The following is a 228,391-nucleotide window of genomic DNA, read 5'->3' on the forward strand; positions in this document are numbered from 1 at the left end:
CGTGCCAGACTCATTCACCCATGGCTCATCAGCCCAGCGTGTGCGCTGGTTCAAGCGCGGCCTGGAAAGCGGCAACATCAAGCAGTGCGATACGTTCGGGGCCAGCACGCTATAGCCATCGCCTGAACGCCTGATTGACACCGCCCCCTTTGCTGTATATCCATACAGCAAAGGGTTTGTGCTGACTCCATCTTGTAAGATTACGCCCCCTCGCCCTGTTTGCGCGCATGAGTCCCTGCGCCATGCCGCGAGCGGCGCCGCGCATCCGCCGCGCAGTTCAAAGACCCTAGATCCGTTTTATGGCCAACAAGTTCGAACCGTTAATTACCGTTGATGAGGTGCAAGAGATCCTTGCCGAACCCAAGGAAACCGTAAAACCGATCGCCTGGCTGCCCAAGCCCGCCGCCAACAACATCCAGTGGATGGAGTTCAGCAGTGCGTGCAAGATCAAGGGCGAAGTGCGCGACGACGTGATCTTTCGCGCCACCTACCGCGGCGCGCGTACCGTGGTGCAGGGCCAGGCCACGATCTTCCTGACCGAAGCGTTCTGTGCCAGCCTGTTTGTGGGCCCGCACCGCGTGTTCGGCGTGGACACCGACGATTCCTTCCACACCAGCCTGGTGGGCGAAGGCCGGCCACAGTTCCGCAAGCCGCTTGCTGACCGCAGCCACGAACATATCTGGGTGGACGAAGGCGAAGGCTATGCCGAGCCCATCGTGCCCGCCCTGCACAATATCGGCGCGCTGATGCAGTACTTCCTGCCACGGGCGAACCTGACGCTAGTCGGCGGATTTGCGCATCCCCTCAAAGGCCGCCAAATCGAACTGATCCTATGAGCAATTTTCTGGAAGCCTCCGGCTGGACCGTCCTGCCGGCCGGTGAACACGCCATTCGCGCCATCGCCCCCATGACCTTGGGGCTGGACGGCCAGCACGCGGCCTTTTTCATCGCGCACCCGGACGACGCCACGTTCTATCTGACCGACGCCTGTGAGACCTCGATGCACGCCTCCAGCTACGGCATCGAAGTCGGCCCCAAGCGCATCGACATGCTGAACGAAACGCCCGGCGTCAGCCTGGCGCATTTCGACCGCGACGGCGCCATCGTGGCAAGCGGCCCGAACGAGCAGTTGCAGGAAGCCTTGTGGGACGCGGTGAAGCTGGCGATGGCGCTGTCGTTCCAATGCGCCAAATGGATGCCCAAGTTCAGCCAACTGCGCTTTCGCGCCCAGGTGGGCCGCGCGCTGGCCGAAGGCGTGGGAGCGAACCGCATGGTCAAGGGCGCGCGCGCCAAGGGCAGCAGCGGCCACACGGCCGACTTCGCGTTTGCCGTGCGCGCCGCGGGCAGCACGGCGCTGACCTACATCGAACCGATTGCGCTGAAGGCCGGCAAGAAGATGGACTGGACGCAGGTCTATCAAACCCACGGCAAGATGTCGGACGTGAAGATGGCGGACGCACGCAATTCGCGCATGGTCATCCTGGAGGATGGCGCCACGGCCGAGGAATTCAAAAAGGCCGTGACCATCCTTGAGCAGTCCGCAACAGTGCAGACGCTGGCCAAAACGCGCGATTGGCGGGAAGTTTTTTCCGGCTAGGACGGCATGTTCGTCAGGCCGTCGACAATTTCGCGGCCATGCAGAATGGCGGCATGCACGGCTTCCCGTGGGCTGTAGACGAATCCGCCCTCCGCAAAGCGGGGAACCGGATATTCGTCGCCGCCTTCCAGCACGGCGCCAGCCTGAACCACCATTACCGATGCGATGAATACGGGGCCGCTGGGCAACGCTGGAATTTCAGCGTCCGCGCCCCGGGACACCTTGGCCGTCAGCCGGTATCCCTTGTAGATCAAGTTGTTTTGATGCACTTTCGGATGCCCTCGTTCTGCGATCGAGCATACCTCGACCATTCATGACAGTTTGGATATGTTTTGTAACCCTGGTGGTTAATAGAAACACTGTTGCGTTGCAATAATTGCGTCCCCGTTTCTGCCTGGTCACCCTGCCTGGCAGCGAGCTTGGCGCAACGGCAAGCCTGGCGCGGCTTTTCGGCGGACGCCGCTTTTTGCCCGGCGCCCGCCCCACCGCTTTACGGGGATTACCCTAGGTCCTGTTGCGAAAGTGCATCGTCGGACAATGTCATCCCCGTTACGTCCATGTAATCAGACAGATCCCAGCCACGCCCCAGCATGATCATTCGCGTGTGCAGGTCTTCCTGCACCCGGGCCGGCACCTGCCTGCCCAGATAGCGCAACTGTTTGCGTCGCAGATCCACGTAACCCAGTTCGTAGTCACGCGCCAGACCCATCCACAGCCGATGCGCGCCGGGTGATTGGCGCGCGCCACTGATGATGCACAAGCCCGCTTCCAACCCCCATCGATAGACCGCCGTGGCCAGCCCCATGCCCTGATACGGCGCGGCATATTTGGAATGCGGCGCGCGCACGAAAGGATCTGCCCGCTTGCCCACTTCAATCAGCCGGTTGAAGACGGTGTAACCCGCCACGCGGTTGCGCCGCGCGTCCAGCACATACACGTAGTACTCGCCATCGGCTTCGCGATAACGCAGCACGATGCCGGGGATGTCTGTCTGCACCTGCGGCAGTCCGTGCAAGCGGTCCAAGGGCCGCTGCATCCGCTGGTGGATGGCATCGAGTTCGCGCTCGATTTCTTCTGGAGCGTGATTGACGTCAATGCGAAGTTCGGTGACGAACCGGGCGGGAAAACGGAATGCGTGCAACGCCAACGTAGGCAAGGCCCCCTCCTGACGAAAGTAATAAGGCTAATGAGAAAAACAAGCGAAAGAAATAATGTTCAAAAAGGATTGAACGGAAACAAGCCGACGAAAAAAAAGCCGCATTCGCGGCTGGAATGGCAATGTTCAATGCGCCGCCATCGGACCAAACCGCGCATGCGCAAAACGAAGGCTTGCAGGCTATGCCGCGGCATGCGAGTCCCCCTGCAATCCATCATGGGCGGCCGGCGCATCCGGTGCGCCGAAGAAAGCCGGAAACTGCCGTGCGCCCTTGCGCGTGACCGACAGCGCGCGCGAGTCCAGGCTTTTTTCGATCCAGCCGCGCTCCACCAATGCGCTTAGCAAGGCCGCGCCCAGCGCGCCGCCCAGGTGCGAACGGCGTTCGCTCCAGTCCAGGCACGCGCAGGCAAAGCGGCGGCGGCGCTGCCGTGCTTGCGTCATGTCCACCCCCACCTGCGCCAGCGAGGCCTCACCCAGCGGGGTCAACGTGTAATCGCGGCCATCAGCCGCCAGCCAATGGCGCGCGATCATGGCGTCGTGAATACGCACGGCCAGCGTGCCGGCCATGTGGTCATAGCAGGTGCGGGCGTCGCGCAGCGCGGACGGCGTATTGGGCTTGAAGGGTACGCGCTCGGCGCCCGCCACCACCAGCAAGGCTTCCAGCGCATGCCCCACTTCGCCATTGGCCAGGCGATAGTAGCGATGCTTGCCTTGCACGGCCATATCGACCAGCCCCTGTTCACGCAGGCGCTGAAAATGGCTGCTGGCCGTGGACGCCCCGATATCGGCGGCGGCGGCCAGCTCGGTGGCGGTGCGCGCGCGCCCGTCCAGCAGCAGGCACAGCATGCGCGCGCGCGCGGGGTCGGCAATGGCGCCCGCCACGGCCGAGAGATTGATGTCGGCGAACTCGGATTCCATGATTCGCTATAGACCAAAGTGTTGTGTGCAAGGCGTAAGCATACTGCGGCTCATCTCAACAAAACATCCGAGAAATCCGAAAATCATGTCTAACCCTTCCGCGTTCTTCGGTTGGAAAGTTCTTGCCGCCACATTCGTGCTGGCCATCTTTGGCTGGGGCGTGGGCTTTTACGGCCCGCCCGTGTTCCTGCACGCCGTGGTGCAGCGCACCGGTTGGAGCGTGGCGCTGGTGTCCGGCGCCGTCACGCTGCACTTTCTTAGCGGCACCGTGGTTGTGGCGAACCTGCCTCGTCTGTACCGCCGTGTTGGCGTGCCCCTGGTCACCGTTGGCGGCGCGGTGCTGTTGGCGCTGGGCGTGACCGGGTGGTCAATGGCCGCGGCGCCGTGGCAGTTGTATGGCGCGGCGATGTTGAGCGGCATGGGGTGGGTGGCGTTGGGCGCCGCGGCGGTCAACGCGCTGATTGCCCCCTGGTTCGCGCGGCGGCGTCCGGCGGCGCTGGGCATGGCCTATAACGGCGCCAGCGTGGGCGGCATTGTGTTCTCGCCGCTGTGGGTGTTCCTGATCGCGCAGGCGGGCTTTGCTCACGCCGCCTGGTGGGTGGGCGTGGTGATGGTGGGGGTGATTGCGCTGCTGGCGCGCAAGGTGTTCGCCGTAACGCCGCAGCAGTTGGGCCAATTGCCCGATGGCGACAGCCCCGCCACGCCCGCTGCCGCGTCGTCCGCCCCGTTGCCTCGCGTGGCCAAACTGTGGCGCGACCGCGCTTTTCTGACGCTGGCAGGCGGCATGGCGTTGGGACTGTTCGCGCAGATCGGACTGATTGCGCACCTGCTGTCCTTGTTGGCGCCGTTGCTGGGCGCACAGACGGCGGGCATCGCGATGGGCCTGGCCACGGCGGCCGCCATCGCGGGCCGCACGATCGTGGGCGCGGTGATGCCCCCGGTGCCGACCGGCGCAAAGTCGCGTGCATGGCCTACGCCGTGCAAATTTTAGGTTCGCTCACGCTGATGCTGGCGGCCGACCATACATGGGCGGTGTGGCTGGGCGTAATCTTGTTCGGCTCGGGCATCGGCAATGCCACGTCCTTGCCGCCGCTGATTGCGCAAACGGAATTCGCGCGCGAAGACAGCCTGCGCGTGGTGCCGCTGATTGTCGCGCTATCCCAAGGCGCATACGCCTTCGCGCCCGCGCTGTTTGGCCTGCTGCGCGCGATGCTGGACGCAAGCGGGCAAGCGATGCTCGGCTTTCTGGCGGTGGCGGCCTTGTTGCAGGGCGCAGCCATCCTGTGCTTTGCCGCGGGGCTGGGCCGGGCGGCAAAGCGCGCACATCGTTAACGTGCTTATCGTCGGACGCGTTCGTATGCCTGATTCATGCGCTCTCGAGCCTCAGTTTCGCGCGCATAGGCGCGGTCGTAGCTTTCGAGGCAGCCCGGAGTCGGGTTCGGCCATTTGATCGCGGCGATCGCTGCGGTGAGCTCGTCGCGCGCACGCTGCCACGCTTTGACAGCGGCATACCAGTCCTTGGCGGTGTCCATAGTGATCCCCCTACGTGCACGCTTTCAATCGTAGCGCTGCATGCCGCCCACGGCGACGCGGCTTGCCCTGAAAAAAAGGATGATCTCCAAATCCTGACAGGGTTTACCCGTCGCGGCCCGCGGGCGGAAGCGCCGTCGCACGCGTCGCATCGCTGCACCGCGCAATCTGCGTAAAATTCGCCAGCGCCGCCTTGGTCGATGCGCCAAGTTTTTTTCTAAGAATCACGATGTGATGAATATTGACGTCAACCCTCACTTACCCACAGCCACGGCTAATGCTACTGTTCCGCCTGTGCAAGGAGTACATGCAATGGATCAGAAAATGAAGCCCTGGGCTTTTCCCAAGCCGCATCCGGAAAACACCCCACGCGGTGAGCGCAATAAGCAGGAGTTCGACGCTCCTGCAGAAGTTAAGAAACCCGCGCCTAAACCGCGCGCCAAAAAAGAGCCGCCAGCCACAAGCCGGGCGCGCTCATGAGCTTGTCCCACCGCGCACGCTTCGCTGCCTGCGCGGCGTTGTCCGCCTCATGCCCCTCTGTCCGGCCCGGCCGGCAAGTCTTTTTGCGGAATCAGCCCTGACACGCCCATGGCGTGATTGACGGCTCAAATCCAGCGCGGCCATACTCTGGCGGCCTGAACCGTCCAGGGTGCCCATGACCGCTTCCCTCTTGCTTGGCATCACCATCGTGCTGGTCGCGTCCTGGGGCGCGCTGGCCTTGTGGATACGCGCGCCCTTGGCACGCGGCCCGCGAGCCCTGCTGACCCTTGCCTGGATGCTGCTGGCGCTGTCCGCGCTGGCGGCATTGGCCTGGCCATCATGGCGGCCAGCGGGCTACGGCTTCGCCACCGCCACGCTGGCGCTGCTGATCTGGTGGCTCGGCATACGCGCGTCAAACGATCGGGCATGGATCCCGGAGGTTGCCCGTCAGACCTATGGCGAGGTCGACGGCAACCGCGTCACGCTGCACAACGTGCGCAACTTCCACTGGCGCACGCGCACCGATTTCACGCCGCGTTGGGAAACCCGCCACTATGCGCTCAACGAATTGCAGTCCGTGGACGTGGCGCTGTCGTACTGGGGCCGCCCCGCCATTGCCCACGCCTTGGTGTCGTTCGGTTTCGGCGATGACCGCTACGTGGTGTTCTCGGTGGAGATCCGGCGCAAGGAAGGTGACCGGTTTTCCGAGATCGGCGGCTTCTTCAAACAGTATGAGCTAAGCCTTATTGCGTCTACCGAAGAAGACAGCCTGCGCGTGCGCACCAACGTGCGCGACGAAGACAGCTACCTGTACCGCGTCCACATGCCGCCGGACAACGCGCGATCTTTGTTCCTGGCCTATGTGGCCAGCGCAAACCGCCTGCGCGACTCGCCGCGCTTCTATCACACGCTGACCGCCAACTGCACCACCATCGTCTTCCAGATGGCGCGGCGCATCGTGCCAGGCCTGCCGCTGGACTATCGGCAACTGGCGTCGGGGTATCTGCCCGAGTATTTTTACGATCTGGGCGTACTGCAAGGCGCGCAGAGCGCGGCGGAGTACCGGCGGCTGGGCCGTTATACGGATCGGGCGCGGGCCCATGGGAATGCCCCGGGGTTTTCCAGGGTCGTCCGGCAGGGCGTGCCGGGTATCGGTGCGCCGTGTGAAGGGATGGCGCCCACCAAGCTTGCGCCGCGCGCGTCACCGCCACCTTGCCTTTGACTTAGCGCGCCGCCTTCTCCGCCGCCCTGGTGGCGGCCGGAGTCGCCCTGAATGACACGCCCAGACGATTGAAGGCGTTCATCAGGCCGATCGCGTAGGTCAGGTCCGCCAGTTCCTTGTCGTTGAATTCAGCGGTTGCCGCGGCATAGTCCTCGTCGGGCACGCCAGTATCCGCCACGCGCGTCACGCTTTCCGCCCAGGCAAACGCCGCGCGTTCCTGCTGCGTGAACACGGCGCCCGCTTCTTGCCACACCGGCACCAACACCAGTTTTTCCACGGCAACGCCCTGCTTGATCAGGTCACGCGAATGCATGTCGATGCAGTAGGCGCAACCATTGATCTGCGACACCCGCAGGAAGACAAGGTTGACCAAGGTCTTGGGCAGCCCGCAGTCATGCAGGTAGGCATATACCGCGCCGAAGGCCTTGTAACCGTCGGGCGAAGCTTGGGCGTAGTCGAGGCGAGTGCTCATGATGGATCCAGGAATCGATAAATACAGAACCGCCATCGTGCGCCATCTATTGCCTGGATGGCTAGAACCATGATGTGCAATATCGACTGGGTCATGATGGCGCGCCCGCGCACAGCCTGCGCCAGACCGCATTGCCCTCCAGGATCTGCCTGCGTATCGGGGCGGGCGTGGCATCCACTTGGGCCGCTTCATCAAAATACACCGGCCGCGCGTGCTCGCAATATTCAACGCCCACGCGGGCCGGCGCCACGCACCCAGTCGCGCTTAAGCTCATCAGCAATGGCAGCATCATCCATGCGCGCCGTGTGATCCTGAACATCCCTGGCCTCCTGGCGGGCACGGTCGGCCTGCCGATTGATTTGCGTGTCGCGCTGCTCGCGCTCGGCGCTGCGGCCCTCGCTGCGTCCACGCAGGTAGGCCAGCAGCAGCACGATGGTCGCAGCCAAAGCGGCCATCGCCATCCCCGTGAACCGCTCAAACCAGGCGCGCATGTTCGGGCTCCATCGCGGACAGGGCTTTGGCGTACAGCGCCGGCCACGTGTGCGGATGCGGCTTGCCCGGACGCCAGGTGCGCAGATACAGCGCCCAAGCGCCATCGGCGTCTCCTATAGCAGGCAAACGCCGCGGGTCCGTCCACAACAACAGGCGCGCAAACGCGGCGGCCAGGACGTCGTCCGTTTCCAAGGCCGCATGGACCGTTGCGGAGTCCGGGACAACATGACGATCCGCGCAAATCCGCAAGGCGTCGTCCCGGCTGGCGGAATGCGTCAGCACGCCCTGCACGCCGCCATTGCGTTCAAACTGCCAGAACCCACGCGCCGGCCCGCCAATCTGGCGGCGATGCTGAAAACGGCTTTCCTGCAAGCCGATGGCAAGCAGCAGGATCTGGGCTTCGGGCGTATTCATGGCCGGCGGAAGCAGCGCGAGCGCGGGCACGATGGCGGCATGAGTGATGACATCAAGATCCATGATTGTTTCCCCCACCCCGCCGATGCGCGCCCACGCCAAGCAGCTTGCGGCGCGCATCCGCCAGCCATTCCAACACGCCTTTTTTCCGCATGCTGGCCATCCAGCGCATATAGGCGCCCAGCACCCACCACGCGGGCAGGCCAGCCAACAACATGCTGGGCCCCAGGACGTAGAACTTGGCGAGCAAGGCGTCATCGGTACCCGCGCCATGCTGGGCCAGCCAGGTCATGGATTGCATCAAGGCGGGTTTCCAGGTGATGACGGCGGCGGCCAGCGCGGGACCGAAGAGAAAAGAACAGACCACGGTGGATACCGTGCGGACGGTGAATTCGCGAATGCTATGCGGCGGCATGATCAAGAGGCCAAGCATGGCCGCGATCGCAGCCGGAATGCCATACGCCATCGCGACCTTCAGGGCGGCCAGGCCGCCCAAACTGGTAGAGCCGGGTTCCATGTTGGGGTTGCTCCTGAAAATTGTGTGCAGGATGGGGCCTCCTGTAGGGACGAAAAAAAGGCCCGCACAGGCGGGCAATGAAAAAAGGCATGAATGGAGAATGTGCGTTACAACTCGGGGCTTTTGCCCATGAAACTCTGGTCCCGCCGTCAGCCCCGCCGCAAGTCCACGCCCACCCTGGGTGAAGCGCTCACGCGCTATCTGGCCGAGGTTTCGTCCACAAAGAAAGGACAAGCCGCAGAGCAGTCCATCGCGCGCATCTGGCGCGCTACACGGCTGGGCATTCGGCCGGTTGATCGGATCCGTAGCTCCGACTTAACCGAACTGCGAGACGAGTGGCTTAAGGACAGGGCGCCCGCCACGGTGGTACGGCGGATGGCCTTCCTTTCGCACGTCTACACCGTGATCCGAAAAGATTGGGGCTTTGACCAATTAGCCAATCCGGTCCAATTGGTGCGCCGACCTACGATTGACGACGCGCGAGATCGTCGCCTGTTTGAACGCATCACTTTGCGCGGAGTCTCCGAAGACGACTGCCCACGTCAGGAACTGAACTGGATCATCCGCGCCACCCGGTCGGCAGAGCTACCGACCATCCTCATTGTTGCCAAAGAGACTGGCATGCGCCGGTCTGAGGTGGTGGGAATCCTACGCGAAAACCTGGACCTCATGCACGGGGTGGTGCACCTGCCACATACCAAGAACGGGCGCGCGCGAAATGTTCCTTTGACCCCTCGCGCGCGAGAGGCTTTGCGTCGATGGGTCTCCGGCAAACCTTTGCGGGGCAGCATCTTCACGATGCAACCGGGGTCAGCCACACGCGCCTTCATCCGGGCGCGTCGCCGGGCTCGATTGCACTATGAAGATATGTGCCGCCAATACGGCCGTAGGCCTAATGGCGCCTATTTTCGCGACCTGCGATTTCATGACCTTCGACACGAAGGCACATCGCAGCTTGCTACGGTGTTCCAGATTCATGAATTGGCGAAGGTCAATGGCAACGTGGACACGCGGATGCTGCTGCGCTATTACCACCCACACGGGCGAGAGTTAGCCCTGAAGCTCGCGCGCAGCCCACTTGGGCGACGCCAACTGGAAGAGATGCGTCTTGAACGCGATGTTGCGTCAGAAGCCCGGCCCCTGGCAGCATAGCGCCTACGCCTCACCCGAAGCCACTTCCACCGATCGCGGCGGCTCTGACGCGGTCAACCATGCTGGCAGTTCCCCCCAGCCTGGATAGCTGACTGTGCCGCCTGCGCCTTCATGATCGGCACCAAGCGAATACGGCGCGCCAGTGTCCACCACCCATAAAGGCGTGGTGCGATAGTCGTCGACCATGGTCCATGCTCCGCCCGCACGCCGCGGCCATTTCCCCTCGGGCGGAGCCGGCGGCGCATCCTCGAATGCGCCATAGGGAATGTTGAATGCGCCGGGCGAGAGAGCGAGCTCGTTGGCGATGGACTTGTACAGATATAGACCGCCTTCGCCGGTCTGAAATACGTCTTTCTGCATACTGTTCTCCTAGGAAATGGAATTTGCACTGCAAATGCGAGAGAGTTGGGAACGCAGCAGGGCGATAGCTTGCGCAGCCACGCTCACACCTTGGCTGCTGGCGTTAGTAATCTTCAAACAAGCGCGACGCCGAACGCTAATGATGTGGGCCGCTCCGGTGGTAGCCCGAACGGAGGGTCACCGTCGCATACGGGGGTGCAGAAACCCGCCCCGTCAATGCTGCTTATCGCCCCGGATTCATGCCTGAGCTACGCATGGATTCTGGGTAGATAGGCGACGTTCACGGGTCTGGTTCGGCACCGCCAGCAGTCGAGGTAGTGCCTGAGAAGTTGCCGTAGATATTGACCGACCCGGCGGCAATGCCTACCAAGGCCGTCCGTTGTACGTATGTGCATGTGACCTGAACTGATCATGCTGGACTGCCGAGATTCCTCGCATTTGCAGTGTCAGCGTCAGTTCCGGTAAACCGGCGGAACATATTGCGCAGGTCTGGAACGCGGAACGTGTCGGCGTCGATGTTGACGAAGTAATGGCCGCCACGGCGCGCTTCCCAATTGGCCTGCGTCAGCACAAGGCCATTTTCCTGCGCGTATCCCCATAGGGCTGCATAAGCGGACTTCTGAAGAATTCCGCCTACCGCGTCTACTTCGCTCGCGAGTGGCGTGACGGTGTGGCCGTCCAGAGGGCGGCCGCAAAGGGGCGACCGATAGCCGGTATAGAAGCTGGTGGAGACCCAGACCCAGACTTCCGCGACTTCAGCAACCAGGACCGGCCCGACGTTGGTCGTTGGCAAGTTGGTCAGGGACACGGCGGGTATGCGCGCATCCAGCGCCGCCTGCAGGCCGGTCACTCGCGGGATATCCGAACGAGCGAAAGCCAGGTTGCTGAGCGCAGCGACTTGGGAAACCGTCTCAAACGCGGTGACCGGTTCCACCTTCCAGCCGCTTGCCCAGCTCGCAACGGATGCCTCGGTGGCGTTGCCCTTCGCCATCACCTCCGACACGGTCACGGACGGGTACGACCAAGCCCTGTTCAACTCGCCCAGCCAGATGCACAGGGCGCCGTTCGAGTCAGACCCAAACCGCACGGGCATGTCTGATCCGACGCCGCCGGCAAGTATCGTCGCGCCCTGCCGACCCCATACCTTGCTGGTCTGAGCATAGCCATGGATCAGGATCGTCACAGGCGGTCCATCAGCCAGCGACTCGAAGATCTCGACCCGAAGACGGACCATCGTGTTTGCATCGACCGCCGCTGCCGGCAAGGTGATCTTCATTGCACCGGTGACGGTGGCGGTGTGTGTCGAAAATCCGCCGCCGGCCGGCAGCACAACATGCGCCGTTTGACCCGATGTCGAATTGGATCCGTACTGGCTACCAAGAGCCGCGCCAGCTCCCAAGACGATCGGCCCACTGACATTTCCCCCCGCCTTCGGCAGCGCCTGAATGTCTTCCAGCACCTGAGCCGGCGTGCGCGATGCCAGCGCGCCCGAGCCCGCACCCGTCACATACGAACCTGCCGCGACGGCCCCCAAGCCCGTGCCGCCCCGCGCCACGGGCAAGGTACCGGTCTTCAGGTTGCCGGCGTCCAGGTTTTGCAGCGCATAGCTCAGCGCGTCAAAGCCCGTGGCCGCCAGCGGTCGGCCCGTGACCGCCGCCAGGCCGTCCAACTGCTTGTACAGCCAGGCCAGGCGTTCGTCGGTGGTCTGCTGCACCTTGTTGAATTGCTCGACCGAAGGCGGCACGGATCCGATGAATGCCCAACCCGCCTTGTATTGCAGGTCGGTAATGCCTTCGGTCAGGCCGTTCTGTGCCCAGGTTGATTTGAAGAGGTCGAAAAAAGTAGGGTCTGCCATCAGTAAATCCCTCGCGCCAGCACGCCGACGCCAAAGCCAAAGAAACCTTGCTCGCGAAAGCCGAAGGGCTTTTCGGTCGAGCCGGTGATGAGTTGCACGCCGACGCCGGCGGCTTGGGGCACCCACTTGTAGGGGTTGGCCATGAGTGGGTCGTTGGGGCCGGGTATGCGGCTGACCCAGATGCGGATCTTTGCGTTGCCAGCGTTCTGCACCACGACCCGCGTCACATCGAAGATCGGCTTGAGCGAACTGGCGATCTCCGGCGTGGTGCCGTGGCCGTTGTTCAAGGCGATCTTCCAGTACAGCAACTTGCGGTACTCGGCATCCAGCAAGGTGGTGGACCCGGCCAGCGCGCGCTCGTTGGCGCGGCGAAACCGCGCTACGCCAAAGCTGCCCACATTCGGCTGCCCGTCGAAACCGAAGAATCGGATGTAGATCGCTTCATCGATGACGCGCGGCAAGCCCACGATCTCGCCGATGCCATCCAGCTGCCTGCCCACCGCCGTATCCAGCCAACGGTCTTCGTACAGCGCGCGCAACGCGCCTTGCAGCCCCTGGGCGGGTTTGAGCAGCGCCTTGACCAACGCTTCCAGCCGCCGCTTGGTTTGAAACTGCCCCAGCCAATGGCCCCAGGCCACCTGTGCATGATCTTGGTTCAGATCCATCACGCCACCTCGATGCGCGACAGATCAAACGCCGCCACCTGAAAGTCCTGGATCGTGACGTTTGCCGCGAGATAGTCGGCGGGCGTCGGCCTGAAGGCGGGATCGGTCGAATAAGCCAGCGTCAAATCCACCGACGCCAGCCCCGGCGTGCGAAAAATTGCGCCGTACAACCGTTGCAGGACCACGTCCTCGCCAATGCTGAAGCCTTCGCCTACCTGGGCCAGGCTGTCGGCAATACGCTGAAAGCCATCGGGCGGAAACGCTTGTTCCGACGGCGGCAACAAGGTGGTGGCGCAGCGCAGCCACAGATAGACGCGCTCGGGCCGGTCGAAACGGATCACCTGGTCCGCGCCGTCCGCGTCCTTGACCACCACCCGGCGCTGGCCGTGGGTGTCGATGCCGGCCGCCACCACACGGAAGATGGCGTCGGCCACTTCGTCGTCCAGGCCGCCGTCGGCCACCACATGCACGCTGTGCGGCGGCCGGCCCAGCGCATCCGGCGTGTCCGTGCTGTTCGTGAAGACTTTGACGGTACGCACGCCGGCCACGCGGTCGCGCACGTTGGGGGCAATGCTGGGTAGCGTGGCCGCGCCCAGCCGGAACAGGCCGGTCGGATAGCGGGCGCGCAACTCGGCGGCGGTTTCCGCCAGGCGGCCCGCCACGCCGTCTTGCAGGTTGTTGACCGCCTCCCATCCGTCGACCTGCGTAATGATTCCGTTCAGGTCCCCCACGGCGGCGCCTTCGGCGGACGCGCCGATCGTGGTCACCAAGGCGGGCGCCCCCAGACGGATCAAGGACAAGCTGGCCGACCACGCAAATGCCACGGGCTGGCGGCCGTCGGAATGGATCCGCACGGCGACACCATCGCTCGAGACCTCCAGGCCGCTGGCGGCCAGCGCCGCCACCAATCCCGCCAGCACCTGGGGCAGATTAGCGGTGGCGCCGCTGGTGTAGGAATGGTCCACGCCATCGAGCGATACCGTGTACGCGGTCTGCGGGGCAATGGCGGGCTGCAACGTCACATCCGCCGCCGCGCCGGGCAAGATCCGCGTGGCGCTGTCCAGCGCCCACACATTCTGGCTGACGCGATGCCGCACTTGCGCGCCCGCCGGCACCGTCGTGCCCGGCGTGCCATACAGCACCACATAGGCTCGCGAGGGTTCGTCGCGGTAGCGCGATACGCCGGTGAACGACACCGACCGGTCCAGCGACACGCCCGTCGCCGACCCCGGGTACATCGCGTAGTACACGCCTTCGGCCTGCTCCCACAACGTGGCTTCGCGTTCCGCGAAGGTGTCGATCAGCAGGCCGGTAATACTGTCGGGGCGGGTTTCCACCGCGCCATTGAATCCGGCGGATTGCATGCGCGCGCGCAGGTCCGCCACGATCTCCTGGCGGATTTCGGGCAGGCGCGGGCGTACGAACCCGTCCGGTGTGACACCGTAGGCCATAGGTACCTCAACAAAAATAAGGGAAAGGAAGGGGCTAAGACGTACTTGATGAGCGGCGGGACGACGCGCCCGAAGACGCCCCCAGCAGCACCACGCGATCCAGCCGCCCGTAGGCGGTATCGGCTTGATAAGTGACCCGCAGCACACGCAGTTGGCGCTCCATCTGCAACTGCATTGCCTGCACCTGCGTCACGCCCGGCACCGCGCGGATTCGGGCGCGGAAGATGGCTTCGATGCTGGCGCGGTCGGGCGACTTCACCAGCACGTCCTCGAAGTACGGAACACCGAAGCTGGTGTCTAGAAACCACTCGCCCATGAAGGCGAGCAAGGTGGTGTTGATCTGCTGCGCGATACGCTCGGCGCCATCCACGAACGACGCGCGGCCAAGCAGGTCCAGGTCCAGATCGTGGTCGGCGGACAAGGCAAGGTCCAGGGTCATCAGATTGGCCCCTCGGTCGTGCCGCCCGCGTAGGCGTGGCGATGCGCGTCGCCGATGCTCTTGCCGTTGTGCGTGATCGCGCCGCCTTCATAGGCCACGCCGCCACGGATGCGCATCGACGCGCCGCCCTGGCCGCCCTCGCCCGACATGCCTTGCGTATAGGTCAGCGGCCCGTTGATCGTGACCGGGGTGTTGAAGGTGGCCTGTTCCGCTTGCACCGTCCAGGTCTTGACTTGAAACGTCAGGTCGCCCGCTGGGGATAGCTTCAACGTACCCGGCCCGTACTGGATGCTGACATTCTGCGTATCGGCCGCCATCGTGCCCGGCCGCAGCAGCGGTGAGGCAAACGCGTCCGACAAATCAAACTGGCGCGGGTCATCCGGTGGGCCGTTGTCGCCCGCCAGCCAGTTCTCCAGCGCGCGGGCCGAGAACGACAGTTTGATCGCGTCACCCGGCGCCAGCGGCACCGAGATCAGCGCCTGCGCGCCGTTCACATCGCCCACCGGCCAACACACCGGCACGCGCACCACCTGCGGCGGCGGCAAGACGTCGCCATTGGCCAGCCGCTTGGCCAGCGCGGGGCGGGCCGTGACGAAGGTGCCGTCATAGGTGACGACTTCGCCCGGCAGCGTCGTGTAGACGTCCGCCAGTTCCGTGGCGATAAGCCGGCGGATAAGGGTTACCGCATTGCTCATGACTGCTCCTTCTTTGTGGCGGGCGGATGAGGATCTACCAGCGTCAATTCCGTTTGCCAGTCACCGCCTTCGCTATCGCCTGTATGGCGCACGGTTTCCGCGCGTTGAAACGCTTCTACCGAACGGCTTTCCAGCTTGACCAGATCACCCGGGCTGATGGTCGGCAGCAACAGCGACTTGACCTTCCAGCCGTCGCGCTGCTGCTGGCCGCTGGCGGGCTTGGCCGTGCCGGCAGGCACCGCGACACCCGCCTGCCCCGGCGCCTTTGCCTTCGATTTCGCCTTCTCGCTGGCTGCCGCCCGGGTGCGTTCGGGTTGACCCAGCAAGCCGGTGTCCACGGCCAGCACAACGGCTTGGCGCCGCGTGGTGCCCAGCCGCTGCACCACCTGCAACTGCTGATTCTGGATCGACCATTCCAGCCCGGTGCCCTGCGTAACCTTATGCAGCGCCGTGCGTGCCGCGCCGTAGAAGGAAAAGCCCTGCTCCCACCGACGGTCGGGCGCATCGTCGGCCATGATCAGCGGCAAACCCATCTGCCGCGCAATGTCGCGGATGATGTCGCTGGCGCGCGCGCCAGGCCCCAGGCCGATTGAAATCGCCGTGTCGCGGACTTCGACATAGCCGTCCTTGACCGTCAATTCCGTCACCACGTTCGGCTGGTCATAGCGGGTATACGCATACACGATGCTGCCGGACGCCATCAGCAAGGGGCCGCCCTCTTGCGCATAGCCCGCGTACAGCACGCAGCGCAGGCCGGGTTCTTCCAGCGTGCGGCGGGTTTGCGCGGCCAGGTTGTACACGGTGATCTTGGCGTCGTTGGACTCTTCGGCGGCAGTCTTGGCAATGTCGAACGTCATGCGGATGGGCGGGACGATCTCCAGGCCTTGCCCGCCGGGCTTGCCGACAAGCAGCCGGTAAACGCGGTCAAACCTGGCCATTGGCCACCTCGTCGGCGTTGACGTAGAACAGCGCCACCTCGCTGGAAGGCAGCGCCGCACGGCTGATGGTGTCGCGGCGGTCGGGCGCCAAGGCCACCAGTTCACCGGCTGGCACGGCCAGATGCCGGTATCCCGCCAACAAGCGGGTGTCCGGCACCACAACAATGCCCGCCACGATCAGTTCGTTGTAGGCATTCTCGATGGACAGCACCCATTGCTGCGCCTCGTTGTTCCAGGACAGGCGCAAAAAATAAGTCATGCCGTCCAGCTCCATTTCGGTAATGCTGTCGTTGGCGTCGGGAACGAGTATCTGGATCATGTGTTGAGGATTCCTTTCGCGTTGAAGACATCGTGCTGCTTCTGGCTGGCGGGCACGCCGTTTTGCTTGCCCGCGTTGGCCTTGGTGGTGCCGGCCTTGCCCGTTGCACTGCCCGAGGTTTTTTCTGGCGGAATATCCGCCTGCCGCAAGGTCACCTTGCGGATGCGCTTGAAGCTGGCGGATAGTTCGAAGCGGTCGCCGGCGCCGTTGCTACGCCCGATGGAGCAGCTTTCCATCACGAAGTCTGCGTAGACATCCAGCCCGGTTGTGATGGTGATGGGCAGGCGGTCCGCATGGATCTTGCGCAATGCGTCCTTGGCGCCGACCAACTTTGACCGACCGGCGCCCAAGGCCGTGCCGCGCAGACCGCCCAGCAAGCTGATGTCAGCCGCCGTCACCCAGCCATCAAGCGTCAGTTGCTCGGAGTCCGCCACCACGTGGTCCGTCACGGGCGGGCCGTCTTCTACGGCAAACGACGTCGCGCGGCTGGTTAGCGTGGTCTTTTCGTTGACCAGCGCGTCCAAGGGCAGCGTCCCGATGCTGCTGCCACCGTGCCATCCGAAGATCATGGAAACAAAGTTCATTGCCACTCCTATGGGGGGCTCTCGACGCCGGGCGTCACGTCATACGTCTGCGACAGGCTCTGATAACTGCGTTGGTGGCCCTGACTCACGCCATCGGCCACCGCCTTGCTCACAACATGAGGATCGCCAGCCGGCACGTTGACGACGATATTGTTGAGGCTTTGGTAGTTGGATGGCGCGCGCCCGAGCAGCGCCTTGGGGCCGACCACATTGGCCGGAGGCACGAGCGGAAGCGAAACGCCGCTTGCCACGGCCCACCATGCAGCTTGGTCGTTCGACAATGCGCCCGACCGCATACCATGTGGGATGCCCTGCTGCTCTCCCGGCGGCAAAGCGTCCATCACCGACGCCGGTGCCTCGGATTCGGACTTAAACACGTCTGGCAACAAGCTCAGGAACCAGTCCTTGGCCACCTTGAGCTTGTCCAGCACCCAGGTCTGGATGGCGCCGCCGATCTGTTTGATCGTGGCCATCATCCGCCCGCCCATGTTCGAGAAGAACGTCCACAAGCCGTTGAACGCCCCCGCCCAATGCGCGATGGCGCCGTCCCAGTCGCCCTTGAAGACGGCCACGACGCCGTTGACAAGCTCGGTCCAGAACTGCCAGATAGCCTGGATATATTCAATGACCGGCCCCAGGAAGGAATCGAGGGCCATCGCCATCAGCGCATCCCAGGATGCCGAGATGTACGCCTTGATCACATCCCAGTTTTCCCAGACCTGCCACAGCGCAACCGCCAGCATGCCGATCAACGAAATGATCCGGCCGATCGGCGTCATGGCAAACGCGTTCCACAGCATCGGCACGACGACTCTTGCCAGGTTCAGCAAGAATCCGCCGACCGGGGACAGGATCTGCCACAGGCCATAGGCCAGCACGCTGGCGCGCCGCAGCCAGTTGCCCAGCGAGACCAGCCCGATGCTGGCGCCCGTCAGTGCCAGCAGTTTGACGACCGCGTCGATGTTGTCGGCCATGAACAGGATCGACGCCGTCACCCCGTTCAGCACGCTGCGGCCTGCCGGCAAGGCCTGGCCGACATAGCGCTGCAAGGCGTCGTTGAACACCGTCATCGCTGCCGTGATGGACGCGGGCGCCGCCTCGGCTTCCGCGCGCATGGCGGGCAACTGCGATTGCAGCGCGGGCAAGGCGCGGTCGGCGGTGACCTGGCCGCCTTGCACCTGCTGGCGCAACTGGCCGCGGTCCACATTCAGGCCGGCAGCCAACGCATCCTGCATGCGCCGAGGCAGCGCGTTGTATTCCTCAAGGCCCAGCCTGCCCTGTTCCACCATCTTCAACAGCGCCGCCACGACACCGCCCCGGTCCTCGGCCGGGGTCTGCGACAAGCGCATGGCCAAGGCGACGGCCTCGGTGATACCAGCAGCGTCACGCGGGGAACGCCCGTGGTCTTGCAGCGTCTGCGCGGCCCGGGCATAGGTGTCGACGTTGTCGGCATACGGCGTGCGGCTGGCGCGCGACACGCGGGCCAGGTCGCGATCGGCCTCGGCCGCTTGCGCGCCCGACCCCGCCGCTTGCCGCAGGCGTTCCTGGATTTGCACCCAGGCGTCGATGTCGCTCAGGATGCGCTTGAGCGGCGATGCGCCAAGCGTCAGTTCAACGACGCCGCGCAAGCCGCCCAGCGCGGCCGCGTGCTGGCGGGGCGCCGGGATGCCGCCTTGCGGGCGGACCACAGTGCCTTGCGACTGCACGCTTGTTGACTGCCGGCGCGTTGGCTGGCCGCTGGTTGGCTGGCCGCTGGTTGGCTGACCGCTGGTTGGCTGACCGCTTGTCGCCAAGCCGCTTATCGCCTGCTGCGTGCTCACCACGCTGGGCAACACGCCCGCCAACGCGCGGCGCATGGTGGCGCTGGCCTGCACGGTTGCGTCAGCCATGGATTTCAGCATGGATTCAAACGCCTGCTGGTAAGCCTGCAAGCCGCTTGTGTCCACCTGGTAGCGCAGCAGCGTCACCACCTCTCGTACCAAGATCATCATTACCTCGCCTTGTTATCTGCCGCAGCCTGCGCGGCCTGCTGGGCGTCCATCAGCGCATTGAGCTTCAGGATGTCCAGCAGATCGATGTCGCCGCGCTTGGCGGCGTCCAGGCTGACATGGCGGGCCAGGATGGGCCGCCAGATGATCAACTCTCTTTCGAAGCCTGCGTCGAACCGCCCGACAGGCTCGCCAGCTTCGCGCGGGCCGGACCAAAGCGGCCGGCCCAACGCGCCAAAGGGCCGGCGAAGTTGTGCTCAAGAATGTGGAACAACAGCTCCAGGATTTCGGCATAGTCGGCAAAGGCCAGGCCGCGATGGGCGGGCGTCAGCTTCTGGGGCTCGCGACCGGCCAGCTCGAAGCTGACCAGCTCCGGGTCGATCAGGCGCTCGGCCCAACCGCCCAGGGCGTCGCCGCCCAGCTTGGCCGACAGTTCCCGGAACGCGTCCAGCATCGCGCTTTCGTCGCGACCTTCGCCGGCGCCTGCCACGTTGAACACGGAATTCAGCATCGACCCGGCGGCCGGCAGCACTTCCTTTTGCAAGTCGCCCAGCAGCTTCAACTGGCGGAACGGGTCGAAGCGGGAGATCCGGAAGATGGTGGTGCCGATGGTCACTTCCTTGACGGCGCTCATCAGGTATTGCCCCCGATCACGTTGATGGCCGGACCGGTCTCGATCGTCCATTCGCGGCTGCCCACCTTGGCGCCGTAGCCGGCGTCGGGCATCTTGACGATCCAGGCCGAATCCGAGGCGTGCAGCGACGTGCCGCGCAGGTCGGTCACCGACACCGGCACGGCGCCGTTGCCCTCGGTGGCGCGGTCGGCCTGGTGCAGCGCGGTCAGCGCGGCATTGCTGGCGCTGGTCTGCATCAGCGTCAGCGTGATGCGCAAGCGAGAATCGCGCGACATCGAGCGCGCCACCTCGCCGTCGACCCCGACAACAGAGGCGATGCCTTCGCCGATTTCAGCGACGGTGACAAAGGTGTCTTCGGCAAGCCCGGAGATAGGCAGCGCGCCCATCACGATCTTGACCTGGTTGGGTGCATAGGTTTTGACAGACATGGATAGGCCCCGATTACAGTTGTTGGTAGGTAAGGTTGCCCTTGATTTCGGCAACATGGATGGCGCCGGCAAGGCGGGCGCTGAAGCTCAGGTCGCGCAGGATGCGGTTGGCTTTGTCGTTCGTCGACACGCTGGCCGCGCGCGGCACGTTGATGACGAAACCAGGAATCTTGCGGCCCGCGTCATCGATTTCATCGGGCGCAACCAGGCCCCGGCTCTGGCCCAGCAGCAGCGCCTGGCGGATGCCGTTGACCAGCACCTGGATGCCGGCGTCGGTGTACGGCACCTTGCCGTTGGCGTTGATCAGTTGCGACGCAACGTTGATCTTCACTTGCTCGGCCAACCAGTCGCGCCCACGAATCACATCGATCCATTCGCCCGCCGCGACCTTGCCGTTCTGCGTCACGGCAAAGTTGCGCATCTGCTCGAAGGTGTTGGCGTTCTTGGCATGCGCGGCCAGTGCCTGGCCTTCGGTCAGGCTGTCATAGCTGACACCCGAGAGCCGCGTGTTGGCCCACGTCTCGCCACCCGGATAGAAGGTGAAGCGGTTGGCGGCGACGGCGGCGTCCAGCGCTTCACTGGCAGCCTGGCCGTGGTACCAGACATGGGTGCGGAAGAACTGCTTCTGCTGGCATTGGGACGCGATGTCGTTGGACGCGGCGGCATCGATGATGCCGGCTTGCGCGCTGGACACGCCGAACAGGCGCTCGTTCGATTCCACCCACTCGGCGGCGTCCAGCACATCGGCTTCGACACGGCTGGCCAAGGCCACGCCGTACCAGTCGCCGTTTTCACGCAGGCAGGCGTTCAGCGCGGCCGACGGGGTTTCGGTGCTGACTGGCGCGGCCAGTTGCAGGTTGCCCTTCACGGCGATGGCGACGGCTTGGCCGGTCTCGGCGGCGGTGACCGTGACGTCGGCGCCCGTGGCGGCTGCCGTTACCGGCGCGTCGGTGTCGGCGATGGCGGCGGCCAATGCGGTGGCAAGGGTCTGGGGCGTGCTGTCGGTCCGGCCCGACGTCGCTACGTCACGCTTCTGCACCACGCCTTGCGCATCGCGCCACGACAACGACACAAGGTAATCGGACACGGCGGCGCGCGTGACGGTCACGCGTGACGCATCCACCTGGCGGCGGCCAACGAAAACGCGCGCCACCGTCGGAATCTGCTTGAACGCATCGCGCACGGCGATGTAAAGCGGGTCGGTCGGCGCCATGCCCATGTCCAACAACTCGCCCGGCTCGGTCAACGCCAGGATGCGGTTGACGGCCAGCGCGTGCGCGCCAAGGATCAGAAGGTCAGAGAAATTCTGCTCCTTGATCGCCGTGGTGTTCAGCGAGATCGCCACATTGACGATCCGGTCGATTTTTGCCATTTGCGGCTCCAAAAAAAAACCGCCCAAAGGCGGCGGGGACTGCGTTAAGAAGCCCGGGACGCTAGGGCGCCGTATCGGTCTTCGCGGAGAAAGAAGTTTCCAGGGTGGGCGTGGCGCCGCCCGTGGTCGTGATCGTGCCGGCCACCGTTTCAATGACGCCGACAAAATCGGTATAGGTCTGCGCGTAGCGGATGCCCAGTTCAAGCAGGCCCAGCCGCTCGCTTGCCGCGCCGGCGCTGTCAGGCGCCACGCGCTGTATGCGGCCAGCCTGAAACAAGGCCAGCCCCAGCGCTTCGGCCTGCTCTTCATAAGCGGGGTGGCGCAGGGTCAAGCCCATCTTGTCCAACGCGCGATACGCATCAACGCCAACGCTGCGCAGTTCGACGGAGGCATCGCGGTGGTCGTGCACCGGCTGGTTGCCGTCATCATCCACAAGGCCCATCTCAACAGGCCCGGTCTGCACCCAGCGCACGGCCATGGCGATGTAAGGCGGTGAGGGAAAGGCTTCGGTGTCGTCGGAAAGCACTACCGGCACACCACCAGCTGCGGCGCTTACCAGCGTAAGGATTGCGTTATCGGGCGTCATGTCGGCGATTAAATGGTTGGGAAAAACAAAAGCCCGCGAACCGTTGAAGGTAGGCGGGCTGCATTTCGTGTGGGCGCAATGCCCCGCGGCTATTGTCTCAAATCCGGTCCCAAATGCGCAGGGTTTTTATGAAGTGCGTGTCCCAATTCCGACCACGCATAGGTCGCGGATTTTGTATTGCCGCCGCAACGATGCACATGGCCGGCATCCAGCAAATGGTCCAGCACCCGGCGTGCGCCGCGCCGCATGGCTTCTTGCGAAGCCGGCGTCAACGGCATGCCACGGCTGACATGCCGCAGTATCTCGGCCATTCTGAATTTCCGGCCCGGATACGCCGCCAGCAGATCAATGACCTCGTGCGCGTACTTCATTTGAATTCCCTCCAGACCTGTTGCTTGAAACTACCCAACGCCACCTTGTAGTAAGGCAGCGTGACGCCGATGGCGCGGCAGGCTTTTTCCTGGCGCAGATGCGCGGGCAGGTCTCCGTAGTCGGCACGGCGCGTGGTTTCGGCCTGCACCACGCGTCGTTCAATAAGCGGCAACGCTTCATACAGGGCATGCACACGGCGCGCGCGTTCATGATTCACCGGAATGCGTAGCGGCTCATCGTCGTCATCGTGACCCGGCAGCGGCGGAAACGCGCACAGGTCGGGCGCGTCTTGCGCCATGCGGCGCGGGCCCGGCCAATCGCCTTCCCATTGCGATCTTGCCCAATTGCGAATTTCGTCTTCCACCCAACGCGGTAAGCCTGCTTGCGTGCTTGCCCTTGCTTCCATTGTCTTGTTGCCTCGTGTTTGTTTGCGGATCGCGTGACCGCTTGGGTGTTCCGCTGCGTGTTCCGCTGACTGTCCCCGTGTCATGTGGCCTCCGGCTTGTTGGTGTGCCTGGCGTGCGTCAGCATCTCGGCGATGGCCTTGGTGGGATGACCGCCAAGCGCGATGCGTGCCTCCCATCGATCAATCCATTCGCGATGCGACCGGCTGCGCGGTTCCAGCAGCTTTCCCGCCCCCATTTTTTTCAACGCAGCCTCGGCTTGCGCGCGCGTGGCCAACGTCTGGCCTGGCGCGGGCAGCGCGGCGCGCGATGGTGGAATATCGGGCCACGCACCTCGGCTTAGCTCTTCGGTCAAGGTTCTTTCCCACCTTGCCTTGATGGCGCCGTAGTTGCTATTGAGCAGATCCACCGTACTGACGCCAACCGCCGCCCAATACACCGCCGGGTGCGACCAATCACCGGTCTCGCCGCGCCGCCGCGCCGACACGCCGCGCACGGCTTCGTGATAGGCCAGCTCGGGGATCAGCCACGGGCAGCACAGCTTCAGAAATTCGGGCAACGTGGGTGGCCACTCGCGCGTCAGGCACGCCGTCAGCCCTCGCCTGACTTGCGACTCGGTCAGCCCCGACAACTTTTGATTCCAGGAATCCTTCAACTCGCGCGGGGTCAGGCCTTCCCATTGCTGCGCGAACTTCGCGCCGTACAGCAGGTGCATTTCATTGACAACCAGCGCGCCCAGATTGGTAGCAGATTCAGCGACTTGCATCGATCACCCCCATGTCGATCTCGCCACGCGCCCGGCCTTCGGCCAACACGCTACGTAGTTCGGAAGACCAGTCGGCGCGTTGCCGTGCGCGGCTGCTTGCGGCGGCGCGCGGCATGTCTCGCGGTGGATACAGGCCCAGATAGCCGCTGGCGATGCTGTGGGCGATGACCGCGCTTGCGGGGATGCCTTCGGCTTGGTAGCCCGCAAGCTGTTGCAACTGCCGCCGTGCCCCCTCTTCCGTAATTGGCTTCTTGCGGGCTTTGCGGTCCGCTGCCCAACTGATCCAGTCAGCCCGGTCCAGCCATTCGGGCAATGCAATGGCCGTGGCGTCAAAGCCCACATTGCGCTTGCTCGGCGCGGGCTCCCGTGTTTTCTGGTTTCGGGTTCCTGGTTCTGGTTCTGGTTCATGGTTGGTTGCACGGGTGTTCAACGGCTGTTGCTCCGCCTCGCCTTCCGCCGTCGCCTTCACTGCCGTCTCCTCCACCGCTTTCACTTGCCGGCCAGCTTGCCGCGCCCGCTTGGCCGCGCTGGCCTTGCCGGCCGCGGACTTCGCTTCCTTGTTGCCGTGGTAGCGGGCAATCTCGGCATCGCAACGCGCATGCCGCCAGCCTTGCTCGGTGTCCACGAAGAATTCGCCCAGCACCTGGACCACCGCGGCCCGCTCTTCGTCTGAGCGCGCGATCAACAAGCGGCAGAGTTTGTCGACGTCCGCACACAAGGGGGCTTCGGTGTCGTAATAGAGTTCGATCAGATCGCGATAGACGCTGCGTTCGATGCGCGTCAGGTGCCGCGTGGCGCTATTGAAATCGCCAATGTGATGGGGGTAGTAGTTCATTGCGCCTTCAGCCCTTCGGCCAGCTCCGGCCAGATTCGAATGCAATCCGTGGGACGCAAGTCGCGCCGGGTAACCCAGCCGCACGTGGCCAACTCAATCAAGGCGCAATGCTTGACCGGCACCGGCCGGCGCCCGGTGCGCCACTGGTAGACCAGCGCGGGCGATACCCCCACGCGTCGAGCCAGCGCCGCAGCGGTAATGGCCCCCTCGCACTCGAAATAGTCATGTAGGTTCATTACCAAAACTATAGCGACGCTACATCTTATTAGCAAGCCATGCTATAGTTTAATTTGCATAGCATTGCTATATGAAAATGTGGACTATCGAAGAGGAAGCCGCCGCGCTGCGCGCACGCTTTGAAGGCGTGAACCGCGCGGCCTTTGCTCGTGACCACCAAGTGAAGGGCGGCCAGGCGATGATTTACCAGCACATCACTGGCCGCCGCCCCATTGGGATTGAAGCGGCCATGGCCTATGCCGAAGGGTTTGGCTGCACGCTGGCTGCAATCAGCCCGCGCTTGGCGGCCGAAGCCAAGAAGGCCGCGTCGTTATCGGCGGCGGCACCACTTGCCGCCCCGGCCACTGACGTGGCGTGGCCCTTCCCTTCGGTGCCGCAGTCGCTGATCAAAGGCTTGGCCGACGATCAGCTCAAGCGTCTGGAAGGCGCGCTGCTATTGGCGCTGGGCCAGATGGGCGTCAAGACGAAGGCGGCGGCCGCGCAATCCAAGTCGCCGCAGTCCAAGCGCGGCGCGCTTTTGAATATCGACGCCGTCGCCGACGAATTTCCCATGGCGCCGGTATCGGCAGCGCCCTGGGATCCGGACGGCGTCACCACGCATCAGGCTGAACGCATGCAGGCGCTGCGCATCAGCACCGCGGCCAACGTCGGCCACGTCCCCCACGCGGGCTATTCCGCCAATGACCAGGAATTCATGCCCATCCCCGAACTGGATGTGCGCCTGGCCGCCGGCCGGCTTGGCATCGAGAACTATCACGAGACCGAGATCGGCGAAATCCTGCTGCGCCGTTCGTTCCTGGAATCGTTCAAGCTGCCGATCAACCGCATGAAGATCGTGTATGCGCAAGGCGACAGCATGGAACCCGTGATTCGCAACGGCGGACCCATGCTGTTCTTTGAAGACCCCATCACCGACCCGCGCGAGATCGACCCGCGCACGGTCTACGCCATCAACCATGGCGGCAAGATGATCGTGAAGTGCATCGCGCGCGAACGCGAAGGCGGCTGGCTGGCCAAGTCCTTGAACCCGGCCTATGCGCCTTTTGCGCTTGAGAAAGAAGACGGATGCGAGGTTCGCATCGTCGGGCGGATCTTGTGGTCGCCTTATGATTTGCGAAATGGGGTGGACGAGCGCTTGCTGTAGGGGTACGCCGAGGCTACACCTTTTAGGGGGCTTGCAGGTGCAGCCCCGGCGATACCTTAGTTCGCGGCCTTGTAGCGATTCCGCAGATCGCGGATCTGATCGTGATTGCGCACAACGCCAGCATTCTGCCGTTCCACGATCACACGTATTTCTTCCGGCAGCGGTTCCTTCAGCGCGTCAGCATAGGCCGCCTTCGCCACGTCCTCGCCACGTTCGCATTCTTCCAAAATGACCAGATCGGTGCGCCCGGCCACGGCGGCCTTCAAGTTGGTCCAGCCGCGATGCACCGCGCCCGCGACCGTGCCACTGTCCTCGGGCACGCCGCCCAACTGCGCAATCACGGTCTGCAACTCCGCGGCGCCTGCGGCGCAATCCTGCGCCCGGTTCCTGAATAGCTGCTGCAACTCAGGATTCTTCGTGTCATCGGCGGCGGCTTCAAAGCCCTTCTGCCCGTTCTTCGAGGTTTCGATGAGGTGGTTCAGTGTCTTGATGACGTTGTCAGCCATGTCCGGTCTCCTAGGATCTATCAAGCCGCGTGGGCGGCTTGGGAAACATGACGACAGCAAGTTCCATTCCCGGACGGGCTTGAATGCGGGCGGTTCGACAGCCGGAAGCTGCAGCTAGATATCGGAGTCGACGCGATACACAGGCACAGGCCCGCCGTCGCTTCAGACCTCGCCTTGCATCGCAGGCCTGGCCTTGATCGTGCTCAGCCATGCCTGCACCTTCGGATGGGCGGCCACCGGCGCGCCCAGAAAGGCGGTGTAGCCGACCACCGACGCCACCACCAGGTCAGCCAGCGAGTACTTGTCACCCACCATCCACGGCTGGCGCGTCAGATGCGCATCCAGCAGCCCCAACAGCGAATCCAGATCGGCGATGGCCCGCTCGGCCTGGCGGGCATCGCGGCTTTGCTCGTCGCCGTGGGCGACGACATACAGGCGCGAGACCACCGCGCCATACGTCACGTAGGCCCACGTGCACCACGACATGGCGGCCAGCCGCTGCGAAGTGCCGGCCGCGGGCCACAAGCCCCGCTCGACGCCCCAACGTTCACCCAGCCACAGGTGGATGGCCAAGGCTTCGAACAGCGGCGCACCGTCCACGGTCAGGGTCGGCACCTTGCCGTTGGGGTTCAAGGCCAGGAATTCCGGGCGGCGCTGCTCGCCGGCCTGGATATCCACCTTGACGCGTTCGTGCGGCACCTGCAGTTCGGCCAGGGCGCAGGCGATGGGGGAAGCGCTGGACTGGGGGTACCAATGGAAAACGATAGACATGGACAAGCTCCGGAATGGGGGGGAGTGCCGCGGCCCCATGGCCGCTGACGACGGACGAACTTTAAAATCCATTGCGGACAGTTTCCGCCCTTGATACAGGCTATCGTTGCCCGATGCTCAGTTCCAGCAACCGCCTCCTGCGCCTGCTTTCCCTACTGCAGACCCGCCGCCATTGGGCCGGCGCCGACTTGGCGCAGACCCTGGCGGTGCATCCGCGCACGCTGCGCCGCGACATCGACCGGCTGCGCGAACTGGGCTACCCGATCCAGGCCAGCAGCGGTGTGGCGGGCGGCTACGCCTTTCGCGCGGGCAACGCCCTGCCGCCCCTGCTGCTGGACGACGACGAGGCGCTGACGGTGGCCATCACGCTGCGCACCGCGGCCACGGGCACGGTCGGTGGCGTGGAAGAAGCCGCGCTGCGCGCGCTGGTCAAACTAGAGCAGGTGATGCCCGCGCGCCTGCGCCACAAGCTGGACGCGCTGCGGTCGGCCATCGTGCCGCTGCCGAGCCGGGGCCCGATGATCGATGCGGGACTGTTGGCCGCGCTGGCCGCCGCCTGCCGCGACCAGTTGCGCATCAACTTCGACTACGCGGACAGCCGCGGCCAGCCCAGCACGCGCCAGGTCGAGCCGCAGGGGCTGGCGCACACGGGGTATCGCTGGTATCTGGTGGCGTGGGATCCGGCGCGCGACGATTGGCGCACGTTCCGACTCGATCGAATCACCGGCGCGGTAACGCTGGGCGCGCACTTCGCGCCGCGTCCGCCGCCCGAAGGTGGCGACCTGCGCGCCTATGTGACGCGGGCGGTGGGCCAGGCGCCCAACGCCGAAGAGGCACGCATCGTGCTGCATGCGCCGCACGCGGTGATTGCCGCGCGCATTCCGGCGTCGGCCGGCCAGGTGGAGGCGTTGGACGATGGCCGTTGCCTGCTGCGCTGCAACGGCCAGTCGCTGGATGCGCTGACGTATTGGCTGCTGGCGCTGGAAGTGGAATTCGATGTGCTGGCGCCGGCATCCCTGGCGCAGCGCTTTCAGATCGCGGGCGAACGGGTCGCCCGCATGCTGCAACGGCGCGATACCGCTACGCCGCAACAGGCAGACGGCCCGGCGGCGGCGAATGACTAATGCTTAGCTGACCTGCTTGGTCTGTTCGGCTTTGGCCAACTGCTGGATCGCCAGCGACTCATCGGCTCAATTCGTGTTAATGCGCCGTAGTTGTTCCGCGTCATGAGTGATCACGGCGTGCGGGTTTTCAAATGGAACGCCGGCGCGTGGTGAAGATCAAGAGCAGTGCCTGACCGATGCCACCAATCGCGGTTCATGCCACCATTGCAGAAACGGCGGACAAGAAAAAAGCCGCTCTAGGCGGCTGATTTCTTTGAATTCTTTGGGGTGGCTGATGGGGCTCGAACCCACGACAACTGGAATCACAATCCAGGACTCTACCAACTGAGCTACAGCCACCTCTGGGGTACTACTGGTGTATTGCTTTTCAGCATTACTTTTCAGTACTACTTTCTTCTCCCCCGCCGCGCTTCAAACTGAAGCTCAGCAACGAAGAGGCCGAACTATAGCATATTTTTTGGGGCCGTCAAAAGCCCCTTATCTTCCTCCCCATTGCCAACGCCGCACACCTTGCTATCCTTCCGCATGGCTCAACCCTGGAGGCCGACTTTTACGTCATCGCTATGGATCGCATACACGCAATTTTGATCGATTACTGGCCCCATCTGGTGTTTGCCGTCAGCATCGTGGCGGGCACGGGTGCTGCGGTGCATGCCGCGATGACCAAGCAGGACGTCCGGGCGGCCATCGGCTGGGTGGGAGTGGCGCTGTTTTCGCCGCTGTTCGGCGCCCTGTTTTACTTTGTGGCCGGCATCAACCGCATCCGCAAGACGCGGGTGTCGCAGCAGCGTGACGAAACCATGGTGGTGGATGCCGAGCAGGTCGACACCTTGCCGGTGGACGTGGTGGCGGTCTCGGGGCCGCAGTTTGCGTCGTTGAAAGTCCTGGGTGACCGCGTCAGCCAGTTTCGGCTGCTGGGCGGCAATGCGGTGCAGCCCCTGGCGGGCGGCGATGAAGCGTATCCGGCCATGATGCAAGCCATCCGCGACGCGCAGCACGCCATCGCGATGCAAAGCTACATTTTCGACAATGACGAGATCGGCCGCGAAATGGCGCAGGCGCTGATCGAAGCGCAGGCGCGTGGCGTGCAGGTACGGGTGTTGATCGACGCCATCGGCTCCAAGTATTCGCGTCCGCCCATCGTGCGCATGCTGGCGCGAGGCGGCGTGCCGGTGGCGCGCTTCATGACGAATCCGCTGGGCGTGCTGCGCATGCCGTATGCCAACCTGCGCAGCCACCGCAAGGTGCTGGTGATAGACGGGCGCGTGGGTTTTACCGGCGGCATGAACGTGCGGGCGGCGTTTGTGAGCGCGCTGGCGGGCGACGCCGTCAATCACGACACGCATTTCCGCGTGGAAGGGCCCATCGTGACGCAGCTGATGTCGGTGTTTGCGCACGACTGGAATTTCACGACGCATGAATCGCTGCCGGCACGGCCCTGGTTTGATCCGCACGCATTGCCGCCCACCGGCAACGTGCCGATGCGCTGCGTGCCGTCGGGGCCGGACCGTGCGCTGGGCAGTTCGCACAACATTTTGCTGGGTGCGCTGGCGGTGGCGCAGCGCCACGTGCGCATTCAATCGCCCTACTTTCTGCCCGACCAGACGCTGATCGGCGCGCTGGGCACCGCCGCGCGGCGCGGTATTCAGGTGGATATCGTCATCCCCAACAAGAACAACCTGCGGCTGGTGGATTACGCCATGTCGGCGCAACTGGACCAGGTGGTGCGCACCGGCTGCCGCGTGTGGCGAGCGCTGGGCACCTTCGACCATTCGAAGCTGATGACGGTGGACGACGCCTGGGCCTACGTGGGGTCATCGAACCTGGACCCGCGCAGCCTGCGCCTGAATTTTGAGCTGGACAGCGAAATCTATGACCCTACCGTGGCACGCTGGATCGGCAACCGGATCGATGGGCTGATCGCGAATTCCAAAGCGGAAACGCTGGAAACCCTGACCAGCACGCCATTCGCCAAGCGGCTGCGCAACAAGGTCATCTGGCTGGCCACACCGTATCTCTGACGCATCAAAAGCGGCCACGGTAATCTTGCACGATGCGTTACGAACTCACCGACCTTCGCCTGTTCCTTGCGATTGCCGAGGCACAAAGCCTGTCGGGCGGCGCCAATACGGTCCACCTGACCGCCTCGTCCGCCAGCTACCGGCTGAAGAACCTGGAAATGGCAATGGGCGTGCCGCTGTTCAAGCGCGAGGCACGCGGCATGGAGTTGACAGCGGAAGGCGCGTTTGTGCTCAAGCATGTGCGCTCGCTGCTGGCCGGCGTGGAGCGCATGCATGGTGAAGTCAGCGGCTTTGCCAGCGGCCTGAAAGGCAGCGTCAAGCTATTCGCCAACAGCAGTTCGTTGAACGGGTTCATCGTACCCAGCCTGAGCCGCTTTCTGTCGGCCAACCCGAATGTGAACATCCTGCTGGAAGAGCGCTCCAGCAACACGATCGAGGCCGCCATCGCGGGGCAGGAAGCGGATATCGGCATCTTCGCCGGCCACGCCGAATCCGCCGGGGTGCAGGCCGTGCGCTATGCGATCGATGAACTGATCATCGCGGCGCCGTTGAATCATCCTGTGGTGCAACATTCACCGATTCGTTTCCCTGCCGTGCTGGACCTGGATTTCGTGTGCATGAGCCGCGCCAGCAGCAACTACATCTTTTTGCGCGACATGGCCAAGCTGGCGGGCAAGACGCCCAAGGTGCGCATCCACGTGCACACCTTCGACGCCGTGCTGGCGATGGTTGAGGCAGGCGTGGGCGTGTCGCTGGTGCCGCGCAGCATCGCCGCCACCGCCTTGCGCGAACAGCGCATTGCGGCGGTGGCCATCAGCGAACCTTGGGCACTGCGTGAACTGACGCTGGTGACGCAAGCCGACGGGCCGCTGTCACCGTTCGTGGAGCAGGTTGCCGAGTACCTGCTGGACGACCCGATCGTTGCCGCGACGCGCGGCTCGGATTGATCGCCCTCTTTTGAACAACGCCTGACCTTCGCCGGGTCATCGGTTGTTCAGCCCTTCGATCAGCCCTTCGATCAGCCCTTCCCGCCGCGCTTGTTGGCCAGGAATTCGTTCATGAACTTCTGTGGCTCGCCGGTGTTGAAGGCCGCGCCGAATTCCGCGACGCTGTCTTCAATCGCCGCGTCCACCGACATCGTTTCCCAGCGGCGCAGCAATTTCTTCTGCTGACGCAAGGCCGCGGGCCCCAACGCGGCGAAACCCTGCGCCAGCTTGTTCACCTGATCGTCCAACTGCGCTGCCGGCACGGCGGCATTCACCAGCCCCCAGTCCTGCGCGCGGCGCGCGTCGATCAGTTCACCCGTCAAGAGCAGCCACGCGCTGTTGGCCGCGCCGATCAGTCGGGGCATCAGCGCCGCATGGATCACCGACGGAATACCGACCTTGACCTCGGGCATGCCGAACTTGGCGTCATCGGTGCAGATGCGCAGGTCGCACGCCAAGGCGAATTCCAGCCCTCCGCCCAGGCACCAGCCAGGGATGCGGGCAATCACCGGTACGGGAAAGTGCCGGACGGCGTTGCACAGGTCACGCAAGTTCGAGATGAAGCGTTGCGCGCTGGATTCGTCCAGCGCGGCCATTTCGGCGATATCCGCACCGGCCACGAAGGCGCGGTCGCCGGCGCCGCGCAGCACCAGCACACGCACCGATTCGTCGTCCTGCAAGTGCGTGAGCGCTAGACGCAGGCCATCGATAACGGGCGTGCTCAAGATGTTGAGCACCCCGGCGTCTTGCATGGTCAAGGTAGCGATGCCGGACGCGTCGATCTGGACGCCGGCATGGGGAAACGACAGATTCTTGGTATTCACAAGCGCTCCTCTTACTGCATTTTCTCGAATTTAATGTCTTCAACCACCGCCTTCCAGTGGCGGTTCGACTGCGCGATCAGCGCGCCGAAGTCTTCCCGCGACATCGGGCTGGGCACCGCGCCCTGCCGTTCGATGGCGTCCACCGTGGCGGGGTCCGCCAAGGCCTCGCGCACCGCCGCGTTCAGCTTGTCCAGCACCGGCGCGGGCGTGCCGGCCGGCGCGGCCAGGCCGAACCACGACGGGTTGTTCATGGCGGGCAACCCAGCCTCGGCATAGGTGGGCACGTCCGGCAGCACCTTCAGCCGCTGTTTGGCCGCCACCGCCAAGGGCCGGATGCGCTGCCCCTGGATCAAGGGGTAAGACGACGGGATGTTGTCGAACACCACCTGCACCTGTCCGGCAACCAGGTCGTTCAGCGCGGGGCCCAGGCCTTTGTAGGGCACGTGCAGCATGCGCGTGCCGGTGGTCTTCATGAACAGTTCGCCATTCATGTGGCTCAAGCCGCCATTGCCGGAAGAGCCGAAGGCGTACTTGTTGGGATCGGCCTTGAGCAGCGCAAGAAACCCCGCCAGGTCCTGCGCGGGCAATGCCGGGTTCACCACCAGCACGTTGGGCACGTCGGCCAGGTTGCTGATGGGCGCAAAGTCGCGAACGGGGTCGTAGGCGCTCTTGGCGTAGACGTTGGGATTGACGGCGTGCGAGCTTTCCACCGCCATCACCAGGGTGTAGCCGTCGGCGGGCTGCTTGGCGGCGTAGGCCGAGCCGATGCTGCCGCCCGCGCCCGGCTTGTTTTCAATGATGACCGACTGGCCCAACTGCGCGCCCAGCTTGTTGCCCACGACGCGCGCGATGATGTCGGTGGTGCCGCCCACGGCATACGGCACGACAAGGCGGATGGGCTTGTCGGGGTACTCGGCGGCGGCCAGAGCAGGAGTGGTCAGGCAAGCCAGCAGAACCGCAAGCGGCAGTTTTTTAATGGATGTCATTGTTGTCTCCTCGGGGTAGTTCAAATCGTGGCCGGACTGCCCAGCACGGCGTCGGTGTGCTCGCCCAGCAATGGCGGGGCAGCGCCCAAGGCATTGGCTGGCGTGCCGGCCAACAGCGGGTTGCGCACCAGCCGCATGTCGCCCAGCACGGGGTGGGTCGCGGTCTGGACCAGTTGCCGATGCAGCACTTGCGGATGCGCGAAAACTTCATCCAGCGTGTGGATCGGGCCCCATGGCACGCCGGCGCCGTCGAACGCGGCGGTCCAATGCTGGCGTGGCGCGGTCGCCAAGACCCGCGCCACCTGCGCGCGCAAGCCGTCCAGGTGCGACAACCGCGCGCTGTTGGTCGCATAGCGCGCATCCAGCGCCCATTCGGGATGCCCGGCCACGGCGCAAAAGCGCGCAAACTGGGCGTCGTTGCCAATCGCCAGGATCAAATGGCCATCGGCACACGCAAACACTTCATAGGGCGCACAGTTGGGATGCGCGTTGCCGCTGCGCTTGGGCGCCACGCCGGACACCAGGTAGTTGGCGCCCTGGTTGGCGTTCAGCGCCACGGCCACATCCAGCAGGCAGATATCCAGTGGCATGCCCTGCCCCGTCTGGTCGCGCTGACGCAGGGCGGCCAAGACCGCGGACGTGGCGTACATGCCTGTCATCAGGTCGACCACGGCAACCCCGGTGCGCAGCGGGCCGGCGCCGGGCGCGCCATCGGGCTGGCCGGTGTAGCTCATCAGCCCACCCATGCCCTGGAACACGTAGTCATAGCCGGGCTTGTCGGCCATGGGGCCGGACTGGCCGTAGCCGGTGATAGACAAATAGATCAGACGCGGGTTGATGCGCGCAAGCGAGTCATAGTCCAGGCCGTATTTGCGCAGCCCGCCTGCCTTGTAGTTTTCGACCAGGATGTCGGCCTGCGCGACCAGTTCTCGCACACAAGCCGCGCCCGCTTCGGATGCGAAGTCGATGGCAACCGATTGCTTGCCCCGGTTGCACGCCATGAAATAGGCGGACATGGCCGCGCGGCCATCGTCGGATTGCAAATCGGGCGGGCCCCAGCCGCGGGTGTCGTCGCCGCGCTCCGGGTGTTCGACCTTGACGACTTCGGCGCCAAGATCAGCCAGGTTCTGGGTACACCAGGGGCCGGCAAGTATGCGCGACAAGTCCACGACTTTGATGCCGCGCAAGGCGTTGTGAAGCATAGCGTCTCCGTGATTCAACAGCTTTGGAGAAGTATGTTCGCGGCCTCAGACCCTGAGAAGTTGAATGTTTCGAACGCTGCGTTCGTGCCGTTTCAAAGCTGCGCCATCAACCGTCCGACGCGGGAGTTGGGGCCGGACGCACGGCAAACACGGCATTCGCTTTGAGCATGACGCGCCCGTCTACCTGCAAGAGGCAATTGGCGTAGATCAAGCGCCTGCCTTGCTTGTCGATACGCACGTGCGCTTGCAGCCAGTCGCCCGGCTTGACCGCGTTCAGGTATTCCACCGACATCTGCACCGTCACGACAGACACCTGCAACTGCTGGGCAATGGTGTGCCCCAGGGCGCTGTCGGCCAGCGTGGCCAGCAAGCCGCCGTGCGCCATGCCATGCATGTTCGAGTGCGTCTCGTTCACGCGCAGGGCCAGCACGCTGTCGGCATCACGCCGGTACAAAGCGCCCAGGTCGGCCAGATGCGTCATGAACGGACTGCTGGGGCGCCACGGCGCGAAACCCTCGGGAATGGAATCAATCATGGAATTGTCAGTGCTTGGATTGGATGCCAGAAAGTAATCTAAGAGTAAGATTTACGCCACAACACACCTACACATGGCAGGAGCAGTGGAAGATGGCGAAAGTCGGCATGGTTGGAATCGGCCTCATGGGCCACGGTATTGCAAGCAATCTGGTCAAGCATGGTCATACGCTGACCGTGCTTGAGCATCCGGGCAATCAGCCCCTGGATGCGCTGAAAGCCGCTGGCGCGACCAGCGTGGAAAGCGGCGCGGCGCTGGCGGCGCAATCGGATGTGATCATTCTGTGCGTGACCGGTAGCCCGCAGGTGGAAGCCGTGCTGCTGTCGGAAGGCGGCGTGCTGGAAGGCCTGCGCGCCGGCACCGTCATCATTGATTGCTCGACGGCGATTCCGTCGTCCACCGTGAAAGTGGCCCAAGCCGTGACCGATTCCGGCGGCCGCTTCCTGGACGCGCCGATGACGCGCACCCCCAAGGAAGCCGCCGAAGGCCGGCTGAACTTGCTGGTGGGCGGCGATGCGGCGCTGTTTGAAGAGTGCAAGCCCATCCTGGCCTGCTTTGCCGAAAACATCACGCACGCCGGCCCCATTGGCGCCGGGCACCGCATGAAGCTGCTGCACAACTATGTGTCGCTGGGCGTGGTGGCTCTGCTGTCGGAAGCGGCGGCGTGCGCGCTGCGCTCGGACATTGACCCGGCGGTGTTCGCCGAAGTCTTGAGCAAGGGCGGCGGTGGCGGCGTGGCGCTGGAACGCATCAAGCCGTACTTGCTGGAGCAGGACCCATCGTCGCTGCGGTTTTTCATGTCGAACGCGCAGAAAGACCTGTCCTACTACAACACCATGGCGGCCGAAGCCGGCGCCGTGCGTGAAATTGGCGCGGCCGTGCAGCACACGTTCGACCAGGCCGTCACGCAAGGCGGCGGCGAACGCTATGTGCCCGAGCTGGTGACGTTGCTGAAAGACCGCTAAGTCAGCGCCCCACGGTTGCCGGCACGCGCGCCAGGCAGCGCCCCGGCAAGCGCAATGAAATCGCCGCCGCCACCAGCAACAGCACGCCCGCCGACCCGAAGGCGACCCAGTGCGTGTGAAAGGTATCGAAGGCCCAGCCGCCCAGCCACGAACTGATCATGCCGCCGATCTGGTGGCCCAGATAGGTCAGCCCGTACAGCACGCCCACCAAGCGGATGCCATAGACGTCCGCCAGAATGGCCGACGACAAGGCGATGCTGCCCGCCCACACGATGCCGCCGATGGTGGCCGCCGCATAAAGCTCCCAGTGCGCGCCCACCATGACCAACGCAAAGAACCCCAAGCCGCGCACCAGATAGATGGCGGCCAGGATGTTGCGCCGTTCCACCTGGTCCGACATGCGGCCCAGCACCAGCGTGCTGAAGATGGCGACCAGGCCGATCAGGCCGATGCCCAGCGAACTGGTGGTGGCGTCAAAGCCGTGGTCCATCAGCATGGGCATGCCGTGCGTGCCCAGCAGGTTCATGCTGTAGCCACAGGCGAACAGGCCCAGCGCCACCTGCCAGAACGGCAGCGTGCGCAAGGCGTTGCGCACGTTGGGCGCGGGGGTGCTGCTGTTGGCTGAGGCCGTGCCTTTTGTTGTTTTGGCGGGCGCTTTGTCTTTGATGATCTGGTGCGGCAGCAGGTCCGTGTGCTCGGGCGCCACATCACGCATTACGAACAGCGCGACAGGCACCGTCAGCAAGGCGAACAGCACGGAAAACGCCAGCAGCGTTTCCTGCCAGCCCAGGGCGGATATCGCGAAGGTCAGCGTCGGCGTCATCAAGGCGATGCCCGCCATGGACCCGGTGGACAGGAAGAACAGCGCCATGCCGCGCTGGCGCGTGAACCAGCGGCTGATGATCGGGGTCAGCGCCACGGGGCTGGTGAAGGCCAGGCCCACGGACAGCGCCACGCCGAACGACAGCAGGAATTCAATCGGGCCACGCGCAAACACCGTCCACAGCGACGACGCCACCACAATCGCCGTGCCCGTCAGCAGCACGAAACGCGTGCCGCGCACGCTGACCAGATATCCCGCCAGCGGCATGGCCAGGCCGTAGCACAGCATGCCCACCGCGACGATGCCGGACAACAGGCTGCGAGAAAATCCCAAGCCGTCCGCCATCGGCAGGAAAAATGGCCCGATGCCCATGCGCAGGCCCACCGTCAACAGGGTAAGCACCGCGGCGGCGCCGACGATGTTCCAGCCGAAATACCAGCCGCCCGACTCTTGCTTGTCCAACATGCCTCTCCTTGATGTCACTTTTTTTGGCCGCACGCGCGCGCCAGGGCTTGCAGACACCGCAGGGGAGGCGCGGACGAAAGTCCGCTGACGACACGGGGGTGGAGAAGGACGGCGCGCAGTGGGCGTGTTCTTGCCGGCGACCATAGGCCCACCGGACGCGACATATTACTCCCGGCTATAAGCGGGAATCCGGTGCACCAAGAAAAGCTGTTCGCTGAGCGGCCAATGGGTCGGCCTTGCGAATGAAGTCCCGCGGCGAGCGTGAACTGACCCCCAGAAGTTGGACGGTCAACTAAAGCCCGAAGGTCTGAGCTCGGTATTGCACCGGGCTCAGGCCTTTTAGCTTGAGCTTGATGCGATTGTGATTGTAGTAATGGATGTACTGCCGGATGCCGGCCTGCAACTGCTCGATGCTCTCGAAGCGGTTGAGGTGGAAGAACTCTGCTTTGAGCGTGCCGAAGAAGCTTTCCATGGCGGCATTGTCCAGGCAGTTGCCCTTGCGTGACATGCTCTGCGTGACGGACCGGGCGGCCAGCATGCGCCGGTAGATGGGCTGCTGGTATTGCCAGCCCTGGTCGGAGTGCAGCACGGGGCGCTCCGTCGGCCGCAGCCGCGCCAGCGCCTTCTTCAGCATGCTGCCCACGAGCTTGAACACCGGCCGCAGAGCGGTCTCGTAGGCCACGATCTCGCCGTTGTACAGGTCCATCACCGGCGACAGGTACAGCTTCTCGCCACGCACGTTGAACTCGGTCACGTCGGTGACCCACTTCTCGTTCGGACGCTCGGCCTCGAAGCGACGCGCCAACACGTTGGCCGCCACATGATGCGACTGACCTCGGTATGACCGGTACTTCTTGGCGCGCACGAGCGACTTCAAGCCCAGCGCCTGCATCAGCTTCTGCACCGTCTTGTGATTCACCAGCTCACCTGCCTGGCGCAGCACCGCCGTGATCCGGCGGTAACCATAGCGGCCCTTGTGCTGCGCATAGACCGCGTCGATGCGCTGCTTGAGCTCGGCGTACGGGTCCACGGCGCCAAGCGCCTTCAGGTGGTAATAGAACGTGCTGCGCGACAGCTTGGCTGCTCTCAGCAATAGCGCCAGCGGATGACGATGCCTCAACCCTTGGACCATTTGCGCTTTTTCACCAGCGCTTCGGTCCGTTCCGCTTGGATCAAGGCATCGAGTTTTTTTAGGTAATCGAGCTCCGCTCGCAGGTACGCGTTCTCTTCGCGCAACTGCTTCTCTGTCATGTCCTTGGCTGTTGGCTCGGGTGGATACTTGTGTGGCATGGCGGGGCTATCTCGACGTCTGGGCGCCAATGCGCCCATTCCGCCCTCATCATACCCACGACGCCATTTGCCGATGGCCCCGGAATCGCCCAAGTTGTAAACCGCCACAGCCTGCCTGTCCGACAAGCCGTCCTGCTCGATGCGCTTCAACACCTCAAATTTGAATTGCGCCGAATACCGCTTGCGCGGCCTGACTAAACCAGCCCGTCCATGCAGTTGGTAGACAGCCACCCATCGCCGCAGCAACGCATAGTCCACGCCGACCTCCCGCGCCACTTCCGCATAACTATGCTGTTCAGACAGATACCGCCGGACAGCGTCCAGCTTGAACTGCTCGTCGTACTTTGCCATGCAAAAAACCCCCGAAGGATGGATCAAAGTCCAACTTTCGGGGGTCAGTTCAGCGCGCGGTCAGGGTTTCTTTTCCAGGAAAGCCTGCAAGGCAGGCACCGTGTTCAGCACGTGCTGGCGCATCGCCGCTTCGCATCGCTCGGGGTCCCGCGTTTGCAGCGCGTCAATCAATTCCTGGTGCGATTCCCGCACGCGCAGCACGCGCCCCGGCTGGGCCGTCCACAAGCGCATATAGGGTTCAACCACGGAATGCAGCTCCGAGATCTGCCCCAGCAAGCGCGGCTGCTGACAGAAGCTGCACAGGTATTCGTGGAATTCCCGGTGGGCAGTGGTCCAGTCCAGATAATCACCAGACCCTTGATCCAGTTGCTCAAGCATGTTGCTCAGGCGGCGGACGTGTTCGGCATTCATATGCAGCACGGCGCTGCGCATGGCCAGCCCTTCCAGCACCGAACGCATTTCAAACACTTCCAGCATTTCCTGCTGATTCAGGCCGCGCACGACCGCGCCGCGATTAGCGCGGATTTCAACCAGGCCTTCGGAAGCCAGGCGCCGCAACGCGCCGCGCACCGGCATTCGGCTGGTACCGATTTCAGCGGCGACTACATCGGGTACCAAGCGCTGGCCGGGGGCATAACGGCCCAGGCGGATCTCGCGCTGCAAATGCAGGTACGCCTCGTCTTCGGCGCTGATCGCTGTCTTTTGAAACTGCAGCATTGTCGTCCCCGGGCTTGGAAAGCCGCCATGATAGATAAACGCAAAAATAACACAAACTGGATCCAGTGATCCATGGATGCAAACACTAATAGTCCAAGCCCGCCCACTCCCGTCTAATTGCCTCCGGACGGCACCGCTACGGGCTGTTCGCGCCGGAACGGGCGACAGACCCGCCCGGCGGCATTCCATTTTTCACACGCGATCAAGGGGAATCCATGAAATTTCGTCTCATCCGGACGTTGGCCGGCCTGGCCGCCGCCGCCTTCGCGACGCAGGCCGGCGCACAAGCAGCGTCGGCCGCTGCCCCGGCCACCGATTGGCCGCAGCACCCCGTGCGCATCGTCGTGCCTTTCCAGGCCGGCTCCGCCACGGACCTGATCACGCGCCAACTGGGCGCCGCGTTGTCCAACGAACTGGGCCAACCTTTTGTTGTGGAAGCCCGCCCGGGCGCCGCGGCGGCCATTGGCAGCGCATCGGTCGCGCGCTCGGCGCCCGACGGCTACACCTTGCTGATGGGTGGCCCCGCCGCCGTCGTCACCAACCGCTTCCTGCAAAAGCGCCTGGCCTACGACCCGGACGCGTTCGAGCTGGTGTCCCTGGTGGCCTACACCCCGAACATCCTGCTGGCCAACCCGCAACAACCGTTCAAGACCCTGCCGGAAATGGTCGCCTATGCGCGCGCCAACCCGGGCAAGCTGACCTATGCGTCGTTTGGCACGGGCACCACCTCGCACATGGCGGGTGAAATGCTGAAGTCCATCGCCGGCATCGATATCCTGCACGTGCCCTACAAGGGCGCGGGCGAAGCCATCCCCGCCCTGCTCTCGGGCCAGGTGTCCATGTACTTCGACACCATCATGACCGGGTTGCCCCAAGCCAAGAGCGGCGCGCTGCTGGCCCTGGGCATGTCGAATGCCAAGCGTTCGGCGCTGGCGCCGGACATCCCCACCATCGCGGAACAAGGCTATGCCGGCTACGACATCGCCCCCTGGTATGGCCTGGTGGCGCCCGCAGGCACGCCCGCACCCATCCTCGACAAGCTCAACCGCACCGTGAACAAGGTGCTGGCCGACCCGGCATTGCGCGGTAAGCTGGCGGAAGCCGGCGCGGAGCCGCGTGGCGGCAGCCGCGAAGAATTCGCCGCCTTCATCAAGGCCGAGATTCCGCGCACCAAGCAGTTGATCGACCAAGCCGGCATCACGGCGCAGTAATCCTATCTACGAGTCCCAGCATCCATGTCCCCCTCCTTCGATTGGTCTTTTCCGTACGCTTCCCGAAAAATGCCGGTCCTGGCCGCCAACGCGGTCGCGACCAGCCAACCGCTGGCCGCGCAGGCGGGGCTGCGCATGCTGCTGGCCGGTGGCAATGCCGTTGACAGCGCCATTGCCACCGCCATTGCCTTGACCGTTGTCGAGCCCGTCATGAACGGCATCGGCGGCGACATGTTCGCGCTGGTCTGGCACGACGGGCGCCTGCATGGCTTGAACTCCAGCGGCTGCGCGCCCGCCGCCTGGACGCCCGAATACTTCAATGGCCGCGACGCCATGCCCGGCACCGGCTGGGGCACGGTCACCGTGCCCGGCCAGGTGGCCGGCTGGAAAGCGCTGTCCGACCGCTTTGGCAAGCTGCCCTTCGCCAAACTGTTCGAGCCCGCCATCGCCTACGCCGAAGAAGGCTTTCCCGTGTCGCCCACCATCGCCCGGCAATGGGCGACGCAAGCGCCCAAGCTGGCGCATGAACCCGGCTTTGCCGAGGCCTTCATGCCGGAAGGCCGCACGCCGCAAGCAGGCGAATGGTGGCGCTTTCCGGCCCAGGGCAAAACGCTGCGCGACATCGCCGAAACCGGCGGCGACAGCTTCTACCTTGGTGAACTGGCGCAGAAGATCGCCGACTTTGCCAGCAAGACGGGTGGCGCGCTCAGCGCCGCCGACATGGCCGAGCACCGCCCGGAATGGGTCGCACCCATCTCGCAATCATTCCGCGACGTTGAACTGCACGAAATCCCGCCGAACGGCCAGGGCATTTCCGCGCTGATGGCGCTGGGCATGCTTGAGCAATTCGATCTGGAAGGCATGGGCGTGGACAGCGCCGACTACTACCACGTCAGCATCGAAGCGATGAAGCTGGCGTTCGCCGACCTGCATCATCATGTGGCCGACCCGCGCCACATGCGCACGGATGCGAAAGCGCTGCTGGACCGCGCCTATCTGGCCGAGCGCGCGCGCCTGATTTCCATGGACCGCGCCAGTGTTCCCACCGCCGGCACGCCCGCCACCGGCGGCACGGTCTACCTGACCACGGCCGACGCCAACGGCACCATGGTGTCGTTCATCCAATCCAACTACCACGGCTTCGGCTCAGGCGTCGTGGTGCCCGGCACCGGTATCAGCCTGCACAACCGCGGCCTGAACTTCGTGCTGACACCCGGACACGCCAACCAGGTAGCCCCGCGCAAGAAGCCCATGCACACGATCATTCCCGCCTTCGTCACGCGCGGCGGCCAGCCCTTGATGTCGTTCGGCGTGATGGGCGGATCCATGCAGGCGCAAGGGCATCTGCAGATGGTCACGCGCCTGGCCGCGTTCGGCCAGAACCCGCAGGCCATGAGCGACGCGCCCCGCTTCCGTGTGGAGAAGGGCCCGGTGGTGAATGTGGAATCGCACCTGCCGGACGACGTGGTGCAAACGCTGCGCGACCGTGGCCACAACGTGGCCGTGGCGCCCGCCGACAGCCTGGAATTCGGCTCGGCGCAATTGATATGCCGCCTGCCCCAGGGTGGGTACTTGGCGGCATCGGATTCACGGCGCGACGGCCAGGCCGTGGGGTTTTAAATCGGGGAGTTCAGGCCAGGCTCCAGGCGGTCTTGTCCGGCCGCTGAAGCGCCGGGAAGCCGCCTTCGCCCAATTGGCTTTGCACCGCGTCGGCGCCGTACTTGATCAAGTCGGCGTCGCGTTCGATGCCCAGTTTTCTCATGGCGCTGCGCTTCTGCGAGCTGACCGTCTGGACGCTGCGGTGCGACATCTGGGATATTTCGGTCACGGTGGCGCCTGCACAGAACAAGCGCACGATTTCGGCTTCACGCTTGGTCAGCCGGCCACGCCCCAGCACAAATGCCTGGTTGACGATCATGTCCTTGATGGTGGGCGAATAATAGGTCTTGCCCTGGTACATGGCGTGCACGGCGTTGATGATGTGGCTGGTTGAATCCGATTTGCTGAGCACGCATAGGTTTTCGTAAGCCAGCAAGGCGCGGATCAGCGTGGGGTTGTCGATCATGGTCAGCACCGCGACGCGCAGCGCGGGATACCGCCGCCGCAACAGCGCGATCAGCCCCAGGCCGTCTCCGTATTTGCCGCCGGGCATGGTGTAGTCAGACACTACGACGTCGCAGTGTTGTGTTTCCAGCCGCGCGACCAAGTCAGTGGAGTTCTCCGCGCATCCGATCACATCGATAGCCGGGTCCAGCCCTAGTTCATAGCTGACCCCAAGCGCCACGGCGGGGTGGTCGTCCGCGACGATCACGCGAATGTATCGTGATGACATTGTTGCATTTCCCTCTTCCACATCGGGACCCACCGGGCAACACGTTGCCTCGCATGCTGGAGATAGCGTCTGCTGCAAGCAAGTTGTTTTGTTCATCGGATGGGTTGCATCGGCGTTTCGCCATTGTGAAGCCGCTATATCGATAGACCGATATAGTGCTGCGCTAAGGTCAATAAGAGAATAGGAATAATACGAAAGTACCCCATGTGCATCTTTCCCGCGCAGGAGCCAAGCGTAACCCCACCACGCCCGGCCTGCCTTCGCGGCTATCGTCAAGAGACACATACCCGCAACAGGCCATATCAGCAAGCCCATGACCCCCGCCCTGCGACACGAACGCCGCACACGCACCATCACCGAGTTGACCTGCGCCGATCCCGCACGCATCCGTACCTTGGCCCATGCCTTCATCAAGGCCAATGACATTGACCTGCAACGGCTGCGCCTGCTTCATGCCCGCGACGACCGTGCCGCGCTGCGCCACTTGGCACACCGCATCAAGGGCGCGGCCCAGATGACGGGCGACGCGCAACTGAGCAGGCTTTGCTCGGTGTTGAGCCACGCCTGCATGGACCCCGATAACCATGACTTGTCGCTGGACGCCGTCGTGGCGCAACTAGACCTGGCGCTGCAAGAATTCGGCAAGTCCTGCAAGCAAATGGCCAACGACGTGGTTTCGCGCTAGCGAAGTCGGTGCCCCCTGCCATACCCAGGCGCCGCGACGATTCGGGATTCGTAGTCGTCGCATAGGACTTTCATAGTCCTCATAGAGCTTGTCCGCTTCACGCTTCGTATAGTCATTCGATTCGCCCGTGACGGGCCAGATGCCAGTGCCTGCGCCAGTCGTGCAAGGCAACAACACACCGGCAACATCGAATGATAAGAATGAATACGCGGCAACCCGACGCACACGGCGGCTTGGCGCTTGCAGTTCCTCGTTTCTTTTTCGCACTCCGAATTGCTCAGCGATTTTCTCGCCAAACTGTTCACTACGTTTCCGTTTGCGTGCTAGTGCTCTGCGCCCCGCCTGCTTGGGCGCAAATCCCTGACGCGGGTCGCCCTGACGCGGGCCGCCCTGACGCGGGCCGCTTCATTCGCGACCTGGAATCGACGATCCCTGCGCCGCCCCCCGCTCCAGAGGCGCCGGCGCTGAACGTTCCGGCCCAACGTGCCCCTGCGCACACCCCGGAAACCGATGTCGCCAAAAGCAGCCGGGTCTTGGTCAACGGCTTCCTGCTGGACGGCAATCACGTTTACGACGACTCTACGCTACAGGCTCTGCTGGCCGATCTGCTTGGGTCGGAGCAAGACCTGAACGGCTTGCGCGCCGCCGCAGCCCGAATCTCCGAACACTACCAGCAGGATGGCTACCTGCTGGCGCGCGCATACCTGCCCGCCCAGGAAATACAGGGCGGCCTGGTTCGCCTCCGCATTGTGGAAGGGGCGTATGGCCAGGTGCTGCTGAACAATACATCGCGAGCTCGGGATGGCGCGCTCGCACCCGTGCTGGAACCCTTGCACCCCGGTGATGCGGTGCACGGCCGTAGCCTGGATCAGGCGCTGCTGCTGCTGAATGACTTGCCCGGCGTTATTGCCACCGGCACCCTGCGGGCGGGCGCCGAGCCCGGCACAACCGACCTTGTCGTCAACGCCGAACCCGGCCCCTGGATCGCCGGCAGCATCGACGCCGACAACTTTGGCGGCGCTTACTCCGGCGAATACCGCCTTAGCGTGGCCGCCAGCATCAACAGCCCTTTAGCCTTGGGCGACCAATTGGATGCGCGCCTGCTGTCCAGCGACCGCGAACAGCGTTATTACCAGCTGGACTACCAGCTTCCCCTTGGCCCGTGGTCCACCCGCGTCGGCATGGGTGCGTCCAACATGCGCTATGAATTGGGCCGCGAGTTTGCCGTGCTGCAAGCCCACGGCAGCGCGCAGACCTCGCACCTTTATGTACGGCAAAACCTGCTGCGCAGTCGCGACATCAATGTCCAGGCCTCGTTGCAGTACGAACACAAGCGCCTGCGGGATAGCTACGACTACTTCGACCTGACCCGCGTCCAACGTATCGGCCTATGGACCGCCGCGATCAACGCCAGCGCCCGCGACTCGCTGTGGGGCGGCGCCAGCAACAGCGTTTACCTGGGGGTTTCGCGGGGCAATCTGCGCTTTGGCGACGAAACGCAGCGGAGCGACGACAAGTTTGCCAAGCAGGCGGCCGGCGGCTTCGGCGTGGTCAACCTCAGTTTGAGCCGCTTGCAGCGCGTGGCCGGCCCCGTGCAGCTTTACGGACGGGTGCGCTCGCAATGGGCCAACAAGAACCTGGACAGCGCAGAAAAATTCAGCCTGGGCGGCCCCTATGGCGTGCGCGCCCACGCATCGGGCGCCGCCAGTGGCGACCAAGGCTGGCAAGCCACGGGCGAACTGCGTTACCTGCCGCTGCCCGGCCTGCAATTCTCGGCCTTCGTCGATACGGGGTCCGTGCAGGTGAACAAACGCGCCTGGACATCCGAACGCAATCATCAATCCTTAAGCGCATTCGGCGTGGGCATCGCGCATGGCGGTGCCCAGCATGTGGTCAACGTCAGCGCCGCCTGGCCCTTGCGCCAAGGCAAAGAGACCGCGAAGAACGACAGACAACCCCAGTTCTGGGTGCAGGCCACCCGCTACTTCTGAGTCCTACCCACCCGCTGCACCCCCGCCCGGCAGGCGCACGGGCGCGGCACTTTCCCAGGAGGGAAACATGAACAAGACTTTTGCATTGGTTTGGAGCGAAGCACGGGGCGGCTGGGTTGCCGCCAGCGAATGCGCGCGTCGACGTGGAAAATCGTCGGGGGGGTTGCGGATGACCGTTGTTGCGCTGGCGTTGATGGGGGTTGTTGGCGCGGCCCATGCACAGGAGTTTCCGAAGGAAGGGGTGATCAAGCATGGAACCGGTGATATCGCTATCGACGCGGACAAGAACACCATGCGGGTCAACCAGAAGACGGACAAGCTGATCATCGACTGGCAACGGTTTGACGTCGGCGCGGGTAAGCAGGTGATCTTCAACCAACCCGGGCGAACCTCCGCGGTGCTTAACAAGGTACTTGGGCAACACTACAGCGACATCCGAGGCGACATCACCGCCAACGGCCGTGTATTCCTGATCAACCCGAACGGCATTATGTTCGGGACGTCATCGCGCGTAAGCGTGGGCAGCTTGGTCGCCTCGACCAAGCAGGTCAACCAGGACGATTTTCTGGACGGGGAGACGATGCGCTTCAACGGTCCATCGAGAACAGGTATCACTAGTGAAGGAAGGATCAGCGCCGATGGCGGCAGTGTCGCCCTGCTGAGCGAAAAAATAATCAACAACGGCAGCATCCAGGCGGACAGAGGTAGCGTCGCGATGGCATCCGGCGGGGCGTTCACCTTGACTCTGGACGGCAATACGCTGTTGCACCTGCAGGTTGACCGGGCCGCGTTGGAGTCTATTCTGGAAAATGAAGGAACGCTGCGCGCCCATGGCGGAACGGTCATGATGAAGGGACGTTCCAGGAGCGCCATGCCGTCCCTGGTCGTCAACAACAATGGCATTATCGAGGCCAATTCGCTTGACGGAAAATCGGGCTCCATCATTCTGGACGGCGGCGACTTCGCCAGCATCAACGCCGGCGGAAAGCTGACCGCCACGGGAGGGACCACGATGGCCGGCGGCACGGTGACCTTAAAGGGCAAAGCCGTGTTCATCCAGCCCGATATCGACATCGACACGCGCGGCGCGGCGGGGCAAACCGGCACATGGTCGATCACCGCGCATCACATCAACGTTTCCCCAGACGCCGTCACGAACGACGTTACGCTGGCCGCGAGCACGCTTGGCAAGAGCCTTGCGACCACCAACGTCTCGCTCGTCAGCACGGTCGGCCACATCGCGGTCAACGCCCCGGTCGAATGGGATGCAAGCACGTCACTGACCTTGCAGGCCGCGCGGCACGTGGACGTCAACGCCCCGCTAACCGCCCACGGCAATGGCGCGGCCATCGCGGCGAAGACGCTGGGCGGAGACCTGCGCATCAATGCCCGCATGACCCTGGCGGGCGACAACGCGGCGCTGGCCTTGATCGCAAAGTCCGACTTTGAACTACGCCATGGCGTGTCCATTGAACTGAGCGGCAAGGGCAGCACCTACGAAACCCGCGATGGCCGCTATACGGTCATCAACGACGTCAGCCAGTGGGAAACCATGAACAAGGACCTGAACGGCCGGTATGCGCTGGGCAAGAGCCTTCAGGCGGCCCGGGTCGCCACGATCGGCAATGACAGTGACGTCTTCACCGGCGAATTCGAGGGCCTGGGCAACACTCTGAGCAAGTTCGAGGTCACCGGCGACAACCATGCGGGTCTGTTCGCCCAGTCATCGGGCAATATCCGCAACCTGAACCTGTCCTCTACCTCGGTCACAACCGCTCAACACGCGCGATCGGCGGACAAAGCCGCCGGCGCGCTGGTAGGCACCAATTCCGGCACCATCACCAACGTGCATGCGGCGGGCACGCGCATGAACGACCTGGCGGGGGGCATGGGCGCGGTGGGGGGCCTGGTGGGTCGTGGCAACGGGGGGGTGATCGAGCGTTCAAGCGTTACCAACTCCACGCTGCAAGCCCGGGGCGGGCGCGTCGGCGGCCTAATCGGCGACAACAACGGGGGCTTTGTCAGCGACTCGTTATCCGAGGCCACCGTGCAAGTATCCGGCAACGTTCACGCCGGCGGCTTTGCCGGCTATAACCGCGCGGGCGGCACGCTATACAACGTCAAGGCACGAGGCTCGGTCACCCACAGCGGTGAATCCGGCAACGGCCATTTCGGCGGCCTGGTCGGCGCAAACGAGGCCATCATCGCGAAGTCCGCCGCCTATGGCCGGGTGCAGGTGAGCAGCGGCTCGGCCTTCTCCCTGGGCGGGGTGGCCGGTTACAACGGCGGGGTGATCGACCAAACCGCCGCAAGCGGCCACGTCAGCGGGGGCCATCACAGCGCGGTCGGTGGGCTGGTGGGTTACAACAACGGCAGGCTTACCAACACCGAGGCCAACGGCAACGTTTCCGGCCGGGATCGGGGCGACGTGGGGGGCCTGGTGGGCGTGAACCGCGGGACGATCCACCAAGCCGTGTCGCGCGGCACTGTTCGCGGCGAATACAAGAGCCGCATCGGCGGTCTGGTCGGCAGAAACCTGGTCACCGCGGAAATCCAGGGCGGCACCGCACAGGGCAACATCAGTGGCGGACTGCACACGACGATGGGCGGGCTGGTGGGCGTGAACGAAGGGCTGATCCATCAGTCGCATGCGCGTAATAGCGTCAATTACTGGTGGGGCCAGTGGCTGCTGCAAACCCGCGGCGCCGTCGTGGGGCGCAACACAGGCACCGTCTGGTAAGGCGCTGTGGCGACATAACGCCCTGACATCAAGACAAAGGTGGCGCAGTCCGTTCGGATTGCGCCACCTTCGCGTGGGCGGCCGATGCGGTGTTGCCGACGCGGCGTCGCCGATGTCGCGTCGCAGCGCCTAGGGAAACTCGAACGTGAACTCCGCGGCGGCATTGGCCACGCCGCCTTCCAGGTCGTCGCGACCCACTGCCGTGCGGATATAACGAGCCGCCAAGGACAATTGCGCGCCGCCGTCCAGCGGGGTCATCGCATAGTTGGGCCCGTAGGCGCCCCCCACGGGTCCGAAGCGCACGCGCTGATCCTGCTCGTCAACCACGATGACGCCGATTCCCCGGGCCGGTCTATCGCCGTTGGCATTCCGGCCATACAAGGCCAGGACAGTGTCCGTGCCGGCAACCAGGCCACTCTTGGCCCTGAACTTGACCTGCGGCCGCGCAAGCGCGCTGCATTGGTTCAATCGGATGTTGAAGGGCCTGGGTGCTGACATCGCGCCCTCAGCGGGAAAATCCGCGACGAAGGCCGGCAGCATGTGCACCGGAATATTCTGGTGCGCGCCGGCATCGCACTGGTGCTTGATGGTGATACTTTGCGCGCCCGCGTTGGTTCCCATGCTGAAGATCTTGCTACCCTGATAGACAGAAGTCATACCGCAGAGCTTCGCCCCCGGCGGGTCCGTCGGCGGTGGATTCTGCCAGGATGGAATGCCAACGCCAATCTGCCCCGGCGCCGTTAATCCGGCGCGTTCGGTGAAAAACCCAAGCACCATCGCCGTGTTGGGCGGTACCCCCGTCACGTTCAGATTGCGCGGAAGATCTTCAGGCTTTGCCATCAAAACCAACTGCTGCACGTAGGCAAAGTACGCAAACTGCAACAACACGCCATGTCGAGGAATAATGTCTTGCGCACCCATGACCAGACTCATCGAAGCCGAGGAAACCTCGGTATCCTGAAACAGGATTTTCAAGCCTATGCCATCGACGTTGGTGTTGACGATGTTGTTCACCATGTTGACGGGATTGCGCCACGCGGCCGTGCCAAATAATTTGTGCTTCTCTTGCGCACCTGGCAGCTTCACCGGCTTGAACCGGATCGCGATCGGCGCCTGCCTTTCGAACAGCACCTGCCCCACCTGAGACTGCGTTGTCAAGGGTTCGACCTCGGACCATCCAGAGCCTGCCAACCCTGGAAACTCCTCACACTCGGCCGCCGCGAAGACATCATCCGCGGCCGACGCCCATTGCGGCGCCGCCAGCATCGCCAGCATCGCCACGCCAGCCCTCCATCCCTTTGGATGACGCATTCGTCTCTTGCCCATATTGATCTCCTTGGCCGACATGCCACGCGCAGTACTAGTCGTGTTGTCCGCCTTCAGTGCTTGTGATGAAAGCCCAGTGGCGCCCGGCCTTCGATGATGTCGCCGTCGTCGTTGGCGGCTTGATACCGCAGTGCATCCTTGCCCCAGCGAGGCGCCGGCCCGCTGGGAAGCTGGAACCGCGTGCGGCCCAGCGGCGTGACGGTCAGCCCGCTTAAGGTGATGAACGAGCCAGTGATGAACTTGCCGGCAGCGCGCTCCCCTTCCAGCTCCACCCGAGCAAACGACACAACATACGGGGTCTCGTTGTGTGCCTCGATTTCGCGTTCGGCCGCGTGATACGTCCATGCCACCTTGCCGATCGCCTCACTGGCCGACCCCGGCAGACCTTCGGGCCGATACAGCACTTTCATCCGCAACCGATACGCAAGCTGCAGCAAGTTCTTCTGCGACGGATCGCGCGCCGGCACCTCCAGGAAGTTGATCCAGAACACGGATTCCCGATCTTTCGGCATGGCTTCCCCCGTATGCCGCAGCAGCAAGCTCATACGCCCTGCGGGATCCAGCCGAAACACGGGCGGCGTCAGCAGGAATGGCACGGTTTCGCGGCTGGGGTCGGCGGTGAAATCGCCAGAATCCAGCCAGCTTTGCACCAGGATGGGATGCTGCCCGGCGTTGCCGGTGCGTAGCGTCAGCGACTTTTGCCCCGCCGGATAGATGAAACGCGTGCCGGTCACGACCAAATCCGCCTGCACCGCGCGAACGGGCGCCATCACGCACGCCGCCGCCATCGCCAGCATCAACACCCCGCGCCACCCGGCAAGCACGCGCGCGCTCATCGCAGGGACAGCGGCCCAACGCCGCCTTGCTGTACAGGGCCTGGCTGGTCTTGAACACATTCCAGTTCCAGGATGTCGTAGGCACTGTCGCCGCGCGTGTGGCGAGCGGGCAATTCGTAGTCGATGTGACAGCTTTCGCCCTGGCCAGGCCCCCATTCGATACGCACGCTTCCTTGGTCGCTTTCTGCGCGCATGACGATGCGGCTGCCCTGCCCCACCGCGCCCACCGCCATGCGGGTTTGCGGGTCGATGGCTTCGGCGCCGAATGGCAAGGGCGCGCCGTCTGCCAGCTTGCTAAGGATCAAGACCTGACGCGCGCGCAGCGTGGGGTAGACCAGCTTGATGATGGCGCCCGCGCGGGGCGCGATGTTCAACGAGCTGGTCTTGAGTTCGATGTCCACCGGCAGGTCGGCCGGATCCACGTCCACCGAGTTCAAGCGGTAGGGGCTCAGGCTGCCCACCACCGCGTAGCCGCTGCCGTCTACCCGGTTGACGCCATAGCCCACGCGCATGCCCTCTGCGTCCTTGGCGTGAACCAGCGCCACGGTTTCGCCCATGGTCTGCGCCAAGGTCACGCCACCGCCATGCACGAGCATGGCGCCGTTTGCGCTCAGGGACGCTTGCCGATACCCCCGCCCCTGCCCCACGCTGGCCGACACCGAGCCTTGCGGAAAGTTATAGCCCACGCTGGCGTCCGCGGAATTGGCGTTGCTGCGGCCATTGTGGGCGGCCGACACCGAGTATGAGCCCGCGCCGCGATCGTCCAACGGGCCGCTGACGCTGGACGACAAGCGCGCGCCGTCACGGCTGTCACCGGTGTAGACCGCGCTCAGGCGTGGCGCGCGGGAAGTCATGTCCCGGCGACCCAGCGGGATGGCGACGCTAAGCGTCACCTGCGTGCTTTTCGCGCTGCCCCCTCCCCCCAATAGCCACCCATGCCGGCGCTATGGACCCGTTGCAGCGCGATGGAATACGACACGTCTCGCCAGTCGTTGTTGTAGCCAACCGAGTAATTGACGTCGCTGCCGGCCCGCGACCAGTAGTTGGCGGTGGACGCCGACGCATACATGCTGCCCAGGCTTGTGCCCAGGTTCTGGCTGACGTTCAGGTCGAAGCGGCTGCGCATGCGGCCATCGCCCTGGTAGCGGTAGTTGCGCGACACATTGCCCAGCGCCACCGCATCGCGCAGGCCCAGGTAGCCGCTGGTGGAATAGCGGTAGGCTAAAAGCGAGAAGTTCGTGCCGCTGTTGGGCAGGTCTTTGCTGTAAGTGAGCCGGTAGCTGGCGCCGGCGCGCTTGCCTTCCAACGGCACCTTGGCGCGGGCGGCCGTCACATCCGCGGCAAAGGCGCCCAGGGTGGTGCTCATCGCCGCGCCCAGCAACACCGATCCGTAGTGGTCGGTGAACGCCAGGCCGCCGTAGCCGGTCACGGCATCGCCCATGCCACGTTTGAGCGTGCCTTGCAGCACATACGGCGAGGGGCCGCGCAAGCCCGGGTCGGCCGCCCGGCCGGCCGTCAGGCTGTACTGGGTCACGCCGGGCCGTAACAGTTGCACGATGGTCGCGAACGGCACGACAAAGCGCCGCATGCTGCCGTCGGCTTCCGTCACCTGCACGTCCAGGTCGCCGCCATAGCTGGCCGCGCGCACGTCCTCGATGGCGAAAGGGCCGGGGGCAACGGTGGTTTCATAGATAAGAAAGCCGCGCTGATAGACCGAGACCTTGGCGTTGCTGTTGGCGGTGCCCCGGACGGTGGGCGCGTAGTGGCGCAGGGTTTCGGGCAGCATGCGGTCGTCGCTGGATAGCTGCACGCCCCTGAACGACACGGCGTCGAACAGTTCACCGCTGGTGGAGCTTTCGCCCAGCAGCAACTGCGATTGCCAGGTGGGGATGTCGGTCTGCAGATAATAGGAACTGGCTTGGTACTGCGCGCCGCGGGTTTGCGACCAGAACGCCGAACCGGTATGGCGCAGCCGCAGCGCGCCCAGGTTCAAGCCCGCATTGATGCCCGCATAGCCGCGCGTCATGCGCCGGCCCTGGCTGTCGGTCGTGAAGACGTTGGCGTTGTAGGTTAGACGCGCGGCGGTGATGCCGCTATCCCATTGGGAAGGGTCCACCCAGCGGTTCGACACCGCCAAGCGTTGCAGGTATTCCGGGAACGTCACGTACAAGCCAAGCTGCGCCATGTCGACGCGGATTTTTGCACCGGGTACGTAGCGCGACAGATCATCGCAGGTCAGTTCGCGGGGCAAGGGTTCAACGCCATCCGCGCGCGACACCTTGCCCAGGTCCAGCCCGCCACGTTCCAGCATGGCGGCGTCGTAACAAGGCACGGCGCTGTCCTGGCCGGGCACGTTGCGAAATTCAATGTCGTCAACGCCGCGCCATTGCCCGTTGAAGTAGAGGTCCAGCCGGTGCATGCCCGGATCGGCGAAGTTCGCGCGTTGAAAACGACGGGTGTCGATGGTGGGGCCACCCACTTCCTGCATCAGCATGTAGGAGTCAAAAATAGCGACCTCGTCTTGCGCCCACGCACTGGCGCCGGCCATGGCGAAGGCGGCTGCCAGCAGGCAGCTTCCGGCGCGCATTGACGCCCGGACCTCACGCCGCGCTCGGGGACGCGCGCAAGCGGAATAGCGAACGAAAGTCCGCGCAAGTCGAATGTTCATCAAACCGGAAAGCTCCACCCACAAGGGCCGAGAGGACAGCTCAATCAAGCAAAGGCTTGTTGAGGGTGCGCCGTCCGCCGAAGTCGTTGATGGCTTCGTACTGGACGGTGAATTGGCCTTCTTGCAAGCCGGCCGCATTCGAGGCCAGCGCGAAGTTGGATGTTCCAAATGGGGCGACCATGCCGTTGTCCGCCGCAATGCTTCGTTTGCCCGAAACCAGCGCGATACGCGCGAACGACACATGAAACGGCGTGGGGTTGGTGACTTCAAGCTGACGCTTTCCGCCGGCGGCACGCACCAGTTTCCAGGTCAGTTTGTCGGGCGCGGTGGCCGCCTCGTCCGGCATGGATGCGGGCCGGAAGAAAATCTTGATGCGTGTGTGGAAAGAAAACTGCAGCACGTTCACCGAGGCCGGATCGCGCGGCGGCGTTTCCACGACGTTCAAATAGAAGAGGCTTTCCCGGTCGGTGGGAAGCGGCTCTTTGGTGTAGGTGATGCGAATATTGGACGCGCTGTTGGGTTCAATCCGCATGATGGGCGGCGTCAACACGAACGGCACGCGGATGTCTGCGGGCAGCGCATTTTCCTTGCCGTCGTCAATCCAGTTTTGCGCAAGCACGGGCGTGCTGCCGTTGTTGCGGATGATCATGATGGAATCGCGCGCGTCGGACTTGATGACCAGGCGCGTGCCTTGCAGCACCAGTGCGGCCTGGGCGGGAACCACCCAGGCGCACAGGACCAAGGCGAGCGATAGCACGTGCGCGTACGCATGACGGGCAAACGCCCCGTTGATCGTCGTCATGGCAGTGTCGCGCTTAGTTGTAGCGCAGCGTGTAGGTCACGAACGAATTACCATCACCGAAACCGACCGAGGTGGCGGTGGGATCTTCGGGCACGTACTTCGCCGAGTAGTACAGCACCGCTCGGTCGTTTTTGACTTCGGCCACTTGCGGGTTGGCATCGGCAATGCCCAGACGGATGGGATCGGTGTTGGCCGGCGCTTCGGTGCGGTTGTTGCGGATCTGGATCTGTACGCCAGCGGCCGAGCCTGCGCCGACCAGCTTCAGGTTGCCGGTGACTTTGTCGATGTTCGGCTGGTGGGCATCGAACTGCAACCGTACTTTGGTTTCGTCCGCGCAATCTGCCGAGCCTTGCACATTGATCTGAAAGTTTCGTTCGGGCGCGGATCCGTTCACGACGTCTTCAGGCTTGACGGTACCGAACGAGGGCACGTCGACGTTACCGGCGGCGCCACCCACGCTGCCTTCAACGTCGCAAGTCACGTCGCTGATCGAGCCGAAGAAAGAGACGGTACCCCCCGCGGCGAAACTCGCGCCCGGAGCCACCACTGCCACTAGCAAGCCGGAGGCGGCCAGGGCTGTCAAGATACTGCGCTTCATGCGATTTCCTCTATTCAGGGATAAGAATGGCGATGGCACTTCCGTGCCTGGCTAAGCGTGCTCGAATGATCCGAAAAACGACATGCGTGGTGGATCATTGCGAGTCCCTGAACGATACGATTTGAGCGCAAGAAATTAACTAGGAGGATGCTTAATTGGCGCTCTTAGAAATCTGATATTTAGCGCCGAAGACGCGTCTTCGGCGCTAACTGTATTGCTGCATTGCAAAGCGCACTTCATGCTTGGTGGGCAGCGCTTTCGAAGCATATTGCTGCGACGCGCAAGCGTCGCGGCACCCTTGTCCAAAGGCGACACCCACATGTCGGATTCAAGCTAGTTGACACCCCCCGCCTGCACGACGCTTACACCGGCCCGCGGGCGCACACGCAGCCACAACAACAGGCCGCACGCCAGGGTCATCAACTGCGATCCCACCAAGAGATAAAAGCCCGCCGAGTATGCGGCCGACCCCGGCGTGCTTTGGCTGGCCGACATCGATATGGCCGCGCCCATCATCGCCGGCATCATCCCGCCAACAATGCTGCCCACGCCGTTGACCACGCCAAACGCACTGCCGATGTGTTCCGGCCGTGCGTAGAACTGCATGGTGCTGGGAATGGCCGGGCTTTGCAGGCCCCAGAAAAAGCCGGCGGCCGTCAGGCAGTAAATGGCGTGATAGCGGTCGTCCACCACCAGCGCCAGCGATACCGCCAGCACTACGCCCAGGCTGCCGCCCACGAATATCAGCGGCACCTGCTCGCGGCTGATGCGGTCGATAAGCAACCCGCCCAGCAACACCGCCGCAATGGTCGACCATTGCGGCATGGACGCCAGCCAACCCATGGCGCGCAGGTCAAAGCCACGCGCCTCTTTCAAGTAGCCGGGCAGCCAGTTGCCCACGCCCCACATATAGGCCAGAAAGCTGGATGTCAGCACCGTGATCAGGATCACGTGCCGCGTCTGCATCGCGCCGCGCACCATGGCGGGCACGCGCCGCCCCAGCACCTCGTAGAGCGACAGCCCGGCGACGCCCCGCGGCGGCTCGCTGCCCGCCGGCATATGAATGCACAGCAGCACCACGGGAATGCCGACCAGCAGGTTGACCAGGCCCAGCACGTAGAACGAGGCCTGCCAGTCCAGATGCAGGACCAGCATCGCCACAAAGGGGTAGCCCAGCGCAAAGCCCATGCCCGTGCCGCTGTTGATCAGCGAATTGGGCTTGCCGTTTTCATGGCCGTCGAACCTGGCCTTGACGTAGCACGACGCCAGGGCGAACAGCGGCCCTTCGGACAGCCCCAGCAGCAGGCGCGAAACCAGCAGCAGCCCATAGCTTTGATACAGCGGCGAGGTCATCGTGATGACACCCCACAGGCACAAGCCGTAGATCAGGCTGCGCCGCACGCCCAGCACCGCCACGCAGAACGGCGTCAGGATGATGGACGACAGGCCGTAACCCACCATGAAGACGGTTGCCAACATGCCTTGCGCGCCTTTGTCGACGGCGGTCAGGCCTATCTGCTGCAGAAAATCGGGCTGCGTGATCAGGACGGACAGGTTGATCCGGTCCACATAAGAGATCGTCACGATCAGGAAGATCGCGACAACGCCCATCCATCGATTGGAAGTGTTTTGCATGGTGACCTCGAAAATCTTGGAAATCTCAGGCCGAGCGCGGGCGGGGGCAGGCGCGCAACGCCTTGCCCCCGCCCGGCGTGCGTTAGAAGGAGTGGTGGATGCCGCTGGTCAGCACCGTCTGATTACGCGTGGACGACACCCCCACGCCGTTGATCGCCGCATGCGCCAGCCCGCTGCCCGCGCGTTGAAACACCGCCAGCGCGAACCACTCGGTGCGCTTCGAGAACTGATGCACATGGCTCAGGCTGAAGAGGTCCCAACGACCGCCCGCCAATGCGCTGCGCGAATAGCCCAGGTTCAGCACCTTGCGCGGCTGGTAGGACCAGGCGGCGCCCAGATCGGCGTTGCGCATGGCTTCGTCACGCCCCTGGTATTTCAGTTGCACGCCGGTGTAGGTGGCGTTGACGCGCAAGGGCAGGTCGTCGAAGCGATAGCTCGCGCCCGCGCCCCAGACGCGCTGTCGATCCAGCACGATGGGCAGGCCCGAGGTCAAGGTCTGCCCAAACAGGCGAGCCACGCCGGTGCGGCTTGGCAAGTCCACCCGCGCGCGATCCTTGATCAAGGTGAAGGCCAGCGCACCCGAGAAGCCATCCTGTTGATAGCGCGTGAAGGCGCTGAGCGTGGTCGTACCGCGCGGCGCGTCCTTGGGGGCCATGGAGGCGAATCCGTACTGCGCGCCCACTTGCCAGGGCCGGGAAGCGGGCGTCATCAGCTTGATGGAATTGTTCGCCTGGAACGTGTTGGCCAGGTTATCCAGGTTGCCCGGATGGAACAGGAAAAAGTTGCTCAGCTGAAAGCCGTTGCTGTACCTGCCGATGGTGTCGAACATGAAGTCGGGTTGATGCCCGAGTTGCACGCTGCCCCAGCCGTGGCTCATGCCGACCCAGGCGTTGCGGTTGAACAGCACGCCCGGCACGACGGACGAACCCGTCTGCGTGATAAAGCCGCTTTCCAGCAGGAAATTGGCGCGCAGCCCGTCGCCCAGGTCTTCGGAGCCACGCAGCCCGAACCGGTCTGGTTGCATGGTTCCCGGGTCGATACGCGCGGAACTTCCGCCTGCGATATTACTGACGTAGCTCACGCCTTGGGTCAGGCTTCCGTACAACTGAAGGTTGCTTGCCGCGGCCGGCGCCGAGGCGGTGACGCCCAGGCAGGCGACGACACTGGCCGAAATACCTGCTGCCATGCGCCAGGACGGCCGGCGCGAATGGATTCTAATCATGCCTCTCCCCTTATCCCCGCATGGCGGGCTGTTATGAACGGCTTCAGATGAACCACTACAAATCCAACACAAGCTCCTTGCTCAAACATCCAGAGACGCAAACCATCATGCAGCGGTTGGCGGCCTGCTCGCTTTGGCTCAATACCGAATCGCGATGCTCGGGGGTGCCGCTGAGCACGCGCGTTTCGCAACTGCCGCACACCCCTTCGCGGCAACTGTGGGGCACCTCGATTCCCGCACGCAGCAGGCAGTCCAGCAGCACCGCGCCCGCCTCGATCGCAAGCGTCTTTCCCGACTTGGCAAGCGTTACCTGATACGCGGCGCCCTCGGCGGGCGCGGCGTCTTTCGCGCCAAAGCGTTCGACGTGGCAATGCGGCAGGTTCAGCAGGCTGGCTGCCGCTTCAAAGGCGTCGATCATCGGCCGCGGGCCGCAGCAATAGAAATGCGCCGTGTCAGGCATGGCCGCCAGAAAGCGATGCAGGTCGGGCGCGCCGCCATGGTCTTCATCGAAATGCAGGTGCGCTTGCAGCCCGGGCGGCAAGCGCGCCAGGAACGCGGCCTCGGCGCGTGACCGCGCGGCGTAGAACAAGGCGACGCGCTTGCCCTGGCGCAACAGGTGTAGAAGCATGCAGAGAATGGGCGTAATGCCGATGCCGCCCGCGATCAGCACGGACAGCTCGGCTGATGCATCCAGCTCGAAGTGGTTGCGGGGCGGATCGATCAGCAACTGTTGGCCGGGTCGCAGTTGTTGATGGATGTAGGCCGAACCGCCCCGGCTGTTGCGGTCATGCAGCACGCCGACCACATAGTGGTCGCGCTGCTCGGGCGAACTGCAGAGGGAGTAGCTGCGCTTGATGCCCGGCGAAAGATGCAGGTCGATATGTGCGCCGGGCGTGAAGACGGGCAAGGCCTCGCCATCCATCGCCGCCAGCTCCAGGCTCAGGATGTGACGCGCTTCGACCCGCATGCACTGCACGCGAACGGGTATGGGAACAGGGGTGAACATCGGGCAACGCTTCCAGGTTGGGGCCGTTAGGGCTTGGCGGTGGGTCGATCCGTCAGGAACCGGCCCCCGGCGCTGTTCGCGTTCTTCTGGCGCCGGGTATTGCCGTCCAGCCCGCCCTCTATGGCCCATTCGGCGAAGACGGTGGGGCCGGGCTCGAATTCGCGGGGCTGCCAGCGTTCATCCAGGTGGTCTTCGTCGGCGTAGTACTCAATGAGGCCGCCCGCCGGGTTGTTGAAATACCAGAAGTACGCGGAGGACACCGGGTGCCGGCCAGGACCCAACTGGGTATCCCAACCACGGCGCGCCATATGCAGGCCGCCGCCAAAGACTTCATGGATATCGCGCACCGTGAAAGCCACATGGTTCAGGCCCGCGCGCGGTTGCGGCGGTTGCAACAGAAACAGGTCGTGATGCCCGCCGTTTGCGTCACATCGCAAGAACACGCCGCGCCCCGGATAGCTGTCGGACACGACGAAGCCGCAATGCTCGGTGTAGAAGCGCGCGGTGGCTTCCACGTCGGTCACGAAGAACACGACATGGCCGATCTCGATGGGAATTGCCCGGTCATAAATGGGCGCAGCCTGGTTCACCCGTGGCTTGCTGGCCCAGGTGTTCATCGCGGCGCACTCAAGCTGCACGGGCTGCTGGCGCGTGCGGGCAAAGCGGATCGCCATGCCATTGGGGTCGATACACGCCACCCCATCCGGGCCGCAGGCGTAGCCGGGCGCATGCCTGAGACGTTCCGCCAGTGTAGCCAGTACGGCGTCCGCCCCCACGCCCCAGACCACCTCGCGCAGCGTCGGCCCGGGTTCGATTGCCGGGGCAATGTCCGCCGACGGCGCGCACACCACGACACGGCAGCCGTTCAGGGTGTCAAACACCAGGCGCGCGGGCGCGTCTTCGCGCAGCGCAAGCCCCCAATCCGTAAAGAAGGCACGGCAAGCGTCCAGGTCATCGGCGCTATAGGTGATCTGGTCGATTCCGACGATTTTCTGGTTCATGTCCCTCTCCGATATACACATAGGCCCGCCGAGCGGCAGGCCCACTCAGCCATCCGCCCAAGGCAAGGGCTGCGCGTTCATGCCCCAGTAAATGCTCTTCTGTTCCATGTACTGTTGAATGCCCAGCCGGCCCTTCTCGCGGCCCAGCCCGCTGTCGCGCCAGCCGCCGAACGGGGTCGAAATCGAAAACTGCTTATAGGTGTTGATCCAGACGGTGCCCGCCTGCACCTGCCGCCCGATGCGCCAGGCCTTCTTGTAGTCACGCGTCCAGATGCCCGCGGCCAGCGCATAGACGCTGTCGTTGGCCTGCTCGATCAGCGCGTCCTCATCGTCGAACGGCATGGCGACCAGCACCGGTCCGAAGATCTCTTCCTGGCAGGTGCGGCTGCGGTTGCCCAGGTTTTCGATAATGGTCGGCGTGTAGAAATAGCCCTGGTCGTAGCTGCTGCCCTCGGGGCGCTTGCCGCCGGTGCGGATCGTGCCGCCTTCGCTCAAGCCCAGCGCCACGTAGCGTTCTACCGTTGCGCGGTGCGCCTCGCTGATCAGCGGGCCCATCTGCGTGGCCGGGTCCGCCGGGTCACCCACGCGCAAGCGTTGGGCGGCGCTCGCCAACCGGTCCAGGAATTCCGCGTACAGCGAACGCGCCACGAACAGGCGCGACCCGGCAATGCAGGACTCGCCCGACGAGCTGAAGATGCCATACAGCACGCCGTTGACGGCATGCTGGATGTCGGCGTCGGCCAGCACCATCGTGGGTGACTTGCCACCCAGCTCCATCGACACCGGCATCATCTTGTCGGCGGCGAGGCGGGCAATCTGTTTGCCCGTGCCGGTGCCGCCCGTGAACGATACGCGCTTGATCAGAGGGTGCCGCACCAGGGCATCGCCCAGCACCGAGCCCTTGCCGGGCAACACGCTGACCATGCCGGCCGGCACGCCGGCCTGTTCGCAGATGGCCGCCAGTTGCAAGGCCATCAACGGCGTGATTTCGGCGGGCTTGATGATGACCGCGTTGCCCGCCGCCAGCGCGGGGGCAAGCTTCTGCGCCTCGCTGGCGATGGGTGAATTCCATGGCGTGATCGCGGCGATGACGCCCATGGGTTCGTGCACGCTCATCGTCAGGCAGTCGCCGCGCATGGGCGTCAGGCCGTCCTCCAGGGTCTCGCACGCCGCCGCGTAGAACTGGAACGTGGCGGCGGCGCTGGCGACCAGGGCGCGCGTTTCGATAATGGGCTTGCCGTTGTCCAGCCGCTGCGTCTGCGCCAGATCTTCCGCGCGTTCACGGATGATCTGCGCCACGCGGTACAGCACCTGCGCGCGCTCGTGCGGATGTTTTTGGGCCCAGCCGCCATGGCGGAAGGCGTGATCGGCGGCGCTTACCGCTTCATCGACATCGTCCAGGTTGGCGGCCCGAAGATGTGCGATGGCTTGGCCCGTGGCCGGGTACAGGCTGGCATACACCTCGCCCCGCCCGGCGCGCCAGGTGCCGCCGACGCAGATGTCCAGGATGTGCTTGTCTGTCATGGCTGGCTTCCAGTTATGCGCTTGCGCATCACGCCACCACCGGCGTCTTGACCGGCGGGCCGGCGAAGACGGTTTTGAATGCGCCGATGGACAACATGTCGACTTCGATCAGGCACGGTCCCGCCTCGCGCGCGGCAAACACCAGCGCCGCGTCCATGTCCGCCACCCGCGACACGCGCGCGTGCCGCAGCGCCAAGGACGCCGCCAGGGCGGCATAGTCGGGCGTATGCAGGTCCACGTAGTGGCGGCGGCCACCGTACTGGCTGTCCTGAATGTTCTTGATGACGCCGTAGCCACGGTCGTTCATCAGCACGAACACCACGTCGGCCTGCTCTTGCACGGCGGTGGCCAGTTCACCCAGGTTCAGGATGAAGCCGCCATCGCCCGACAAGCAGAACGTTTTCTTGCCCGAGCCCGTGGCGGCCGCGCCGACCGCCGCGCCAATGCCCATGGCAAGACCCTGGCCGATGCCGCCACCCAGCGCGTGCACGCCAGCCAAGGGGTCGAAGACGCGCAGGTAGCGGTTGCCCCAGGTGCTGTTGGACACGGTCACGTCGCGCACCCAGTTGAAGTCGCGACCCAAGTGGCGCTGCAAGCTATCGACCAACTCGCCGTAGGCGCCCAGCCCGTCGCGCAGCGCCGCGCTGGCTTGCGAGCGCGCCGTTTGCAGGTCGGGCAGGAAGCTGTCTTCCACACGCATGCGGCCTTGCAGGCGGTCGGCCAGGCCTTCCAGCGCCAGCGCGGCGTCGCCATGCACGAATTGCGCATTGGCGTAGCCGCGGCCATCGGCGGCAGGGTCAGCGTCGATGCGGTAAAGACGGCGCGGCAGGTTCAGCCGGTATTGCAGCGTTTCATTGCCGCGCAGGCGCGAGCCCACCACCACCATGGCATCGCAGGTTTGATAGAAGGCTTCGACGGGCGCTTGCAGGTTGAAGGCGCCCAGCGAACTGGTGTCGTCCTCGGGCAGCACGCCACGGCCTTGCGTGCTGGTGACCACGCCGAAGCCCATGTCGCGCAGGCGCTTGACCGCTGTGGCCGCCCCCCGCGCCCCGCCTCCCAACCAAAGCAGCGGCCGGCGCGCCTGAGCCAGGTCATCGGCCAGACGGTCCAGCGCGTTGGCGGCGGGCGCCATGGGCGCTACCGGCAAGGGTTGCAGATCAAGCGGCATGGGGATCAGCGCCGACTGGATATCGATGGGAATCTCGACGCTGACGGGGCCGCGCGGCGCGCTCATGGCCGCGTGTACCGCCTGGCGAATAACGCTTAACGCCGTGTCGGCGCTGCGCACGCGAAACGCTGCCTTTGAAATGGCCTTCAGCATCGACAACTGCTCGGGCGCTTCGTGTATGTAGGACAGGCCACGGTCCAGAAATGGCGTTTCGATCTGGCCAGTCAGGTGCAACAGCGGCGTGCCCGCGGTCCAGGCTTCAACGAGCGCGCCCGCCGCATTGCCGGCCGCGGTGCCGGTGCTGGTCAGGCACACGCCCAGCCCACCGGTCGTGCGCGCATAGGCATCAGCCATATTGGTAGCGCCAGCTTCGCCGCGTGCCGGCACAAAGCGGATGCGGCCGCGTTCACCAATGGCGTCCAGGATGGGCATGTTGTGGATAGAGATCACGCCGAACGCGGCTTTGATTCCGCATTGTTCAAGAAAGGCGGCAATGGCGTGGCCGACGGTGATGCGTGGTACTTCAGGCATGACGGGACAATCCTCCAGAAACATCGATGTGGCCGCCGGTGGTGTAGGACGCCAAGGGCGAGGCCAGAAAACAAATCGCGTTGGCGGCTTCGGCCGGGTCGCCCAGGCGCGCAAGGGGGATGCCCTTGTCGGCAGCCAACCGGGCGGTCCATGCCGACCAGCTCAAGGACTGGTCATCGCGCGCCTCGAAACGGCGACGCCATTGGCCGGAATCCACCAAGCCCAACAGCACCGCGTTGACGCGGATGCCAAAGGGCGCGAACTCGGTCGCCAACGAGCGGACCAGGTTGCGTACCCCGGCGCGCGCGGCCGACGTGGCCACCATGTGCGGCTCGGGTTGCAAAGCCAGCAATGAATTCACGCAGACGATGGCGGGGTCGGGCGCTTGCTTCAATTGCGGAAGAAGCGCGCGCGTGGGATGGATGACCGAGAAGAACTTCAAGTTCAGTTCTTCTTGCCAGGCAGCATCGTCGGTGGTGGCAAACGTGGATACCCTGCCCTGGCCGGCGTTGTTGATAAGCACGCTGGCGGGTCCCCAACGCGCCTGGACCTGGGCCGCGAACTCGGCCATTTGTGTCGGGTCCAGCACATCGCATTGCGCGGCCAGCAGCCGCGCGTCGGGCCATTGCCGCAGCAGTTGTGCGCGGGCGTCGGCCAGGCGTTGCGCATCGCGCCCGCAGAATGCGACGGCGGCGCCCGCGTCCAGCAGCCGCTGCACGGTTGCCAGGCCAATGCCCGACGAGCCGCCCGTCACCACCGCCACTTTGTTTTTCAACTGCCACATAGTCTTTGCACCTGTTTTGCTGGGGGTCAGTGCATCACCATGCCGCCATTCACGGCCAGTAATTGCCCGGTCATGAAACGCGACAGGTCCGACAGACAAAAGGCCACCGTGCCGCATAAGTCAGCGGGCACCTGCTCGCGTGCAATGGCGCGCTGGTTGCGGTAGAGCTCGTGGCGGGCGGCCGGCACGTAGTCGGTGGCTTCCACGCGCGTCAGGCCCGGGGCGATCGTGTTGACCGTGATGTTGTCGGCGCCCAACTCACGCGCCAGCGACCGGCTCATGCTGATCAGCGCCCCCTTGCTGGCCACGTAGGCCAGCAGCTTGGGCGCGCCCCACAACGCCGTGTCGGACGCAATATTGACGATGCTGCCCCGGCCGCTGGCGCGCAACGCGGGCAGGCAGGCCGTGGTCATCAGCCAGGTGCCGCGCACATTGACTTCCATGACGCTGTCCCACATCGCCACGTCCAGCTCTTCGGCCAGGCGGCCGCCGGAATGGGTGATGGATGCGTTGTTCACCAGCCCGTCCAAGCCGCCCAGCGCGCACACCGCGTCGTGGACGCAATGCAGGCAGGAGTCCGGGTTGCGCAGATCCGCCAGGAAGGCGTGCACGCGCAGGCCGGCATCGCGCAGCCGGCTCAGTTGCTGATCCAGTTCCGGGCCCAACACATCAACCATTGCGATCTGCGCACCGGCTTGCGCCAGATATTCCGTAAACGCCAGGCCCAGCCCGCGCGCCGCCCCGGTCACCAGGATGCGGCGGCCGGCCAATGAGAGCGGGGGCAAGGCGGCAGTGTGGGCGTCAGACATGCGCGGCCTGCTCGTTTGCCCGCCCGGTCGTCTGCACAGTGGTCTGCCCGGTAGCCGGCACGTCGGCCTGCACTTCCGCTTGCACTTCGGCCTCGGCGCGCCGCTGCAGGATGCGCCGCACGCGCGTGATGCCGACGTCATGCTGATAGAGCGTTTCGTGTTTGCGCGCGTCCGGCGCCATGCTTTCCAGCACGACGCGGTCTTGCTCCAGTACTTCCCAATGCAGGCCTTCCAGCCGATTGCGATACAGAAAGCGCCACACGTCGCGCTGCCATCCTTGCACACGCCGCGTGCGCCAGAAGAAGACCTGGCAGTGGTTTTCGTCCACCGGCGTGGCGTAGCCCACGATGCCGAATTCGCCGCCGGGGCCGAATCGCTTTTTGTAGGGGATGGACAGGCGCAGCCACATTGAATCGGTTTCGCCGAACTCGACCCAGTCAAAGTTCACGCCCGACTGATTGCTCTTTTCGAAGATCAGGCCGGTGTCGGTTTCGCGGATGGCCATCTGCGCCTGCTTGTCGCCATCGGCCATCGAATGCGACGCCGCGTGCAGATACGCGCCGTGCATTGGGTCCATGACGTTGTCGATGGCGTAGCGGTAGTTGCAGGCCCACTGCGCGGTACATAGGAAGTGCGAGTGCTCGCCGCAGTCCAGTTCCTCTGGCAGGCTGAGTTCCGGCGCCGGCCCCTGGCCGAACCACAGGAACACCGCGCCCGCCGCCACGCGCGCCGGGTAGGCCTTCACACAGTTGCGGCCTTCCAGCGGGCACTGGCTGACGGCCGGCACGCTTTTGACCTGGCCATCGCCGCCCACTTCCACGCCGTGATACCAGCACGCAAGGCGATCGCCCAGGTTCCATCCCATGGACAAGCGCGCCCCACGGTGCGGGCAGCGGTCTTCCAGCGCGTGGACATTGCCTTGCGCGTCGCGCCACAGCACGATGTTCTGGCCCAGGCGCGTAATCCCCAGCGGCGCGCCGCCCACGGCCCATTGCGCGACGACCGGATACCAGTAATTGCGCAAGCCCTGATTCAGGCGGTTTTCTATCCGTTGCGATGTCATGGTCACAGACCCCTCAAGTGGGATGGATGGCGGCGGATCAAGTCCTGGCCGATAAAGAACATCAGGCGCCAAGCCGACGCATTTCCTGCAGAAAACCCGCTTCGGTCCAGGCCTCGCCGTCCGGCGCGCGCAGCGCCTGGGCGTTCAGGCTTGCCACCACGTCAGCGGGCGTCTCGGCGCCGCCGTCAAAGGCCGCTTCCAAGGCGTCGCCCAGCGCGTTTTCGTAGGCGGTGGGGGCTTGCGCGCGGGTTTGCCACACCAGGTTTGGCACGGCGCCTGGGCGCTCTATGCCGCCCTTGCCCGCGGTGGGTTCAAGGGCGGGCGGCGCCCAGGGCGTCAGTTGCGGGTTGTAGGACAGCGGGGCCGTTGGCCGAGGGGGCAAGGGCATGACGATCTCCGATGACATTATTGTCATTTTGTCTTATATATAAAACAACGTTTTGTATGTGGACAAATTATGGCGAGCATCCAGCACCCTGGCATCCGGGATATCCCTAGACACGCCGTTTTTCAGACAAGTACGAGTTGGCCCCGCTTGCGCAAGAGCTGCGGTACTCTGTCGTCGCCAATTTTTGGAACACCGCCCTGGAGCACGAATTGACCGACCTCGACACCAGCGAGACCCCGTCCGACCGCTATGCCGTTCCCGCGCTGGAGCGCGGCCTGCTGCTGCTTTGTGAATTCAGCAGGAACGACAGAACGTTGACGGCGCCCGAGCTGGCCCGCCGGCTGTCGATTCCACGCTCCACCGTATTTCGCCTCTTGACCACGCTGGAACGCATGGGCTTCGTGCGCAAGGTGGAATCGGGCACCGCCTACCGGCTGGACATGGGAGTGCTGCGCCTGGGTTTCGAATACCTGGCGTCGTTGGAATTGACCGAGCTGGGCGGGCCGCTGCTGGAAAAGTTGCGCGATGCGACCGGCCTGCCCTCCAACCTGGTGGTGCGTGACGGGCAATCGGTGGTGGTGGTGGCCAAGTCTTCGGCGCCCACGCCGTTTGTCAGCACGGTGTATGTGGGCACGCGCCTGCCCGCGCATTCCACGTCATTGGGGCGCGCGCTGCTGTGTGATCTGACGCTGGACGAACTGCGCGCCCTATATCCGGAAACGCCGCTACAGGGCTTTACGCCGCGCACCCCCGCTACGGTGGAAGCACTGCATGACATGCTGCGGCAGGACGCCGAGCGGGGTTATGTGCAAGACACGGGCTTCTTCGAAGCCGCCATCGCAAGCGTGGTCGCGCCCGTGCGGGACCAGAGCGGCCGCATTGCCGCCGCCATCGGCGTGACCATTCCCGCCGCGCAGTGGGAAGGAGGCAGCCTGGACCAGGACGCCATCGTCGCGGCCGTGCGGCAAAGCGCGGCAGCCTTGTCCGGCTTGCTGGATCACGCGCCGCGCTGATCGGCGCGCCGCTGGTTCGCGCGCCAGCGGCTGGGGCGGCTGGGTCATGCCCTGCTCGTGTTCGCGGCGCGGCTTACACGGCCGGTGCGCGGGCCTTCTCCGACATCCGGCCGTACGAAATCAGCATCGAGGCCAGTGCCTGCGCGGCCGGCGCCAAGGGCACAGCCGCACGCTGCACCACGCACAGATCGGAATACGGAATCGGCTCGGCAATGTCCAGGGCTGATAACTTGTATTCAAAGCCGCTTTGCTGCAAGACGAACTCGGGTCCCAGAAACAGGAAGTCCGAACTCGTGATCAGGTTCAGCGTGTCCAGCAGGGACTCCACCGAGATTGCGATGTTCGGCTCGGGCAGCCCGTTCAGCTTGAACCAGTCGCCCAGGCGGTTCGACGGCGTGCCTTCCTCGCCCAAGCGGGCGGTGTTCACCCAGTCGCTGCCCACCAGTTCCCGAATCGACGTTGCTGGCCTTAGCGGATGCCCCTTACGGCACAGGATGCGCGGCCGGGAGGCCGTGAGCCGATCACTGCGCAAGTCCGTCATGTCGCTGCGTTTGGACACCAGCGTCACGGCAAAGTCCAGCCTGCCTTCGCGTATGCCCGACAGCAAGGTCGTGGACGGCCCGCTGGCCACATGCACGCTGACGGCGGGGTGCTGGTCACGCAACTGCGCAATGCACTGAGGCAGGAAACGCGCGAACGCCTCGGATGATGCGCCGACATTCAAGCGCCCGCTCAACTGCCCGCGCAAGGATTGAAAGTCCTGCTCTGCCCGCTCGCATTCGCCCAGGATGATGCGGGCGCGCGCCAGCAAGGTATTGCCGTGATTGGTCAGCACGATGCCGCTATTGGCGCGCACGAACAGCGCCGCGCCCAGGCTTTGCTCCAGCCGGCGAATCTGTTTGGTCAGCCCGCTTTGCGCCACGTCCAGCGAACGGGCTCCCGCTCGGATGCTTCCGTGCTCGACGACGGCCAGGAAGGCCTTGAGTTGGTCCAGAGTCATAGCGTTTACGCCGAAAACCTTTGGTTATCGTGATGGCTTTTTTTGCATCTTACGCCATCCCCCTCTGCTTCCTACACTGGTCTCAACGATTCCTGATCACGACCCCTAATCTGGTGAGACGACCTTGAGCAAAGACCTATTTTCGCGTGGCGAAGAAATCCGCAACGAAGTCCTGGGCGCAGCCTATGTGAGTCATTCCGCTGCCGCCACCGATGCATTCAGCGAACCGATGCGCGCCTTCGCCATCCGCAACCTGTGGGGCGACATCTGGGACCGCCCGGGCCTTGACCGCCGCGCCCGCAGCCTGGTCAACCTGGGCATGCTGGCCGCGCTGAACCGCCCCAACGAACTGAAGATCCATATCCGAGGCGCGCTGAACAACGGCCTGACCCGCGAGGAAATCGGCGAAGTCTTCCTGCAATCCGCGCTGTACTGCGGCGTGCCCACCGGCAGCGAATGCACGCGCATCGCCAAGCAGTTGTTTGCCGAACTCGACGCCGAAGCGGCCAAGCCGTGACCCGCGTGTCCGCGATTCCAAAGGTGGCGACCGTGATGTCCTATTCAGAGATCGTCCAACAATTGTTGGTGCAGTTGCTCGGCCCGGATCCGAAGATCGGGTCATATGTCCATGGCGCCCTGCTGGCGGGCGATGGCGCCCCCATCACCATTACCAACCCCACCGACGAAACCACGCTGTTCCGCTACGCCGACGCCAGCCCGCCGCAGGTGCAAGCGGCCTTGCAAAGCAGCCAGTCGGGCTTTCTGGCCTGGGCCGCGCTATCCGCCCAGCGTCGTGGCGAACTGCTGATGGCGCTGTCGCAAGCGGTGAGCCAGGTTGCCGACCCGCTGGCGCGTCTGGAAGCCGCCAGCACCGGCAAAGCCATCAAAGGTTGCAGAGCGCAATTGGCGGCCGTCGCCGAAATTTTTCGCTATTACGCGGGTTGGACCGACAAGTTCGGCGGCAATGTGGTGCCGGTACCGGGCGGGCAGTTGAACTACACGCTGCGCGAGCCGCTGGGTGTGGTGTTTGCCATCATGCCGTGGAATTCGCCCCTGTACCTGGCCGCATGGAACATTGCGCCGGCCCTGGCCACGGGCAATGCCGTCCTGATCAAGCCTTCGGAGCTGACGCCCTTGTCGTCGCTGGTGCTGGCCCATCTGGCGGTGCAGGTCGGCTTTCCGCCCGGGGTGATCAATGTGCTCAACGGGCTGGGGCAAACGATAGGCGACCCCGTCATTGCGCATGATCACATCAAGAAGATCGTCTTCGTGGGGTCGGTGGGCACGGGCCGCAAGGTCAACGCGCAAGCCGCCAAGCGGCCGATTTCCTGCCTGCTCGAGCTGGGTGGAAAATCCGCCAACATCGTTTTCCAGGACGCCGACCGCAAGGCAGCGGTCAGCGCTGCCGTGGTGGCGGCCTTTGCGAACACCGGGCAAAACTGCGCGGCCGGCTCGCGCTTGCTGGTGCAACGGCCGATCTACGACGACTTCGTGGCCGAACTCGCGCAGGCCGCACAGCAATACAAGGTTGGCGCCCCTCTGGATGAATCCGCCGACAGCGGCCCGATCAACAACCTGGCGCAACTGAACCGCATTGAATCCCTGATTGCCGTGGGCCTGGCCGAAGGCGCGCAATGCGTGGCGGGCGGCAAGATGGCCGCGCGCGGCCAGGGCTACTACGTTGAGCCCACGGTACTGAAAGACGTCACCAACACCATGCGCATTGCGCGCGAAGAGGTATTCGGACCCGTAGTCGTCGCCATCCCCTTCGACACCGAAGAAGAAGCCATCGCCATTGCCAACGACAGTGAATTCGGCCTGGCGGGCGCCGTATGGACGCGCGACATCGCCCGCGCCCATCGTGTCGCGGCGGGCGTCAGGGCGGGTATTTTCTGGATCAACATGTACCGCGACATGCATGTCTCGACGCCCTTCGGCGGCTATGGCAGCAGCGGCTACGGGCGCGGAAGTGGCGTCGAGGCCTTGTACGAATACACCCAGACCAAAAGCGTCTGGATCCCCATCGGCACGGGCGCTTGAGCCTGGCCGACCCCTCACTCAGAGAACACGCATCATGTCGGACATCAAAGCAATTGGCGTTATCGGATTAGGAAAAATGGGGCGCGGCATGGCGGCGTCGCTCAAGCGCGCGGGCTTTCAGGTCACGGGGCTGGATGCCAACCCCGAGCTGACCGCCCGCGTGGCCCAGGAAGAAGGCATCAACGCCGCCGGCACGCTGGCGCAACTGCTGGCGGACGTGCAGGCCGTAGTGATGTCGCTGCCCAACTCGGCCATCGTGCGCAAACTGGTCGAAGGCGAGGATGGCATCGCCGCCCTGGCGCCGGCCGGCCTGCTGTTGATCGACACCACCACGGCCGACCCCACCGTCACCCAGGCCCTGGCTGTCGTCCTGCGCGCGCGCGGCGTCAGGTTCGTGGATGCGCCGGTCAGTGGTGGCCCGCGCGGCGCGCAAAGCGGCGATCTGACGATGTTCATCGGCGGCGCGCCCGAGGATCTCAGCGCCGCCGAACCAGTGCTTTCCGCACTGGGAAGCAAACGATTTGTGATTGGCCAGGTGGGCGCGGGCCATATCGCCAAGCTCGTCAATAACCTGCTGGTCGCGTCGCACCTGCTCACCGCCAGCGAAGCCTTCAGGATTGCCGAGGCCGCCGGGGTGAACACCACGCAATTGATTGAAGCCGTCAACGCAGGCTCGGGCCGCAGCGGTGTCACGCTCTACAACTATCCCAGCCGCATTTTGAACAAGGGCTTCGACTCTGGCTTCACCATGCAACTGATGCGCAAGGATGTGCGCCTGGCCATCGACATGATGGCACAGGCGGGCCTTGCCCTGCCCATCAGCAGCGAGGTCGGTGCGGTGTGGGCAGCCAGCGCCGACAGTATCGACGACACCGAAGATTTCAACCGCATCGTTGAACTGGACACGAACGCCGTGGACACAAAAAGCGCCATCGCCTACGGCTGACACCTATCCTACCGACCGGACCGAAGGTGCATAGACGCCTCGGCTCGGGTGTCGTTGTCATCACCAACAGCAACCTATCTACTAGGTATCAAGGGGAAAACATGAAGATCAAAACATTGGCATTGGGCTTTGGACTGGCGTTGTCCGCGGGGCTGGGCATGGCGCCAGCACAGGCGGCATTCCCGGAAAAACCCATCCGGCTGGTCGTGCCCTTTCCAGCAGGCGGCACGGTCGACACCGTGGCCCGCATTCTGGTGCAAGGCCTGGGTGCGCGGCTGGGTCAGCAAGTGGTCGTGGACTACAAGGCGGGCGCGGCCACCATCATCGGGGCTGAATCCGTGGCCAAGTCCGATCCAGACGGCTACACACTGTTGCTGGGCACCGCGACCACGTTTTCCGTAAACCCAATTCTGTACAAAAAGCTGCCTTATAACGAGCAAACCAGTTTCACGCCCTTGGGCATCGTCGGCTCGACTGGCCTGGTGCTGTTGGCCAACGACAAAGAAAAGGCATCGACGCTGCCTCAGTTGATCAAGAACATACAAGCCAACCCAGGTGCCTATTCCTATGGCTCGCACGGCAACGGAACCACCGTTCATTTTGCCGGCGAAATGTTGTGGTCCGCCGCGGGTGTCAAAGTCATGCATGTGCCCTACAAAGGCAGCGCGCCCGCCATCACCGACTTGATGGGCGGCCAGATTCCCCTGAGCTTCGATGCCATCCCCGCCGCCGCCGCCGCGTTGAAAAGCGGCCGCATCAAAGCCATCGCGGTCACCACGGAAAAGCGCTCGCCGATGATGCCCGACGTGCCGACCATCGCGGAAAGCGGCTACCCCGGGTTCAAGATGGATTCCTGGTTTGCCGTCGTGGGCCCGAAGGACTTACCGGCCGATGTGCGGAGAAAGCTGGAGCAGGCCTTGGCGGATACGTTGGCCGACAAGGCAACTTCCGACAAACTGCTGGCCGCCGGTATTCAACCCGGCTTCGAGCCCGGCAGCTCCTACGCGCAACGGGTCACGGCAGACATCGCGAAGCTGCGCCCGATTGCCACCGCCAACAATATCCAGAAGAACTGAACCCGCGCGCGCGCCACCGCGGCATCCTGGCCTTCAAGTCAGGTCAGGCAGCCCGGGCAGCAGTTTGTCCAGCGTGATGGGGTAGTCGCGCACGCGCACGCCGGTGGCGTTGTAGACCGCGTTGGCAATCGCCGCGCCCACGCCGCACAAGCCCAGTTCGCCCACGCCCTTGGCCTTCATGGGCGACGAAATCGGGTCGGTTTCGTCCAGAAAAATCACCTCCTGACTGGGGATGTCGGCATGCACGGGGACCTCGTAGCTGGCCAGGTCGTGATTCACGAAATAGCCCACGCGATCGTCCACCGCCAATTCCTCCATCAGCGCCGCGCCCACGCCCATCGTCATGGCGCCTATCACCTGGCTGCGCGCGGTCTTGGGGTTCAGGATGCGCCCCGCCGCGCACACGGCCAGCATGCGGCGGATGCGCGTTTCGCCAGTGGCGGCGTCCACCGCCACCTCAACAAAGTGCGCGCCAAAGGTGGACTGCTGGAACTTCTTGTCCAGGTCGCCGAATTCCAGGATGTCTTCGGCCACCAGCTCACCGCCGGCCGCCGCCTCACGCAGCGTGGCGGTACGGCCGCTGGCGTCGGTCACCGACCCGTCCGCGAACCCCGCGCCGTCGCCGGAAAAGCCAAGCCGTTGCAGGATGGCGGTGCGCAGCTTGTCGCAGGCTGCGTACACGCCAGCCGTGGAACTGTTGGCGCCCCATTGGCCGCCTGAACCGGCCGACACGGGGAACGAGGAATCCCCCAGCCGCACGATGACTTTGGCCAGCGGCACGCCCAGCATTTCAGCGGCCGTTTGCGCAATGACGGTGTAGCTGCCGGTGCCGATATCGGTCATGTCGGTTTCCACAATGACCAGGCCGGCCGCATCCAGGCGCACACGGGCGGCCGACTTCATCACCAGGTTATTGCGAAACGCCGCCGCCACGCCCATGCCCACCAGCCAGCGGCCTTCGCGCCGCGAGGCGGGCCGCGCGCTCCGCTCGGCCCAGCCGAAATGGTCCGCGCCCACACGCAGGCATTCAATCAGGCGCCGTTGCGAGAACGGGCGCTCGGGCTTGGCAGGGTCCACCTGCGTGTCGTTGCGCACGCGGAACTCCACCGGGTCCACGCCCGCGGCCTCGGCCATTTCGTCCACCGCGATCTCCAGCGCCATCATGCCTGGTGCTTCGCCCGGCGCGCGCATCGCATTGCCTTCGGGCAGGTCCAGCACCATCAGGTTCAGCGCGGTCAGCCGGTGGGCGCCGGCATAAAGCAGGCGGGTCTGCTGCACGGCTTCTTCGGGACCGCCGCCCGGCAGATCGCCCGACCAGCTTTCATGGCCGATGGCCGTGATCTTGCCGTCTTGCGTGGTGCCAATGCGCACCCGCTGGATCGTGGCCGGGCGGTGCGTGGTGTTGTTGGCGATCAAGGGCCGCTGCAATGCCACTTTGACCGGCCGGCGCGCCGCGCGCGCGCCCAGCGCGGCCAGCAAGGCGTCGGCCCGCACGAACAGCTTGCCGCCAAAGCCGCCACCGATGTAGGGCGAGATCAGCCGCACTTTCTCGCGCGGAATTCCCAGCGTACGAGCCACGTCGCCGCGCCCCCAGGCGATCATTTGATTGGACGTCCACAAGGTCAGCGAATCGCCTTCCCATACCGCCGTGGACGCATGCGGCTCCATCATGCAGTGGGATTGGTCGGGTGTGGTGTAGGTGTGGTCTATCTTTACCGGGGCTTGTGCGTAGGCGCTTTCGAAGTCGCCGACGCGGTCTTCGCGGGGGTTCGGTTTGCCGCCGCCTTCCTTGCCGACCTTAGCGCTGGATTCCTTTTCCGCCGCCAGGTCGAACGCGCCAGGCGCGCGTTCATACTGCACGCGGATCAAGCGGCTGGCGGCGCGCGCCTGCTCCAGGTTTTCCGCCACGACCAAGGCGATGGCCTGGTGATAGTGCTGGATGTCCGGCCCGCCCAAGAGCGTGGCGGTGTTCATCTTGCCCTTGCCCAGCTTGCCGGCGTTTTGCGCGGTTACCACCGCCAACACGCCGGGTGCGCGGCGCGCGGCCTCGATGTCCATGGCGCTGATGCGGCCCTTTGCAATAGCCGCGCCCAGCACGTAGCCCACGGCGGCCTGGGGTGCGACATCGTGGCGTTCATAGGCGTAGGGCGCCGTGCCGGTGGTCTTGAGCGGGCCGTCGATGCGGTCAACGCCATGGCCCACGACCTTCAATTGATCAATGGGGTTTTCAGTAGCGGGAGTATCGAATTTCATCGCGTCAGGCCCTCGCTTGCGCCAGCACTGCACTCAGGGTTCTAGCCGCCAACGTCAGCTTGAACGCGTTGTCTTCGGTGGGTCGCGCGTCAGCCAGCAGGCGGTCGGCCACCGCGCGGGCGCCTTGCGGCATGGCGGCGTCGGCCGCGTCCATGCGCCACGGCTGTGGCGCCACGCCGCCCAGCGCCACACGGCCGCTGCCGTCTTCCTGCACCACGGCGGCCACGGACACCAGCGCAAAAGCGAACGAGGCACGGTCGCGCACCTTGCGGTACACATGGACGCCGCCCACAGGCTTGGGCAGGTTCACCGCGGTGATCAGTTCGCCGGCTTCCAGGTTGGTATCGATGTGCGGCGTGTCACCGGGCAGGCGGTAAAAATCCGCAATCGGAATCACACGCGTGGCGCCGTCGGGGCGCACGGTTTCCACCTGGGCATCCAGCAGGCGCATGGCCACCGCCATGTCGCTGGGATGCGTGGCGATGCAGGCCTCGCTGGCCCCTATCACGGCTAACTGGCGCGTCACGCCGCCCATGGCGGAACAACCGGTGCCGGGCGCGCGCTTATTACAGGGCATGTTGGTGTCGTAGAAGTACGGGCAGCGCGTGCGTTGCAACAGATTGCCGGCGGTGGTGGCGCGGTTGCGAATCTGCCCGGAGGCGCCTGCCAGAATGGCGCGCGACAGCACCGCGTAGTCGCGCCGCACCCGCTCGTGGGCAGCCAGGTCGGTGTTGCGCACCAGGCTGCCCACGCGCAAGCCCCCGTCTGGCGTCTCTGTAATCTGGTCCAGACCCAAGCCGTTCACGTCGATCAGATGCGTGGGGGTTTCCACTTCCAGCTTCATCAGGTCCAGCAGGTTCGTGCCGCCCGCGATGAAGCGCGCGCCGCGCACCTGGGCGGCGCTGGCGGCGGCGTCGGCGGGGGTGCGGGCGCGCTCGTAGGTAAAGGGCCTCATGCCTTGCTCCCCGCCACCTCGGTGATGGCTTCGACGATGTTCGAATACGCGCCGCAGCGGCAGATATTGCCGCTCATGCGTTCGCGGATTTCCTCCGCGCTCAAGAGCGGGCGCTCGGTCAGGCTGGCGCTGACGTGGCTGGGCACGCCTTGCGATACCTCTTCCAGCATCGCCACCGCCGAACAGATCTGCCCGGGCGTACAGTAGCCGCACTGGTAGCCGTCGTGCTTGACGAAGGCGGCCTGCATCGGGTGCAGCGCAGTGGGCGTGCCCAGGCCTTCGATGGTGGTGATCTCGGCGCCGTCATGCATGACGGCCAGCGTCAAACAGGAATTGACGCGGCGTCCGTCCAGCACCACCGTACAGGCGCCACACTGGCCGTGGTCGCAGCCCTTCTTGGTGCCAGTCAGGTGCAGGTGTTCGCGCAGCGCGTCCAGCAGCGTCGTACGCATGTCCAGCGACACCTCGCGCGCCGCGCCGTTCACGCGCAGGGTCACGGTGGCGGACATGGCTTGCATGCCGGCCTGCGAGCCCTGCTGGGCGGCAGTCATCGATGGCGTGGCCATCGCGGTGGCGGTGGCCGACGCAGCGCCTGCCTTGAGCAGGTTGCGACGGGTGATCTTGATGGCAAGCGAATTTTCCAAGGCAGCCCCTTTGTCTTAGTCGGCAACGCGGACCACGCCGCGCTCCAGGTCGTCGGCCAGCAACCCGCATTCCCGTAGCGAATGGGTGCTGGGCGGGGTGGTGTGCCGGATGCGCTCTTGCGTCAATTCGGCCAGGATGGACACGGCGATTTCAGGCGGTGTGCGGCTGCCGATGGGCAGGCCCACCGGCCCGCGCAGGCGCGCCACCTGCGCTTGCGTGAAGCCAAAATGTTCAAGCAGGCGCTTGCGGCGCTGGTCGTTGGTACGCCGCGAACCCAGCGCGCCCACGAAGAATGCTGGCGACGGCAGCGCTTCCAGCAGCGCCATATCGTCCAGCTTGGGGTCATGCGCCAGCACGATGATTGCCGTGCGGATATCCGGCGCCAGGGCTGTGACAGTGTCGTCGGGCATCGTCGTCAGCAGCCGTGTGCCCGGCACATGCCACGACGCGGCGTATTCCTGGCGCGGGTCGCACACGATCACCTCAAAGCCCAGCGCCATCGCCATGGGCGCGATGTAGCGCGCGATGTCGCCCGCGCCCACCAGCAACAGACGCCATTGCGGCCCGTGCAGCGTGGTCAGCGTTTTGCCGTCCCAATGAAATTGATCGCCCGGCTGGGCAGACGCCAATGCCGCCATGCCGGTGTCCAGGCTGAGCGTTCTTTTGACCAGTTCACCGTTGTTCAAGCGTTCGGCCAGGCCTTGCAGCAGCGCGACGTCGGGGTCGGGTTCAATCAGCAATTCCAGAATGCCGCCGCAGGGCAGGCCAAAGTTCAACGCTTCGTCGCGGGTGGCGCCGTAGGTCAGCGCATACGGGCGTGGCTGCCAATGCCCGCCGCGCCGTATCTTGTCGATCAGGTCGTCTTCAATACAGCCGCCCGACACCGACCCCACTATGCGCCCATCGTCGCGCACCGCCAGCCAGGATCCGCGTGGCCGTGGCGAGGCGCCCCAAGTGTTGGCGACCGTAGCCAAAATGAATCGGTGGCCCTGATGGCGCCAGCTCTCGATTGCGGCTAAAACCTGCAAATCCAGGCTCTCCATGTGTTGCCCTCCAGATATCGAAACCACTGTAGCAGCGCGCCGCCCGACAAGAAAAGAGGCAAAATCCGCATACTCTGATCAGCAGAACTCACCAACGCGCCAGTGCGCCGATGTGCCGATACGACGGAGCGCCAATTCGCCAATTCGCCAATCCAGCAATTACCATGCCCAGCTTCGCATCCTCTCTTACGCTAGACGCATCCGCTGCACCGGGACCGTGCGTGGGCGTGCTGTTGGCGGCGGGCCACGGGCGCCGCTACGCCGCCATCGCGCCGGGCCAGGACAAGCTGTTGGCATTGCTGGACGATGGCACCCCGGTTGCCGTGGCTTGCGCCCGTGCGCTGCGCCAAGCCACCGCGCGCACCATTGCGGTGCTACGCGCCGACCAAACGGCGCTGCGGGCATTGCTGGAATCAGCAGGGTGCGACATCGTGCTGGTCAGCGCGGAAGCCAACGGCATGGGCGATAGCCTGGCGACGGCCGCGCGTCATTTGATGCGAGAGGCGCAATCCCTGAACTTGACAGAGTCCGCCTGCCTGATCGCCCTGGCCGACATGCCGTGGCTACGCGCCGATACCTGTTTGCGGGTTGCTGCCGCGACCAGCCAGCATCGCATCGTGGCGCCTACCTGGCAGGGCCGCCGTGGACATCCGGTGGCGTTCGCGCGCGCGCTCTGGCCGGAGCTTGCCGCGCTATCGGGCGATGTGGGCGCGCGCAGCGTGTTGATGCGCCATCCGGTTCATGAACTAGCGGTCGACGACCCGGGCGTGCTGGCGGATGTGGATGCGCCGCGGGACTTGAATTCCAAGTCCTGACGCGCGACCCGCGCCGCCACGGCGTCCTTGATGGCGTCCTTGGTGGCGTCCTTGATGGCGTTCTTGATGGCGTTCTTGATCGCGTGCCATGCGGCCGCGTCCATGGCGCCGTTCAGGGCTTGTCCGCAATCCCCGCGTCACGGATGATCTTGGTCCAGCGCGCCTCTTCCTGCTTCACGTATTCACCCAGCGCGGCCGGCGTGCCCACGCTGGCGACCAGCCCTTCCAGTTCCAGCGCCGCCTGAAAATCCGCCTTGCCCGACACCTTCTTGATGGCCGCGTTGAGCTGGTCGATGACCGCCTGCGGCGTGCCCCGCGGTACGAAGACGCCATACCAGCTATCCACGAAGTAATCGGCTTCGCCCGCTTCCGCCACGCTGGGCACGCCCGGATACGCGGGCGAGCGGTCTTTGGTGGTGACCGCCAGCGCGCGCAGTTGCCCGTTCTTGATCTGGCCGCTGACGCTGGCCGAGGTAGAAAAGATCATGTCGATCTGCCCACCTATCAGGTCATTGATGGCCGGCCCCGCCCCCTTGTACGGCACATGCAGGATGTCGACCTTGCCCAGGCTCTTGAACAATTCCCCCGCCAGATGCGCCGACGTGCCGTTGCCGTACGAGCCGAACGTCAGCTTGCCGGGATGCGCGCGAGCGTAGGTCAGCAAGTCCTGCACGCTTTTGAATTGGGACTTGGGCGACACCACCAGCACATTGGGCGACTTGCCGATCATCGCCACCGGCGCGAACGCGGCTTCGGTGTCGTAGGGCAGCTTCTTGTGGATGGCCGGGTTGACCGCATGGGCGAAGGTCGCCATCAATAGCGAGTAGCCGTCTGGCGGACTCTTGGCCACGTTTTCCGTGCCGATAATGGTGCTGCCGCCCGGCCGGTTCTCGACGATGACCGATTCGCCTAGCTCGTCGGTCAAGCCCTTGGCAAGTTGGCGCGCAACGATGTCGGTGCCACCACCCGGGGTGAACGGCACCACGATGCGCAGCGGCCGGTCTGGAAACGCCGCGTGCGCCTGCGGTGCGCAAAGCGTCGCCATCGTCAGCGCGGTGGCGGCCACGGCCTTGGCGGATAGCCATGCAAATTTCTGGGTCTTCATGCTTGTCTCCTGATATTTTTTTGCGCCGGTCTGATTGCGGCGCCTCTGCAAAAAAGGGCGGCCGAATGACCGCGCCCGGTCAGTCCTTCAACACCACGACGCCATCCGCCGCGCAGACGCCTTGCCCCAAGGGCTTGACGAACAAGGGGTTGATTTCGGCTTCGATCAACTGCGCTTGCAAGGCGGTGGCCATGCGCGCAAACGCCAGCACCGCCTGGATCAGCGCGGGCACATCCGCTTTGGGGCGGCCGCGATATCCGTCCAGCAAGGGCCAGGTTTTCAGGCGTTGCAAGGCGGCAAGTACCGCGTCTTCCGTCAAGGCCGCGCCGTCTTCCGGCAGCAACAGCAAGGTCGTGTCGCGCACCAGTTCAGCCACCACCCCGCCCATGCCCAGCAGCAGCGCCGTACCGACCGTGTCGCGATGCAGGCCGACGATGACCTCGGCCGCGCCCGTCACCATCTCTTGCACCAGAAAGGCCTGGGGCGGCTGGCCCGTATGCCGCTGTACGTCTTGCGTCATCTGCCGCAGGCGCTCTGCGATGTCTGCGGGCGCCACGTTGACCGCCACGCCGCCCACATCGCTTTTGTGGGTGATCTTGCTGGACAACAGTTTGAGCACCACGCGTGGCCCCAAGGTGGCGGCCGCGCTGCTTGCCTGAGCGTCGGACGTGACCGTGATTTCGCGCACGCCGGGTATGCCGAACCGGGCGAACAGCGCCTTGGCCTGAGCCTCGTCCAGCGAGCCCCGCTCGGCGCAAAGAATCGGTTCGGTGGCCTTGGACGGCGGCTGCACTGGCGCGGCACGTTCCTTGTTGCGCTGAACGCGCCACATGGCGGACAGCGCCGCGCCGATGCTCTCGGGCGCTGGGAACGCAGGGATGCCGTAATGGCTAAGCACCTCGGCCGCGCGCGGCGCGTGTGGGCTGACGAAGGCCATCAAGGGCTTGCTGCTCAGCGCAAGTGAATCGCGCAACGCATTGGCCATCAGTTCAGGCTGCGCCACGCCAGACGAGCCCACCACAACCACCAGCGCATCGTACTGATCGCTTTCCAGCACGATGCGGATGGCGTTGCGCAACAGGTCCGGCTGCAATCCGGCCAGGGTCACGTCGATGGGGTTGCGGTCCAGGGCGGCGTGGTCGCCGGTTTGCAGCGCCCGCAAGGCGGCGCCGGTGGCCGCATCAGGCGCGGGCAGTTCAAAGCCCGCCACGCCCAGGCTGTCGGCCACCAGCGTGCCCGCTCCGCCGGTTGAGGTCAGCACCGCTACACGCGGGCCGCCCAGCTTGCGTTCGCTGGCCAACGCGGCGGGAATGTCCAGCAGGTCTGCAAACGTCTGCGCCCGAATGACGCCCACGTCGTCGAACAGCGCGTCGTACATGGCGTCCGCGCCCGCCAGCGCACCCGTGTGCGACGCGGCGGCCTGGGCGCCGGATGCCGACCGGCCGACCTTGTACGCCACGATGGGCTTGCCCGCGGCGGCTGCCTTGCGCGCGGCGGCGCGGAAGGTCTTGGGGTTGCGGATGCTTTCCACATACAGCGCGATCACGCGCGTGGCGGGGTCGTCGGCCAGCGCGTCCACAAAATCGGCTAGATCCAGGTCGACCTCGTTGCTGGTGGAGATCAGCTTGGACAGTCCAATGCCACGCGCCGCCGCGCGCGACAGCAAGGCGCCCAGGATGCCGCCGCTTTGCGACACCAGGCCCACCGCGCCGCTGTGCAGGTCATCGAGTTCCAAGGCGCCGCTGGCCGACAGCGTGATGCGATCCGTCAGGTTGACCAGGCCTATTGTGTTGGGACCCAGGATACGCATGCTGCCCGCCGCGTCGCGCAGTTCGCGCTGACGGCGCACGCCCTCTTCGCCAGTTTCGGAATAGCCGCTGGCCAGCACGATGGCCGCGCCCGTGCCGATATCGGCCAGGGCGCGAACGGCTTGCTGCGTGTGCTGGGCGCTTAGCAGCACGATGGCCACGTCCGGCGCTTCCGGCAAGGCGCGCACATCGGGGTAGCAGCGCAGCCCGGCAATCTCGGACGCCTTGGGGTTGACCGGATAGATGCGGCCCTGGAAGCCGTGCTTCTGCAAATAGGCCACGGGCCGGCCCGAGGTCTTGGCCGGATCCGCCGACGCCCCCACCACCGCCACGCTGCGCGGCCGCAGCAGCTTTTGCAGGCCGTTCATTGGTCTGCTCCCGGGGCCTTGGCCGTCTTGGCCTGGGCCATCTTCGCCAGAAACTCCGCCACGGATTCGCGGTGTTCCGTGCTGGTGTAGCAAATGCCCTGCGCCTGGCTGCCCATCGCGAACACCTGGTCCGCCGTCAGCTCGGAACTCTGGTCCAGAATCGACTTGCCGAGCGCCAGCGCCGTGGCCGAGCCTTGCGCCAGTTCGGCCGCCCAAGCCCGGGCCGCGCGCACTTCCTCGCCAGCGGGCGCCAGGCGGTCCGCAATCCCCAAGGCCAAGGCCTCATCGGCCAGTACCTTGCGGCCGGAATAGATCAGGTCCTTGGCGCGCGCCAGCCCCACGCGGCGCGGCAGAAAGTACATGCCGCCGCCATCCGGAATCAGCCCGCGCGCAATGTAGCTCCAGGTGAACGACGCCGCTTCGGATGCCACGATGAAATCGCAGCTAAGCGCCGTGTCCGCGCCCAGCCCGGCAGCCGCGCCGTTGACGGCCGCGATGGTGGGCTTGGGCATGCGATACAGCAGGCTGACCGTGTGGTGCACGTGCTGCTGCCGCGACCAGCCGTTGAAAGCGACCTCGCCGCTGGGTGCGTCCATGCGGCGCTGCATGCCCGAGATGTCGCCGCCCGCGCAAAAGCCCTTGCCTTCGCCGGTCAGCACCAATGCCCTTGTGCCCCGGTCGGCGCTCACGGCCTCCAGCGCGTGGATCAATTCGGTGCGCATGGCGTCGCTGATCGCGTTGCGCTTTTCCGGGCGGTTCAGCGTCAGCGTCGCCACTCCGCCGTCCAACTGCAGTTTGATGAATTCGTAGTCCGCCATCTTGCTTGCTCCGTCTTGGTCGATGGGCCAGCCGGTCCCTATGACGGGTTTTTCTCGGCTGGCGATATCGACACGGTAGGCGCTACAGTTGGCGAATACACGCACCTATTTCCACTAGATGGAATTGCTAATGACGACCCGGACATCCGAAATTTCGGCCGATTTCTCGGCCGCCGCTCCGCAACGTTTCGATGGCATCAGCCAGAACCGCTCGCTGGCCCGTGGCCTGGACATCCTGCGGGCGTTCAAGCCCGGCACCGACCTGCTGGGCAATGGTGAACTTGCCGAACGCACCGGCTTATCGGCGGCAACGGTCAGCCGCTTGACGCAAACCTTGGTGACCAGCGGTTTTCTGGAATACGAACGGGGCGCGCGCGCCTACCGGCTGGCCGCGCCCGTGCTCAGCCTGGGACACGCGATGCGCGCCGCCTCGCCCGTCTTGAAAGCGGCCACGCCATTCATGCAGGATGTGTCCAACAAGCGCAAGGTCAATATCGGCCTGGCTTGCGCGGACCGCACGGAAATGGTTTATCTGGAATCCATCCGCTATAACCGCAAGGCCTCGTTACGCACCATCGTGGCGGGCCAACGGGTGCCCATTGAACTGACTTCGTTAGGGCGCGCTTATCTGGCCACCCTGGATGCCAAGGCGCGCCAGGCTCTGCTTGAAGAAATAATGCGGGGCTATCGCAGCGCGTCGTGGAAACCGATAAGCGCCGAGGTCGGCAAAGCGATTGAGAAAGTTGCCGCCACAGGAGTTTGCCTGGCGTCCTGGCAACCGGGGTAGTCGCCATGTCCACGCCTTTGGCCGTGCCCGGCGGGCAAACGCTGGCCTTGAACCTTAGCCTGATTACGGACGACACGGCATCAACGGTAGAACGGCAGCATGCGGCGGCGCTGCTGGCGTTGAGAGACAAGATTGTTCATGAGTTGGAACGCCGTGGGCCCGGTGGCTAGCACACCAAGGATCAACCCCGGACACCGGTCACGGCCTTGATGCGGCGGATGCTGCGTGATTGTTCTTCGGTACAACCGCCCTCGGGACCGCCTTGCGGGTCGCCCTGACCCGGGATATTCCATTTCAGGAAAACATCTTTTCTGATCAGCACGATTATTCGTGGATTTTCCGGATATTCCACACAGATAATCTCGTGTCGTAGTTTTTGTGATGGCCAGAGCACCAGTAACGAAGCCACATGCACAAGCACTGCCCTATTCAGCATTCCGGATTTACACCTCTACAAGAACGGCGCAGTGTAGAGAGTGATGCGCCCCCGGTCTTTAAGAAAGGCAATCAAACCAGACAGAAAGTATCTAACCCATTAACTATTTCAATTTATTCTGCAACAAACCAAAAAATATAATATGCACGAATAATGCATCTTAATAAAAAACGATTAACCGGCCGAGGCGCCGAGGGTATTTTTATAGACCTTTCCGTCTTTCATGATCAGCCGCAAATTATTCGTCGGGTCGCCCAGAAAATCCAGATTGCGTGAGGGGTCTCCTTCGGCCACCAGAATATCTGCCAAAGCGCCCACGGCGATACGGCCCAACGCGCTCGGATACGGATTGCGCTCGCCGGACAGCCCCAGCAGTTCGCCGTTCACACCCGTGGCTTGGGCAAGCAGGGTCAATGGGTCGTAAAAGCGCACCAGCTTGGCCAGTTGCCGCCCTTGGCTGGGTGTGTTCTTGGCGTTGAACAAAATGTCGGTGCCCCAACCCGTCTTGATGCCGTATTTCTGCGCAAGCTCATAAGCGTTGACCGTGCCTTCGGACACGCGCTGCTGGCTGGCGCGCCGTTCGGCATCCGGATAGGTGTTGGCGTCTTCGTCCTGCAAAAACGGTTGCAGGCTCCACCACACGCCCTCGTCACGCATCATGCGCGCACTGGCGTCATCCGCCAGTTGGCCATGTTCAATGCATTTAACGCCGGACTTGATCGTGCGCTGGATGCCCTTGGGCGTGTACACGTGCGCCATCACATAGGTATTCCAATCCGCCGCCGCGTCCACCGCGGCACGCAGTTCCACTTCGGAAAACTGCGTGCTGTCCAAGGGATCGTAAAGCGAGGCCACGCCGCCGCCCGCCATGACCTTGATCTGCGATGCGCCCAACATCAATTGTTCGCGCACCCGGCGCAAGACTTCGTCGGCACCGTCGGCGATCATCGCCACGCCTACGCTTTCGACCAGGCTCAACGGCGCGTTGGCGGCGCGCGGCACTTCGCTGCGCAAGCGGAAATCACCATGCCCCGCGGTTTGGGAAATCATGGCGCCGCTGGGGTAGATGCGCGGCCCAGGCACCATGCCTTCGTCGATGGCGCGCTTCAAGGCGAACGCGGGGCCGCCCGCGTCGCGAATGGTGGTGAAACCGCGCATCAGGGTGCGCTCGGCTTCCTCGGCGGCCGCAATGTACAGGTAGCCCAGGTCGGCCGTCATCGCCGTGGTTTGCGCTACCGCCGCCAGCATCGAATGCCAATGCACGTCGATCAGCCCGGGCATCACCAGCTTGCCCTGACAGTCGATGACCTGGGCATCGGCAACGGATACGCCAGCGGCCGGCAAGTCGGTAATCACATTGCCCTTGATCAACACCTGCACGCCCTCTTGCACCGCTTTGCCGGTGCCATCGAACAGGCGCAGGTTGGTCAGCAGCAAGGGGCGAGCAGGCGTGGCGGGATGGCGGAAGATATCGGTCGCTGCGGTCGCGGCGCGCGCGCTCATGAAGGGCATCGCCATGGCCGCCACACCGCCCATGAACTTGCGACGCGACATATCCGCCATCACGCGCTGGTAGATCAAGCGGCACGCCACGCTGCCGCAATGGCAGGGGCGTCTGCGGCTGAATAGATAGGTCTGGGAAGTGTCGCGCTGGACTGCGGTGGAACGGACCATCGAGTTCTCCTGACATTAAGTGCGCGGCCAAAGGTGGTCCGATGCTACTCAATAAACAGGGGCTTGGCGACACGATGCCCGCGGGCACACCATGGAAGGGAACAAGAAGGCTCGTCGCGATGCCTTCATGGCGTTGCGGCCTACTGCGCCATGCGCCGCAAGCGTTGCAGTTCCGCCTGATTCAAACGCCGCGCTTCCAACTCGGCGTAATCACGTTCGCCGACATCGTAAGAGCCTTCATGAATGCAGCGGCTGCGCAAGAATTTGCAGTTATCGCTGACCACCCGTTCGGACGCGGCGGCGGAGGCCGAGGCCGGCTCTGACGACCCGGGAAGTATCGATGAGCAGCCGGCAACCAGTCCGGCCAGCATGAGCGCCACAGCGGGGCGGCCCAGCGTTTGAATCCACATTTTCCTAATCCTTGCGTCGCTGCGGTAGCTGTCTTTATAGCAAGGCTTCGGCGAGCAGGCCGTACCAAGTGGTAGCAGTACGTGCGAGGGGTACGTCGAAATCAACACTTGCATATTAGGACATTATGACCTAACTCTCACTTAAGGCCGGCGCATCTCGCGCAAGGTCACTGACCGGAGTACCTCCGATGAATTTGCAAGAACAGGCCACCGTCCAGGCCGCCATCGCCATTCTGGACAAGCATCTTCGGCAGCCCGGCGTTGCGGCAAACAGCCCAACGGCGATCAAGCAACTGCTTCGCCTCTCGCGCTGAATCCGGCCTGATGAACTAACCAAGGAGCGGCCCGGAATACCGGGCCTGTTTGACTATGGAATCCCGCATTCCCTACGGCGATGATGTCACTACGATTCGAGCGGTATGCCTGCGTCCCTTCGCTGACGGCTGGGAACAGCCTACAGCGGATGAGGTGCGCGCCGCCTTGTCCATGGCCGGTCTGACCGGCGGGCAAGCGGCAAGACTGCTTGGGATATCAGACGGGCGTACGGTCCGGCGATGGACTGGCGGCGATAGCCACATTCCCTATGCGGCCTGGGCAATGCTCTGCCATGCGGCCGGGCTGGGCATTATTTGGCGCTGACGGGCGAAGCTATTAGCTAGCGACAGCAGTTCGGCATGAGAACCATGTGCTCTACCCCATTTACGTACACAAGGAAAAAGGCAGCGCCTACGGCGCCTCTTTTCCAGACTTTCCGGGTTGCCATGCCGCAGCCCCCACGCTGCAACAGTTGCATGCAGCAGCACAAGAAGCCGTTGAGGCCCATTTATTTGGCGAAAGCGAGCCTATCGCGCTCCCCAGCGCCGTTAACGACTGGATGCAGCGCACGGCGTTTAAAGGCGGCTTCTGGATGCAGGTCGACATTGACCTTTCCAAGCTCAACACCCCACCCCGCTCCTGGCCCTTCGTCTGACCCCACGCATCCTTATCAAGGCTCATGCCATTGCGGCGCCTGCCGCTTCGAGGTCGATCTGGATCTGGACGTACGCAGTGCAATTGTTCAATCTGCAAGCAGCGCGGCGCGCTGATGCTTCGGGCTCCCGCGACAGTGCAGCACAACGTAGCGATCAGAAAGCAAAAAGCCGAATCCCATGTTTCAAAGGATTCGGCCCTATCACTGCATCCCATCTGCCTGCTTGCGCAAGCAGCTCAGGAATTAGATCGCTTTGATCATCGTCGCCTGGGGGCCTTTCTGGCCTTGGCCGGCGACAAACGACACGCGTTGGTTCTCTTCAAGAGACTTGTGTCCGTCACCCTGGATTTCAGAGTAGTGCGCGAACAGATCTTTACCGCCCAGTTCCGGGGAAATAAAGCCGTAGCCCTTGTCGTTGTTGAACCACTTCACGATGCCAGTTTCTATCTTCAATGTATGTCCTAGAGGTACAGGGAAAAAATATTCCCGGGGGCCACTATGGGTGATTACCGGGAACAAAGATATCCCTGTTTCGAAATGACACAATTACGCGAGCGGGCTTTCTGCCCTGGCGGCCGAAGCGGCGCCTATAGGGCTGTCAGCGCCACGTCCCTCTGTCATAAAAAAAGCCCGCCTGTAGAGGCGGGCTGATTCGTGCGGGTTGATCGTCAGATAGTGACGTCCACAACCTTGGTGTGATTCATGCAATGCGCATTGATCTTGTACAGGAAGATGAGATAGCCGATGCCCAGCGTGACGATGGAGATGATCGCCCAGATGACGATATTTCCAATGATGCTGGCCAAATCGATCGTGCATTCCAGGCGCCCCACGCGGCGGCCGGAATCGTCAAGCACCGCAGTCCGGCTGATGATGAATCGCTGCATGTAGTACGGGAACACGAACAGCGCCAGGCCGAGCGTGACGATGCTCAAGAGGATCCAGATAATCCCGTGGCCGATGATATCGCCGACGGTGAGATCCGATTTCAACTTCAATTGCTTCATGGTGTGCCCAGGCTCTCGATGTAAGTAACGCTGGGGGTTTTACCATTTTTTTATAAATGTTTCAAAACACACCAACCGACATCGTGCTGCATGCCTGGGCAAACTTCTAGCCTTCGTCAAAGGATGCTCAGCAATTTCCCTTCTTGGCCTGTCCAGGCGGGCAGAAGCCGCCGCCGCCACCGCCATGCGGGTCCACGATCACGGCGCCATCGGGTGTGTAGACCGCGCATCCACCAAGCAGGCATGCGACGACGGCCAGGGCACAGAACATCTTCATCTTGAAATCCATAGGGTTAAGGTCGCCGAAAGTGTATTTCGGCGCCCTGCAACCATGCCCCTACTTTTGTAACGATCCGCCCACGTTCCCTGCTTAAGCGACCTGTTCCGCCGCAACGTCCTGGTTTTGCTCAAGCATCAGGCTCAAGGTGTTCAGAAAGAGATCAAGGCCCAGAATGCCCAAGCCGATGGTCGACAGCACGGTATTGCCGGCCGCGTCCTTGATGACGACCTTCTCGGTCCACGCGTTCAGGTCCACATTGCGCAGGCTGGATACCGGCACCGTCTGCCCCTGCACTTGCAGCGCGTCGCGGGTGACAACGATGGGCTGGGTGGTGATGCTCAGGAACTTGCCGCTCATGCGCTTGCGCCAGACCTGTCCCGTGCTGATGTAGTTGAAGGTGACCGCGCCGCCGGACGCCAGGGTATCAAGAACGACGGGCTGGCGCTCGCGCAGGTAGAGCTCGCGGAACAACTGCTGGAAGTCCATGAAGCCCGACAGGTGCAGACTGATCCAGTTGAAGGATTCTTTCGCGTTGCGGCGATAGGCCAGGTTGGTGGCCAGGCCGCTCATCACGGTCTGCCCGGAGCTGAACAGGTACAGATCTTCGATATCGGCAAAAGCCGTGTACGTCTTCTGCGCACCGACGATACGGGCCACGCCCTTTTCATAGATCTCATAGCTAGGCTGACGCAACTTCTTCTGCCACACGCTGGCCGCAAGCGCGCCGAGCCCGCAGAACGCCAGGAAACCAGCGGTGCCAAAGAAAAGCGGGGGATTCTTCTGCGGCACGATGGTGCTCAGGTAGACAACGAAACCGGCCAGTGCCAGGCACGCGATGCCGAGTATTACAAGGAAATAGACAAAGAACTTGCCATGCCGAAAAGTCTTGATCAGTTCGCCTGTCGAGGGCTGAGAGTGCTGCGTTGCCATGTACTGCCACATCCTATTGTTGATAAGGCCCGTCAGAAGGTGCGGGCGGAATGCCCGCCTGGGACCGGGCTGGATTGTAAAAGAACCATCGCTCTCAATTTAGTTGATTAAATCAACCAATTGCACGAAAATGGTTGCTTTCCGACCGAGATGCCATCATGACCTTGCAGACCCCGCTGACCCGCCTTCTGGGTATCCGATATCCCATCATTCAAGCCGGCATGAGCTGGGCCTCGTCCAACGCGGAACTGGCGGCGGCTGTCTCGGCCGCCGGTGGCCTGGGCGTGGTGGCGTCCGGGCCGATGTACCCGGAGGCGCTGCAAGCCGCGCTGCGCAAGCTGCGCAGCCTGACCGATGCCCCCTACGCGGTGAACATCCCGCTTTACAACAAGCGCGCGCGTGAACATCTGGACATTGCCATCGCGGAAGGCGCCCCCATCATCATCGCCTCGCAAGGCGGGCCGCGAGAGCATCTGGGCCGAGTCCACGATGCCGGCATGAAGTGGCTGCAAGTCATTGCCAGCCCGGTCCATGCCGAGAAGGCCCAGGCGGCCGGCGTTGATGGCGTGATCGCGGTCGGGTTGGAGGCCGGCGGGCACCCCGGCCCCGAAGAGATCACCACCCAAGTGCTGCTGCGGGCGACGGTGCAGCGCGTGGACCTTCCGGTGGTTGCCGCTGGCGGCATCGCGGATGGCGCGGGGATTGCCGCCGCGCTTTGCCTGGGTGCGGCCGGCGCGCAACTGGGAACGCGTTTCTTGCTGACACCCGAAGCGGGCGTGCACGCCGCCTATAAAGCGGCCGTGATGGGCGCGAACATCAGCGACACCACCCTGGTTGGCCGAGGGCGCTCACCGGTGCGCATGCTGCGTAACGCCTTTGCCCAGCAGTACCTCACCGCCGAACGCAGCGGCAGCGATGAAGAGCTGGACGCCCTGTTTGCGCAAAGCACCTTGAAGCAAGCCGCGCTGGAAGGCAACGTCGAACTGGGCAAGGTCGAAGCCGGGCAAAGCGCCGGATTGATTGGCGACCTGGTGCCGGCCGGCGAATTAATGCAGCGTCTGGTGGAAGAAACCTTGGTGGCGATTCGGCGGCTTTCCGCGTTGGGTTGAGTGCCGACCGTGGCAAGGTCCAGCGCTGTTGAGCTGGGCAAGCAGCAACTTCATGCTCTACACAGGCTCCCGAAGGTTGAGATCACCCAACCTTCGGGGCCCTTCATTTCACGTCTGAAGTCGTGAGCCAGCTGACTTCTTCGGCAAGCCTACTTCTTCAACCGCCCTACTTCTTCAACAAGCCCGCGCCTTCGACCAGCTTGCGCATGGCGACCTGATCCTTCTCCACGAACTGGGTCGCTTCTTGCGGCGTCCTGGTCCAGAGCTCGACACCCTGCGCGTCCATCAGCTTGCGATATTCCGGCGACTGGTTCACGGCCTGCACGGCTTTGTTCAATGTCTCCAGCACCTGGGGCGGCGTGCCCTTGGGCGCAGCCAGGCTGTACCACGACGCCGATTCCGCCCCGCTTACCCCCGCTTCCGCCAAGGTGGGCACATCGGGAAACAAGGCCGAGCGCTTGGGGTTGGCATAGGCCAGCGCCTTGAGTTTGCCGCTGCGAATGAACTGCACGCTGGCCGCCAGATTCAACACGGCCATGTCGACCTGTCCGCCCACCAGATCATTGATGGCCGGGGCAGCACCGCTATACGGGATATGCATGATGTCGACCTTGGCCTGCTGGCGAAACAGCTCGCCGCCCAGGTGCGGCGAACTGCCCGGCCCCGCCGACGCGTAGTTGATCTTGCCCGGTTCCTTGCGTGCCAGGGCGATCAGCTCCGGCAAGGTCGACACCGGCAAGGACGAACGCACCACCAGCATATTGGGCTGGTTGGCCACGATGCCCACGAAGGCAAAATCCTTGATGCCGTCGTACGGCGTCCGCTGCATCAAGGGCGTCACCACATGCGCGGCGGACGTGCCCAACAACAAGGTGTAGCCATCCGGCTTGGCCCGCGCCACGAAATTGGCGCCTATGGCAGCACCACCGCCGGCCTTGTTCTCTACGATCACCGCCTTGCCCAGCTGCTTTTCCAGCTCGCGCGCCAGCGCTCGTCCCAGCACATCGGCGGGGCCGCCCGCCGCATAAGGATTGACCAGCGTGATCGGCTGATTGGGATAGCTGTCCGCCGCCAGGCTCGCACCGCTGCACACCGCACTGACGGCCAGGCCGCACAGCAATCGCTTCAAGGTATTCATCTTTGTCTCCTGATCCTCATTGGGATGCATGTTTTGTATTGCTAGATGGCGCCAAGCTGCCGTAGCGCCGTGATTTCCTCGTTCGACAGCCCCAGCCTTGCGCGCAACACCTCGTCGGTATGCTCGCCCAGCAAAGGAGGCCGTTCGACCTGTGGATCTTCATATCCCTCGAATTTGAAGGGCACCGGCACCGCGCCAAAGCGGCCGATGCGAGGATGCTCATAGCTTGCGACCATGCCGCGCGCGAGCACATGCTCGTTATTGAGAATCTCGCCCACGTCCAGAATCGGTCCGGCCGGAACGCCGGCCGCATCGCAACGGCGGCAAAGTTCATCGCGGTCCAACTTGGCCACCGCGTTCTGCAAGCCGGCCATGACTTCCTCTCGCCGGGCCACGCGCACAGCGTTGCGGGCCAGTTCCTCATCGGCGCTCCATTGCGGGAGGTCCAGCAGGTCACACAGCGGTTTCCAGTGTTGGTCGCTGCCGGTGATCTGCACCCACTTGCCATCGCGGCATTCAAACGCGGCCGACGGCACGCGCCCAGGATGTTCCGTGCCCATGCGCGGCGGCACTTCCCCCAAGGCGAAGTACCGCGCCGCGGCCAAAGACAGCAGGCCGACCTGCCCGTCCAGCATGGAAAAATCCACATGGCAGCCGCGCCCGCTACGCTCACGGCCAACCAGGGCCGACAAAATGCCTATCGCCGCCCACAGCCCCGAGGTCAGGTCAGCCACCGGCAAGCCTGGCTTGACCGGCCCGCGACCACGCTCGCCGGTCAGGCTCATGATGCCGCCCATCGCCTGGAACACGGTGTCATAGCCTTTACGCGCGGCATACGGCCCGGTCATGCCAAAGCCCGTGCACGAGAAGTAAATCAGGTCAGTGTTTTCGGGCGCGATGTGCGCTTTGTCCAGGCCGTAGCGTGCCAGGGTGCCCACCGGAAAATTCTCGACCACCACGTCAACGTCCTGTGCCAGCCGGCGTATCAAGGCCTGGCCCTCGGGCTTGCGGAAATTGACCGTGATTGATTGCTTGCTGCGATTGAAGGCAAGGTAATAGGCCGACTCGTCGCCGCCCTCGCCGTGCACCTTGGGCTCGAATCCGCGCGTCTCATCCCCGCCTTCGGGTTGCTCGACCTTGATCACCGTGGCGCCCAGTTCGGCCAATATCATCGACGCGAAGGGGCAGGCCAGCACCCGCGACAATTCCAGAATGGTGACGCCATCAAGCGGCTTCATCGCGCCGCCCCTTGTCGAAAGCCACGCATGATGACGTTGGCGTCGCGGCCCACGCCCAGCGCCTCTTCCAGCGCAAGATCCGCGCAGCGATGGAAGGCGCGCTTGGTGAGGCCCATGGCGGCGGGTTCCCAGCCGGCGACACGCTCGGCCAGTTCCAATGCTTGCGGCAAGACATCGGCGGCCGGAACTGCCCGGTTGGCCAGGCCCAAGGCCAGTGCCCGATGGCCGTCGATGGCCTCGGCCATGGCCACCAGCTCGAAAGCCTGCTTGCGACCTAATTGCCGTACCAGATTGGCCATCACCACTGCGGCCACGATGCCGTGGCGCAACTCCGGATAGCCAAAGCGCGTGTCCTCGGCCATGACCACCATGTCGCAGGCCAGCGCCAGGCCGGCGCCGCCGCCCAGCGCATTGCCATGCACGGCGCCGATCACAGGCTTGCTCATGCGCGAGAAAACCAGATGCAGGTCGGTGGTCAGGCTGGCGCGCGCCAACACGGCCTCGGGGTGCTCTGGCGTCAGCGCCGAAAACTCCGTCGTATCCGCGCCCGCGCAAAACGACTTGCCATTGCCGGTCAGCATCACCGCGCGCACCGATTGGTCTTGATCGGCCTCGCGCAGGCTGGCCAGCAAGCCGGTCGTCAAGGCGGTGTTCAAGGCATTGTGCTTTTCCGGGCGATTCAGCCGCAGCACGCGCACCGCGCCCTGATTTTCAATCATCAATTCAACCATGTCTTGACCTCTATTTAATTGATTTAATCAACTTTATGAGCATAAGAACGCCTGTCACAGACAGGCTGCCGCCTTAGCGCGGCTGCACGCCGCGACCGCGGCGTGTCGGCACTTCGGCCTTCAAGTCATTAAGCATATCCAGCATGTGCGATGTCATCTTGTCCAAGGCGCGCTCCAGCACCTCGCGCTCGTCTTCGCTCAGCACGGCCAGCATCTCCTCATTACGCTCAATGGCGGCCGGAAATACTTCTTGGTAGAGCTTTTTTCCGGCGCGCGTCAGGTCCAGGCTTACGCCACGCGCATCCTGGGCATCGGCGCTGCGCTTGATCAGGCCGCGCTCGATCAGGTCGGACACCGTACGGCTGGCCTGGCTTTTGTCGATATTGGCTTCACGTGCCACTGCGTTCAAAGACATATCGGGCGTGGCACCCAGCAAGGCCAGAATCCGCCACTCACGCGGGCCAACGCCATAGCGGCTTTCGTTCAGGCCCGCGGCAATGCGGCTGGACACATAGGCCAGCCGGTTCAAGCGATAGGAAAACAGCTCCTTAAGCGTGGCGGGTGCGGCGCGGCGGGTGGAAAGCTTGCTTCTGGTTGCCATGGAATTCTCTTGGAGCGGTTGCGGTGACGAGGGCATCATATACAAACGCCGCTCAAGCGCCGGCCTTGATCAGCGGATGGAAGCCGCTATCGGCCACGCGGCTGTGCAGGTCGCGCCCCAGCACCTCGCGGCAGCGTTGCGATACGACGGCCAATCCGTCCAGATCCAGACCCGTGCGCACACCCATGGATTCAAACAGACTGACCAGGTCTTCCGTCGCCACATTGCCGGTATGTCCACCGCCATATTTGACCTTGGCCGGATGGCCGCCCACGCCGCCAATGGCGCAATCAAACCAGCGCACGCCGGCGTCCAGGGCGGCCACGTAATTCACCAGACCCGTTGCGCGGGTGTCATGAAAATGGGCCACCAACGTGAGCTGCGGCAGTTCGCGTTGCAACGCGCCGTACAGCTCGCGCACCGCTTGCGGCGTGGCCATGCCGGTGGTGTCGCCCAAGGTGACGATGTCCACACCCAGCGCCGCATAGCGCTCGGCGTCGCGCAGCACGCTATCTGCCGATACCGCACCCTCGAAGGGGCAACCAAACGCCACCGAAATCGTGCCTATCATGCGGAAACGGCCCCGGCCCAGGCTGGCCATGTCGGCGATGATGCCCCATTGATCAGCGCGGCTGCGCTTCAGATTGCGCTCGGAGTGCGACTCGCTGGCCGAGACCAGCAGGCTGATCTCATTGGCGCCGTGGCCTTGTTCCAGATCGGCCAGCGCCCGCTGCACGGCGCGCGCATTGGCGCAGGTCGCCTTGTACCAGACGCCGTCCCGACGCGGCAGCGCCGCCAGCATGTCGCTCGCATCGGCAAACTGCGGCACCACCTTGGGATTGGAATACGAGGTGGCCTCTACCCGCTCAAAACCCAGCGCCGCAAACGCGTCGACCAATTCAATCTTGATCTCGGTCGCAATGAAATCCGGCTCATGCTGCAAGCCATCGCGGGCAAAACATTCGCACAGCACCACGTCGCGCGTCATGCTTTTTCCTCGAGGCCAAACAGGCGGATCGCGTGAGCGCGCAACTTGATCTTCTGCACCTTGGAGCTACCCGTCATGCCTATGTTCTCGAAGGTATCGACGATTTCCATATAGCGCGGCACCTTGAAATTGGCGCAACGGCTTTTGCACCAGGCAATCAGTTCGGAAGGCTCGGCCTGCTGGTCTTCGCGCAACAGCACAAAGGCGGCCGGCACTTCGCCCAGACGGGCATCGGGCACCCCCACCACCTGGGCCATGCGTACGGCTGGATGACCATGCAAGACCTCTTCAACCTCGGCTGGCGCCACGTTCTCGCCACCGACCCGGAACATATCCTTCAGCCGGCCCACCATGCGCAAACGCCCTTCGGCATTCATTTCGCCCAGGTCGCCGGTGCTAAGCCAGCCATCCTCGCTTAACGCGCGTGCGGTGGCCTCGGGCATCTTGTAGTAGCCCTTCATCACACTCCAGCCACGGGCCTGGATTTCGCCCTGCCCGCCCGGCGCGACCACCGCGCCGGTCGCCGGATCGACCAGGCGGATTTCCATGCCGGGATGCGGCAAGGCCCACCCGTGGGCGCGCAATGAAAATTCATCGTTCCAGGCCGACATGACGATATTGGGCGAGGCTTCGGACTGCCCATAGGCATTGCACACCGACGGCACGCCCATCACATCGCGAATCTTCTGCATCACCTCGGGGCCTGCCGCGGCCCAACCGCCACGCAAATGAATCCGCTGACGGTCAAAATCGGGATGGCCCATCAGCATCAAGAAGATGGTGTCGTTGCCGGAGGTCAGCGTGCAGCGCTCTTCATCCAAAATACGCAAGGTCTCGCCCACGTCGAAATTCGGCAAGGTCAGCAGACAGCACCCCGTTACCAGACTGACCAAAATGGACAGCGTGGTGCCTGCCACATGGAAATAAGGCCGGATACTGAAATAGCGGTCTTCCGGCTGCACGCCCATGCGCTGCGCCACGGCTGCGGCATTGCCCAGCATATTGGCGTGGCTGAGCATCACACCCTTGGGGAACGAAGTCGTGCCCGAGGTGTATTGGATCAAAAGCACATCATCACTGCTGACGGCGTGCATGGCTGCATCAAAGCCGGCCATATCGGCACGATCCGCGCCTTCGGTAAAGTCCGCCCACGAGGTCGTGCCCGGCAGGCTGCGTTCACCCAGCACCACCACCTTGCCCAAGACCGGCAGCGCCGCGCCAGGCAGACGCTGAGCCAGGGCCGGCTCTACCCGTTGCAGCAGATCCAGAAAGTCTATGCCCAGAAAAGTGTCAGCCGTCAGCAGGAGCTTGACGTCAGCCTGTTGCAGGCAGAAGGCCAGCTCTTCCGTCTTGAACCGGGTATTGACCGGAACCGTCACCGCGCCGATCAAGGCGCAGGCGTAGAACAGTTGCAGCCAGTCGCCACCATTGCCTAGAAAGATGCCCACATGGTCGCCACGGCGCACGCCGACCGCATACAAAGCCCGCGCGCGTAGCCGGGCGCCGGCGGCCAGTTCATTCCAGTTCAAACGTTCCCCCGGTGCGACAAAGGCCTCTTCAGGGCCGCGTGCCGCCACCGTCTGCGCCAAACAGGCAGCCAGAGTCATCGCCTTCATGCCTGCGGCTCCTTGCCAAAGCCGGCGATGGCGCCTTGCCAATCCGTGCCGCGCAGGTTTTCTTCGATCGCCAACAGTTCGATGGCCATGGCGCCTTCGCGCGTGGTGGCCAGGCCTTGATCGATGCTGCGCTTGGTCAAACGCATCGTCAAAGGCTGGGCACGGGCCATGGCGGCCGCCATGGATTGCGCCTCCTGGCGTAGCGCATCGGGCGCATACACATGGTTGACCAGTCCGATCTCGCACGCTTCGGCGGCGTCGAAGCGGCGGCCGGTAAACAACAGCTCTTTGGCCTTGCGAGCCCCAGCAATACGCGGCAGACGCTGCGTTGCGCCGACTGTGCCCCAACCCACTTCGGGATAGCAGAATACCGCCTCGGTGGAGGCCAGCACGAAGTCGCAGGCGCCAGCGATCTCGCAACCCGAACCAAAGGCCGGACCATGCACCACCGCCACCACGGGTTGCGGCAGGCGCTCAATGGCGGCATAGGCGGCAAAGCCCTGAACCCGGCGCGCCGTCAGCTCCTGATGGTTCATGGTTTTGCGTTCCTTGAGATCGGCGCCAGCGCAAAAGGCGGGGCCGCTGCCCGTGATCAGCGCCACGTGCACGCCAGGGTCGGCAGCAATCGCCTCCATGACCTGCACCAACTCCGCGCACATCTGCGAACTAAGCGCGTTACGGCTATCGGGCCGGTTCAACGTCACCGTGGCAACACGGTCCTGCACCTCAAACAGAATCGTGTGATAAGTCCGGGTCATGCCTGCTCCTGAATGTTCGGTTCTTGTCACCGCATGAAGCCGCGGCCGTGGATCGACTATATGCCTTTTAGTTGATTTAATCCACTATTTATTCGCACGCTGTTACGTTGACATTCAGCTTGGCGGCCACGTCGTCGAGGGCGCGCTGTGTATCGCTCGCCAAGCCCGGGCATGGCGGAACGTTCGCTGGGTCAGCCGGTCATTTCGCGTTCGCGCGCACGACGTTGCAATCGAGTTCCAGCACGATTTTTCCCGTCCCTTTTTCAGTCACCTTGGACGCCAACTGCAGGTCTTTAGGGTTGCCGCGATCTTTGCAGGCTTCGTATGCGTAGCCTTCCGCCAAAGCGAGATTTGCCCCAGGATCGGAACCGTGTCCGTGCATCCATCTACCGAAGGGATCCTTCCTGGAGACCTGGTAGGTCGTAGCACCAGAAGATGCGACTGCCTGAGGCTGGCCCTTCTTTCTCTTGGCGCGCTCCGCGTCGCAGTCCAGTTCCACGAGCACCTTTCCCGTGGCCTTTTCCGTCACTTTCGCCGCACGGTTCCAAAGTTTGGGGTTGCCGCGATCCAGGCAAGCGCGTTGCGCGGCTGCTTCAGCAGCGTAAAGCTCCGTACCCGGTTGATTCGCCGCAGGGCCCTTCCACACGCCTGCGGGATCCTGCCAGGTGGCGATGTATTGGGCTGCAACCGGACCCGTCAACATCATCCCCATGATGCCCGCCCCGCATAGCCATCTCTTCATGACGATCCCCTCGGTTCTTTTTTTCGAACGAATAGGGTAGTCGCGGAAGCGGTCTAAGTAACTCCACCGAAAAGGGCAATCCCTCCGGTAATGCCACCACCTTCACCTACACCGAGCGATTGCGCCGAGTCCATCAGGTGTTTGAGGACGCGATGTGCCAGGGTTTAAGGCTTGCGGACAATGGCGGCGCTTAAGACGTGTTCGCCGGGCGCTTACCATTCAGCAACGCTGACACAAGCGAAACGCGGCCGCGATACGCAAGCGCGGCGGAGTCTGCCCTCGTTCATCCAACACTGGCCATGTGCTCAAGAATCAATGCGCTCCCCGTTCACACGAATCACTGGCCTGCGCTTCTCGTCGAAGCCGCACAACCTATCGATTTCCTTTGGGAACTGTGTGTACGGCACGTTGTACTGAATGAATGCCTCGACGCTGTCCGGAAATGCGTCGATGAGCAGCCAGCCCAGCCAGAGCGGAATGGTGAGGGGGGCTTTGAACATTCCATAGGGCTTCGCCAAACGGCGTCGCAGGCCTGCATACCAGTCTCGGTAGGGTTGTTGGGTCTCTCGCCAGCGGCTTCCTCGTGGTGGCAGCGGCGCGGGCTTGGGCAGGCCTTCTGGACCACGTTCCATGAAGACTTGCAAATAGGACCAAAGGCTCTTGGCCGAACGGTCGCCGTCAAACAAGCCGAGATTGCCGCATGCCGCACAGATTTCTGTCGGTGGGTCCATGCTGTAGTCCACGCCCAAAAGGTACAGCGGGTGCCGGCTGGCGTAGCCGCTTGCAGACACAATGGGAACGTACCCTGCCACGGCTTCGAGCTGGTCCCAATCGAGTACGTGCAGACGCTTCTGGCGCGGGTAGATGAAGTAGAGTTTGCGGGTGCGTCGGTGGATGCGAATATACGCACCGCGATTTCGATGGGCACCACTTGCGAAGTAGAAAATGGAGATCATTGCAGGCAGTACAGGAATGTAGAGTGCAATCTCCACGAAGCTCCTCAATGTCACTTGCTCTATACCTTCAACAAAAAGAATAAGCGCACATGCTCCGAGCGAGACAACGACTGACAATCCAAGGGCTCCAGCGGCCCCAAGTTGAGTGAAATTCGCAAAGGTTTCGAGTTCAACAGCCTGACTGTTTACCCTACGCACGCCATCCGGTTGAGGACTTTCTCCCGTGGGCCGATTTCGATACAGAGGCGTTCCACCAAAGCGCAATCTGTTTGGCAGACGCTTGATCACATTGTCTGTCCTATCCACGGCGGTACTTCATGGCTCGATGCGCTCCCCGTTGACACGAATGACCGGCTTGCGCTTCTCGTCAAAGCCGCACAACCTATCGATTTCCTTTGGAAACTGTGTGTACGGCACGTTGTACTGGATGAAGGCCTCGACGCTGTCCGGAAATGCATTGATGAGCAGCCAGCCTAGCCAGAGCGGAATGGTGAGGGGGGCTTTGAACATTCCATAGGGCTTCGCCAGCCGGCGTCGCAGGCCTGCATACCAGTCTCGATAGGGTTGTTGGGTCTCTTGCCAGCGGCTTCCTCGTGGTGGCAGCGGCGCGGGCTTGGGCAGGCCTTCTGGGCCTCGTTCCATGAAGACTTGCAAATAGGACCAGAGGGCCTTGGCCGAACGGTCGCCGTCAAACAGTCCAAGATTGCCGCATGCCGCACAGATTTCTGTCGGCGGGTCCATGCTGTAGTCCACGCCAAAAAGGTACAGCGGGTGCCGACTGGCGTAGCCACTTGCAGACACAATGGGAACGTATCCTGCCAAGGCTTCGAGTTGGCCCCAATCGAGTACGTGAAGACGCTTCTGGCGCGGGTAGATGAAGTACAGCTTGCGGGTGCCTCGGTGAATGCGAATAAAGGCTCCGCGGCTTTTGTAAGCACCGCCAGCTATGTAAAAAATGACGGCCATACCAGTTGATACCGGCAGTCCAGTGAGCATAGCCAAGACTGTATCAGTCTCAATGGTCGTGGGGCCGAGGGCTAATACGCACGATACAAAGACAATGACAAAAATGAGGATTGACATGCCAATGTACCCAGCTGCTCCGCTTTGCGTGAAGTTGTAATAAGTGTCAAGTTCGACACATTCGTCGTTGACACGTCGCACCCCATCGGGTTGAGGCGGTTCTCCCGTGGGTCGATCTCGATATAGAGGCGTTCCACCAAAGCGCAAGCTGTTTGGCAGACGTTTAGCCGCGGACATTATTTGGTGCTCCAACGGGTTCTAGCTTGGCTGAATCAATCGGATTCGTGAACCAGCCACTTGATGTGAACACCAACGGCGTCGGCGCGTCCGGGTGTAGCAATGCCAACCCGGGTTGTTGGTCCGGATCTGGAAAGTACAGATACTCCAATGCGACTTCCGTATCCTCATGCATTTGAATCACCCAGCCACATTCTCTACCGGTGCCGCCTAACGGAGTCGTAAGCACCCCTGTCAAGTAGACATCGGTTGATAGACGATCGGAGCAAGGGTTAGCCGGGGCATGAATTGCACCGGCGGGAGGCCACCCAGCGATTCATGCGGGCGGTACTGGTTGTAATCGACCAGCCATTGATCGGTAATCGTCTGGACCTGCTCAAGGTTGGCGAACAGGTGCGCGTCGAGCACCTCGGTTCGATAAGTTCGATTGAAGCGCTCAATGAAAGCGTTCTGATTTGGCTTGCCCGGCTGGATATAGCGGATCGCGATGCCCTTTGCGCTAGCCCATTGGGTGAACGCCTCTGAGATCATCTCCGGACCGTTATCCAGGCGTATTGCGTCAGGCGGCCCATAGCAGTCGATCAAACGGCTCAATACCCGAATGAGGCGTGCAGACGGGATGGACACGCCTACCTCGATGGCCAAGCACTCCCGGTTCGCCTCGTCGATCACGTTCAGAGTGCGAAACCGCCGGCCGCAGTAGAGAGCGTCATGCATGAAGTCGAGCGCCCAACAACGATTAGGCTCTGTGGCCAGATCCAGCGGCTGTCGCGGTCGGTCGGGAAGCCGCTTTTTGCAGCGCCGAGGCAAATTCAGACCCATGTCGCAGTACACCCGATGAACGCGCTTTTTGTTCCAGCCGCGACCGTCGAGGCGCAGCCGGGTGAAACACTTCCAGAATCCCCAACGCCCATGCCGGGTCACAATGGCATTGAGAGCATCAATGACTGGGGAATCCCGCTCAGATGCCGGCATTGGCTTCTTGTAGTACGCCGCCCGCGATAGGCCGGCAATCTGACAAGCGCGCGTGATTGAGAGCTTGGCTTGCACCAGCTGTCCCACCACTTCGCGCCTGGCCGACGGCGTCAGGATTTTCGATTCAAGACATCCTTGATCGCTGCATTCTCCAGCGCCAAGTCGGCAAACATGCGTTTGAGCTTGGCGTTTTCAGCTTCCAGTTCGCGCAGCCTCTGCAACTCGGAAACTTGAACGCCGGAGAACTTGCTCTTCCAAAGGTAATACGTGGCGTTGCTGATGCCGTGTTTGCGGCACAGCTCGGCGACCGGCATGCCGGCTTCGCCTTCCTTCAGAACAGCAACGATCTGGCTCTCGGTAAATCTGCTTTTCTTCAAGGGAATCTCCAACTCAGGGAGGCTCCGAAATTCTACCGGGCGGTGTCTACCTGAAGGGGGAGCTTACGGAGTGACCAAGCATTCACGGTGATAGTCTATGGGGTTGGTGCCTGGGGCATACGCAATAGGCCCATTCACCTGCGCAAGTCTGTTACCACGCAGGGTAAAGGCCAGCTTGGTTTGAAATCTCTCTCCAGGTATGTCGGTGGTACCGGGCAACTGACAGCTGATGCGCAGGGCACCCACCGAATATCCAAAAGACTTTTCCCATTCAGGGGTCAGTCGTGGGCGATAGTACAAACTATGGACGGCATCCAACTCCTCGCGATTGGTGTAATGACGACTGTCCACTCCCCAAGCACTGTGTTTGAGCCATATTTCGACTGGACCGTGTTTGGCCATATCAGCGCCGAACGCGAAGCCAATGACAAGTACGACGGCGACACCTGCAACAACTGCCCAGCCAAACGGAGTGAGGCCAAGCACTGCAACCACTGTTCCACCGCCAGAAATGGTCGCCGCTACGGCCGAACCACCCGCCCAAGTCGCGACCGCCAGCGTGCCGCCAGCAAGGGCGGAGCCAAGCAGCATTCCTCCTTGTTGCGGATTGCTGTCACTAAGCGCACTAATTGCCCTGATAGAGTCTGCGAAAGCAGCGAGTCCTGCTCCTCCCGCTCCGAAGAGAGCAACACCCCGTTTTGCTGCAAAGATCCTCACACTGTTCACCAATGCCGTATTCCCTCGGGCGCCAGCACCAATTGCAATAGCAGTTGAGCCAACTTCGATACTCGCACCGATGAGCGAACTGCTGGCGCCCAATAAACTGGAGAAGTCAGCGATACGGTCTCTAGGATTCTTGAAATCTGTCCAGGCATTGTTCAGCCCCTTCAATGCTAGAAAGCCGCCTAGTCCAGTGAAGAAATGTCCACCAGGACCTCGAATTCGGTCCAGCATATTGATGAAAGGGTTACCTTCCATGTGTATAGCCCGTGGGGCTGGCAAGGCTGGCCTATCAGTTGGCGCCTCATCGAGCTCTCGGTATGTGGTTTCAGCAATCTTGACCCAGTCGTACACCAAAACATGAGTAAGCACGTCGGTCTGATTGACTTTCGGAGACGGAATTTTCCAGCCCTGCGAGCGCTCGCCACCTAGCGTTTGATAGCCCTGGAATTCATAGGCGGCGCGCTGCAAATCCACCAGACTTACGTCGTATACAACGATGGTTGCGTTGGCTCGGATCTCCATCACGTGTCGCAGACGCCGTACCAATACGTCCGCTTGCTTTGCCTGCGGCAAAACCTGCAGCAATCCAATCAGCGCATTGGTGGCGGGAGTGATGACATGCTCTTCCATGAATTTGTCCATAACTTCGAACATGTTCTTGGCGATATAACCCGTACTGGACTGCAACCGGGCCAGCAGGATTTCGCTGCCATTGGCGAGTGCGAGCCAATAGGGGCTCTTGTCTGCGGGCTTGGCGATCAAGTCGCTTAGGGCTTGCGCCCCGTCCTTCGTATGAACCAAGCCGCCCACGCACTGGAAGACGGCATTCTCATAGCCGCGTGCGTTGTGGATCACGCGAAGGTCAAAGCAACTCAGTGCCTTGCCCAACAGCTTCTCTTGGTCGATGAGCAGCACCCAGGCGATGGAATCTTTCACAGCCGTGGCAATGGCTTTCTCAAACTCTTTGATCTTCTTGGAGTAGGTATCGGGAAACGACGTTGCGCCAACATAGTTCACCAGATTTCGTTGCTTGGCCAGGGCCTTGGCCAAATCCGGGGAACTGGCAGCCTGCTTCTTCATGGCCTCAAAATAGTTGGTAATGAGCATCCCGCTCTGCAACTTGTGCGCATTTTGACCGGCATACTTCGTCTTGCTCGCTACAGCCTCTGTGACCAGGTAGTGCAGCTCACTTGCAATTCCGATGGGATCTTGCAGCGCAACCACCAGAGGCGTGATGTCCATACGAGGGCGCAGTTCGATGTACATATTGCCCAAGATATTATTGTGGTCCGCAACGGCCACCGAGAACTGAATCTCGCTCCAGCCATAATGCATGGGAGTGCCGTGCACAGCCGGTGGAACCAGCTCCCGGGCGGCGTTGCCAAGCAATGCGGCACTAAAGACATGCTTCTGCTTAGCCCCCCCAGCAGACTTGATTTTGACGGCCAGCGCATCCCGCAGCCCGTCCGTGTTCGTTTCGATATCCCAAAGCGTGCGATGAGTAAGCATCGTCTCACTTACCATCAGGTAGATGCTCTCTGCGGTTTTGCTTTCTGGGGCTAGCAGAAAGGACTTGGCGCCCGCAGTATCGGGGCTCGCCTGCCGACCCGGGGTGGCGTCGGTTTCATCGGCACGGCTCCACCAGATACGAGCAAATCGCACGTCCTCGGTAACTTGATAGTGCTGCGTCCACATGCGGCCCTTCTCGAAAAAGCAGAGGTAGACGTAAGTGCCCGGACGCAGCACGCGCAAACCGTAGGCCTTGCCTGACGTGAGCGCGGGATAGCCCTCGGTATCAAGGGTGGAAAATACGTCTTTATCTAGCACCGTATCCGCGATGCCGTAGCGTAGTGGGTAGACAGGAATGCACCGATGACACGGTGGTGCCGAGATAGCTTTACCCAGTTGTTTTTCATTGGGGCGGTCCGGGCTCAGCGCTATTTTGTAAGTCGTCGTCATGCATCCTCCCTTACGACATCGTGGAAGCAGTAGCGGCCAGCCGCGCTTCGGCGTCCGTCAAGCGCTGTTTCCCCTGCACCTTTCGATTGACCAAGATGTCGCGCAACGCGACATCCTTGGTAAAGCTCTCCTGTGCATAGCGAAAGCGCAGTTCCAGGTAATGGCGAACGTCGCGTTCCGTGACTAGCCCCAGTTGATCGGTGGCCTCACTAGTGAAGAGATTTAGATGCCGCCAGAGCACTGGTTCATTCTCTGGGCGGCCGTACGCCGGAAAACGTTGACGAAAGTCGCGTGCACAGTCGCGCATGAACCACGCGTGGCTGGCTTGGCCAAGCGCGGCCTCATCGTTCGCTGTCAAAGCGATGGGGCTTTCCGTTATCCACGAAGTGAAAGCGGCTTCCGGAGCATCGGCACACAGCCACTCGCCCGACAGCACATCACCTGCGTGCCAGACAAAGCGCTGAATGGGGCCGAAAAGCTGATATAGACGATCCGCCGGCAAGCCTTCACAGAGTTCTTCAAGGGCGCGCGCGGCATGGAGACTGAAAGCGATCGGAAAACCATCAGATCCCGTCAGCTGGTGCAAGTGCTGGAGGTGAGCCACCAGCATGGCATCGTCGTCAGGGCCTAGCAGAATCAAGCCCGCCTGCTGGCCAAGCCAGTGGTCGAGCGCGAAGGTAAAGAGCGGCTCGTCCAGCGGTACCAGCAAAGGCCCGCCGCGATAGCCTGGAGAAGCGTATTCCCAGGGCGTGTCGCGCCACACCCAACGATAGTCAAAACGCTTGGTTAACTTCAGCAGGTCTTGTTCAAGTGTTTCGCTGTGTGCTCCGCTCAGCCAAAGCCAAGGCCGTGCGCCCTGTTGGAGCGTGGCCCAGTTCAGGTGAGGCAGTGTGTTCACCACTTGACGCGACCAGTTGGATTGATCGGACGTGGTGTCCTTCATGCCGTTTCCGTATGGCCTGGAACGCTGAGCGTTGCTTCGAATATCTGCGGGGTGGTGAAGGTCCGGAAGTCGGACGAAGAAGTCATGGCGTGCTCCCGCCGAGGACGGACCGTAGTGGCCGTCTCAGGCGTCAAGTGGTGGTAACCACTTTTAGAAGCAAGCTCCTAAGCAGGTAAATGAGAACAATCTTAGAAATGTATGGGACATGTCCTGTTCTCTTAGGCGAACCTGTTCGGGAGCCAGCCGGACAACGGCTTAGAAGCGGCCGCGCAAGGTCAATGCGGCGCTGCGCGGCGTCCCGTAGAAGTTGCCGTAGTCCAGGTAACCGACCGTGCTGTAGTAGGTCTTGTCGAACAAATTGTTCACGTTGACCTGCGCCGACCAGTTGTCGCTGATCTGGTATTGGGCAAACGCATTCCAGATCGCGTAGCCGGGCTGCGTGAACTTGTAAGGCTTGCTTTGCTTGCTGAGGCTGCCGTCGGCATTACGCAAGTACGCGCTGCCGCTGACATAGGTGGTGCTTTGGATGCTGACGCCGCCGCCCACTTTCCAGCGATGCAGTTCGCCCGGCAACTGGTAGGTCGCAAAGATCTTGGCCATGTGCTTGGGCGTCAGGGGCTGATAGCTGCCTCCCGACGCATTGCGGTCGCGATTCTGGTTGTAGTTGTAGCTGGCTGTCAGTTGGACGCCCGGCGCCACTTCCCCGCTTAATTCCGCGTCGAAGCCCTTGCTGACGATGTTCCCGTTGGGCAGGAAGCAGCAAGTCGCGCCGTTGCCCGCCCTGCTGGACGGATAGGTCGTATCGCGCACGGCGGCATTCTTGCGCTCGATCTGATAAATGGCGAACGCGCTATGCAGCTTGCCGTCCAGATGCTCGCCCTTCAGGCCGATCTCGTAGTTGCGGCCGGTTACCGGGTCCAGCGGGTTACCGGGCGCCGGGCCTTGCAGGCTGTTGGCTTGCGATTTGAAGGTTTCGGCCACGCTGGCGTAGGTGGTCCAGGTGTCGTTCAGATCAACCGTCGCGGCCAGATAGGGCGTAAAGACATTGTCGTCCTGGTACTGGGTCACCGAGGTTGCAGTGACCTCTCTTGCGGCATTCAAGGTCTGGTTCGTGAATGTGTAGTCGTACCGGCTCAGGCGGCCGCCCACAATCACATGCAGCGGATCGGCCAGATGCATGTTCAGCGACCCGTACACGCCGGCCTGCCGCGTGTCGGTGGTCTGATTCCACATCGGCGTGAAGTCCGTGTCGCGCGGGTAATCGTAAGGATCGAACTCAAAGATGTCAGGCACCGCCTGACCGCGGTTGGACGGTTTGGAACCATAAGTGCTGGGCCGAAAACGTTCCCAACTGGCGCCCACCACCACCTGGTGGCGGCGACCCCACAGGCCAAACGAACCATTGGCGGATAAGTCGATGGACGTGTTCTTGAAGTGCTCGTTCTGGTCGCTGGCGGTGTCGAACAACCCGCTGCCCGTCAAGGGGTCGATCGCGCCGGAGAAATAGTGATCGAAACGGTCCTGGTGCGAGTTTTCATGGTTGATGTCCAGGTTGGCGCTCCAATCGCCTCCAAGCTGCTGCGTCACATGCCCGAAGAGATTGACGATGGTCCGGGTCGCCTGATCATCGGCGCCGCTAAGGTAGGTATTGCGGGGAAGCTTCAGGTCCTCGCCGGTGGCATAGCGCGGCAAACCGTAGCCCTGATAGGACGAATCCCGCTTTTGATAAGAGGCCCCGACAAAGGCCGTGGTGGTGCTGGTCAGATCCGCTTCAAGAATCCCGTAGCCTAGCGTGCGGCGGCTGTGCGCCACATCGTAGAAGAAATTCTTGTCTTCATAGGCCAGCACGCCGCGCCCACGCAACTTGCCGTTTTCCGTCAGCGGGCCACTCACGTCCAGATCCGTACGCTTATAGGCCCAACTGCCTACCTCGGCCTGCGCGATGACCTGCAATTCCGGGGTGGGTTTCTTGCGTACCAGGTTGATCGTGCCGCCCGCTTCGTTGGCGCCGCCAAACAGACCGTCAGCACCGCGCAGCACTTCGACGTGATCATAGAACGCCATGTCATCGTCCGCACCGAACGAGCGGTACATCGACGCCCCGCCATCCACGCGCATATTGCCGATTGCGAATCCGCGCGACAGGTAGTTGCTGCTGAGCATCGCCCCCTGGAACATCGCGATGCCCGGCGTGGCGCTCATCACGTCGTTCAGGCTGACCAGACGCCGGTCTTCGATCTCTTGCCGGGTGATCACCGACACGCTTTGCGGCACCTCGCGCAGCGCTTGCGCCGTCTTGCCCCCCACCGTGGCCGAACTGGCGGTGAAAGAACCGGTGTTTTCGGTCACGCCCAGGCGGCCCAGCACGGTGACGGGTTCAAGCTGCGTCACGCCGGGCGGTGGCACGCGAACCAGGCGATACCCGTCACGCTCGGGCAGCGCCTCCAGACCCGTGCCGCGCAGCAACGCCACCAGCCCTTCCCTGACGCTCATCACCCCGTCCACGCCCGGACTCTGCAAACCCGACGTGACGGCGGGATCGCTTGCGATCAACACTCCAGCCTGCGCGCCGAAGCTCAACAAGGCGGCATTCAAGCCACCCGCGTCAATGCGATAGGCGCGACGTTGATCGTCGGCTGCCGCCTGCGCCCAGGCAGAAGACGGCAGATGGGGAAGGATTGCGCCAAGCAATACCGACGCAAGAAGGGTGTGGCGGGCGGCTCGGGGAAAGGCCATGACTCAGAGTTCCTAGACTGGGATGGAAAACAGATACGCCGGTGTGTTGGCGCCGTTCTCTATCTCTTTCGCTCGAACGCTGAATTTCCGCCTTTCCTGTAACAACTTCACCGCGCCCTCAGTGGGCGGCGCTCAGGGTCACCCAATATCGCGTGCGGTAATGCACCCGCACCGGCAACACCCGGGGCAGCATCGTCAGAATGCTGTCGCTGTCCGCCAACGGATACGTGCCCACCACTTCCAGCCGCGCGATGGCGGGATCACAACGCAGCACGCCCGTCCGGTAGCGGGCCAGTTGCGCCACGAAGTCGCCTAACGGCATCCGGTCGGCCAACAACATGCCATGCGTCCAGGCGTCCGCGCCCGGCGCCACCGGCAGCACCGGACCGGTGCCCAACGCTTGCAGCGCCGTATGCTGGCCTGCCAGCACCCGAGTCACCCGCCCATCGGCGCGCGCGACGATATCAACCGCCCCTACAAAAACGGCGATCTCATAGCCTCGGTCAGCCCCGTTGTCGCGCACGGAATAGCGCGTACCCACAGGCGTCAGCACGCCGTCGCGCGTCATCACCGACAGCGGGCCCAAGTCGTTGGGACTGGCGCTGGTGATCAAGATTTCACCCGAACGCAGCACCAGGGAGCGAGGCCGCTGGTCCAGGCGCAGGTCCAGCGCGGTGCCCGGCCCCATGACGATGCGCGTGCCGTCATCCAACGTCAGGGTGCGCAGTTCGCCCGTGCCCGTGCGCTGATCCGCCAGCAGGACGGGCCAGCGTTCCCACGGTTCGGCGGCCCATGCCAGCCCGGCCACAGCGCCGCCCGTCACCATCCACTTGAGCGCGTCGCGGCGCGCGCGGCGCATCGCGGCCCGCTCGATCAATTCGACCGCGACCGCCGGCGGCGCCACGGCACAGCGCGCCGCAAGATCGCCCCGCATGGCGCACATCCGCTGCCAGATGGTTTCGTTGTCGGGATGCGCCTGCCGCCAGCGCAGACAGGCGGCCACCGTCGCATCGCTGGGCTCGCCTTGCAGCCGGGCCATCCAGTCGGCCGCCTGCGCCAGGCGCTTGCGATCGACCAGCAGGCCGTCCGGGGCACGCTTGCTCAGCATCGCGGCGTCAGCCATAGATCGCCAGATAGCAATGCTGCAAGGCCTTGGACAAGGCTTTCTGTACGGCGTTGGTGGAAATGCCCAATTCGCGGGCGATCTCGGGCTGCGACAGACCTTGCACCTGCGCCAGCATGAACACCCGGTGCACGTGCACCGACAAGCCATCTAACACGGCGCACACCGCCGTCACCGCCTCGACCACCAGCGCCTGCTCTTCCGGCGAAGGGGCCACGTCGACGGGCTGGCGCGCCAGCACCTCGCAATAAGCCGCCTCGACGGCCGCCCGGCGGAAATGGCCGATGGTCAGTGTGCGAGCAATGTTGGTCAGGCAGGCGCGCGGCGCCGCGATGATGGCGCGGATATCGTCACGCAAGACCCGTTCGAAGGTGTCGTGCGCCAAGTCGGCCGCCTGGTCGACGTTACCCGTCTTGCGCCGCAGTAGTGTCACCAGCCAGCGGTGATGGACGCGATAAAGGTCCTCGACCGCCTGGCCTTTCATAACATCGGATGAGGAAGACACGGCTGCGCCCGCACCAAAATGGAACAATAACGATTCGCATTATAGACACGACACGGACGGCATGGTGGACGGCGCCTTCAGCGAATACATCGACCAATGCAACGACGCGATGTGGCTTCTGGACCGCGAGTGGGTGGACTCGGTGGGTGGGGCTCGGTGGGTGGGCCCGTTCAAAGCCTTGTATTTGCAGACTATTCTGGCGCGGCAGGAGGGGCTCGAACCCCCGACCCCGGGCTTAGAAGGCCCGTGCTCTATCCAGCTGAGCTACTGCCGCGCAGTCTTTTGATGACCCCGAAAGATGTCCGGGCGCCGCATTTTACCTTGTTGCCGAAAAACTTGGGACGCGGCCTACCGCAGCGGCCTCTAAGCCCCCACGCCCCCCTACTCGTCCTCGATATCCGCGTGCGTGGACACCCACAGCACCATCGCATCCGCCTCGCTCAGGCTGATTACCCGGTGGCCCATGCGGCTGTCTATATAGAAGCTTTCGCCCGCCTTCAAACGCGCCGGTTCGTAGAACTCGGTGTACAGCATGACCTCCCCTTCCAGCACGTAGACGAATTCTTCGCCGCGGTGGCGGCTCCAGTCCTGGAATTCGTCGAACGAGCGCGCCTTGACGCGGGTGTGAAACGGCATCATGCGCTTGTGTGACAGCGCGGTGCACAGCAGGCGGTGGTCGTAGTACGGGGTTTCGTATTGGCGGCCTTCGCCTTCGCGGCTGAGGCTGCGGCGGCCGGTGCCCATGTGGGCGTCGGACGCGGTGAAGAGTTCGGCTACGTCCAGGTCCAGGCCCGCGGCGATCTTGATCAGGTTGTCGTAGGTGGGCGACAGCAGGCTGTTTTCTATTTTCGACAGCGTGGACGCGGCAACGCCGGTGGCTGCCGCCGCCTGCTTCAGGGTCCAATTGCGCGCTTGGCGCAAGGCCCGCAGCCGTTGCGCCAACGCGCTTTGTTTGTTGCCGTGCATCCTGTGTACCTTGTCATGCCCGCGTGGTGCGCTCCCGCCACCAGTCGCGCGCCTGGTAAGACCAATAAGTCAGTTGAACCGCCGCCGTGCCCAGCCCGCCGCCGTTCCAGGCCAGCCCAAAAGGTTCGAATAATTTATAGCGTTGCGTGTCGCCGGTGATCCCTTCGGCCACGACGCGCCCGCCAATGGAGGTGGTGTTCATGCCGTGACCGCCGAACGCCGTGCAATACCAGACGTCTGGCGCCAGCTGGCCAATCTGCGGCATCAGATGCCGGGCGTAAGCCATGCGGCCCGACCAGGCGGTTTCCACGCGCAGCCCCTGCAATTGCGGGTAAACGGACAGCAATTCGCGGCGCAGCGATTCGGCCAGATCGGGTGGGTCGTCGACACGGGTGGTGATTCTACTGCCCCAGCCGATACGGCCGCCATCCAGCACGCGGTAATAGTTGCCGGCGCGGCGGTCGTCGCCGATGGCCGCGGTGCTGCGGATGGCTTCAAGCACCCGGTCGCCCAGCGGTTCGGTCAGCATGATGTAGGTGGCAATGGGCAGCATCGCGCGGCGCAGCGCGGGCACCACGTCGCCGGTGTAGCCGCCGGTGGCCAGCACCACGGTGCGCGCTTCGATCTGGCCTTGGGCGGTTTTCAGGTGCTTGACGGCGCCGGTCAGCGTGACGCCGGTGACGGGGGAATCTTCATGGATGCGCACGCCCAGGCGCACGCATTCTCGGGCCAGCGCGCGCGCGTAGTTCAGCGGATGAAAGTGAAACGAGGCCGGGTCTTCGACGCCTTGGTGATAGACGTCGGACAGCAGGCGTTCACGCACCTGGCTGCGCGTCAGGAAGCGCACATCGCGGCCAAAGTCGCGGCGCTGGGCGTCACACCATTGGTTCAGCGCGTCGGTGGCTTCGTAGCGCACCACGCGCAGCCGGCCGTCGACCTTGTGGGCGTCGGCGATGGCCAGTGTGCGGATGTTGTCGCGGATGATCTCGACGCCTTCCATCGACAGCCGGTAAAGCTGGCGGTAGTGGTCTTCGTCCACATGGCGCTTGATGGCGTCGGCGCCGGCCGAAAACGCGGGCGACACCGAGCCGCCGTTGCGCCCGGATGCGCCCCAGGCGATGCGGCGCCCTTCCAGCAAGGTGACGCTGCGGCCGCGTCGGGCGAGTTCCAGCGCGGTCGACAAGCCGGCCAGCCCGCCGCCCACCACGCAGACGTCGGTGCTGGCCACGCCGGCCAGCGGCGCATAGCGCGTGTCCGCGTCGGACAGCGTGCGCTTGTAGTAGGTGTCGATGTACTCGGAGGCCATGCCGGTTCAGGTCCGTGTCAATGCAGGCTTGCGCCTTGCAGGCCGCCCGTCAGGCGCTTTTCCAGCCAGTTGGCCAGGCGCAGCAACGGGTAGCAGTAGATGAAGTAGATGGCGGCGATCATGCCGTAGATGAACAGCGATTTAGCGGGGAAGGTAATGATGAATACCTCGCCCTGGCGCGTCAGTTCGGTAATGCCGACCACCGACAGGATGGCGGTGCTTTTGATCAGCATGACGTAGACGCCGCTCATGGGTTGCACGATCAGGCGCATGGCCTGCGGCAACACGACCAGCCGCAGGATCTGCAGGGGTCGCAGGCCCAGCGTCATGGCGCCTTCGGTCTGGCCGCGCGGCACGGACTGGATGGCGCCCATGACGATTTCAGCGACGTAGCAGGACGTGTACACGGACAGCGACACGAAGGCGGCGGTGGCGGAATCCCAATGCAGCAGTTCGATGCCGGAGTTGGGCAGCACGAAGTAGAAGATATAAAGCTGCACCAGAAACGGCGTGCCGCGCAGGATGTGGATGTACAGGCCCAACAACTGGTGAATACCACGGATGTGGTAGCTGCGTATCACCCCTATCACAAAGCCCAGCAGCGAGCCCGCGATGATGGCCACGAACGATATCTTCAGCGTTTCCCAGAAGCCCTTCAGCAGAAAGGGCAGCACGACGCCGGCGGTGGAAAGATAGGAATCCAGCATGCTTACCTCGCGTTCCAGGCCGGGCCGGCCAACCAGAGGCTGACGCCTCGCGACAACAACAGCATGACGCCGTAGATCAGCAGGTAGCCCGCGGCAATCGTCAGGAAGCTTTCGCTGGGCACGATGCGGTCGCTGTTCATCTGCACGCCGGCCGCGACCAGTTCGAATACGGTGATCAGCGACAGCAGGGACGTGTCTTTGATCAGCACGGCGGTCTGCCCCAGCAACGGCGGCAGCGTGTTGGCGAATGCCTGCGGCAGCACCACGTAGCGCAGCCGCTGTTGATAGTTCATGCCGCAAGCCTTGGCGCCTTCGATCTGGCCGCGCGGCACGGATTCAATGCCTACGCGGATGATCTCGCTCATGTAGGCGGCGTGGTGCAGCGTCATGGCCATGATGCCCAGCACCATTTCGCTCCAGCGCCCGGCGCCCGGTATCACCATGGGCACCGCGTAATACACCAGGTAGATCTGCACCAGCAAGGGGGTGGACCGGATGAACTGCACGTAGGCCGCCACCGGGCGCCAGATGGCGCCGCGGCGCGACATGTGCAGCAAGGCCAGCGGCACGCCGGCCAACACGGACAGCACCAGGCTGGCGCCCGCCGCGATCAGCGTGTTGGCCAGGCCCGTGGCGAATTCGCCCGTGTACTGGCTGACGATGCGCCAGTTGTAGTAGTCGATCAGCCAATCCATGGGCGCTCCGGTCTCCTGGTTATGTGGCGCGGTTTATTGGTGGTCTTTCTTCCAGTCGGTGGAGTACCAGTACTTCACCTGCTCGGGCAGCGTGTTGTCGGCGGTCTTCAGCGTTTGCCAGTTATCCAGCCAGAACTTCAGGCGGAAGGCGTTGGGGCCGACGGCAAACGCCAGCGGCTCGCGCACCATCACGCCGTCCAGCACGCGCAGGTTGCCGAAGTCCACCAGGAACTGGTTGGCGGTGGACATGGACATGATGCCGGCGTCCAGACGGCCGCTGGACAGGGCCTGGCCCACCGGGGCGCTGCCGCCCGAGAACTCTTTCATGGTGGCCTTGGGCAGCATCTTCTTGCCGGCTTCGGCGTAGGTGCTGGCGCCCAGCACACCGACGTTCAGCCCGTCCTTGTTCAGTTCCTGGTACGACTTGTAGGGCGAGTCCTTCTGCACCACGGCAACCGTTTCGGCATAGAACATGGGCGCCGAGAACAGCACTTGCGCCGCGCGCTGCGGGGTGGGCGTCATGTCGGCGGCCACCATGTCGGCCTTGCCGGACAACAGCGCCGGCAGCAGGCCCTTCCATTCGTAGTCTTGCAGGACCAGCTTCACGCCCAGGTCGTCGGCCATGCGCTTGGCCACTTCCACGGCCAGGCCGGTGCGCTTGCCGGATTTGTCCATGAAGCTCATCAAGGGGCCCGAGGTCTGCACGGCCACGCGCAGTTCGCCGCGCTTGATGATGTCGCTTAGTTCGTCGGCTTGCGCGGGCAGCGCCACGGTGCTGGCGGCGACGGCGATGCTGGCCAGGCCCAGCCATTGTTTGATTTTCAGCATTTCGATATTCCCTTGTGGTGGATGACGTCGTTCCGGGCTTGGCATAGGGTGTTGCCGCATGGCCGGCAGCGCCCGGATTTGCCGGACCGGCCTGTGCTTGGATTGCTTGAACAGCTTGAACTGCTTGAACTGCGGTATTTGCTTGAACTACAGAATCTTGTCCAGGAAAGCACGCGTGCGCGGCTCCTTGGGATGAACGAACACCTCTTCGGGCGTACCGATTTCCACGATGCGCCCGGCGTCCATGAACAGCGCGCGGTCGCCGACATCGCGCGCGAATCCCATTTCGTGGGTGACGACGGCCATCGTCATGCCGTCGCGCGCCAGTTGCCGCATCAGTTCCAGGATGCCGCCCACGGTTTCAGGGTCAAGCGCGGAAGTGGCCTCGTCGAACAACATCAGCTTGGGGTCCATGGCCAGCGCGCGGGCGATGGCCACGCGCTGCTGCTGGCCGCCCGACAACTGGCTGGGATAGCGTTCGCCGAAGTCGGCCATGCCGACGCGGCCCAACAGGTCGCGGGCGTAGCGTTCGGCATCTGCGCGACTGCGCCCGCGCACCACGCGCTGGGGTAGCGCCACGTTGTCCAGCGCAGTACGGTGTTGGAACAGGTTGAAGTGCTGGAACACCATGCCGACATTGGTGCGCCAGCGATTGACGTCGGTGGCCGGGTCCGTCAAGGACACGCCGTCCACGCGAATGGTGCCGCTATCAATGCTTTCCAGGCCGTTCAGCGTGCGCAGCAAGGTGCTTTTGCCGGAGCCCGACGGCCCGACCACCACCATGACTTCACCCTTGTTCAACTGGCAATCAACGCCGTCCAGCGCCAGATGCGGGGGCTGCCCGTCGCGATGGAACGTTTTGGTGACTGCCTGGACATCCAGTAAAGCGTCTGCCACTGATGCACCTCGAAAACCGCGCTTAAGCGGGTTAAGCAAAAAAGTTTCGCAATTCACGCTGGAGTTTCGTATAGTAAATTTTTTTCCCGAATCGCCACTTAGGCATAACCCTTAAGCGAAGCCATGACTTCGCTGGCAATCCAAGGAACCGGCATGGACACCCCCCAAGACATCCTGCGCGCGCTCGGCCTGAACCCCGACGCGCTTACCGGCGGCACGCTGACCGCGCGCAGCCCGATCGACGGCGCTGAACTGGCGCAGGTGCATGAACACACGGTGGCCCAGGCCCATTCGGCCATCACGCGCGCCCGCCAGGCCAGCCTGGCCTGGCGCGACGTGCCGGCCCCGCGCCGAGGCGAATTGATCCGCCTGTTGGGCGAAACCTTGCGCGAGAACAAGACGGCGCTGGGCCGCCTGGTCAGCCTGGAAGCCGGCAAGATCGTGGCCGAAGGCGAAGGCGAAGTGCAGGAAATGATCGACATCTGCGACTTCGCCGTCGGCCTGTCGCGCCAGTTGTACGGCCTGACCATCGCGTCCGAACGCCCCGGCCATCGCATGATGGAAACCTGGCATCCGCTGGGCGTCATCGGCGTGATCAGCGCCTTCAATTTCCCCATGGCCGTGTGGTCGTGGAACGCGGCGCTGGCCATCGTCTGCGGCAACGCCGTGGTGTGGAAGCCCTCTGAAAAAACCCCGCTGACCGCCCTGGCCTGCCAAGCGCTCTTCGCGCAAGCCATGCAGCGTTTCGGCGACGCGCCCGCCGGCTTGTCCGAAGTGCTGATCGGCGGCCGTGACGTGGGCGAAGCGCTGGTGGATTCGCATACGGTGGCGCTGGTGTCGGCCACCGGCTCCACCCGCATGGGCCGCCAGGTAGGCCCGCGCGTGGCGCAACGTTTTGGCCGCGTGCTGCTGGAACTGGGCGGCAACAACGCCATCATCGTCGGCCCCACCGCCGACCTGGACATGGCCGCGCGCGGCATCGTGTTTGGCGCCATCGGCACGGCCGGCCAGCGCTGCACCACCACCCGCCGCCTGATCGTGCACGAAAGCGTGGCCGACGCCCTGGTGCAACGCCTGCACAAGGCCTACGCCAGCGCCCCCATCGGCAACCCGCTGGACAGCGGCAACCTGGTCGGCCCGCTGATCGACCGGGGATCGTTTGACGCCATGCAAGACGCGCTGCGCGCCGCGCGCGAGCAAGGCGGCAAGGTCACCGGCGGCGAGCGCGTGCTGGCCGATGAATACCCCAACGCCTGGTACGTGCGCCCGGCCATCGCCGAAATGCCCGGCCAGACCGACGTGGTCTGCCACGAAACCTTCGCCCCCATCCTGTACGTGATGCGCTACCAGGAATTCGGCGACGCGCTGGCCTTGCAGAACGGCGTGCCGCAAGGCCTGTCGTCGGCCATCTTCACCAATGACCTGCGCGAAGCCGAGACCTTCCTGTCGGCGTCCGGTTCCGACTGCGGCATCGCCAACGTCAACATCGGCACGTCCGGCGCCGAGATCGGCGGCGCGTTCGGTGGCGAAAAAGAAACGGGCGGCGGCCGCGAATCGGGTTCCGACGCCTGGCGCAATTACATGCGCCGCGCCACCAACACCATCAACTACTCGCGCAACCTGCCGTTGGCGCAGGGGATCAAGTTCGGCGAGTAAGCCTGCTGGAAAGTCTGCGAACATTGGCTTGAAATGCAAGGCCCCGCGCGGTTGGATCCGCGCGGGGCCTTGTTGCATGGGCCATCGCACGACATCCTGCGTAACACCTGTTTATTACATGGCCTACATCCGATAAGCCTGGCTTACAAACAGTTGCGGCAGGCGATGCTACATTTCTTCGTCACAAGAAAAACACACCGTTCCCATGTCCCTACGCCGTCTTGCACACCCTCACTTCGCCCTGCGCACCCTGACCGCCGCCGTCGCCCTGAGCGCCGCCGGCTCGGCCGCGGCAGGCGTGTCGTACCGCCTGGACCGCCCCTCCGCCGCGCCCGGCGAAACCGTCCGCATCGAAGCCGTGTACTTCAACGACGGCAGCGCACGCGCCAACTGGGAAGCGCCGCCTGAACTGGTGCTGCAATGGCGCAGCCAGGACGGCCAGATCGTGCGCAGCCTGGCCAAGCTGGACGGCGACCGCGCCAGCTATAGCGTGCCCGTCAACAACTTTGCCCGCATGGCATGGAAGGCGGTGGTGCCCAGCAATGCGCGCGGCCTGCAGGCCGTGTCGATTGAAGGCGAGCCGTCCTTGATGGCGCTGGACGCCACCGGCCGCGAAAGCGGCACCCTGGCCAGCACGCCGGCCCAAGGCCCGGTGGTGGACGCCCGCAGCGGCCAGCCCCTGCCCGTGGCCGCCGTTACCGCCGCGGGCGCATCGCCCGACGGCGGCCCCGCGCCCGACGCCACCGTGGCGCCTACCGTGCAGCCGCAAACCGCGTTCGACCGCTTCCGCAGTTCCATCTCGGAATACAAGCCCGTCTACTTCGACATCGGCACGCGCGGCCGCACCACGGCGCGCTTTCAGATCAGCGCCAAATACCGCTTGTTCAGCCCGTCGGGCGACCGCCCGGCAACGTGGGGCGAGAATTTCTACCTGGCCTATACCCAGACCTCGCTGTGGGATTTGCAGGGCGATTCCATGCCCTTCATCGACACCACCTTCAACCCCAGCGCCTTCTGGCTGTCGGACAACATCTGGCAATCCGCCAACCAGAACTGGCGCTTCGGCATGAACACGGGGGTGGAACACAGCTCCAACGGCAAGGATGGCGAAGACTCGCGTTCGGTTAACGACGGCTACATCGAACCGCGCTTTCACTACCGTTTTGACGGCGGCAGCACGCTGACCTTTGCGCCTAAGGTCAAGGCTTACTTTGGCGTGGCCGATGAGAACCGGGACTACGCCGATTATGCCGGGCACGTTGATTGGCAATTGCGTTGGGCGCAGGACAACGGCGCGGTGGTGTCAGCGATGTACCGCCAGGGCGATCAGAAGCGCCGGACGACGCAGTTGGACTTTGCGTGGCCGCTGCAACGCACTTGGTTGAACATGAACGGGTATCTGCATTTGCAGTATTTCAACGGGTATGGCGAGACATTGCTTGGGTATAACCAGCGCAATGAATCGCAGTTCCGGGTGGGGTTGTCGTTGGTGCCTTGAGGGTGATGGGGGACTTGCGGGCGTTGTGTGATGGGTTGCGCGCGTTCGGTGGTGGGGTTCTTTTTCCGTCGTTCGCGCGCTTCACCCATCCTACGTGATGGGTGAACGGGGTTCGCGTGACGGGGGTGCCGCGCGTCGCCCATCCGACGCATTACGAGGCTGGGTTCAGGGATTCGTAGACTAGGGTGGCCAGCGTCAGGTCTTCCAGGGCGCTGCCGACGGCCTTGAAGACCGTGATTTCCTGGTCGGTTTGGCGGCCGGGGCGGGTGCCGGTGGTGAGCTGGTACAGATTGCCCTGGATGGCGTCGCGCGTTAGTACGCCGGCGTCGAAAGCTGACAGCAGGTCGCCGGATTTGGTGGGGGCTTCGTCGGTATCCACGTAGACCGTCGTGCCGTCAAAGCAGGCCGGATCCGTTTCACGCATCTCGGGCGTGAAGCTGCCGATCAGGTCCAGGTGCGTGCCCGGGCGCAACCAGGCGCCTTGTATCAGCGGCACGGTGGACAAGGTGGCGCAACTGATGATGTCGGCCGCGCGCGCGGCGGATTCCAGGTCGGTCGTGGCCTGGGCGTCGAAGCCTTGTTCACGCAGTTTTTCCGCCAGCGCCTGGGCGCCGGCCTCGCGCACATTCCACACCATCACACGCTGAATTGGGCGCACGGTACGCATGGCTTGCGCCACCAGGCCCGCGATGCGGCCCGAGCCCACGATCAGCAGCGTGCTCGCATCCTTGCGCGCCAGATAGTCCGCACCCAGCGCGGCCGCGCCCGCCGTGCGGTACACGGTGACGATGTCGCCATCCACCTGTGCGATCGGTACGCCGGTCGTGGCGCTGTACAGGTTGTAGGTGGCGTGCAGGCCGGGCAGGCCCTGGTGCGTGTTCTCGGGAAAGATGTTGATGATCTTCACGCCGAAGTAACCGCGGTCGCTCCAGGCCGGCATGATCAACGTGGTGCCGTGCGCCGTGCCCGACTGGATGGCGTGGACGTGGCGCGTGGGCACGGTGGCGCCCTGGCGGAACGCCTCGCGCAAAGCGGGAATGACGGCGTCGAATGACAGAGCGCCGCGTGTCTGTTCGGTGTCGATAAAGCGCATGGGTTCAGTGCCTGAAAAGGGTCAATCAATCAAAGAGCCGAAGGCAGTCTAGCAGCGTGGGCAGTGGGTCGTGATGATCATGGGCCGGATTGTCGAGATCCCGCCCACTCGGGAAGCTATTGGCGGACTTGATCCAACCCTGGATGGAACCTCCGACATCCATTGCCAAGACATTCCTGAATTGCGCCTGCGCCAGTCATTGCCAAGACATTCTCCGATGCGCCCCGCCCTCCATTGAAGGCATTTCCTGGCGCAGCTATCCCTGGTCGCCAAAAAAATTGCCTGCGATGACGCAGGCAATTTTCAACCGGGCTTAAGCCACGTCCGGCACGGGCAGCGGTTCGCCCGCGCCGGTGCGTTCGGTGATCAGCTTGTAGTGCTGCGGGCTGCGATGCTTGGCGAAGTTGAAGACGTGTTCGCGGAAGGTCTGGCCCATGCCCAGGTCGATCTTCGCGGTAATCACTTCGTCTTCCTCGCCGCTGGAACGCGCCACGATCTCGCCGGACGGCGCCACGATCATCGAACTGCCAATCATGTGGTGGCCGTCTTCATGGCCGCACTTGCCGGCGGCGCCGACCCACACCGCGTTCTGATAGGCGCTGGCCTGCAGCACGATCTCGTGCGTGGTGGTGCGCAGGTGCGCGGGTTCGTTCCAATGGATGTTCAGCGACGGCGTGTTGTAGCCCAGCACGATAAGCTCGGCGCTTTGCAGCGACATCACGCGGTACGTCTCGGGCCAGCGGCGGTCATTGCACAAGCACATGCCGATCTTGACGTCGTTGGTCTCCCACACGCCAAAGCCCAGGTCGCCGACTTCAAAAAACTTCTTCTCAAGATGCTGGAACGGCGCGTCAACCTTGTGGTCCGAGTGGCCCGGCAGATGGATCTTGCGGTATTTGCCGATGATCTTGGCCGAGCGATCCACCAGAATGGCCGTATTGAACTGGCGGCCTTCCGGCGTCACTTCCGCATAGCCCAGGTAAAAGCCGATGCCCAGCTCGCGCGCGGTGTCGAACAGCGGCTGCACATCGGCATTGGGCATGGACTTTTCAAAGAAGCGGTCCACGGCTTCGGCGTCTTCCATCCAGTAGCGCGGGAAGAAGGTCGTCAGGGCAAGTTCGGGAAACACCACGAATTCCGCCTTGCGGGCGGCGGCCTCACGCATCATCTCGACCAGGCGGCGCACAACCACCGCGCGGGTGTCGGCAAGATTCACGGCGCCCATCTGGGCGACCGCCAGGCCCATTTTGCGGGCGGGGGATGCGTTACTCACGATGTCAATCTCCAGAAGTTCGTTTCGAATGGGGTTCGAGTGCCGGGGGGGTGGTGCGGGTGGCGGCGAATGGCGCGCGCGACCGTAAGAAAGAAGCATGCATGCCTTCGCGACTTTGCGATACCGTGAGCGCTTGGGTTGCGGCGGGCGGTGGCCGGGGCGGGGATTGTGGCTAAGGCGCTGATTGGATTGAGGATTCAGCACGCGGACGGTGTTGGCGGACGGCCCAGGCATAACCCTGGATCATGGACGCCATGCAAACTTTTATATCGGGTTTCCCCGCAGTGTCGGGCGTGTGCTTCGACGGCGGTTGGTGTGGGTTGATCGTGATGGGTTGCGCGCGTTTGTATGGACCGGGGACATGGGTGACACATGTTCGGGGACATGGGTAACACATAGGTTTTTATCCTATTGGCGTGCTCTGAGGTCGATCTGTTGGACAATTTTGTACAGGAAGACGACATCGAGCACGCCGTCTTGCGAGGAGGGTCTGACCGCGACCGGCAGACCCGCCATTCCCTCTCCGACGAAGACGACGCGTCCGTTCACAATGATCTGCCCCTTGGTCCTGACCTTGAGCACTCGATCGCCCGGCTCGTATTCGATCGGAGGCAACGAGGCAGGATAGCGACGAGGGCTAGGTCTATATCTCGACAGGGGCGGCATCTGCCCCAACGCCTGGTGGGGCCGGACGTGGTTGTACTGTTCACGCCACTGATCCATGGCTTGCTGGCAGTCCAGCAGACTGCTAAACCCCCGGGCCTGGATCAACTCGCGCTTGAGCGTTCGATGCAGGCGTTCTAGCTTGCCCTGGGTTTGCGGGTGGCGAGGACGACTGTGGCTGATACGCACACCCAGCCGCATGAGCCAAACCTCCAGGCCTGTCAGCCCCAGGCCGCGCACCGATGCCCAGGATGGGCCGTTATCCGCGGTGATCCGTTCGGGCAATCCGTAACGGCGAAATACGGCCTTCAGGTGCTGCTGCACGGTTTTGCTGCGCTCATCGCCACAAGCCTGGATGCACAGGGCGTAGCGTGAGTGATCGTCCAATAGCGTCAGCGGATGGCACCGTCCCTGACGCGCGTCGGTCAGGGCAAAGTGCCCCTTGAAGTCCATCTGCCACAACAGGTTTGGCGCTTCATGCTCAAAGCGCTGGTTCGCCAGCCCGACGTTCGAGTCCTCGCCTTGGACCCGATAGCCATGTCGTCGCAAAATTGCCGAGATGGTACTGGGCGCGGGCGCCGTAGTCGGCCCAAGCAGCGCCCGCAACTTGCGAGGCCCCCAGTACGGGTAACGCTTGTGCAGGTCGATCACCTGCGCTTCGATTTGCTCACACGTGCGCCCAGGACTATTGCCAGGCCTGCGAGACAGATCTTGCAACCCAGCCTGGCCGTTCCGCTCGTAGCGGCCCAACCACTTGTAGGCGGTCTTGGCGCTGATATCGAAACGCCGGCAAAGCTCCCGCACATTGCTGCCCGGTTGCAGGGCAAGCTGAACGAACTCCATTCGGCAGGACATAAGGCTTGACTCCTTCCACGGCATCGCTCGCTCCTAAAAACGACCATACCGTGATGCTAGAAGTGTTACCTATGTCCCCGAACACCCGTTACCCATGTCCCCGGTCCATACACGCGTTAAGCGTCGGATTTCGCGTGACGGGCGTGCCGCGCTTCACCCATCCTACAAAGTACCGTCGCGTCAGGTGCCGAAGATAGGTCCGTCGAATCAGGTGCCAACGTCCGTCGTCGGATTACATGCCAAGAGAGGTCCGTCGGATCACGCCCGGAAAATGCCACCAAACCAAATGCCAAAAGAGGCCGCCCGCGCGGCCGGCTTTGGCGGCCCTGCACACTCCTCCAATCCCTCACCAGCCTCACAGAAGCATGCCAAGCACACCACCCGCCCCAGCGCCCGCCAAGTTTCCCGCAGCGCAGCTCGGGGTGGCGGTGGCCTGGTGGCGCGGGGAGTCGATAAGCCCGAGGGAATCCGAAGGCAGCCGCCGCAGGCGGCAACGAGGATGACGACGGGGCAGTCCGGAGCGAAGGCTCCGGACCGCAATCGTTGACCCGCGCCGCCAGGACGCCGCCGCCCCGGGCGTCTCAGGAACCTCGCCCCGGGGCGCCCCAAGAACTACGCCCCAAGCATCTCAAGCCCCCCGCACACCAAGGGCATTCCCTCACGCCCTCCACATCCAGCCTCCCGTACACTCCCCAAAAATCCGCCCCGCGCCGCCATAAAGCCCCGCCATGTTCGCCGACCTGAACCACCTATCCCATCACGCCGCCTGGCGCCGCCAGTTGGAAATGCTGTTGGAGTCCGCCGGCGAAGGCATTTACGGGATCGACCTGCGTGGCCGTTGCATCTTCATCAACGGGGCCGGCGCCACCCTGCTCGGCTACACCCCTGACGAAGTTGTCGGCCGCAACATGCACTACCTCATCCATCACTCCCACGCCAACCGCGCCCTGATGCCCGTGCATGACTGCCGCATCTTCCAAGCCTTTCGCGAAGGCCGTGGCGTGCGCGTTGACGACGAAGTGCTCTGGCGCCGCGACGGCTCCTGCTTTGACGCCCAATACGCCTCCTACCCCATTCGCAACGACGGCGAAGTCGTCGGCGCCGTCGTCACGTTTTCAGACATCACCGACCGCAAGCGCATCGAACGCGAACTGCACAACACCCAGGCCCTGCTCGAACGCCGCGTCGGCGAACGCACCGCCGAACTCAGCAACGCCCACGACTCCCTGCGCCGCCTGTCCTCACACCTGTCCACCCTGCGCGAAGAAGAGCGCGCCCACATCGCCCGCAACATCCATGACGACCTCGGCGCATCCTTCACCGCCCTGCAACTGGACCTGAACTGGCTACGCCGCCAACTCGGCGCCACGCCCGAACTGCAAACCCACGTTGACCGCATGCTGGAAGTCACCCAGACCGCCATGGGCGCCACCCGCCGCATCCTCAGCGACCTGCGCCCCGTCGTCCTTGACCACCTGGGCCTGTGGGCCGCCCTGGAAACCCTGCTGCAAGACCTGCAAACCCGCACCGGCCTGCAATGCCGCTACCTCTGCCCGCCCGACACCGAACGCCGCCGCCTTGACCGTAACGCCGAAATCGCCGTCTACCGCATCGTCCAGGAACTGCTGACCAACGTGCAGCGCCACGCCTGCGCCCGCAGCGTCAGCGTCAGCGCCGTCTGGAGCGACGACGGCCTGCTGCTGACCGTGGAAGACGACGGCATCGGCATGCAACTGCCCGAAGCCCGCCACACCTTCGGCATACTTGGCATGCGTGAACGCGCGCGCGGCATCGGCGGCGACCTTGCCCTGGACAGCGCCCCCGGCGCCGGCATGCGCGCCCGCCTGCGTCTGAACCCCACCCGCGCCTGAACCCTACTTGCCCCGCTCCATGGCCCTGAACCTGCTCATCGTCGACGACCACCTCATCATCCGCCGAGGCCTGGCCCGCATCCTGGAAGAAGACCCGCGCGTGGCCCTCGTACACGAAGCCGCCGACGCCCCCTCCGCCCTGCGCGCCCTGCGCCAGACCCGCTACGACGCCATGGTGCTGGACGTGGCCCTGGGCGAACGCGACGGGCTCGACGTCCTGAAAACCGTGCGCGCCGACTACCCCGCCCTGGGCGTCGTCATGCTCTCCGTCTACCCCGAAACCCAGTTCGCCGTGCGCGCCCTGCGCACCGGCGCGCACGCCTACCTGAACAAAGGCTGCGACCCCGACGAACTGCTGTCCGCCCTGATCAACGCCGCCGCCGGCAAGCTCTACGTCACCCCCACCGTGGCCGAACTGCTGGCCCACACCGTGCGCCAGGACAGCACCCGCCCCCCGCACGAGCAACTCTCCAACCGCGAATTCCAGGTCTTGCAGTTGCTGGTGGCCGGCCGTTCGGTATCCGCCATCGGCGAACAGCTGGCTCTGTCGGTCAACACCATCTCCACCTACCGCAGCCGCATCTTCGAAAAGCTCGGCGTGCGCACGCTGGTGGAACTGGTGGCCTACGCCAATACGCACCACCTGGGTGCGCTGTAGCCGCCTTGCGCACCAGCACGGCGCAGCGTCGCACCGCGTAGTAGACCCCCTACACGCATATCGTCGAACCGGGGATACCGGCCCCGCGCGCCCGGCCCCATGATGGCTCCAATCCCCCTCTGGCCGGAGCCATCCCATGTCCCTATTCAGCAATCCGTTCGACGCCAACAGCCGTCTTGCCTGCGGCTGCGGCCGCCACGCCTCGCAAGCCGAACATGACCGCGCCGTGCAATCCATCACGGACAACGCAGTCGACCAGGCGGTGATGCGCGCCCTGTTTCCGGAAGACGGACTGCGCCGCCGCTTCTTGCGCGCGGTGGGCGGTGGCACCGCCATGGCCGCCATTGCGTCGATCTTTCCGCTAGCCGCCGCCCGCGAAGCCTTCGCGCAATCCACCGGCCCGCTGGAAAAGCAAAAGCTGAAGGTCGGCTTCATTCCCATCACCTGCGCCACGCCCATCATCATGGCGCACCCCATGGGCTTCTATGCCAAACAGGGGCTCGACGTGGAAGTAGTGAAGACCGCCGGCTGGGCGCTGGTGCGCGACAAGGCCATGTCCGGCGAATACGACGCCGCCCACATGTTGTCTCCCATGCCGCTGGCCATCTCGCTGGGCGTCGGCGCCAGCCGCGCCGTGCCGTGGACCATGCCCGCCGTGGAGAACATCAACGGCCAGGCCATCACGCTGTCCATGAAACACAAGGACCGCCGCGACCCCAAGGACTGGAAGGGCTTCAAGTTCGCCGTGCCGTTCGACTATTCCATGCACAACTACCTGTTGCGCTACTACCTGGCCGAACACGGCCTGGACCCCGACACCGACGTGCAGATCCGTTCCGTGCCGCCCCCTGAAATGGTGGCCAACCTGCGCGCCGACAACATCGACGGATTCCTGGCGCCGGACCCCGTCAACCAGCGCGCGGTCTACGACGGCGTGGGCTTCATCCACACGCTGTCCAAAACCATCTGGGACGGTCACCCCTGCTGCGCGTTCGCCGCCAGCCAGGAATTCGTGAAGACCATGCCCAACACCTACCAGGCCTTGTTGAAGTCCATCATCGAAGCCACCGCTTACGCCCGCAACCCCGTCAATCGCAAGGAAATCGCCGCCGCCATCGCCGCGCCCAACTACCTGAACCAGCCCGTCACCGTGGTCGAACAGGTGCTGACCGGCACCTACGCCGACGGCCTGGGCAAAGTGCTGACGGACCCCAACCGCATCGACTTCGATCCCATGCCGTGGCAGTCCTTCGCCGTGTGGATCCTGACGCAGATGAAGCGCTGGGGTCAGGTCAAGGGCGACATCGACTACCAGAAGGTGGCCAGCGAGGTCTTCCTGGCGACCGACGCCGTGCGCCTGATGCGCGAGGCCGGCCTGACCCCGCCCGCCGAATCGGCCAAGAGCTTCAGCGTCATGGGCAAGCCGTTTGACCCGGCCCAGCCCGAGGCCTATCTGGCCAGCTTCAAGATCCGGAGAACCTGATGCGGTCGGTGCAATATTGGCGGGCCACGTTTCTGTCCGTCGCGCTGTTCCTGGCGTTTTTGCTGCTGTGGCACGCCGCCACGCGCCCCGACACGGGCGACGTGACGGTGGACCCGGCCTACGCCGCGCTGGTCGGCAATGCCGCGGCCAGCGGTTCCAAGACGCCGTTTCCCGGCCCGGCCGACGTTGGCGAAAAGCTGTGGCAACACCTGAAAGACCCGTTCTACGACCGTGGACCCAACGACAAGGGCATCGGCGTGCAACTGGCGTATTCGGTAGCGCGCGTGCTGGCCGGCTTCAGCCTGGCCGCGCTGGTGGCGATACCGCTGGGCTTTCTGATCGGCATGTCCAAGACCGTCTACCGCGCCTTCGACCCCTTCATCCAGGTGCTCAAGCCCATTTCACCTTTGGCCTGGATGCCGCTGGCGCTCTACACCATCCAGGACGCCGACACGTCCGCCATCTTCGTCATCTTCATTTGCTCGCTGTGGCCGATGCTGGTGAACACCGCGTTTGGCGTGGGCGCCGTGCGGCAAGACTGGCTGAACGTGGCGCGCACGCTGGAAGTGTCACGCCTGCGCACCGCCTTGCAGGTGATCCTGCCCGCCGCCGCGCCCACCATCATGACCGGCATGCGCATTTCGGTAGGCATCGCCTGGCTGGTGATCGTGGCAGCGGAAATGCTGATCGGCGGCACGGGCATCGGCTACTTCGTGTGGAATGAATGGAACAACCTGTCGATAGCCAACATCATCTGCGCCATCTTCTTCATCGGCCTGATCGGCATGCTGCTGGACACCGTGCTGGCACGCGCCGCGCGGCTGGTCAGCTATCGGGAGTAACGCCATGAGCCATGCATTCCTGCAAGTCCAGGGCCTGGGCAAACGCTACCCCGGGCGCAACGGCCAGCCCCAGCCGCCCGTGTTCGAGAACGTGGATTTCGACATCGAGCAAGGCCAGTTCGTTTGCGTGATTGGCCATTCCGGCTGCGGCAAGACCACCATCCTGAACGTGCTGGCCGGCATCGACGACACCAACGAAGGCGTCGTCATCATGGACGGCCGCCAGATCTCGGGCCCGTCGCTGGAACGCGGCGTGGTGTTCCAGGCGCATGCATTGCTGCCCTGGCTGACCGCGCTGCAAAACGTGGAATTCGGCGTGCGTTCGCGCTGGCCCGCCTATAGCCGCGAGCAAGTGCGCGAACACAGCCTGCGCTACCTGGACATGGTGGGCCTGGCGCAGGCGGCCGGCAAGAAGCCCAGCGAACTGTCGGGCGGCATGAAGCAGCGCGTGGGTATTGCACGCGCCTTCGCCATCCAGCCCAAGATGCTGTTGCTGGACGAACCCTTCGGCGCGCTGGACGCATTGACACGCGGCACCATCCAGGACGAGCTGCGCGGCATCGTGCAGCAAACGCGCCAGACCGTATTCATGATCACGCACGACGTGGACGAAGCCATTCTGCTGTCGGACCGCATCCTGCTCATGAGCGCGGGCCCCTACGCCCGCATTGCCGAGTCCGTCAGTGTGGACCTGCCGCGCGACCGGACCCGTGCGAGCCTGCATCACGAACCCCGCTACTACGACATTCGCAACCATCTCGTCGACTTCCTGGTCGACAAGGCATCCCACAAGGAGGGAACCCCATCATGATGTCCCGCGCTGAAGTGACCGAACTGGTCGTTACCCGCAAACTGGAAAAAAAGCTGTCCTGGAGCGCCATTGCCGAAGCCGTCGGCCAAAGCAAGGAATGGACCACCGCCGCGCTGCTGGGCCAGATGACGCTGACCGAAGAACAGGCGCTTGCCGCCGCCCGCATCCTGGACCTGCCGGATGACGCCGTGCTGCAACTGCAAGTGGTGCCTTACAAGGGCTCGCTGCCCACCACGGTGCCTACCGACCCGCTGATCTACCGCTTCTATGAGCTGATCAACGTCTACGGCACCACCTTCAAGGCGCTGATCCATGAAGAGTTTGGCGACGGCATCATGAGCGCCATCGATTTCAAGATGGACTTGCAGCGCGAAGCCGACCCCAAGGGCGACCGCGTGCAGATCGTGATGAGCGGCAAGTTCCTGCCGTACAAGATGTATTGATGGCTTGAGCTGCGCGCCCCGCGTCAAGACCGGGGCGCGTTTGGGTTGCTGTGTTGGCCTAGCCTTCCACCGCCAGCTCTTCCCAGCCCAGCTCGCGCGTGCGCTGCAAGGTGGCCGTGACTTGCGCCGCCGCCTCGCGCGCCGCTTCAGGCAATTCCTGCCCGGTCAACAGCTTGGCCGTCAGGCTGGCCATGAACACGTCGCCGGTGCCATGCACCGACGGCGGGATGGCGATTTCCGGATGCGTCACGACGTTGAGCGTGTCGCGCGTGACCACCGCCAACTGCAAGGCGCCCGGTTCCGCCGCCATCGGCGCGGCGCTGGTCACCACAATCCATTGCGGCCCCAACGCGATCAGTTCACGCGCCGCCGCCGCCACCTCGTCCATCGTCGCCAAGGGTCGGCCCACCAGCATTTCTAGTTCAAAGTGATTCGGCGTCATGCCGTCGGCCAGCGGCACCAGCAAGTCGCGGTACTGCGCGACCAGACCCGCGTCCACATACAAGCCGTCGTTGCGGTCGCCCATGACCGGGTCGATATGCACGCGCAGGTCCGGCCGCGCGGCGCGCAAGGCCGGCAACCAGCTTGCCAGCAGGTCCGCCTGCCCTGGCTGCCCCAGATAGCCGCAGACCACGGCGCGCGCCACGCGGGTCACGCCGCGCTCGTCCAGGCCCTTCAACAAACCGGCGAACCAGTCCAACGAAACAGCCCCGCCATGCAGCGTGGGGTAGTGCGGCGTATTGCTCAGCACCACCGTGGGCACCGCGATGACGCGCAGGCCCGCGCGGCGGAAGATCGGCATGGCGGCGTTGTTGCCGACATAGCCGTAGACAACTTGGGACTGGATCGAAATGACGTCCACCTGCGCGGTGAAGGCGGGCAACGCTGCGCCGGGCGTGGGGGCAGCGGAAATGGCGGTCATACGGCGGGCTCCTGACAGGAACTTAAGGTTGCATGCCGGCAAGCGACCGGCTGCGCAACATTCTAGTCCGCTGCGGCGCCCTGGCATGCCGCGGCCAGCCAGGCGGCGCCGTCCCGCACCGCGCGAACAACGCCGCCGAGGTGGGGCGCGTAGGGATAGGCCACCGACGACAAGACCCGGCATTGCCCCATTTGCGGATGCGCGGTGTTCATCAAGTACTGGACGCCGCCCGTGGCGGTCGGCACGCGCAGCAACAGGGCGTCACCCCCCGCCAGCCAGGCGTCGCCCACCGCCCGCGTGGCGCGCAGATCGGTCTGCCAATGCGGCGGAGGCTCGGCCACGCCCACCGCGCGAGCGGGCGCCCCCACCTCCAGCAGCAGGTAATCGCGCGGCAAGGCGTCAGGATGCGGCACCTCGGCCAACGCCAGTCGCGCGAGCACCGCGGCGGCCGGGCTTGCATCCAGCACGATCACCGGTGCGCCCGCCTCGTGCCACCGGCCCGCCGGCAGCGCGCGCGGCTGCACGTCCTGGGCATTGCTCAAGCGCCACAGGGCAATCATGGGCCGTTTCCTTCGTCGATATCCACCAGCCATTGTTCGATCTGGGCGGCGTATCGCCCGTGCTGGCACACCCGCAACGGCACCCGTCCAAGCAGCCGCCGCTTGGGCGCGCTGAGCCAGCGATACGCGTGATCGCGGTCGCCGAAAACCAGTTCAGCCAACCACACCACCCGGATAGCGCGATGCAGCACGCGCAGGTCAGCCAGGTCCAGGCCCAGCGCACGCGGTGCCTGCGCGGCTGTGGGTTCGGAGATTCCCGAGGGCATTCCCAGGGGCACGCCCATGGGCATCAACGGAAACCAACGCGCAAGATCATTCGGGAACGCCTGGCGCAGCGCTTGCAGTAACGCCGCCGCGCTTCGCAAGCTGGCGGGCGGCTGCGCGTGGCCCAGCACCCGCGTCAGACGCGCGTCCAACGCCACCGTGACGGCGCTTGCCGCGTCACGGGGCGCGGGCAACGGACGGCGCGCTTGCCTGGGCGGCTGAGTTCTGTTCGAACGCGGCATTGAGGGCAGCGCCATCGATGCTGACGGTTCCGGCATTCAGCAAACCCTCCATATAGGCCCGCGCGGCCAGTTCCTGACGTTGGTTACGCAGCGCGGCGCGCAGCGCCGGCCTGACTTGGTCGAACGGCGTCACGCTGGCCGGCTGCAACGCCGCCAGCTTCAGGATGTGAAAACCGGCGGCCGACTGCACCGGGGCCGACACATCGCCGGCCTTCATCTGCTGCACTACCGGACGCATCTCCGGCGTCAACTGCGTCAACGGCACATAGCCGATGTCGCCGCCTTGCGCGCGCGTGGTCTCGTCACGCGAATTGGCCTGCGCCAGCGCCGCGAAGTCGGCCTTGGGCGCCTGCGCCCGCTTGGCCAGGTCCAGCGCCTGCTTGCGCGCCGCCGCCACCGCGTCGGCATCCGCCAACGGCGCGGGCAGGAAGATCTGGCTGACGCGATATTGCGCCGGCTCGGTCAGTTGGGGCTTGGCGCGTTCGTAAGCCGCTTGCAGCTCAGCGTCGCCGGGATAATCGTCCGGCGCGCGGCTGACGGATTCCAGATAGCTCTGCACCACGATGCGTTCCTGCGCAGCCTGCACCGCCTGTTTGATATCGGGCTTGTCCTGCCAGCCCTGCGCGCGTGCCTGCTCGATCAGCGCCTTCTCGGCCAGGCGCCCGCGCAGCCACTGGTCCAGGCCCGCGCGGTTGTCCTGCAATTGCTGACGCGCCTGCGGCGGCAAGGCCTGCAATTGACGCATCAATTCATCGCGTTCAACACGCACGGTACCCAAGGTGGCAATGGCCGGGGCTTGGGGAACCGGCGCGGCCGTCGCGACCTTGGTCGCCGTGGCGCCCGGCGGCGAGGCCGCGGGCGCGGCGGACGCCACGGCTTTGGCTGGCGCCGGAGCGGGCTCGCTGCTTTGGGCATCGTTGCCGCGCATCAACGCGACGGCGCCCGCCAGCACGGCGATTAGCAGCACGGCTGCCGTCACGCGCAATTGCTTGTTGGAAGTCAGAGTCTTGGTCATGGATTGCACCCTTTGCCAGGCAAGCCGCGTTAGGCTAGCGCCGTTGTCTCGACCGCGTCGGCTTCCGGTTCGGCTTCCGGTTCGGCTTCCGGTTCGGCTTCCGGTTCGGTTTGCGGCTCGGCCTGCTGCTCGGCTTGCGGTTCGGCTTGCACTGCCTGCCCCGCCTCGCCTTGCTCCGCCGAGGCGTTAGCGCGCAAGAACAACAGAAACTCTTGCAGCAAGCGGTCCCACAGTTCGGTCGTGGCGCGTAGATACGATTCCGACACGCCGCCGGCCACGATCACGTCCAGTTCCAGCACCAGAAACACGCCTTGCACCGACAGGCGGGCAAAGCGCTTTTCCACGTTCCATCGCTCGGCCAGACCGGCCGGCAGCTCGCCTTGCACGCGCAACGCGCAGCTCAGCGTGTAGTCCAGATAATGGCCGTCCTGCTGGGCCGGGTTGCCCATGCGGGCGGCAAAGCCCACGCCCTGGCTGGCGCTCAACAGTTGCACCATGCCGTTCTGCTCGGACAGCGTCACGCGGTAGCCAACGGATTGCAGCAGGGCTTGCAGGCGTTCGGCGTTCACATCAAGAATCAGGTTCGATTCGGTCATTTCAGGTTTCCAGGAATAAAGAATGGGCAATCGGGAAAGGCTACGGCGTGGACGTTGCAGCAGCTTGACTTTGGGGCGCTTGCGCGTCGTAGAGCTTGTCGCCGTACACCTGCGCCTGCTCTTCGAACTGCACGCGGGCCTTGCCCGCAAAGGGTTGCTTGAGCGCCAGAATGTCGCCCGTGCTGATGCGTTCATAGGCATTCAGAATGTCTTTGCCGGCCTGGTACATCTCGCGGTTTTTCGCCAGGCACACCTTGACCTCTTCATCGCGCTGCGCCAGGTTGCGCGCCAGCGCCACGCGCTCCGTTTCCTTGGCGCGCGCCAGCGTCAACAGTTCGTCGTAGGCGCCCTTGAACTTGCCCAATTGCGCATGGCTGGCGGCCACTTGGGCCTGGGCGCTTTCCGTCAGGGCGTCTTGTTGCGCCGCCAGCTTCTCGGCCTGCCCACGGCTCTTGGCCAACTGCGCGCGCAGCGACTCCAGCTCTTTCTGCGCGGCGTCCAGCTGCGCTTGGGTGGCCGCCTTGGCCGCGTTGATCTGGGCCTGCTCGCTTTGCAATTGCTGTAGCTGCTGCGTGGTGCTGCGCAACTGGGTGCGCAGGCGCTCTTCCATGGTTTCGGCCTGAACGCCGCCAGACAGGGAGAGGCCCGCCGCGCACAGCGCCACGGCGGCGGCCAGACGCCGGCCGCGCCCGGCCGTGGGGGAATGACGGGATTCATTCCATACGAGGTGCATGTCCATGGCCTTAGAACCTGGCGTTGATTTCGAACTGCATGGTGTCGATGGCCAGCGGTTCACCATAGATCTCCTTGGTGCTCATCCAGCGAAACACGCCATACACGTTCTTCTCGAAGGCATAGCCCGCGCCGATGTAGTAGCCGCGCGCGTTGGTGCCGCCCTGATGGAACGACGAATCGTTGAAGGCATCGGGCAGTGCGTCCGGCTGGATGTACTTGTAGCCAACGAAGGCCAGCCAGTCGCCCTTGTCTTTCAGGTCATACGAACGGCCCAACGTGGCTTGCAGCATCCAGGCGTTGGGGCCGCTTTCGACGTTGCCGTTGTCGTCGAAGTTGTTGACGATGTAGCCCTGCGAGCGGCTGGCCATCTTGCCCTTGCTGTAGGCCAGGTTGTGGATGAAGTTGCCGTTCACGCGCAGGCCCAGGCCATCGAACACGCGGGTATCCCAACGCAGGTTCAGATCCAGCAGGTCGAACTTCGAGGCCAGGCCCACGTATTGCGGCTGCGGCGTGTTGGCCGGGTCGAGCGGGTTGGGGGCGATATTGCGCAAGAGGAACAACGTGTTGCCCTTTTGCATGAAGGCGGGCCGCGACCAGTCGGTATCGCAGTTTTCGTCGCCCGCCCACGGCGAGCACGCGCTTGAGCGCTTGCCGGCGATGTTGTCGAAGTGGTAGTACGCCAGCGCGCCGCGCAGGCTGTTCTGGTTATTGACCTTCCAGTCGGCGCCCACCTGCGCGCCCAACAGCCATTTGTTTTCGCTTGCGCCTTCCGACATGGACGACGCGTTCCAGCCGTTGTTCGCGTACTCGGTCGCAAACGCGCCCAGCGTGCCGAACAAGGTCACATCGCGGCCTTGCAGCGGATGCTTGAAGATGGCCGCGATACCGTCGAAATTCAGATCATTGGAGAACAGCGTATCGGTGGATTCGAACGGGTTGGCGATGCGGCCGCCGGTTACCGTGGCCCAGGTGGCGGGACGATAGGTCAGGTAGGCCTGGTCAAGCCAGATTTCCTTCTTGCCCATGCCGCCACCCAAGGTCTGGGACGTGGATACCGGGCTGTCGTCGCTGCCGGTGGCCAAGCGGATGCCCGCCGTCCAGGCTTCGGAAATTTCGGCGCGCACCCCAAGACGGGCGCGAATGCGCAACTGGTTGCGGCGGTCTTCGCGCGTGTTCAGCATGGGCGGATAGCCGCCGTTGCTATTCTGGTTGACGTCGTACGGGCCGTTGGCGTTGAGCTTGGCGAAATTGACAATCTCGTTGCTGTTGCTGCCGTTGTAGAAGCGCGATTCGTCACGCACGCGGACGTCGCCTTCCACGGTGATGCGCGACACCCATTCCGGGAAGGTATTGGGTTGTGCCCAGTTCTCTTCCTTGGCCTGCACCATGACTTCCGCCTTGACCTCGTCGCGGATCTGGTCACGCACGGTCTGCGGAATGTAGGGCACACGCACGTCGCCCGCTTGCGCCACGGCGGCGCCGCGATCTGCGGGCGGAGCGTTGCGCGCGGCCTGGGCTTCGGCCTCGGCCTGCGCCACCAGCGCGTTGGCCTGTTCGGGCTTGAGCACGCCTTGCTGCACCAGCAGGCGGATCAGGTTGATGGTGGCGTTCTCGGACGGCGCGGGCGCGCTGTGCGCCGGCAGCGAGGCGGCGCCCGCCACGGCCAACGCCAGCGATGCCGCCAACCGGTTCAATGGGAACTTCATGCTCTTGTCACTCCAGGATCAATTCAATGTGAGACATCAAGACGGGCGGCGGCCTGTCAGCGAGGCACGGATGGGCATGCTGGCCGAGGCCGGCGGTCGTTCGTCCAGGCCCGGCACGGCGCGCAGCGCGGCGATCACACGGGCGTCGACGTCGGCATCGCCGCTGCCACGGGTCAGTTCAACGCGGGTCACCTGGCCCGACGCCGTGAGCCAGATGTTGGCTTGCAGGCGGAAAGTCAGATTGCGGGTACGTTCGTCTTCGCGCAGGATCTTCTGCAGCGCATAGGCCAGGTATTGGCTATAGGTGGCGTTGCCCGCGCGGCCCCCTCCCCCACCCGACATGCCCTTGCCCTGCCCCGCGCCGATGTTGAAGGCGTCGCTGCCGGCTTGTGCGTCGCCGTCGATCTGCATCGGGTTGGCCAGGTCGTCGGCCGGGCGCGGGGGCGCCTCGTCCTGCGGCTTGGGCGGTTCGGGCGTGGGCTGCGGTTCGGGCTCGGGCGTGGCCACGGGCTCTTCCTTGGGCTGCTCGGGTTCCGGCGGCTTTTCGGGTTCGGGTGGCGGCGGCGGGGGTGGTGGCAGCGGGATGATGGCCGTGACCTTGGGCGCATCGCGCCGAACGCCGGACATATCGTTGGCCCAGCGCCAAAGCGCATAGGCCGCCACGATCGCCGCCACCACCACGGCCGCCAGCTTCAGCCAGCGGCGCGCCGGATGCGGATCGCGCGAGGAATCGGATGCATGTTGCGGCATGACGTCGGTTCCGGCCTCTATTGCGGCTTGCCGGTGACCAGCCCGACCTGTGCAAGTTCCAGGCGGCGCAACAGGTCCAGCACTTCCACCACTTTCTGGTATTGCACGGCGGCGTCGCCGCGCACAATGACCGGGAAGTCGGGGTTCAGTGCCTTCTCGGTGCGCAGCCGGTCTTCCAGCTCGGGCAAGGTAACCGGGTAAGCGTCCAGGAAAACCTGGCCGGCGTCGTTGACGGAGATCGCCTTGGTTTTCGGCTGCGACAAGGCCACGGTGGAGCTGGCCTTGGGCAGGTTGACCTTGATGCCGGCGATCTGCGCGGTGGCCGTCAGAATGAACATGACCAGCACGACCATCAGCACGTCGACCAGCGGCGTGATGTTGATGCCGTCCACGGGCGCGTCGTCGTCATCGTCCTGGGAAGTGGATACGGAAGCCATGGCTGCTCCTTACGCTTCAGCGGACGCGGGTTGCACGTCGCGCACGGCCGGGCGGCTGGCCGCCGGGGCGCGCACTGCCTGCTGATGGGCGGCTTCCTGCGCTTGCGTTTCGCCGTGCACTTCAGCCAGGCGCGTGACGAACTCGTCGACAAACACGCGCATGTCGGCGCTGACTTCCTTGTTGCGCGACACCAGGCGGTTGTAGCCAAACAGTGCGGGGATCGCGACAAACAGACCCATCGCGGTCGCCAGCAAGGCGGCGGCCATGCCGGGCGCGATGGCGTTGATGTTGACGTCGCCCGCCATGGCCGTGCCCAGGAACACGACCATGATGCCCAGCACCGTGCCCAGCAAACCGATGTAGGGGCCGCCGGCAATGGCGTTGGACAGCGAACCCAGCTTCGAACCCAGCGCCAGGTTTTCCTTGGTGCGCACTGCGTCCATCGACGCGCGGATGGCTTCGATGGTGGCCGTGGAAATGGACGTGGTGTCGGCGCCTTGCGCGCGGCGCGTCCGGATCTCGTTGATGGCGACGCGATACAGGCGCCACAGCGAGGCGTGCTCAACGCGCGTGGCCAGCGCCTTGTCGTCCGCCAGCAATTCCAGACGCTGGCCAACCGTGGCGAAGGCGTCGCGGAAGGATTCGTTGGCGCGCGCCACGCGAGCCACGTTGCGGCTCTTCTTGAACATGATGATCCAGGACTGCACCATCATCAGCACCAGCACGCCGATGATGATCCAGGCGTCGATCGGCACGGCGTTAAGCAGAAAGCCCAGTCCGCCAAAGCCAAAGCCGGATTGCTCTTCATCGGCGCCGTAAACCACCAGGCGCGACTCCGCGCCTTGCGAGGCCGCGTCGGCGTAGATCAGCGCAGCGGGACGCGCAACCTTGGACAGGCGCACTTCGTCGATCGCGCCCACGAACGGCGCGTACGTCGGCTGCGGCGCCGGGACGACTTCGGCAGGCGTCGTGCCGTCCGCGGCGGGGGTGGCGGGAGTGGCGGGGGTGGCGATGGGCGCGGCCGGCATCGGCACATCGCCACCCAGCGCGGCAGTGGTGCCAAGCGGCGGCAGGCTCGCGGCCAGCGATGCGGTGGCACGACCATTCACATACAAGTGGACCTGGCTGCCATCGGCCGTCACGGCAAGGTGTTGCCAGGCGGCGGGCGTCAGCGGTTGGCCGGGTTGGCTGCGCTGGCCGTTCACTTCCACAAAGGGCACGCCCTGGTTGATGCCGATCAGCAAGGCGTTGCCGGCGTCGCGACGCGCGTAGATCAGTTGTTCACCAGCCGGCTGGTCGGCACGCACCCAGGCGCTGAACGTGAACGCGCCCGCGGCAGGCATGGCCAATGACGGGCTGGCCGGCAGCATCAGCGGCGCGGCGCCCGTGAATTGCGCGGCGCGGCCGATCACGCCGTCCACCATCGCAGCGGTCGGCGTCTGGCCGTGGTTGCTGTAGCCCGTGGTGTCGCGGGGCGGCGCACCGGCGGCGCCGTCAAAGTGATAGACCAGCGTGTAGTTGAGGTCGAAGCTCAGTTGGCCGTTGGCCGAGGCGGGCGCCTTCTGGTTGCCGTAGTACATCCAGATGTCCTGACGCTGGCCGTCGGCCACGTCCGGCACATCCACCCACACCAGCGCCATCCCCAGCAAGGGGTCGAACGATTCCAACTGGTGGTTCAGCACGGTCTGGTCGTCGGCCGCCACGAAGCGGATGTCGGCGCCCTTCTCGTTGATGCCATCGAAGGTGAAGTTGCCCGTGTGCAGGCGCACCAGCAGCGGCGTGCGGCCGGCGGGGCCGCCCAACGGCATGCCCTGCGCGGTGCTGTCGACGGTGATTTGCTTGCGGTACTGCCAGTCTGGTTGCCACCAGGCGTTGGCGGCGGACGGCAGTACGCCGGCCAGCACGGTTAGCAGGAGCATCAATAGGCGTTGCATGAGTAAGACTCCGGGATGAATGGGGTAAACGCGTGCGCTCAGAAGTTGGCGCGGACGCTGAAGTTCAGACGGGGATCATGTTTGCGGGTATTGGGGCCGTCCTTGAGCGGGTAGCCCCAGTCCAGCGAGCCGGACAACCAATCCAGCACTTGCAGGCGGGTACCCAGGCCCAGACTGGCCAGGGAATAGCTGGCGTCCTGTTCGGGCAGCGGATCACGCAGGCGCAAGCTGGCCGCGTCGGCAAAGGCGTAGAAGCGCCATTCGTTGACGTTGGCGCCCAGCCAGCGTGCCAGGGAAGGCGTGCGCCATTCCACCGACGCCAGCACGCCGTCGTCACCCGTGCGTTCCGCGGCCAGATAGCCGCGTACACTGGTCGCGCCGCCGGCCGAGAACTGCTCGTTGGACACCAGCGCGCCCGAGGCCAACTGGAACGAGCCGCGTAGGCCCAATTGCCAGTCGCCAAACACGTTGTGCGTGTGCGTGCCGTCGCCGCGCAACAAGGCGAAGCTGGGGCTGGCCCGATAACGCTTGTCGTCGAATTGCTTCCAGTCGCTGCCTTGGTTGAAGAAGGAACCGCTGGCGCCCACCACCGACAATCCCAGGCTGCTTTGCGATGACTCGGAATAGCGGTAGCCGTTGTAGGCCAGCGTGAACGGCAGGTACTTGATGGGGATCTGGTCTTCGTTGTCGCCGAAGCGGGTGGACTCATCGAACTTCTTGTAGTCCAGGCCGATGGACAGCGAATTGCTCCAATCGCCTTGCGGATCCATCGTGTAGATGGCGGACAGCCCGAAGGAATAACCCTTGCCCAGCACGTTGGTGCCGCCGATGGTGGCGACGTTGCTGTCGCTCTTGTAGCCCGAGAATTGCAGGCCCCAGCGCGGCGTCAGCGGCATGGAGTACGAGCCCGACCACACCTTGGCGTTGTCGGTTTCCTGCGGCGCGGTGAAGAAGGTCAGGCTGACGGAATGGCCCAGTTGCCACAGGTTGTCATAGCCCAGCGACGCCGTGCTGCGCAGGCGCGAGGTGTCGGCGCTGTAATCGTTGTTCAGGCCCAGGCTGGCGTGCCAGGGGCTTTTGTCTTCCACCTTCAGGTCCACATCCATCGTGCCCGGGAGGCGCCCTTCCTTCACCAACGGCACCACCTGGCGGCTGGCGCCCTTGTTCAGTTGCGTCAGCTCGGCCTGCGCGCGATTGAAGTTGGGCACCTGCCCTTCCTGCAAGGCGGGCACGTCGTCGCGGATCGCCAGGGGCGAATAGTGCTGCGCGCCCACCACCCGCACGCGGCCGACCTTGGTTTCCGACACCTGCAAAAAGACGATGCCGTCGGCCACCTGCTGTTCGGGCAGGTCCACATAGACCGACTGGTAGCCCTTTTCCTGATAGATCGTCTGCAAGGCCTCGCGCGCCGATTCAATGTCGGCCAGGGTGCGGTCGGGTCCCAGATAGGGATAGACGGCGCGCTCGATGTCACGGGCTTCAAGCACGGTGTTGCCGCGCACGATGTATTCGTTGATGTTGACGCGGCGCGCCGAGGTGGCGTCAGCCCCGGCCGCGCCTTGCGCCCAAGCCGCGTTCATCGCGACGATCAGCACGAACGCCTGCGGCGCGCGGCGCACGATGGCGCGCAGTGCGCGGCCCCTACTTTCGAAATCATGCATAGCGATGCACTCAGTTCCTTGTGTGAAAGCCGGTCTGGTACCGGCCGCTACCGTGCAGCGCGCATCGCGACAATCCCGTTACGGTTTTCGCCCACAACCCCGCGTCTACAACTTCTGCTTGTTACTAGACGTACTGGCAGGCCCAAGACCGCGCGTTGTAAGAAAAACTTCACGAAAAAAATCAAGGCGTCGACCGGTCCGAACGGTCTGGCGGGGATTCTGGCGACGCCACATGACGGCGCCAGCAGCGCAACAAAAAAAAGCGGCCAGTAGCAAACTGGCCGCCCATACGTAGGATGGGTGAAGCGCGCAAACCCCACGGCAAGAACCCCGGCCCCGAACGCGCGCAACCCATCAACCGCCGTCGGCATGACTCCACCCCGGGTCAAACCCATCGCGTTCCTCACGCCCCGGTTCGCCCCCCGCCCCCCAACTTCACAGCATCAACTTGCGCCGCTCCTCCGCCGTCAAAGATGCCGTCTCGCCCACGTCCAACGCCCCCGCCCCCAGCACCTGCACCGCGCTGGCCGCGTCGTACTTCGGCGTACCCGCAGCCGCACCCGCTGACGGCACAACCGGCGCGGCGCCCGCCACCGGCTCATCGCCATACCCCAGAATCTGCACATTGATCACCGACGGCTGGTTCTGACGCGCCTCGGCCTGCGCGCGCTGGGCGGAATCCTGCGCCGCATTGACTGCCGAGCTTGCCGCCGCGCTGGCCGACGACAACGCACCGGTGTTGACCCCTGCCGTTACCGGCACGCCCGCGCTATCGCCCTGCGCCTGGATGTTGGCCGCGTTCACCACTTGCAAGGCCGCGATGTTCACGTTGCCCGATACGCGGATGCCGGCCTCGCCGGCGTCAATCGTGCCCAGCGGGGCGTACAGGTCCACATCGCCCGCAGGTACTTCCGGCAGCGGCGCCAGCGTGGCGATGCCCGCGCCGGTGCTGGGCGCGTTGGGCGACAAGGTCACGTTGCCGACGGCGTCGTAGACGCGCTTGGGCGGCGTGTACAGCACGGTCGTCTTCGAGCCCCGGCCCGCGTTGATATCGCCTTGCGCCGACCATGCGGTGATCCCCCCACCGAAGGTCGTCATCACCCGGCTTTGGCCCAGCAGGATGCTGCCCTGCGCGTACAACTGGATGTTGCCTTCGCCCTGCGTGATGATGCCGGCCGTGGCGGGCGGCGCCACGCCTTCCACGCCGAACACCTGCTGCCCGCCCGGCGTCATCAACTGAATGTCGCCGCCGAAGGTGCTGCGGATGCCCGCCGCGCCATACAGCGTGATGTCACCCTCGTAGGCGCCCGGCGCGGTTTCCGGGAACAGCGCGGCGATCGCCTGCCGGCCACGCAGATAGCTACCGTTGCGCGGGCTGGCCAGGTCGTTGTATTCGCGTCCGCCGGAACGCAGCTCGGCAAAATAAACCTGCCGCGCAAAGATCCGTTGCTGCTCGGCGGGCAAGGCGGCAAAGGCCGCGCGCGCGTCGTCCGTGCTGCCGGCAAAGCCATAGCGTTGCGTCATCCACAACAGCAGTTCGGCTTCGTAGGTCTTGAAGGCCAGGCCCTGGTCCAACAGCGGACGGCTGGGATCGGCCGCCTGGGCCGGGTCCAGATACCGCGCCAGGAACGCCGCGTAGTCCGGCCCCTTGGCGCCCACGCCCGCCTGCACGGCAATCGACGCGCCAGGGCGGTGGTCGCCCGGCATCACCGCGCCCAGGCTCGTGATGGAAGCCTTGTCCGCCATCAGCACGTGACGGCCGGCCGACACTTCCAGTGCGCCGGGGCCCGCTACCTGGAACGAGCTGTACAGAATGTCGCGACCCGCCGACACCCGCGACACATCCAGCGCGTCGCGATGCAGGAACAGGTTGCCGGTCGAGGTCACCGACGTCCCGCTTGCGCCAAAGTTCATGCCATTGGTGGAGGGCACGTCGGTCGACGTCCCCGTGTTCGTGCCCGAGGCCACGATGTCGCGGCCCGCCAGCATCCAGACGGGGCCCGATGCCTCGTACCAGGTTTGGCCCAGGTTGGGGCCCTGCACAATGGACAGCGCCTCGCCCGTGCGCAGCCCGACGATGTCGCCATCACGGGCGTAAAAGCGCGTCACCGTATTGGAACCCGCCGTGCTGGCCGTCAGCGCGTTGAAGTAGAACAAGGGGAAATGGGTGTACCGGTCGCCAGCCAGGCCGTTGGCACCCTGGTTGCTCAAGGCCACATTCGAATTGGCCTCGGACAAGTAGCCCGCAAAAGCTGGCGCCAACACGTTGGCGACGCTGGCCGGGTCCGCCCCCGAGCGGTTGATGGCGTAGCCACCCGCGTAGATGGAATCCCCCGCCAGAATTTCCAGTTGCCCGCGCGCTCCCGGCGCCAGCGTTAGCGAATACGGCAGGCCGCTTGCTTCGTTGTTCAGGTAGCCCGCCGACACGCCAGCATAAATACTGCCGTCATACGCCGTGGCGCGCAGAATCGACGGGTACAGATAACGCCCGTCGGACGGCGAGGTATTGCGCCCCGGCTGCACCGCCAGGCCCTGCGCGCTGTGCGAGGTCTGCCGGCTGGGCGTCAGGTTGCCGCCCGCGCTGGACAGCTCAATGGCCGTGTTCTCCGTCCACATCGAGAACCAGCTATAGCCGCCGCCCGTGCGCATGGTGCCATCTGGCATGCGGTAGGGCGTGCTGTTGGGCAAGGCGACACGGCCCGGATCGCTGGCCCCGCCGACGACCAGGTCGCCGCGCGTATCCAGGCGGATCACCGCGTCGCCGGGAATCAGCACCAGGCCGCCCGTGGCGCTGGCCATCGTGGACACGTAGGGGTCGTAGCCACGGCTTTCCTTCACGTCTTGCTCGCGCGCTTCGTTGCCGTATTGCAGATCCAGCCCGCCCACCGCGCCACCGGCCAATTGGGCATGGCCGCGCAGGTTGATCAGCGCGCCCTGCAAGTCCAGCGCGGGTTCGCCGTAATAGGGGGTTGGCCCCACGGCCGAGGACACCAGACCGCGCGCGCTTTGCGTCGGGTTCAAACCGCCTCCGACACGGATGTCGATATCGCCGCCCCCCGTCAACGTCATGCCGCCGTCGGCCGCAACGCGGCCGGTGCTGCCCACGGCCACGATCAGGCCCTGGCTGCGCGGATTGTTGATGGACCCGCGCGACTCGATGTTGCCCGCGTCGCCGTCCACGCGCAGGCTGACGTTGCCGCCGCCCAATGCCCCGAAGCCGGTGAAGCCCACCAACAGCGGCGTGTTGTCCTTGAACGCCGAGGGCGCACGCGTGTAGCTGCCGAAGTTGATCCACCAGGCGGTAGGCGTATCGCCGCCATTGGCGCTGCCGGTGCCTTGGCGCCACAACCAGTTGCCGATGCCCACGCTGGGATCAATCACACGCGAGTCGAAATTGCCGCCCGTGGTCTTGCCCCACACATCGCCGCGCAAGGCGCCGCCCGTGTACAGGCTGAGGTTGCCGCCTGCTTCCGGGTACCAGGCCTGATACCCCGCGCCGGCCGACACGAAGGGTTCATACGTGGTCGAGTGAGCGTCGCCCAGCACCGTGGTCTCGTAGCGGCCACGCGGCAATTGGTAGGCAGCGTCCACGTTGGCCGGTTGCGTGCCGGCCGTGTAGACGCCATAGGCCGACATCAGGCTGAAGTCGCCGCCCGCCGCCAGGTCCAGGTCGCCCGTACCCGTGCGCAACACGCTGAAATTCTGCGTATGCGTCACCACCGACGTCGACGATTTATTCTCGATGCACTGCTCCGCCGATAGCGAGCAAAGGTCGATTTCGGCCTCGGACACCGGCGTTCCCACCGGATACCCGAACCAGTTGTCCGGCCCCCAGACAAAGCGCGGCGGCGGCATGCACAGCCCTTCGATCGCGTCGCACAGCCAGAGCAGGTCTTCCGGCACCGGTGTGCCGGGTTCAAAACCGGACGGGCCGGCGTCGGGCCCCCAGACCAGGCTTGCGCCCTTGACCAGGCTGGCGTTGTAGTGGGTATCGGCCAGCGTCAGCTTGCCCGCGTCCGGTCCGCGCACAACGCGCAGCGGATCCGCCGCATCCAGGTCCGCGCCCGCCACCAACTGCATCGACCACGACTGGCTGCCGGCCGGCAGCATCTGGGCCACCGCCCAGTTGCGCCGCTGATCCGCCGCCGTGCCCGGGCGCAGCTCAACATAGTCGACCCCTTCGGGGAACACCAGCTTGGTCTGCGACGGGATCAACGCGCCCTGCTTGAGCGTGATGGTGCCCGCCATCAACAACACGTTGCGCTCATAGCCTTGTGTCGTGTAGAGATTGGGCAGGGCCACGTTGGCCGGCCACGTGAACGACTGAAGCGCCGTGCCGGCCGTGAGCATCGTGCCCGCGCCCAAGCGCGTGCCGACGGGCAAGCTCACCGCTTGCTCAAGAATGCTGCCGGCGGCGTACAACAACTGCCCGGAGGCATCGCGCACGTCGCCCGACAGCACCACGCCGGCGGCCAGGGTCAACTCCTGGTTCAGCGCGGCCTCGACCGGCAGGCGGGTGCCCGCGGCCAGCGTGGTGGCTTGCAGGGGCAAGGCGTAGTTCAGCGTCTTGCCGCCCGGGAACTCCGTGCCCTCGGCCAACTCCACGCCGCCACGCGGCAACACCACATCACCGCCAAACGCTTGTGCGCCCGGCGTCAGAATCCAGCCGTTCTCGTCATCCGGCGTGGCCGAGGGCGGCGCGAAGCCGTCGTTGATACTGCCGTACACATCCAGGTTGCCCTTGGCGCGCAGCGTCAGCGCGCCCGCTTCGCCCGAGCCATAGACCGAGGTCATCGCCGAGTGCGGGTTCAGGCTGGCGTAGCGATAGCGCGACAGGTCCAGGTCACCTTGCACGACCAGATCGCCATCGCCCGTCTTGCTGACAATTTCCACGCCCGGGCGCAGATGGAAGACATCGCGGTAGGTGGCGTTATTCAGGCCTGCAAGCTTGGTGTTCAAGAGATAGCCATTGGCCCGCGCGCGGCCGATGAACGTTGTGCTGTCGCCGTGCAGCGTTTCCAGATACGCCTGATCAATGATTTGATATTCGCGGCCGCTCGTGCGATCCGCCGCAACGCCTTCCCGGGCGTCGTCATAGCGCTGGGTGGCGATCAGCGAGATGGCCTTGGCGCCGTCTATCGTGACCGGGCCGCGCGCCTCGATGGCGATGTCGCCATAGGTGGCGGCGGAACCCGCCACCCCGCTACCGTTGTTGGCCGCGTTGCCGGCGGCGTCTATGCGCGGCGCAAACAGGTCCAGGGTGCCGCGCGCCACGCCGTCGTGCTGCCCCGTGCCCGTTCCCGTCGTGGCCGCCGTGCCGTGGCGCACGTCAATGCGCGCGCCACTGGCAAGCGTCAGCACGCCGCGACCCGAATTCAGTTGCACCACGGCGCGGTTGGGCGCGTCGATGATCTTGCCGTAGCTGTCCACGCGCAGCACGGTTCCGTGCGCATCCAGCACCGCGTTCGACGCCAGGGTCAGGCCATCGCGCGCGGCCAAGCGGATCCGGCCCACGCGCTCGCCGCTGGCGTCCACCAGGCCGGCCACGGTCAGGCTGCCGCCGTCGATCGACAGGTTGATGTCGTTGGCGCGCAGCGTATCGCCCAGCGTCAGGCTGCCTTGCTTGATCTGAAAACTGCGCGCGCCGGTCACGCCGCCGTCGTTCAGGCGCTGATTCAGCGTGTTGAAATTCGCGTTCAAGGCGCCCGGCGCGCCCAGATGTTGCGCGCTGATGTCGATGCTGCCCGCGCGGTAGGGCACGGCCGTGCCGCCCGCATCGTAGACGCCCGAACTCGTGCCCAGGATGCGGCCTTGCAGGTCCACCACGCCGGCCGAGGCCGCGATCGCGTCGGCCCGCAGACTGCCCGCGTTGTTCTGCTGCGCCGACAGATCGATCAGCGCTCCGCCTTCCTGCCGGATGCTGCCCTGGCTGCTTGCCAGAACGACGTCGCCGCCCCAGCTATAACGCAGCACGTCGTTGAAGGCGATGGCCCGGCCCGACACGTCCAACTGCGAAGCCGACGTCAGCAACACGCTGTCGCGGCCTTCCAATGTCAGCTTGCCGCTGGGCAGCACGATGCTGCCATCGACCCGCACGTTCGCCCCGACCAGGCTGATTTCCGCGCCCAGGTCCTGCACCGCCGCCGCTTGCACCCCCGACGCCCCCGACGCACCCATCACCCGCACATTGCCACCCGCCGTCATGCGGTTGACGGAACCCGCCCCGCCGGTCAGCAAGGGCGTGTTCAGGTTGAGGTTGCCGCCAACGTAGGCATAACGGCCCGTGGCGCTGTCGAACGCGCCCTGCGATTCGTAGACCGACAAGCTGCCGCGGTGGTTGGCGGTGATGCGGTCGCTGGCATTCAGGTTGACGCTGGAAAAGCCCAGCGCCAGCCTGGCGTTGTCGTCCAGCCCGGTGGGTTGCGCGCCCTGCCCATAACCGAACTCGATCCGTTCGGCGTCGATGCGCAGCGTACCGTGGCCCGTGCCGGCCCCACCCGCCGCCACCGCGCCCGGCGCTTGGGTAGCCCCATTCCACACCAGATTCTGCGTGCGGATGCTGGCCTCGTCGCCCGCGTCGCCGTAGCCATAAATGGCCGGCGTGCCCAGCGCCAGCGTGGCCAGGCTGTATTTGCCGGTCAGCGGGTCGCGCGTGTCCAGCGCCACCGTGCCATAGAAGTTAAGCGCGTCACGCGCGGTCAGCGTCAGGGTTTCCAGCGCGGGGGCCCCCATGCTGGTATCACCGCGCAGCAGGCGGCCCAGGATGTCCTGGTTCAGCGTCAGGCCGTTGGGCAAGACACCGCGCGCGGCGGCTTGGGTCAGCGCCTCGGTCGTGCCGACATTCACCGCGCCCACTGCCAAGGCCAGGTTGCGGGTGCCGTAGCGCACCTGTTCGCCCAGATCGAATACGCCATTGGTGGCGGCGGCGATGGTGCCCTCGGAATACAGACGGGTCACGCCCTGGCAGGGCTGCGCCGCGCAGGTGCCGATGCGGATGGCGCCCGCGCCCAGTGCGTCCGGCGCCAGCACATCCAGACGGCCATTGGACACCGCCAGCAAACTGCTGGCCCCGGGCTGGAAGGCATAGCCGCTGGTGGAGTCCACCGACGGCGCGCCAGCGCCCAGCGTGGATATGCCCGCGCCGGCTTCAAGTTCGATCGTGCGCGACGAGATCAGCACTTCCGGCCCCGTCAATTGCGCGCCCGCGCGCAGCACCACCTGGTTGGCGGACGCCTGGAAGGTATAGAACCGGCCGCCCGACCCGTACCACACTACCGGCAGCGCGCCGACGACCAAACGGCTGGCGCCCAGCGCGTTCAAGGCATCCGCCTGCACCGACGTGCCCGCGAACCCCGCCGTGGGGGTCTGGCCCGCCGCCAGGATCTCTACCGTCGAGCTGCCGCCGTTGAGCGCCACGGCGCCGCCGAAGCCGCCCTTCGCGGCCGTGAAATTCGCCAGCCCTTCAACACTCAGCGCCTGCCCGTCCGTGGACCCCGGATGGATCGCCAGCCGCAAGGTGCGGGCGTCGGCCGGCAGCATCGCACGCGGCACACCGCGCGTCACGGCATCGGCCGCGACAAAGCTGGCGTAGCTCATTTCGTTGTACTGCGACAGCGTGCGCAGCACCTTGCCCGGCGTCAGGATCACCGCGCTGGCCAGGCTGTTCACCACGTTCGTACCCGCGGTCGACAAGGTGCCGCTGGCCGCCCAGGATTGATTGCGCATCTGCATCGGCGCAAGCGCCGCGCCCGCTGAAGCGCCGCCGTTGATCTCGACCCGGAACGCGCCGGGCAGCAAGGCATAGGTGGACGGCATCAAGGTGTAGGTGCCGGCCGGCAAGCCCGGCACGCCCGCGCCCAGCGTGATCTGCTGGCCAACGCCGGGGGTGGAGGCTCCCGCCTCGCCACCCACCGGCGCCACCACCGGCTGCGCGCCGGGCACGATGGCGTAGACCGGATTGCCTGCCAGCCCCGGCAGGGTGAAGCCGCCTTCGGGATTCATGCGGACCAACGGCGCATAGCGCGCATCGGTGGATCCGCCTCGGCCCGACACAAAGCCCGCGCCCGTGAGTTCGCCGCCCCCGGACAGATCCAATACGGACCCCGGCTGCGCGTCCACGTCGCGAAACCCCAAGGTGATACCGGTGCGCAGGGTAGCGGCCCCGTCCAGGCCGAGCGCGCCGCCCACGCCCACCAAGGACACGTCCGCGCCGTTGAACTTGTACGACACGCCGTCGGTCGTGCCGCCATACGGCATGACCAGACCGGCGCCGCTGACCGACGTAACGCTGCCCGGCAACAAGCTCAGGCGCTGCGTGCCTATCTGCTCGCTCAAGTCGCCCAGCGTGATCGCGCCCAGCGGCGCGCGCAACACACCGCCCTGCTCCACAGTTGCCGCCGCCAAACGCAAGGAGCCAAATGCCGAATAGGGCATCGCGGGCAAGGCGCTCGTCGTGCCTTCATGCCGCGCAATCCGCAGGGTGCGGTCCGGGTCGAACACCTGCGTGCCGTTCGGCCGACGCGTGAAGCCCACCAGCACCTCGGCCTCAACGCCGGTGCCCGGGTAGATCTGCGCGGCGATCAGGTCCAGATCGCCGCGCGTCCACAGGCGCGTGCGCGGCTCGTTGTCGTTGTGGGCCAGAAAGCGCAGGTCGCCCGCGCTGTCCAGCGTCACCCGGTCAAAGCCGCTACGCACCACGGACAGCACGCCGCCCACGCTGCGGTTGATCGTGCCTTGCGTGCCGAACGACAGGCTGTTGCCCACTTCCAGCAAACGGCCCGCGCGCACCGTGAACGTGCCCTCGCCCACGTCCTGCGCGTCGCCGAACAGCACGCGCGGCCGGATCATGCCGTTGGAGGCCGCGTATTCTCCCGGACCCGACAGCCGTACATAGGACGCGGCCAGGTTGACCTGGGCCGGTGCGTGGGTTTGCATGCCGGCCAGCGCATCCCCCTGCGGCGCCAGCGAAAATGCGCCGGCGTACAAGCGCAGGCTTTGCCCCACCGCCACGTTGACATCACCGTCGAAAGACATCAGGCCGTTGGACAACAGCCCCAGGTGATCGAAGCCCCCGCCGGCCAACAGCCGCGACGGATCCAGACGCGCCTGGCCGTAGCGCAAGCCGTCGTCGGCTTCGCCCGGCGTCAGGCCTGTGGCAAGGGGGGTGCCCGCCCCCGAAGCCAGCACCATTTCGCGCGGCACCTGCACGGCTTCGCCCGCCACGCCCTCGCCCCAGGTGCGGTACAGCGGCGTCTCAAGCGCGATATCCAGCGTGCCGCCCGCCGCGCTCGCGCCACCCGCGCGTGCGATGAATGTGCCGTCCAGATGCAGCCCGTTGTAGGAACTGAGCGAGATTCGCCCGCCGTCGCGGTCCAGCCGCACCGGGCCTACACCATTCACATCCACGGTCGTGCTGGCGCCGGAGGCGTCCAACACCGCGCCGGGACGCACGATGACATACAGGTCGGATGCCGTTGCCGTCGCGCGATCATGGTTGATCTCGCCGCCCAGCACGATGACGCCGCCCGCGTCCGCCACGCCGTAGCGGCGGCCCTGCGCATCCACGCCCGTTTCCGAGCGGCCGGCCACGTTCAGCACGGCCTGCTCGCCGATCCAGATGGAGCGGTCGTGAGCCTCGCCTTGCACGACTTCCAGGGACTCGGCCACATCCACGTCACCCACGCGCAGTTGGCGGATATCGATCTTGCCGCCCGCCGCCGTCAACGCGCCCAGCACGGTAATCTGCCCCGCCCCGCGCATCTGAATCGATTGCCCCGGGTCCACGTTCAATTGCGCGCCTTGCCCAACGATCAGCGCGGCGTCCACATTCGCGCCGGTCGCGGCAAGGTTGCGCCCGCTTTGCAGCGACAGGCTGGCGCCCTGGCGCTGCGTTACCGTTGCCGCGACCACGTCATGCTGATAGACCGGCGGCAGCCACGTTTGCAGCACCGATGAGGGGTCCGCGCCCGTCGGCAAACCGGCCGCGCCATCAATAGGGCGGTACACAGGCATCAACACATCGATACGCGCGCCGTCGGCCACCGTCAGGCCGTTGGCGCCCGTGAGCTCGTAGCGCGAATAGCCTTGCTGGAAGAACGGCGCGTCCAGCGTCAGCACGCGCTCGTCGGCGTCGCCAGGCGCGCGCCCCAGCACGATCTTGTCTCCCGTCACCGCCAGGGTGCCGCCGCCTTCCACGCCATAGCCGCGCAGCTCGGCGCCCAGGCTGAGTCGGCCGTCCTGCGTGCCGCCGGCCACCAGCTCCACGGTGGTATTGCCGCCCTTGCCGCCCGTCACGCGCCCGTTTTTGCGCAGCACCGCGCCCGAGCTCACGTCGATGACGCTGCCGGCGTCCAGCAGGATGTCGCCGCTGCTACGCAGCGCGACCGTGCCGCCGTTCAAGTAAGGCATGGCGCCAATCTGCTCGGGCGACATCGCCAGGTTGCTGAATTGCCCCCGGGTGTCCAGCCGCGCCCGCGCGCTCAGCGCCAGCGTGGGTTGGGCGCCGTCAGCCCCGGCTCCGGTGGCGGTATCGGCCATGCCCGTGGGCGTAGCCTGGTTCAGCACATTGCCCAGGCGGATGCTGCCCGCGCGTGCCGTCAGCGTGGCATCCACGGATACCTTGTCCGCGAACAAGGTGATGTCGCCCCCCGCCGCCACGCCCAGATCGGACTGCACGGCGATGTCGTTGGCGGCGATCTTGATCGCGCCCAGGTTGAACGCATTCAAACGCGTGGTGTCCAGATGCAGGATGCCCGCCCGCGCTTCAGGCAACGCGGCGTCCAGGTCCAGCCCATCCGCAATGGCGTCCACCCGGTCAGACAACAGCACCTGTTGAACGGTGTTTTCAGAATGCCCCAGCGCGTACGACATCGAGCCGGTGGCCTTGTTGTAGTACGGCGTGTACGTGCCCACCACCAACTGCGCACCGCGCGCCGCCGCGCGTTGCGATTGCTGATAGCCGTCCAGCCCCGGCTGCGGCGCCGCGTTCTGGCGCTCGCCCTGATAGGTCTGGCCAATCAGGTCGCCTTCCAGCACCGCGCTCTTCGTGCCGACAAGCAGCCTGCCCGCGTCACGCCCCACCGTGTAGCCGGTTTCAAAACGTTCCTTCGGCGCAAGCAGGGGGTTGTAGAAATAGCGGGTCTGGCCCCAGCGTTCGGACTTCGCCTCGTAGCCCTTGTACAAGCCCGTGTACGCCAGATCGCCGGGCGCGCGCGACACCTCATACAGCCGCCCGTCCGCACCGCGCAGCCAGGTCTGGCGGACCATGCCGTCCTGCACGTCCAGCGTGCCGCCCGACACGTTGATCTGCGACCCGGCGCGCGTAACCACTTCGCCGCCCGTGAACTCGACGTTGCCGCCCTGCGCCATCCATTCGTTGACGGCGTGGCCCTGGGTGCCCAGATAGCCGCTGACTTCCAGCAGGCCCCCTGCCGTGTACCAGCGGTCGGTGGCGTAGCCGTTGGTGCCTGCCGGTACAAAGACAAGTTCGCGCGCATCCACCCAGATGTCGCTGTTGTTCAGCTTGCCGCTGTCGCGGTTGACCGCCGCGTCGCGCTGCTCGTTGCCCTGTACGTTGATCTTGACGCTGTTGTTCTCCATGGCCACGGGCACCCCCACCGCGCCCGCCACGTCCAGCACCGCACCGTCACGCAGCAGGCTGCGCTGCGCGGCCTGCACGGCAATCTGGCCACCCGTCGCCAAGGTGATGGAGCCCGACGCAAAATCCACCGTGCCCGAACTGTTGATCTCCACGCGCGACAGCTCGCGCCGGTCGCTACCGCCGGGCGCCCAGGCCGAATCCGACGCGGCGATGACCGGCGCCCGCAGGCCGTCGCGCTGGCTGTCCAGCGCCAGCGCGCCGCTGCGGTCCAGCAGAATGGCCGTTGTGCCCGCTTCCGCCAGGGTGATCTTGCCGCCCTCGCCCGTCGCGTTCAGGTGCACCGTGCCGCGCGTATCGACCGAGGTGCTGGACAGCGCCACACCGCCCTGCACCACGTCGCCCCCCGTCAAGGTCACATCACCCAGCGAGGCCTGGATCAAACCCGTATTCACCACGCGGCCGGGCGTGCCGGTAACGCTGACTTCATTGCCCTTGGTGGTGGACGCGAGATTGCCCGACGTGCCCTGTCCACGCTTGATCACGAAATTGTCACCGGCGGCCAGCACAGCCTGGCCCGAGGGCGTGTCGATGGCGCCCGCGTTGGCGGTTTCCTTGCCCAGCAGCAGCACATAGCCGCCGCTGGTGGTGGACGTGGAGGGCGCGGCGGTCCGGATCATTGCGCCCGCTTGTACGTCGACCTTGCCCAGCGCATCCTGGAACGTCGGCTGCGTGCCGTTGTCCGCATACAAACCCTTGTCGCGGAATTGCGCGTCGGTGATCGTGGCGGCGGCGACCACCAGATTGCGCGCATTCACCTGGCTGGTGCCGGTGAAGATGACGCCGTTCTGGTTCACCACCATCACGGTGCCGTCGGCCTTGATCGCGCCCTGGATCTGGCTGGGCTTGGCCGCTGCGCCCACCACCCGGTTCAGCACCGCGTCGTCCGCACCCTGCTTGAACTGCACCGTGGTGTTGCGCCCCACGTTGAAGGTGTCCCAGTTCAGGATCGCCCGCGACTGCGTCTGTTCAATGGTGACGATCTGGCGGCCGTTCTCGACACTGGGCTTGGCAGCCTTGGCGCCTTCCCATTGGGCATTGGCGCCCGTGGCCGCCCACAGCCCGCCTTCGACCAGCCCGTCGGGCACGCCGCCACCGTTGGCGGCTGCCGCGGCCGCGCGCGCCGCCGCCTGCGCGGCCTGCTGCGCCGCGACGGCGGCAGCCGTGCGGTTCAGGTTGTCCAGCGACCGCTGCAACTGCTGGCGCGACTGCGCCTGTTGGCGCGCACTGCTGCCGATGCCGGCCAAGCTGCCGTCGGGCATGCGGCCCGTACGCTGCGCCGTCGATTGCACCGCGTTCTTGTCGGAGAACCAGCCCGGGCTGAACGCCCGTTGCTGCGCCTGCGCCGCCCCGCTGGCACTGCCCGCGATCAACAGCGCCGTCACGGCCTGCGACAGTGGCGTCGGACGCCAGTTCGGGCGCACGCGCGCCCGCACGGTCCCCATGTTTCGCTTGCCACCCAACCCCGACATCCGTGCCTGCATGATCGCCATCCCTTGTTTCAATCGCGCGTGTTCGTCACCTAGAACAAGACAGACGGATTGAAAAATGCAGACCAGAACCCTGTCATAAATATTTCATCGAGCGACGAGTCGCCCCGTGCTTATGACAACAGGACGACGCCGGCGGGTAGGTGTGTCACACGCGCGCCATAGGCATCGCGGATCAAGCGTTCGGCATCGGCCACCTGCGCCAACGAGAAGCGGGCTTGAACCAGACGCTGGCCCAGTTGCTCATTCATCAGCACCAGGCGGCCGCGCCGGTAGCGGTTCAATTCTTCGACCACCTGCGCCAGCGGCTGCTGGTTGAACACCAGCCATCCCTGACGCCACGCGGTCACCACGGCGGGGTCCACCTGCACGGGGGCATCACCCGCGTATCGTCATAGCGCAACTCACGATTGGCCACCACGTCGAACACGCCTTGCGCGTGCACCAGGCGCAGCGATCCCGACAGGCAGCAAAGGCGCGCCTGACCGTCGATGTAGCGCAGGTTGAAGCTGGCGTCCCGCGCGGTGATCCGGCCCTTGCCAGCCACCACGACGGCGGCCGTTGCACCGCTGCGGATTTCCGCTTCGCCATCGGCCAATTCAATAATCGGGCCACCGGCATCGTGATCGACGTTGATGCGCGTCAACGTGTTCATGTCCACGTCCAGCGCACTGCCTAGTGACACCCGGCGTTGTTCGCCCGCCGCCGTGCGGTAGTCCGCCCCCAAGGTATCCACGCCCGGCCACAGGCCCAGCGGCGGCTTAAATGCCAGATAGGCCGCCGACGCGGCCAGCGCGCCGCCCAGGAATGCACGACGACCCGTGAAGACCGGCTTGCGCGCACGGCTGCGCGCACCCTCGGCGACCACTTCCTGGACGGCCGGCCCCAGGCCTTCCCACAACTGCTTTTGCTGGGCAAAGGCCGCTTGGTGTCGGCTGTCGGCGCGTAGCCACTCGCGAAACGCCTGCGCGTCGTGCTCGGTGGCGCGGCCCGAGGTCAGCGCCAACAGCCAGTCCCGCGCCTCGCGGGTGGCGGCGTCTTCTTTGTTCTTGTTTCTTCCGGGCATGCTCATCGTCAGCGCCATGGTTCTTCGTCCCGGCACGCGGCACGGGGGACCGGGGCCGACCCGCCCTTTCCGCTCCCTGCCACGAGCAGTTCGCGCGCGCAATGTTCCAGCGCGCGTTTGAGTTCTTTGGATACGATGCGTTCCGACACGCCGTAGCGTCGGGCAATCTCGGCATGCGGCAACTCGTGCACGCGCGCGGCCAGCACCATCTGCTGCGTGCGCTCGGGCAACTGGCGCAGCGCGCGCTGGAATGCGTCGATCTGATCGCGGCCCTGCGCAATGCGCGCCGGGTCCGCGGCCTCGTCCGCCAGGTGGATCAGTTCGCTGATCTCAACCCCGGTCAGCAGCCGGGAGTCGCGCCGCCGCTGATCTTCCGCGATATTCAGCGCCACGCGAAACAGGTAGGCGGCAGGCTGCTGGATAGACGAACTGGCTGGCAGGTCATTGACCTTCAAGAACGCTTCCTGCATCGCGTCATGTGCCAGGTCATCCGAGCCCAAGCGGCGCTTGAGCTGATTGCGAAAGTCGTTGTAGCGCTCCAGAAACAAGGCCCGCAACGGGTTTTCCGGCTTGTTATCCCGCACTGCCGCCCCCCCGCTCCGTGTCGCATTCCGCCGCGCTGCGCGGCAGCAACAACACCGTCAGGGGTTGCGGCGTGCCCGCCGGCAAAGGGCCGATCACCGCGCCACGCAGCGCCGCTTCCAGCCGACCATCCAGGCTGGCCTGACCGGTGCTTGACACCCACGCCACGCGGCTGATGCGCCAGGCTTTGTCGAACCACAATTGCGCCAACGCGCGATAGCTGCCCGGCTGCGTGCCGGCCGCCTTGCACAAGGCGCGTTTCAGCGCGGTTTGCACCACGGCGGCGTAGGGCGTGTCGCGCAAGCGCCGGCCCGTGCTGGACGCGGCCTCATCCGCCTTGGAGACCAGCGTGAACGACCGCGCGCTGGCATAGCGAATGGACAAGGGCGAACCGGCCAGCAGCTTGCGCAACGCCTCGCTGGGTGTGTAGACGCCCACCACCGCCGGGGCCTGCCGGCCGGCGGTCAACGTGCTGTCCACCAACACCGTCAGGCCGCTTGCCAGGCTGTATTCAACAAGCGCCTGCGCAAGCGGCTGCGCCGCAATCTCGAATCGAATGGATGAGGTGGGCGGCGCGGCATGGCCTGCCTGCGCCAGCGCCAACAGGCCGCAGGCCAGACAGGCGCGCAGCACTCCGCCGCGCCCCTTGAAGGCGCCGCTCATAAACGTGACCGCAAAGGGAAGGTGCCTGACATGGCCGCAACAGAGGACACCGGAATGTCCGCCCTGACAAAAGCCGCCATGCTAGAGGCGCTGAATGACGCATTCGTGACACAACATGCGCGTCAGCCGCGCCGTCGCCACGCAACGGTCACCTGCGCGCCTGTTGCCGTCCCTATACTTCCTGGGTTGCTCCGGCCGGCGGGGCGTCTTCAAGGAGCGCGCATGCGCACGGTGCCCCGGGCCCTTGGCCAGCTGTTTTTATTATTGTTGGCCGCGATGTTGATGCATGCGCCCGTGTCGGCCAACGACACCCAAGTGGCGCCCGCCGCCAAACCATCCGCCAAACCGGCAGGCGCCGCCGACGGCGCCTGCATCGACACCGAGGTCAATGGCTATCGGGCCTTGTCCTACGACTGCCTGAACCAGAAGATGGCGCCGGCCGCCACGGCCAGGCCCGCGCCCCAATTGGAATCCGAAGCCGTCACGCAGCGTCCGCCCAACCAGATGGGACTGCCCACGCCCGCCACCATCGGCAACCGCATGGGCAATACGTTCGGCACGTCGGCGTACCCGCAACGGCCACCGCGATAGCCGCCATCGCGGCTTGCCTTCACGCCGTGCGGCTGATGAAGTAGATCTTCTTCACGAACTGGTCCACTTCCCAACGGCCCGTATAGCCTTCGGGCATGACGAAGGCCTGGCCCACCGTCAGTTCATGCACCGTGCCGTCCGGGTCGACCAGACGCGCCGCGCCTTCGATGATGGTGCCGAATTCGATATAGCCGGTGGTGTTGGCCTGGAACACGCCCGCGGTGCTTTCCCATACGCCGGCTTCGGCCTTGCCGGCGTTGCCCTCGAAGAAGGTCTCCGACATAAAAGCCGTGTCGCCCGAGATCGGGCGGCGCGGCTTGCCCGGCACCGGGTTTTTCAGAGGGCCGGCGTCAATGCAGACCAGGCGGGAAGGATCGTGTGTCATGGCTTGCCTTGGGTTCAATGCGCCGCCACCACCAGCACTTCAGCCATGGCGCGGCTGACCGTGCGCATGCGGTGCGGCAGTTCGGAATCAAAGTAGAGGGAATCGCCGGTTTCCAGGCGCAACTGGCGTTCGCCCACGTGGACCTCGATGGCGCCCTTGAGCACCAGCAGAAACTCTTCGCCCGGGTGCGGAAACACCGCGGTCGCGTCGGGAAATTCGCGCGGCGGATGCACCACGAAGGGCTCCATCGCCTTGACCTTGCGGCGTCCGGCGAGCGACTCGTAATGGTATTGCGAGCCCAGCCCCCCACGTTGCAGGGCCTCGCGGTCGGCCACGCGCACCAGGCTGACCACTTCGTCCTGCGCGGCGTCATCCGCGCCCACCAATTGCGACACGCCCACGCCATAGGCTTCGGCCAGGCGCAGCACCGTCGAAATCGACGGTTCGCTCAAGCCGCGCTCAAGTTTGGACAGATAGCTTTTGGTCAGCCCGGTGCGCTGCGCCAGCTGTTCCAGGGACAGGGCTTGCTGACGGCGCAGGGTGCGTAGGCGGTGGGGCAGATCAATCATGGGCGGGAGGGCAAAAATCCGACCGGTAAGCATGCCCGAAACCGACGCCGCCGTCGAGCGCTCTGCGCCTTCACGGTGCTTGGCTTCCCGCTCTACGCCAGGACGCTCTACACCTGATCGGCCTTTCTCCCCCCTGCCCCTGTGGCTTACGCCAGCACGTCCGGGTGCGAGCGCAGCGCGCGGCGCGCGTAATAAGAAAAGCCGACTTGCGAGCGCTTGGGCGTCAAGATCCAGTCGTGCGCCTCGCGGCCCAGCGCGGGCGGAATGGGTTGAATCTTGCCAGCAGACATCGCCAGCAATTGCATGCGCGCCGCGCGTTCGAATTGCAGCGCCAGCACGCAAGCCTCTTCCACCGAACCCGCCGCGATCAGCATGCCGTGATGCGACAGCAGAATGGCGCGCTTGTCGCCCAGCGCGGCCGAGATGAGCTCGCCTTCTTCATTGCCCACCGGCACGCCCGGCCAGTCCTTCAAAAACGCCACATCGTCGTACAGCGTGCAGTTGTCCATGTGCGACACCTCCAGCGGCACCTCCAGCATGGACAGCGACGCCACATGCAACGGGTGCGTATGGATGATGCAGTTCACATCGGGCCGCGCGCGGTATATCCACGAATGAAAACGGTTGGCCGGGTTGGGCATGCCGCCGCCCTCTTGCACGCGCAGATCCTCGTCCACCACCAACAGATTGCTGGCCGTGATCTCGTCAAAGCCCAGGCCCAGGCGTTGCGTGTAATAGCGGCCAGGCTCCGGCGCGCGCGCCGTGATCTGCCCGGCCAGGCCGGAATCGTGCCCACCGTCGAACAGAATGCGGCAGGTCAGCGCCAGCCGTTCGCGCAGGCTCCATTGCGGCGCGTCGAACTGGCGCTGCATTTCGGCTTGCGCCCGCGCAATCAGCTCGTCTTTTCCCAGGTGCATCGTATCGCTCATCATGTCTCCGTCATGCCGTGTTCAACCACGGCGTAAGTCCTGAATTTCTTGCTGGATTGCTTGCTGAATTGCCCACGCAATGGCATCCCGGATTGCAGTCCGGGATGCCTGCCATCAATCCATCTTGATATCGGCGCGCTTCACGATGTCGGCCCATTTTGATTTTTCGGCCTTGATGAAGCGCTGGTATTCGTCTGCCGACCCGGTATACAACTGCGTGCCCTGGGAAGCCAAACGGTCTTTCAGTTGCGGGGACGCCAGCGTCTTTTGCAGGGCGGCGTTCAAGGCAGCCAGCACCTCCGGCGGCGTGCCGGCCGGCGCAAAGAACGCATTCCAGGAACTGATCTGCAAAGCGGCGTCGCCCACTTCGGCGCTGGAGGGCACAGCCGGCGCCGCCGCCAAACGCTCGCCCGACGCCACCGCCAGGGCATGCAGCTTGCCCGAGGCCACATGCGGCATGATGACGGAACTGGCGTCCATCACCACATCCACCTGCTGACCCACCGCGGCATTGACGGCTTCGCTGCCGCTCTTGAACGGCACATGCACAATATCCACGCCAGCCGTCAGCTTCAGCAGTTCGAGGCCCAGATGGGGCGAACTGGCGTTACCCGCCGACCCAAAGTTCAAGCGCCCGGGATTGGCCTTTGCATAGGTCACGAAGGCGTCGAACGTGGAAGCGGGCACCCCCGCCCGCACCGCCAGCACAAACGGCGACCCGGACACCATGCCCACCGGCGCGAACGCATTCGCGTCATAGCTGAGCTTTTTGTAGATCAGCGGGTTAACCACCTGCGTGCCCACCGTTCCCATGAAGATCGTGTAGCCATCGGGCGGCGCCGTGGCTGCTACCTGTGCGGCGATGACGCCACCCGCGCCGGGGCGGTTTTCAATGACGAGCGTTTGGCCCAAGGCATCGCCCATGCCCTTGCCCACCTGCCGCGCAACGATATCGGTGATGCCTCCCGCGCCGAAAGGCACGATCAACCGGATGGTGCGTTCCGGATACGCAGCCTGCGCGCCGCTCGTCAAACCCAGCGCTATGGTCAGCGCGGCTATCCTGCGAAAAACTTTCATGCCATTCCCCTTGATTGCGCCGTGTCGGCTTTAATGACACAAAGTGTCCTATAGGGGATTGAGTTTCCGCAAGGGGAATGTGATTGGGGGATACCCTGAGCGGCGGGGATAGAGTTCGCCTTTTTCGTTGAAATTCGCCTTTTGGCTTTGATGGGGAACTCCTGCTATTGCGCGGGCATCTTCTCTTCTTCTGTGCAGATGGGCGGCGTGCAGATTGAAGAAAGGCGAACTTTGCGATAGACGCAATTACATTAGCGTGACAGCCCAAGGCGGCAGATTTGGGATATGCCCGTGCGGGAATTGGGGAGGAGACATGGACGTCTCAGGGCACTCGGCTATTGGGAAATGTCAGAGTAGGCAGCGCAGTGCTTTGTGTGGAATGGCCCCTGTGGCAAGTGCCCGCTTTCGGCTGCGAGCCGTCCTTGTCGAAGGGCCGAGGACGACCCATTGCAGTCGGTCGAGGTGGCTATCATTTCTCGTATAGCAGGTATAGCTGGTCCGCCAACCCAGTGCCAACGAAGAACCCGGTGTGGGCCCTACCGGGAACAGCGCCTGAGCTGCCCTACCACGTCTTGTTCAACGGCACGGTCGTATGCCAATTTGTAATGACCCAGCAGAACCTGCTCAGGTTAAGCGGCTAATGCAAATGCCTCAGCCGGGGTCTTCATGCCGAGCGCCTGGTGCGGGCGCCGGTGGTTATAAAAGCGTATCCAGTCCCCTACCACGCGGCTGGCGTGCTGGATGGTCTCGAAGCGATGCCGATGCGTGCATTGCTCTTTCAACGTGCGGATCACGCGTTCGACCATCCCGTTCTGTTGCGGGCAGTGCGGCGTGATGAACTCTTGGCGCAGCCCGTAGCCTCGCACCAACGCTGTATAGCTACGAGAGGTGAAGACCAACCCGTTGTCGGATCGCAGCAGGAACGGCACAGGCACGCGGCCCAGCGTTCCGAAGCGGGCGATCAGGGCATGTTCCAGTGCGCTTCCTGCGGTGCAGGCCTTGCCGCTGCGCGACAGATGCCAGCCCAGCAACTCCCGGGTATGGCAGTCAATCACCAGCGCCAGCGTCGCCCAGCCATCCCGACCCGCCCAGACGCGGCACAGATCCGTCGACCAGCGCTCGTTAGGCCTCGTGGCCACCGACGGCAATGCTTGGATCCGGGGCCTGAAGCCGATGGGCCGCTTGCGGACCTGCCAGCCCATCAACTGGAACACGCGCTGCACGGTGTTCTTGTTGAACCCCAACAGATGCGCCACCGTTCGATAGCCAAACGACGGCGATTCTTCGATCAGCGCCTTGATGGGCGCGACAAACTGCGGATCGAGCTTTGGCGATGCCTTCACCGCCTTGTAGTAGACGGTGCGGCGAGGCACGTTGAACCAGCGGCACAGCTTGGCGATCGAGACGGTGATGCCGTCGGCTTGCAGTCCCTGGTGGATCGTCGGGGACGCCCAGTCTCGATCACTTCTCGTCCTCGCCCAGCAGGGACTGCAATTTTTTTCTCGCGCGAAGCTCCAGCATCGCCTCGCCGTAGGCCTCTTGAAGGTCCTTGAGCTGGCGCTCGTACTGCTCGCGCACGTCCTGTGGATTGGCCCGCAAGGCATTCTCCATGCCCCGCTTGCCATCGTCGACCCACTGTTCGACCTCTGAGGGCGACAGGTCGTATTGGCGGCTGGCCTCTGCGACGGTGACCTTGCCTTGAATGATGTCCAGCACTAGCGCGCTCTTGCGCTTGGCCGTCCAGCGTTTGATGTCGTCTTCCATCTTCATGCTCATCGTCAATTCCCTCGATTATGACGTGAGCAGGTTTTCACTGGGTCATTACATGCCCTTGATCGAGCCTGTGCTCATCCGCCGAAACCCCGCTTCACTCAGTTATTGAGCGACCCGGGTCAGCCCGCGCATCCGGTCGGCCTGGGTCGTGTGGCTGCCGTCTTTGTTGCGCCGGCATAGCTGCCGTAGCCCATAGGTCAGATCGTCCATTCAGCGCCCCAATAGTGTTGTGTCTTGTCCTGCTTTCTGAGATCGAATCGGTTAGTGAAGTTGCCGGCTCGCCAAGGCGAGACTCCCGAAGGACAAGGGCATGGTGCTCAGAACACCGGTTTTCCTCATATGAGGCGTCCGCCATGCCTGGCAAGCCCACGGCAAGACGCCTCCCCGGCGTCCGCCGCTTCAGCCTGGCCTCAATCGATGACGATGTTCTCCCGCTTTACCACAAGAGAAAGCTGGTCGACCTCACGCCCGATGCGCGTGGACAACTCCTTCGGATTGCTCATGACGACGCTACCCTGCGCACTCAGTGTGGTATTGGCGGCAGGCTGCTCCATCGCGCGCTTGGACTGCTCGTACAAGGTGTCGACGATCTGGGCAGGCGTGCCTGCCGGGGCGAACAGGCCCAGCCAGAAAGTGACATCGATGTTCGGATAGCCTGCCTCGGCCATCGTCGGGATATCCGGCATTTGGGAAATCCGTTGCTTCTGCGTGACTGCCAGGGCTTTCAACTTGCCGGCCGCCACTTGCGGTGCGCTGGCCAGCGTATCGAAAGACGTGTTCACCTCGCCCGCCATGACCGCCATGCTTGCTTGCGCGGCTGATTTGTATGGGATATGGGTTGCCTTGAACTGGGTGTCATTGCTCAGTCGCGCAAACGCCAGATGGGCCAGGTTGCCTTGGCCTCCCGACCCATAGGTGAGCTCGCCCGGATTCTTTCTGGCGTACGCAACCAGATCCTTGACCGACTTGATGGAGTGCTTCTTGGCCCATTCGGGGTTGACGTTCAGAATGAACGGCGCGTCCAGTACCAGGGCGATGGGCGCGAAATCCTTGGTCTTGTACTGGGAGTTCTTGTAGATCAAGGGGTTGACGGTGATGCTGCTGCTGTTGGTGGCCAGCAGCGTGTAGCCGTCCGGCGCCGAACGGGCCACCTCGGCCGCCCCGATCGATCCATTGGCGCCGCCCTTGTTCTCGACGATGACGGGCTGCTTGAGCGTCTTGGACAAAGAATCCGACAGCAGGCGAGCCATCGTGTCCGTGATCGAACCGGCCGGGAACGGCACGATGATCTTGATGGCTTTAGTGGGCCATGCGTTGTCCTGCGCGAACGCGGCAGGTGACCCCAACCCCAATGCCGACGCCACGGCGACATGAGCGGAAGTGATGAGGAAGTTACGGCGCGAATTGGATGTAGTCATTGTTTGTCTCCACGAAAGTTAGATCTTGTGTATTGCATCGTGCTTGCGCGGCTTGTCAGGCCGCCTTCCTGGTTGCGGTGTTTCCTATGATTCCGTCTCGTTCCAGTGTCTGTTGCTGATCCACGCTCATGCCCAGCACGCGCGAAAATACATCGCCATTGTGCTGCCCGAGCGTAGGCGCCGGACGCACCGCCGCGACCGTAGCGGCCGGCTCCCTGAACCAGGGCGTGGTCGCCAGAAATTCGCCGATATAAGGGCGGGACGTTGCCTTGAAAAACTCACGGGCCCTGAGATGCGGGTCATCGAGCACCGTCCAGATCGGCTTGACCTCTCCTGCGCTGATACCGGCCTGCTGCAGTTCGGCCATTGCGCTTTGCGCGGAGCGCGCGCGGGCCCATGCGTTGATCCTGCGGTCTATCTTTTCCTGCCGGGTCCGTCGGCCTGCCGCCGTCTCCAGAGCAGGGTCCAGGCCAAGATCCGCCGCCTGCATGACCGTCAGCAATGCCTGCCATTGCGCATCGCTCGTGATGCTTACCACCACCCAGGCGTCATCGCCCGCGCACTGATAAATCCCCTGCGGGGCATGTAGAGGATGCACATTGCCGTTGCGGGGCGTGGTCGTGCCGTGTACGGACTGCTCAATGAGGAACGGCGCTGTCATGGGCAGCATGCATTCCACCTGAGACAGGTTGACGTGGCGCCCCTTGCCCGAGCGTTGCTGCACGAACAGCGCCAGCAACGCCGCCGCCCCCCCGTTGAAGCCACCCACCGGATCACCATAGGCATAGGAGGTCAGCGCGGGTGGGTCCTGCGGGAAACCGGTGTGTTGCGGCAGGCCGCTAGCCTGCTCCAGCGTGCCGCCGTAGGCCCTGATCGTGCTCCACTCATTGCCCGACCCGAATGCCGGCATGGATACCATGACCAAGCGCGGATTGACCTGGGACAGCACGGCATAGTCCAGCCCGAGTTTGGGCAACACCTCGGTCGAGTAGTTCTCGATGACGATATCGGCCTTGGCCACCAGATCGAACAGGACCGCACGCCCTTCCGCACGGGTCAGATCAAGCGTGATGCCCAACTTGTTGCGGTTCATCAGCGCAAAGTTCGAGTTCTTTTCGTATAGCTTTTCCTGATAGAACTCATCGGTGTAATGCGTGCCCCGCCACCAGTCCGGATAGCCCGTGCTTTCAACCTTGATGACTTCCGCGCCAAAGTCCGCCAGCGTCCTTGCGGCCAATGGCCCGGCCCACCCCATCGTCAGATCTACCACGCGGATTTTTCGTAAGGGCAGCGCACCCGGCGCAGCCCTGGCCAAGCCAGCGGCCGGCGTCAGACGCTGCGCTTCACGGTAGCGGGGGCCGTCAGCATCCAGAAGCGCGGCCTTACCGCCCGGCAAAGGCCCCGCATCGCCCATGGGCAGCGGAACGACCGGCCCCTCGAATTCAGCCGCCCCAACCTTGACGGGAACAAAAGCGCCGCGTTCGCGATGCACGCCTTGTTGAAGCAGTTCTGCCATGGTCGGCACGATGACCGCGGGAAATTTCTCCTTGCGCAGCACATCGAACCATTCCTCTGCTGTCCTGGCGCGCAGGCTGGGAATCAGGAACGCATCGATTTCGTCCGCATGGATCATACGGGTCGGCCCACTCGCAAAACGCGGGTCCGCGGCCAGGTCCGGGTGGCCGATGGCAGCGCACAGCGCTGCCCACTGCGGGCCGGTATGGGCGAACAGCCCAATCCAGCCCTGCTTTGTCTCGTAGATGCCGGCGGGATGCGCTGTGCAGAACCGGTTGACACCCAGCCGGGCCAAGGGATGCCGGCCATCCTGCACCATGCCGGCTTCCATCTCCACCAGCGAAAACGCAACCTCATGGATGCTCAGCAGATAACGCCGGCTGCCGTCGGATCGTCCCAGCAAGGCGGCGGTCGCGCTTGAGAATGCCGCGACACCGGCGGCAATGGCGGTCTGAATATCGTGCGGCAGATGGGGGGGCCCTGCGCCGCGCCACTGCAATACACCGTGCCGGCCAGGGCGCGGCACACAGCCTCGGTGCCCGCGAAACCACTGTAGGGTCCGGACTCGCCGAACCAGGTCAGACATACCTCGATGGGCGCATTGCCCTGGCCGTCATTCCCATCGCCCGCGTACACAGGGCGCTTCAGAACCTCCAAGCCTTCGTCCAGGGCCCGGGCGTCAAGAATCACATCGCATGTCCGCGCAAGCCCTGACAGCCACGCGGGTTCCGCGCCTGTCTTTCCACGACGGGCCACGCTGCGCTTGTTGGTATTAAGCCAGGCATGCAAGGCGCTTGCGGACTCGCCATCGGCCTTGTTCAACAGGGGCGGCAGGCGGCGCAGCGTGTCGCCGTCGGCGTCCTCCAGCTTGATGACCTCGGCGCCAAAATCCGCAAAGAGCTTCCCGGCATAAGCCACTGCCGCTCCGCAGCCGATTTCAAGTACGCGCAACCCGGAGAAGGCGAGCCGGCTTTCAGATGTATGCATAGTCGCAACCTGTTCCAAGAGACTTCGCCTTGATTACCAGGTATCGACAAAGGCGCGGCGGGCACGGCCGGCACGCACAGATGCCGACGCGATGCCTTGGCGTATCCACGTGCGGGTCTGCGCGGGATCGATGACTGCGTCAATCTCCGTCGTGGACGCGACATTGATGGCATGCCCGCGCTCGTAGGCGCGAGCCACCAACTGGTCGTAAAGCGCCTGGCGCTCCGGCCCTTCGGGGACGTTCTCGAGTTCCTTCTTGAAGCCCAGCCGGATGGACCCTTCCAGGCCCATGGGGCCGAATTCGCCCGTTGGCCACGACACCGCGCAACTGGCCGAGCGAAAGCCCCCGCCGGCCATGGCCATGGCTCCCAGACCGTAGCCCTTGCGCAAGGCAATGGCCAAGATAGCGACCCGCAGCTTGGCCGCGACCACGAACATGCGCGACACATGGCGGACTTGCGCCTTGGCCTCTTGCTCCGGCCCGACCATGAATCCCGGCGTATCGATCAACGAAATGATGGGCAGACCGTGGATATCGCAAAGATTCATGAAGCGTGCCGCCTTGTCGGCCGCATCGGCATCGATAGCGCCTCCCAGGTGATGCGGATTGTTGGCGATGATCCCTACAGGCTGCCCTTCCACGCGAGCCAGGGCGGTGTGCATTCCCAGCCCGAACCCCGAGCGCAGCATCAATACACTGCCTACGTCGGCAATGCCTTCGATGACCTTGCGGCTGTCGTAGACACGCAAGCGATTCTCCGGCACCACATGGCGCAGGTGGCGCGGGTCGGGCGCCACCCAGTCCTTGGTGCGGCCCTGGAACATGGACAGATAGTGCTTCGCCGCCGCGACGGCCTGCGCCTCGTTGTCGACCAGGATGTCGATGACGCCATTGGCGAACTGCACCGGCGCGGGGCCGACGTCCTCTGGTCGGAAAATGCCCAGCCCTCCGCCTTCGATCATCGCCGGGCCGGCCATGCCGATGTTGGCGCTCTTGTCCGCGATGATGACATCGCAGACCCCTAGAAAGGCGGCATTGCCCGCGAAACAGCGTCCCGAAACAATGCCCAGCAAAGGCACTTCGCCACTGAGTTCGGCAAGCGCCGCGAACGACGGCTGATACAGCCCGGATACGAACGGAAAATCCACATCGCCCGGCCGACCGCCGCCGCCTTCGGCGAACAACACCATCGGCATTTCGTCGCGGCGGGCACGTTCCACCAACCTGTCGGTCTTGATGTGGTTGCGTTTGCCCTGCGTGCCCGCCAGCACCGTCGCGTCATAGGCCATCACAGCGGTCAGCGACCCGTCGTAGCCGAATGCGTCGCCGTTGACGTTGCCAATGCCGGTGACAATGCCGTCCGCCGGCGTGTTGGCGATCAGGTCTTCCTTGCTGCGGCGGCTGGCCTGCGCGGCAATGACCAGTGCACCAAATTCCACGAACGAGCCTTCATCGCACAGATCGTCCACGTTCTCTCGTGCGGTGCGCTGCCCTCGCGAACGGCGCTTTGCCACGGCCTGCGGGCGCGCGTCATCGTAAAGCGACGCATGGCGGTCGAGAACGGCTTGCAGGTCAGGGCGCACGGCATCCAGATCGATCGCGTCTGTCACGACCTCGTTGTCGACCCCGCTTGATTCCTGTTCCAGCAAGACCAGGATCTCGCCTTCGAGCACATTGCCGCCACTGGCGGCCGGCACCTCGACGACCCTGCCATTGAAATCGGCGACGACGCTGTACTCCATTTTCATCGCTTCGATCACGGCGATGGGTTGGCCCTTGAGCACGAGAGCGCCAGCGCTTACGGACACCTCGACCAGGCGGCCGCTCAACGGCGCGCGCGATGCCGAGAGCCCTTCCGGCACCGCGGCCTGCGCTGCCGGCGGCAGCTTGGCCGCCGACGCGCTGCGCGCCCCCGAATCCCCGATCAGGCTGTCCTTGGCCTGCTGCGCTTGCGCGTACTGCTCGGCCGCTGCAAGCAGTTCCCCAAGGATGCCCTCGATGTAGCGCGTATGGTTGCGCTGCGACAGGAAGTCCTCCCGAGCCACAAGCGCCTGCAAAAGATGGATATTCGTGGCTACGCCAGCAATGCGGAACTCGGCCAGGCAGCGGCGCAACCGCCGCACCACGCCCGAGAAATCGTCACTGCCGCTGAACACGATCAGCTTGGCCAGCAGCGTGTCGAACGCCGGGGCGGGCGAGTACCCGCTGTAGGCATGGGTGTCGACGCGCACTTCGGGGCCGGCGGGCGGCTCGAAACGCTCCAGCCTGCCGTGTGCCGGGCGCGCCATGCCCGTGGCATCGGTCGATTCTGCATTGATGCGGACCTGAATGGCATAACCGTTCAGCCCCGGCGGGTTGTTCGGGTCCACGCCCAGTTCGGCCAGGCGCTTTCCCTGCGCGACCCCGATCTGCAAGGTCACCAGATCCACACCCGTGACCTGCTCGGTAATCGTATGTTCAACCTGCAGCCGGGGATTGGCTTCGATGAATACAAAGTCCGTCTGCACCCCGTGTTCGTTTTCTTCGACCAGAAATTCAAAGGTTCCCAGGCTGCGGTACTCCACCCTGGCCGCCATTTTCTTTGCCGCGGCAAGAATGGCGGCGCGCAGCGTGGCGCTCAGCACCGGGCTGGGCGCGATCTCGACCACTTTCTGAAAGCGGCGCTGCAGCGTGCAATCCCGATCGCCAAGCGCGACCACCGACGCCCCATCGCCGGCAATCTGCACTTCGATATGACGTGCGCGATTGACCAGACGCTCGGCGTACAGCGCGTCCACACCAAAGGCCGACATGGCTTCCGACCGGCAGCGGGCATAGAGCTCGGCGATATCGGCTTTGGACTTGACGACGCGCATCCCGCGTCCGCCGCCTCCGCCGACCGCCTTGATGACGATCCCGACCCCGCCCTGCTCGTCGAAGAACTGTTCGACGTCCGCAAGTGATGCACCTCCTGGCGTGGCGGGCATGACGGGCACGCCGCATTCGCGGGCCAGTTGCAAAGCGCGGCCTTTGTCTCCGAACAGAGCCAAGTGATCGGCGTTCGGGCCGATGAACGTGATTCCCGCCGCATCGCAAGCCAGGGCGAAATCCGCCCTTTCACTCAAGAAGCCATACCCCGGATGGATGGCATCGCAATGCTCGGCCGTGGCTACGGCAATGATGGCGTCGATATCGATATAAGCCGCCGGACCCGAGCCGGCCAGCGCAACCGAGGTATCCGCAAGAATTCGATGCCTTGAGTTTGAGTCGTCCTGGGAATACACCGCGACGCTTTCCAAGCCCAGGTCGCGCACGGCGCGTATGACTCGCACGGCGATTTCGCCACGATTGGCAACCAACACTCTCTTCATGGTGATCCTATGTCTCTGCTCTGACTCTTATGCTCAAGTCCTTGAGCTGCTGCCCGTAGTCATTGCATGTTCCTGCCAGACGAGGCGCGCCTGCGGGCAGGCGCCGAAAAGCACTAACATGGAAACGCATACGCGCAATCGCAGCCCAGCTTGATCCGACGGTTGTCGTTAACTTGGTGAGGATGGTAGGAGTCGTGCCACAGCCGCACAATTCACATTTTTCTCTGACCCCTATAGCCGTTTGGCATGTGTCTCGATAAAAGCAGGCGGAAATGGAACTCAGGCAGTTAAGAACGGTGTTGGCGATCGCGGAAACCGGCAGCCTCACCAAGGCGGCGGAACTGCTGCACGTTGTGCAGCCCGCCCTGTCCCGACAGCTGAAACAGCTGGAAGACGAACTTGGCACTCCGCTTTTCGAGCGCAACCGGCTCGGAATGGTGCTGACCGTGCCAGGCCGCCGGTTTGTCGATCAGGTGCGGGTTTCCCTTAAGGGGCTCAATGAAGCCCGGGCCGACATCGGCGCCGCAAAATCGGAGCTGCTTGGCACGGTGTCCATCGGCATGCTGCCCAGCCTTGCGGCCGCGCTTGCCGGCCCGCTCGTCATCGCGTTGCAGCAGCAGTACCCAAATCTGCGCGTGCGCATCGCCACCGGCTTCTCGGATTTCCTGCAAGAGGGCCTGGAGGGCGGCAAGCTTGATATCTGCCTCATGGGCGACTATCTGCAATCCGAACTTCTGCAGACCTCGCCCGCTTATTCCGAACCCATCTACGTCTTCGGCATGCCGGGATCCGGATTGTCCGAAGACACCCCGATGACGCTTGAGGCCGTCTCCAGAATGCCCATGGTGGTTCCGGAAGCGCGCAGCTTGCGCAACGTGATAGACCGGGCCTGCACCATCCTCGGCGTCAACCTGAATCTGGTTGCCGAGTCGGACAGCACTACGGTCATTCTCGATCTGGTGTTACGCGGCGTCGGCTACACCATCCTGCCAGCCATGCCCATCATGACGATGCTGGCCGAAAAGCGCATCGAAGGCGCTCCCATCATCAGCCCCACGCTGCAACGCACCGTGATCATCGGCACCGCCGTGCTGAACCGCAACCCCCGCCTCGTCAATGTCCTGCATGCCGAGCTGATCCGCCTGCTCGAGCCCTACATCAAACAGTTCGAGAACGTCGGCGTACGCTGGCTGGCTGATTGAGTTCATCTCTCTGCGTGCACCCTCTGCGTGCACCCTCCGCGCGCGAACCCTGCACGCAACGGGCCACGGCCCAGCTATGCTCAATCGCTATGACCCTCGTCAAAATTAGTTAATTGTCCCGAGACGACCCGCCCCCCTAACATCATTTCAGCGTCGTGGCATCGCCAGCAGACAAGCCATGCCCCCAACGGGTGTGTGTCCCGTCCGCCTGCCGGCCAGCCGAGGCCAACGAATCTTGGGAGGCGAATGTGCAGAATTCCTCTAACAGCACACACACAGCGGGCGACGCGGCAGTCGGCCCGGAGCAGTACTTCCAGCGCATGCTCGAACAAGGGCAGTTCATGATTCAGCGCTGCGAAACAACCGGCCGCGCCGTTTTCTATCCTCGAGCCATCTCCCCTTATGGCGGGGGAAGCTTGCGCTGGGAAGCCGCCAGTGGCGACGGCACCATCTATTCGACCACCGTCGTGCGTCAACGCCCCGAACGGGGTGGGAACTATTGCGTCGTCCTGGTGGACCTTGCAGAAGGGCCGCGCCTGATGAGTACCGTTGTCGATATGGAGCCCCTGGCGGTGACGATCGGCATGCGAGTCCGTGCAGAAGTGCGCCGCCAATCCTCTGGCGTGCCGCGCGTGGTGTTTGTGCGCGCGGACTGACCGCGTGTGGTGTTTGTGCGCGCGGACTGACCGCGTGTGGTGTTTGTGCGCGCGGACTATCGCGCGACCCATGATTATTGGAATGATTTGATGGCTACTAGTACAAGAGGGGCCTCGGCGATTGTCGGGGTCGGCACCACGCCTGGCTGGAACAGCCCCGGGTTCTCGGCGTTGGATCAACTCGGCATCGCCGTTCAGGCGGCGGCGGTCGATGCGGGCATCGGCGTGGACCAGATCGACGGCTTGTTCACGTCCACCCTGACGCATTTCATGCCCGCCCTGTCCGTGGCGGAGTATCTCGGCATCCATCCGACCTATATGGATGGCACCAACATCGGCGGATCCTCATTTCTGGCCCACCTGTTGTCAGCCACGCTTGCCCTGCAAGCCGGGCTGTGCAAAGTGGCCTGCATTTGCTATGGATCGAACCAACTGTCGGCGGGCGGCAAGCTGACCACCCTGACCGAACCCGCCCCCTGGGAGGCGATGTATTCACCCCGCAACCCCATCAGTGGCTACGCCTTGGCTACCGCGCGCCACATGCACCAGTACGGAACCACGCGCGAGCAGTTGGCCAGCGTCGCGGTTGCCGCGCGCCAGTGGGCGCAGCGCAATCCTGCCGCGCACGAGCGCGGCCCCCTGAGCATCGCCGATGTTCTGGATTCCCGGCCCATATCCGATCCGCTCACGCTGCGGGACTGCTGCCTGGTGACCGACGGCGGCGGAGCGATGATTCTTGTCGCCGCGGAGCGCGTGCCGGAATTTTCCAACACGCCGGCCTATGTTCTGGGTGTCGGCGAGGCCACCACGCATCGCCAGATTTCAAGCATGGAAGACCTTACGGTCACCGGTGCCGTGCAATCCGGCCAACGCGCCTTCGAGATGGCGCGCGTCGCGCCACAAGAGATCGACGTCTTGCAGCTTTATGACGCATTCACCATCAACCCGATTCTGTTTCTTGAGGACCTGGGTTACTGCGCCAAGGGCGAAGGTGGCGCGTTCGTGGCGTCAGGCGTGACCGCGCCCGGTGGCGCACTGCCGGTCAACACCAACGGCGGCGGCCTGTCCTGCAATCACCCTGGCATGTATGGCATTTTCGCGGCCATCGAGGCGGTGCACCAGATTCGCCGCACCGCAGGCGCCAGACAGGTTGACGGCGTCGATCTGGCCCTGGCCCACGGCAATGGCGGCCAGTTGGCCAGCCAAGTCACGGCGATCCTCGGATCGCGCGCCACCCTGTAAACGCTATAACCGCGGACACCATCATGAGCACCACCACCAGCACGCCAGTCGTCACCAATCATCTCTTCGTGGCCGAACATCAATTACACAAGCTGTCGTTGGCGGCCAAGGCCAGGTCCGTCAACCGGGCGGCGGTGATAGGCGCCGGCACGATGGGCGGCGGCATCGCGATGTGCTTCGCCAATGCCGGCATACCCGTGGTGCTGTTGGAGAAAGACGCCGAGCGCCTCAGCCAGGGCTTGGCGCGCATTGAAGAAAACTACGCCAATTCCGCGCGGCGCGGCCGACTCAGCGCAGGCGATGTCGCGCAGCGTCTCGCATGCATACAGGGCAGCACACGCTTCGAGGATCTGGCCGACGTGGATCTGGTCATTGAGGCGGTGTTCGAGGAAATCGGCCTTAAACACGAGATATTCAAGACGCTTGATCGGGTCTGCAAGCCCGGCGCCATCCTGGCCTCAAACACGTCTTTCCTGGACATCGACACTATCGCGAGCGCCACCCGGCGGCCCCAGGACGTGGTGGGGATGCACTTTTTCAGTCCTGCCAACGTCATGCAGTTGCTGGAGAACGTGCGCGGCTCCGCCACCTCTGACGACGTGTGCGCCACCGTCATGGAAGTGGGCCGCCGCCTGGGCAAAGTCGCCGTGCTGGTGCGGTCCTGCGACGGATTCGTCGGCAACCGCATGTTGGCGAAGCGTACGCGCGAAAGTCATTTCCTGCTTCAGGAAGGCGCCTCGCCCTTTCAGATCGACCGTGTCCTGCGCGACTTCGGCCTGCCGATGGGGCCGTTCGCCATGGCGGATCTGGCAGGGTTGGACGTGGGCTGGCGCAATCGGCAGAGCCGCCTGCCGAACCTGACGCCGCGCGAGCGCGAGTGCGACATGCTGGACCGCATGGTCGCCGCGGGCCGGCTGGGCCAAAAGACCCAGGGCGGCTTCTACGACTATGACAATGACCGCAAGGCCACCCCATCACCGGCTGCCGAAGCACTGGTCGCCGCACACCGCGCGGCCTCGGGCCGACAAGCGCGGCAGATCTCTGACCAGGAAATTCTGGAACGCTGCCTGTACTCCATGATCAACGAAGCCGCCTATATCCTGGAAGAGAACATCGTCGAACGCGCCTCCGACATCGACGTCGTCTGGCTCAATGGTTACGGCTTTCCCGCCTATCGGGGCGGCCCGCTGTGCTACGCGGACCGGATCGGCCTGCCTGCCATCCTGGCGGGGCTGCGCAAGTACGAAGCCGAGCACGGTTCCCAATACTGGAAGCCGGCCAATCTCATCGTCAAGCTCGCTCAGGAGGGGCGAGGTTTTCACGATGGCCCTGCCTGAAGCCGCGCACACGCAATAAGAGGCAGCGGAGCTAGCAAATACAGAGGTTTTGATAACTACAAAAAACTGGAGACAAGCGTGTCTGACAAGCAACTGCATCGCATCCCCTTGGGCCGCAATCTGGCCGCCATCATCATCTGCGGCAGCAGCGCCCTGCTCGCGCCTGGCGTCGCGGCTGCCGCCGATTGGCCCGACGGCAAACCCATCACCATCGTCGTCCCGTTTTCGCCTGGCGGTTTCACGGACCTGGTTGCGCGCCGCTACGCTCAGGACCTGGGCAATGCGTTGAAGACGACCATCGTGGTTCAGAACAAGCCCGGCGCCAGCGGCCAGATCGGCACAGCGCTCGTCGCGCGCGAGAAGCCGGACGGCTACAACCTGCTTGTCACGGCCACGCAGCACGTGATCTACCCCGGCCTGCAGCCCAACTTGCCCTATGACCCGAAGAAAAGCTTCTCCAACGTGGCCATTCTGGCTTACGCGCCTAACGTCCTGCTGGTTCCCGCAAAATCTCCCCTCTCCAACGCCAAGGAATTCACGGCGTACGCCAACCAACAAGCTGGCGGTCTGGCTTTCGGCTCCAGCAGCGTGGGCGGCTCGGCGCACATGTCCGGCGAACTCTACAAAATGGTCGCCAGCGCCAATCTGCGCCATATCCCCTACAAGGGCGCCGCGCCCGCCGTCACCGACCTGATAGGCGCGCAGATCCCGGCGGCATTCCTGGACGCAACATCGGCAGCCGCGTTCATCCGCTCGGGCGACGTCAAAGCCCTGGCCGTCACCTCAAAAGACCGCCTGCCCAGCTTGCCCGATGTTCCCACCGTCTCCGAATCCGGCTATCCCAGCTATGAGTCGCAGGCCTGGATAGGCCTCTTCGGCCCCGCCGGCATGCCGGCATCCATCGTGCAAAAGCTGAACCAGATCGCCATCGACAGCGCCAACACCGAAGCCAACATCAAATGGATCAACGACAACAATGCCACGACGGCCAAGCTTTCGCCGGCACAGGTCACGGGCTTCGTCGACGCCGAGCTCGACAAATGGAAGACCGTCATCGACCAGGCGCACGTCAAGGTCCAATAGCACGGTGAGGCGCTCGCAAACGCGCACCGTCCCGAAACCATCACGGCTCCGGAATATTCTCCCGAAAGATGACCTGAAGCCGCGGCAGATAACTGGGTTCGGGCGCGCCCTTCACGGCCGCCACCAGCAGCTTGACGATCTCGCGCGCCTCGACGCGCGGGTTCTGGTCGATCACGGCGTCCATGGTGCGATCAAGCAACAGGCGGCGCGTGGCTTCGGTAAGGTCGTGGCCCACGTAGACAATGCGATGGGCCAAGGCGGCCTTACTTGATCGAGCCTCGTTTCCCCACGCCTCAGCCGGCCGCGCCTCTTTCAGTGCCCGCGCGATGCCTTGGTTGCCGGCGCCGATGTTGTAAATCGCGTGCGGCGGATCTTTGCGCAGCAGATCCTGCGTGACGGCAAAGGCGCGGTCGCGGTCGTCGCCGATCTCAAGAATGTGTGCAATGCGCAGGTGCGGAAACTCTTCGCTCAGCAGCGAGCGAAAGCCCATCTCGCGCTCTTCGTGGCCGCGATACGCCAGAGACCCCACGAACACCGCAACCTTGCGCTCGGTGTGCTGTGGCAGAAACCGGCCCAGCAACAGCGCGGCCAGGCGGCCCGCGGCGCGGTTGTCGATGCCCACGTACCCCAGGCGCGCCGAGATCGGAATGTCCGACACCAGGGTGCTTACATGCACGCCGCTGTCGCGCAGCGCCATGATGGCGTCGCGCACTTGGGGATGGTCCAGCCCGACCAAGCCAACGGCCTGCGTCTGCTCGCGCAGCTCGTAGAGCTTTTGCGCGAGCTTGTTGGCGTCGAACCCCTCGATCAGATGCAGGCGGGCCCGCACATCGGGGCGGGTGGCGGCTTCTTCCAGCAAGTGCCGGCCCAACGCGGTCATGAAGCTGTTGGTGCCGGCGGGCAACACGAAATCGACCCGCACATCCTGGCTGGCGGCATCGGCGCCCTGGACGAAGTAGCCAAGGCGATTGGCGATTGCCAGCACGCGGTCGCGTGTCTTGCCGCGCACGCCGTCGCGGTCGTTCAGCACCCGGTCCACGGTGGCGGTGGACATGCCGGCTTCACGGGCAATGAGGGAAATGGTGGGGCGCATGCGGGACCAGCCTCTCAAGACACCATCAGGACGATGGTAGCGAGGCGATCATAACCCATCATTTGCAATCATTCTGGATCAAAAAGGTAAGGTTGCTGCCCTATAAGCGCCATCCACCTTTACCCCTGATTGTTTTGATGTGATTATCGCGGCTCAATAACATCAAACACCGCACGGCAGGATGCCAGGCAGTTGGCAGCGCATACCGAGCCGGCAGGAGGAGCACATGTCGCACCCTACCCTGGTGCCCGACCCGCCCGTTCGGGAACGGCGCTTTCGCATCGGCTGCATCGGCGCCGGCATGATCATGGCCGAGTGCCATCTGGCGGCCTACCAACAGGCCGGCTTCACGGTGGCGGCTATCGCGTCGCGTACGCGCAGCAAAGCGACCCAGGTCGCCGAACGCTACGGCATCCCGCAAGTGCATGAGAACCCCCTGGCCTTGATCGCCGATCCGCAGATCGAGATCGTGGACATCGCGTATCCGCCCGACCTGCAGCCCGAGCTGATTCGCGCCGCATTGCGCGCCCCGCACGTGCGCGGCGTGCTGGCGCAAAAGCCCCTGGCACTCTCGCTGGACGAAGCCCGCGCCTTGCGCGACGAGGCGCGGGCCGCCGGCAAGATCCTGTCGGTCAACCAGAACATGCGCTACGACCAATCGATGCGTACGCTCAAACAACTGCTGGACCAGGGCGTGCTGGGCACGCCGGTGTTCGCGCAGATCGACATGCACGCGATCCCGCACTGGCAGGATTTCTTGCGCGGCTATGACCGGCTGACGCTCTCGAACATGAGCGTGCATCACCTTGATGCCCTGCGTTATCTGTTTGGCGAGCCCACCGAAATCACCAGCATCACCCGCCCCGATCCGCGCACCGAATTCGCGCATCAGGATGGGCTGGTGAGCACCACGCTGCGCTTTGGCAACGGCCTGCTTGCGCTGTCGCTCGAAGATGTGTGGTCGGGCCCGCGGGCCGAGGGATACCCCGACGACCAGCACATCCGCTGGCGCGTGGAAGGCACCGAGGGCGTCGCGCGCGGCACCATCGGCTGGCCCACCGGCGAACCGTCAACCCTTAGCTACGCCTCGCGCGCGGCCCAGGGCCATACCGACGGGCGTTGGGTAACCCCCACGTGGGACACGATGTGGTTTCCGCATGCCTTCATTGGCGTGATGGAGCAGTTGCAGTACGCGCTGGCCAGCGGCACCGAGCCTGCGTTGAGCGTGACCGACAACGTACGAACGATGGCGCTGGTCGAGGCCGCGTATACGTCCATCGCCGAAGGCCGCACAGTACGGCTGCCGGCTGTTGAATAACCAGTCATAAAAACAGACGGAGACAAACATCATGATTCAGACCGGAATCTTCTCGGGCTATTTTCCCTATGAGCTGGAGCGCACCGCCAAGGTGATTCGCTCGCACGGCTTCAACACCGTGCAGCTGGACCTGCATTTCAAGGACATGGAGCTCGGCCCGGGGCAGTTGACCGCGCAGAAATGCACCCAGATCCGCGACACCTTCCGCAACTACAACCTGCCGGTGTCCTGCATCTCGGCCTATACCAATATCGTTCACCCCGATCCCGCCGAGCGCCAACGCCGCAACGGCTATCTCAAAGAGATCCTTACGCACGCGCGCCAGTTGGGTTCGCCTTACGTGATCTCGGAAACCGGCACCTTCGCCACCGACAGCGACTGGGTACATCACCCCAAGAACAAGACCGAGGAAGGCTGGGACCAGTGTCGCGCGGTGATCGCCGAGCTGTCGCAACACGCCTATGACCATGGCGCGGTGTTCCTGCTTGAGACCTATGTGAACAACGTGGTGGGATCCGTCGAGGAAACGCTGCGCATGTTCGCCGAGGTGGATCACCCCGGCCTTGGCCTCTTGATGGATCCCACGAACTACTTCGAAGCGCACAACATCGACCAGATGGACCGCACGCTCAATCAAGTGTTCGACGCGCTGTCCGACAAAATCTGCATCGCGCATGCCAAGGACGTGAAGCGTTCGGGCGATGACAAGTCGGAAAAGCACAGCGACATTGGTGACGAGGGCGCGGCCGAGAGCCATACCTTCCGTGGCGTGGGCGAGATCGAGCTGCCGGCGCCGGGCCTGGGCGCGCTGAATTACGACCTGTACTTGCAGCGCCTGGCGAAGAAGCACCCCAACATTCCCATCATCATCGAGCACTTGACCGAAGACGACGTGCCGCGCGCCAAGACCTTCCTGGACGAGCGGCTGCGCGCGAACGGCCTGTAGGCCGCCTGCCGCAACACAGGCGCACCGCGAGGCACCCTTCCATCAGGCCCGCGGCGCGCCTGCGAACACGATTCTGAACACCGACACCGGCAAACGCGCACCCGCGCCTTTGCCAGGGAGAACTCATGCCTGACATTTACGGAACCTGGATGACGCGCCGCGACGTGGAGGCGCGCACCGGGCAGCTTGCGCAGTTTGCCGGCGTGCGCCTGATGACGCTGGACGACGGGCTGGAGCGCGGTATCCGCATGCTGGAGTTCCGCAGCGGCACGGGCCTGCGTTTTACGGTGCTGGTGGATCGCGCGATGGACATCGCCGACTGCGAATACCGCGGCTTCGCCATGGGATGGCAGTCGCCGTCGGGCTTTCGGCATCCCGGCCTGCATGACTATGAAGGCGAAGGCGGACTGGGCTGGATGCGCTCGTTCTCGGGCCTCATGATCACCTGCGGGCTGGACCACATTCTGTTCATGTACGACGCACCGGCCGACAACTATGTGTATGGCCCGCGCAAGACCGCCAAGCAGTCCATCCATGGCCGCGTGGGCACCATTCCGGCGCGCCTGTCCGGCTACGGCGAACGCTGGGACGGCGATCGCTGCGTGCTGTGGGCGGAAGGCGTCGTAAGCCAGGGCACCGTGTTTGGCGAACACCTGGAACTGCACCGCCGCATCGAGATCGAGGTGGGCACCAACGACATCAAGCTGTCGGATCGCGTGGTGAATCGCGGCTTCTACCGCACGCCGCACATGCTCTGCTATCACATCAACCTGGGCTATCCGGTGCTGGACGCCGACTCGCGCTATCTGGCGCCGATCCGCGATGTGGTGTGGGCCGCGCACGAGCAAACCTACCGCGAGCAGGGCGTGGGCTACCGCCGCATGCCGGCGCCGCAGTTGGGCTTTCATGAGCAGGTGTGGCAGCACGAGATGGCCGCCGCCGACGACGGCAGCGTCCCCGTAGCCCTGGTCAACGACAAGCTGGGCCTGGGCATGCAGGTCAGCACCTTCAAGCATCAATTCCCTTGCCAGTATCAATGGCAGAACCTGCAATCAGGCCAGTATGCGATGGGCATCGAGCCCTCAACCAACCATGTGCTGGGTCAGGGCGCGGCGCGTGAACGCAACGAGCTCATCTGGCTTGAGCATGGCGAAGAGCGCCGCTACGACACCACGTTCAGCGTGCTGGGCTCGGCCGCCGATATCGCGGCATGCGAAGCACGCATCCGTGCGATCGCGGTGCAGCCCGAAGCCGATTATCCGCCGTTGTCGGGCCGCTTTGCGCCCATCGCGGGGCGCACATGAGCGCGCGCTTCTCTTTGCAAGGCCGCCGCGTGCTTTACACGGGCGCGGCGGGCGGCTTCGGTGTGGACACCACGCTTGCACTACTGGAAGCGGGCGCCCGCGTGATCGCGCTCGACAACCACGCCGGGCATATCGATCGCTTGCGCAGCACCGTGCCCGCGCGGCTTTCCGACCAGCTTCACGTCCTGCAGGCAGACCTTGCCGACGCCAGCGCGTTGCAGTCGCACCTGGAGCAGTTGACCGCCGAGGGCCCGATTGATGTCGTCATCAACAACGCGGCGATCTACCCTTCGCGCCCGTTCGAGGAATACAGCGACGCAGAGCTGGCGCGCGTGCACCGCGTGAACGTGGAGGCGGCGATTCAGATCATCCGCGCGGCGTTGCCCGGCATGCGCGAGCAGCAATGGGGCCGCGTGATCAATATCTCGTCGATCACGCTGTCCGGCGGCTGGGAAAACCTGCTGCCCTACGTGCAATCCAAGGGCGCGATGGTGGGCGCCACGCGCGCCTTCGCCCGCGAATTCGGCAAGTGGGGCATCACCGTCAACGCCATCTCGCCGGGCGCGTTTCCCACCGACGCCGAGAAGATCCATCCCGACCCCGAGGGCTACAACCGCATGGTGCTTGAACGCCAGTCGGTGAAGCGCCGTGGGCACGCAGGCGACATCGCCGCGGCCATCGTTTTCCTTGCCTCGGACGAGGCGGGTTTCATTTCCGGACAGACGCTGGCAGTTGACGGCGGCTGGGTCATGCATTGACGCGCATCGGCGCACGCAGAGGGTAGAAGCATGAGTATTCTTTCTGGCTACAAGGTTCTGGACTGCTCCATCGCCATGGCAGGGCCTTTCGCGGCGCAGCGCCTGGGCGACCTGGGCGCCGACGTGATCAAGATCGAGCCGCCCACCGGCGAATGGCAGCGGCACGCGCCCGCTGGCGGCATCACGGGCAACAAGATCAACGTGTCCTTTCTCTCGCTGAACCGCAACAAGCGCTCGCTCGCGATTGATCTGAAGAGCGCCGGCGGCAAAGAGATCATCCAGAAGCTCGCGGCGCAGGCCGATGTGTTTATCCAGAACTATCGTCCGGGTGTCGCCGGCCGTCTGGGTGTGGACTACGAGACGCTGTCGGCGCTGAACCCGCGCCTGATCTATGTATCGATGTCGGGCTTCGGCGAAGACGGCCCCTATGCCACGCGCCCCGGTCAGGACCTGCTGTTGCAGGCGATGTCGGGCGCCATGCTGTCGTCGGGTCGCGCGGGCGAAGCGCCACGCGCGGCAGGCCAGTATGTGGTCGACGCCGTCACCGCGTATTGCGCCTTTGAAGGCGTGCTGGCCGCGCTGCTGCATCGCGAGCGTACCGGCGAAGGCCAGAAGGTCGAGGTCAACATGCTGGATGCGATCACCACGATCCAGATGCAGGAGCTTTCGGTCTACACCGTGGGGCACAAGCCGCAGGTGCGCAGTGCCGAGCCGCATGCCCACGTGTACATCCGCGCGCCCTATGGCACCTTCGCGACCAGCGACGGCTATCTGGCGCTTGCCATGCCCGACATGAACGTGCTGGCGCGCGTGACCGAAGAGCCGCGCCTGGCGGTGTACACCGACGAGCGCGACGGTTGGGAAAAGCGCGACGAGATCTATGCACTGGTGCGCGACACGCTCGCCAAGGCCTCCACGGCGGATTGGTTCGCCAAGCTGGATGCCGCCGGCATCTGGTGCAGCCCCGTCTATGGCTACGCCGATCTGGTCGACGATCCGCAGATCGCGCACAACGGCACCTTCGTCGAGTATGAACATCCGACCGAAGGCAAGATCAAGACACCGGGCTTTCCGATCCGCTTTTCCAAGACGCCAAGCCAGGTGCTGCGCGGCGCACCGCTTACCGGCCAACACACCGACGAAGTGCTGCGCGATTTTGGCTTCAGCGCCGACGAGATCGCCGCGCATGCGGCCTCGGGCGCGGTGCTGCGTGGAACCTCGGAATGAGCGAACGCGCCCTGCCCTATCGTGGCCTGACCTGGGACCACCCGCGCGGCTTCAATGCCCTGCACGCCGCCACCGCGCACAGGCCGCTGGTGCACTGGGACAAGCAGTCGCTCGAAGGCTTCGAATCGGCGCCCATCGCCGAACTGTGCGCCCGCTATGACCTGGTGGTGCTGGATCACCCGCATCTGGGCGAGGCCCTGGCGCACGATTGCCTGCAAGCGCTAGACACCGTGTTCGCGCCCGACGAGCTGGCGCGGATCGCGCGGGACAGCATCGGGCTGTCGTACGACAGCTATCGCATGGCCGATCGCCAATGGGCGCTGCCGCTGGATGCCGCCACGCAGGTGATGGCCACGCGCGCCGATCGGCTCGACGGCCCCGTGCCGCGCACCTGGCGCGATGTGCTGACGCTGTCGCAACGCAGCGGCGCGGTCGCGCTCAGTTGGGGCGGTCCGCACCCGTTCCTGTCGCTGCTGTCGATCGCGGCCGCCATCGCGCCCGATACCGACCTGCGCCCGCACGGCGCCTGGCACGACGAGGCGACGCTTGCCGACGCGTGCGATGTGCTTAGCGAATTGGCGCGGCGCACGCCCGCGCACGCCCTGGCTTACAACCCGATCGCGCTGCTTGGCCACATGAGCTCGCGCGATGACATCGCGCTATGCCCGCTGGTCTATGGCTATGTGAACTACGCCACCGTAGCGGTGGCGAAACCGCTTACGTTCCGCGACGCGCCCGAGGCCGACGCGGGCAGGCCCGGCTCGATCCTCGGCGGCACCGGCATTGCGATATCCCGACGCTGCATCATGGGGCCGGAGTTGCGCGCGCATCTATTGTGGTTGCTCGCGGCCGATACCCAAAGCCGCTTCATCCCGCAGCATGAAGGACAGCCCAGCCATCGCGGCAGTTGGGCCGATGCGAACGTGAATGCGGCCAGCGGCAACTTCTATGCCAACACGGCCCGCACGCTCGAAGCCGCTTCGATCCGACCGCGACACGATGGCTACATCGCTTTCCAGAGCGAGGCCTCGCAGTTCCTGCGTGACGGCGTCGCCGCCCGCGCGCCCTCTCACTCATTGGCGCGCGGCCTGACTCAGCGCTTCCAGGCCAGCCTGGCCGCCGCCCCCAAGCACACCGCAACCTAAGGATGTCGACGTGAGCGCACTCGTCAATCTCAGTATCGATGGCCATGTCGCCATCATCGAACTCAATCGTCCCGAGAAGCTGAACGCAATGACGCCCGAGATGGCCGACCTGCTGATCGCGGCAGTGGAGCAATGCAACACCGACCCGCAGGTGCGCGCGGTGATTCTGACCGGCGCGGGCCCCAAGGCCTTCTGCGCCGGCTCGGACATTACCGAGCTTGACCGCTACGCCACGCCCTGGGATTTTCGCAATCGGCTCGACTACTGCGACTGCGTGCGCATGTTGAAGAAGCCCACGGTGGCGGCGATCAACGGCTATACCTTCGGCGGTGGCCTCGAGATGGCGTTGGCCTGCGATATCCGCATCGCCTCCGACAACGCGCGCCTGGGCGCGCCCGAGATCAAGCTGGGCTGGATCGGCGGCGGCGGCATGACGGCGCAGCTTGTCCATGCGGTCGGCCCAAGCAACGCCGCACTGATGGTGCTGACCGGCGACCCCATCCGCGCCGAGCAGGCGCTGGCCTGGGGCCTGGTAAGCGAGGTGGTGCCGCAGGAGCAGTTGCGCGAACGCGCACAAGCGCTTGCCGCCACCATCGCTTCGCGCGCGCCTATCGCGGCCGAGACGGCACGCGTCAACCTGCGCGCCGCGCTGTCGATGCCGCTAGAGAAGGCCGTGGAATACGAGCGCGATCTGCAAGCGATCTGCTTCGCCACCGCCGACGCCAAGGAAGGCCGGAAGGCATTTGAAGAAAAGCGCGCGCCGAAGTTCGAGCGGCGCTGACGGGTTGGGGACGCCCCAACAATTGCGCGACGAGTCGGGAGGCAGACCCTTGGCTGCCACCCGACCCTACTTCACCAGCGCGTTCTTGACCAACACGCCATCCTTGATGATCAGCAGAAATTTACGCTCGGCATCGCCGATCAGCGATAAGTCCTGCAACGGGTTGCCGTCGACCAAAATCAGGTCTGCCAGTGCACCTTCTCGAACCTCGCCCAGGTTGCCGCGATACGGATTGCGTGCGCCAGACAATTTCAGCAGCTGCGCATTGCCACTAGTGGCCATCGTGAGCACTTGTGCGGGCGTGTACCAGCGCCCAAGGCTTGCCAGTATTTTCCCCTGTTGCTCAGCCAACTGGCTTGAAAACAAGATGTCGGTACCAAACGCGGTCTTCAACTGATGCTTGATCGCCAGCTTGTACGTGCGATCCGTGCCAGCGAATACCTCCAGTGCTTTTTCCCGCTCGTCGGAGCCAGGAGGAAACACGTCCGCAAGCGCATCGGGAAACGGCTGCGTGCTTAGCCAGGCGCCCGAGCGAGCGAGCATTGCAGCGGTTTCGTCGTCCATCAAACTGCCATGCTCGATGCTACGAACGCCCGCTTTGAGCGCGCGCTGTATCGCCGCCGGCGTGTACGCGTGTACCGATACATAAGTGCCCCAGTCCGTTGCAGCGGCAACTGCCGCGCTTAACTCGGCTTCCGTGAACGTCACCACATCAAGCGGACTGTGTGGTGACGACACGCCTCCCCCTCCAGTCAGCTTGATCTGCGTGGCGCCTCGCATCAGTTGTTCGCGGGTGCGCAGGCGCACTTCGTCCGGGCTGTCGGCAATGACGCTGTCGCCGACGATGTCATGACGCGACGCAGGCGCCCCCAACGTACGCGGCAGATCGCTCATGCTGCGAAAGTCGCCATGGCCGCTGGTTACGCTGATCATCGCACCCGAGGGATAGATACGCGGCCCCGGAATGACACCTTGATCAATCGCGGCTTTTAGCCCGAATACTGCGCCGCCTAGGTCACGCACGGTCGTGAATCCACGCATCAGCGTCTTTTCAGCTTCAACACCCGCCACCAAGTTCAAGTACCCGGTGTCTTGCGTCAGTGCCACCGCTACCGGCACACCGACGAACATGCTATGCCAGTGCGCATCGATCAACCCAGGCATCAACGTCCGTCCGCCGGCGTCGATGACCCTTGCACCGTCCACGTTGATTTTTTGGCGCGATATCTGCGCAATGACGGAGCCGCGCAGCAGCACATTGCTGGGTTCGGACAGATCCGGCGATATGCCATCAAAGATGCGCGCGTTTTCGATCAGAACCGGGGGGTCGTTCTGACGGGGCGAGGCCAGTGCCGCGGGGGGCGCCGCGGCATTCTCGTGGGACAACGCAACGTTGTTGGACGCGAAAAACAGCGTCGCGGCGCACAGAAGAACTGCGGGTTTAACGTCCATAAGAGCTCCTTAGGGGCAGCGAACATGACGGAAACAACGCGGAAACAAGAGCGACGCTGATCTTTCAGACAGATATTCCAGAGTGGCGGATTGGCTGTTGGTGCTCAAGGTAGCGATCCTGCGGATAGTTGACTTTGGTCAATTGGCGCGCGCTCTCAAGCACTAAGCTGCCAGAACTTCCCAATGCCATGCGGTACTGGTTGTGGACGTACACGCCATCGGCGCCGCTTTCGTGGAGATCAGTATGACTGCCAAGATGAGAGCCGCCGTATTCGCGGGCCAGGACCGTGTCGAGATACGTGAAAAGCCCATTCCTGACGTGGGGCCCAATGACGCCTTGATGCGGATTACCACCACCACGATCTGCGGAACCGATATTCACATCGTCAAGGGTGAATACCCGGTCAAAGAAGGCCTGACGATCGGTCACGAACCCGTCGGAACCATAGAAAAGCTTGGAACCGCGGTACGAGGCTACACCGAAGGCCAACGCGTGATTGCCGGCGCGATCTGTCCCAGTTTCAACTCCTATGCAGCCCAAGACGGCGCGCCGTCTCAGGACGGCACCTACCTGCTCGCCACGGGCATGTGCGGATGCCACGGGTACCGCGCCACGGCGGGATGGCGATTTGGCAACATGATAGATGGCGCCCAGGCGGAGTACCTGTTGGTGCCGGATGCCGAGGCCAATCTTGCGCCCGTGCCGGATGCGCTGAGCGACGAGCAGGTGCTCATGTGTCCGGACATCATGTCCACGGGTTTTAAAGGCGCCGAGAACGCCAATATCCGAATCGGCGATACGGTGGCGGTGTTTGCGCAGGGGCCGATCGGACTCTGCGCCACGGCCGGCGCCAGGTTGTTGGGCGCCACCACCATCATTGGGGTGGATGGAAACGCGCAGCGGCTGGCGATGGCGCAAGCCTGGGGCGCCGATGTCGTTCTGAATTTTCACGAGTGCGATGTCGTTGAGGAAATCTTGCGGCTGACAGGCGGCAAGGGCGTCGACTCCGCGATTGAAGCCCTGGGGCAGCAGAGCACATTCGAATCGGCGTTGCGCGTCCTGAAACCTGGGGGCACCTTGTCCAGCCTGGGCGTCTATTCAAGCGACCTGACGATACCGGTTTCGGCTTTCGCGGCGGGCCTGGGCGATCACAGGATAAATACCGCCCTATGCCCTGGCGGCAAGGAGCGGATGCGACGCCTGATGAATGTTCTGCAATCGGGACGGCTGGATCTGACGAAGATGGTCACGCACCGCTACAGCCTGGACGACATCGCTCAGGCCTACGACTTATTCGCGAATCAGCGAGACAACGTATTGAAAGTGGCCATCCGGCCGTTCTGACAAGTCGGGTGCCTGCCATGCTGTGCTCCAGTGCTTTTGCGCCCGGCGTTGCGGTTCTTTCCGGACGTCGGCGCAAACATCGCGCCATCTTCATGATGGCCTGGCTTTGCCTTGCTGCCTTGGCGCACGGCCAGGGGGCAATGCAACCGGCCGACGTCGCCTCCGCGTATAGCCGGGAGGTTTCCCCGAGGCTTGTGTTGCCGGATGCCGAACGTGCTCGTTACGGAGACCTCGCCACCCATGCGCTGGTATCCGCCGGCATCTCCTTATTGGCGCCTCAGTATGTTGTCATCGCCGACCGAAACATCTACGTGCAGGCGGTGTTCGTATATTGGTTGCACCCTGTCGCGCCACCCATGTATATCGGCGCATCGCCCGCCTCTACCGGGCGGGTCGGCACGTTCGACCATTTCGAGACGCCGACCGGCGTGTTTCCGCATACCTTGGGTAACCCGGACTACCGCGCCCAAGGTGAAAAAAATGCAAACGGAATCCTCGGCTATGGCCTGAAGGGCATGCGTGTCTACGACTTCGGTTGGCAGGACGCCCGCCAAGGCTGGGGTGAGGAACGCATCGCCACGATGCGTTTGCAAATGCACGCGACCGACCCCTATTCGCTCGAGGCCAAACTTGGTACGCCGCAGTCCAAGGGCTGCATTCGTATCCCGGCCACGCTAAACGAATTTATTGACCGCCTAGGCCTGCTGGATGCCGAGTACGAACTCGCCGCGGCTTTAGGCACCCAGCCCTGGGTATTGCGCGCTAAAAGAACGCCGGCATACGGCGCGGGGCGCTATCTGATTGTCGTCGACACGGACCGTCGCGACCGCCCAGACTGGTCGCCTCGCCCTGTGATCAATCTGAAAAATCCATGACGTCCCTGCTACGGCATGACGAGCTGGATCGAAGGCCGGTTTCTTCCACATCATGCGCGTGATGACGGCGCCCCGGCAGGCAGACGCCAGAACGTTGCGTTTTGTCAATTCATCGCAGGTGGATAAGCCTACGCTTGTTCTACAAGCTTGGTACAGACCAGCGTCAGCGTAGCTTTAATTCTGGAGGTATCCCGTCATGCAGCCCGTCTACGAGCCCTATACGGCACTGTACAAATACGGCCTTGATGTCGCGCTATCGGCGGCATCAAACTATTTTGAATATGTAAAGGAGCTGAGAACCTTGCAGTTGAAGGTCGACAAGGAGATGGTGACCTGGATGCAACAAGCACATACCGAGATCGACGCTGAGCCCTCGATCGCAGGCATATGCGCCCTGCAACAGAAGCACATGACTGATCTGATCGATCGTGAACTGAAGTACTTCAAGGAACTGGAAAGAATCTTCCGGGAGGCTTCGGCATCGACCTCGCAAGCACTACGGAATAGCCGCAATCCTTGGCAGGACCGCTTTTCCCAAATTGCTGAAGACGTTGCCCAGGTTGTCGCTCATGGCAGCGCGGCGGAAAAAATCAAAGCCTGATGTGGTCGCACTGCGGCCCAAACCCACCACACCGGCGTGATCATGCCAAAAACCCGTTCGAAGCGGGCTGCCGAGGAGGCATCCGACAATATTTTCAACGCGCTGAACTACAGCAAAGAAGCCCTGCTGGCGAGGCTGACCGGCGGCATTTCACCGGCCGCCACCACGCTTGCCATGCTGGACTGGTGGATCCATCTCCATGCGGCGCCCGGAACGCGGCTAAAGCTCGCCATGCTCTACGCCGATTCGATCGCAAAATTAAGCCAGCATGCGGCGCTATGCGCGACAGGCGGCACATACGCCAGCGCTGATATGCCCGACTCTCCGCGTAGCGCGGCACAGGCTTGGCGGCGTGAACCGTATCAATTCTGGATGCACGCTTTTTCCCTGACACGCCAATGGTGGGAACAGGCGACAAAGCAGGTGCCTGGCGTGGACGCGCACCACGTCGAACTGGTTTCCTTCTGTGCCAGGCAGTGGTGCGATCTCTTCTCGCCGGCGAATTTCCTGCTGTCCAATCCTGAAGCCCTGCAACGCACCGCGGACCAAGGTGGGGCAAATCTTGTCGCCGGATTCAGGAACTTCGTGGCCGACCTGCAAGGGATGACCGGCAACCCCGTCGATAGCGGGGCAGACCGCTTTCAAGTGGGCAAGACCATCGCCATAACACCTGGGGCCGTCGTATTCCGCAACCATCTTCTTGAACTTATCCAGTATGCGCCCACGACGGCCACGGTCCGGCCCGAGCCCATTTTCATCACGCCGGCCTGGATCATGAAGTACTACGTGCTGGACCTGTCTCCTCATAATTCGCTTATCCGTTACCTGGTCGCGCAGGGCTATACCGTCTTCTGCATTTCCTGGCGCAATGTCGGCACCAAAGATCGCAACCTGTCTTTGGAGGACTACCGCGAATCCGGGTTCATGGCGGCGCTTGATGCTGTCACGCGGGTGGTCCCGGATCAGCGCGTTCATGCTGTTGGCTACTGCCTGGGAGGCACGCTGCTGTCCATCGCCGCGGCCGCCATGGCCGGACAAGGTGACGATCGGCTCGCAACGTTGACCCTGCTGGCGGCGCAAACGGACTTCACCGAGCCTGGCGGCCTGGGCTTATTCATCGGCGAAAGCGAGGTCAATTTTCTGGAAAGCATGATGTGGGCGCAAGGCTACCTGTCCGCGCAGCAGATGGCCGCTGCATTCCAAGCATTGCGGCCGATGGACGAGGCCTGCGGGCGGGCAACCCGCGCTTATTTGTTCGGTGAACGGTCGGCTCCCAATGACTTGGTCGCCTGGAATGCCGATTCCACGCACATGCCATATCGGATGCACTCGGAATACTTGCGAAAACTATTCCTGAACAACGAGCTCGCGGCGGGCCGCTATCAAGCCGGCGGTCGGGTCATTGCGCTTCGCAATATCAGAACGCCAATATTCTTGCTGGGCACGGACGCCGACCGCATATCCCCCTGGCGCTCCGTCTACAAGGTGCACTATCAGACAGATGCCGACGTCCGCTTCGTACTGACCAGCGGCGGGCACAATGCCGGCGTGGTCAGCGAACCGGGACACATTGGACGCTGGTACAGAACCCGTGACACGCCGGCGAACGGCTTTCGGTGCGGGCCCGACGAATGGCTGCAAGACAGCGCGCTGCACCAGGGTTCATGGTGGCCCGAGTGGAGCGAATGGCTGGCGCAGCGTTCAGGTGCGCCAAGGCCTGCAAAACAAGAACTTGGCGTTGCGGGGAGCGATCAGTCGGCGCTCACGCTTGCGCCCGGGCGATATGTTTTTCAAAGGTAGTCGCCTTACCTGACCCAGGCGCGGGAAGATGCGTGTCGCGAGCCTTGGGCACGCGCATCATTCGATTTTTAGCGTCTTGTTCTGGTTCCCGGCGAGCTTGGGAAGCGTCAGCGTCAGCACGCCGTTATCACACACGGCTTTGGCGGCGGCTTGATCGATGGGACTGGCGAGCGACACGGTACGTTGAACGCGCCCCCAGTATCGTTCCTGTCGGATCACGTTGCCTCCTTCTTTGACTTCATTGTTCTGTTCCTTGTTAGCTGAAATCATTACTGTGTTCCCGTCGATTTCCACCGATATGTCCTTTTTATCGATGCCAGGGATTTCAGCCTTCAACACGTACTTGTCACCGGCCTCGGTAATGTCAATGTCCAGCCTGGGGGATCGTTCATCTGCCTGCGAACGAATCGGTCGCAGGAAGGCCTGGAACACATCAGCAACCGGGTCTGATGAAAACGGACTGTATTGTGTCAAACGGGTCATGTTCGTCTCCATTGCTTCAAGTGGTGAGCGGCTACCCACCCAGATGTCATGATGATCCGAGCGACGGGTTCAATGTTGATCAATGTCAATTGCAAAGCGGGGAGTTTCCATGTTCGATCACATCGGTTTCGGCGTCAGCGACATCAATCAAAGTCGCGACTTTTTCCTGCAAGCGTTAGCACCGCTTGGCGTCGGCCTGGCGATGGAAGGCCCCAATAGCATCGGGCTGGGCAAGAACGGGAAGCCGTCTTTATGGCTATACGCGACCGGTTCCGCCGCGGCGCCATTGCACATTGCCATTGCGGCGGCTACGCGGGCGGACGTGGACGCCTTCTATCAGGCGGCGCTGGCGGCCGGCGGCCGGGACAACGGCGCCCCGGGAATTCGGCCGCATTACCACCCCAACTATTACGCCGCCTTTGTATTCAGCCCTGATGGTCACAACGTGGAAGCCGTCTGTCATCGTTGAGCGGGTTTGAGCGGGTTCGAGCGGGTTCGACCTATTTCTTAAAAGCGGCGTCGAACATGGCGCACTTCCGCTTGGCGCGGTCATATTTTTGTATGATGGGATCACTCTTTCAGCAATCTTCAATACGACAACGCAATGACGACCGAGACCATCGATTTGAATCCTGGCCCCATGACGGACACGCCATCGACGCCGCTGCGGCGTCAAGCCGAAGACGCTCTGCGCAAGACCATTCTCTCTGGCCGTTTCAAGCCCGGTGATCGCCTTAAAGAACGCGAATTGGTTGAACTGCTGAACGTAAGTCGCACGTTGGTGCGTGAAGCGCTACGACAGGTCGAGGCCGAAGGCCTGATCGAGATCGCGCCCAACCGCGGACCGGTGGTGGCGGTGCTGACTTATGAAGAAGCCGAGGATATCTACGAAGTCCGAGGCGTCCTGGAAGCGCAGATCTGCACTGGCTTCGCGCTGCGCGCGCGCAACGAGCACATGCAATCGCTGGCGGCTACCTTCGACGAACTCGCCAGCGCCGCGCGCGAAGGCGACATTCTGCGCACGGTAGCGCTCAGCGACACCTTCTATGACATCATCGCCGCGGGCTGCGGCAATCGTCTGCTGGGCAGCATGCTGCAGCAACTGCATAACCGCATTGTGCTGCTGCGTCGCACGTCGTTGTCCGAGCCAAGCCGCCTACCCGAGACGTTGCACGAATTGACCCAGATCTTCGAGGCGCTAAAAGCACGCGACGAAGTGGCCGCCGGCAAGGCAGCGCTGCACCACGTACGTCAGGCGTCACGGACGGCATTGCAAGTCCTTCGACGCCGCCAACCCTAGGTACATGCCCTAAATTGTAGTACCGAATCTTCAATACATATATTTTTTGTAGTATTCTTTTTCCACCAAGCACGTATTTTGGTGGTCTGCGAATACTTCCGCATGCCGCCGCCCTTCCAAGGAGCATTGCGGTCATGAATCGAAGATTGTTCAACTCAGGGCTGTTAGGCCTGCTGGCGGGAAGCACCCTTACACGGACCAGGCTCGCCATGGCGCAGAGCGGCCCGCTGCCTGCCTTGATCACCCTGGTAGTGCCGTTTGCCCCCGGCGGCGGCGCCGACCAGTTGGCCCGCGAATTCGCGCACTTTGCCCAATCGCGCGCACCCGGCACGACCTTCGTCGTCGAAAACAAACCCGGCGCCAACGGCGCCATCGCCGCCCGCCATGTCGCGCGCCAAAAGGCAGACGGCAGCACCCTGTTGCTGGGCACATCCAGCACCCACGTGCTGGGTCCGCTCATCGCCAAGGCGGCTCCGGACCAGATCATCAAAGAGTTCAGCCCGGCCACCCTGCTGGCCACCACGGCCAATGCACTGGCCGTCGCCAGCACCTCGCGTTGGAAGACACTTGATGATTTTCTGAATGACGCCCGTCAGCAGACGTTGACCTACGGCACCTTTGGCACCGGTTCTTCGGCGCACTTGTACGGCGTGCTGCTGGCGCAATCAACCGGAGCCAAGCTGTCCCATGTGCCCTACAAAGGTTCCGGTCAAGCCGTCACCGACCTCATGGGCGACCATATCAACGCGGTATTCCTCACCAGCAGTGCGCTGGAAGGCCTGGTCCGAGAAGGCAAGATCCGGGTGCTGGGGGTCACCGGCAATGCGCGAACGCACGTGTTCCCCGACATCAAGACTTTTGAGGAACAACAGGTGAAGCAGTTGGCCTTTAGCGGCTGGTTCGGACTGTTTTCGCCCGCAGGCACGCCGACGCCCGTTTGTGAAGCGGTTGCCGCGCTTGCGGCCGATCTGGGCAAAGACTCGGCGGTTCGTCAACGCATGGTCGGACAAGGGTATGACTGGGTTGGATCCACGCCGCAAGCGCTACAGGACGCGTTGCGAAGCACCATCGCGGTTTACCAGAAAGTCCTGGCGACCAAACCCGCCGACCTGGGCGCTTAAGGCGGCGCCCAACCTGGCACGACAGGTTGGGCCGCCTACCATCGGGCTAGATCATCGTGGCCCGACGCTCAGGACATGCTGCCTCGGTGGTCAGCGGGTCGGCTCAGCCTTAAGAAAGCCGCACACCGCCTGTGCGAAAAGCTCGGGTTGGTCATCGTGGATGTAGTGCCCGGCATCAGGAATCTCGATCGCGGTGACGCGCGGATTCAGGCCGCACATATGCTGCGCCATCTCAGGTTGCAGGTAGTCCGACCGGCCCCCTCTTACCACCAATGTTTCACAGGCAATTGCCTGTATGCATGCGTCTAGATCCACGCGTCGCGCGGGGTCCGGATTCAAACGCGTGGCGGCGATACCCGCATGATCGTAGCGCCAGGTATAGCCGCCGTCGGCAGTGGCTTTGAGCATGCTCTTCAGGCGCTGATCGCGCGCCGCTTCAGTAACCGTGGGACGCAAGGCGCGCATGAAGGCTGCGGCCTCATCCCAGGAAGCGAAGCAATCCGGAGTGGTGGAAAGCTCCTTGCGGATCCGGGCCGCGCCGGCGCTGGCCTCGAAGGCGCCAGGGCCGGCGTCCTCAACGATCAGCCTGCGCACACGCGCCGGATGCCGCGCCGCAAATATGATTGCGTTGATACCGCCCATCGAGTGGCCCAAGAGGTCGAACTGATGCAGGTCCATTTGGTTCGTGATTGCCTCCAGATCCTTTACATAGGCATCGGCGTAGTAGTTCCGCTCGGGATCCCAATCGGAGCTGCCGCGTCCGCGTTGATCGAAAGCAATCACGCGCACGCCCGGTTGCAAGGCTGCCGCCAGCCGCGAGAAGGTCTCGGCGTAGCCTCGGATGCCATGAAGCATGACGACAGGCCACGCGGTACTGCTACCCCACTCGGTTACGTGAAAGCCCAAGCCGGAAGCGGTCAGCGTATAGTCGCGTCGATCCATTTGCATCCTCCTTCGTGGTGTCAGTAAAGGCCGTTCTGGCCTTGCACATCGGCGGCCAGCAAGCCTCCCAGGCGCGCGTTCAGCCGCCCCCGCGTGGCAAACGCCCAGATCAGTATGACCTCGTCGCGGTTCGGGCCGTCGTTGAACGTGGCCGTAACGGTGTCATAGTGCGATCGCACATATAGCGCATTTTTGTGCGCCAGCGGAATGTCGATGGCTGTGCCAGGCACACCACGCTTACCGGTGGAAGGTACCCACGATTTGGCGCCACCCAACGCTTCGCGCACCGGGTTGGCCGCCGGGTTGGTCAGAAGCGCATTGCCATGCTCGTACTCGCCATCCATGCCCACCAGACATGCCTTGCCATAGCTCTCGATGGCACGGCCCTGCGCGGCCTCGCGAATACGGCGACCAAACTCCTGGCCTAGCTCTGGAGACGGATCAATCCAGGCAGACAAATCTTGAACGTACTTGCCCGCAAAGGGGTTGTAGAGGCAGGCGGCGATGACGAACTTCAGCAATGGCTCGCCATCGGCCGGAGCGCCGGCTTCACCCGCCAGGGCTTCCTCGGTTTGCAGATACCACTTGCGAATGTGAAAAGCGCTGAAGTTGGGAGTTTTCATAGGTACGACTTATTCATGGAGAGAGGGAACCTGCACCCGGGATTGCGGATGCGCCTTGATCGGCGCCACGAATGGCGTCCACGCGATTGAGGTGATTTCACTGAATTCGCGCCATTCTTTGAACCAGTTGCGGCCGCCGTCCATAGATCGGAACAGATGGCCATACTTGGTGCCGGCGAACACGAGCGACGGATCAGCGGCATGCATGCCGAAGGCCCAGAAGGTTGAGTTGGGCGGCGTGTGCAAAACCGCCGGCTCCCAATGACGCCCCCGGTCTTCAGACCGGTAGATTTGCGTTCGCTTGCCGGGCGTGCCATCACCGACAGCCACCAGCAGGACGTCTTCTTCGCCTGCCAATGGCTGGATGGTGCGGGTGTAGTACAGGCCCTCGAAGCGATCCGCTGAACTGGCGCCATGCCAGGCGCCCTCGCCGTGGAGAACATTGGTGTAGACCGAATTGACCGTGCAGACCAGGTGTGTGTGCGGTTCCTGGCCAAGCGCCGGCAGGATGCTGATGGCATGAATGTCGCCACTGCTGATTCCATTGCCCGCATTGTCGATGCGCTGCCAGGTTTCGCCGCGGTCGCCGCTCCGCCAAGCACCACCTTCCTCTACGCCGAACCACACCTCGCTGGTGACCGGGTCCACCACGATGGACAGGATTCGCGGCCGGTTGACGCCGGCGCAGAACTCCGGAAGTTCCACCGGCAATGGGACCCACGTTTCACCCCCATCCGCCGAGCGAAAAATGCGCGCGCGTGATGGCGCTCCGGTTCCGGCATAGATCAGCTTGGGGTCGCGCGGGTCGAGCGCCAACGCCCACACGGTCAGTCCATTGGCAGGAGAGTCCAGCCGCCTGAAATGCGCGCCGCCATCGGTGCTCAGGCAAATGCCGGCATCCGCACCAGCGAAAACGCGTGCGGGATCTGAAGGATCCACCTGCAGGCAACGCACAACGCCATCGAATTCAATGGCCTCTCTCAAGCCCAGCCGATGCCAGCTCGCCCCGGCATCCGCACTGCGCAGAATGCCTTGTCCCGCAGTCCCCACCAAGATGGTGCCTTGCATGATGTCCTCCCCTTGCTTTGATCAGAACCCATCCGAACGAGCGTTTCCCCTAGTTGGAAATAAACGCTCACCACGCCAGAATTGTATGACGATAATTATGTTTATTCCAGTTTTGTATTATCGTTTTAAAGAAAATACAGTTCCTGGCATACGTTTCGTGCATGGACATCGCTGCGGTGACGCTCACGGACACACCAGGCTCCCCCCTAAGAGAGGCTGACAATGAAGTTCTATCATGAGGTCCGAGGCTGCTCGCTGGCCGTCGATATCGTGGCTCGCGAACTCGGAATCGCGCTCGACCTGCAATGGGTCGACATGCGTACAAAACAGTTGGGCGACGGCAGCGATTACCTGCTCGTCAATTCGAAAGGCACGGTGCCCACCTTGCAATTGCCGGATGGCCAGTACCTCAGTGAAGGCGCCGTCATCATGCAGTACCTGGCCGACCAACGCGGCGATACCAAGCTATTCGCACCGCCAGGGTCGCTGGCTCGATATCGCATCATGGAGTGGATGAGTTTCATCGCCGCGGACCTGCACAAAGGTGGCTTCATGCCCTTGTTCAAAGCCGTCACGCCACCGCCATACAAGCAGATCGCCCGCCAATACCTGCACGGCCGTCTGCAATGGGTCAACGACCAGTTGGCTGATCGCGACTTCCTTACGGGGCCTGACTTCACGATTGCGGACGCGCACTGCTACACGATCGCGATGTGGACCCGAGCGCACCAGATCGACACCTCAACATGGCCGCATCTGGAGGCCTATCTGCTTCGTGTAGGCAGTCGCCCGAGCGTACTCGCCGCCGAACAAGCCGCTCGCCAGCAAGGTGAGCGAGAACGAGCTGTTCAACAGTAATGCGGGGCCGCGACCGGCCCCCACTGCCTCATCCTGACTGGAGAATTGACATGAGTATGCTGACTCGATGTGTTTTGCTGTGTGTGGGCGCGCTATGCGCCGTATCAGCCAGTGCCGCTGGCTTTCCCTCTGGACCGGTACATCTGGTCGTCGGGTTCCCGCCTGGCGGTGGCACAGACGGCGCCGCCAGGATCATTGCCGAAAAACTCCCCGCACAACTGGGCCAGCCCACGATTGTTGACAACCGGGCAGGCGCCGGCGGCACGCTGGGTGCGCAGAATGTGGCTCGCGCCGCGGCAGATGGCACGACGCTGTTCTTCGGCACTGGCGCCGAACTGATCATCAATCCGGTCACCCGCAAGACGGCTCCCTACGATGTGCTCAAGAATTTCACGCCCATCGGGGAAGTCGGAAGTGTCAGCTTCGTGCTGGTTGTACCGGCCAGTTCTCCCATCAAGGACGTACCGTCTCTCATTGAGCGTGCGAAAGCCCACCCGAACCGCTTGAATTTCTCATCGTTCGGCATGGGTTCCACCAATCATATGATTGGTGAACTGTTCCTCTCGCGCACCGGCACGAAGGCCACACACATCCCGTATCAAGGGAGCGCGCCAGCAATGACGGCACTGCTGGCGAACGAGGTCGATTTCACGTTCGAGACGGCAGCTGTCGCCTTACCCCACATCAAATCGGGAAAGTTGCGGGCATTGGCTACGCCGTCGCCCAAGCGCCTACGCGACTTGCCGGATACGCCCACGCTGCGGGAGTTGGGCTACCAAGAGTTGATAGCAGAAGGCTGGATGGGACTGCTCGGCCCCGCCAGTGTGCCTTCGGACGTCGTCGAGCGCCTTAATGCCGCTCTGGTCCACGTACTGGAGTTGCCGGACGTCCGTGAGCGGCTTACCGCCCGAGGTGTGGAAGTCTCGCCCGGTTCAGCGCGGCAATTCCGTGATCGGCTCGCGGCCGAGCAAAGCAAGTGGCGCCAGGTCGCTCAAAACTCGGGAATATCTCTCGACTGAAGGTCCGCGCGGGGCCGACGCGGCGGCAGCGTTCGCCCCTATCGACTGCTGGCCAGGCGGTCAACGTTCACGCCCAGGGCATGGGTCGGCACAGGCCAGCATGGCCGCGCCGATGGTGGTCTTGCCCTTGGCAACCAGCGCCTGACCCGCGGATTCAATATCACGCTTGTCCTTGTTCTGGCTCAGCTTGAGCTTGCCGACGACGCGCGTGATCTCCACTTGAATGCCTACGATGGCCTTCAGCATCGCATCAATGTATTCCGGGGCGCTGTCGGTCATCTTCCACGGTTTCTCCTGCGACGCCTCGTGCGTGCGCGTCAGGCGGGCGACAACGCCACGCACATAGCGTTCGTCGTCCTTGATGGTGACGCGGCCATGCACGTGCACGACCTGGTAGTTCCACGTGGGCACCTGCTTGTGCTGCTCGTGCTTGCTGGGATACCAGTTTGGCGAGATGTAGGCATCCCCGGCCCGGAACACGACCAGCACTTCGCTGCCGTCGGCGACCTCGCGCCACACCGGGTTGTTGCGGGCCACGTGGCCGTGCAAGACGGCGCGCTCGCCCACCTCTAGCTCGAAGGGAAGATGATTGGCGTCCAGGCCCTCCGGGCCGTGGGTAACCAGCATCCCCAGCGGCTGGGCCCGAATCAGGCCGTAGAGGGATTCGGAATCAGAAACGGCAAAGTGCTCGGGTACGTACATGGCGAAAGGCCTCTGGGGGTCAAAGATCGGGTAATTGCCCCGCATCATGACCCCAATCTGGCCTAGCAGTAAGATCCAGTTTGCCCGCTTTTCTTTAGACCACTATTGTGCGCACCCCCAAGAGCATCGAACTGCCCGTCCTGTTTCCACTCGACCGCAAGGCAGGCCAGCTCAGCCAGCAACTGGCGCAGCAGTTGCGGCAGTTGATCCGTGCGGGCACGCTGCGCCCGGGCGAACCGGTGCCCGCCACCCGCCAGTTGGCCGCCGCGCTACAGATCGCGCGCGGCACCGTCGTCGAGGCCTTCGAGCAATTGGTGGCCGAGGGATATCTGGAGTCCAAGGCGGGAAGCAGCACCACCGTATCCGTCACGCTGACCGAGCGGAACCCAAGCCCCGCCGCAAGCCAGCCCGCAGAAGCGGACACCGCGTTTGCGCGCCCCCTGCCAGCCACGGCCGCGCGCTATGCCGGAATTGCGGCCGCCATGGTTCCGCTGCCGGCCGCGCCTTTCGCCATTTCGGTGCCTGCCGGACCGGTCGCGCCGGATGACACCTGGCGCAAGCTGGGCAACCGCATACGCGCCACCCGCGCCGGCGGGCCGTCCGGTTACGCCGACCCTCAGGGCCTGCTTGCCCTGCGCAAGGCCATTGCGGATCACGTCCGAAAATCCCGCTCGGTGGTCTGCACCCCGGACCAGGTCATCGTCACGTCCGGCACGCAGCAAGGGCTGTATCTTGCGTGCCAAGTCTTGCTGGAGGACAGCGATCAGGCCTGGGTGGAAGACCCCGCCTACCTGGGTATCACGTCCATTCTGGAAAGCACGGGGCGACCCGATCGCATTGTCAGGCTGCCGGTGGACGAACAGGGGCTGAAAGTGGAAGACGGCCTGCGCAAGGCGCCGAACGCGCGCGTTGCCTTCGTGACGCCTTCGCACCAATATCCGCTTGGCATGCCGATGAGCATGGCTCGGCGCGAAGCCCTGCTGGCTTGGGCCGCGGCCACAAATGCCTGGGTGGTTGAAGACGACTACGACAGCGAACTTCGCTATGCAGGGCATCCCTTTCCTGCCCTGCAGGGGCTGGATGGCCGCCGGGTCATCTACCTGGGCACCTTCAGCAAGATCCTCTTTCCTTCTCTCAGGCTGGGCTACCTGATTGCGCCATCCGACCTGGTCGCCGCGTTTTGCGGCGCCAGGATTGTGATGGACCGGCACCCGGCCACCGCCGACCAGCATGTGCTTGCCGCCTTCATTGCCGAAGGGCACCTGGACCGGCATATCCGGCGCATCCGGTCCATCTACGCGGACAGCCGGTCGGCGCTTGTCCAGATCCTGCAGGCCCACTTGCCCGCGCGCCTGGCCCGGGTGCAGCCGATTGAACAAGGCGTGCATCTGCTGGTCTGGCTGGACGATGGTCTGGACGATATGGCCATTGCCCGCCTGGCCGCCGAACAAGGCGTTGCCGTGCGCGCCTTGTCTCCCACCTATTCGGATCGCAGCCCCGACAAGCGGCAGGGGCTGATCCTGGGCTTTGGGGGCTACCCGCAAGACAAGATGATTGCCGCCGCAAGCAAGCTTGCCCAGATCATTGAGCGATGCGCTTAGACAGCATGCTGCCGGCCTGGCCGTCAAGCCTTGATCGTGCGTGTTGATTGTGCGTGTTGTTCGCGCGCGCCATGCCGATCGCGGCCCCTCCCAGAGACGAAAATGCATATTAGAATCAATAACTTTTTGTTATTTGCCCAAGCGCTACCTCATGTCTCACCCTCCCAAGGCCAGGAAAGACTGGCTCGCCCATTACGCGGAGATGATCGGCAAATGGCGCGGGCGGGGGCACGAGGATGGCGAAGACGCCATGCACGACACCGTGCTTGGCATGCTGGAAGGCGACGTCGCGGCTATCTATGACCCGCGCGCGTATATGTCCCGCGGCACCTCCAACCGCCTGGTCAGCCGGCATCGTCACGTCAACACGCTGGACATCACGCCGCTGGACGAGGTGCCGGGCGGCGACCATCCCGCCACGCCCCCGGCCGATGATGGCGTGCGGTTTCAGCAACTGGCCGATGAGCTCACCCGTGCGCTGGAAGACCTGCCGCCCAAGTGCCGGCAGGTTTATCTGTGGTGCCGTCTGGAAGGATGGACGCACACCGAAATCGCCCAGGAAATGGGCATCTCGCGCAGCATGGTGGAAAAATACATGACTCGCTCCGTGCGTCACATCAACGATCGGCTGCAACACCATGCCCCTTTCTGACTCCCGCCCCCCTGCCTTGCGCCCTGGCGACGACGCGCTGGAACACCCGCGCGACGCGGCGCATTGGTTTTCGCGCATGCATTCCGGCGAGACCACGGAAGCAGACCAACAGGCATTTGCCGCCTGGTGCAGCGCTGACCCGGCCCATGAACGCGACTATCGCAGGCTGACCGCGCAATGGGATGCGGTGTTGTCCCTGCCTGAAACGCGGCTGCGCGGCCTGATGCAAGCCACGCGGGCTGCGCCCCCACCACCCGCGATGTCGCGGCGGCGCTTCGGCTTGAGAATGGTGGCGGCCTGTGCGCTGCCCGTTGCGGCGGGCCTGCTGGCAGCGCCCTACCTATTCAACTCCGACGAAACGCGGCTGAACTACGCCACCCGCAAGGGCGAACGGCGCCAGGTCACGCTGCCTGACGGTTCCATCCTGCACCTGAACGGCGACACCCGCCTGGCCGCCCGCTTCGGCGCCAACGAACGCCGGGTGGAACTGTCACAGGGCGAGGCCTTCTTTGAAGTGCGGCACGATACGTCCCGCCCTTTTGTGGTGGAGGGCGGCTTGGGGCAGGTCACCGTGACAGGCACCCGCTTCAACGTGCGGCGTGACAGCGACAGCTTGCAAGTCAGCGTCGAATCCGGTTCCGTGCGGCTGGAATCCGGACCCTGGTGGCGCCACAGTGAACACCGCCTGGGCGCGGGCCAACAGGCCATTGCCTACGCGGACAGCCCGCTAGGCGACGTCACCCAGGTCAATGTCGACAACCTGAGCGCTTGGCAGCGCGGCAAGATCATCTTCAACAACGTACCGCTGGCCAAGGTCATCAGTGAAATGAACCGCTACCTGATGCAGCCCGCCAGCCTGAACGCGCCCGCGCTAGGGGCCTACCGCATTTCGGGCGTCTTCAGCGTGGACGATCCGCTGGCCATGATCGACGCTCTGCCCGCCATTGCGCCGGTATCGCTGGACCGCTTGCCGGACGGTCGGGTCCGTGTCCTGGCGCGCTGACGATTTGTAACAACTCTATTACAAAATAATAGCGATTCCCATTCCGGTTTCAAGCCAGCTCATGCGTCTAGAGAGGAAGGGGCGGACATATCCACGCCGCCCGCCTACCCCCTTTAGAACCGGTGCGCCCCCATGGCGTGCCTCTCACCGAGCTACCGATCTTGAATACCGTCTCTGCCCGACCTGCTCTGCGCGTCCCGCCGCGCGTGGTTCTTAGCGCGCTTGCCTTTTCACTGTCGCTTGTCTTTGGCATGGCGCCCGCCGTTCAGGCCCAGGAAGCGCCAGTCAGCGTCAACATTCCCGCGCAGCCTTTGGGCGATGCGTTGTTGCAGCTGGGTTCGCAAACGTCTTTGCAGATCTTTTATTCGCAGGATGTGCTGGCCGGCCAGACCGCGCGCGCCATCTCCGGCAACCTGTCGCCTGAAGATGCCCTGCGTCAACTGCTGCAAGGCACGGGCATCACGTACACCCGCAATGGCAACAACGTGACCCTGTCGCGCGCCGAGCCCGTGGGCGGCACGGTGCAACTGGAAGCCGTGACGGTCACCGCCGGCATTCTGGGCGAGCTTGCCCCGCCCTACACGGGCGGGCAGCTTGCCACGGGCGGCAGCCTGGGCCTGCTGGGTTCCGAAGACGTGATGGACTCGCCGTTCAGCACGGTCAACTACACCTCTGAACTGCTGTATGACCAGCAGGCCCGCACCCTGGCCGACGTGGTCGTCAACGACGCCTCGGTCCGCACGCTGACATCGGCGGGCGGCTTTGGGGAAGACTTCCAGATCCGCGGCTTTGCCGTGGGCAGCGGCGACGTCAGCGTCAACGGCCTGTATGGCCTGGTGTCGTCCAGCCGCGTGCCGGTACAGATTCTTGAGCGGGTGGAAGTGCTGAAGGGCCCCGGCGCCTTCATGCGCGGCATTCCGCCCAACGGCAGCATCGGCGGCGCCATCAACGTGGTGACCAAGCGCGCCGACGACGAACCGCTGGCGCGCGCCACGCTGGGCTATGCCAGCAAGGCCAACTTCACCGGCCAGCTTGACCTGGGCCGCCGCTTTGGCGAAGACAATGCCTGGGGCCTGCGCTTCAATGGCGTCAAGCGCGGCGGGGAAGCCACGTTGAAGGACGGCAAGCAGGGCCTGGACATGGGCGCCTTGGGTATCGACTATCGCGGCGCGCGCCTGCGCTGGTCGGCCGACGCCATCCACCAGGAAGACGTGATCGAGAACTTCCGCTCGCAGATCGGCTGGCAGCCCAACGTGACGGAACTGCCCTCGCCGCCGGATGGCGACATCAACTTCTACCCCGGCACCCGCCTGTCGCAACGCGACAGCACCATCATGTCGCGCATGGAATATGACTTCACCGACAACCTCACCGGCCACATCGCGGCGGGGTATCGCGACGGCAAGGTGCGGCAGATCTTCCCGGTGACCGTCAACACGGCGGGCGCGCGTCAGTCGGTGGACCAGGACGGCAACTTCAACGTCATGACGACGTACTACGACTCGTATTCGAAGACGAGCAGCGGCGACGCCGGCCTGACGGCCCGCTTCAGCACCGGCGGTATCAAGCACCGCCTGGCGCTGGGCGCCACCTACCTGAAGCAAGAGGCGGGTAACGCCTATTCGACCGGATCGGCCATTGTGGCCTCGAATATCTATGATCCGGTGGACATCCCCGACGGCCCCGCCGTGCGCCTCACTCCGCAAAAGGCGTCGGACACCACGCTGACCAGCTTCGCCATTGTCGACACGCTGTCTTTTATCGACGATCGCATTCTGCTGACGGCGGGCGTGCGCCACCAACGGGTTGAAGTCGATAGCTACAACACCACCACGGGCGCGCGCACCAGCGGCTACCGTTCCAGCGCCAACTCGCCCATCGGCGGCATCGTCGTCAAGCCACTGCAGAACGTATCGGTCTACGCCAACCTGGCCCAAGGCCTGACGCGCGGCACGATCGTGGGCGACACCTACGAAAACCGGGGCGCCGTGCTGGCGCCGTACAAGTCCAAGCAGTACGAAACCGGCGTCAAGGTGGATTGGGATGGCAACATCACCACCACGCTTGCGCTGTTCCAGATTGCGCGCCCGTCGGGCCAGGCCGACGACAACAACGTCTACGGCTACTTTGGCGAACAGCGCAACCGTGGCCTGGAACTGACGGGCTACGGCGAGCTGGTCCCCGGCCTGCGCCTGATGGCAAGCGCGGCGTTCATCAACAGCGAACTCACCAAAACCCCGGGCGGCGTCAATCAGGGCAACCGGCCGGCGGGCGTGCCGGCCAGCACCTACAACCTGGGCCTGGATTGGGACACGCCGTGGGTGCAGGGCCTGAGCTTGAACGGACGCGCCATTCGCACGTCGTCCGTCTATCTCAACAACACCAATACGCTGCGCCTGCCGGGCTACACCCGCTTTGACCTGGGCGCCCGCTACGCCACCACCATCGCCGGCAAGGACGTGGTGTTCCGCGCCAACGTCGAGAACGTGGCGGACAAGAAGTACTGGCTGGCATCCGGCTCGTTCGTGACGAACGCGGCGGGACGGACGTATATGTTGTCGGCCTCGATCAACTATTGATCCCCGGGGGGAGAGGCTGGACGGGAACAGCCAGGGCGGGAAATCCTAGAGGGAAACCCCAGCGGGAATACCTGATTCAAGGGATGGCCGGCCACGCGCCGCGCCATCACAATCTAGAATCGGGCGATCCTGCCCTCCCTTGCCGCACGTCCCCTTCCCCCTATGCCCTCCTCCACCCTTGCCCCCGAACTCACGCTGCCCGCCCCCGTGCTGCTGGTGGAGGACGAACCGCTGGTGTGCCGGCGGATCGAAGGCCTGTTGCTGCAACTGGGCTATCAGCCCGACGCCTTGGTCTACGCGGGATCACTGGCCGAAGCGCGCGCCTGCCTGGCCATTCAGCCGGTTGCGCTGGCGCTGGTGGACCTGGGCTTGCCCGACGGCAGCGGCATCGACCTGATTGCCGAGATGCACGCCGCCGACCCCGGCCTGGCCATCCTGGTGATCTCGGCCTGGTGTACCGAGGACGCGATCCTGGCGGCCTTGCGCGCCGGCGCCACGGGCTATGTGCTGAAAGAACGCGACGACATCGAAATTGCGCTGTCGTTACGCAGCGTGCTGCGAGGCGGCGCGCCGATTGACCCTTTCGTGGCACGACGCATCATCGACGAGTTGCGGCCCCGGCCCACGGAACAGACCGGCACGGCAAGCGGTGCGATACTTAGCCCCCGCGAAAGCCAGATCCTGCGTCTGGTGGCCGAAGGCCTGGCCAACCGCGAAATCGCCGAACAACTGTTCTTGTCGCGCTACACCGTTGAATGCCATATCAAGCACATCTACCGCAAGCTGGCCGTTTCATCGCGCACGCGGGCGGTACACGCCGCGCGCTCGCGTGGCTTGCTGGACTGAGATGGCTGCTGGCCTGCTGGTGGATCTTGTGCGCGGCGCCCGCCGTTGCCGGGGATGCTGGCCTGGCCCCGACACCCAAGACGACCACGGCGTGCGCGGTGCAACTGATGTCCATCACGGCGGCGCGGGCCGCCGCCGACGGCAGCCGGCCTGACGGCGCCGACTGGGTGCCGGTCACGCTGCCCGACGACTGGAACCAGCGTTGGCCCGGCTACAGCGGATCCGTCTGGTATCGCATCGACTGGCAGCGGCCCTGCCCCGGCCCCGTAGCCTTGATGGTGGAGTCCGTGGTGATGGCCGGCGAGTTCTACGTCAACGACGAACTGATCTGGAGCGACCCGCAACTGAGCGAACCGCTATCGCGCAGTTGGAACATGCCGCGCACCTGGCGCCTGCCCGAAGCCATCCTGCACGACGGCGTGAACACGCTATGGGTGCGCGTGGCAGGCGTGGCGCAGCAGACGCCCGGGCTGGGCACGTTGCAATTGGGCGCGCCGCAAGCCATGCAAGCCGCGCAAGAAGCAAGATGGTGGCGCAACCGCTCGCTGTACACGGTGAACCTGGTGGTATCCGCCGTGTTGGGCGGCCTGTTCTTCTGCATCTGGGTGGTGCGGCGTGAGCAGACCCCCTACGGCTGGTATGCCTTGATGTCGCTGTTCTGGGTGCTGTTCATCAGCAATGTGCTGCTGACCAGCCCCTGGCCGCTGCCCGACACCTTATCGCTGGCGCGCGCCAACGCCATGGCGCTGGTGCTGTACGTCACCTGCTTCTGCCTGTTCACCTGGCGCTTTGGCGAACAATCGCTGCCGCGCATCGAACGCGCGCTGTGGCTGCTGAGCGCCGCGCTGCTGGCCATGCTGGCCTTTACGCCCGACAACGCGCTGGCCACGGCGCATGCCATCGGCATGCTGATTCCCGCCGCCATCTTCATCATCAATTGCTTGCAGTTTCCGGTACACGCCTGGCGCACGCGCCGCCCAGAGCACCTGATGCTGGCCGCCTGTCTGCTGGTATTTTTCGTGGTCATCTTGCACGACCTGCTGCTGATGATGAAGGTCATCTCATCCGGCCAGTCCTACACGCCCTACTCCAGCGTGGTGATCACCCTGTGCCTGTCCGCCATTCTGGGCCTGCGCCACGCGCGCAACGTGCGGCAGATAGAGCGCTTCAACCAGGAATTGGCGGACGGCATATTCCAGGCGCGCAGCGAACTGGCCACCACGCTGGAACGCGAACACAGCCTGGCGGTGGCCAATACCCGCCTGCACGAACGCCTGCAGATTGCGCACGACCTGCACGACGGACTCGGTGGTTCGCTGGTGCGGATGATGGCCATGGTGGAACAGGCCGACAAGCCGTTGCAGAGCCAGCAGTTTCTGTCCATGTTGAAGCTGCTGCGCGACGACTTGCGCCAGACCATCGACAGCGGCTCGAGCAGCGGGGTCACGGTCCCGGCCACCCCGCAGGAATGGGCCGCGCCGCTGCGTCATCGCTACGTGCAGGTGTTCGACGAGCTGGGCCTGGATTCCCACTGGCAGTTTCCGCCGCAATGGCGCACGCCGCCCTCTTCCCTGGAATGCCTGGCGCTGACGCGCCTGCTGGAAGAAGCGTTGACCAATGTGGTCAAGCACAGCCGCGCCCGCCGCGTGCAGGTGCAGCTGTTGCAGCCCGATGCCGACCGGCTGGAACTGCGCATTGAAGACGATGGCGTGGGCTTCGATGTGGCGACGGTACGGCAAGCCGGCGTCAGCGTGGGTATGCGCAGCATGCATGCCCGCATCGCGCGGGTGCACGGCGTCTTGGACATCGTGTCCGAGCCCGGCCGCACCGTGCTGACTGCCGTGCTGCCACGGCGCGCGGCCAAGGCGCAACCCGTTTAGCTTGTTTGGCAGCGGCGCTAAACGCGCGCAATGAGCGTAGCCATGGCTCAGGCATGGAAGTTGCTGCAAGCGGGGCGCAGCTGCGCACTCCGCGCGGCGTCAACCAGCAAGGGTCGCCCACCATGAACGAATCCAAGCCCGCTCCCGCCCCGAATCCGCCGCCCTCCCCGCACGTGGACCGTGCCGAAGTCGGCGCCACCGGACAGCCCGTGGCCGATGGACCGCCGCAAGGGGACGTGAACCCCGATCCCGCCACCAACTCGGGGTATCCGGCTGGCGGTGAGCAAGCGCCGAAAGGCCGGGACGCTTTCGGCCGGACGCAAAAGCAAGTGCAAGAGCAGGTGAACGAAGCCGCAAAGGCCCGCCCGCCCAATCCGCCTGGCAAACCTGGCCGCTGAAACCCGCCTGGTGCGAATGGGCGCGTCCGGATTCCAAGGCTTCTGGCGAGGAATCTTGAACATTCAAGCTGGACTGGGACGCCTTGCAGCACGTCACATACTCCCGACGCGCTGCCCTCTCGACACGCTTTTTCCGGCTGTATCATCCTAGGCAACGCAGCCCGTCGCCCCAGCCAAGATTCCCATGTCCAACACTCCCTTCGTGCCCGACAACAAACCGGGTGTCGCCATCAGTGATTTGCACTTTCCCGTTGTGGGGCTGGGCGCCTCGGCGGGTGGTATCGAAGCGTTGCGGGAGTTCTTTTCAACGCTTCCCGACAACCCGCAGATGGCCTTCGTGGTCATCGTGCATTTATCGCCCGACCACGACAGCGTGCTGGACAAGATTTTGCAGGCGGCCACGCGCATGCCGGTGGTGCAGGTGACCCGCCCGCAGCGCGTTCAGTGCAACCACGTATACGTGATTCCGCCCGCCGCGATGCTGACCATGAACGACGGCTATCTAAGCGTGAAGGAAGCGCAACCGTCGCAAGGCCAGCGCGCGACCATCGACGAATTCTTCCGCACGCTGGCCGATGTGCACACGACCCGCGCGGTCGGCATCGTGCTGACGGGTGGCGGGTCCGATGGCTCGCTGGGGCTGGCGCGCATCAAGGAGCAAGGCGGGGTCACCTTCGCCCAGCAGCCCGAAGACGCCGCGCACGACGCCATGCCGCGCAGCGCCATCGCCACGGGCATGGTCGACATCATCCTGCCGGTGGCGGCCATGCCGCAGCGGCTCAAGCAGATTGCCGACAATATGTCCGCCATGCACCTTCCGCGCCTGGGCAAGGATGCGGCGCAAGCGGCCGGCGAACCCGTCCACGACACCACCCCTGACAAAGACGACCGCGTGGCCCTGCGCGACATCCTGACGGTGCTGCGCGCCCGCACGGCACACGACTTCCGCCATTACAAGACCGCGACGGTCTTGCGGCGCATTGAACGCCGCATGCAGGTCACGGGTGTGTCCACGCTTCGGGCGTACTGGAAGCTGCTGCAGGACCGGGTGGACGAAACGCCGCTGCTGCTGTCCGACATGCTGATCGGCGTCACCCAGTTCTTTCGCGACAAGGAAGCCTTTTCGTCGCTGGAAAATTTTGTGTTGGCCAAGCTGTTCGAGCGGCATCTGAAGAACCCGGCGAGCCCCATGCGCGCCTGGGTGGCGGGCTGCTCCACGGGCGAAGAAGCGTATTCGCTGGCGGTGCTGCTGAGCGCGCGCGCCGATGCGCTGAAGGTGAATCAGAAGATCCAGGTGTTTGCCACGGACATCGACGAAGCGGCCCTGGCCGTGGGCCGCGTCGGCAGCTACCCGATGGCCATCGACACCGATGTGCCGCGCTCGCTGCTGGAAGGCTATTTCTCACGGCAAGAACACGAATACCGCATCAAGAAGGAAGTGCGCGAGCGCGTGCTGTTCGCGGTGCACAACATCCTGCGCGACCCGCCTTTTTCAAAGCTGGACCTGGTCAGTTGCCGCAACCTGTTGATCTACCTGGATCGCGAGGTGCAGCAAGATGTGCTGAAGATGTTCCACTTTGCGCTCAAGCCCGGCGGCTACCTGTTTCTGGGCAGTTCGGAATCGGCCGACGCCTGCCCGCGCCTGTTCCAGGTGGTGGACAAGCGCAACCGCATCTATGTGGCCAAGGAAACGCCGACCCACCTTCGCAACGCGCCCGCGCTGCCGGCCGCCCATGCCTTCGAACGCCCCAGCGCCGCGCCGGCCAGCACGCCGCGCAACCGGCACAACAAGACTTCTTACGCCGACGTGCATCAGCGCGCGCTGGAGATGTCCGCGCCGCCCAGCGTCATCGTGGATTCGGAAAGCGACATCGTGCACATGTCCGAACGCGCGGGCCGCTTCCTGCGCCACGCGGGCGGCGAGCCCTCGCGCAACCTGCCGTCGCTGGTGTACCCCGAACTGCGCATGGAACTGCGCACCGCGATGTTCCAGGCGCTGCATACCCGGAAAAGCGTCGAGGCGCGCCGCGTGAAGATGAAGATCGGCGAACGCCACACCTACGTCAACATGGTGGTGCGGCCGTTCCGCCACGAGGAAACGTCCAACGACTACATGCTGGTGCTGTTCGACGAAGTGGAAGACGTGATGAGCCCCGAAGGCGTGGCGCCCACGGCCGGCGCCACCGCCGTGCTGACCCAGTTGGAAGCCGAGTTGCAGGGCACGAAAGACCAGTTGCAGACCACCATCGAACAGTCGGAAACGTCCACCGAAGAATTGAAGGCGTCCAACGAAGAGCTGCAGGCCATCAATGAAGAGCTGCGCTCGGCCACCGAAGAACTGGAAACGGGCAAGGAAGAATTGCAGTCGGTGAATGAAGAACTGATCACCGTGAATGCGGAACTCAAGGCCAAGGTGGACGAAACCGCCAAGATCAACGACGACCTGCAAAACCTGATTGCGTCCACCGACATCGCCACGCTGTTTGTCGACCGCAAGATGCACATCCAGTGGTTCACGCCGCGCGCGACCGACGTGTTCAACGTCATCACCAGCGACGCCGGCCGGTCCCTGCTGGACATCACGCATCGGCTTGACTACCCGGACATGGCGCGCGATGCGGCCGGCGTGTTTGAATCGCTGCGCGCGGTGGAACGCGAAGTCCGCAGCGACGCCGACCGCTGGTACCTGGCCCGGCTGCTGCCCTACCGCAGCGCCGAACATCGCATCGAAGGCGCGGTGCTGACTTTCATTGACATCACCGACCGGCGCAAGGCGGAAGACCGCGTGCGCCTGGGCGAAGCGCACCTGAAGCTGATGACGGAAAGCGCGCGCGACTTCGGCATCCTGACGCTGGACCACGACGGCGTGATCACCAACTGGAACATCGGCGCCGAGACCATGTTCGGCTACACGCGCGCCGAAGCCGTCGGCAAGTCGTTCGCCATCATCTTCACCGACGCCGACATCCAGGCCGGCCGACCGCAGCTGGAACTGGAACGCGCCAGGCAGATCGGCTATGCGCCCGACGAACGCTGGCATCGGCGCAAGGACGGCGGCCTGATCTTCTGCACGGGCGGCGTCAACCGCATGGACGACCCGACCATACGCGGCTTTGCAAAAATCGTGCGCGACGTCACCGACCTGAAGCTGCGCGATGCCGAACAAGAGTCGCGCCTGGACCGCGCCCGCGCCGACAACGTGCTGAAAGACGAGTTCTTCGCCATGGTGTCGCATGAGCTCAAGCATCCGCTCAACCTGATCCAGCTGAACGCCGAACTGCTGGCGCGCACCCCGGCCGTGCGCAATTCGCCCGCCGCCGCGCGCTCCGCTGATCTGATCCAGCGATCGGTCAAGGGCCAGGCGCGCATCATCGACGACCTGCTGGACCTGTCGCGCGTGCGTACCGGAAAGCTGGCCTTGAACCAGTCTATTTTTGACATCACCGCCATCGCCTCCAACATCCTGGACGTGCTGCGCCCCGTGGCCAGCGCCGCCGGCCTGACGCTGCACAGCGAGTTTGACGCCGGCCAGGCCATCCACCTGAACGCCGACCCGCTGCGGGTCGAGCAGATCATCTGGAACCTGCTGAACAACGGCATCAAGTTCACGCCGCCCGGCGGCACGGTCACGCTGAAACTGGGCGTGGAAGACGCGCGCATGCGGCTGGACGTGATCGACACCGGCCATGGCATCGACCCCAAGTTCCTGGGCAAGGTGTTCGACATGTTCAGCCAGGCGGACGTGCGCCAGCGCAACCTGGCCAGCCCCGGGCTGGGCATCGGCCTGGCGGTCGCCAGCGAACTGGTCAAGGCCCACGGCGGCACCATCCAGGCGCATTCCGATGGCCAGGGCCATGGCGCGCGCTTTACCGTGCGCATGGCGCTGGCACACGCGCAGCAGCAGGAGCAGCAACTGGCCCTGCCCGGTGACAGCCCGCTGAAGGGACTGCGGGTGCTGATCGTGGACGACTCCGAAGATATTCTTCACATCATGCGTGAGCTGCTCGACATGGAAGAGGCCTGCGTGACCGCGGTGGGCAGCGGCCAGGAAGCACTGGCCGCGATGCAAGCCGCGTCGTTTGACCTGCTGCTGTCCGACATCGGCATGCCCGGCATGGATGGCTATGCGCTGATTCGCGCCATACGCGAAAACCATCCCGACCTGGTCCTGCCCGCCATCGCCCTGACAGGCTTTGGTTCCAAGGACGACATGAACCAGGCGCTGCAAGCGGGCTATACCGCGCACATCAGCAAACCGGTGTCGCTGGACAACCTGTTGGACATCGTGCGGCGGCTGCGCGGCCAGGCGTGACGGCCGGGGGGTTCCGCCACGCTATCCCCCCTAGTATTGACACACTATTGCACACGGCCCGCGCTGCGCTCATACTTTTTGCTCACGCCAATCGGGGGAAGCCGAGATGAAAAATGACATCCAGGATCAGGGTGCGCAGGCCGCCCGGAACGGATGGAGCCTGTTTGATTGCCCCTATCTGCGGGCCCACCAGATGCCGGGCCATACCGGCGAACCCATCGCGCAGTGGCGCGCCAAGGTGGCCGCTTGGGAAGCGGGATGGAAAGCCGAAGTGGAAAGCTGGCTGGGCCGCTCGCGCCCGCCCGTCGTCGAGCGCGACGACAGCCACATGGTCCACTGAGGCTTCCGCCTCAACAGGGTCCACTGAGGCTTCTGCATCAACAGGGTCCATTGAGGCTTCTGCCTCAAGCCAGCGCTGCCGCGACCGCCGCGCCAGGCTCACGCCCCCCGGATAGGGCCGCTTTCGATTCAGGCGCGGAAATTGCTGCCACCGCCCCCAAGTGCGGGGCGGGCGCAGGTTCGCCCCCTTCGGAACCTTGAAGGGAGATCTGATCATGGCTGGCAATACCAACTTGCAGGATCAGCAGGCTGCCATTGCGAGTGATCTTGGCGTTCAACCGGATTTTGATTCCGCGGTTGAACTTGAAAGCCGAGTGGCTTTCCTGGAGAAGTATTTATTGGAAACGGGCAAGTCCGGCTACGTGCTGGGCATCAGCGGCGGCGTGGATTCCACGGTGGCGGCACGAATGGCGCAGTTGGCCGCCGAGCGGCTGCGCCTGACAGGGCGGCGTGCGTTTTTCGTGGCGGTGCGCCTGCCCTATGGGCACCAGCATGACGAAGAAGATGCCCGCCGCGCGCTGGACTTCATTCGCGCGGACCATGTGATGGAAGTGGATATCAAGCCCACCGTGGACGCCCAGCGTGAGGCGCTGACGGCGTCGGGCCTGGTCTTCAGCGACAAGGGCGCCGAGGACTTCGTGGCGGGCAACATCAAGGCGCGACAGCGCATGGTGACGCAATACGCGATTGCGGGCGCGATGGACTGTCTGGTGATCGGCACCGACCAGGCAGCGGAAGCCTTGATGGGTTTTTTTACCAAGCATGGCGACGGCGCAGCCGACCTGCTGCCGTTGCGCGGCTTGACCAAGCGCCGGGTGCGCGCGCTGGGCGTGGTGCTGGGCGTGCCCGCCAAACTGATCACCAAGGCGCCCACCGCCGACCTGGAATCGCTGCGCCCCGGCCTGCCTGACGAAGTGGCGCTGGGCGTGAACTATGACGAGATCGACGACTTTCTTGAAGGGCGCCCCGTGCGCGAGGACGCGCTGCGAACGGTGCTGGACCAATACCATGCCACGGCGCACAAGCGCCAAGCGCCCGCGGCGCCGAATGGGACGAGGGGCTTGAGGGGGCCCGCAGCGGATTGAGGCTTATTTCATGCCGTGATACTTGCGCCCGATTTCCATCGTGGCGCGGTAAAAGCCTTCCTTGCTGCCGCAGTCATAGCGCACGCCGTCGTACTCGTAGCCGAACACCTTCCGGCCTTGCAGCAGGGAGGCAATGGCGTCGGTCAACTGGATTTCACCGCCCACACCCGGCTGCGTGGCCTCCAGCGCGTGGAAAATCTGGGGTTCAAGAATGTAGCGGCCCACCACGGCCAGGTCGCTGGGGGCGTCGGCCGGGTCCGGCTTTTCAACAATGCCCGACACCTTCAACACCCCTTGCGAAGCATGCGCGCCGGACACAATGCCGTACTGATTGGTCTGGCTGCGCGGCACTTGCTGCACGGCCAGCACGCTACCGTCGAACTCACGCGCCACCGTCATCATCTCGCCGATGACGGGACTGTCCGCGTCGATCATGTCGTCGGCCAGGAGCACGGCAAACGGCTCGTCGCCCACGATGGCGGCCGCGCACAAGACGGCGTGGCCCAAGCCCAAGGCAGCGGGCTGGCGGGTGTACACGCATTTCACCGTGTCGGGAATCACGTTGCGCACGCTGTCCAGCAACGCGCCCTTGTTCTTCAATTCCAGGTCGCGCTCCAGTTCCGGCACCCGGTCGAAATGGTCTTCGATGGCGCGCTTGTTGCGCCCGGTGACGAAGATCAGTTCCGTGATGCCCGCCGCCACGGCTTCTTCGACGGCATATTGGATCAGTGGCCGGTCCACGATGGGAAGCATTTCTTTGGGCATGGCCTTGGTGGCCGGAAGAAAACGGGTGCCCAGGCCGGCAACAGGAAATACCGCTTTGCGTATGGGATGCATGGTGTGGCTCTTAGAGTGAAGACAACCCGGGACGGATGTCGTGCGTGGCTAGGAGCAAGACACGTGCCCGCCACGACCTGGGTTCTCTATACGCAACGGCTTGGGAACACGAATTGCTTGCGAACTGCGCCAACGAATCCCTATCGCCAACGCTGCCAGGAGGCTTCCATGCCGCAACATCCAAGCGCCGGTTCCCGCAAGTCCCTTCCCGGCCAACCCGAAGTGAATGCGGGCGCGCCTTCGCCCAAGGAGGCCCAGGAATGATCATCGAAGCGTTCGAGCGCCCCGACGGCCTTTGGAGCTTTCGCCGCATTGCAATGCTGGGCGTGCAACAAGATGCCCGCACCTATCCCACGTGCGAGGCGGCGGTCAAGGCGGCCCACGCGCAATACCCATACGAAAGCGTCTCGATCATCAGTTGTCAATCGCAGGAGCAGGAAGGCATCAAACAGGCCGATGCGCGTGACGCCTAGATCCCGATGACCGCCGCTTCCGCAAGCGCCGTCCTATGGGCGGGCTTGTTGCTTGGCTTCGCCATGGCCGGCTAACCGGTATCCGTGTCCGCCAAGGGGCTATCCGTCATTGCGGCCAGGGCGCGCAGTTGCTGGTAGGCAGCCTCCCATTGGCCCACGGCGGCCCGTAGCCGCCCGGTGGCCTCGGCCGACGCGCCGCCCGTCGCGATTTCCTCGCCCGCCAGAATGATGCGTTCGCGCAGCAGGCGCGCGGCGGACCACAGGGCCTCGTCCACCCCGGCCGCGTGCGCGGCATGCAAAGACCGCGACGAGAACGCATGCCCGGTATGGCAGCGGTAGCGCACCGGCAACCCCGTGTCCACCCGCCACACCACGCCCCCGCATTCGGGACAGGTCAGTCCGGCCTGGTGCCCCAGGCGTTCCAGCACGGACGCGGACGACTGGCCGGTTTCCGTCATGCGGGATTCGGCGCGCAGAACTTCCGGTAAGGCGGATGGGGCAGGCGCATGTGGAGCGCTCGTGGTCTTCACCGCGTTCGCCATCGCTTCGCCAATCTGCTGCAAGGGCAGCACCAGCGCCGACGGCACCGCGGCGATGGCGTTGGTGGGCATGTCCTGGGCCACGCTGTCGGCCGGGTCTTGCACGATGGCGAACCCGCCGCAAGCGTTCACGGCCTTCAGGCCCGCCGCCCCGTCGTCCAGGTGGCCGGTCAGAACGACACCGACGACGCGCTGCCCGTACTGTTCCGCGGCGGAACGAAACAGCGGGTCCGCGGCGGGCCGCGTGAAGTTCTCTTTTGGCCCACGCGTGAGCACCGTCGCGTCATGCTGCAAGATCAAATGCCTGTCCGGCGGCGCCACGTAGACGACGCCATGCACAAAGGGTTCACCATCAATGGCATGCTGCACGCGCCAACGCGTGCGGCGTTGCAGCAGCGTGGGCAACACGCTGCGGTAGCCGTCCACATGCATGGCCACGAACACGGACGCCGGCAAGGACGGATCCAGATCACCCAGCAGCACTTCCAGGGCGGCCAGGCCACCCGTGGACACGGCCACGACCACCACGTCTCGGTTTTGCATCCCTTACTCCCGTGCGCGGTTACCGTCCGAATTCATTCGTCTTGTGCCCGCCCGAGCCGGCTTTGCCACCAGGGATGCGGCCATCGGGCGCTGGATTGGCGGAAGAGCCTTTGACAGTGCCCTGGCCCTGCACCGGCTGCGAAGGCTTGTCGCCCGGGGCCGCTTGCGGGATGGTGGGCGGCGGCCCCGAAGGGTCGCCCCGGGATGGAGCGGGCGCACCGCTATCGGGCGCCGGCCCCTTGGGCGCGGGGGTGCCGGCAGGCGGAAGGCCGCCCTGCCCGGCCGGCCCGGCGGGGCCACCCGCCGCTTGCGCGTAGCTCGCGCTGCTGCAGGCCAGGCCAGCCGCCAATGCCACGGCCCGCAGGAAACCCGCCGAGCCAGGCGGTGAATGCCGAGGGTGTCTCATGTTTTTCTCCCAACAACAAGGGGGCGTGCCGCCGAAGCGGCACCGGTGCATGGGGACTCATGCCCCGCTGTGGGCGGCCAAGAGCGCGCCGACCCAAGAGCGTTCAACTCACGGTTTGCTGCGCGAACCCGCGCCGCGATTGCGCTGGCTTTGCTGATCCTGGCCGCTGCCTATCTGCGTGACGTGGCCTTCCTTTTTGGTGCGGTTCTGCCTGTCGCCATGGCTGGTCTGGGCCTCGCGCGGCGTGTCGTCGGAAGCGGGGTTGGGTTTACTGTCTTTGGGCTTCATCGCAATGCTCCCTGGAATGGCTTGAATTGCGGGGTGGGACCGCGAGCTTGAGTTTCCAGCCTGGTCCCGCTTTGTTGCCTTGCCCTTGCAGCAAGCGGCATTCCCGGGGAAAGCGTCACAGCAGGGCCGCGCCATCGACGCAGACGCCGCACGGCAGAAGACAGGGCGCAAACCGGGGACACCGCGGGCCCGGCGCCGGGCCCGCCGCTTACAGGCCGCGCGTGCTGCGCAGCCATTCCTGGTCGGCCGCGTTCGCGTCGCCCAGGCGGTCGATGCCGGGGGTTTGCTGGGGGTCCACGCCGGGCATCGGGTTGGGCAACGCATCCGGCGGCCAGCGACCGTTCCGGTCGCGTTCCTGCCCCGGCGCGCGGCGGTCGGGGTTTTCGGCGGGTGATTGCTCGGGCGGGCCAGGGGCGCGCACCGGGGATGAATGATCCTGCTGCTTTTTTGTAGGGGTGCTCATCGCAAACTCCTGATGGGTGAAGGTGTGTGACGGAATGGGCGGATACGGCATGAGGAGCAACTGGCGTGCCCGCGCGACCGGCAGGCACGCCAGTTGCTCCGCGCGTCTGACCACCCAGCAGGAGCGCGGCGATGAACGCTATCGAACGAGTTGCGGCTTTCATGCATGAAAACGAACTGACCCTGGTTACCGCGGAGTCATGCACCGCGGGCCTGATCGCGGCCACCCTGGCCGATATACCCGGCGCGGGAAAATTGCTGGATTGCGCCTTCGTGGTGTATTCGGTGCAAGCCAAACAGCGCTGCCTGGGCGTGCCCCAATCGACTCTGGCCGCGCACAACCTCACCAGCGAGGCGGTCGCGCGCGACATGGCGCTGGGGGCGGCCCGCAAGAGCCCCGCCAACGTTGCCGTGGCCAACACGGGCGTCACGGACGCCACCGACGACCGCATCCCCAGCGGCACGCAGTGCTACGCCTGGGTATTCAAGATTGGCAAGGCCGATGCCCGCCCGGTGGTCTACACGGCCACCCGGCGCTTCTCCGGCGACCGCAACCGCATCCGCCAGGCCAGCGCCGAATTCGCGCTGAAAGGCGTCATGGAACACTTCCTGGCGCTGCGCGACGCAACCGGCAGGCCCCGTTGACGGCGCCACGCCATCCGGCCCCAAGATGATTTTGTTCAAAGCAGCTTGATAACGTACAAGCGCCACCGCATAGGCAGCGCTACGCTCAGGGTTTGGCGGCACCGGGGCTACGCCCAAGTCCGCGCCTGTTCCGGCGCCCGCCCCACCTGTGGCACCACCCGGAGTCAACACTCATGAGCACCATCACCACTTCTGACGGCGTGCAGATTTTCTTCAAGGACTGGGGTCCCAAAACCGCCCAGCCCCTGATGTTCCACCACGGCTGGCCCCTGTCCAGCGACGACTGGGACGCCCAGATGCTGTACTTCGTCAACAAGGGCTTCCGCGTCATTGCGCACGACCGCCGCGGCCATGGCCGCTCCAGCCAGGTCAGCGAAGGCCACGACATGGACCACTACGCCGCCGACGCCTCGGCCGTGGCGGTACACCTGGACTTGCGCAACGCCGTGCACATTGGCCACTCCACCGGTGGCGGCGAAGTCGCGCGCTACGTGGCCAAGTTCGGCCAGCCGCAGGGCCGCGTCGCCAAGGCCGTGCTGGTCAGCGCCGTGCCGCCGCTGATGGTCAAGACCGAAGGCAACCCGGGTGGCCTGCCCATTGAAGTGTTCGACGGCTTTCGCGACGCGCTGGCCGCCAACCGCACGCAGTTCTTCCTGGATGTCGCCGCTGGCCCCTTTTACGGTTTCAACCGTTCGGGCGCAAAGGTGTCGGAAGGCGTGATCAACAACTGGTGGCGCCAAGGCATGGCGGGCAGCGCGCTGGCGCATTACCAGGGCATCAAGGCCTTTTCGGAAACGGATCAGACCGAAGACCTGAAGGCCATCACCGTGCCCACGCTGCTGATGCATGGCGACGACGACCAGATCGTGCCCATTGATGATGCATCGCGTCTGGCCGTGAAGCTGCTGAAGAACGGCACGCTGAAGGTATACGAAGGCTTTCCGCACGGCATGCTGACGACACACGCGGAGGTCATCAATCCCGACCTGCTGGCGTTCATCAAGGGCTGATATCGCCGCCAGAAGACAAGGGGCGAGGCCTAATCGCCCCTTTTTCGGAATATTCCGATACTACGACCCGGCTTTGGCCTATATACTCGCCTATTGCCGACAGCAGATTGGGCGCCAAACGCGCAAAACCTGCACGCTTCGACGCTTGAATCAGCCCCATAGGGCACTCTCCGGGGATCCGGAACCGGCTTTGATGCTGGTCAGCCACCCAGGTGGCGCACCTCCCCGACACGATTCGCCCCATACGCTTCGTTGCGGCACCGCTTGACCCTTCTCTTCCCAAAGCGCTGTCATCTCCTCCATTGCCTCGTCCGCCCAGCCCGAAAGGCCTGCGCCTGGCGAGGCCTTTCGTCCAAGAAGAACCGACATGAACGCCGTGCCGCAAGACAAACTGATTACCGCCCTGGACCACGCCCGCCTGCTGGGCATGATCACGCGCCCCGCCACCGCCGCCACCTTGCCGCGCGATGCCGTGGACGCCGCGCAAGAACTGCTGGATTCGGCGCCCATCATCGCTATCGAGGAAGTTACCCCGGACATCATCACGATGCGCTCGCGGGTGCGCTTGCTGAACGACAAGGGCGATGAAATGGTCGTCACGCTGTGCTATCCGGCCGACGCCAACCTGGCCCAAGGCCAGGTATCGGTGATGTCGCCGCTGGGCTTGAGCCTGATTGGCTCGCGCACGGGCCAGCTTGTCACCTGGACCGCGCCCAACCAGACCGAGCACTCCGCCCGCATCGAAGAAATTCTGTATCAGCCCGAAGCGGCGGGCGACACCACGGCCTGACGCGCCGGGCTGAAGCCCCAGGCTGACGTACCGGCCTGAACCATCCGCTTGACGCCTCGGGCGCCCCGTGCAAACGCACGCGGCGCCCGAGGTTCGTAGCGCGCTAGCGCTAGACGCTACAGATCAAAGAACACGGTTTCGTAGGGCCCCTGCATGTGCACATCAAAGCGGTAGATCACGTCGCCGCCGCGCACGGTCCTGCGCGCCACCAGCGAGTGGCGCCTTGCCGCGGGCACGGAATTCATTACCGCGTCGGCCGCGTTCGCCTCGCCTTCATCGTCGAAGTACACCCGCGTGTAAACATGCAGCAATAGCCCACGCATGGTCACGATCATGTCAATGTGCGGCGCTTCGCCCGGCGCTTGCGGCCCGGGCTTGACCGTATCGAACGTATAGCGGCAGCCGGGGTCCGTGCCGGTGCCGCAGCGGCCAAATCCCAGAAACCCCATGGCCGATGCCTCGTACACATTGCGCGGGCAACGCCCCTGGCCGTCCACCTGCGATATCTCGACCAATGCGTCAGGAATCGGCACGCCGTCGCCGTCCAGCACGCGGCCTTGCAAGCGGATGCGCTGACCGCGCGCCTCGTCGCCCGCCAGCACGGTATCAAACGGCTGATCGAAGTCGTAGCCATATTGCGCTGCCGTCAGGCCAAACGCGAAATACGGCCCCACCGTTTGCGACGGCGTCTGTCCGAAGTTGTCTTGCAGACCCTGCATCATGGTGTCTGTCCTATGAGTGGTGTTCGAAGGGCGTCTGGACCGCGCCGCGCAACACGATGTCGAACTGATATCCCAGCGCGATACCCGCTTGCGTCAGGTCCAGGCTGAAATCCGCCACCAGGCGGCTGCGCGCCTCGGCGGGCGTGCCCAGGTAGACCGGGTCATAGGCAAGCAGCGGGTCGCCCGGAAAGTACATCTGCGTCACCAGCCGGCTGGCAAAGTGGCGGCCGAACAGCGACAAATGAATGTGCTGGGGCCGCCATGCGTTGGGGTGGTTGCCCCAGGGATAGGCGCCAGGCTTGATGGTCACGAATCGGTAGCGGCCGTCGGCATCCGTCAGGCACCGGCCCGCGCCCAGGAAGTTGGGATCCAGCGGCGCGTTGTGCCGGTCTGCCTTGTGCACATAGCGGCCAGCGGCATTGGCCTGCCAGATTTCAATCAGCGTGTGCGGCACGGGTCGGCCCTGATCATCCAGCACGCGCCCGGCCAGCACCATGCGTTCGCCGATGGGTTCGCCATTGCGGCGCGCGTTGCGTGTCAGGTCGTGGTCGCGCTTGCCGACGCACTCGTGGCCATAGACGGGCTGGCGCATTTCGCCCAGCGCCGCCTTCAGGGGCACCAAAGGCAGCATGGGGCTGCGCCGCGCGGTCGATTGATAGGCTTCGCAGCGGTAAGGTGGGTGACTCTGCCAATCGCGCGTGGACAGGATCGCGACGGAATCTTCGGTATTTGCCATGGTCATGTCCCATCCAATTGACGGGCCTGCCGCTGGCCGGGAAAGTGGCGGCGCACCGACAGCAGGGCAATCAAGGCAAACACCATGACCGTACCCAACAGCGTCAGGTAGCCTTGCGCGCCCCACAGCGTAATGACCGAGGCTCCCACGAAAGCGCTGAGGATGGCGCCCAGGCGGCCGAAAGCCAGCGCGCCCGCGGTGCCGGTGGCACGCACGCCGGTGGAATACACGTAGGCGCACAGCGCATACATGGTGGACTGCACGGCGTTGACGAACAGCCCATGCACGCCAAAGCCGAACACCAGCAACGAGGCACTCTTCCTCACATCCACCAACAGCATCAGGAAGGCGCTGCCTAGCGCGCCCACGCAGCAGATGGCAAGCGGCACGCGTGAGCCCCAGCGCGTCATGGCGACCGCGCACACCAAGGCGCCGACCACGCCCCCCAGGTTGTAGGCGGTCAGGCCCGACCCCGCCACCGACAGCGGCAAGCCTTCCGAACTGAGCATGGTGGGCAGCCAACTGAATGCGCTGTACACCGCCGTCAGGCACATGAAGAACGCCACCCAGATGGCAATGGTGTCGAAACGATAGTTGCTGGCGAACAAGGCCCGCACGCCGCCCTGCTGTTTTGACGTCTGTTTTTCCACGGCCTGCTCGACCGCGTCCGTATAGCGCACGCCTTCAGGCATGGGACGCCCCATGCGACCCAGCAGCTTGCTCAGCTCCTTCCAGCGTTCGGGTCGGCGCGCCAGGAAACGCGGTGATTCCGGCAGTGCGGCCATCAACGCAAACCCCAGCAAGATGGCCAAGGCGCCGCCGATGAAGAACGACGCGCGCCAGCCATACAGCGGCAAAACATGGCCCGAGAAGAAACCCGCCAGCATGCCGCCCAGGGGCACGCACACGATGGTGGCGGTCACCGCCAGCGTACGTCGGCACGCCGGTGTGAATTCAGCGGTCATGGTGGTGGAACTGGGCAGCGCGCCGCCGATGCCCAGGCCCGCAATGAAGCGCAACACGGCCACGCTCAGCGCGTCGGGGGCCAGCCCGATCGCGCAAGTGGCCGTGCCGAACACGAAGACGCTGACAATTACCGCCATGCGCCGTCCGTAGCGGTCGGCGAAGAGGCCGGCCGAGGCGCTGCCGATGGCCATTCCGATCAGGCCTGACGCCACCGCGGGCGCGAACGCTTCGCGCGTGATGCCCCATTCCTGGATCATCATGGGAATGGCGAAGCCGATCAATTGACCATCAAAGCCATCCACGACGATCGACAGGGCCGCCAGCATCACCACCCATTTCTGCATGCTCGTGAAGGGGCCCTCGTCCAGCAAGGCGCCCACATCGGCGCTGCCGCGCTGGGATGCCGCTGTGGGTGCCGACGCCGCGTTGTTCGGGGAAGTCCAGGTCATGTCATTTATCTCCGGTAACTTTCGCGCTTCAATCCCAGAGCGGCCCCACGGGCAGCCCCACATAGTTCTCCGCCAGCGCGGTGCAAGCCGCGCGCGAGCCGATCAGGTAATCGAGTTCGGCGTCCTGCAGCTTGCGGGCAAAGGCATCGGCGCCTGGCGCGCGGTGCAGCAACGAGGTCATCCACCATGAAAACCGCTGTGCCCGCCAAACGCAGCGCAGCGCCGTGGCGCTGTAGGTGCAAAGCAGGTCTTCGCCGCCTTGTCGGTAGAACCGCGCGAAGGCGCGCGACAGCAGGCGCGCATCGGACATCGCCAGGTTCAGGCCCTTGGCGCCCGTGGGTGGCACCATATGGGCCGCGTCGCCCGCCAGGAACAGCCGGCCGTGCCGCATCGGTTCGGTCACGCGGCTGCGCATGCCGATCACGGTCTTGTCGAAGATGGCGCCCTCTTTCGGCAGCCAGCCGTCACGGGTGGCCAACCGGGCACGCAGCGTGGACCAGATGCGGTCGTCGGACCAGTCGCCGGCTTGGTCCTGGGGGTCGCATTGCAGGTACATGCGCTGCACCTCGCGCGACCGCGTGCTGACCAGCGCAAAACCATCGTCGCCCAAGGCGTAGATCAATTCGTTGGAGGATGGCGGAGCCTTGCACAGCATGCCCAGCCATCCGTAGGGGTAGCGGCGTTCAGCCGTTTGCAGCGCCTGCGGGGCGATGGTGGCGCGGCTGACACCGTGCGTGCCGTCGCAACCCACGATGAAATCCGCCTGCACGGTTTGGCGCTCGCCGCCGGCGCCATTCTGATCGCCGTATCGCACGGTGGGCCGCAACGAGGCCAGGTCGTGCAGGCTGACGTTGGCAACGTCAAAGCGCAAATCGCCGCCCGTGGCCAGCCGCGCATCCACCAGATCCTTGATGACTTCGTGTTGCGCATAGACCATCACGGCGCGGCCGCCAGTCAGTTCAACAAAGTCAATGCGCCGGTCGAGGCCGCCCACGCGCAGCACGGTCCCTTCGTGCCGGAACCCCTCTCGGCGCATCCGGTCGCCCAGGCCAGCTTCGCACATCAGGTCGACCGTGCCCTGCTCCAGCACTCCCGCACGGATGGTGGCGCAGATGGCGTCGCGGCTGCGGCGTTCCAGCACCACGGATGCAATGCCCTGCAAGTGCAGCAAATGCGACAACATCAGCCCAGCTGGGCCGGCCCCTATGATTGCAACCTGAGTGCGCATGCACGGCCTCTACTCTTGAAAGATGCTGGGCGTCGTCCCGTCAGAACGGATAGTCGCGCGCAGTGGTCTGCACCGTGATCCAGCCTTGAGCACCCCGGTATTGCCGCGGCCAGCGGCTTTCCGTTGATCAATAGCGATACCTGCATGGCAGACACGGGCATGATGAGGGTTCCTTGGAATTGCGGCGCGCCGCATGCTCAGGCCACCCGCACTTCAACCAGATTGGGGCTGCCGCTGGCCAAGGCTTCGGCCAGCACCCCACCCAGGCGTGATGCGTCGGAGACACGCACGCCGGGGCATCCCAGCCCCGTGGCGAGCGCGACGAAGTCGATGCCCGGCAAGTCGGTTCCCATGACCTTGTCTTGCGGGCCAAAACCGAATGCCGGAGCGAAGTCCTGCAGGGCGGCGTAGCGGCGGTTGTTCAAGATGACGAAGGTGATGGGCAGCTTGTGCTGGCTGGCGCTCCAGAGCGCCTGGATCGAATACAGGCTGGAGCCATCGCCAAACAGGCCGATGACACGCCGGCCGGGCTTGGCCAGCGCCACGCCCACGGCCGCGGGCATGCCGTAGCCCAGCCCGCCGCTGTCCATGGTGTAGAAGGTTTCGCTGCGAACGTGGGGCAGATAATCCTGCATGACCGGCCGGGCGCTGGGGGCTTCTTCAACCACGATGTCGGCGGGGTCGCGCAAGATGGCCAGGGTCTGCATCACGAACGCCACCGACATGGGCGACGAGGCCTCGACCGGCGCGCACGATTCGCGCCGCGCCGGCAAGGGCCGCATGCACGGCGCCGGCCGCGCCAGCAGGTCTTGCAGGCAAAGCCGGATGCTGCCTACCGCCGCCAGGCCCGCGGGCGCCCAGGCGGCGGTGTCCGGGTCGTCCGTCAGAAGGCAAAGTTCGGCGCCGTCCGGCACATGCGGCCCGGCCCCGTCCACGTGATACGTAAATGCCGGCGCCCCCACAACCAGAATCAGGTCATGGCCCGCCAACCGGCTGACGATGCCTTCCCGCTCGGCGGGCAGGAACCCTGCGAACAGGCGGTGGCGTTCCGGGAAGCTGCAGCGGCCCGACATGGGCGCGGCCCAGACGCGCGCGCCGTGCGATTCGGCCAGCGCCACGATCTCGATCCAGGCGCCATCGCGGTCCACCGCGGGGCCCACCACCAGCACGGGCCGTCGGCAGGCGTCCAGCAAGGCGCCGATACGCCCGATGGATTCGGGTTGTGGGCGCAGCGCGGTGCTGACGCAGCGCCGGGCAAGCGGTGGCGACAGCGCGTCCCAATCATCGACCGGCACCGATACCAGCACGGGGCCGCGCGGCGGCATCATCGCCAGGTAATAGGCGCGCGCAATGGCCAAGGGCACGTCTTCGGCGCGCGCGGGTTCGGCGCTCCATTTGACGTAAGGCCTGGGCAGATCGGCCGCGTGGCTGGATGACAAAAAGGGATCAAACGGCAGAATGCCACGCGCCTGCTGTCCCGCCACCACAACCATGGGCGTGCGGTTCTTGTAGGCCGTGAACAGGTTGCCCATGGCATTGCCCACGCCCGCCGCCGAATGCAGGTTGACCAGGGACGCGTTGCGCGTGGCCTGCGCATAGCCGTCCGCCATGCCCACCACACTGGCTTCCTGCAGGCCCAGCACGTAGCGGAAGTCGTCGGGAAAGCTACGGAACATGGGCAGTTCGGTGGATCCGGGGTTGGCGAACACCGACGTCATGCCAACGCGGCGCATCAGGTCGTAGACGGCGTCTCGGACAGTCAGCGCGGGCGCGGGCAGCGACGCGGCGGCGAGGCCGTCGGCCGCATCAAGCGGGTCCAATAAACCAAAGGCGGATCCGGTCATGGCTCAGGTCCTTGCGGTGGAGTTGTCGGGATGTTGCGGTGAATCGGCAGGGGAGCCGCCGTGTCGTTGCGATGTGCTTGGAATGGGGTTGCGAGGGGGTTGCGATGTAGTTGCTGTGTAGTTGCTAGGTATTCGATAAGTAGTTGCCGCGCCGCGGACAAAGAGGACGGCAGAGTGTCGCCCCCCCTGGCAGACTTGAGAATTGAAATATCGAGACAAAGTCATTACGCTTTGGCATGCCATTCGATCTTCACCAATTGGCGGCATTCAACGCAGTCGTTGCGGCCGGCAGTCTTGGCCGTGCCGCCGACACCATGCACGTCACGCAGTCCGCGCTAAGCCGCATCGTCCGCCGGCTTGAAATCCACGTTGGCGCGCCCTTGTTCGAACGGCATTCCAAAGGCATGCAACTGACCGACATCGGTCTGGCGCTGTTGCCGCACGCCACCGCGCTGCTGCGCGACGCCGAAGGCGCCAAAGAAGAAATCCGCGCACTGCTGGGCCTGGCCAAGGGCACGATCCGCGTAGGCGCGGTGGGCAGCATCGCCTGCCAGATCCTGCCCACCGCGCTGACCCAGACCTGCCGGCGCTGGCCGATGCTGCAGGTGGAAGTGGTGGAAGGCGTATGGGACCGGCTGGCCAGCGCCTTGCTGTCGCGCGAGATCGATCTGGCGCTGGGCGCCCACACCGACGACAGCGACGAAATCATCTCGGTGCCGGATTGCTGTTGGGAAGACACCAGCTACGTGGTGGCGGCCACGGGCCATCCGCTGCGCGCGCGCCAAGCGCTCAAGCTGGCCGATACCTTGGCGCATAAGTGGGCCATGATGCCGCGCGGCACCGGGCCGTTCGAACACATGAAGGCGCTGTTCACGCGGCATCGGCTGCCCACGCCCGAAGTCACGGTGGAAACGCGGTCCATCACGGTGCTGAAGAACCTGATCGCGCATTCGGATTTTCTGGGTTGGATGCCCGAACCCATGTACTACGCCGAGCAGCGCGCCGGCCTGCTTGACCGCTTGCCCATTCCGGGCGCGTGCGACACACGCATGCTGACGGCGTTTCGGCGCAGCCACGGCTTGCTGCCGCTGCCAGCCGCCAAGTTGCTGAACGAACTGCGCCGCCTGGCCACCCACCGATCCCAGTGAATGGCCCCCTAGGCTGCCGCGCGCTGCGCCTCCTGCAACTGGCGCCACAGGATCTTTCCCGTGCTGGACTTGGGCAGCGCGTCCACGAACTCCACGATGCGCGGCGCCTTGTAGGCCGCCATGCGCGCACGCGCCCACTGGATCACCTCGTCTTCGCGGGTGCGGTCGCGCGCCTCGGGCCGCAGCACCAGCAACGCCTTCACCGTTTCGCCACGGCAGGCGTCCGGCACGCCCACCACGCATGCCTCGTGCACGGCGGGATGTTCATACAGGGCGTTTTCCACTTCCGCTGGCCAGACCTTGTAGCCCGACGCATTGATCATGCGCTTGAGCCGATCCGTGATGAAGAAATAGCCGTCTTCGTCCATCCGCCCCAGGTCGCCGGTGCGAAAGTAGCGTTCGCCGTCCAGCATGAAGAACGCGTCCTCGTCGGCGGCCGGGTTGTTCCAATAGCCCAGCATGAGCTGGGCCCCGCGGGTTACCAGTTCGCCCACTTCACCGGGCGGCAGCGCCTGCAAGGTGGCCGGGTCCACCACTCGGGTGTCGACACCGAAAGTCGGCACGCCGATGCACTGGCGCTTGTTGCGGTGCATGGGGTTGCAGTGCAGGAACGAGGCGGTTTCGGTCAGGCCGTAGGCCTCGTTGAAGATGATGCCGTAGCGCTCGGCCAGCATTGCCGCCACCGCCTCGGGCATGGGCGCGCCGCCCCCGCACAACAAGGCCAGGCGCGACAGGTCGAACGCTTCAAGCTCCGCTTGCGCGAAAAAGTCGACCACCATCGCGGGCGGCGCGGCCCAGACGCTGACGTGATGCCGCGCCATCAACTGCGCGGCCACCTGGCGGTCCCAGCGCGGCAGCAGCACGACCGTGGCGCCCAGCAGTATGGGCAGGTTCATGCAGTTCTGCATGCCCAGCAAATGGAACAGCGGCGCCACGCCCATGATGACCGCCTCAGAGGTCAGGCCGCGCCATAGTTGCGACCCCGTCACCGCCGCGCCCAGCGTGCCGTGCGTATGGCGGCACCCCTTGGGGCGGCCCGTGGTGCCGGACGTATAGGGCAACAGGCACAGGTCCTGGGCGCGGCTTTGGTGCGGCGCGGGCGTGGCATTGACGGCCAGTGCGCCGTACCACGGTACCGAACCGGCCACAGCGCCCGACGCAGCGGCGTTGTGGCGCGGCTCGGCGACCCAATCTGGTGGCGTCACGCGGCAATCGCCATCCCCCGCGCCCAGATAGTCGGAATAGGTGTGGACGATGATGCGGTCCAGGCGTCCGTCCTCGGCAAAGCCCGCCAGCCGTGGCGCCAGTTCCTGGGCGGCAAAGGCCAGTCGCGCGCCGCTGTCTTGCAGATAATGCGCCAGCTCGTCTTCCGTGCTCATCGCGTTCACCGGCACCACCACCGCGTCGGCGCGCAGCACCGCGTAGTAGGCAATGATGAATTGCGGACAGTTCTGGCTCAGCAGCAGCACGCGGTCGCCTGCCTTGACGCCCGCGCCATGCTGCAAGTAGCCGGCCATGGCGTCGACCTCGCGCTTCAGGCGCGCGTAGTCCAGCACCGTGTCGTAGAACACGATGGCGGGCTTGTCGGGATAGCGCGTGGCCGCGGCCTCCAGGTTGAAATACAGGCTGGACCGAGGCTGGCTGATATGCGTGGGCAGCCCCTTCGGCCAAAACTGCAAATGCGCTTGCTGCATCCCTGTCTCCGGTTCCCGCCGGGTGCCGCCCGCCCTAGGCGGTCATGCCCCGCGCGATGATTTCTTTCATGATTTCGTTTGACCCGCCATAGATCTTTCCCACGCGCGCATCCGCATACATGCGCGCGATGGGCGTTTCCAGCATGTAGCCGTAGCCGCCGTGCAATTGCAGGCATTCATCGATGACCTGGCAATTCATCTGCGTGGTCCACCACTTGGCCATGGCGGCGGTGGAGAGGTCCAGCGTGCCCTGCAACTGCCGCGCAATGCAGTCGTCGACAAAACGCGCCGCGATGGTGGCCACCGTTTCGCATTCGGCCAGCTTGAAGCGCGTGTTCTGCAGCTGGATCAACGGCTGGCCGAAGACCTGGCGCGTGGTCGTGTAGGCCAGCGTATCGTCGATGGCGCGGCGCATCGTGGCCACCGCGCCCACCGCGATCAGCAAGCGTTCACGCGGCAGTTGCTGCATCAGTTGCGCAAAGCCGCGCCCTGGCTCTTCGCCCAGCAGGTTGCCGACAGGCACGCGCACGTCGTCGAAAAACAGTTCGGTGGTGTCCTGGCTTTTCTGGCCCAGCTTTTCAAGCAGCTTGCCGCGCCGAAAGCCCGGCAGGTCCTGCGTTTCCACCATGATCAGCGAGACCCCGCGCGACCCGGCCGCGGGGTCCGTCTTGGCCACCACGCAGATCAGGTCGGCGTGCAAGCCGTTCGTGATGAAGGTCTTGGATCCGTTGATGACGTAGGCGTCGCCGTCGCGCACGGCCGTGGTGCGCACGCTTTTCAGGTCGGACCCCGCGCCAGGCTCGCTCATGGCGATGGCGCCGACCCGTTCGCCCGTGGCCATCTTGGGCAGCCAACGCTGCTTTTGCCGCTCGGTGCCGTAGTTATGGATGTAGTGCGCCAGGATGGCGCTATGCACGTTGTTGCTGAAGCCGTAGACCATGGCGCGCGCCTGCTCGGCGGCCACGATGGCCTCGTGCGCGAAGCTGCCGCCCGCGCCGCCATAGGCCTCGGGCATGCTGACACATAGCAGCCCCAGGCGGCCCGCCTTGTGCCAGACCTCGCGATCAGCGTGTTGCTGCTTGCGCCACTTTTCCTCGTCGGGCGCGAATTCGTTTTCGAACAGGCGGCGGGTGGAGTCCTGGAACAGCGTCAGGTCGGCATCCATCCAACCCGGGCTGGGCGTGTTGATCGGGGTATCCATCGGGGTTTTCATCTTCGGGGTCAAGGACGGCCGCCGCCCACGACCAGCACCTGTCCGCTGACGTAGTTGGATTCGGGCAGGCAGAACAGGTACACGGCGCCCGCCGCTTCGGCGGGCGTGCCCGCGCGGCCAAGCGGAATCAGGCTTTCCGCGTTCTTCAGCACCTGCGGGTTCACGCCCACCTTGATCTGCCGCCCTTCGATGTCCAGCATGGCGTCGCCATCGGCGGCCGCTTCGGTCAGGCGCGTCTTGATCAGGCCGAACGCGACGCTGTTCACGTTGACTTTGTAGCGCCCCCATTCCTTGGCCATGGCGCGCGTCAAGCCATTGATGCCGGCCTTGGCAGCCGCGTAGTTGGCCTGCCCCGCGTTGCCCATCACGCCGGAGGTGGACGATATGTTCACTACCTTGCGGAATACTTCGCGCCCTGCGGCGGCTTCGGCCTTGGCCGCTTCGCGGATGAAACCAGACGCGGCGCGCAAAATGCGGAATGGGGCCGACAGATGCACGGCCAGGATCTCGTCCCATTGCTCGTCGGTCATTTTCTGGATGACGTTGTCCCAGGTGTAGCCGGCGTTGTTCACAATGATGTCCAGCCCACCATAGGTGTCGATGGCCGTGCCCACGAAGCGCTCGGCAAAACCGGAGGCGGTGACGCTGCCTACGCACGCCTGCGCCAGCCCGCCCGCCTGACGGATCAGGTTGACCGTCTCGTTGGCGGGTTCAGGATCCAGGTCATTGACCACGACTTTTGCGCCTTCGCGCGCCAGCTTCAACGCGATTTCCTGCCCAATACCGCGCCCGGACCCAGACACCAGCGCGACCTTGCCATTTAACGTACCCATCGTTTTTGTCTCCTGTTTCATGCGGCCTGGTAGAGCGTGACGACGCAAGCGCCGCCCAGCCCCAGGTTGTGCTGCAAGGCCAGCCGCGCGCCTTCCACCTGCCGCAAGTCGGCCTGGCCGCGCAATTGCCAGACCAGCTCGGCGCATTGCGCCAGACCCGTGGCGCCCAGCGGATGCCCTTTGGACAGCAGCCCGCCCGACGGATTCGTCACCACGCGCCCACCATAGGTGTTGTCGCCATCCAGAATGAATTGTTCGGCGCTGCCTTCGGGCGTCAGACGCAGCCCTTCGTAGCTGATCAGTTCGTTGGCCGTGAAGCAGTCGTGCAGTTCCACCACGTCGAGGTCGACGGGGTCCACGCCCGCGGCCTCGTAAACCTGGTCGGCGGCGGCGCGCGTCATGTCATAGCCGACCAGGCGGCGCATGTCGCCCGAGTTGAAGGTGGACGACGTATCGGTGGTCATGGCCTGCGCCGCGATGCTGACGCCAGGGTTCAAGCCATGCCGGCGCCCAAAGGCGTCCGAACACAGGATGGCGGCCGCCGCGCCGCAGGTGGGCGGGCAGCATTGCAAGCGCGTCAGGGGTTCGAAGATCATGGGTGCGTCCATCACGTCGGCCAGCGTGACGGTCTGGCGAAAGACGGCGTACGGGTTGCGGGCCGCGTGCTGGCGCGCCTTGACCGAGATGCGCGCGAAGGTGTCGGCGCGCATGTCGTGCTGTTTCATGTAGTGGCGCGCGGCGCCGCCAAAGAACTGCGCGGCGCGCGGCTTGCTGGTGTCATAGCCCTGCGTATCGGCCATCGCGGCGATGAACTCGGCCAGCGGCGACGGGCGGTCTTCGTACACGCTTTTCAACGCTCCGGGCACCATCTGCTCAAAGCCCACGGCCAGCGCGCATTCGACCGCGCCGCTTTCCACCGCCTGGCGCGCCAGGAACAGCGCCGACGAGCCGCTGGCGCAGTTGTTGTTGACGTTGAAGACGGGAATGCCGGTCAAGCCCACGCCATACACCACCGCCTGGCCCGCCGTGGAGTCGCCATAGACGTAGCCCGCGTAGGCCTGCTGCACGGCGTCATACGGCACGCCCGCGTCTTGCAGGGCTGCCCGCGCGGCGCGCATGCCCATCACGGAATACGGCTCGCTTGCGCCGGGTTTGCTGAAGGGGATCATGCCGACGCCGGCCACCCACACTTTTCTGTTCATGCCAGTTTCTCCTGGAGCGCGGCGCGCACCCGCTTGCGGGCACCCCGCCCTGCAAGCCCTTGCGCACCCCCATTGCCTGGCCCATAGCTTCCCGCCGGGCACGTCACGCGGCAATGGCCGCAGGCATCAAATGGATTGGCGGAAAGTGTCAGCCTCAGGTGTCGCGCGGCTGGGGCAGGGGCCACGCGTCAGTTGGTTGCGGCGATACTCGCCCGGCGACACGCCGGTCCATTTCTTGAAGGCGCGATGAAATGTGCTGGGTTCCGAAAAGCCCAGGCGCTCAGCAATCTCCATCAAGGACACGTCGTGCCGCCCCAGGTATTCAATGGCGGCGTCGCGCCGCAAGTCATCCTTCAGCACCTGGAAGCCCTGGCCTTCGTCGCGCAGATGCCGCCTGAGCGTTTGCGGCGTCATCGACAACTGTGCGCTGACCTGAGCCAGGGACGGCAGTTCGGCGGACAAGTCATGGCGCAGCAGTCGGCGGATGCGGTCGGTCAAGGTGGCGCGGTCTTGGTACTTCACCAGCAGGTCAAACGGGGCATTGGCCAAAAAGGCATGCAGCGCCTGGGCGTCCTGCACCACGGGCAAGGCCAGCCAGCGCGATTCCAGCCACAGGCCCGTAACGGGTTGCCCATAGCGCACCGGCGCGTGAAAGACCCGTTGCGCGTCGGCGCTGCGCGTGCCCGCGTTGTAGTCCACGCCCAGGATGGGGATGCGGCGGCCCGCCAACCAGTTGGCCACGCCCAGGGTGAAGAACAGGAAGGTACGTTCGCCATACCACGGCGTGCAGCCGGGTTCGCCCCGCGCGTCCAGCACGATGCGCGCCGTGCCGCCGCTGACGCAAAGCCGCGCAGTGAAGTCGCGCAGCACGCCGTGGTAATAGCGAAACGCCACGCGCAACGCCTGGCCCACCGTGCTTTCCTGCACGGCCAAGCGGCAGGCCTGAGCAAAGGCGCCCAGCGGCACGGGGCGCTGTCCCAGGCCCAGGAAATCGTCGCGCGTGGCGCGCCGCAACATCCGCAAAATCTGCGCGAACTGCGCCTGCGACACGCGCGCCATCGGCGCCTGCAACAAGGTGGGCGGCACATCCGCGCGCCGCAACACGCGGTCAACGTCCACGCCGCGCGTGCGGGCGCCTTGCAGGATCTGGGCGATGTGCCCCACGGCAATGGTGTGATGCGTCATGGCGGATTCCTACAGCT

The 228,391-nt window shown here is 64.3% G+C and carries 211 protein-coding genes, 2 tRNA genes and 3 pseudogenes (1 of these 216 cut by a window edge); 72 read left to right on the forward strand and 144 right to left on the reverse strand.

What is annotated here, in order from left to right; genetic code table 11:
- The 3 genes from ypfJ to ELS24_RS21015 form a co-directional block, all read left to right on the forward strand.
- Positions 1–115: the 3' portion of a KPN_02809 family neutral zinc metallopeptidase gene (gene ypfJ, locus ELS24_RS21005; RefSeq protein WP_127185252.1), read on the forward strand. It extends 737 nt beyond the left edge of the window; 115 of the gene's 852 nt are visible here — the last part of the coding sequence; the start codon falls outside the window, past its left edge; its stop codon occupies positions 113–115.
- A gap of 184 nt (positions 116–299) precedes the next feature.
- Positions 300–836 carry a hypothetical protein gene (locus tag ELS24_RS21010; RefSeq protein WP_127185253.1) on the forward strand — a complete coding sequence of 179 codons (537 nt, stop codon included), beginning with the start codon at positions 300–302 and terminating at the stop codon, positions 834–836.
- Positions 833–1,597 carry a DUF1828 domain-containing protein gene (locus ELS24_RS21015; protein ID WP_127185254.1) on the forward strand — a complete coding sequence of 255 codons (765 nt, stop codon included), beginning with the start codon at positions 833–835 and terminating at the stop codon, positions 1,595–1,597. The genes ELS24_RS21010 and ELS24_RS21015 overlap by 4 nt, the downstream gene beginning before the upstream one ends.
- On the opposite strand, the gene ELS24_RS21020 is transcribed toward ELS24_RS21015, so the two are convergent.
- From ELS24_RS21020 to ELS24_RS21030, 3 genes are all read right to left on the reverse strand, one after another.
- The gene (locus ELS24_RS21020) at positions 1,594–1,866 is read right to left on the reverse strand and encodes a hypothetical protein (protein ID WP_050449854.1); all 273 of its coding nucleotides are present in this window, start codon (positions 1,864–1,866) and stop codon (positions 1,594–1,596) included. The genes ELS24_RS21015 and ELS24_RS21020 overlap by 4 nt on opposite strands.
- Before the next feature lie 230 nt (positions 1,867–2,096).
- Positions 2,097–2,753: a hypothetical protein gene (locus ELS24_RS21025; protein ID WP_050449853.1), complete on the reverse strand. Its 657-nt coding sequence runs from the start codon at positions 2,751–2,753 to the stop codon at positions 2,097–2,099.
- Between the two features lie 180 nt (positions 2,754–2,933).
- Entirely contained in the window at positions 2,934–3,671 is a 738-nt protein-coding gene (locus ELS24_RS21030) for an ArsR/SmtB family transcription factor (RefSeq protein ID WP_127185255.1), read from the reverse strand.
- Positions 3,672–3,756: 85 nt separating this feature from the next.
- On the opposite strand from ELS24_RS21030, the pseudogene ELS24_RS21035 reads away from it, so the two are divergent.
- A pseudogene (locus ELS24_RS21035) lies at positions 3,757–5,003 on the forward strand (MFS transporter).
- 5 nt (positions 5,004–5,008) lie between these two features.
- Here ELS24_RS21035 and ELS24_RS21040 read toward each other — a convergent pair.
- Positions 5,009–5,203: a hypothetical protein gene (locus tag ELS24_RS21040; protein ID WP_050449850.1), complete on the reverse strand. Its 195-nt coding sequence runs from the start codon at positions 5,201–5,203 to the stop codon at positions 5,009–5,011.
- Between the two features lie 310 nt (positions 5,204–5,513).
- Here ELS24_RS21040 and ELS24_RS30980 point away from each other — a divergent pair, with 310 nt between their 5' ends.
- Together ELS24_RS30980 and ELS24_RS21045 are read left to right on the forward strand one after the other, a co-directional pair.
- Positions 5,514–5,681, forward strand: a complete 168-nt coding sequence (locus ELS24_RS30980; protein WP_164741279.1) for a hypothetical protein — start codon at positions 5,514–5,516, stop codon at positions 5,679–5,681.
- A 175-nt stretch (positions 5,682–5,856) separates the two neighbouring features.
- Positions 5,857–6,903: a DUF4105 domain-containing protein gene (locus tag ELS24_RS21045; RefSeq protein WP_127185256.1), complete on the forward strand. Its 1,047-nt coding sequence runs from the start codon at positions 5,857–5,859 to the stop codon at positions 6,901–6,903.
- A gap of 1 nt (position 6,904) precedes the next feature.
- On the opposite strand, the gene ELS24_RS21050 is transcribed toward ELS24_RS21045, so the two are convergent.
- The 4 genes from ELS24_RS21050 to ELS24_RS21065 form a co-directional block, all read right to left on the reverse strand.
- Positions 6,905–7,375: a carboxymuconolactone decarboxylase family protein gene (locus tag ELS24_RS21050; RefSeq protein ID WP_127185257.1), complete on the reverse strand. Its 471-nt coding sequence runs from the start codon at positions 7,373–7,375 to the stop codon at positions 6,905–6,907.
- 224 nt (positions 7,376–7,599) lie between these two features.
- Positions 7,600–7,866, reverse strand: a complete 267-nt coding sequence (locus ELS24_RS21055) for a hypothetical protein (RefSeq protein WP_127185258.1) — start codon at positions 7,864–7,866, stop codon at positions 7,600–7,602.
- Complete coding sequence (locus tag ELS24_RS21060) at positions 7,850–8,344, reverse strand: hypothetical protein (RefSeq protein WP_127185259.1); 495 nt, start codon at positions 8,342–8,344, stop codon at positions 7,850–7,852. Before ELS24_RS21060 ends, ELS24_RS21055 begins: the two co-directional genes overlap by 17 nt.
- Complete coding sequence (locus ELS24_RS21065) at positions 8,334–8,798, reverse strand: hypothetical protein (RefSeq protein ID WP_050449845.1); 465 nt, start codon at positions 8,796–8,798, stop codon at positions 8,334–8,336. Before ELS24_RS21065 ends, ELS24_RS21060 begins: the two co-directional genes overlap by 11 nt.
- A gap of 93 nt (positions 8,799–8,891) precedes the next feature.
- Between ELS24_RS21065 and ELS24_RS21070 the strand changes: the two genes are divergently transcribed.
- Positions 8,892–9,950 carry a tyrosine-type recombinase/integrase gene (locus ELS24_RS21070; protein ID WP_240669350.1) on the forward strand — a complete coding sequence of 353 codons (1,059 nt, stop codon included), beginning with the start codon at positions 8,892–8,894 and terminating at the stop codon, positions 9,948–9,950.
- 3 nt (positions 9,951–9,953) lie between these two features.
- Here the strand turns inward: ELS24_RS21070 and ELS24_RS21075 are convergent, their stop codons facing one another.
- From ELS24_RS21075 to ELS24_RS21165, 20 genes are all read right to left on the reverse strand, one after another.
- On the reverse strand, positions 9,954–10,310 hold the full coding sequence (locus tag ELS24_RS21075) for a hypothetical protein (RefSeq protein WP_050449843.1): 357 nt from the start codon (positions 10,308–10,310) through the stop codon (positions 9,954–9,956).
- Between the two features lie 409 nt (positions 10,311–10,719).
- Complete coding sequence (locus ELS24_RS31090) at positions 10,720–12,165, reverse strand: hypothetical protein (protein WP_205736925.1); 1,446 nt, start codon at positions 12,163–12,165, stop codon at positions 10,720–10,722.
- A complete protein-coding gene (locus tag ELS24_RS21085) occupies positions 12,165–12,830 on the reverse strand; it encodes a DUF2612 domain-containing protein (protein WP_127185260.1) in 666 nt (221 codons plus the stop codon). The genes ELS24_RS31090 and ELS24_RS21085 overlap by 1 nt, the downstream gene beginning before the upstream one ends.
- Positions 12,830–14,281 carry a hypothetical protein gene (locus ELS24_RS21090; RefSeq protein ID WP_127185261.1) on the reverse strand — a complete coding sequence of 484 codons (1,452 nt, stop codon included), beginning with the start codon at positions 14,279–14,281 and terminating at the stop codon, positions 12,830–12,832. The genes ELS24_RS21085 and ELS24_RS21090 overlap by 1 nt, the downstream gene beginning before the upstream one ends.
- Positions 14,282–14,315: 34 nt before the next feature.
- Positions 14,316–14,720, reverse strand: coding sequence for a hypothetical protein (locus ELS24_RS21095; protein ID WP_127185262.1), 405 nt, complete (start codon positions 14,718–14,720; stop codon positions 14,316–14,318).
- Entirely contained in the window at positions 14,720–15,415 is a 696-nt protein-coding gene (locus ELS24_RS21100; RefSeq protein WP_127185263.1) for a Gp138 family membrane-puncturing spike protein, read from the reverse strand. Before ELS24_RS21100 ends, ELS24_RS21095 begins: the two co-directional genes overlap by 1 nt.
- Entirely contained in the window at positions 15,412–16,353 is a 942-nt protein-coding gene (locus ELS24_RS21105) for a phage protein (protein WP_127185264.1), read from the reverse strand. Before ELS24_RS21105 ends, ELS24_RS21100 begins: the two co-directional genes overlap by 4 nt.
- The gene (locus ELS24_RS21110) at positions 16,340–16,672 is read right to left on the reverse strand and encodes a phage baseplate plug family protein (RefSeq protein WP_127185265.1); all 333 of its coding nucleotides are present in this window, start codon (positions 16,670–16,672) and stop codon (positions 16,340–16,342) included. Before ELS24_RS21110 ends, ELS24_RS21105 begins: the two co-directional genes overlap by 14 nt.
- The gene (locus tag ELS24_RS21115; RefSeq protein WP_127185266.1) at positions 16,669–17,256 is read right to left on the reverse strand and encodes a phage baseplate protein; all 588 of its coding nucleotides are present in this window, start codon (positions 17,254–17,256) and stop codon (positions 16,669–16,671) included. The genes ELS24_RS21110 and ELS24_RS21115 overlap by 4 nt, the downstream gene beginning before the upstream one ends.
- An 8-nt stretch (positions 17,257–17,264) precedes the next feature.
- Positions 17,265–19,247: a tape measure protein gene (locus ELS24_RS21120; RefSeq protein ID WP_127185267.1), complete on the reverse strand. Its 1,983-nt coding sequence runs from the start codon at positions 19,245–19,247 to the stop codon at positions 17,265–17,267.
- Positions 19,247–19,396, reverse strand: a complete 150-nt coding sequence (locus tag ELS24_RS30985; RefSeq protein ID WP_164741192.1) for a hypothetical protein — start codon at positions 19,394–19,396, stop codon at positions 19,247–19,249. Before ELS24_RS30985 ends, ELS24_RS21120 begins: the two co-directional genes overlap by 1 nt.
- Positions 19,393–19,929, reverse strand: coding sequence for a phage tail assembly chaperone (locus ELS24_RS21125; protein ID WP_240669351.1), 537 nt, complete (start codon positions 19,927–19,929; stop codon positions 19,393–19,395). The genes ELS24_RS30985 and ELS24_RS21125 overlap by 4 nt, the downstream gene beginning before the upstream one ends.
- The gene (locus ELS24_RS21130; RefSeq protein ID WP_050449806.1) at positions 19,878–20,306 is read right to left on the reverse strand and encodes a phage structural protein; all 429 of its coding nucleotides are present in this window, start codon (positions 20,304–20,306) and stop codon (positions 19,878–19,880) included. The genes ELS24_RS21125 and ELS24_RS21130 overlap by 52 nt, the downstream gene beginning before the upstream one ends.
- Positions 20,307–20,319: 13 nt before the next feature.
- Complete coding sequence (locus tag ELS24_RS21135; protein WP_127185269.1) at positions 20,320–21,678, reverse strand: DUF3383 family protein; 1,359 nt, start codon at positions 21,676–21,678, stop codon at positions 20,320–20,322.
- A 61-nt stretch (positions 21,679–21,739) separates the two neighbouring features.
- Positions 21,740–22,264, reverse strand: coding sequence for a phage neck terminator protein (locus ELS24_RS21140; protein ID WP_127185270.1), 525 nt, complete (start codon positions 22,262–22,264; stop codon positions 21,740–21,742).
- Between the two features lie 89 nt (positions 22,265–22,353).
- Positions 22,354–22,635: a hypothetical protein gene (locus ELS24_RS21145; protein WP_050449803.1), complete on the reverse strand. Its 282-nt coding sequence runs from the start codon at positions 22,633–22,635 to the stop codon at positions 22,354–22,356.
- Positions 22,632–23,042, reverse strand: coding sequence for a hypothetical protein (locus tag ELS24_RS21150; RefSeq protein ID WP_127185271.1), 411 nt, complete (start codon positions 23,040–23,042; stop codon positions 22,632–22,634). The genes ELS24_RS21145 and ELS24_RS21150 overlap by 4 nt, the downstream gene beginning before the upstream one ends.
- 80 nt (positions 23,043–23,122) lie before the next feature.
- A complete protein-coding gene (locus tag ELS24_RS21155; protein WP_127185272.1) occupies positions 23,123–23,806 on the reverse strand; it encodes a hypothetical protein in 684 nt (227 codons plus the stop codon).
- Positions 23,793–24,641: a YdaU family protein gene (locus ELS24_RS21160; protein ID WP_127185273.1), complete on the reverse strand. Its 849-nt coding sequence runs from the start codon at positions 24,639–24,641 to the stop codon at positions 23,793–23,795. The genes ELS24_RS21155 and ELS24_RS21160 overlap by 14 nt, the downstream gene beginning before the upstream one ends.
- Positions 24,638–24,877, reverse strand: a complete 240-nt coding sequence (locus ELS24_RS21165) for a transcriptional regulator (protein ID WP_127185274.1) — start codon at positions 24,875–24,877, stop codon at positions 24,638–24,640. The genes ELS24_RS21160 and ELS24_RS21165 overlap by 4 nt, the downstream gene beginning before the upstream one ends.
- A gap of 71 nt (positions 24,878–24,948) precedes the next feature.
- Between ELS24_RS21165 and ELS24_RS21170 the strand changes: the two genes are divergently transcribed.
- On the forward strand, positions 24,949–26,022 hold the full coding sequence (locus tag ELS24_RS21170) for a S24 family peptidase (RefSeq protein WP_050449797.1): 1,074 nt from the start codon (positions 24,949–24,951) through the stop codon (positions 26,020–26,022).
- Between the two features lie 56 nt (positions 26,023–26,078).
- Here ELS24_RS21170 and ELS24_RS21175 read toward each other — a convergent pair whose 3' ends face one another.
- Both ELS24_RS21175 and ELS24_RS21180 read right to left on the reverse strand, forming a co-directional pair.
- A complete protein-coding gene (locus ELS24_RS21175; protein WP_127185275.1) occupies positions 26,079–26,528 on the reverse strand; it encodes a PA2169 family four-helix-bundle protein in 450 nt (149 codons plus the stop codon).
- Between the two features lie 162 nt (positions 26,529–26,690).
- Complete coding sequence (locus tag ELS24_RS21180; protein WP_050449795.1) at positions 26,691–27,299, reverse strand: glutathione S-transferase family protein; 609 nt, start codon at positions 27,297–27,299, stop codon at positions 26,691–26,693.
- Positions 27,300–27,412: 113 nt separating this feature from the next.
- Between ELS24_RS21180 and ELS24_RS21185 the strand changes: the two genes are divergently transcribed.
- On the forward strand, positions 27,413–28,423 hold the full coding sequence (locus ELS24_RS21185; protein ID WP_127185276.1) for a helix-turn-helix transcriptional regulator: 1,011 nt from the start codon (positions 27,413–27,415) through the stop codon (positions 28,421–28,423).
- 263 nt (positions 28,424–28,686) lie between these two features.
- On the opposite strand, the gene ELS24_RS21190 is transcribed toward ELS24_RS21185, so the two are convergent.
- A tRNA-His gene (locus ELS24_RS21190) sits at positions 28,687–28,762 on the reverse strand.
- Positions 28,763–28,986: 224 nt separating this feature from the next.
- Between ELS24_RS21190 and cls the strand changes: the two genes are divergently transcribed.
- Complete coding sequence (cls, locus tag ELS24_RS21195) at positions 28,987–30,444, forward strand: cardiolipin synthase (protein WP_127185277.1); 1,458 nt, start codon at positions 28,987–28,989, stop codon at positions 30,442–30,444.
- A gap of 32 nt (positions 30,445–30,476) precedes the next feature.
- Positions 30,477–31,391 (forward strand): LysR family transcriptional regulator, encoded by a 915-nt coding sequence (locus tag ELS24_RS21200; protein ID WP_127185278.1) that lies wholly within the window; start codon positions 30,477–30,479, stop codon positions 31,389–31,391.
- 71 nt (positions 31,392–31,462) lie between these two features.
- Here the strand turns inward: ELS24_RS21200 and ELS24_RS21205 are convergent, their stop codons facing one another.
- The 4 genes from ELS24_RS21205 to ELS24_RS21220 form a co-directional block, all read right to left on the reverse strand.
- Positions 31,463–32,254: an enoyl-CoA hydratase gene (locus tag ELS24_RS21205; protein ID WP_127185279.1), complete on the reverse strand. Its 792-nt coding sequence runs from the start codon at positions 32,252–32,254 to the stop codon at positions 31,463–31,465.
- Positions 32,255–32,265: 11 nt separating this feature from the next.
- Positions 32,266–33,240, reverse strand: a complete 975-nt coding sequence (locus tag ELS24_RS21210; protein ID WP_050449790.1) for a Bug family tripartite tricarboxylate transporter substrate binding protein — start codon at positions 33,238–33,240, stop codon at positions 32,266–32,268.
- Between the two features lie 20 nt (positions 33,241–33,260).
- A complete protein-coding gene (locus tag ELS24_RS21215; RefSeq protein ID WP_127185280.1) occupies positions 33,261–34,442 on the reverse strand; it encodes a CaiB/BaiF CoA transferase family protein in 1,182 nt (393 codons plus the stop codon).
- Positions 34,443–34,548: 106 nt separating this feature from the next.
- Complete coding sequence (locus ELS24_RS21220; protein WP_127185281.1) at positions 34,549–34,977, reverse strand: PaaI family thioesterase; 429 nt, start codon at positions 34,975–34,977, stop codon at positions 34,549–34,551.
- A gap of 92 nt (positions 34,978–35,069) precedes the next feature.
- Here ELS24_RS21220 and ELS24_RS21225 point away from each other — a divergent pair, with 92 nt between their 5' ends.
- Positions 35,070–35,942: an NAD(P)-dependent oxidoreductase gene (locus ELS24_RS21225; RefSeq protein ID WP_050449787.1), complete on the forward strand. Its 873-nt coding sequence runs from the start codon at positions 35,070–35,072 to the stop codon at positions 35,940–35,942.
- Between the two features lies 1 nt (position 35,943).
- On the opposite strand, the gene ELS24_RS21230 is transcribed toward ELS24_RS21225, so the two are convergent.
- From ELS24_RS21230 to ELS24_RS21240, 3 genes are all read right to left on the reverse strand, one after another.
- A complete protein-coding gene (locus tag ELS24_RS21230; RefSeq protein ID WP_127186422.1) occupies positions 35,944–37,227 on the reverse strand; it encodes an MFS transporter in 1,284 nt (427 codons plus the stop codon).
- Between the two features lie 295 nt (positions 37,228–37,522).
- Positions 37,523–38,871 (reverse strand): IS3 family transposase gene (locus ELS24_RS21235; RefSeq protein WP_428839657.1). Its coding sequence is split into 2 segments (ribosomal slippage): positions 37,523–38,401 and positions 38,404–38,871, totalling 1,347 coding nucleotides; the frame shifts between segments, so codons are not numbered across the junction.
- 60 nt (positions 38,872–38,931) lie between these two features.
- Positions 38,932–39,588, reverse strand: coding sequence for a GntR family transcriptional regulator (locus ELS24_RS21240; protein WP_127185283.1), 657 nt, complete (start codon positions 39,586–39,588; stop codon positions 38,932–38,934).
- Between the two features lie 215 nt (positions 39,589–39,803).
- Here ELS24_RS21240 and ELS24_RS21245 point away from each other — a divergent pair, with 215 nt between their 5' ends.
- Together ELS24_RS21245 and ggt are read left to right on the forward strand one after the other, a co-directional pair.
- Positions 39,804–40,799, forward strand: coding sequence for a Bug family tripartite tricarboxylate transporter substrate binding protein (locus ELS24_RS21245; protein ID WP_050449784.1), 996 nt, complete (start codon positions 39,804–39,806; stop codon positions 40,797–40,799).
- A gap of 24 nt (positions 40,800–40,823) precedes the next feature.
- Positions 40,824–42,419, forward strand: a complete 1,596-nt coding sequence (gene ggt / locus ELS24_RS21250; RefSeq protein WP_127185284.1) for a gamma-glutamyltransferase — start codon at positions 40,824–40,826, stop codon at positions 42,417–42,419.
- A gap of 10 nt (positions 42,420–42,429) precedes the next feature.
- Here ggt and ELS24_RS21255 read toward each other — a convergent pair whose 3' ends face one another.
- Complete coding sequence (locus ELS24_RS21255; RefSeq protein ID WP_050449782.1) at positions 42,430–43,131, reverse strand: response regulator; 702 nt, start codon at positions 43,129–43,131, stop codon at positions 42,430–42,432.
- Positions 43,132–43,444: 313 nt separating this feature from the next.
- Here ELS24_RS21255 and ELS24_RS21260 point away from each other — a divergent pair, with 313 nt between their 5' ends.
- The 3 genes from ELS24_RS21260 to ELS24_RS21270 all read left to right on the forward strand — a co-directional run bounded on the left by ELS24_RS21260 (position 43,445) and on the right by ELS24_RS21270 (position 48,547).
- Complete coding sequence (locus ELS24_RS21260; protein ID WP_127185285.1) at positions 43,445–43,816, forward strand: Hpt domain-containing protein; 372 nt, start codon at positions 43,445–43,447, stop codon at positions 43,814–43,816.
- 533 nt (positions 43,817–44,349) lie between these two features.
- Positions 44,350–45,807: a ShlB/FhaC/HecB family hemolysin secretion/activation protein gene (locus ELS24_RS21265; protein WP_240669352.1), complete on the forward strand. Its 1,458-nt coding sequence runs from the start codon at positions 44,350–44,352 to the stop codon at positions 45,805–45,807.
- 67 nt (positions 45,808–45,874) lie between these two features.
- On the forward strand, positions 45,875–48,547 hold the full coding sequence (locus tag ELS24_RS21270; RefSeq protein WP_164741373.1) for a filamentous hemagglutinin N-terminal domain-containing protein: 2,673 nt from the start codon (positions 45,875–45,877) through the stop codon (positions 48,545–48,547).
- A 129-nt stretch (positions 48,548–48,676) separates the two neighbouring features.
- Here ELS24_RS21270 and ELS24_RS21275 read toward each other — a convergent pair whose 3' ends face one another.
- From ELS24_RS21275 to ELS24_RS21345, 16 genes are all read right to left on the reverse strand, one after another.
- Positions 48,677–49,894 carry a fimbrial protein gene (locus tag ELS24_RS21275; RefSeq protein WP_127185288.1) on the reverse strand — a complete coding sequence of 406 codons (1,218 nt, stop codon included), beginning with the start codon at positions 49,892–49,894 and terminating at the stop codon, positions 48,677–48,679.
- 32 nt (positions 49,895–49,926) lie between these two features.
- Positions 49,927–50,709 (reverse strand): fimbria/pilus periplasmic chaperone, encoded by a 783-nt coding sequence (locus ELS24_RS21280; protein WP_240669353.1) that lies wholly within the window; start codon positions 50,707–50,709, stop codon positions 49,927–49,929.
- Positions 50,706–51,563, reverse strand: coding sequence for a fimbria/pilus outer membrane usher protein (locus ELS24_RS31540; protein ID WP_205736926.1), 858 nt, complete (start codon positions 51,561–51,563; stop codon positions 50,706–50,708). Before ELS24_RS31540 ends, ELS24_RS21280 begins: the two co-directional genes overlap by 4 nt.
- Positions 51,564–51,598: 35 nt before the next feature.
- The gene (locus tag ELS24_RS31100; RefSeq protein WP_205736927.1) at positions 51,599–53,296 is read right to left on the reverse strand and encodes a fimbria/pilus outer membrane usher protein; all 1,698 of its coding nucleotides are present in this window, start codon (positions 53,294–53,296) and stop codon (positions 51,599–51,601) included.
- A 121-nt stretch (positions 53,297–53,417) separates the two neighbouring features.
- Positions 53,418–54,179, reverse strand: coding sequence for a fimbrial biogenesis chaperone (locus ELS24_RS21290; protein WP_127185289.1), 762 nt, complete (start codon positions 54,177–54,179; stop codon positions 53,418–53,420).
- A 13-nt stretch (positions 54,180–54,192) separates the two neighbouring features.
- The gene (locus ELS24_RS21295) at positions 54,193–54,777 is read right to left on the reverse strand and encodes a fimbrial protein (RefSeq protein ID WP_127185290.1); all 585 of its coding nucleotides are present in this window, start codon (positions 54,775–54,777) and stop codon (positions 54,193–54,195) included.
- A 333-nt stretch (positions 54,778–55,110) separates the two neighbouring features.
- Positions 55,111–56,412: an MFS transporter gene (locus ELS24_RS21300; protein ID WP_127185291.1), complete on the reverse strand. Its 1,302-nt coding sequence runs from the start codon at positions 56,410–56,412 to the stop codon at positions 55,111–55,113.
- An 82-nt stretch (positions 56,413–56,494) separates the two neighbouring features.
- A complete protein-coding gene (locus ELS24_RS21305; RefSeq protein WP_127185292.1) occupies positions 56,495–57,634 on the reverse strand; it encodes a porin in 1,140 nt (379 codons plus the stop codon).
- Positions 57,635–57,689: 55 nt separating this feature from the next.
- A complete protein-coding gene (locus tag ELS24_RS21310) occupies positions 57,690–58,640 on the reverse strand; it encodes a PDR/VanB family oxidoreductase (protein ID WP_127185293.1) in 951 nt (316 codons plus the stop codon).
- A gap of 26 nt (positions 58,641–58,666) precedes the next feature.
- A complete protein-coding gene (locus ELS24_RS21315) occupies positions 58,667–59,641 on the reverse strand; it encodes a VOC family protein (RefSeq protein WP_127185294.1) in 975 nt (324 codons plus the stop codon).
- A gap of 45 nt (positions 59,642–59,686) precedes the next feature.
- Positions 59,687–61,165, reverse strand: a complete 1,479-nt coding sequence (locus ELS24_RS21320; protein WP_127185295.1) for an aldehyde dehydrogenase — start codon at positions 61,163–61,165, stop codon at positions 59,687–59,689.
- A 28-nt stretch (positions 61,166–61,193) separates the two neighbouring features.
- Positions 61,194–62,864 (reverse strand): thiamine pyrophosphate-binding protein, encoded by a 1,671-nt coding sequence (locus ELS24_RS21325; protein WP_127185296.1) that lies wholly within the window; start codon positions 62,862–62,864, stop codon positions 61,194–61,196.
- The gene (locus ELS24_RS21330; protein WP_127185297.1) at positions 62,857–63,648 is read right to left on the reverse strand and encodes an SDR family oxidoreductase; all 792 of its coding nucleotides are present in this window, start codon (positions 63,646–63,648) and stop codon (positions 62,857–62,859) included. The genes ELS24_RS21325 and ELS24_RS21330 overlap by 8 nt, the downstream gene beginning before the upstream one ends.
- A 26-nt stretch (positions 63,649–63,674) precedes the next feature.
- Complete coding sequence (locus tag ELS24_RS21335; protein ID WP_127185298.1) at positions 63,675–64,457, reverse strand: SDR family oxidoreductase; 783 nt, start codon at positions 64,455–64,457, stop codon at positions 63,675–63,677.
- Positions 64,450–65,520 carry an aromatic ring-hydroxylating oxygenase subunit alpha gene (locus tag ELS24_RS21340; RefSeq protein ID WP_127185299.1) on the reverse strand — a complete coding sequence of 357 codons (1,071 nt, stop codon included), beginning with the start codon at positions 65,518–65,520 and terminating at the stop codon, positions 64,450–64,452. The genes ELS24_RS21335 and ELS24_RS21340 overlap by 8 nt, the downstream gene beginning before the upstream one ends.
- A 61-nt stretch (positions 65,521–65,581) precedes the next feature.
- Positions 65,582–65,908, reverse strand: coding sequence for a recombinase-like helix-turn-helix domain-containing protein (locus ELS24_RS21345; protein ID WP_127185300.1), 327 nt, complete (start codon positions 65,906–65,908; stop codon positions 65,582–65,584).
- 209 nt (positions 65,909–66,117) lie between these two features.
- Between ELS24_RS21345 and ELS24_RS21350 the strand changes: the two genes are divergently transcribed.
- Complete coding sequence (locus tag ELS24_RS21350; RefSeq protein WP_050449312.1) at positions 66,118–66,921, forward strand: IclR family transcriptional regulator; 804 nt, start codon at positions 66,118–66,120, stop codon at positions 66,919–66,921.
- A 73-nt stretch (positions 66,922–66,994) separates the two neighbouring features.
- On the opposite strand, the gene ELS24_RS21355 is transcribed toward ELS24_RS21350, so the two are convergent.
- A complete protein-coding gene (locus ELS24_RS21355; RefSeq protein WP_050449283.1) occupies positions 66,995–67,921 on the reverse strand; it encodes a LysR substrate-binding domain-containing protein in 927 nt (308 codons plus the stop codon).
- A 124-nt stretch (positions 67,922–68,045) separates the two neighbouring features.
- Here ELS24_RS21355 and ELS24_RS21360 point away from each other — a divergent pair, with 124 nt between their 5' ends.
- From ELS24_RS21360 to ELS24_RS21375, 4 genes are all read left to right on the forward strand, one after another.
- Entirely contained in the window at positions 68,046–68,438 is a 393-nt protein-coding gene (locus ELS24_RS21360) for a carboxymuconolactone decarboxylase family protein (protein WP_050449284.1), read from the forward strand.
- 35 nt (positions 68,439–68,473) lie between these two features.
- Positions 68,474–69,961, forward strand: coding sequence for an aldehyde dehydrogenase family protein (locus ELS24_RS21365; protein ID WP_127185301.1), 1,488 nt, complete (start codon positions 68,474–68,476; stop codon positions 69,959–69,961).
- A 43-nt stretch (positions 69,962–70,004) separates the two neighbouring features.
- A complete protein-coding gene (locus ELS24_RS21370; RefSeq protein WP_127186424.1) occupies positions 70,005–70,907 on the forward strand; it encodes an NAD(P)-dependent oxidoreductase in 903 nt (300 codons plus the stop codon).
- A gap of 101 nt (positions 70,908–71,008) precedes the next feature.
- Positions 71,009–71,983, forward strand: a complete 975-nt coding sequence (locus ELS24_RS21375; protein WP_050449286.1) for a Bug family tripartite tricarboxylate transporter substrate binding protein — start codon at positions 71,009–71,011, stop codon at positions 71,981–71,983.
- Positions 71,984–72,016: 33 nt separating this feature from the next.
- Here ELS24_RS21375 and paoC read toward each other — a convergent pair whose 3' ends face one another.
- From paoC to ELS24_RS21395, 4 genes are read right to left on the reverse strand one after another with little or no spacing between them, the layout of a single operon-like run.
- Entirely contained in the window at positions 72,017–74,236 is a 2,220-nt protein-coding gene (paoC, locus tag ELS24_RS21380; RefSeq protein WP_127185302.1) for an aldehyde oxidoreductase molybdenum-binding subunit PaoC, read from the reverse strand.
- 4 nt (positions 74,237–74,240) lie between these two features.
- Positions 74,241–75,191: an FAD binding domain-containing protein gene (locus ELS24_RS21385; protein ID WP_127185303.1), complete on the reverse strand. Its 951-nt coding sequence runs from the start codon at positions 75,189–75,191 to the stop codon at positions 74,241–74,243.
- Complete coding sequence (gene paoA / locus ELS24_RS21390; protein ID WP_127185304.1) at positions 75,188–75,835, reverse strand: aldehyde dehydrogenase iron-sulfur subunit PaoA; 648 nt, start codon at positions 75,833–75,835, stop codon at positions 75,188–75,190. Before paoA ends, ELS24_RS21385 begins: the two co-directional genes overlap by 4 nt.
- 15 nt (positions 75,836–75,850) lie before the next feature.
- On the reverse strand, positions 75,851–76,879 hold the full coding sequence (locus ELS24_RS21395) for an XdhC family protein (RefSeq protein WP_127185305.1): 1,029 nt from the start codon (positions 76,877–76,879) through the stop codon (positions 75,851–75,853).
- A 164-nt stretch (positions 76,880–77,043) separates the two neighbouring features.
- On the opposite strand from ELS24_RS21395, the gene ELS24_RS21400 reads away from it, so the two are divergent.
- A complete protein-coding gene (locus tag ELS24_RS21400; protein ID WP_127185306.1) occupies positions 77,044–77,694 on the forward strand; it encodes a nucleotidyltransferase family protein in 651 nt (216 codons plus the stop codon).
- A gap of 112 nt (positions 77,695–77,806) precedes the next feature.
- Here the strand turns inward: ELS24_RS21400 and ELS24_RS21405 are convergent, their stop codons facing one another.
- The 3 genes from ELS24_RS21405 to ELS24_RS21415 form a co-directional block, all read right to left on the reverse strand.
- Positions 77,807–78,799 (reverse strand): Bug family tripartite tricarboxylate transporter substrate binding protein, encoded by a 993-nt coding sequence (locus ELS24_RS21405; RefSeq protein WP_050449292.1) that lies wholly within the window; start codon positions 78,797–78,799, stop codon positions 77,807–77,809.
- A gap of 79 nt (positions 78,800–78,878) precedes the next feature.
- A complete protein-coding gene (locus tag ELS24_RS21410) occupies positions 78,879–80,975 on the reverse strand; it encodes an acetate--CoA ligase family protein (protein WP_127185307.1) in 2,097 nt (698 codons plus the stop codon).
- Entirely contained in the window at positions 80,972–81,793 is an 822-nt protein-coding gene (locus tag ELS24_RS21415) for an enoyl-CoA hydratase/isomerase family protein (protein WP_127185308.1), read from the reverse strand. Before ELS24_RS21415 ends, ELS24_RS21410 begins: the two co-directional genes overlap by 4 nt.
- Before the next feature lie 130 nt (positions 81,794–81,923).
- On the opposite strand from ELS24_RS21415, the pseudogene ELS24_RS21420 reads away from it, so the two are divergent.
- Positions 81,924–82,750 (forward strand): annotated as a pseudogene (locus tag ELS24_RS21420) (IclR family transcriptional regulator).
- Between the two features lie 11 nt (positions 82,751–82,761).
- On the opposite strand, the gene ELS24_RS30990 reads toward ELS24_RS21420, so the two are convergent.
- The 3 genes from ELS24_RS30990 to ELS24_RS21430 all read right to left on the reverse strand — a co-directional run bounded on the left by ELS24_RS30990 (position 82,762) and on the right by ELS24_RS21430 (position 85,100).
- A complete protein-coding gene (locus ELS24_RS30990) occupies positions 82,762–82,932 on the reverse strand; it encodes a hypothetical protein (protein WP_157055491.1) in 171 nt (56 codons plus the stop codon).
- A gap of 258 nt (positions 82,933–83,190) precedes the next feature.
- Positions 83,191–84,690 (reverse strand): metal-dependent hydrolase family protein, encoded by a 1,500-nt coding sequence (locus ELS24_RS21425; protein ID WP_205736928.1) that lies wholly within the window; start codon positions 84,688–84,690, stop codon positions 83,191–83,193.
- A gap of 140 nt (positions 84,691–84,830) precedes the next feature.
- Positions 84,831–85,100, reverse strand: coding sequence for a hypothetical protein (locus ELS24_RS21430; RefSeq protein WP_127185309.1), 270 nt, complete (start codon positions 85,098–85,100; stop codon positions 84,831–84,833).
- Between the two features lie 188 nt (positions 85,101–85,288).
- On the opposite strand from ELS24_RS21430, the gene ELS24_RS31545 reads away from it, so the two are divergent.
- Together ELS24_RS31545 and ELS24_RS21440 are read left to right on the forward strand one after the other, a co-directional pair.
- Positions 85,289–85,414 carry a hypothetical protein gene (locus tag ELS24_RS31545; protein WP_255696295.1) on the forward strand — a complete coding sequence of 42 codons (126 nt, stop codon included), beginning with the start codon at positions 85,289–85,291 and terminating at the stop codon, positions 85,412–85,414.
- A 371-nt stretch (positions 85,415–85,785) separates the two neighbouring features.
- Positions 85,786–86,070 (forward strand): type II toxin-antitoxin system HicB family antitoxin, encoded by a 285-nt coding sequence (locus tag ELS24_RS21440; protein ID WP_050449298.1) that lies wholly within the window; start codon positions 85,786–85,788, stop codon positions 86,068–86,070.
- A 243-nt stretch (positions 86,071–86,313) separates the two neighbouring features.
- Here the strand turns inward: ELS24_RS21440 and ELS24_RS21450 are convergent, their stop codons facing one another.
- From ELS24_RS21450 to ELS24_RS21465, 4 genes are all read right to left on the reverse strand, one after another.
- Positions 86,314–86,517: a cold-shock protein gene (locus tag ELS24_RS21450; RefSeq protein ID WP_172616244.1), complete on the reverse strand. Its 204-nt coding sequence runs from the start codon at positions 86,515–86,517 to the stop codon at positions 86,314–86,316.
- A 221-nt stretch (positions 86,518–86,738) separates the two neighbouring features.
- A complete protein-coding gene (locus ELS24_RS21455) occupies positions 86,739–87,077 on the reverse strand; it encodes a DUF6693 family protein (RefSeq protein ID WP_050449299.1) in 339 nt (112 codons plus the stop codon).
- A 127-nt stretch (positions 87,078–87,204) separates the two neighbouring features.
- A complete protein-coding gene (locus tag ELS24_RS21460; RefSeq protein WP_127185310.1) occupies positions 87,205–87,354 on the reverse strand; it encodes a hypothetical protein in 150 nt (49 codons plus the stop codon).
- Between the two features lie 93 nt (positions 87,355–87,447).
- Positions 87,448–88,287, reverse strand: a complete 840-nt coding sequence (locus tag ELS24_RS21465; protein WP_127185311.1) for a hypothetical protein — start codon at positions 88,285–88,287, stop codon at positions 87,448–87,450.
- Between the two features lie 158 nt (positions 88,288–88,445).
- Here ELS24_RS21465 and ELS24_RS21470 point away from each other — a divergent pair, with 158 nt between their 5' ends.
- Positions 88,446–89,396: an NAD(P)H-dependent flavin oxidoreductase gene (locus tag ELS24_RS21470; RefSeq protein WP_127185312.1), complete on the forward strand. Its 951-nt coding sequence runs from the start codon at positions 88,446–88,448 to the stop codon at positions 89,394–89,396.
- A gap of 166 nt (positions 89,397–89,562) precedes the next feature.
- Here ELS24_RS21470 and ELS24_RS21475 read toward each other — a convergent pair whose 3' ends face one another.
- The 23 genes from ELS24_RS21475 to ELS24_RS21585 all read right to left on the reverse strand — a co-directional run bounded on the left by ELS24_RS21475 (position 89,563) and on the right by ELS24_RS21585 (position 114,164).
- A complete protein-coding gene (locus tag ELS24_RS21475) occupies positions 89,563–90,534 on the reverse strand; it encodes a Bug family tripartite tricarboxylate transporter substrate binding protein (RefSeq protein WP_127185313.1) in 972 nt (323 codons plus the stop codon).
- Positions 90,535–90,575: 41 nt separating this feature from the next.
- Positions 90,576–91,772, reverse strand: a complete 1,197-nt coding sequence (locus tag ELS24_RS21480; RefSeq protein WP_127185314.1) for a CaiB/BaiF CoA transferase family protein — start codon at positions 91,770–91,772, stop codon at positions 90,576–90,578.
- Complete coding sequence (locus tag ELS24_RS21485; protein WP_127185315.1) at positions 91,769–92,503, reverse strand: enoyl-CoA hydratase/isomerase family protein; 735 nt, start codon at positions 92,501–92,503, stop codon at positions 91,769–91,771. The genes ELS24_RS21480 and ELS24_RS21485 overlap by 4 nt, the downstream gene beginning before the upstream one ends.
- Positions 92,504–92,576: 73 nt before the next feature.
- Complete coding sequence (locus tag ELS24_RS21490; RefSeq protein ID WP_050449303.1) at positions 92,577–93,104, reverse strand: MarR family winged helix-turn-helix transcriptional regulator; 528 nt, start codon at positions 93,102–93,104, stop codon at positions 92,577–92,579.
- A gap of 52 nt (positions 93,105–93,156) precedes the next feature.
- Positions 93,157–94,092 carry a hydroxymethylglutaryl-CoA lyase gene (locus ELS24_RS21495; RefSeq protein ID WP_127185316.1) on the reverse strand — a complete coding sequence of 312 codons (936 nt, stop codon included), beginning with the start codon at positions 94,090–94,092 and terminating at the stop codon, positions 93,157–93,159.
- A complete protein-coding gene (locus ELS24_RS21500) occupies positions 94,089–95,708 on the reverse strand; it encodes an AMP-binding protein (RefSeq protein WP_127185317.1) in 1,620 nt (539 codons plus the stop codon). Before ELS24_RS21500 ends, ELS24_RS21495 begins: the two co-directional genes overlap by 4 nt.
- Positions 95,705–96,466 carry an enoyl-CoA hydratase/isomerase family protein gene (locus ELS24_RS21505; protein ID WP_127185318.1) on the reverse strand — a complete coding sequence of 254 codons (762 nt, stop codon included), beginning with the start codon at positions 96,464–96,466 and terminating at the stop codon, positions 95,705–95,707. The genes ELS24_RS21500 and ELS24_RS21505 overlap by 4 nt, the downstream gene beginning before the upstream one ends.
- Positions 96,467–96,665: 199 nt before the next feature.
- Entirely contained in the window at positions 96,666–97,208 is a 543-nt protein-coding gene (locus ELS24_RS21510) for a hypothetical protein (RefSeq protein WP_127185319.1), read from the reverse strand.
- 305 nt (positions 97,209–97,513) lie between these two features.
- The gene (locus tag ELS24_RS21515; protein WP_127185320.1) at positions 97,514–98,452 is read right to left on the reverse strand and encodes a DUF6708 domain-containing protein; all 939 of its coding nucleotides are present in this window, start codon (positions 98,450–98,452) and stop codon (positions 97,514–97,516) included.
- 27 nt (positions 98,453–98,479) lie between these two features.
- Positions 98,480–99,247 carry a DUF6708 domain-containing protein gene (locus ELS24_RS21520; protein WP_127185321.1) on the reverse strand — a complete coding sequence of 256 codons (768 nt, stop codon included), beginning with the start codon at positions 99,245–99,247 and terminating at the stop codon, positions 98,480–98,482.
- A gap of 411 nt (positions 99,248–99,658) precedes the next feature.
- Positions 99,659–100,776 (reverse strand): IS3 family transposase gene (locus ELS24_RS21525; RefSeq protein WP_428839658.1). Its coding sequence is split into 2 segments (ribosomal slippage): positions 99,659–100,527 and positions 100,527–100,776, totalling 1,119 coding nucleotides; the frame shifts between segments, so codons are not numbered across the junction.
- 63 nt (positions 100,777–100,839) lie between these two features.
- Positions 100,840–103,458, reverse strand: coding sequence for a toxin VasX (locus ELS24_RS21530; RefSeq protein ID WP_127185322.1), 2,619 nt, complete (start codon positions 103,456–103,458; stop codon positions 100,840–100,842).
- 10 nt (positions 103,459–103,468) lie between these two features.
- Positions 103,469–104,401, reverse strand: coding sequence for a hypothetical protein (locus tag ELS24_RS21535; protein WP_127185323.1), 933 nt, complete (start codon positions 104,399–104,401; stop codon positions 103,469–103,471).
- Positions 104,402–104,656: 255 nt separating this feature from the next.
- The gene (locus ELS24_RS21540; protein ID WP_127185324.1) at positions 104,657–107,137 is read right to left on the reverse strand and encodes a TonB-dependent siderophore receptor; all 2,481 of its coding nucleotides are present in this window, start codon (positions 107,135–107,137) and stop codon (positions 104,657–104,659) included.
- Positions 107,138–107,255: 118 nt separating this feature from the next.
- Entirely contained in the window at positions 107,256–108,260 is a 1,005-nt protein-coding gene (locus tag ELS24_RS21545; RefSeq protein WP_127185325.1) for a FecR domain-containing protein, read from the reverse strand.
- Complete coding sequence (locus tag ELS24_RS21550; RefSeq protein ID WP_240669354.1) at positions 108,253–108,765, reverse strand: sigma-70 family RNA polymerase sigma factor; 513 nt, start codon at positions 108,763–108,765, stop codon at positions 108,253–108,255. Before ELS24_RS21550 ends, ELS24_RS21545 begins: the two co-directional genes overlap by 8 nt.
- 197 nt (positions 108,766–108,962) lie before the next feature.
- Positions 108,963–109,039: transfer RNA gene (locus tag ELS24_RS21555), tRNA-Arg, on the reverse strand.
- Positions 109,040–109,146: 107 nt separating this feature from the next.
- Positions 109,147–109,731 carry a helix-turn-helix domain-containing protein gene (locus ELS24_RS21560; RefSeq protein ID WP_050450275.1) on the reverse strand — a complete coding sequence of 195 codons (585 nt, stop codon included), beginning with the start codon at positions 109,729–109,731 and terminating at the stop codon, positions 109,147–109,149.
- Between the two features lie 13 nt (positions 109,732–109,744).
- Entirely contained in the window at positions 109,745–111,037 is a 1,293-nt protein-coding gene (locus ELS24_RS21565; RefSeq protein WP_127185326.1) for an NAD(P)/FAD-dependent oxidoreductase, read from the reverse strand.
- A gap of 17 nt (positions 111,038–111,054) precedes the next feature.
- Entirely contained in the window at positions 111,055–111,744 is a 690-nt protein-coding gene (locus ELS24_RS21570; protein ID WP_050450277.1) for an amino acid ABC transporter permease, read from the reverse strand.
- A gap of 2 nt (positions 111,745–111,746) precedes the next feature.
- Positions 111,747–112,439: an amino acid ABC transporter permease gene (locus ELS24_RS21575; RefSeq protein WP_050450278.1), complete on the reverse strand. Its 693-nt coding sequence runs from the start codon at positions 112,437–112,439 to the stop codon at positions 111,747–111,749.
- 33 nt (positions 112,440–112,472) lie between these two features.
- On the reverse strand, positions 112,473–113,267 hold the full coding sequence (locus ELS24_RS21580; protein WP_127185327.1) for an ABC transporter substrate-binding protein: 795 nt from the start codon (positions 113,265–113,267) through the stop codon (positions 112,473–112,475).
- A gap of 147 nt (positions 113,268–113,414) precedes the next feature.
- Complete coding sequence (locus ELS24_RS21585) at positions 113,415–114,164, reverse strand: amino acid ABC transporter ATP-binding protein (protein ID WP_127185328.1); 750 nt, start codon at positions 114,162–114,164, stop codon at positions 113,415–113,417.
- A gap of 153 nt (positions 114,165–114,317) precedes the next feature.
- Here ELS24_RS21585 and amaB point away from each other — a divergent pair, with 153 nt between their 5' ends.
- Positions 114,318–115,820 (forward strand): L-piperidine-6-carboxylate dehydrogenase, encoded by a 1,503-nt coding sequence (amaB, locus tag ELS24_RS21590; protein WP_127185329.1) that lies wholly within the window; start codon positions 114,318–114,320, stop codon positions 115,818–115,820.
- A 205-nt stretch (positions 115,821–116,025) separates the two neighbouring features.
- On the forward strand, positions 116,026–117,318 hold the full coding sequence (locus ELS24_RS21595; protein WP_127185330.1) for a phospholipase A: 1,293 nt from the start codon (positions 116,026–116,028) through the stop codon (positions 117,316–117,318).
- Between the two features lie 151 nt (positions 117,319–117,469).
- Here ELS24_RS21595 and ELS24_RS21600 read toward each other — a convergent pair whose 3' ends face one another.
- The 3 genes from ELS24_RS21600 to ELS24_RS21610 form a co-directional block, all read right to left on the reverse strand.
- Positions 117,470–118,411, reverse strand: coding sequence for an ornithine cyclodeaminase family protein (locus tag ELS24_RS21600; protein ID WP_127185331.1), 942 nt, complete (start codon positions 118,409–118,411; stop codon positions 117,470–117,472).
- Positions 118,412–118,724: 313 nt separating this feature from the next.
- Positions 118,725–119,657, reverse strand: a complete 933-nt coding sequence (locus ELS24_RS21605; protein WP_205737011.1) for an N-carbamoyl-D-amino-acid hydrolase — start codon at positions 119,655–119,657, stop codon at positions 118,725–118,727.
- Positions 119,658–120,092: 435 nt separating this feature from the next.
- On the reverse strand, positions 120,093–121,226 hold the full coding sequence (locus ELS24_RS21610; protein WP_127183689.1) for an IS481 family transposase: 1,134 nt from the start codon (positions 121,224–121,226) through the stop codon (positions 120,093–120,095).
- 704 nt (positions 121,227–121,930) lie between these two features.
- Here ELS24_RS21610 and ELS24_RS21615 point away from each other — a divergent pair.
- The 6 genes from ELS24_RS21615 to cynS all read left to right on the forward strand — a co-directional run bounded on the left by ELS24_RS21615 (position 121,931) and on the right by cynS (position 127,310).
- Positions 121,931–123,073, forward strand: a complete 1,143-nt coding sequence (locus ELS24_RS21615) for a sensor histidine kinase (protein ID WP_050450345.1) — start codon at positions 121,931–121,933, stop codon at positions 123,071–123,073.
- A 19-nt stretch (positions 123,074–123,092) separates the two neighbouring features.
- A complete protein-coding gene (locus tag ELS24_RS21620) occupies positions 123,093–123,731 on the forward strand; it encodes a response regulator (protein WP_050450344.1) in 639 nt (212 codons plus the stop codon).
- 136 nt (positions 123,732–123,867) lie between these two features.
- On the forward strand, positions 123,868–125,214 hold the full coding sequence (locus tag ELS24_RS21625) for a CmpA/NrtA family ABC transporter substrate-binding protein (RefSeq protein WP_127185332.1): 1,347 nt from the start codon (positions 123,868–123,870) through the stop codon (positions 125,212–125,214).
- The gene (gene ntrB / locus ELS24_RS21630; protein ID WP_127185333.1) at positions 125,214–126,056 is read left to right on the forward strand and encodes a nitrate ABC transporter permease; all 843 of its coding nucleotides are present in this window, start codon (positions 125,214–125,216) and stop codon (positions 126,054–126,056) included. The genes ELS24_RS21625 and ntrB overlap by 1 nt, the downstream gene beginning before the upstream one ends.
- Positions 126,057–126,060: 4 nt before the next feature.
- Entirely contained in the window at positions 126,061–126,867 is an 807-nt protein-coding gene (locus tag ELS24_RS21635; RefSeq protein WP_050450341.1) for an ABC transporter ATP-binding protein, read from the forward strand.
- Complete coding sequence (gene cynS / locus ELS24_RS21640) at positions 126,867–127,310, forward strand: cyanase (protein WP_050450348.1); 444 nt, start codon at positions 126,867–126,869, stop codon at positions 127,308–127,310. The genes ELS24_RS21635 and cynS overlap by 1 nt, the downstream gene beginning before the upstream one ends.
- A gap of 58 nt (positions 127,311–127,368) precedes the next feature.
- Here the strand turns inward: cynS and pdxK are convergent, their stop codons facing one another.
- From pdxK to ELS24_RS21715, 16 genes are all read right to left on the reverse strand, one after another.
- Positions 127,369–128,232: a pyridoxine/pyridoxal/pyridoxamine kinase gene (gene pdxK, locus ELS24_RS21645; protein WP_127185334.1), complete on the reverse strand. Its 864-nt coding sequence runs from the start codon at positions 128,230–128,232 to the stop codon at positions 127,369–127,371.
- Between the two features lie 62 nt (positions 128,233–128,294).
- Entirely contained in the window at positions 128,295–128,792 is a 498-nt protein-coding gene (locus ELS24_RS21650; RefSeq protein ID WP_050450339.1) for a hypothetical protein, read from the reverse strand.
- Positions 128,789–129,250 carry an MbcA/ParS/Xre antitoxin family protein gene (locus tag ELS24_RS21655; protein ID WP_230695897.1) on the reverse strand — a complete coding sequence of 154 codons (462 nt, stop codon included), beginning with the start codon at positions 129,248–129,250 and terminating at the stop codon, positions 128,789–128,791. Before ELS24_RS21655 ends, ELS24_RS21650 begins: the two co-directional genes overlap by 4 nt.
- Positions 129,234–130,313, reverse strand: coding sequence for a peptidylprolyl isomerase (locus ELS24_RS21660; protein WP_127185335.1), 1,080 nt, complete (start codon positions 130,311–130,313; stop codon positions 129,234–129,236). The genes ELS24_RS21655 and ELS24_RS21660 overlap by 17 nt, the downstream gene beginning before the upstream one ends.
- A 29-nt stretch (positions 130,314–130,342) precedes the next feature.
- Positions 130,343–130,909, reverse strand: coding sequence for a YbjN domain-containing protein (locus ELS24_RS21665; protein WP_127185336.1), 567 nt, complete (start codon positions 130,907–130,909; stop codon positions 130,343–130,345).
- A gap of 40 nt (positions 130,910–130,949) precedes the next feature.
- The gene (locus tag ELS24_RS21670; RefSeq protein ID WP_083447578.1) at positions 130,950–131,648 is read right to left on the reverse strand and encodes a DNA repair protein; all 699 of its coding nucleotides are present in this window, start codon (positions 131,646–131,648) and stop codon (positions 130,950–130,952) included.
- 4 nt (positions 131,649–131,652) lie between these two features.
- Positions 131,653–133,350 (reverse strand): putative porin, encoded by a 1,698-nt coding sequence (locus ELS24_RS21675; RefSeq protein ID WP_050450157.1) that lies wholly within the window; start codon positions 133,348–133,350, stop codon positions 131,653–131,655.
- A gap of 36 nt (positions 133,351–133,386) precedes the next feature.
- Positions 133,387–134,100, reverse strand: a complete 714-nt coding sequence (locus ELS24_RS21680; protein ID WP_050450158.1) for a TonB C-terminal domain-containing protein — start codon at positions 134,098–134,100, stop codon at positions 133,387–133,389.
- A 17-nt stretch (positions 134,101–134,117) separates the two neighbouring features.
- Positions 134,118–134,537, reverse strand: coding sequence for an ExbD/TolR family protein (locus ELS24_RS21685; RefSeq protein ID WP_100856877.1), 420 nt, complete (start codon positions 134,535–134,537; stop codon positions 134,118–134,120).
- Positions 134,538–134,546: 9 nt separating this feature from the next.
- A complete protein-coding gene (locus ELS24_RS21690; protein ID WP_127185337.1) occupies positions 134,547–136,472 on the reverse strand; it encodes a DUF2341 domain-containing protein in 1,926 nt (641 codons plus the stop codon).
- A gap of 38 nt (positions 136,473–136,510) precedes the next feature.
- Complete coding sequence (locus tag ELS24_RS21695) at positions 136,511–138,133, reverse strand: ShlB/FhaC/HecB family hemolysin secretion/activation protein (RefSeq protein ID WP_127185338.1); 1,623 nt, start codon at positions 138,131–138,133, stop codon at positions 136,511–136,513.
- Positions 138,134–138,568: 435 nt separating this feature from the next.
- Positions 138,569–151,282 carry a filamentous haemagglutinin family protein gene (locus ELS24_RS21700; RefSeq protein WP_127185339.1) on the reverse strand — a complete coding sequence of 4,238 codons (12,714 nt, stop codon included), beginning with the start codon at positions 151,280–151,282 and terminating at the stop codon, positions 138,569–138,571.
- Between the two features lie 110 nt (positions 151,283–151,392).
- Positions 151,393–151,650 carry a hypothetical protein gene (locus ELS24_RS31385; RefSeq protein ID WP_240669356.1) on the reverse strand — a complete coding sequence of 86 codons (258 nt, stop codon included), beginning with the start codon at positions 151,648–151,650 and terminating at the stop codon, positions 151,393–151,395.
- A complete protein-coding gene (locus ELS24_RS21705; protein ID WP_240669357.1) occupies positions 151,626–152,345 on the reverse strand; it encodes a DUF4880 domain-containing protein in 720 nt (239 codons plus the stop codon). The genes ELS24_RS31385 and ELS24_RS21705 overlap by 25 nt, the downstream gene beginning before the upstream one ends.
- 8 nt (positions 152,346–152,353) lie before the next feature.
- A complete protein-coding gene (locus ELS24_RS21710) occupies positions 152,354–152,929 on the reverse strand; it encodes an RNA polymerase sigma factor (protein WP_127185340.1) in 576 nt (191 codons plus the stop codon).
- Complete coding sequence (locus ELS24_RS21715) at positions 152,919–153,590, reverse strand: STN domain-containing protein (RefSeq protein ID WP_050450433.1); 672 nt, start codon at positions 153,588–153,590, stop codon at positions 152,919–152,921. The genes ELS24_RS21710 and ELS24_RS21715 overlap by 11 nt, the downstream gene beginning before the upstream one ends.
- A gap of 222 nt (positions 153,591–153,812) precedes the next feature.
- Between ELS24_RS21715 and ELS24_RS21720 the strand changes: the two genes are divergently transcribed.
- Positions 153,813–154,181, forward strand: a complete 369-nt coding sequence (locus ELS24_RS21720) for a hypothetical protein (RefSeq protein WP_127185341.1) — start codon at positions 153,813–153,815, stop codon at positions 154,179–154,181.
- Between the two features lie 19 nt (positions 154,182–154,200).
- Here ELS24_RS21720 and ELS24_RS21725 read toward each other — a convergent pair whose 3' ends face one another.
- From ELS24_RS21725 to ELS24_RS21770, 10 genes and pseudogenes are all read right to left on the reverse strand, one after another.
- The gene (locus ELS24_RS21725) at positions 154,201–154,566 is read right to left on the reverse strand and encodes a cupin domain-containing protein (protein ID WP_127185342.1); all 366 of its coding nucleotides are present in this window, start codon (positions 154,564–154,566) and stop codon (positions 154,201–154,203) included.
- A gap of 14 nt (positions 154,567–154,580) precedes the next feature.
- Positions 154,581–155,135 (reverse strand): helix-turn-helix domain-containing protein, encoded by a 555-nt coding sequence (locus ELS24_RS21730; RefSeq protein WP_127185343.1) that lies wholly within the window; start codon positions 155,133–155,135, stop codon positions 154,581–154,583.
- A gap of 146 nt (positions 155,136–155,281) precedes the next feature.
- A complete protein-coding gene (locus tag ELS24_RS21735) occupies positions 155,282–156,064 on the reverse strand; it encodes an aldolase (RefSeq protein WP_127185344.1) in 783 nt (260 codons plus the stop codon).
- Positions 156,065–156,178: 114 nt separating this feature from the next.
- A complete protein-coding gene (locus tag ELS24_RS21740) occupies positions 156,179–157,141 on the reverse strand; it encodes a Bug family tripartite tricarboxylate transporter substrate binding protein (protein WP_127185345.1) in 963 nt (320 codons plus the stop codon).
- Positions 157,142–157,770: 629 nt separating this feature from the next.
- Entirely contained in the window at positions 157,771–158,514 is a 744-nt protein-coding gene (locus ELS24_RS21745; protein WP_240669358.1) for an IS3 family transposase, read from the reverse strand.
- A gap of 88 nt (positions 158,515–158,602) precedes the next feature.
- Entirely contained in the window at positions 158,603–158,917 is a 315-nt protein-coding gene (locus ELS24_RS21750) for a DUF1153 domain-containing protein (RefSeq protein ID WP_050446432.1), read from the reverse strand.
- A gap of 407 nt (positions 158,918–159,324) precedes the next feature.
- Positions 159,325–160,332: a Bug family tripartite tricarboxylate transporter substrate binding protein gene (locus ELS24_RS21760; protein WP_050447800.1), complete on the reverse strand. Its 1,008-nt coding sequence runs from the start codon at positions 160,330–160,332 to the stop codon at positions 159,325–159,327.
- A gap of 55 nt (positions 160,333–160,387) precedes the next feature.
- On the reverse strand, positions 160,388–161,746 hold the full coding sequence (locus ELS24_RS21765) for a CaiB/BaiF CoA transferase family protein (RefSeq protein ID WP_428839706.1): 1,359 nt from the start codon (positions 161,744–161,746) through the stop codon (positions 160,388–160,390).
- Between the two features lie 54 nt (positions 161,747–161,800).
- Positions 161,801–162,834: pseudogene (locus ELS24_RS31765) on the reverse strand (CoA transferase); the annotation flags it as partial.
- A 33-nt stretch (positions 162,835–162,867) separates the two neighbouring features.
- Entirely contained in the window at positions 162,868–166,185 is a 3,318-nt protein-coding gene (locus ELS24_RS21770) for an acetyl-CoA carboxylase family protein (RefSeq protein ID WP_127185347.1), read from the reverse strand.
- A 272-nt stretch (positions 166,186–166,457) separates the two neighbouring features.
- On the opposite strand from ELS24_RS21770, the gene ELS24_RS21775 reads away from it, so the two are divergent.
- The 5 genes from ELS24_RS21775 (at position 166,458) to ELS24_RS21795 (ending at position 171,705) form a co-directional block, all read left to right on the forward strand.
- Positions 166,458–167,387 (forward strand): LysR family transcriptional regulator, encoded by a 930-nt coding sequence (locus tag ELS24_RS21775; protein WP_127185348.1) that lies wholly within the window; start codon positions 166,458–166,460, stop codon positions 167,385–167,387.
- A gap of 248 nt (positions 167,388–167,635) precedes the next feature.
- On the forward strand, positions 167,636–168,043 hold the full coding sequence (locus ELS24_RS21780; RefSeq protein WP_240669360.1) for a Zn-ribbon domain-containing OB-fold protein: 408 nt from the start codon (positions 167,636–167,638) through the stop codon (positions 168,041–168,043).
- A gap of 90 nt (positions 168,044–168,133) precedes the next feature.
- Positions 168,134–169,285 (forward strand): acetyl-CoA acetyltransferase, encoded by a 1,152-nt coding sequence (locus tag ELS24_RS21785; RefSeq protein ID WP_127185349.1) that lies wholly within the window; start codon positions 168,134–168,136, stop codon positions 169,283–169,285.
- A gap of 23 nt (positions 169,286–169,308) precedes the next feature.
- On the forward strand, positions 169,309–170,622 hold the full coding sequence (locus tag ELS24_RS21790) for a 3-hydroxyacyl-CoA dehydrogenase (RefSeq protein WP_127185350.1): 1,314 nt from the start codon (positions 169,309–169,311) through the stop codon (positions 170,620–170,622).
- 78 nt (positions 170,623–170,700) lie between these two features.
- The gene (locus ELS24_RS21795; protein WP_164741280.1) at positions 170,701–171,705 is read left to right on the forward strand and encodes a Bug family tripartite tricarboxylate transporter substrate binding protein; all 1,005 of its coding nucleotides are present in this window, start codon (positions 170,701–170,703) and stop codon (positions 171,703–171,705) included.
- Between the two features lie 40 nt (positions 171,706–171,745).
- Here ELS24_RS21795 and ELS24_RS21800 read toward each other — a convergent pair whose 3' ends face one another.
- Entirely contained in the window at positions 171,746–172,798 is a 1,053-nt protein-coding gene (locus tag ELS24_RS21800) for a LacI family DNA-binding transcriptional regulator (RefSeq protein ID WP_050447791.1), read from the reverse strand.
- Between the two features lie 226 nt (positions 172,799–173,024).
- On the opposite strand from ELS24_RS21800, the gene ELS24_RS21805 reads away from it, so the two are divergent.
- The 7 genes from ELS24_RS21805 to ELS24_RS21835 all read left to right on the forward strand — a co-directional run bounded on the left by ELS24_RS21805 (position 173,025) and on the right by ELS24_RS21835 (position 180,277).
- Positions 173,025–174,116 (forward strand): Gfo/Idh/MocA family protein, encoded by a 1,092-nt coding sequence (locus ELS24_RS21805; protein WP_127185352.1) that lies wholly within the window; start codon positions 173,025–173,027, stop codon positions 174,114–174,116.
- 31 nt (positions 174,117–174,147) lie between these two features.
- Positions 174,148–175,062: a sugar phosphate isomerase/epimerase family protein gene (locus tag ELS24_RS21810; RefSeq protein ID WP_050447788.1), complete on the forward strand. Its 915-nt coding sequence runs from the start codon at positions 174,148–174,150 to the stop codon at positions 175,060–175,062.
- A gap of 125 nt (positions 175,063–175,187) precedes the next feature.
- Entirely contained in the window at positions 175,188–176,366 is a 1,179-nt protein-coding gene (locus ELS24_RS21815) for an aldose 1-epimerase family protein (protein WP_127185353.1), read from the forward strand.
- On the forward strand, positions 176,363–177,124 hold the full coding sequence (locus tag ELS24_RS21820; protein WP_127185354.1) for an SDR family NAD(P)-dependent oxidoreductase: 762 nt from the start codon (positions 176,363–176,365) through the stop codon (positions 177,122–177,124). Before ELS24_RS21815 ends, ELS24_RS21820 begins: the two co-directional genes overlap by 4 nt.
- A 30-nt stretch (positions 177,125–177,154) precedes the next feature.
- A complete protein-coding gene (locus ELS24_RS21825; RefSeq protein ID WP_127185355.1) occupies positions 177,155–178,351 on the forward strand; it encodes a CaiB/BaiF CoA transferase family protein in 1,197 nt (398 codons plus the stop codon).
- The gene (locus ELS24_RS21830; protein ID WP_127185356.1) at positions 178,348–179,496 is read left to right on the forward strand and encodes a carbohydrate ABC transporter substrate-binding protein; all 1,149 of its coding nucleotides are present in this window, start codon (positions 178,348–178,350) and stop codon (positions 179,494–179,496) included. Before ELS24_RS21825 ends, ELS24_RS21830 begins: the two co-directional genes overlap by 4 nt.
- A gap of 10 nt (positions 179,497–179,506) precedes the next feature.
- Complete coding sequence (locus ELS24_RS21835; RefSeq protein WP_127185357.1) at positions 179,507–180,277, forward strand: enoyl-CoA hydratase/isomerase family protein; 771 nt, start codon at positions 179,507–179,509, stop codon at positions 180,275–180,277.
- A gap of 66 nt (positions 180,278–180,343) precedes the next feature.
- On the opposite strand, the gene ELS24_RS21840 is transcribed toward ELS24_RS21835, so the two are convergent.
- Positions 180,344–181,534, reverse strand: a complete 1,191-nt coding sequence (locus ELS24_RS21840) for a metal-dependent hydrolase family protein (protein ID WP_240669361.1) — start codon at positions 181,532–181,534, stop codon at positions 180,344–180,346.
- A 439-nt stretch (positions 181,535–181,973) separates the two neighbouring features.
- On the opposite strand from ELS24_RS21840, the gene ELS24_RS21845 reads away from it, so the two are divergent.
- The 4 genes from ELS24_RS21845 to ELS24_RS21860 all read left to right on the forward strand — a co-directional run bounded on the left by ELS24_RS21845 (position 181,974) and on the right by ELS24_RS21860 (position 186,350).
- Positions 181,974–183,074: an NAD(P)-dependent alcohol dehydrogenase gene (locus ELS24_RS21845; RefSeq protein ID WP_050447780.1), complete on the forward strand. Its 1,101-nt coding sequence runs from the start codon at positions 181,974–181,976 to the stop codon at positions 183,072–183,074.
- A 17-nt stretch (positions 183,075–183,091) separates the two neighbouring features.
- Positions 183,092–183,949, forward strand: a complete 858-nt coding sequence (locus ELS24_RS21850) for a L,D-transpeptidase (protein ID WP_205736929.1) — start codon at positions 183,092–183,094, stop codon at positions 183,947–183,949.
- A 196-nt stretch (positions 183,950–184,145) separates the two neighbouring features.
- Positions 184,146–184,550 (forward strand): hypothetical protein, encoded by a 405-nt coding sequence (locus ELS24_RS21855; protein ID WP_050447777.1) that lies wholly within the window; start codon positions 184,146–184,148, stop codon positions 184,548–184,550.
- Between the two features lie 42 nt (positions 184,551–184,592).
- The gene (locus ELS24_RS21860; RefSeq protein WP_127185359.1) at positions 184,593–186,350 is read left to right on the forward strand and encodes a PHA/PHB synthase family protein; all 1,758 of its coding nucleotides are present in this window, start codon (positions 184,593–184,595) and stop codon (positions 186,348–186,350) included.
- Between the two features lie 57 nt (positions 186,351–186,407).
- On the opposite strand, the gene ELS24_RS21865 is transcribed toward ELS24_RS21860, so the two are convergent.
- Complete coding sequence (locus ELS24_RS21865; RefSeq protein ID WP_050447776.1) at positions 186,408–186,833, reverse strand: Hsp20/alpha crystallin family protein; 426 nt, start codon at positions 186,831–186,833, stop codon at positions 186,408–186,410.
- A 109-nt stretch (positions 186,834–186,942) separates the two neighbouring features.
- Here ELS24_RS21865 and ELS24_RS21870 point away from each other — a divergent pair, with 109 nt between their 5' ends.
- The 3 genes from ELS24_RS21870 (at position 186,943) to ELS24_RS21880 (ending at position 189,254) form a co-directional block, all read left to right on the forward strand.
- Complete coding sequence (locus tag ELS24_RS21870) at positions 186,943–187,302, forward strand: VOC family protein (protein ID WP_050447775.1); 360 nt, start codon at positions 186,943–186,945, stop codon at positions 187,300–187,302.
- 135 nt (positions 187,303–187,437) lie between these two features.
- Positions 187,438–188,133, forward strand: coding sequence for a GntR family transcriptional regulator (locus tag ELS24_RS21875; RefSeq protein WP_127185360.1), 696 nt, complete (start codon positions 187,438–187,440; stop codon positions 188,131–188,133).
- Between the two features lie 134 nt (positions 188,134–188,267).
- Positions 188,268–189,254 (forward strand): tripartite tricarboxylate transporter substrate binding protein, encoded by a 987-nt coding sequence (locus tag ELS24_RS21880; protein ID WP_127185361.1) that lies wholly within the window; start codon positions 188,268–188,270, stop codon positions 189,252–189,254.
- A 90-nt stretch (positions 189,255–189,344) separates the two neighbouring features.
- Here ELS24_RS21880 and ELS24_RS21885 read toward each other — a convergent pair whose 3' ends face one another.
- Genes ELS24_RS21885 through ELS24_RS21895 form a run of 3 tightly spaced genes read right to left on the reverse strand, consistent with a single transcriptional unit; the run spans position 189,345 to position 191,887 of the window.
- Complete coding sequence (locus tag ELS24_RS21885; protein ID WP_050447772.1) at positions 189,345–190,196, reverse strand: alpha/beta fold hydrolase; 852 nt, start codon at positions 190,194–190,196, stop codon at positions 189,345–189,347.
- 20 nt (positions 190,197–190,216) lie between these two features.
- Positions 190,217–190,819 (reverse strand): amino acid synthesis family protein, encoded by a 603-nt coding sequence (locus ELS24_RS21890; RefSeq protein WP_127185362.1) that lies wholly within the window; start codon positions 190,817–190,819, stop codon positions 190,217–190,219.
- Between the two features lie 9 nt (positions 190,820–190,828).
- A complete protein-coding gene (locus tag ELS24_RS21895; protein ID WP_050447769.1) occupies positions 190,829–191,887 on the reverse strand; it encodes a WD40/YVTN/BNR-like repeat-containing protein in 1,059 nt (352 codons plus the stop codon).
- A 222-nt stretch (positions 191,888–192,109) separates the two neighbouring features.
- Between ELS24_RS21895 and gstA the strand changes: the two genes are divergently transcribed.
- Both gstA and ELS24_RS21905 read left to right on the forward strand, forming a co-directional pair.
- Positions 192,110–192,745, forward strand: coding sequence for a glutathione transferase GstA (gene gstA, locus ELS24_RS21900; protein WP_127185363.1), 636 nt, complete (start codon positions 192,110–192,112; stop codon positions 192,743–192,745).
- Positions 192,746–192,795: 50 nt separating this feature from the next.
- Positions 192,796–193,764, forward strand: coding sequence for a Bug family tripartite tricarboxylate transporter substrate binding protein (locus ELS24_RS21905; protein ID WP_127185364.1), 969 nt, complete (start codon positions 192,796–192,798; stop codon positions 193,762–193,764).
- A gap of 60 nt (positions 193,765–193,824) precedes the next feature.
- On the opposite strand, the gene ELS24_RS21910 is transcribed toward ELS24_RS21905, so the two are convergent.
- Positions 193,825–194,466, reverse strand: a complete 642-nt coding sequence (locus ELS24_RS21910) for an FMN-binding negative transcriptional regulator (RefSeq protein WP_127185365.1) — start codon at positions 194,464–194,466, stop codon at positions 193,825–193,827.
- Between the two features lie 104 nt (positions 194,467–194,570).
- Between ELS24_RS21910 and ELS24_RS21915 the strand changes: the two genes are divergently transcribed.
- From ELS24_RS21915 to nadE, 10 genes are all read left to right on the forward strand, one after another.
- The gene (locus ELS24_RS21915; RefSeq protein ID WP_127185366.1) at positions 194,571–196,067 is read left to right on the forward strand and encodes a PLP-dependent aminotransferase family protein; all 1,497 of its coding nucleotides are present in this window, start codon (positions 194,571–194,573) and stop codon (positions 196,065–196,067) included.
- Between the two features lie 151 nt (positions 196,068–196,218).
- A complete protein-coding gene (locus ELS24_RS21920) occupies positions 196,219–196,719 on the forward strand; it encodes an RNA polymerase sigma factor (protein WP_083447429.1) in 501 nt (166 codons plus the stop codon).
- Entirely contained in the window at positions 196,706–197,722 is a 1,017-nt protein-coding gene (locus ELS24_RS21925; protein ID WP_127185367.1) for a FecR family protein, read from the forward strand. Before ELS24_RS21920 ends, ELS24_RS21925 begins: the two co-directional genes overlap by 14 nt.
- A 161-nt stretch (positions 197,723–197,883) precedes the next feature.
- The gene (locus tag ELS24_RS21930) at positions 197,884–200,301 is read left to right on the forward strand and encodes a TonB-dependent receptor (protein WP_240669362.1); all 2,418 of its coding nucleotides are present in this window, start codon (positions 197,884–197,886) and stop codon (positions 200,299–200,301) included.
- A gap of 162 nt (positions 200,302–200,463) precedes the next feature.
- Positions 200,464–201,147, forward strand: coding sequence for a LuxR C-terminal-related transcriptional regulator (locus tag ELS24_RS21935; protein ID WP_050447760.1), 684 nt, complete (start codon positions 200,464–200,466; stop codon positions 201,145–201,147).
- 107 nt (positions 201,148–201,254) lie between these two features.
- Entirely contained in the window at positions 201,255–203,027 is a 1,773-nt protein-coding gene (locus ELS24_RS21940; RefSeq protein WP_240669363.1) for a sensor histidine kinase, read from the forward strand.
- Positions 203,028–203,080: 53 nt separating this feature from the next.
- Positions 203,081–203,425, forward strand: coding sequence for a hypothetical protein (locus ELS24_RS21945; RefSeq protein ID WP_127185369.1), 345 nt, complete (start codon positions 203,081–203,083; stop codon positions 203,423–203,425).
- A 184-nt stretch (positions 203,426–203,609) separates the two neighbouring features.
- The gene (locus tag ELS24_RS21950; protein WP_127185370.1) at positions 203,610–207,737 is read left to right on the forward strand and encodes a CheR family methyltransferase; all 4,128 of its coding nucleotides are present in this window, start codon (positions 203,610–203,612) and stop codon (positions 207,735–207,737) included.
- Positions 207,738–207,843: 106 nt separating this feature from the next.
- Positions 207,844–208,077 (forward strand): CrpP-related protein, encoded by a 234-nt coding sequence (locus tag ELS24_RS21955; protein ID WP_050447757.1) that lies wholly within the window; start codon positions 207,844–207,846, stop codon positions 208,075–208,077.
- A gap of 214 nt (positions 208,078–208,291) precedes the next feature.
- Positions 208,292–209,161: an ammonia-dependent NAD(+) synthetase gene (nadE, locus tag ELS24_RS21960; RefSeq protein WP_127185371.1), complete on the forward strand. Its 870-nt coding sequence runs from the start codon at positions 208,292–208,294 to the stop codon at positions 209,159–209,161.
- 3 nt (positions 209,162–209,164) lie between these two features.
- Here nadE and galU read toward each other — a convergent pair whose 3' ends face one another.
- Entirely contained in the window at positions 209,165–209,998 is an 834-nt protein-coding gene (gene galU / locus ELS24_RS21965) for a UTP--glucose-1-phosphate uridylyltransferase GalU (RefSeq protein WP_050447755.1), read from the reverse strand.
- A 260-nt stretch (positions 209,999–210,258) separates the two neighbouring features.
- Between galU and ELS24_RS21970 the strand changes: the two genes are divergently transcribed.
- Positions 210,259–210,471 (forward strand): hypothetical protein, encoded by a 213-nt coding sequence (locus ELS24_RS21970; RefSeq protein ID WP_127185372.1) that lies wholly within the window; start codon positions 210,259–210,261, stop codon positions 210,469–210,471.
- A gap of 71 nt (positions 210,472–210,542) precedes the next feature.
- Here ELS24_RS21970 and ELS24_RS21975 read toward each other — a convergent pair whose 3' ends face one another.
- The 4 genes from ELS24_RS21975 to ELS24_RS21990 all read right to left on the reverse strand — a co-directional run bounded on the left by ELS24_RS21975 (position 210,543) and on the right by ELS24_RS21990 (position 212,710).
- A complete protein-coding gene (locus tag ELS24_RS21975) occupies positions 210,543–211,553 on the reverse strand; it encodes a chemotaxis protein CheB (protein ID WP_050447752.1) in 1,011 nt (336 codons plus the stop codon).
- A 19-nt stretch (positions 211,554–211,572) separates the two neighbouring features.
- On the reverse strand, positions 211,573–211,959 hold the full coding sequence (locus tag ELS24_RS21980; RefSeq protein ID WP_127185373.1) for a hypothetical protein: 387 nt from the start codon (positions 211,957–211,959) through the stop codon (positions 211,573–211,575).
- A gap of 108 nt (positions 211,960–212,067) precedes the next feature.
- Positions 212,068–212,247, reverse strand: coding sequence for a hypothetical protein (locus ELS24_RS21985; RefSeq protein WP_127185374.1), 180 nt, complete (start codon positions 212,245–212,247; stop codon positions 212,068–212,070).
- 208 nt (positions 212,248–212,455) lie between these two features.
- Positions 212,456–212,710: a hypothetical protein gene (locus tag ELS24_RS21990; protein ID WP_127185375.1), complete on the reverse strand. Its 255-nt coding sequence runs from the start codon at positions 212,708–212,710 to the stop codon at positions 212,456–212,458.
- 131 nt (positions 212,711–212,841) lie between these two features.
- On the opposite strand from ELS24_RS21990, the gene ELS24_RS21995 reads away from it, so the two are divergent.
- The 3 genes from ELS24_RS21995 (at position 212,842) to ELS24_RS22005 (ending at position 215,154) form a co-directional block, all read left to right on the forward strand.
- On the forward strand, positions 212,842–213,354 hold the full coding sequence (locus ELS24_RS21995) for a CinA family protein (RefSeq protein ID WP_127185376.1): 513 nt from the start codon (positions 212,842–212,844) through the stop codon (positions 213,352–213,354).
- Positions 213,355–213,527: 173 nt separating this feature from the next.
- Positions 213,528–214,364, forward strand: coding sequence for an alpha/beta fold hydrolase (locus ELS24_RS22000; RefSeq protein ID WP_127185377.1), 837 nt, complete (start codon positions 213,528–213,530; stop codon positions 214,362–214,364).
- A 367-nt stretch (positions 214,365–214,731) separates the two neighbouring features.
- Entirely contained in the window at positions 214,732–215,154 is a 423-nt protein-coding gene (locus ELS24_RS22005; RefSeq protein ID WP_050447745.1) for a GreA/GreB family elongation factor, read from the forward strand.
- Between the two features lie 116 nt (positions 215,155–215,270).
- Here ELS24_RS22005 and pcaG read toward each other — a convergent pair whose 3' ends face one another.
- From pcaG to mdlC, 5 genes are all read right to left on the reverse strand, one after another.
- Positions 215,271–215,876, reverse strand: coding sequence for a protocatechuate 3,4-dioxygenase subunit alpha (gene pcaG / locus ELS24_RS22010; RefSeq protein WP_050447744.1), 606 nt, complete (start codon positions 215,874–215,876; stop codon positions 215,271–215,273).
- A 10-nt stretch (positions 215,877–215,886) separates the two neighbouring features.
- Positions 215,887–216,612: a protocatechuate 3,4-dioxygenase subunit beta gene (gene pcaH / locus ELS24_RS22015; RefSeq protein WP_164741281.1), complete on the reverse strand. Its 726-nt coding sequence runs from the start codon at positions 216,610–216,612 to the stop codon at positions 215,887–215,889.
- Positions 216,613–216,614: 2 nt separating this feature from the next.
- Positions 216,615–218,027, reverse strand: coding sequence for an MFS transporter (locus ELS24_RS22020; RefSeq protein WP_127185379.1), 1,413 nt, complete (start codon positions 218,025–218,027; stop codon positions 216,615–216,617).
- Positions 218,028–218,055: 28 nt separating this feature from the next.
- A complete protein-coding gene (locus tag ELS24_RS22025; protein WP_127185380.1) occupies positions 218,056–219,255 on the reverse strand; it encodes a 4-hydroxybenzoate 3-monooxygenase in 1,200 nt (399 codons plus the stop codon).
- Between the two features lie 197 nt (positions 219,256–219,452).
- Positions 219,453–220,988 carry a benzoylformate decarboxylase gene (gene mdlC / locus ELS24_RS22030; RefSeq protein WP_240669567.1) on the reverse strand — a complete coding sequence of 512 codons (1,536 nt, stop codon included), beginning with the start codon at positions 220,986–220,988 and terminating at the stop codon, positions 219,453–219,455.
- Between the two features lie 347 nt (positions 220,989–221,335).
- Between mdlC and ELS24_RS22035 the strand changes: the two genes are divergently transcribed.
- The gene (locus ELS24_RS22035) at positions 221,336–222,247 is read left to right on the forward strand and encodes a LysR family transcriptional regulator (protein WP_127185382.1); all 912 of its coding nucleotides are present in this window, start codon (positions 221,336–221,338) and stop codon (positions 222,245–222,247) included.
- 8 nt (positions 222,248–222,255) lie between these two features.
- On the opposite strand, the gene ELS24_RS22040 is transcribed toward ELS24_RS22035, so the two are convergent.
- The 5 genes from ELS24_RS22040 to ELS24_RS22060 all read right to left on the reverse strand — a co-directional run bounded on the left by ELS24_RS22040 (position 222,256) and on the right by ELS24_RS22060 (position 228,374).
- Positions 222,256–223,941 (reverse strand): long-chain-fatty-acid--CoA ligase, encoded by a 1,686-nt coding sequence (locus ELS24_RS22040; protein WP_127185383.1) that lies wholly within the window; start codon positions 223,939–223,941, stop codon positions 222,256–222,258.
- Between the two features lie 34 nt (positions 223,942–223,975).
- Entirely contained in the window at positions 223,976–225,142 is a 1,167-nt protein-coding gene (locus tag ELS24_RS22045; RefSeq protein WP_127185384.1) for an acyl-CoA dehydrogenase family protein, read from the reverse strand.
- 20 nt (positions 225,143–225,162) lie between these two features.
- Entirely contained in the window at positions 225,163–225,987 is an 825-nt protein-coding gene (locus ELS24_RS22050; RefSeq protein WP_050447734.1) for an SDR family NAD(P)-dependent oxidoreductase, read from the reverse strand.
- A gap of 17 nt (positions 225,988–226,004) precedes the next feature.
- Entirely contained in the window at positions 226,005–227,189 is a 1,185-nt protein-coding gene (locus tag ELS24_RS22055; protein WP_127185385.1) for a lipid-transfer protein, read from the reverse strand.
- Positions 227,190–227,315: 126 nt separating this feature from the next.
- On the reverse strand, positions 227,316–228,374 hold the full coding sequence (locus ELS24_RS22060) for an AraC family transcriptional regulator (RefSeq protein WP_127185386.1): 1,059 nt from the start codon (positions 228,372–228,374) through the stop codon (positions 227,316–227,318).
- Positions 228,375–228,391: the final 17 nt, after the last annotated feature.

Source organism: Achromobacter spanius, from assembly GCF_003994415.1.
In the GTDB taxonomy this organism is placed as follows: Bacteria; Pseudomonadota; Gammaproteobacteria; order Burkholderiales; family Burkholderiaceae_B; genus Achromobacter; species Achromobacter spanius_C.

Excerpts from the sequence above, each read along its gene's own strand:
- ELS24_RS22055 (WP_127185385.1), bottom strand. The coding sequence starts at position 227,189 with ATGAACAGAAAAGTGTGGGTGGCCGGCGTCGGCATGATCCCCTTCAGC.
- ELS24_RS21825 (WP_127185355.1), top strand. The coding sequence starts at position 177,155 with ATGAGTATTCTTTCTGGCTACAAGGTTCTGGACTGCTCCATCGCCATG.
- ELS24_RS21675 (WP_050450157.1), bottom strand. The coding sequence starts at position 133,350 with ATGAAGTTCCCATTGAACCGGTTGGCGGCATCGCTGGCGTTGGCCGTG.
- ELS24_RS21935 (WP_050447760.1), top strand. The coding sequence starts at position 200,464 with ATGCCCTCCTCCACCCTTGCCCCCGAACTCACGCTGCCCGCCCCCGTG.
- ELS24_RS21805 (WP_127185352.1), top strand. The coding sequence starts at position 173,025 with ATGTCGCACCCTACCCTGGTGCCCGACCCGCCCGTTCGGGAACGGCGC.
- ELS24_RS21575 (WP_050450278.1), bottom strand. The coding sequence starts at position 112,439 with ATGGATTGGCTGATCGACTACTACAACTGGCGCATCGTCAGCCAGTAC.
- ELS24_RS21650 (WP_050450339.1), bottom strand. The coding sequence starts at position 128,792 with ATGATTGCCCTGTGGCGCTTGAGCAATGCCCAGGACGTGCAGCCGCGC.
- ELS24_RS21165 (WP_127185274.1), bottom strand. The coding sequence starts at position 24,877 with ATGAACCTACATGACTATTTCGAGTGCGAGGGGGCCATTACCGCTGCG.
- ELS24_RS21410 (WP_127185307.1), bottom strand. The coding sequence starts at position 80,975 with ATGAACGGCCTGCAAAAGCTGCTGCGGCCGCGCAGCGTGGCGGTGGTG.
- ELS24_RS21095 (WP_127185262.1), bottom strand. The coding sequence starts at position 14,720 with ATGACCCTGGACCTTGCCTTGTCCGCCGACCACGATCTGGACCTGGAC.
- galU (WP_050447755.1), bottom strand. The coding sequence starts at position 209,998 with ATGCATCCCATACGCAAAGCGGTATTTCCTGTTGCCGGCCTGGGCACC.
- ELS24_RS21695 (WP_127185338.1), bottom strand. The coding sequence starts at position 138,133 with ATGCATGATTTCGAAAGTAGGGGCCGCGCACTGCGCGCCATCGTGCGC.
- ELS24_RS21320 (WP_127185295.1), bottom strand. The coding sequence starts at position 61,165 with ATGACAGACAAGCACATCCTGGACATCTGCGTCGGCGGCACCTGGCGC.
- ELS24_RS21055 (WP_127185258.1), bottom strand. The coding sequence starts at position 7,866 with ATGCGCGCCTGGTTTGAGCGGTTCACGGGGATGGCGATGGCCGCTTTG.
- ELS24_RS21475 (WP_127185313.1), bottom strand. The coding sequence starts at position 90,534 with ATGAATACCTTGAAGCGATTGCTGTGCGGCCTGGCCGTCAGTGCGGTG.
- ELS24_RS21425 (WP_205736928.1), bottom strand. The coding sequence starts at position 84,690 with ATGGTCCGTTCCACCGCAGTCCAGCGCGACACTTCCCAGACCTATCTA.
- ELS24_RS21135 (WP_127185269.1), bottom strand. The coding sequence starts at position 21,678 with ATGGCAAAAATCGACCGGATCGTCAATGTGGCGATCTCGCTGAACACC.
- ELS24_RS21125 (WP_240669351.1), bottom strand. The coding sequence starts at position 19,929 with ATGGACGATCGAGACCGGTCCGGCCATCAACGTGATCGGGGGCAATAC.
- ELS24_RS21130 (WP_050449806.1), bottom strand. The coding sequence starts at position 20,306 with ATGTCTGTCAAAACCTATGCACCCAACCAGGTCAAGATCGTGATGGGC.
- ELS24_RS21180 (WP_050449795.1), bottom strand. The coding sequence starts at position 27,299 with ATGTCTATCGTTTTCCATTGGTACCCCCAGTCCAGCGCTTCCCCCATC.
- ELS24_RS21970 (WP_127185372.1), top strand. The coding sequence starts at position 210,259 with ATGATCATCGAAGCGTTCGAGCGCCCCGACGGCCTTTGGAGCTTTCGC.
- ELS24_RS21375 (WP_050449286.1), top strand. The coding sequence starts at position 71,009 with ATGAAGATCAAAACATTGGCATTGGGCTTTGGACTGGCGTTGTCCGCG.
- ELS24_RS21820 (WP_127185354.1), top strand. The coding sequence starts at position 176,363 with ATGAGCGCGCGCTTCTCTTTGCAAGGCCGCCGCGTGCTTTACACGGGC.
- ELS24_RS21980 (WP_127185373.1), bottom strand. The coding sequence starts at position 211,959 with ATGAGACACCCTCGGCATTCACCGCCTGGCTCGGCGGGTTTCCTGCGG.
- ELS24_RS21720 (WP_127185341.1), top strand. The coding sequence starts at position 153,813 with ATGCGCACGGTGCCCCGGGCCCTTGGCCAGCTGTTTTTATTATTGTTG.
- ELS24_RS22025 (WP_127185380.1), bottom strand. The coding sequence starts at position 219,255 with ATGCGCACTCAGGTTGCAATCATAGGGGCCGGCCCAGCTGGGCTGATG.
- ELS24_RS21155 (WP_127185272.1), bottom strand. The coding sequence starts at position 23,806 with ATGCAAGTCGCTGAATCTGCTACCAATCTGGGCGCGCTGGTTGTCAAT.
- ELS24_RS21670 (WP_083447578.1), bottom strand. The coding sequence starts at position 131,648 with ATGGACATGCACCTCGTATGGAATGAATCCCGTCATTCCCCCACGGCC.
- ELS24_RS21770 (WP_127185347.1), bottom strand. The coding sequence starts at position 166,185 with ATGAAGAGAGTGTTGGTTGCCAATCGTGGCGAAATCGCCGTGCGAGTC.
- ELS24_RS21625 (WP_127185332.1), top strand. The coding sequence starts at position 123,868 with ATGTCCCTATTCAGCAATCCGTTCGACGCCAACAGCCGTCTTGCCTGC.
- ELS24_RS21975 (WP_050447752.1), bottom strand. The coding sequence starts at position 211,553 with ATGCAAAACCGAGACGTGGTGGTCGTGGCCGTGTCCACGGGTGGCCTG.
- ELS24_RS21355 (WP_050449283.1), bottom strand. The coding sequence starts at position 67,921 with ATGACTCTGGACCAACTCAAGGCCTTCCTGGCCGTCGTCGAGCACGGA.
- ELS24_RS21215 (WP_127185280.1), bottom strand. The coding sequence starts at position 34,442 with ATGCTTCACAACGCCTTGCGCGGCATCAAAGTCGTGGACTTGTCGCGC.
- ELS24_RS21580 (WP_127185327.1), bottom strand. The coding sequence starts at position 113,267 with ATGCTGAAAATCAAACAATGGCTGGGCCTGGCCAGCATCGCCGTCGCC.
- ELS24_RS21455 (WP_050449299.1), bottom strand. The coding sequence starts at position 87,077 with ATGAAGCAATTGAAGTTGAAATCGGATCTCACCGTCGGCGATATCATC.
- ELS24_RS21200 (WP_127185278.1), top strand. The coding sequence starts at position 30,477 with ATGCGTTACGAACTCACCGACCTTCGCCTGTTCCTTGCGATTGCCGAG.
- ELS24_RS21175 (WP_127185275.1), bottom strand. The coding sequence starts at position 26,528 with ATGGCTGACAACGTCATCAAGACACTGAACCACCTCATCGAAACCTCG.
- ELS24_RS21480 (WP_127185314.1), bottom strand. The coding sequence starts at position 91,772 with ATGAAGCCGCTTGATGGCGTCACCATTCTGGAATTGTCGCGGGTGCTG.
- cynS (WP_050450348.1), top strand. The coding sequence starts at position 126,867 with ATGTCCCGCGCTGAAGTGACCGAACTGGTCGTTACCCGCAAACTGGAA.
- ELS24_RS21110 (WP_127185265.1), bottom strand. The coding sequence starts at position 16,672 with ATGATCCAGATACTCGTTCCCGACGCCAACGACAGCATTACCGAAATG.
- ELS24_RS21880 (WP_127185361.1), top strand. The coding sequence starts at position 188,268 with ATGAATCGAAGATTGTTCAACTCAGGGCTGTTAGGCCTGCTGGCGGGA.
- ELS24_RS21120 (WP_127185267.1), bottom strand. The coding sequence starts at position 19,247 with ATGATGATCTTGGTACGAGAGGTGGTGACGCTGCTGCGCTACCAGGTG.
- ELS24_RS21345 (WP_127185300.1), bottom strand. The coding sequence starts at position 65,908 with ATGCCCTTGCCCCCTCGGCCAACGGCCCCGCTGTCCTACAACCCGCAA.
- ELS24_RS21705 (WP_240669357.1), bottom strand. The coding sequence starts at position 152,345 with ATGCCCGGAAGAAACAAGAACAAAGAAGACGCCGCCACCCGCGAGGCG.
- ELS24_RS21940 (WP_240669363.1), top strand. The coding sequence starts at position 201,255 with ATGTCCATCACGGCGGCGCGGGCCGCCGCCGACGGCAGCCGGCCTGAC.
- ELS24_RS21545 (WP_127185325.1), bottom strand. The coding sequence starts at position 108,260 with ATGGCTGACGCCGCGATGCTGAGCAAGCGTGCCCCGGACGGCCTGCTG.
- ELS24_RS21105 (WP_127185264.1), bottom strand. The coding sequence starts at position 16,353 with ATGGCCAGGTTTGACCGCGTTTACCGGCTGCTTGTCGGCAAGCCCGGC.
- ELS24_RS21385 (WP_127185303.1), bottom strand. The coding sequence starts at position 75,191 with ATGAGGCCCTTTACCTACGAGCGCGCCCGCACCCCCGCCGACGCCGCC.
- ELS24_RS31100 (WP_205736927.1), bottom strand. The coding sequence starts at position 53,296 with ATGCGCGCCGGAAGCTGCCTGCTGGCAGCCGCCTTCGCCATGGCCGGC.
- mdlC (WP_240669567.1), bottom strand. The coding sequence starts at position 220,988 with ATGCGCCGCGTTGGCATGACGTCGGTGTTCGCCAACCCCGGATCCACC.
- ELS24_RS21955 (WP_050447757.1), top strand. The coding sequence starts at position 207,844 with ATGAAAAATGACATCCAGGATCAGGGTGCGCAGGCCGCCCGGAACGGA.
- ELS24_RS21875 (WP_127185360.1), top strand. The coding sequence starts at position 187,438 with ATGACGACCGAGACCATCGATTTGAATCCTGGCCCCATGACGGACACG.
- ELS24_RS21225 (WP_050449787.1), top strand. The coding sequence starts at position 35,070 with ATGGCGAAAGTCGGCATGGTTGGAATCGGCCTCATGGGCCACGGTATT.
- ELS24_RS21620 (WP_050450344.1), top strand. The coding sequence starts at position 123,093 with ATGGCCCTGAACCTGCTCATCGTCGACGACCACCTCATCATCCGCCGA.
- ELS24_RS21115 (WP_127185266.1), bottom strand. The coding sequence starts at position 17,256 with ATGAACTTTGTTTCCATGATCTTCGGATGGCACGGTGGCAGCAGCATC.
- ELS24_RS31545 (WP_255696295.1), top strand. The coding sequence starts at position 85,289 with ATGAATTTGCAAGAACAGGCCACCGTCCAGGCCGCCATCGCCATTCTG.
- ELS24_RS21595 (WP_127185330.1), top strand. The coding sequence starts at position 116,026 with ATGTCCCTACGCCGTCTTGCACACCCTCACTTCGCCCTGCGCACCCTG.
- ELS24_RS21295 (WP_127185290.1), bottom strand. The coding sequence starts at position 54,777 with ATGAAGCGCAGTATCTTGACAGCCCTGGCCGCCTCCGGCTTGCTAGTG.
- ELS24_RS21045 (WP_127185256.1), top strand. The coding sequence starts at position 5,857 with ATGACCGCTTCCCTCTTGCTTGGCATCACCATCGTGCTGGTCGCGTCC.
- cls (WP_127185277.1), top strand. The coding sequence starts at position 28,987 with ATGGATCGCATACACGCAATTTTGATCGATTACTGGCCCCATCTGGTG.
- ELS24_RS21735 (WP_127185344.1), bottom strand. The coding sequence starts at position 156,064 with ATGAGCGATACGATGCACCTGGGAAAAGACGAGCTGATTGCGCGGGCG.
- ELS24_RS21330 (WP_127185297.1), bottom strand. The coding sequence starts at position 63,648 with ATGTGGCAGTTGAAAAACAAAGTGGCGGTGGTGACGGGCGGCTCGTCG.
- ELS24_RS21335 (WP_127185298.1), bottom strand. The coding sequence starts at position 64,457 with ATGTCTGACGCCCACACTGCCGCCTTGCCCCCGCTCTCATTGGCCGGC.
- ELS24_RS21270 (WP_164741373.1), top strand. The coding sequence starts at position 45,875 with ATGAACAAGACTTTTGCATTGGTTTGGAGCGAAGCACGGGGCGGCTGG.
- ELS24_RS21325 (WP_127185296.1), bottom strand. The coding sequence starts at position 62,864 with ATGCCTGAAGTACCACGCATCACCGTCGGCCACGCCATTGCCGCCTTT.
- ELS24_RS21140 (WP_127185270.1), bottom strand. The coding sequence starts at position 22,264 with ATGACGCCCGATAACGCAATCCTTACGCTGGTAAGCGCCGCAGCTGGT.
- ELS24_RS21305 (WP_127185292.1), bottom strand. The coding sequence starts at position 57,634 with ATGATTAGAATCCATTCGCGCCGGCCGTCCTGGCGCATGGCAGCAGGT.
- ELS24_RS21415 (WP_127185308.1), bottom strand. The coding sequence starts at position 81,793 with ATGGCGGACTACGAATTCATCAAACTGCAGTTGGACGGCGGAGTGGCG.
- ELS24_RS21520 (WP_127185321.1), bottom strand. The coding sequence starts at position 99,247 with ATGTCAATCCTCATTTTTGTCATTGTCTTTGTATCGTGCGTATTAGCC.
- ELS24_RS21030 (WP_127185255.1), bottom strand. The coding sequence starts at position 3,671 with ATGGAATCCGAGTTCGCCGACATCAATCTCTCGGCCGTGGCGGGCGCC.
- ELS24_RS21535 (WP_127185323.1), bottom strand. The coding sequence starts at position 104,401 with ATGAAGGACACCACGTCCGATCAATCCAACTGGTCGCGTCAAGTGGTG.
- ELS24_RS21290 (WP_127185289.1), bottom strand. The coding sequence starts at position 54,179 with ATGACGACGATCAACGGGGCGTTTGCCCGTCATGCGTACGCGCACGTG.
- ELS24_RS21855 (WP_050447777.1), top strand. The coding sequence starts at position 184,146 with ATGCAGCCCGTCTACGAGCCCTATACGGCACTGTACAAATACGGCCTT.
- amaB (WP_127185329.1), top strand. The coding sequence starts at position 114,318 with ATGGACACCCCCCAAGACATCCTGCGCGCGCTCGGCCTGAACCCCGAC.
- ELS24_RS21540 (WP_127185324.1), bottom strand. The coding sequence starts at position 107,137 with ATGGCCTTTCCCCGAGCCGCCCGCCACACCCTTCTTGCGTCGGTATTG.
- ELS24_RS21725 (WP_127185342.1), bottom strand. The coding sequence starts at position 154,566 with ATGACACACGATCCTTCCCGCCTGGTCTGCATTGACGCCGGCCCTCTG.
- ELS24_RS21100 (WP_127185263.1), bottom strand. The coding sequence starts at position 15,415 with ATGAGCAATGCGGTAACCCTTATCCGCCGGCTTATCGCCACGGAACTG.
- ELS24_RS21985 (WP_127185374.1), bottom strand. The coding sequence starts at position 212,247 with ATGAAGCCCAAAGACAGTAAACCCAACCCCGCTTCCGACGACACGCCG.
- ELS24_RS21040 (WP_050449850.1), bottom strand. The coding sequence starts at position 5,203 with ATGGACACCGCCAAGGACTGGTATGCCGCTGTCAAAGCGTGGCAGCGT.
- ELS24_RS21995 (WP_127185376.1), top strand. The coding sequence starts at position 212,842 with ATGAACGCTATCGAACGAGTTGCGGCTTTCATGCATGAAAACGAACTG.
- ELS24_RS22020 (WP_127185379.1), bottom strand. The coding sequence starts at position 218,027 with ATGACCTGGACTTCCCCGAACAACGCGGCGTCGGCACCCACAGCGGCA.
- ELS24_RS21810 (WP_050447788.1), top strand. The coding sequence starts at position 174,148 with ATGATTCAGACCGGAATCTTCTCGGGCTATTTTCCCTATGAGCTGGAG.
- ELS24_RS21495 (WP_127185316.1), bottom strand. The coding sequence starts at position 94,092 with ATGACGCGCGACGTGGTGCTGTGCGAATGTTTTGCCCGCGATGGCTTG.
- ELS24_RS21785 (WP_127185349.1), top strand. The coding sequence starts at position 168,134 with ATGGCTACTAGTACAAGAGGGGCCTCGGCGATTGTCGGGGTCGGCACC.
- ELS24_RS21715 (WP_050450433.1), bottom strand. The coding sequence starts at position 153,590 with ATGAGCGGCGCCTTCAAGGGGCGCGGCGGAGTGCTGCGCGCCTGTCTG.
- ELS24_RS21530 (WP_127185322.1), bottom strand. The coding sequence starts at position 103,458 with ATGACGACGACTTACAAAATAGCGCTGAGCCCGGACCGCCCCAATGAA.
- ELS24_RS21485 (WP_127185315.1), bottom strand. The coding sequence starts at position 92,503 with ATGGTTGAATTGATGATTGAAAATCAGGGCGCGGTGCGCGTGCTGCGG.
- ELS24_RS21220 (WP_127185281.1), bottom strand. The coding sequence starts at position 34,977 with ATGATTGATTCCATTCCCGAGGGTTTCGCGCCGTGGCGCCCCAGCAGT.
- ELS24_RS21565 (WP_127185326.1), bottom strand. The coding sequence starts at position 111,037 with ATGGCCTCCGAGTACATCGACACCTACTACAAGCGCACGCTGTCCGAC.
- ELS24_RS21210 (WP_050449790.1), bottom strand. The coding sequence starts at position 33,240 with ATGACATCCATTAAAAAACTGCCGCTTGCGGTTCTGCTGGCTTGCCTG.
- ntrB (WP_127185333.1), top strand. The coding sequence starts at position 125,214 with ATGCGGTCGGTGCAATATTGGCGGGCCACGTTTCTGTCCGTCGCGCTG.
- ELS24_RS21280 (WP_240669353.1), bottom strand. The coding sequence starts at position 50,709 with ATGAGCGCGCGCGTGCTTGCCGGGTGGCGCGGGGTGTTGATGCTGGCG.
- ELS24_RS21470 (WP_127185312.1), top strand. The coding sequence starts at position 88,446 with ATGACCTTGCAGACCCCGCTGACCCGCCTTCTGGGTATCCGATATCCC.
- ELS24_RS21910 (WP_127185365.1), bottom strand. The coding sequence starts at position 194,466 with ATGTACGTACCCGAGCACTTTGCCGTTTCTGATTCCGAATCCCTCTAC.
- ELS24_RS21605 (WP_205737011.1), bottom strand. The coding sequence starts at position 119,657 with ATGGGCCTGGCGGTCGCCCAGATGGGCGCCGTGAATCTTGCCGACACC.
- ELS24_RS31540 (WP_205736926.1), bottom strand. The coding sequence starts at position 51,563 with ATGACTTCCCGCGCGCCACGCCTGAGCGCGGTCTACACCGGTGACAGC.
- ELS24_RS21365 (WP_127185301.1), top strand. The coding sequence starts at position 68,474 with ATGTCCTATTCAGAGATCGTCCAACAATTGTTGGTGCAGTTGCTCGGC.
- ELS24_RS22050 (WP_050447734.1), bottom strand. The coding sequence starts at position 225,987 with ATGGGTACGTTAAATGGCAAGGTCGCGCTGGTGTCTGGGTCCGGGCGC.
- ELS24_RS21660 (WP_127185335.1), bottom strand. The coding sequence starts at position 130,313 with ATGACCAAGACTCTGACTTCCAACAAGCAATTGCGCGTGACGGCAGCC.
- ELS24_RS31090 (WP_205736925.1), bottom strand. The coding sequence starts at position 12,165 with ATGGCAGACCCTACTTTTTTCGACCTCTTCAAATCAACCTGGGCACAG.
- ELS24_RS21845 (WP_050447780.1), top strand. The coding sequence starts at position 181,974 with ATGACTGCCAAGATGAGAGCCGCCGTATTCGCGGGCCAGGACCGTGTC.
- ELS24_RS21015 (WP_127185254.1), top strand. The coding sequence starts at position 833 with ATGAGCAATTTTCTGGAAGCCTCCGGCTGGACCGTCCTGCCGGCCGGT.
- ELS24_RS21945 (WP_127185369.1), top strand. The coding sequence starts at position 203,081 with ATGGAAGTTGCTGCAAGCGGGGCGCAGCTGCGCACTCCGCGCGGCGTC.
- pdxK (WP_127185334.1), bottom strand. The coding sequence starts at position 128,232 with ATGACCGCCATTTCCGCTGCCCCCACGCCCGGCGCAGCGTTGCCCGCC.
- ELS24_RS21150 (WP_127185271.1), bottom strand. The coding sequence starts at position 23,042 with ATGGAAGCAAGGGCAAGCACGCAAGCAGGCTTACCGCGTTGGGTGGAA.
- ELS24_RS21260 (WP_127185285.1), top strand. The coding sequence starts at position 43,445 with ATGACCCCCGCCCTGCGACACGAACGCCGCACACGCACCATCACCGAG.
- ELS24_RS21865 (WP_050447776.1), bottom strand. The coding sequence starts at position 186,833 with ATGACCCGTTTGACACAATACAGTCCGTTTTCATCAGACCCGGTTGCT.
- ELS24_RS21090 (WP_127185261.1), bottom strand. The coding sequence starts at position 14,281 with ATGGCCTACGGTGTCACACCGGACGGGTTCGTACGCCCGCGCCTGCCC.
- ELS24_RS21700 (WP_127185339.1), bottom strand. The coding sequence starts at position 151,282 with ATGGCGATCATGCAGGCACGGATGTCGGGGTTGGGTGGCAAGCGAAAC.
- ELS24_RS21500 (WP_127185317.1), bottom strand. The coding sequence starts at position 95,708 with ATGAAGGCGATGACTCTGGCTGCCTGTTTGGCGCAGACGGTGGCGGCA.
- ELS24_RS21070 (WP_240669350.1), top strand. The coding sequence starts at position 8,892 with ATGGAGAATGTGCGTTACAACTCGGGGCTTTTGCCCATGAAACTCTGG.
- ggt (WP_127185284.1), top strand. The coding sequence starts at position 40,824 with ATGTCCCCCTCCTTCGATTGGTCTTTTCCGTACGCTTCCCGAAAAATG.
- ELS24_RS21170 (WP_050449797.1), top strand. The coding sequence starts at position 24,949 with ATGAAAATGTGGACTATCGAAGAGGAAGCCGCCGCGCTGCGCGCACGC.
- ELS24_RS21395 (WP_127185305.1), bottom strand. The coding sequence starts at position 76,879 with ATGGAGAGCCTGGATTTGCAGGTTTTAGCCGCAATCGAGAGCTGGCGC.
- ELS24_RS21680 (WP_050450158.1), bottom strand. The coding sequence starts at position 134,100 with ATGCCGCAACATGCATCCGATTCCTCGCGCGATCCGCATCCGGCGCGC.
- ELS24_RS21950 (WP_127185370.1), top strand. The coding sequence starts at position 203,610 with ATGTCCAACACTCCCTTCGTGCCCGACAACAAACCGGGTGTCGCCATC.
- ELS24_RS21050 (WP_127185257.1), bottom strand. The coding sequence starts at position 7,375 with ATGAGCACTCGCCTCGACTACGCCCAAGCTTCGCCCGACGGTTACAAG.
- ELS24_RS21490 (WP_050449303.1), bottom strand. The coding sequence starts at position 93,104 with ATGGCAACCAGAAGCAAGCTTTCCACCCGCCGCGCCGCACCCGCCACG.
- ELS24_RS21465 (WP_127185311.1), bottom strand. The coding sequence starts at position 88,287 with ATGGCAACGCAGCACTCTCAGCCCTCGACAGGCGAACTGATCAAGACT.
- ELS24_RS30980 (WP_164741279.1), top strand. The coding sequence starts at position 5,514 with ATGGATCAGAAAATGAAGCCCTGGGCTTTTCCCAAGCCGCATCCGGAA.
- ELS24_RS21340 (WP_127185299.1), bottom strand. The coding sequence starts at position 65,520 with ATGACATCGCAACGGATAGAAAACCGCCTGAATCAGGGCTTGCGCAAT.
- ELS24_RS21800 (WP_050447791.1), bottom strand. The coding sequence starts at position 172,798 with ATGCGCCCCACCATTTCCCTCATTGCCCGTGAAGCCGGCATGTCCACC.
- ELS24_RS21185 (WP_127185276.1), top strand. The coding sequence starts at position 27,413 with ATGCTCAGTTCCAGCAACCGCCTCCTGCGCCTGCTTTCCCTACTGCAG.
- ELS24_RS22000 (WP_127185377.1), top strand. The coding sequence starts at position 213,528 with ATGAGCACCATCACCACTTCTGACGGCGTGCAGATTTTCTTCAAGGAC.
- ELS24_RS21460 (WP_127185310.1), bottom strand. The coding sequence starts at position 87,354 with ATGAAGATGTTCTGTGCCCTGGCCGTCGTCGCATGCCTGCTTGGTGGA.
- ELS24_RS21245 (WP_050449784.1), top strand. The coding sequence starts at position 39,804 with ATGAAATTTCGTCTCATCCGGACGTTGGCCGGCCTGGCCGCCGCCGCC.
- ELS24_RS21740 (WP_127185345.1), bottom strand. The coding sequence starts at position 157,141 with ATGAAAGTTTTTCGCAGGATAGCCGCGCTGACCATAGCGCTGGGTTTG.
- ELS24_RS21890 (WP_127185362.1), bottom strand. The coding sequence starts at position 190,819 with ATGAAAACTCCCAACTTCAGCGCTTTTCACATTCGCAAGTGGTATCTG.
- ELS24_RS21145 (WP_050449803.1), bottom strand. The coding sequence starts at position 22,635 with ATGAAGTACGCGCACGAGGTCATTGATCTGCTGGCGGCGTATCCGGGC.
- ELS24_RS21010 (WP_127185253.1), top strand. The coding sequence starts at position 300 with ATGGCCAACAAGTTCGAACCGTTAATTACCGTTGATGAGGTGCAAGAG.
- ELS24_RS22005 (WP_050447745.1), top strand. The coding sequence starts at position 214,732 with ATGAACGCCGTGCCGCAAGACAAACTGATTACCGCCCTGGACCACGCC.
- ELS24_RS21505 (WP_127185318.1), bottom strand. The coding sequence starts at position 96,466 with ATGACCCGGACTTATCACACGATTCTGTTTGAGGTGCAGGACCGTGTT.
- ELS24_RS21300 (WP_127185291.1), bottom strand. The coding sequence starts at position 56,412 with ATGCAAAACACTTCCAATCGATGGATGGGCGTTGTCGCGATCTTCCTG.
- ELS24_RS21860 (WP_127185359.1), top strand. The coding sequence starts at position 184,593 with ATGCCAAAAACCCGTTCGAAGCGGGCTGCCGAGGAGGCATCCGACAAT.
- ELS24_RS21310 (WP_127185293.1), bottom strand. The coding sequence starts at position 58,640 with ATGTTCACCCCTGTTCCCATACCCGTTCGCGTGCAGTGCATGCGGGTC.
- ELS24_RS22040 (WP_127185383.1), bottom strand. The coding sequence starts at position 223,941 with ATGCAGCAAGCGCATTTGCAGTTTTGGCCGAAGGGGCTGCCCACGCAT.
- ELS24_RS21405 (WP_050449292.1), bottom strand. The coding sequence starts at position 78,799 with ATGAAGACCCAGAAATTTGCATGGCTATCCGCCAAGGCCGTGGCCGCC.
- ELS24_RS21600 (WP_127185331.1), bottom strand. The coding sequence starts at position 118,411 with ATGCGCTTTATCGACACCGAACAGACACGCGGCGCTCTGTCATTCGAC.
- ELS24_RS21850 (WP_205736929.1), top strand. The coding sequence starts at position 183,092 with ATGCTGTGCTCCAGTGCTTTTGCGCCCGGCGTTGCGGTTCTTTCCGGA.
- ELS24_RS21255 (WP_050449782.1), bottom strand. The coding sequence starts at position 43,131 with ATGTCATCACGATACATTCGCGTGATCGTCGCGGACGACCACCCCGCC.
- ELS24_RS21895 (WP_050447769.1), bottom strand. The coding sequence starts at position 191,887 with ATGCAAGGCACCATCTTGGTGGGGACTGCGGGACAAGGCATTCTGCGC.
- ELS24_RS21990 (WP_127185375.1), bottom strand. The coding sequence starts at position 212,710 with ATGAGCACCCCTACAAAAAAGCAGCAGGATCATTCATCCCCGGTGCGC.
- ELS24_RS21905 (WP_127185364.1), top strand. The coding sequence starts at position 192,796 with ATGAGTATGCTGACTCGATGTGTTTTGCTGTGTGTGGGCGCGCTATGC.
- ELS24_RS21815 (WP_127185353.1), top strand. The coding sequence starts at position 175,188 with ATGCCTGACATTTACGGAACCTGGATGACGCGCCGCGACGTGGAGGCG.
- ELS24_RS22045 (WP_127185384.1), bottom strand. The coding sequence starts at position 225,142 with ATGGATACCCCGATCAACACGCCCAGCCCGGGTTGGATGGATGCCGAC.
- ELS24_RS21315 (WP_127185294.1), bottom strand. The coding sequence starts at position 59,641 with ATGAACCAGAAAATCGTCGGAATCGACCAGATCACCTATAGCGCCGAT.
- ELS24_RS21750 (WP_050446432.1), bottom strand. The coding sequence starts at position 158,917 with ATGAGCATGAAGATGGAAGACGACATCAAACGCTGGACGGCCAAGCGC.
- ELS24_RS21870 (WP_050447775.1), top strand. The coding sequence starts at position 186,943 with ATGTTCGATCACATCGGTTTCGGCGTCAGCGACATCAATCAAAGTCGC.
- ELS24_RS21275 (WP_127185288.1), bottom strand. The coding sequence starts at position 49,894 with ATGTCGGCCAAGGAGATCAATATGGGCAAGAGACGAATGCGTCATCCA.
- ELS24_RS21885 (WP_050447772.1), bottom strand. The coding sequence starts at position 190,196 with ATGGATCGACGCGACTATACGCTGACCGCTTCCGGCTTGGGCTTTCAC.
- ELS24_RS21060 (WP_127185259.1), bottom strand. The coding sequence starts at position 8,344 with ATGGATCTTGATGTCATCACTCATGCCGCCATCGTGCCCGCGCTCGCG.
- nadE (WP_127185371.1), top strand. The coding sequence starts at position 208,292 with ATGGCTGGCAATACCAACTTGCAGGATCAGCAGGCTGCCATTGCGAGT.
- ELS24_RS21830 (WP_127185356.1), top strand. The coding sequence starts at position 178,348 with ATGAGCGAACGCGCCCTGCCCTATCGTGGCCTGACCTGGGACCACCCG.
- paoC (WP_127185302.1), bottom strand. The coding sequence starts at position 74,236 with ATGAAATTCGATACTCCCGCTACTGAAAACCCCATTGATCAATTGAAG.
- ELS24_RS22035 (WP_127185382.1), top strand. The coding sequence starts at position 221,336 with ATGCCATTCGATCTTCACCAATTGGCGGCATTCAACGCAGTCGTTGCG.
- ELS24_RS21615 (WP_050450345.1), top strand. The coding sequence starts at position 121,931 with ATGTTCGCCGACCTGAACCACCTATCCCATCACGCCGCCTGGCGCCGC.
- pcaH (WP_164741281.1), bottom strand. The coding sequence starts at position 216,612 with ATGGCAAATACCGAAGATTCCGTCGCGATCCTGTCCACGCGCGATTGG.
- ELS24_RS21685 (WP_100856877.1), bottom strand. The coding sequence starts at position 134,537 with ATGGCTTCCGTATCCACTTCCCAGGACGATGACGACGACGCGCCCGTG.
- ELS24_RS21430 (WP_127185309.1), bottom strand. The coding sequence starts at position 85,100 with ATGTGGATTCAAACGCTGGGCCGCCCCGCTGTGGCGCTCATGCTGGCC.
- ELS24_RS21690 (WP_127185337.1), bottom strand. The coding sequence starts at position 136,472 with ATGCAACGCCTATTGATGCTCCTGCTAACCGTGCTGGCCGGCGTACTG.
- ELS24_RS21160 (WP_127185273.1), bottom strand. The coding sequence starts at position 24,641 with ATGAACTACTACCCCCATCACATTGGCGATTTCAATAGCGCCACGCGG.
- ELS24_RS21400 (WP_127185306.1), top strand. The coding sequence starts at position 77,044 with ATGCCCAGCTTCGCATCCTCTCTTACGCTAGACGCATCCGCTGCACCG.
- ELS24_RS21920 (WP_083447429.1), top strand. The coding sequence starts at position 196,219 with ATGTCTCACCCTCCCAAGGCCAGGAAAGACTGGCTCGCCCATTACGCG.
- pcaG (WP_050447744.1), bottom strand. The coding sequence starts at position 215,876 with ATGATGCAGGGTCTGCAAGACAACTTCGGACAGACGCCGTCGCAAACG.
- ELS24_RS21570 (WP_050450277.1), bottom strand. The coding sequence starts at position 111,744 with ATGCTGGATTCCTATCTTTCCACCGCCGGCGTCGTGCTGCCCTTTCTG.
- ELS24_RS21760 (WP_050447800.1), bottom strand. The coding sequence starts at position 160,332 with ATGACTACATCCAATTCGCGCCGTAACTTCCTCATCACTTCCGCTCAT.
- ELS24_RS22060 (WP_127185386.1), bottom strand. The coding sequence starts at position 228,374 with ATGACGCATCACACCATTGCCGTGGGGCACATCGCCCAGATCCTGCAA.
- ELS24_RS21775 (WP_127185348.1), top strand. The coding sequence starts at position 166,458 with ATGGAACTCAGGCAGTTAAGAACGGTGTTGGCGATCGCGGAAACCGGC.
- ELS24_RS21665 (WP_127185336.1), bottom strand. The coding sequence starts at position 130,909 with ATGACCGAATCGAACCTGATTCTTGATGTGAACGCCGAACGCCTGCAA.
- ELS24_RS21560 (WP_050450275.1), bottom strand. The coding sequence starts at position 109,731 with ATGCACGGCAACAAACAAAGCGCGTTGGCGCAACGGCTGCGGGCCTTG.
- ELS24_RS21765 (WP_428839706.1), bottom strand. The coding sequence starts at position 161,746 with ATGGGCGATGCGGGGCCTTTGCCGGGCGGTAAGGCCGCGCTTCTGGAT.
- ELS24_RS21790 (WP_127185350.1), top strand. The coding sequence starts at position 169,309 with ATGAGCACCACCACCAGCACGCCAGTCGTCACCAATCATCTCTTCGTG.
- ELS24_RS21610 (WP_127183689.1), bottom strand. The coding sequence starts at position 121,226 with ATGCCGTGGAAGGAGTCAAGCCTTATGTCCTGCCGAATGGAGTTCGTT.
- ELS24_RS21240 (WP_127185283.1), bottom strand. The coding sequence starts at position 39,588 with ATGCTGCAGTTTCAAAAGACAGCGATCAGCGCCGAAGACGAGGCGTAC.
- gstA (WP_127185363.1), top strand. The coding sequence starts at position 192,110 with ATGAAGTTCTATCATGAGGTCCGAGGCTGCTCGCTGGCCGTCGATATC.
- ELS24_RS21510 (WP_127185319.1), bottom strand. The coding sequence starts at position 97,208 with ATGAAGAGATGGCTATGCGGGGCGGGCATCATGGGGATGATGTTGACG.
- ELS24_RS21075 (WP_050449843.1), bottom strand. The coding sequence starts at position 10,310 with ATGCAGAAAGACGTATTTCAGACCGGCGAAGGCGGTCTATATCTGTAC.
- ELS24_RS21925 (WP_127185367.1), top strand. The coding sequence starts at position 196,706 with ATGCCCCTTTCTGACTCCCGCCCCCCTGCCTTGCGCCCTGGCGACGAC.
- ELS24_RS21635 (WP_050450341.1), top strand. The coding sequence starts at position 126,061 with ATGAGCCATGCATTCCTGCAAGTCCAGGGCCTGGGCAAACGCTACCCC.
- ELS24_RS21065 (WP_050449845.1), bottom strand. The coding sequence starts at position 8,798 with ATGGAACCCGGCTCTACCAGTTTGGGCGGCCTGGCCGCCCTGAAGGTC.
- ELS24_RS21730 (WP_127185343.1), bottom strand. The coding sequence starts at position 155,135 with ATGATTGATCTGCCCCACCGCCTACGCACCCTGCGCCGTCAGCAAGCC.
- ELS24_RS21085 (WP_127185260.1), bottom strand. The coding sequence starts at position 12,830 with ATGGATCTGAACCAAGATCATGCACAGGTGGCCTGGGGCCATTGGCTG.